Raw genomic sequence first — 230,686 nt, 5'->3', positions numbered from 1 at the left:
GGTTGGGATGCCCAGCAGCAGAATGTCGTACCCTTCCAGGTCTTCTTTACTGCTTTTTGCAATGTCATGCACATCGGCAACGTCTTTACCAAGCTGTTTTTGAATCATTTTTGCGATATTTTCGGTATTACCGGTGTCGCTGCCGAAAAAGATGCCAGTGATTGCCATGAGTAAAATAACCTCTTGAAACTTATTGAAATGGTGGTGGCGAATTGCCCACGGATAAGGGCAATCATAGCAGAACAGGCAGATATGCGGAAACAGCAATCACGCGGGACTGCACGCTCTGCTACACGAAATATGAAACAAAACTTATTTTCAGACTAAACCCTGGCCGCGCAGCGCCATAAGCTGCTTCATTAATATTTCTTCAATGAGCTCGCTGCGGCTAATGTTGCGCGCTTCGGCCAGCTCATTCAGCGCGTCAACCGCTTGTGCGTTGAGTTTTAATTCGACACGCTTGAGGCCACGAACTTTGTCGCGTTTTAACTGGTTGCGCTTGTTGATGCGTAACTGTTCATCGCGCGAAAGCGGATTCGTTTTAGGTCGTCCCGGGCGACGCTCGTGCGCGAACAAATCTAATGTCGTACGGTCCGTTTGTTCTTTGGCCATGATTTTGGTGACTTCGGGGGAAACAATCAGCCAGGCTTATGCCCGGATGGATAGCGCGCCATCATACATCAGCGAGGAAGCGACGCCAACGCCCGCGCGCGTAATCGCGCACAGGCGATGAGTTTTTAATCAGTTAGCGTTTATCGTGCAGATAACGGCGGATGGCGCGCAGAACCGCCTCTGGTTTTTCGGCATGTACCCAGTGGCCCGCGCCGGCGATCACATGCGCGCGCGCCAAAGGGAATTGCGCCAGCAGCGCGTCGCGGTACGCTTCGGTCACGTACGGCGAGTTACCGCCTGGAATAAACAGCGCCGGATGTTCCCAGGGCGGAATGGTTTCCCAGCCGACGATATGCGGATACTGCTCCCATAATACCGGAACATTAAAACGCCATTCGCCTTCAGCCCAGGATTTTAACAGAAACTGGATCACGCCTTCTTCGTTGAGGTGCTGGCGCATAATCCCTGCCGCCTGTTGGCGGGATGTCGCGTCGGATTCGCTGACGGCGTTAATGGCCGCGAAAATGCGATCGTGGCGGCGAACGTGATAATCCACGGGGGCGATATCAATCGCGACCAGACGATCGATGCGATCGGGCGCCAGCGCCGTCAGCGCCATTACCGCTTTTCCGCCCATGGAATGACCAATAAACGTCGCTTTTTCAATCTGCTGCGCGTCAAGCGTATCCAGAAGATCCTGGGCCATTGCCGGATAATCCATGACCGGATCGCGCGGCGATAAACCATGATTGCGCATATCGACCTGAATAATGTCGTGATCGGTCACCAGATCGCGCGCCAGTACGCCGAGGTTGTCCAGGCTGCCAAACAGACCATGAACGAGAACGATGGGGGAATTATTGTGCAGGTTTTGTGCAGATTGCGCTCGGATGTTTAATTTCATGGCAAAGTTCTTTTTTTCGCTCTGTCGGGTTAGGGTATTATGTTGACCATTCTGCCACTGGGCTGCAACCTCTAAGGTTTACTCCGAGTTTTTTTGTCAGCCGGGCTTAACGCTATCCGCTGTTGGGATTTGTTCCTATAATCCCAATGACTTGTATTCAGCAAAGACATCGCACTGGATTAAGATGAAAACGATTGAAGTTGATGATGAACTCTATAGCTATATTGCCAGCCACACCAAGCATATCGGCGAGAGCGCATCCGACATTTTACGGCGTATGTTGAAGTTTTCCGCCACGACACAGCCAACGGCTTCAGCGGTGAAGGGGACGCCTGCGGCGCAACCCGTTGCCGAAGCGAAACCGGTCAACCCGGTAAAAGACAAAGTTCGCGCGATGCGTGAGCTGCTGTTGTCTGACGAATATGCCGAGCAGAAAAAAGCGGTCAACCGCTTTATGCTGATTCTGACTACACTCTATTCACTGGATCACCACGCGTTTGCGGAGGCGACGGAGTCGTTGCATGGCCGCACGCGCGTCTATTTTGCGGCGGATGAACAAACGCTGCTGAAAAATGGGAATCAAACTAAACCTAAGCACGTTCCCGGCACGCCGTACTGGGTGATCACCAACACCAACACCGGCCGTAAATGCAGCATGATCGAACACATCATGCAGTCAATGCAATTCCCGGCGGAATTGATTGAAAAGGTTTGCGGAACAATTTAATCCTTGCATTAGAAGGACCAGGCAATGGCAATCCACAACCGCGCAGGACAACCCGCGCAACAGAGTGATTTGATTAACGTCGCCCAACTGACGGCGCAGTATTATGTACTGAAACCGGAGGCAGGGAATGCAGAACATGCCGTGAAATTTGGCACTTCCGGCCATCGCGGCAGCGCAGGTCGTCACAGTTTCAACGAACCGCATATTCTGGCGATCGCCCAGGCGATTGCTGAAGAGCGGGCGAAAAATGGCATTACCGGCCCCTGCTATGTAGGGAAAGACACCCATGCGCTCTCGGAACCGGCCTTCATTTCCGTGCTGGAAGTGCTGGCGGCAAACGGCGTAGACGTTATCGTGCAGGAAAATAATGGCTTCACGCCAACGCCTGCGGTGTCAAATGCTATCCTGGTCCATAACAAAAAAGGCGGCCCGCTGGCTGATGGTATTGTCATTACGCCGTCGCACAACCCGCCGGAAGATGGCGGTATTAAATATAATCCGCCCAATGGCGGCCCGGCGGATACCAACGTCACTAAAGTGGTAGAAGATCGCGCCAATGCGCTGCTGGCGGGCGGCCTGCAAGGCGTTAAGCGCATCTCTCTGGATGCGGCAATGGCCTCGGGCCACGTTAAAGCGGTAGATCTGGTGCAGCCATTTGTCGAAGGGCTGGCGGATATCGTTGATATGGCGGCGATTCAGAAAGCCGGTCTGACGCTGGGCGTTGATCCGCTGGGCGGCTCCGGTATTGAATACTGGAAACGTATCGCTGAGCATTACAAACTTAACCTGACGTTAGTTAACGATCAGGTTGATCAAACCTTCCGCTTTATGCACCTTGATAAAGATGGCGCGATCCGTATGGATTGCTCCTCCGAATGTGCGATGGCGGGTTTGCTGGCGCTGCGTGACAAGTTTGACCTGGCCTTCGCCAACGACCCGGACTACGACCGTCATGGCATCGTGACGCCTGCAGGGCTGATGAACCCGAACCATTATCTGGCGGTCGCCATTAACTATCTGTTCCAGCATCGTCCGCTGTGGGGCAAAGACGTGGCTGTCGGTAAAACGCTGGTCTCTTCCGCGATGATTGACCGCGTGGTGAATGATTTGGGACGCAAGCTGGTAGAAGTGCCGGTTGGCTTCAAATGGTTTGTTGACGGTTTGTTCGACGGCAGCTTTGGTTTCGGCGGGGAAGAGAGCGCGGGCGCTTCGTTCCTGCGTTTCGACGGTACGCCGTGGTCTACCGATAAAGACGGTATCATCATGTGCCTGCTGGCGGCGGAAATCACCGCCGTTACCGGGAAAAACCCGCAAGAGCATTACAATGAACTGGCAGCGCGTTTTGGCGCGCCGAGCTATAACCGTCTGCAGGCGAGCGCGACCTCCGCCCAGAAAGCGGCATTGTCTAAACTGTCTCCGGAAATGGTCAGCGCCAGCACGCTGGCAGGCGACCCGATCACCGCGCGTCTTACCGCAGCGCCGGGTAATGGCGCATCGATTGGCGGCCTGAAGGTAATGACCGACAACGGCTGGTTCGCCGCGCGTCCATCCGGTACGGAAGACGCTTACAAGATCTATTGCGAAAGCTTCCTGGGGGAAGAGCATCGCAAGCAGATTGAGAAAGAAGCCGTTGAAATCGTTAGCGAAGTATTGAAAAACGCCTGATGGGCGATATGGAAGAAAAAGGAGCCTTACGGCTCCTTTTTTGTATTAACGGCGCTGCGCTTATCAGGCCTGTAAACCGCCTCCAGGCCGGATAAGGCGCTTGTGATATCTGACTTATTCGCTCTGAGTCGCCAGATGTCGGCGGCAGGTGAGGGCGTCGCATTCAATACGCACCACGCAAACCGCTTTCATCATATCTTCCCGATAACTGAAGGTTTTTCCCGGATCGGTCTGACGCATAATGACGTCCAGGCCGTAGCGCATCTCCTCGCGCGTTTGCAATATCGATGCCAGTCCGGTGGCGAAAACGCTGGTGTAGGCGTAGCTATAATCACAGGGGTCATCGGCACGTAGTAATGCATGGTCGCCGTCCATTTCAATGCATACTGCCGGGTTCTTACGTAACAGACGCATCTTTTTCCCGGTGCGTGCGCCGTGAAAATAAAATATCCAGCGTCCGTTCTGATACTCGTAGCCAAAATTTACGGGGACAACATATGGGCAGAGATTGTCGTTAAACCCTATCCGACACACTTCGTGTTTACTGAGAATAGCCAGTATTTCTGCTATATCAGTGACTTCCCGTTCTGGATTACTCATTTCTATTATCTTATTCAAAGAGTGAAAATGCCCGGACTACCGTTATCGCAGCCCGGGCGTGCCATCAGCCGTGTTTATTTTTCAATTCAAAACGCGGTGAGACCAGGCCGTATAACGTCCAGCCGAGGAAGGTCACAATTGAGCCGTACAGCATGGCTTCTTCACCGGAGGAATATAGCGCGTAGAAGCTATACATGGCGCCAACGAAGGCCACGAAGTTAGCGACTTTCGCTTTTGATGACGGCACATTCGCCATTTTCTGAATGATAACCAGCGCGGCCATCGACAGAATATACGGAATAATGTTCGTCACCACCGCCAGGTTAACCAGGACGTTAAACTGACTATTCAGCGACGGGCTAATGGTCATCAGCGACAGGCCAGTCTGAATAATCACAATAATCAACATCCCCTGAACCGGCGCGTCGACTTTCGTTACACGAGAGAAGACTTTCGGGAAATAGCCTTCGTCAGCGGAGGATTTAAAGACCTGAGCGATAGTGAACTGCCAGCCCAGCAGCGAGCCGCAGCAGGACATTACCATCAGCGCCATGATCACTTTACCTACCGCAGGCGTGAACATCTGTGCAAACGCCAGACCAAACGGCGCCGTGGAGTTCGCCAGATCCATGTTCGGCACAATCCCGGCAATCACGTTAGTCGAAACGATATAGATGACCGCTGCGCCCAGCGTACCGCCCAGTACCGCGATGGGGACGTTCTTTTCCGGATTCTCGACCACGTCTGCGTTGGCGCAGGCGGATTCCAGTCCAAGAAATGCCCACAACGTCATGGCGATGGAAGAACCGACCGCGCTAAAGAACGGAACATGGTGCGGGTTCCATGACGCTACGTACATGCTGGGGCTAAACCAGAACCAGCCAATGATGCACAGGCCGACAACCGGAATGATGACGCCCCAAACGGTAACGCTACTGATCTGTCCGGTAATACGCGCGCCGCCAAAGTTTGCGATGGTACAAACCCACAATACGGCGATAGTCGCCAGACCGATCTGGAGCGGCGTCAGCGCGGCGCCGAACAGCTCGGTGCCATAGCCGACAGCGGAGATGGCGATAGCCACGTTGGCGATCAGCAGCGAGACGCCGTAGGTATAGTTCGCCATAAAGTTGCCGGATTTACCGAAGGCATATTCGGCGTAACCGCCCATGCCGCCGGATTTACGGCTAAACATACCGCATTTCGCAAACGCCCAGGCCAGAGCCATCGAGCCGACGGCGGTGACCAGCCAGGAGATAATGGATATCGTGCCGACTTCAGACAGTTTGGTCGGTAGCATGATGATCCCGGAGCCCATCATGTTGACCATAGTCAGAATTGTGAGCTGCACGACACCCATTTTATTGGATTTAGGTTTACTCATAATTTTTCCTCCTTCAGCAGGGAGCGCTGCGCGTCACGAGGTTTAATGACGTAGCACCAGACCTGCTTACGGCCGTCGTGTTCTTCGATATAAACGCCCTGCAGTTCAGGCGCAAAGCCCGGCAGCAGGTTGATCCCTTCTTCCAGGGCGCTGAAGTAACGCAGGACAGAACCGCCCCAGATTTCACCCGGAACTACACACAGCACTCCCGGCGGGTAAGGCAGAGCGCCTTCAGCCGCGATACGACCTTCCGCTTCCGGCAGGCGAACCAGTTCAACCTCGCCGCGCAGATAGGCATAGTTGGCCTCTTGCGGATTCATACTGACTTTCGGGAAATGCGATTTACGGAACATCTCTTTTTGCAGCTGTTTCACGTTGTGCCGCGCATAGAGATCGTGCATCTCCTGGCAAAGCTGACGCAGGGTGTAGCCGGCATAACGCGCTTCATGCTGTTTGTAAATGGACGGTAATACTTCCGCTAACGGCGCATCAGCTTCCAGCAGTTTTTCGAAACGAGCCAGCAGGGCGACAAGCTGTTGTAACTTCGCCATGTCTTCTGCCGGCGTCAGCAGGAACAGAATGGAGTTGAGGTCGCATTTTTCCGGCACAACGCCGTTCTCGCGCAGGAAGTTGGCGAGGATCGTGGCAGGAACGCCAAAGTCTTCATATTCGCCGCTCGCTGCATTAATGCCCGGTGTGGTGAGCAGCAGTTTGCAAGGGTCGACAAAGTACTGATGTTCGGCATAGCCTTCAAACGCATGCCAGTGTTCTCCCGGAACGAAGTGGAAGAAGCGCAGATCGCTGGCGATCTCTGACGTCGGGTATGACTGCCACGGCTTACCATCAATCAGTTCCGGTACGAACGGACGGATGTGGTGACAGTTTTCGAGGATCAATTTACGGGCATCGATGCCGTTAACCACGCAATCCATCCACATATTGCGACCGCTGACGCCTTCGTGCATTTTGGCGTTAACGTCCAGCGCGGCGAACAGCGGATAGAACGGGCTGGTGGAGGCGTGCATCATAAAGGCGTTGTTCATGCGCTTATGCGGAACGTAGCGCGATTGCCCTTTGATATGGCTATCTTTTTTATGGATCTGCGAGGTCTGGGAGAAACCGGCTTGTTGTTTATGAACGGACTGCGTCACCAGAATACCCGGATCGTTTTCGTTCAGTTCCAGCAGCAGCGGCGAACAATCGGCCATCATCGGAATAAATTGTTCATAGCCGACCCAGGCGGAGTCAAACAGGATGTAGTCGCACAGATGACCAATTTTATCGACGACCTGACGGGCGTTATAAATGGTACCGTCGTAGGTGCCTAACTGGATGACGGCCAGACGGAATGGACGTGCTTCGCGGGCGCGCTGCGGCGCGACTTCGCTAATCAGCTCGCGCAGGTAATCTTCTTCGAAGCAGTGAGCGTCGATCCCGCCGATAAAACCATACGGGTTACGCGCGGTTTCCAGATAAACTGGCGTTGCGCCCGCCTGTAATAATGCGCCGTGGTGGTTAGATTTGTGGTTGTTACGGTCAAACAGAACCAGATCGCCCGGCGTTAACAGCGCGTTGAGTACGACTTTGTTAGAGGAGGAGGTCCCGTTCAGCACAAAGTAGGTCTTATCGGCGTTAAAGACTTTCGCTGCATGTTGCTGCGCAATGCAAGGCGCGCCTTCGTGAATCAGCAGATCGCCCATCGCCACGTCCGCGTTGCATAGGTCGGAGCGGAAGAGCGTTTCGCCAAAGTATTCCACGAACTGATTACCGGCAGGATGACGGCGGAAGAATTCACCGCCCTGATGCCCCGGGCAGTCAAATGCGCTGTTGCCCTGGTTGACATAATCCACCAGCGCGCGGAAAAACGGCGGACGTAACTGCGTTTCGTAGTGGCTTGCCGCGGTTTCCAACTGGCGACCATAGAAGGCAGTACGGGATTCATTATATTCGAATACACCAGAGATACGCGGCAAATACTCAGGCGGTACGCGCCCTTCGTCATGAGTCGCGACAAACACGGGAATACCGTAACCCGTTGCGTCGATTTCATCGAGTTTTCCGTGTTCAATGTCGTCGATGGATAACACGATGGCAGCCACGTCGATGAAACGACTCTCATCAACATTTACAATATTACGGTGTGTAGAAAAACAATCCGGGCAATGACGGCTAACGGCAATTTTTAATTCTGACATTTTTCATCTCTTTATTTCAGGTAATAGCAGGCCCTCAATTTCTCGCATGAGAAACTGATTCTTCCGGAAAAAATCAAAGCTATCCCGCTGATAAAAAAATCAGTAAATTAGCTTTATTTTAGATGTAATAAATCCCAACCCGTCCGGTTGCAGGAAATTCAGGATTTAAGGAGTTGAGTACTACGATATACAGGCAGAAACCGCGATAACTAAAATTGCGCTGAGTCGGAATTTCTTCTGTCAAACCACATAGTTAGCTGGCTGGGCGTAAAGGAATTACCGTACTGTCGCTTTTAACAATTCGAGTTATTTAGGCAATAGACCTGAATGACATAAGGGTCGGAAAGACCTGTATGCTGAAGTACCCGTAGCAGAAAAACTACCGGGCATTAAAGAAATGAAAGTCGAAACTATTACGGTGGGCAAACATCATAATATGCGTTGTCCGCCTTATATGGGGCATAAAACGATTATTATTTTCCATTTTGAGGTCCTTTCATTGATTTATTGAAAGCATGGATATTTTATCCAGGAAGCGCCAGCAATCTGTGAACCAGATCAACAAAAAACGATCATTTGAAAAATAATTAGTCGGCGATTATGCATATCGTGCTGTGAAATAACGGATTGTTTCTTAAATGTTAATTATATGTTTTTTATATTCTCCATAAAATATAATATCGCCGCGAAAATAATTATTCGCGACGCCGAAAATAAATGACATAAAAATTAGAAGTTATTTAAAAATAATGAATAGCTATTCACGGCATAAAGCGATAGCCAATTCCGGTTTCGGTAATAAAATGGCGTGGGCGGGTGGGATCTTGTTCCAGTTTCTGGCGTAAATGTCCCATATAGATGCGCAAATAGTGGCTATGCTCCACGGCGTTAGGGCCCCAGACCTGGTTTAATAACTGCCGTTGGGTTAATACCTTGCCGGCATTATTGAGTAATACCGCCAGCAGGCGGAACTCAATCGGTGTCAGATGGATTTCTTCGTCGCCACGGTGGATCAACCGTGCGGCGAGATCGACCGTCACGCCGGAAAAGCGGACGATCGGATCGGCGCAAGGGCTGGCGGCGTGCCGTCGCAGCGCGACGCGCAAACGCGCCTGCAGCTCGCCAATGCCGAATGGCTTGCTCAGGTAATCATCAGCTCCGGCGTCAAGCGCGGCAATCTTATCGCTTTCTTCGCTGCGGGCGGAAAGGACAATCACCGGTATTGCGCTCCACTGACGCAGGTCACGAATAAAATCGATTCCGTCGCCATCCGGCAGGCCGAGATCGAGAATAATCAGATCGGGCTTTCGCGTGGCGGCTTCCAGTAAACCACGTTGTAATGTTTCAGCTTCATACACGCGCAGGCCGTCGCCTTCCAGCGCGGCGCGCAGAAAGCGGCGGATGGCCTGTTCATCTTCAACAATCAGAACGTTTGTCACATATCCTCATGAAAATCATCAAGTTCAGGTGGCTTTCCTTGCGGCAGCGTCACACGGAAACAGGCGCCGCCCTGCGGTCGATTATAGGCGGTAAGCGTGCCGCCGTGTACCTCTACGATAGCATGGCAAATCGCCAGCCCCAGCCCCACGCCGGGGACGGCGGACTCTTTGTTGCCGCGGGCGAACTTATCGAAAATCTTCTGTTCTTGCCCCGCAGGAATACCCGGCCCGTTATCCCAGACATCCAGTTGTAAACGATCGTCCTTAACCGCAGCATCAATGCCGATACTGGCCTGCGGCCCGGCGTACTTAACGGCGTTTTCCAGCAAGTTGATCAGGACACGCTCAAATAAGGGGCCATCGACATGGATAAGCGTTAACTGTTGCGGCAGCGACAATGTAATCGGATGCAATAAACCCGGCTCTAACATCTGTAACGCGCTACCGACGACCTCTTCCAGCGTCAGCCACTCTTTTTTAAGATTAAACCCGCCGGACTGAATACGCGCCATATCCAGCAAATTATTCACCAGCCGGGTGGTGTTGAGAATATGCTGGCGGATTTCACTGGCCTGACGCGCGTGGGGCGATCCTGCGCTGGCTAAATCCAGCGTCAAAATTTCCGCCTGGCCGAACAATACCGTCAGCGGCGTGCGTAAATCATGCGACAGCGCCGCCAGCAGAGCGTTGCGAATACTTTCGCGCTCGCTGGCGAGACGCGCCTGTTCTTCGCTGGCGGTCAGCGTCAGTCGTTCCAGCGCGTTGGCGACAAGCAGAGTGAATGTTTCCAGCAGGCGTTGCTGCTCCGGCACCATTAACTGACGCAAATTACCCGGTTCGACGATAGCCAGACCGTACGTTTTATCGGCGCTTTTCAGCGGCAGGATTTGATAAGGTACGCCAGGGAGGGTATCAGTGCCTGCGCCGGCAGGCTGGCCTTTATCAAAACTCCAGCGCGCAATTGCGTCGTCCCACGGCGTCATGCCTTGCTGGTGGGTGAGAGGCAGCAACTTACCGTTAGCATCAGGTAATAAAATTTGGCTGCGCGCCTGAAACGTCGAGGCGATAAACCGCTCGCTGGTCGCGGCGATATCATGTTCGCTACGCCCGACGGCCAGCGCTTTAGACATTTCATATAAATGGCGGGTACGCTGTTCCCGATAACGGGCGACGCGCGCCTGATAGCGCACCCCGGCAGTAAGATTGCCAATCACCAGACCAACCGTCAGCATCACGGCAAAGGTCAGCAAATACTGCACGTCCGAAACGGCGAGCGTACCGCGTGGCGCGATAAAAAAGAGATCGAAACTCGCCACGTTAATCACCGTCGCCACCACCGACGGCCAGCGTCCGTAAAGCAGCGCAATCACCACTACGCCCAGCAAATAGAGCATCACCAGATTGGCGGCGTCGAAGGTGACAAGCCACTGCATAGCGATAAGCGTGGTGATGGCGCAAAGCGCCACGGCGACCAGACAGCCCTGAATCTGCCCACGCCATTTCTCTTTAAAAGGTCGGTTATCAGGCGTTTGCGCCAACGCGCGGGCAGGCGGTTCTTCCAGCGCGACGATCACCTGATCGAGATCCGGCGCGCGCCTGGCAAGACGGTCGGCGAAAGCGTCACGTCGCCACCAACGTCGCGACGCCGGGCGGCCCATGACGATTTTCCCCAGATTATGTTCGCGGGCATAGCGCACGACCGCTTTCTCTTCGGCGGGATCGGACAGGGTGGCGGTTTCCGCGCCAAGCTCCTGCGCCAGGCGCAGCGCGCTTAAAATGGCCCGCCGTTGTTTTTCCGGTAAGCGGTGTAACGTTGGCGTTTCGACATAGACGGCGTGCCAGACGCTGCCGAGCCGGGAAGCCAGACGCGCCGCGGTACGCACCAGTTTTTCGCTGCCGGTGTTATGCCCGATACACAGTAAAATCGCATCGCGGGTATGCCATACTTTTTCTTCGCCCGGATGCGCGCGCCAGGCGCGCATCTGATCGTCCACGCGATCGGCTGTCCGGCGTAGCGCCAGCTCGCGGAGGGCGATCAGATTGCCCTTGCGGAAAAAATGTTCAATAGCGCGTTCCGCCTGGCCGGCGATATACACTTTACCTTCGTTGAGCCGTTGGCGCAGATCGTCGGGCGGCAGATCGACCAGTACGACTTCATTAGCGGCATCAAAAAAGGGATCGGGGACGGTTTCGCGCACCTGAATCCCCGTGACGCCGCTCACCACATCATTCAGACTTTCCAGATGTTGTACGTTCACGGTGGTGAAAACGTCGATTCCCGCTTCCAGCAGCTCTTCAATATCCTGCCAGCGCTTAGGATGGCGTGAGCCAGGCGCGTTACTGTGCGCCAGCTCATCCATTAAAATCAGCGCCGGACGCCGGGCGAGGGCGGCATCCAGGTCAAATTCGCGGATTTGCCGCCCCCGGTGCGAGTGACGTTTTGGCGGCAGAATGGTCAGCCCGTCAAGTAGCGCGGCGGTCTCTTTACGGCCATGCGTTTCTACCACGCCGATCACCACATCCAGCCCCTGCGCTCGCAGCCGCTGCGCTTGCGCCAGCATCGCCCAGGTTTTTCCGACGCCTGCGCAGGCGCCGAAGAAAATTTTCAACTTCCCCCGGTCGGGCGGGGGCGTTTGTTCCAACAAGCGATCCGGATCAGGACGCAAGGGTTCGTCGTTCATTTCGCTCTGTGTCCCTGTAGCGCATCCAGCGCCAGATTAAGCTCAACAATATTCACCACCGGTTGCCCAAGAAAGCGCGCCAGCGGCCTGTGCGTATATTCTGCAACCAGTTGCGCGACCTGTTCAACGGGAAGCTGGCGAGCCGCCGCCACGCGGGGGATTTGCCATGCCGCGGCGCCGGGCGTCAGATTATTATCCAGCCCGCTTGCCGAGGCCGTCGTCAGCTCAACCGGAACCGCGGAACTCGCCTGGGGGTTAGCGGCGCGTAGCGCGGCGACGCGGGCCTGTATTTGCGCATCCAGTTCGGGATTGCTGGCGGCCAGGTTGCTTCCGCCCGACGCCAGTGGATTATAAGGCGTATCGGCGGTGGCGGAGGGCCGGCCATGAAAATAGCCCGCGGCGGTAAACGATTGTCCGATAAGCGCTGAGCCGCGTATCACATTGTCTTTATGAATCAGCGAGCCATTAGCCTGCCAGGGAAACCACCACTGCCCCAGCGCCGTGGTCAGAAGCGGATACACGCCGCCGGTCAATAACAGCAGAAATAACATTGTCGAAAAAGCAGGACGTAAACCGATCATCATACACCTCATGCCAGACCCAGCAGGGTCAGCAGCACATCAATCACTTTGATGCCAATAAACGGCACCACCAGACCACCCAGACCATAGATCCATAAATTACGGCGCAGCATGGCCGATGCGGAAAGCGGCTTATAACTCACGCCTTTTAATGCCAGCGGGATCAGAAAAATGATAATCAGGGCGTTAAAGATCACCGCGCTCAGAATGGCGGAGTTCGGCGAATGCAGCCCCATCACGTTGAGCGCGTTTAGCTGCGGATAGGTAGCGGCAAACGCGGCGGGAATAATGGCGAAATATTTCGCTACATCATTCGCGATACTGAAAGTGGTGAGCGAGCCGCGCGTCATCAGCATCTGCTTACCGATATGCACCACTTCAATCAACTTGGTCGGGTTAGAGTCCAGATCCACCATATTACCGGCTTCTTTTGCCGCCTGGGTGCCGGAGTTCATCGCCACCGCGACGTCAGCCTGCGCCAGCGCCGGGGCATCGTTAGTGCCGTCGCCGGTCATGGCGACCAGCCGTCCTTCCGCCTGATATTGACGGATCAGCGCCAGCTTGGCTTCCGGCGTGGCTTCGGCAAGAAAATCGTCCACACCGGCTTCGGCGGCAATCGCTGCCGCCGTCAGGCGGTTATCGCCAGTGATCATCACCGTTTTAATGCCCATCTTTCGTAGCTGGGCGAAACGTTCTTTAATGCCGCCTTTAACGATATCCTTGAGGGCGATAACACCCAGTACGCGCGCGCCTTCCACGACCACCAGCGGCGTCGCGCCCAGACGCGCCACGTTCTCGACGTTTTGCTCGACATCGGCGGGAAAATGGCCGCCATTGCTCTCGACATGACGCCGAATCGCGTCCACCGAGCCTTTACGGATCATCCGGTTATCGATATTAATCCCGCTCATGCGGCTTTGTGCGGTAAACGGAACAAAGGTGGCATGAAGCGACTGCACATCGCGTTCACGCAGGTTAAAGCGCTGTTTGGCGAGGATCACAATGCTGCGACCTTCCGGCGTTTCGTCGGCCAGCGAAGCGAGCTGCGCGGCGTCAGCCAGCGTGCGTTCGTCCACCCCTCGGGCGGGTATAAAATCGGACGCCTGGCGGTTGCCGAGCGTGATAGTGCCGGTTTTATCCAGCAGTAACACGTCGACATCGCCCGCGGCTTCTACGGCGCGGCCGCTGGTGGCGATGACGTTCGCGCCCAACATTCGGCTCATTCCGGCTACGCCAATGGCGGAGAGTAGCCCGCCGATGGTGGTGGGGATCAGGCACACCAGCAACGCCACCAACACGGTGACGCTGACCGCATTACCGCCCCAGGCGGAGAAGGGCCACAGGGTGGCGGTCGCCAGTAAAAAGACAATGGTCAGGGCGATGAGCAAAATCGTCAGGGCAATCTCGTTAGGCGTTTTCCGCCGCTGCGCGCCTTCCACCATCGCGATCATCCGGTCAAGAAAGGTTTCGCCAGGATTGACGCTACAGGCAATCACCAGCCAGTCGGAAAGAATTCGCGTGCCGCCGGTGACAGAGGCGAAATCGCCGCCGGACTCGCGGATCACCGGGGCGGATTCGCCGGTAATCGCACTTTCATCCACCGACGCGCCGCCTTCGATCACCTCGCCGTCGCAGGGAATAATATCGCCCGCTTTGACCAGGACAATGTCGCCTTTTCGCAGTTCAGCGGCGGGCACGTTATCGGCCTGCGCATCATGGCGCGGGGCGCGCAGGCGGCGAGCGAACGCGGTCTTTTTCACCCCTTTCAGACTGTTTGCCTGGGCTTTGCTGCGGCCTTCCGCCAGCGCTTCGGCAAAATTGGCGAACAGTACGGTGAACCATAACCACAGGCTGATCACCCCTGTAAACAAGGCGCTTCCCGCTATTTGTCCTGTTACCATAGCGAGCGTTAACAGAGTGGTTAGCACGCTGCCGGCCCAGACCACAAACATCACTGGGTTACGCCACTGGGCGCGTGGGCTTAATTTTTTTACGGCATCCGTTAGCGCCTGTACGAGTAAAACAGGTTCAAACAGCGCCAGTTGCTTGCGACTCATATCAATGTACTCCACATCGCTCAAGGTAAAGAGAAATGTTCCGCTACCGGGCCAAGCGCCAGGGCAGGAATAAACGTCAGCGCGCCGACCAGCAGTACCGTGCCGATGAGCAGTCCAATAAATAGCGCGCCGTGGGTCGCCAGCGTTCCCTGACTGGCCGGCTGTACTTTTTTACTGACCAGCGATCCGGCGATGGCCATGACAGGAATAATCACGCCGAAACGTCCGACGAACATGCAGAACGCCAGCAAACAGTTCCAGAAAGGCGAGTTAGCGCTCAGACCCGCAAAGGCGCTACCGTTGTTGTTGGCGGCAGAGGAGACGGCATATAGCACTTCGCTAAAACCGTGCGGGCCAGGGTTCAGCATTGCGCTGCGTCCGGCATCCGTCATCATCGCCAGCGCCGAACCCAACAAGACCAACATCGGCGTGACCAGAATCGCCAGCGCGGTCATTTTCATTTCGCGCACGTCGATTTTTTTCCCCAGATACTCCGGCGTGCGACCGATCATCAGCCCCGCGATAAACACCGCCAGCAGGACAAACAGCAACATGCCGTACAGGCCTGAACCGACGCCGCCAAAGACCACTTCGCCAATTTGCATCAGCCACATCGGCACCATACCGCCCAGAGCGGTAAACGAGTCGTGCATGGCATTTACCGCCCCGCAGGACGCCGCGGTCGTGACGACGGCAAACAGGCTGCTGGCCAGCACGCCAAAGCGTGTTTCTTTACCCTCCATGTTGACGCTACTGTCCGCGCCTGCCGCCAACAGATGTGGATTTCCCTGAACTTCCGCCCACATCACTACCGCTACGCAGACCACAAAAATGAATGACATTGCCCACAGTAGCGCGCGTCCCTGACGGCGATCGCCCGCCGCTTCGCCAAAGGCGAAACAGAGCGCGGCTGGAATCAAAAATATCGCCAGCATCTGCACCAGATTAGTGAGCGCGGTGGGGTTTTCGAACGGATGCGAAGAGTTGGCGTTAAAGAAACCGCCGCCGTTGGTGCCAAGCATTTTGATCGCCTCCTGCGAAGCAACCGGACCCATCGGCAAGAGTTGTTTAGCGCCTTCAAGAGTGGTGATGGGCTGATAAGCCGACAGGTTTTGCGGTACGCCTTGTTGGATAAAAAACAGCGCGATAATTAACGCGACAGGAAATAATATCCATAGCGTAATGCGTACCAGATCCTGCCAGGCATTACCCAGCGTGTGCACATTCTGGCGCGTAAAGGCGCGGATAAGCGCAAAAACCACCGCAATCCCGGTCGCCGCCGACAGGAAATTTTGCACCGTCAGCCCCGCCATCTGGCTAAAGTAGCTCAGCGTGCTTTCGCCGCTGTAGGCTTGCCAGTTGGTATTGGTGACGAAGCTGACGGCGGTATTCAGCGCCAGATCCCAGGACAGCCCCGGTAGCCGCTGCGGATTTAAGGGCAGCCACTCCTGCCAGAATAGCAGGCAAAACAGGATGCCCAGTCCCAGCAGATTGAGCGTCAGTAGCGACAGTAAATACTGACGCCAGTTCATTTCGTGGTCGGTAATGCCAAGAGTCCGCCAGAGGATACGCTCAACGCCAGCCACGCCCGGCAACGGAACGGCGGCGATGAGCCTTGCCAGGCCCGAACCCAATGGTTTCGCCAGTACTAATAAAATCAGTAAAAAACTGGCGATCAGTAAAAATCCTTGCGCGGCCATCAGAACGCCTCCGCATTAATCAGGGCATAGACCAGATAACCTAAAAGTAAGAAAACCAGCACGATGCCGGTTATCACGCCTGCACTCACAGAGCACCTCCAGTGGTATTGTTTTACTCCTGAGAAAGGTAATTTTTTGGCTGCAAAGATTTCGCAAAAATTGGCGGGCGGAGTGTAAAAAAAGTATAAAAATGGCAAAGACCATTATTTAACTAATGGTTAGTATTAATTTAACTTTTTTGTAACTAATTTACGCTTTGAATGTAAATCTGCTGGAAAAGCGTGAAAATAAGTGGTCGGATGAGTAGTAAAATTACACCGAAAGCGGTACTATTTTAATCAGGTAACGAGGTTCAATTTTTCGGTGCTATTCACCGATTCAATCTATACCGGGGCGGGTAGCGTCGGTATAAAGGGGGGAAACGTATGGAACACTATAAAGACTATCCGGCGCATGTCATTTTTGCCCGTCGTGCTTTCGCGGTGATCGCAGGCGTGCTGGCGCTGCCGGTGATGCTCTTCTGGAAAGACCGCGCGCGTTTTTATAGTTATCTGCACCGTGTCTGGTCGAAAACCAGTGATAAACCGGTATGGATGGCGCAGGCTGAAAAAGCCACCTGCGACTTTTATTAATCGCGACCAGCCTGAAAAACCGTCAGCCGCCACGCTGGCGGTTTTTTTATGCGCCAGGGTCTACACTGTTTAACGCTATTCGCCGTGACGTTTCATCTTTCAGGAGTTGTATGCCCACCCATTTAGTCTGGTTCAGGCGCGATCTGCGTTTACAGGATAACCTTGCGCTGGCCGCCGCCTGCCGCGATGCATCCGCGCGGGTGCTGGCGCTTTATATTTCCACCCCCGCGCAGTGGCAGGCCCATGATATGGCGCCGCGGCAGGCGGCATTCATCAGCGCGCAGCTCAATGCGCTACAGGCGGCCCTTGCAGAGAAAGGCATTCCGCTGCTGTTTCATGAAGTGGCGGATTTTAACGCCAGTATTGAAACGGTCAAAAACGTTTGCCGACAGCATGACGTCAGCCATCTGTTTTATAACTATCAGTATGAGTTTAACGAGCGTCAGCGTGATGCGGCGGTGGAAAAAACGCTGCCCTCTGTCATCTGCGAAGGCTTTGACGATAGCGTGATTCTGGCGCCCGGCGCGGTGATGACCGGCAATCATGAAATGTATAAAGTTTTTACGCCGTTTAAAAACGCCTGGTTGAAACGGCTAAAAGAGGATATTCCGCCATGCGTTCCGGCCCCGAAGATCCGGGTGAGCGGCGCGCTTTCTACACCCTTAACGCCAGTCTCGCTTAACTACCCGCAACAGGCGTTTGACGCCGCGTTTTTCCCGGTGGAAGAAAACGCGGTCATCGCGCAGCTACGTCAGTTTTGCGCGCAGGGCGCAGACGGGTATGAGTCACGGCGGGATTTCCCTGCGGTCGACGGCACCAGTCGGCTTTCCGCCAGCCTGGCGACGGGTGGCCTGTCGCCGCGACAGTGCCTGCACCGATTACTGGCGGAGCAGCCGCAGGCGCTGGACGGCGGACCGGGAAGCGTCTGGTTGAATGAACTCATCTGGCGGGAATTTTACCGTCATTTAATGACCTGGTATCCGGCATTATGCAAACACCAGCCGTTTATCCGCTGGACAAAACGCGTCGCGTGGCAGGAGAACCCGCACTATTTTCAGGCATGGCAGAAAGGCGAAACCGGTTATCCCATTGTCGATGCGGCGATGCGCCAGCTTAACGCGACGGGCTGGATGCATAACCGTTTACGCATGATTACCGCCAGCTTTCTGATAAAAGATCTGCTGATTGACTGGCGGTTAGGGGAGCGCTACTTCATGTCGCAGCTTATTGACGGCGATCTTGCCGCCAATAATGGCGGCTGGCAGTGGGCCGCTTCAACCGGTACTGACGCCGCGCCTTATTTTCGTATTTTTAATCCCACGACTCAGGGAGAGAGGTTCGATCGCGACGGCGAATTTATCCGCCAGTGGCTACCGGCATTACGCCATATCCCTGGAAAAGCGATTCACGAGCCGTGGCGGTGGGCAGAAAAAGCGGGAGTCGTGCTTGATTATCCTCGGCCTATTGTTGAACACAAACAGGCGAGAATCGCAACGCTTTCCGCCTATGAAGCGGCGAGAAAAGGGGCGTGATACAGGCCCGATAGCGCAAACTACCGGGCATTCTGCTATCAGGATTCGACGGCCAGCGCGCGGCTTTTGAATTTGAAGGACTGATACAGCCAAATCAGCAGGACAACCCCTACGCAGGCTAACGCGCCCCAGGTGATCTGTTCAAAAACATCCACATAGGCGTTGATGGCGTAATTAACCGCGCCGCTGGCGTCGAAGGCGCTTTGCGAGGTCTGGTCAGCGATGACGCCTGCCAGATAGTTAGCTATCGCGCCGGACAGCAGCATATAAATTCCGGTTAATACGCCGGTGACGCCGGGGATATCAATGCGCGTAATTTGCGACATGGCGACCGGGTCGATAAACAGCTCGGCAAAGCCCATCACCGCCAGTCCCAGCACCATTAGCGGCATTGAAGAGTGTCCGTAAGCGGCGGACCAGCGTGCGCTCAGGGTCAGAATACAGAATCCGGCGCTCATCAGACCGAGACCCAGCGCGAATTTGCCCCAGATACGCACGGTGCGATTACCGCTTACGCTCTCTTTAACCAGCCAGGCCAGGACGACCCCACACAGCATCACGGCAAAGGCGTTCACCGACTGGAACATGGCGGTAGGAACGGAATAGCCCAGAATATCGCGGTTCACAAAGCGGTCGATATACAGGCTGATAGAGCTACCGCCCTGCTGGGCAAACGCCCAGAACAGCATACTGAACAGGGTCAGGGTGACAATCAACCCCAGTTCTTTGCGCTGTTTGGCCGTTTGCGCCTGACGATAAATTTTTGCCAGCACGACCAGGCCGATCGCGGTCGCCACGATTAAGGCATAGACAGACCATTCTTTCCAGAACAGAACGGTAATCAGCAACGGCGCCGCTACCAGCAGAATTAACAGCCAGCCCCAGTTCGGCAGCAGGTAGTTTCTGGCGCACAACACGGCTTTATTCACGCCGGTGGTGTGGGTGAAATGACGATTTCCACACAGGAAGATCACTAACCCCGCCAGCATACCAATGGCGGCGAGCGCAAAGCCCATCGCCCAACTGTACTCCTCTTGCACATAGCCGCAGGCGATAGGCGCCACGATCGAACCAATATTGCCCGCTGCGTAAAGCAGCGAGAACCCGCCGTCGCGGCGCGGATCTTCCGGCTGGTACAGTTCGCCCAGCAGGCAGCTAATATTCGATTTAAACAGGCCGTAGCCGCAGACAATGATCGCCAGCGACAGATAAAGGAATGTCGGCGCGATCTCACTGGCGCCCAGCACTAAATGACCTATAGCCATTAAAAATGCGCCCAGCATGACTGCCATTCGGTTGCCAAGCACCTTATCCGCCAGATAGCCGCCAAGAATCGGCGTTACGTAGACCAGCGAACAATAAGCGCTGAATAACTCATAGGCGTGGTTATCGTCGTATTTTAGCTGATTGGTGAGATAAAGAATCAGTAGGGCGCGCATACCATAAAAGCTGAAGTACTCCCAAATTTGCAGGGCGACAACGTAGTAAATAGCGCGGGGTTGAGATGCTTGTTTATTCATCGTATTTCCGGGATAGAGACGCTGCGGCAAGAACGCGGCATTCTCAGATAATGCCTTTCTTTGTGGGCTTATTAAGCCTGCCGTATCGCCGTGTTTCCTTAAAGTTACCAACATGATACAGAACTGATTTTTTCTGCAATATGCGTTCTGATTGCATAAATATACATGAAACCGATCGTGTTTTGCTAAGTAATTTGCGCCAAACCCGGGGGTGATTGTTTCTTGATGTGTCAAACAAATGTTTATCGACGAACGGCTAACGGGAGGCTATGTTAACGGAGACTGAACCCGTAACGGGAAAGTAGAACGTGGGTTAAAGGGAGCGATGATGAAAAACACCGAGCTGGAACAACTGATTAACGACAAGCTGAACAGTGCGGCAATAAGCGATTATGCGCCGAATGGTTTACAGGTCGAAGGAAAAGAGACGGTACAGAAAATCGTTACCGGCGTGACCGCAAGTCAGGCGCTGCTCGATGAGGCGGTGCGTTTGCAGGCCGATGCGGTCATTGTTCATCATGGTTACTTCTGGAAAGGCGAGTCTCCGGTTATTCGCGGCATGAAACGCCGTCGCTTAAAAACGTTACTGGCAAATGATATTAACCTTTACGGTTGGCATCTGCCGCTGGATGCGCACCCTGAGCTGGGCAACAATGCGCAGTTGGCGGCGCTATTGGGCATTACCGTGAAAGGAGAAATTGAGCCGCTGGTGCCGTGGGGAGAGCTCTCAATGCCGGTGCCGGGGCTGGAACTGGCCTCATGGATTGAAGCGCGTCTGGGGCGTAAACCGCTATGGTGCGGCGATACCGGGCCAGAGAATGTGCAGCGTGTCGCCTGGTGTACCGGCGGCGGGCAAAGTTTTATTGATAGCGCCGCCCGCTTCGGCGTGGATGCTTTTATTACCGGCGAGGTTTCCGAACAGACCATTCATTCCGCGCGCGAACAGGGGCTGCATTTTTATGCCGCCGGGCACCATGCCACTGAACGCGGCGGTATTCGCGCCCTGAGCGAATGGTTGAACGAAAACACGGCGTTGGATGTGACGTTTATTGATATCCCTAACCCGGCATAACTGAGAGGTAATAAAGTGCAGCGAGCGCGTTGTTATCTGTTAGGCGAAACGGCGGTCGTCCTGGAACTTGAACCGCCGATTACGCTGGCGAGCCAGAAACGCATCTGGCGTCTGACGCAGCGTCTGGTCGATATGCCGAACGTGGTGGAAGCCATTCCCGGGATGAACAATATCACCGTGATCTTGCGGGAACCGCAAACCCTGGCGCTGGATGCGATTGAGCGTCTGCAGCGCTGGTGGGAAGAGAGCGAGGCGCTGGAGCCGGACTCGCGTTCGGTTGAGATCCCGGTGATCTATGGCGGCGCAGGCGGGCCGGATCTGGCGGCGGTGGCACGGCACAGCGGTTTGAGTGAAAAGCAGGTCGTGGAGCTACATGCCTCCGTTGAATATGTCGTCTGGTTTTTAGGCTTTCAGCCTGGCTTTCCCTATCTTGGGAATTTACCAGAACCGCTCCATATGCCCAGACGCGCGGAGCCGCGCCTGCAGGTTCCGGCCGGTTCTGTCGGCATCGGCGGCGCGCAGACGGGTATTTATCCATTATCCACGCCGGGCGGCTGGCAGCTGATCGGCCTCACGCCGTTGAAGTTATTCGATCCGATGCGGGAGCCTCCGGTTCTGCTACGCCCTGGCGATAGCGTACGCTTTGTGCCGCAAAAGGAGGGAATATGCTGAATATTATTCGCGCGGGGATTTACACCTCCGTGCAGGATAGCGGGCGTCACGGCTTTCGTCAGTCGGGGCTGAGTCACTGCGGTGCGCTGGATAAACCCGCCTTTCAGACCGCTAATCTCCTGGTCGGGAACGATGCGAATGCCCCGGCGCTGGAAATCACTCTCGGTCAACTGGTTGTCGAATTTGAAAATGAGACCTGGTTCGCTCTTACCGGCGCAGGCTGCGAGGCGCAGTTGGATGATCAACCGGTCTGGACCGGCTGGCGATTGCCGGTAAAAGCGGGTCAGCGTCTTACGCTGCATCGACCGCTTCACGGGATGCGTAGCTATCTGGCGGTAGCGGGCGGTATTGCTGTGCCGGAGGTGATGGGATCGTGTAGTACCGATCTGAAGTCCGGTATCGGTGGGCTGGAAGGGCGGCTGCTAAAAGATGGCGATCGGCTGGCGACGGGTAAACCATCGCGACAGTTTAGCGGGCCGCAGGGCGTGAAGCAGTTACTGTGGGGGAATCGCATCCGTGCGCTGCCGGGGCCGGAATACCGTGAATTCGATCGCGCCTCGCAAGAAGCGTTCTGGCGTTCGCCATGGCAGCTCAGTCCGCAAAGTAATCGCATGGGCTATCGTTTGCAGGGACAATCGTTAACGCGGACAACGGATCGCGAACTGCTGTCGCACGGTTTGCTGCCCGGTGTCGTGCAGGTGCCTTACAACGGCCAACCTATTGTGCTAATGAATGATGCCCAGACAACTGGCGGCTATCCGCGCATTGCCTGCATCATCGAGGCAGATATGTACCATCTGGCGCAGATCCCGCTAGGACAACCGATCCATTTTGTGCAATGTTCGCTGGAAGAGGCGCTCAACGCGCGCCATGAGCGTCAGCGCTATCTGGAACAGCTTACCTGGCGGCTTCAGCATGAACATTGATTTAAATGCGGATTTGGGCGAAGGTTGCGCCAGCGACAGCGAATTATTAACGCTGGTCTCCTCCGCCAATATCGCCTGTGGTTTTCACGCCGGTGATGCGCAAACCATGCTGACCTGCGTGCGCGAGGCGCTGAAAAACGGCGTGGCAATCGGCGCGCATCCCAGCTTTCCGGATCGGGATAATTTTGGGCGGACGGCGATGGTTTTGCCGCCGGAAACGGTATACGCCCAGACGCTGTACCAAATCGGCGCGCTGGGGGCGATTGTTCAGGCGCAAGGCGGCGTAATGCGCCATGTCAAACCGCACGGTATGCTCTATAACCAGGCGGCGAAAGATCCTCATCTGGCACAGGCGATTGCGAAAGCGGTACACGACTATGATCCGTCACTGATACTGGTTGGACTGGCGGGAAGTGAGCTGATCCGGGCCGGTGAGCGCCATCGCCTGGTGACGCGGCAGGAGGTGTTTGCCGATCGCGGCTATCAGGCCGACGGTAGCCTGGTGCCGCGCACGCAACCTGGCGCGCTGATTCACGACGAAGAGCAGGCGCTGGCGCAAACGCTGGATATGGTACAAGCCGGGAGAGTGAAAAGCGTTACTGGCGTGTGGACGACTGTCACGGCGCAAACGGTGTGCATTCATGGCGACGGCGAGTATGCGCTTGCATTCGCTCGCAGGTTACGCGCCGCGTTCAATGCGCGTAATATACACGTTATTGCCTGAGAGCCCGACGATTGAAGCTATTATATTACGGCTGTGGATGTTCATTATGGCGTTCGATGTGCATTCCAGATAGTCAGAGGCGGTGTAGTCCATTAATCAACTGTTAACAAAGGATATTATCATGCCTGAAGGCCCGGAAATTCGTCGTGCGGCGGATAATCTGGAGGCGGCAATCAAAGGCAAACCCTTAACCGATGTCTGGTTTGCCTTTGCACAGTTAAAACCGTATGAATCGCAGCTTACCGGTCAACTTGTTACCCGGATAGAGACGCGGGGAAAAGCGTTATTGACCCACTTTTCAAATGGCCTGACGCTCTACAGCCACAACCAACTCTATGGCGTATGGCGGGTGATCGATACTGGTGAAATACCGCAGACCACGCGTATATTGCGCGTCAGGCTACAAACGGCGGATAAAACTATTCTGCTTTATAGCGCGTCTGATATCGAAATGCTGACAGCAGAGCAGCTCACGACGCACCCTTTTTTACAGCGGGTCGGTCCGGATGTGCTGGACGCGCGTCTCACTCCGGAAGAGGTTAAAGCTCGATTGCTGTCGCCGCGTTTTCGCAACCGACAATTTTCCGGGCTGTTGCTGGATCAGGCCTTTCTGGCGGGATTGGGGAATTATCTGCGCGTTGAAATCCTCTGGCAGGTAGGGTTAACCGGACAGCATAAAGCGAAAGATCTCAACGAGGCGCAACTGAATGCGCTTTCTCACGCGCTGTTGGATATTCCGCGCCTGTCCTACACGACTCGCGGTCAGGCGGATGAAAACAAGCATCATGGCGCACTGTTTCGCTTTAAGGTTTTCCACCGTGACGGCGAAGCGTGCGAGCGGTGCGGCGGCATTATTGAAAAGACAACACTGTCCTCACGCCCGTTTTACTGGTGCCCGCATTGCCAGAAATAGCCGGAACCGCCATCGGCGAGCGGCTATTGCCTGATGGCGCGGCGCTTATCAGTCCTACAAAGGTTGTCTGGGCGCATAGGTTGATATAAAACGGGCCACTGCTGGCCCAGTTAACAGAATGCTGAACAGCCGTAGGGTTTGCATTGCCATGATGAGCGCCATATCGGCACTGCTTCCTGCCGCGATCGCGGCAACCGTATCCAGACCACCGGGACTGGTGGCGAGATAAGCCGTCATAAAATCAATCTGCATGTAGTAAGCCATTCCCCACGCCATCGCGGCGCAAATCGCCATCAGCGCGAAAATTGACAATAAGATTTGCGGCAATGGCCGCAGCGCCATAAAAAACACCTGTCTGTCAAAACCCAGCCCAATACGCCAGCCTATCGCCATATACGCCACGGCCAGCAGCCATTCGGGTAATTCAATCTCAATGATGCCTTGCGAATGGAGAAGCGCGCCTGCCAACATGGGGAGCAGCATCGTGCCGGAAGGGATACGCAACAGGCGACCGGCAATGCCCGCCACGATCGCTAATAGCAGCGTCGTCAATAAATTACCGCTAAGCGGCGGAAACCAGATCACCTGTTGGCTGACCGCTGCCGCGCTGTCGCCGAGTATCAGGCGTGTCACCAGCACCGCCGCGCCAGCCACAAACAGTACCCGCAGATACTGCATAAACGCCACCAGGCGGATATCCGCCCCGTAATCTTGCGCCATCGCTACCATTGCCGCCGCGCCGCCCGGCGAAGACCCCCATGCGCCGGTGTTGCCGGGCAGCGAGCTGTAACGTACCAGCAGCCAGCCGACTACCGCGCTGGAAAGCAGCGTCACCAGCAACACTAAAAACACGACCGGCCAGTAGAGGGCGAGGGTGGTCAATATCGAACCGGTTAGATTTTGGGCGATCATACAGCCGAGAATTGCCTGCGCGGCGAGAAAAATACCGCGCGGAAGTTGTAGCGTGCTACCTCGCAAACTCAACACGATACCCGCAATCATTGGACCGAGCAGCATCGCCGCCGGAAGGTGCAGATAGAGAAAAATAAGGGAAATGAGCAGCGATAACAGGAACAACAAAAACCACTGCAGAATCGGCATTCCATGCTCCCTGAATGATATTTAGCGAAACCTTAATTAATCATAGAGAGTAACGGGGTAAGAATAAAATAATGAGGATAAGAAAAAAGGGAAAATGTACCGGATGGCGAGGGTTGTGTCGCCATCCGGTTGTCAATTAACGCTTCAGCGCCGATTTAAAATCGCGTTTATCGTAGCCGGTATACAGCTGACGAGGACGGGCGATTTTCATGCCGTCAGTGTGCATTTCATTCCAGTGTGCAATCCAGCCAACGGTACGCGCCATGGCGAAGATCACGGTGAACATGGAGGACGGAATGCCCATCGCTTTCAGAATGATGCCGGAGTAGAAGTCTACGTTCGGGTACAGTTTCTTCTCGATGAAGTACGGGTCGTTGAGCGCAATGTGCTCAAGCTCCATCGCCACTTCCAGCAGATCATCTTTGGTGCCCAGCTCTTTCAGCACTTCATGGCAGGTTTCACGCATCACGGTGGCGCGCGGATCGTAGTTTTTGTAAACACGGTGACCGAAGCCCATCAGGCGGAAAGAATCATTCTTGTCTTTCGCACGGCGAACAAATTCCGGAATGTGTTTAACAGAGCTGATTTCTTCCAGCATTTTCAGCGCGGCTTCGTTGGCGCCGCCGTGCGCGGGTCCCCACAGGGAGGCGATCCCGGCGGCAATGCAGGCGAATGGGTTGGCGCCGCTTGAACCTGCGGTACGTACCGTTGACGTTGAGGCGTTCTGCTCATGGTCAGCGTGCAGGATCAGAATACGGTCCATCGCGCGCTCCAGTACCGGATTCACTTCATAGGTTTCACACGGCGTGGAGAACATCATGTTCAGGAAGTTACCGGCGTAGGAAAGGTCGTTGCGCGGATAAACAAACGGCTGACCGATTGAATATTTGTAACACATCGCCGCCATGGTCGGCATTTTGGACAGCAGGCGGAACGCCGCGATTTCACGGTGGCGCGGATTGTTCACATCCAGCGAGTCGTGGTAGAACGCTGCCAGCGCGCCAGTGATCCCGCACATTACCGCCATCGGATGTGAGTCGCGACGGAAAGCATGGAACAGGCGAGTGATTTGCTCATGGATCATCGTATGGCGGGTGACTGTCGTTCTGAACTCGTCATACTCTTCCTGCGTCGGTTTTTCGCCGTACAGCAGGATGTAACAGACTTCCAGATAGTTGGAATCGGTAGCAAGCTGGTCAATCGGGAAACCGCGATGCAACAAAATGCCTTCGTCGCCGTCGATGAAGGTGATTTTAGATTCGCAGGATGCGGTAGAGGTGAAACCAGGGTCAAAAGTAAAAATTCCTTTTGAACCGAGACTACGAATATCAATAACATCTTGACCGAGTGTACCTTTTAGCACATCCAGTTCAATAGCAGTGTCACCAGTAAGGGTGATTTTTGCCTTTGTATCAGCCATTTACGGTCTCCTTAGCGCCTTATTGCTTAAGACTGCCGGAACTCAGACTTGCCTTCTACACGTCATCTTCCTCGTCGTTAGTGCAGGGAAGATTCTGTGTATGCATCAATCAACCGTTACCAGTTTGTTATTTGGCTCGCCGCTCTGTGAAAGAGGGGATGACCTGGGTACAGAGCAATGGGCGCTTGCAGGTAACGGCTTGATTAATTTCGAATTAGCAGCAAATCAGGAACGTAGCAATCCGAGTAATGTAACCTGTCTATCACTAATAACTGTCCTGAAAGAATGGGTCAATATCATTGTACTGTTGCATAACTTATTAACAGGTGAAAGAGTGACCCCATAACTTTTACGCATTATATGCTTTTTCTGGTGTCGTTTGTAACAATTTTGTTTAATGTTTGTCAAATCAGATGATTGAAAATTAAAAAAATGTTGTTATCGTGACCTGTGTCACTGTTCAGGATAAAACCTGACAAACTATATGTAGGTTAATTGTAATGATTTTGTGAACGTCCTATACTGCCGCCAGGTCTCCGGAATACCCTGCAATCCCGAGCCACCCAGCGTTGTAACGTGTCGTTTTAGCTACTGGAAGCAGTGTTTTACATGACGCGCAGTTATAGAAAGGACGCTGTCTGACCCGCACGCAGACCGGAGGAAGGAAATCCCGTCGTCTTTCTGGCTACAGGTAGATTCACCTCTGTAACCGAAGTCTTAAGGGAATAATAAGAACAGCATGTGGGCGTTATTCATGATAAGAAATGTGAAAAAACAAAGACCTGTCAATCTGGATCTACAAACGATTCGGTTCCCCATCACAGCGATAGCGTCCATTCTCCATCGCGTATCCGGTGTGATTACTTTCATCGCCGTCGGCATACTACTGTGGCTACTGGGCACCAGCCTCTCTTCTCCGGAAGGATTCCAGCAGGCCGCCGACATCATGGACGGCTTCATCGTTAAATTTATCATGTGGGGCATCCTTACCGCGCTGGCGTATCACGTCATCGTGGGAATTCGTCACATGTTAATGGATTTTGGCTATCTGGAAGAAACATTCGAAGCGGGTCAACGCTCTGCCAAAATCTCTTTTGTTATCACTGTCGTGCTTTCACTTCTCGCAGGAGTCCTCGTATGGTAAGCAACGCCTCCGCATTAGGACGCAATGGCGTACATGACTTCATCCTGGTCCGTGCTACCGCTATCGTTCTGACGTTATACATCATCTACATGGTGGGTTTTTTCGCCACGAGCGGCGAACTGACCTTTGAAGCCTGGACCGGTTTCTTCTCATCGGCCTTCACCAAAGTCTTCACCCTGCTGGCGCTTTTTTCCATCTTGATTCATGCCTGGATCGGCATGTGGCAGGTGTTAACCGACTACGTTAAACCACTGGCAGTGCGTCTGATACTGCAACTCGTTATTGTTGTTGCGCTGGTGGTTTACGTCATCTATGGATTTGTTGTGGTGTGGGGTGTGTAATGAAACTGCCAGTCAGAGAATTTGATGCTGTTGTGATTGGTGCCGGTGGCGCAGGTATGCGCGCGGCGCTGCAAATTTCCCAGAGCGGCCAAACCTGTGCGCTGCTCTCGAAAGTCTTCCCGACCCGTTCCCATACCGTTTCCGCGCAGGGCGGTATCACCGTGGCGCTCGGTAATACCCATGAAGATAACTGGGAATGGCACATGTACGACACCGTTAAGGGGTCGGACTACATTGGTGACCAGGATGCCATCGAATATATGTGTAAGACCGGACCGGAAGCGATTCTGGAACTGGAGCACATGGGGCTACCGTTCTCCCGTCTTGATGATGGACGTATCTATCAGCGCCCGTTCGGCGGCCAGTCGAAAAACTTTGGCGGCGAGCAGGCGGCACGTACCGCGGCGGCGGCTGACCGTACCGGTCACGCCTTGCTACATACGCTGTATCAACAGAATTTGAAAAACCACACCACGATTTTCTCCGAATGGTATGCGCTGGATCTGGTGAAAAACCAGGATGGCGCGGTGGTGGGGTGTACCGCACTGTGCATCGAAACCGGTGAAGTGGTGTACTTCAAAGCCCGCGCGACGGTGCTGGCGACCGGCGGCGCAGGCCGTATCTACCAGTCCACCACCAACGCTCACATCAACACCGGTGACGGTGTCGGTATGGCGCTGCGTGCCGGTGTCCCGGTGCAGGACATGGAAATGTGGCAGTTCCACCCAACCGGTATCGCCGGGGCGGGCGTGCTGGTGACAGAAGGCTGCCGCGGCGAAGGCGGTTACCTGCTGAACAAACACGGCGAGCGCTTTATGGAGCGTTATGCGCCGAACGCCAAAGACCTGGCGGGTCGTGACGTGGTGGCGCGTTCCATCATGATCGAAATCCGTGAAGGTCGCGGCTGCGACGGCCCGTGGGGGCCGCACGCTAAACTGAAACTGGATCACCTGGGTAAAGAGGTGCTGGAATCTCGCCTGCCGGGTATCCTGGAGCTGTCCCGTACTTTCGCCCACGTCGATCCGGTGAAAGAGCCGATTCCGGTTATCCCGACCTGCCACTACATGATGGGCGGTATTCCGACTAAAGTGACCGGTCAGGCGCTGACCGTGAACGAGCAGGGCGAAGATGTGGTGATTCCGGGGCTGTTTGCGGTAGGCGAAATCGCCTGTGTATCGGTTCACGGCGCCAACCGTCTGGGCGGTAACTCACTGCTGGATCTGGTGGTCTTTGGCCGTGCGGCGGGGCTGCATTTACAGGAATCCATCGCCGAGCAGGGCGTGCTGCGCGACGCCAGCGAGTCTGACGTTGAAGGTTCTCTGGAGCGCCTGAATCGCTGGAACAATAACCGCAATGGCGAAGATCCGGTGGCTATCCGCAAAGCGTTGCAGGAGTGTATGCAGCATAACTTCTCCGTATTCCGTGAAGGCGACGCGATGGCGAAAGGGCTTGAGCAGTTGAAAGTGATCCGCGAGCGTCTGAAAAACGCCCGTCTGGATGACACGTCCAGCGAGTTTAATACCCAGCGTGTTGAGTGTCTGGAGCTGGATAACCTGATGGAAACTGCCTACGCCACTGCCGTATCAGCCAACTTCCGGACGGAAAGCCGCGGCGCGCATAGCCGCTTCGATTTCCCGGAGCGTGATGATGCCAACTGGTTGTGTCATACCCTGTATCAGCCGCAAACGGAATCCATGACGCGCCGAAGCGTCAATATGGAACCGAAACTGCGTCCGGCGTTCCCGCCGAAGATTCGTACTTATTAATTGCGGAGACAGGATGATGAAACTCGAATTTTCGATTTATCGTTATAACCCGGATGTCGATAACGCTCCGCGTATGCAGGATTACACCCTGGAAGGCGAAGAAGGGCGCGACATGATGCTGCTGGATGCGTTAATCCAGCTTAAAGAAAAAGATCCCAGCCTTTCTTTCCGCCGTTCCTGCCGCGAAGGCGTGTGTGGTTCTGATGGTTTGAATATGAACGGTAAGAATGGTCTGGCCTGTATTACCCCTATTTCGGCGCTGAACCAGCCGGGTAAGAAGATTGTGATTCGCCCGCTACCCGGTTTGCCGGTGATCCGCGATTTGGTGGTAGACATGGGGCAATTCTACGCACAATATGAGAAGATTAAGCCTTACTTATTGAATAATGGGCAAAATCCACCGGCTCGTGAGCATCTGCAGATGCCGGAGCAGCGTGAAAAACTCGATGGGCTGTATGAATGTATTCTTTGCGCCTGTTGCTCAACATCCTGCCCGTCATTCTGGTGGAACCCGGATAAGTTTATCGGTCCGGCGGGGCTGCTCGCGGCGTATCGATTCCTGATCGATAGTCGTGATACCGAGACTGACAGTCGTCTGGAAGGGATGAGTGATGCATTCAGCGTATTCCGCTGTCACAGCATTATGAACTGCGTCAGTGTATGTCCTAAGGGACTGAACCCGACGCGCGCTATCGGCCATATTAAGTCGATGCTGTTGCAGCGTAGCGCATAAGTAGTTGTAGTAGTTGCCGGATGGCGACGTACCGTCTTATCCGGCCTACAGGCGCAATCCCGTAGGCCTGATAAGCGCAGCGCCATCAGGCAATAGAAGTGCAGGAAACCTCTAAAAACTGCCATATGATGAGTAATAATCGAGATGTTCAGAGCGAGACAAGGCGCGGTCTGAACGAATCTTCGGGAGCATAGTTAACTATGTGACCGGAGTGAGCGAAGGCCGCAACGCAGTCGTAGCCTGAACAGCGAAGATTATTAGACAGTTTTTAAAGGTTCCTTAGCGGACGCAGATGACACGACAGTCCGCAACAAGTGAACCCCGGCACGCATACAGCGTATGCGTGGTTAGTATCCACGGCGAAATACTCGTCATAGTTCACGTTACATGTGCGTTGGCTGCACTTGCTCACCCCGGTCACTTACTGGATGTAAGCTCCCTGGGATTCGCAAGCTTGCCGCCTTCCTGAAACGTGACCTATTTAGAGTATTAAATAAGCAGAAAAGATGCTTAAGGGATCACGATGCAGAACAGCGCTTTGAAAGCCTGGTTGGACTCTTCTTACCTCTCTGGTTCGAATCAGAGCTGGATAGAACAGCTCTATGAAGACTTCTTAACCGATCCTGACTCGGTAGACGCTAACTGGCGTTTGACGTTCCAGCAGTTACCTGGTACCGGAGTCAAACCGGATCAACTCCATTCAAAAACACGTGAATATTTCCGGCGGCAGGCGTTGGCTGGCTCACGTCACTCTTCTACGATTTCCGACCCTGACACCAATGTGAAGCAGGTTAAAGTCCTGCAGCTTATCAACGCTTATCGTTTCCGTGGCCATCAGCATGCAAACCTCGATCCGCTGGGTCTTTGGAAACAAGAACGCGTGGCGGATCTGGACCCTTCTTTCCATGATTTGACCGAGGCCGATTTCCAGGAAACCTTCAATGTCGGCTCCTTTGCCAGCGGCAAAGAGACGATGAAGCTGGGCGAGCTGCTCGACGCGCTCAAACAGACCTACTGCGGCCCGATTGGCGCTGAGTATATGCACATCACCAGCACCGAAGAGAAACGCTGGATCCAACAGCGCATCGAATCCGGTCGTGCGGCCTTTAGCGCTGACGAGAAAAAACGCTTCCTGAACGAACTGACCGCCGCTGAAGGGCTGGAACGTTATCTGGGCGCCAAATTCCCGGGTGCGAAACGTTTCTCGCTCGAGGGGGGAGATGCGCTGATACCCATGCTGAAAGAGATGGTTCGCCATGCGGGTAACAGCGGCACTCGCGAAGTGGTGCTGGGGATGGCGCACCGCGGTCGCCTGAACGTGCTGATCAACGTACTGGGTAAAAAACCGCAGGATCTGTTCGACGAATTTGCCGGTAAGCATAAAGAACATCTGGGTACCGGCGACGTGAAGTATCACATGGGCTTCTCGTCAGATATCGAAACCGAAGGCGGTCTGGTTCACCTGGCGCTGGCGTTTAACCCATCGCATCTGGAAATTGTGAGCCCGGTGGTGATGGGCTCCGTGCGTGCCCGTCTGGACCGACTGGACGAACCGAGCAGCAACAAAGTGTTGCCGATCACTATTCACGGCGACGCCGCGGTGACCGGCCAGGGCGTGGTTCAGGAAACTCTGAACATGTCGAAAGCGCGCGGTTACGAAGTGGGCGGTACGGTACGTATCGTTATCAACAACCAGGTGGGCTTCACCACCTCTAACCCACTGGATGCGCGTTCAACGCCTTACTGCACCGATATCGGTAAAATGGTCCAGGCACCGATTTTCCACGTCAATGCGGACGATCCGGAAGCCGTAGCTTTTGTGACCCGTCTGGCGCTGGACTTCCGTAATACCTTTAAACGCGATGTGTTCATCGATCTGGTGTGCTACCGCCGTCACGGCCACAACGAAGCCGACGAGCCAAGCGCAACCCAGCCGCTGATGTACCAGAAAATCAAAAAGCATCCGACGCCGCGTAAAATCTATGCCGACAAACTGGAAGCTGATAAGGTCGCAACGCTGGAAGATGCCACCGAAATGGTCAACCTCTATCGCGATGCGCTGGATGCAGGCGAATGCGTGGTGAAAGAGTGGCGTCCGATGAATATGCACTCGTTCACCTGGTCGCCGTATCTAAACCACGAATGGGATGAAGCATACCCGAACAAGGTAGAAATGAAGCGCCTGCAGGAGCTGGCAAAACGTATCAGCACCGTGCCGGAAGCCATTGAAATGCAGTCTCGCGTGGCGAAAATTTATGGCGACCGTCAGGCAATGGCGGCAGGCGAGAAATTGTTTGACTGGGGCGGCGCGGAAAATCTGGCTTACGCCACGCTGGTCGATGAAGGCATTCCGGTGCGCCTGTCCGGGGAAGACTCCGGTCGCGGCACCTTCTTCCATCGTCATGCGGTGATCCACAACCAGACGAACGGCTCAACGTATACGCCGTTGCAGCATATTCACAGCGGTCAGGGACAGTTTAAAGTCTGGGACTCCGTGCTGTCTGAAGAAGCGGTACTGGCTTTTGAATACGGTTATGCCACGGCGGAACCACGTACCCTGACTATCTGGGAAGCGCAGTTTGGCGATTTTGCCAACGGCGCGCAGGTAGTGATTGACCAGTTCATCTCCTCCGGCGAGCAGAAATGGGGCCGGATGTGCGGTCTGGTGATGCTGTTGCCGCATGGCTATGAAGGGCAGGGGCCGGAGCACTCCTCCGCGCGTCTGGAACGTTATCTGCAACTTTGCGCCGAGCAGAATATGCAGGTTTGCGTGCCGTCCACCCCGGCGCAGGTCTACCATATGCTGCGCCGTCAGGCGCTGCGCGGGATGCGTCGTCCGCTGGTGGTGATGTCGCCGAAATCGCTGCTGCGTCACCCGCTGGCGGTTTCCACGCTTGATGAACTGGCGAACGGTTCCTTCCAGCCGGCCATTGGCGAAATTGACGAGCTGGACCCTAAAGCCGTAAAACGCGTGGTAATGTGTTCTGGTAAGGTTTATTACGACCTGCTGGAACAACGGCGCAAAAACGACCAGAAAGATGTCGCTATCGTGCGCATCGAACAGCTCTATCCGTTCCCGCATAAAGCGGTGCAGGAAGCGCTGCAACCATACGCTCACGTCCATGATTTTGTCTGGTGCCAGGAAGAGCCGCTCAACCAGGGCGCATGGTACTGCAGTCAGCATCATTTCCGTGAAGTGATTCCGTTTGGGGCCGCTCTGCGTTATGCAGGTCGCCCGGCCTCCGCCTCTCCGGCGGTAGGGTATATGTCCGTTCACCAGAAACAGCAACAAGATCTGGTTAATGACGCGCTGAACGTCGATTAAATAAAGGATAAATAATGAGTAGCGTAGATATTCTTGTTCCCGACCTGCCTGAGTCCGTAGCGGACGCGACCGTCGCCACCTGGCATAAAAAACCGGGCGATGCGGTTGTTCGTGACGAAGTGCTGGTAGAAATCGAAACTGACAAAGTGGTACTGGAAGTACCGGCATCAGCGGACGGCATTCTGGATGCGGTTCTGGAAGAGGAGGGGACGACTGTCACCTCTCGCCAGATCCTGGGTCGCCTGCGTGAAGGCAACAGCGCGGGTAAAGAGACCAGCGCGAAATCTGAAGAGAAAGCGTCTACGCCGGCACAGCGCCAGCAGGCGTCGCTGGAAGAACAAAACAACGATGCGCTCAGCCCGGCGATCCGTCGCCTGCTGGCTGAACACAATCTGGAAGCCAGCGCCATTAAAGGCACTGGTGTGGGTGGGCGTCTGACCCGTGAAGATGTGGAAAAACATCTGGCGAAAGGCGAGTCTAAAGCACCCGCTGTTGAACCTGCAGCACAACCCGCTCTGGGCGCGCGCGGCGAAAAACGCGTGCCAATGACCCGCCTGCGTAAGCGCGTGGCCGAGCGTCTGCTGGAAGCGAAAAATTCCACCGCCATGCTGACGACCTTCAATGAAGTCAACATGAAGCCGATTATGGATTTGCGTAAGCAGTATGGCGAAGTGTTTGAAAAACGTCATGGTATCCGCCTGGGCTTTATGTCCTTCTACGTGAAAGCGGTAGTGGAAGCGCTGAAGCGTTATCCGGAAGTGAACGCCTCTATCGACGGCGATGACGTGGTGTATCACAACTACTTTGATGTGAGCATGGCGGTGTCTACGCCGCGCGGCCTGGTCACGCCGGTATTACGTGACGTGGATACGCTGGGCATGGCTGACATCGAGAAAAAAATTAAAGAACTGGCTGTCAAAGGCCGCGACGGCAAGCTGACCGTAGAAGATCTGACCGGTGGTAACTTTACCATTACCAACGGCGGCGTATTCGGTTCGCTGATGTCTACCCCGATCATCAACCCGCCGCAGAGCGCGATTCTGGGAATGCATGCTATTAAAGACAGGCCGATGGCGGTGGATGGCAAGGTGGAAATCCTGCCGATGATGTACCTGGCGCTCTCTTACGATCATCGCCTGATCGATGGTCGCGAATCCGTGGGCTTCCTGGTCACCATCAAAGAGTTGCTGGAAGATCCGACCCGTCTGCTGTTGGACGTGTAGTCAGCAAGAGCATCACCTGCTACCTGTAGGCCGGATAAGGCGTTCACGCCGCCATCCGGCGATGGTGTAATGCCTGATGGCGCGCAGCTTTCAGGCCTACAGGTCTAAAGATAACGATTACCTGAAGGATGGACAGAACACATGAACTTACATGAATATCAGGCAAAACAACTTTTTGCCCGCTATGGCTTACCGGCGCCGGTGGGTTATGCCTGTACTACTCCGCGTGAAGCCGAAGAAGCCGCGTCTAAAATCGGTGCCGGCCCGTGGGTAGTGAAATGTCAGGTTCACGCTGGCGGCCGCGGCAAAGCGGGCGGTGTGAAGGTAGTAAAAAGCAAAGAAGAGATTCGCGCCTTCGCGGAAAACTGGCTGGGCAAACGTCTGGTGACCTATCAAACAGACGCTAATGGCCAACCGGTAAACCAGATTCTGGTTGAAGCGGCGACCGACATCGGCAAAGAACTGTACCTCGGCGCGGTGGTTGACCGTAGTTCTCGTCGCGTGGTCTTTATGGCGTCTACCGAAGGTGGCGTAGAGATCGAAAAAGTTGCGGAGGAAACCCCGCATCTGATCCATAAAGTCGCGCTCGATCCGCTGACCGGCCCGATGCCGTATCAGGGACGGGAACTGGCGTTCAAATTGGGTCTGGAAGGTAAACTGGTGCAGCAGTTCACCAAAATCTTTATGGGCCTGGCAACCATTTTCCTTGAGCGCGACCTGGCGCTGATCGAAATCAACCCGCTGGTGATCACTAAGCAGGGCGATCTGATTTGCCTCGACGGCAAGCTGGGCGCTGACGGCAACGCGCTGTTCCGCCAGCCGGATCTGCGCGAAATGCGCGACCAGTCTCAGGAAGACCCGCGTGAAGCGCAGGCGGCACAGTGGGAACTGAACTACGTCGCGCTGGACGGCAACATCGGTTGCATGGTGAACGGCGCGGGCCTGGCGATGGGCACCATGGACATCGTTAAGCTGCATGGCGGCGAACCGGCTAACTTCCTTGACGTAGGCGGCGGCGCAACCAAAGAGCGCGTCACCGAAGCGTTTAAAATTATCCTCTCGGATGACAACGTGAAAGCGGTTCTGGTTAACATCTTCGGCGGTATCGTCCGTTGTGACCTGATTGCCGACGGTATCATCGGCGCGGTGGAAGAAGTGGGCGTTAACGTTCCGGTGGTGGTGCGTCTGGAAGGCAACAACGCCGAACTCGGCGCGAAGAAACTGGCTGACAGTGGCCTGAATATTATTGCAGCGAAAAGTCTGACGGATGCAGCTCAGCAGGTTGTTGCCGCGGTGGAGGGGAAATAATGTCCGTTTTAATTAATAAAGATACCAAGGTTATCTGCCAGGGCTTCACCGGTAGCCAGGGGACTTTCCACTCCGAACAGGCGATTGCTTACGGTACGCAAATGGTCGGCGGCGTAACGCCGGGCAAAGGCGGCACCACGCATCTGGGTCTGCCGGTGTTCAACACCGTGCGCGAAGCGGTAGAAGCTACCGGTGCGACCGCATCCGTTATCTACGTCCCGGCGCCGTTCTGCAAAGACTCCATTCTGGAAGCGATCGACGCAGGCATCAAACTGATTATCACCATCACCGAAGGTATTCCGACGCTGGATATGCTGACCGTGAAAGTGAAGCTGGACGAAGCGGGCGTACGCATGATCGGCCCGAACTGCCCAGGTGTGATCACCCCGGGCGAATGCAAAATCGGCATCATGCCGGGTCACATTCATAAGCCGGGTAAAGTGGGTATCGTTTCCCGTTCCGGCACGCTGACCTATGAAGCGGTTAAGCAGACCACCGACTACGGTTTCGGCCAGTCCACCTGCGTGGGTATCGGCGGCGACCCGATCCCGGGCTCTAACTTCATCGACATCCTGAAACTGTTCCAGGAAGATCCGCAGACTGAAGCGATCGTGATGATCGGCGAGATCGGCGGTAGCGCAGAAGAAGAAGCGGCTGCTTATATTAAAGAACACGTGACCAAGCCGGTTGTTGGCTATATCGCGGGCGTTACCGCGCCGAAAGGCAAGCGTATGGGCCACGCTGGCGCCATCATTGCCGGTGGTAAAGGCACTGCGGATGAAAAATTCGCCGCGCTGGAAGCCGCGGGCGTGAAAACCGTTCGCAGCCTGGCCGATATCGGCGAAGCGCTGAAAGCAATTATAAAATAAAACTCGCTGTTCCTGCGGGAACAGATAAATGTCCGTTTTCGACATGGTTGGCCACCTTTACGGTGGCCTTTTTTATGGCTTTATTGTTTGTGGCAAAGTACGGGTGAAGCATCCGGGATATAAAATTATTGGCTTTGTAAATATTGAGCTATAGGAAAATGATGCCTCAGTAAAAAAACATGGTGGAGTCTAAAAATAATTGATAATAACCGTCTGGCAGCGGCAGTAAATTTACTCAGTTTGCTGGTTAACTCTTTTGCAGCAAATACAGATGCTGTCTTAGTGAAAGACCTGCCGACCTCACTGGAGACGGATTATGCGCTTTCCGCCATGAAAAAAACGCATTGCAGCATTACACTATGTTGACGCTAACCTCTATAGTAAATTGACGCTTGACTCTGTGGCCGCGCATGTTTGCCTGAGCGCGAACTACATGTCTCCTCAGATGTATCGCGCTTACACAGACTGCTTGTTTAATGGCAGAATAAAACAGCTATTTTAATCATAAGAGTACCAGCATCACTTCCCTGAAGTATTAAAGATATCGTTTAATAAATCATATGAACTTTTGCTGGTTAAAAGAGGTTAACTTTAAAAATTATTAAGAACTTATTGACACTATTCGTTCGTGATTAATCATGTTTAAAGGGTATTTATGGCTGCGAATAAACAGAATTATCACTATGAGTGACGTAGATATTGAGGGTAAATCTGTGAAGGTGATAACAGAATCTTCACTATAATAATTATAGAGAGGCAAATACGGTGTTATTGAAATAAAGAAAAAGTAGCGAATAAAATGTTTGTTTCTGGCTATCTGGAAAGCTTATTAGCGATAATTAAGGCGATAACCTGGCAAGATGATCCTGGCCGTTAGTCGTCGGGAAAGGGAAGTTGGGGCAGGGTAATCCCGGTGGGATGATGGCGCGTGTGCAATGAGATAGTTTCTTTGCGGTGTTAATTATAAGTAAAATAAAAATAGACTAAATGTATAAAATAATAAGTGTTGATAATCTGCAGAAAAAATCTGTGAGCTATTTAGCAATAATTGAACATCAATGTGGAATGTTTTTTACTGGATGCGGGGCAGTAAAAAACGCACAAAATGTTTAGCCTTATCGAATAAGCCTCTTTTTACAGGGGGTTTGAAATTACTCTTTGCAAAAACAAAAAGTTAACAAAAAATTCACCATGCATTCAATGAATAAACATTATTAACATTAACTTCAAAAATTGATTTTAATCAATATTTAAATGTTGGAAAAGAGCATCAAAACTGGTTAAATTGTCCGTGATCAAATTCCCTGAAAAGCGATAGATTAGCCATAAATTGATCGCTGTCGAAAAAAGCAAATCTGACCCACTAAAAACCTGTTTATTGTAAGGGTTTTACGGCGTAATATATTTGCGGGATCAATTTGGGTTTTTTATTAACATGTTTGTAACTTTTCATCATTACTGTTTCCTTCCCGAGGGGATAGTACGATGGAAGGCCGCAAATAAATTTGTATTGGGGCATGCGTGTGACCCTTTCTAACGGGGTTCACTCTCGGAGTCTTCATGCGATGAGCAAGGAGTCATGATGTTAGATATAGTCGAACTGTCGCGCTTACAGTTTGCCTTGACCGCGATGTACCACTTCCTGTTTGTGCCGCTAACGCTCGGTATGGCGTTCCTGCTGGCCATTATGGAAACGGTATACGTCCTTTCCGGCAAACAGATTTATAAAGATATGACCAAGTTCTGGGGCAAGTTGTTTGGTATCAACTTTGCTCTGGGTGTGGCTACCGGTTTGACCATGGAGTTCCAGTTCGGGACAAACTGGTCGTACTACTCCCACTATGTTGGGGATATCTTCGGTGCGCCGCTGGCCATCGAAGGTTTGATGGCCTTCTTCCTCGAATCCACCTTTGTAGGTCTGTTCTTCTTCGGCTGGGATCGTCTGAGTAAAGTTCAGCATATGTGCGTCACCTGGCTGGTGGCTCTGGGGTCCAACCTCTCCGCGTTGTGGATTCTGGTAGCGAACGGCTGGATGCAAAACCCAATCGCTGCGGATTTCAATTTCGAAACCATGCGTATGGAAATGGTGAGCTTCTCTGAACTGGTGCTGAACCCGGTAGCACAGGTGAAATTTGTTCACACTGTGGCGTCCGGCTATGTCACCGGCGCGATGTTCATCCTCGGTATCAGCGCTTACTACATGCTGAAAGGTCGTGACTTCGCCTTTGCTAAACGCTCCTTTGCTATTGCTGCCAGCTTCGGTATGGCTGCCGTACTGTCCGTTATCGTACTCGGTGACGAATCCGGTTACGAAATGGGCGATGTGCAGAAAACCAAGCTCGCTGCGATTGAAGCTGAATGGGAAACGCAACCTGCTCCGGCCTCCTTTACCCTGTTCGGCATTCCTGACCAGGACAAACAGGAAAACCATCTGGCGATTCAGATCCCTTATGCGCTCGGCATTATCGCTACGCGTTCCGTGGACACGCCGGTTATTGGCCTGAAAGATCTCATGGTTCAGCATGAAGAGCGTATCCGTAACGGGATGAAAGCCTATGAACTGCTGGAGCAGCTGCGCGCCGGTTCTACCGACCAGGCCGTTCGCGACCAGTTTAACAGCATGAAGAAAGATCTCGGTTACGGCCTGCTGCTGAAACGCTATACGCCTAATGTGACTGACGCGACCGAAGCGCAGATCCAGCAAGCGACGAAAGATTCCATTCCTCGCGTTGCGCCGCTGTACTTCGCTTTCCGTATCATGGTGGCGTGCGGCTTCCTGCTGCTGGCGATCATCGCACTTTCCTTCTGGAGCGTGATTCGTAACCGCATCGGTGAGAAAAAATGGCTGTTGCGCGCGGCGCTGTACGGTATTCCACTGCCGTGGATTGCGGTTGAAGCAGGTTGGTTCGTCGCCGAGTATGGTCGTCAGCCGTGGGCGATCGGCGAAGTGTTGCCGACAGCCGTGGCGAACTCATCGCTGACCGTGGGCGATCTGCTGTTCTCCATGTTCCTGATTTGCGGCCTGTATACCCTGTTCCTGGTGGCAGAATTGTTCCTGATGTTCAAATTTGCACGCCTTGGCCCAAGCAGCCTGAAAACCGGTCGCTATCACTTTGAGCAGTCCACCGTGACTTCTCAGCCGGCACGCTAAGACAGGAGTCGTCAAATGATCGATTATGAAGTACTACGTTTTATCTGGTGGCTGCTGGTTGGCATTTTGCTAATTGGTTTCGCTGTCACCGATGGGTTCGACATGGGGGTGGGGATGCTCACCCGTTTCCTCGGTCGTAACGACACCGAACGTCGAATTATGATTAACTCTATCGCCCCGCACTGGGACGGTAACCAGGTGTGGTTGATCACCGCGGGCGGTGCGTTGTTTGCTGCCTGGCCGATGGTTTACGCCGCGGCGTTCTCCGGTTTCTATGTAGCGATGATCCTGGTGCTGGCGTCTTTGTTCTTCCGTCCGGTCGGTTTTGATTACCGTTCCAAGATTGAAGACCCGCGCTGGCGCAACATGTGGGACTGGGGCGTGTTCATCGGTAGCTTTGTGCCGCCGCTGGTGATTGGCGTGGCCTTTGGCAACCTGTTGCAGGGCGTACCGTTCCATGTAGATGAGTATCTGCGTCTGTACTACACCGGTAACTTCTTCCAGTTGCTGAACCCGTTTGGTCTGCTGGCGGGTATCGTAAGCGTAGGGATGATCATCACGCAGGGGGCGACTTACCTGCAAATGCGCACCGTTGGCGAACTGCACCTGCGCGCGCGCGCCACCTCGCAGATTGCGGCGCTGGTGACATTAGTGTGCTTTGCGCTGGCGGGCGTTTGGGTAATGTATGGTATTGATGGTTATGTCGTGACATCCGCGATTGACCATCATGCCGCCTCTAACCCGCTGACTAAAGAAGTGGCGCGTGAAGCTGGCGCCTGGCTGGTGAACTTTAATAATGCTCCGATCCTGTGGTTGGTTCCGGCTCTGGGCGTGGTTCTGCCGCTGCTGACTATCCTGACTTCCCGTATGGAGAAAGGCGCGTGGGCATTCCTGTTCTCTTCGCTGACCCTGGCCTGCATTATTCTGACGGCGGGTATCGCTATGTTCCCATTTGTGATGCCGTCCAGCACGATGATGAATGCCAGCCTGACCATGTGGGATGCGACATCCAGCCAGATGACGCTGAACCTGATGACCTGGGTTGCGGCGGTGTTCGTACCGATCATTCTGATCTACACCAGCTGGTGTTACTGGAAAATGTTCGGTCGTATCACTAAAGAACATATTGAAAGCAACACCCACTCTCTGTACTAAGTAAGGAGCTTAAAATGTGGTATTTCGCATGGATTCTGGGAACGCTTCTTGCCTGTGCATTCGGGATCATTACCGCCCTGGCGCTTGAGCACGTTGAAGCGGGTAAAACCGGTCAAGAAGAAAGCTAATGACCCATATTATCGCAAAACTGTATGCGGTAATGGACAAGCGCCCGTTAAGGGCGCTTTCCTTCGTGATGGCGATAGTGCTGGCAGGATGTATGTTCTGGGACCCGTCACGGTTTGCCGCCAGGACCAGCACGCTTGAAATCTGGCACGGATTATTGCTGATGTGGGCGGTTTGCGCAGGCATAATCCACGGCGTGGGTTTTCGCCCTGAATCCGTACACTGGCAAGGGATTTTTTGTCCGCTCCTTGCGGATATCGTCCTTATCGTCGGCCTGATTTTCTTCTTCTTGTGAATAAGAAACCTCCTTAAAAATATAGGGGCTTGCATAAGCCCATATATTTTTACTCTCCCTTAACTTCCCCCCATTCCCAAGCCTCATTCCCACGCGTATAGTAGCAACGTTTAAAAGCTCTACTTTTGTTGCATTACCGGGATGTAAAGTGAATACAAGGCGATATACAACGGCATTCTTGAGGCATTACGGCGGCAAGCGGATGACGCCAACAAAGAGGCTGCAGGGATGAATAAGTATATGTTTCGATGGCCAATTCGAGTTTATTACGAAGACACGGACGCCGGCGGTGTGGTTTATCACGCCAGCTATGTCGCTTTTTATGAAAGAGCGCGCACGGAGATGCTGCGTCACCATCACTTCAGCCAACAGGTGCTGCTGGCGGAGCGGGTCGCCTTTGTGGTGCGCAAGATGACGCTGGAATACTATGCGCCTGCGCGGCTCGACGATATGCTTGAAGTTCAAACAGAAATTACGTCAATGCGTGGCACCGCTTTGGTTTTCACGCAACGCATTGTCAACGCAGAGAACACGCTGCTAAATGAAGCAGAGGTTCTGATTGTTTGCGTTGATCCACTCAAAATGAAGCCTCGTGCGCTTCCTAAGTCTATTGTCGCGGAGTTTAAGCAGTGACTGACATGAATATCCTTGATTTGTTCCTGAAGGCAAGCCTTCTGGTTAAACTTATCATGTTGATTTTGATTGGTTTTTCAATAGCATCCTGGGCCATCATTATCCAGCGAACGCGTATCCTGAACGCCGCTGCGCGTGAGGCGGAAGCGTTTGAAGATAAATTCTGGTCCGGAATCGAACTATCGCGTCTGTACCAGGAAAGCCAGGGGAGACGCGATAGTCTGTCGGGCTCGGAACAAATCTTTTATAGCGGGTTCAAAGAGTTTGTCCGGCTCCATCGCGCCAACAGCCATGCGCCGGAGGCAGTGGTAGAGGGGGCGTCGCGTGCGATGCGCATCTCCATGAACCGAGAGCTGGAAACGCTGGAAACGCATATCCCGTTTCTTGGCACGGTAGGCTCTATCAGTCCTTATATCGGTCTGTTTGGCACCGTCTGGGGGATTATGCATGCGTTTATCGCCCTGGGCGCGGTGAAACAGGCGACTCTGCAAATGGTTGCGCCGGGTATTGCCGAAGCATTGATTGCCACGGCGATTGGTCTGTTTGCCGCCATCCCTGCGGTTATGGCTTACAACCGACTGAATCAGCGCGTGAACAAGCTGGAACTGAATTACGACAACTTTATGGAAGAGTTCACCGCGATTCTGCACCGCCAGGCGTTTACCGTAAGCGAAAGCAACAAGGGGTAAGCCATGGCCAGAACGCGTGGACGAGGTCGTCGCGAACTTAAGTCCGAAATCAATATTGTACCGCTGCTCGACGTACTGTTGGTGCTGCTGCTGATCTTTATGGCAACCGCGCCGATCATTACCCAGAGCGTGGAAGTCGACTTGCCGGAGGCGAATCAGTCGCAGGCGGTCAGTAGTAACGACGATCCACCGGTCATTATTGAGGTTTCCGGAGTAGGGCAATACAGCGTAGTGGTTGATAAAGATCGAATGGATCAACTGCCGTCTGAACAGGTGATCGCAGAAGTAAAGCGTCATCTGCAGGCTAATCCGAAAACAGTCTTTTTAATCGGCGGCGCGAAAGAGGTGCCGTACGATGAAATAATTAAAGCGCTGAACTTGTTACACAGCGCGGGCGTAAAATCGGTTGGCTTAATGACGCAGCCAATCTGAAGTCTGCGTCCCGTTGGCTTGAAAGACGGCGAGTAACAGGCGAACAGTTTTTTGGGAACCGAGAGTGTCAAAGGCAACCGAACAAAACGACAAGCTCAAACGGGCGATAATTATTTCAGCCGTGCTGCATATCATCTTATTTGCAGTGCTGATCTGGAGTTCGTTTGATGAGCATATAGAGGCTTCTGCCGGCGGCGGCGGCGGTTCCGCTATCGACGCGGTGATGGTCGATCCTGGCGCCGTTGTGCAACAGTACAACCGTCAGCAGGATCAACAGGCCAGCGCCAGACGCGCGGAAGAAGAGCGTAAAAAGCTGCAACAGCAGCAAGCAGAGGAGCTGCAGCAGAAGCAGGCTGCCGAACAGGAGCGGTTGAAACAACTTGAGAAAGAACGTTTAGCGGCTCAGGAGCAGCAAAAGCAGGCTGAAGAAGCGGCAAAACTGGCGCAACAGCAGCAGCAACAGGCCGAAGAAGCGGCGAAAGCGGCGGCGGACGCGAAGAAAAAAGCGGAGGCCGAAGCGGCGAAAGCGGCGGCGGACGCGAAGAAGAAAGCAGAGGCCGAGGCGGTAAAAGCGGCAGCGGACGCGAAGAAGAAAGCGGAAGCCGAAGCGGCGAAAGCAGCGGCGGAGGCGAAGAAGAAAGCAGAGGCCGAAGCGGCGAAAGCAACGGCGGAGGCGAAGAAGAAAGCGGAAGCCGAAGCGGCGAAAGCAGCGGCGGAGGCGAAGAAGAAAGCGGATGCCGAGGCGGCGAAAGCGGCGGCGGAGGCGAAGAAGAAAGCGGATGCCGCGGCGGCGAAAGCAGCGGCGGACGCTAAGAAGAAAGCGGCTGCCGAAAAAGCGGCCGCCGCAGAAGGCGTCGACGATCTGCTTGGCGATCTCAGCTCGGGTAAGAATGCGCCGAAAACCGGCGGCGGCGCGAAAGGGAATGGCCAGCCATCGAAAGATAGCGGTACATCGGGCGCTAACGGTGGGGCGACAGGCGCTGATATCAGCGCCTACGCGAAACAGATTCAGGTCGCCATTCAGAGCCGTCTGTATGATGCGAGCCTGTATCAGGGCAAACAATGTGTCTTGCATATTAGCCTGGCGCCGGATGGCTCATTAAAAAGCATTACGTCTGAGGGCGGCGATCCGGCGCTTTGTCAGGCGGCGTTAATGGCGGCAAAAACCGCGAAAATTCCTAAACCGCCAAGCCAGGCTGTTTATGAGAAAATAAAGGATGCCAAACTAGACTTTAAACTGTAGATACTTTTCTTTATGGAAGTTGGAGCGGTTGAGTTGTTACTGGTCCTGGTGGTTTTGTGTATTTGAGTTTGTTAACATTCTGCTAAATTATCGTGGGTCGCAGGCCCAGGTATGGGAGATATGATGAAGCAGGCATTACGAGTAGCATTTGGTTTTCTGATGCTGTGGGCGGCAGTGCTGCACGCAGAAGTCCGTATCGAGATCACCCAGGGGGTGGACTCGGCGCGACCGATTGGCGTTGTGCCTTTTAAATGGGCCGGGCCGGGCGCTGCGCCTGAAGATATCGGCGGCATCGTGGCGGCAGATTTACGCAATAGCGGTAAATTTAATCCGTTAGACCGGTCCCGACTGCCGCAGCAGCCAGCCACCGCTCAGGAAGTTCAGCCTACCGCATGGTCTGCGCTGGGTATTGATGCCGTCGTCGTTGGGCAGGTAACGCCGAATCCGGACGGTTCCTACAATGTTGCTTATCAGCTGGTTGACACTGGCGGCGCGCCGGGGACTGTACTGGCGCAAAACTCTTATAAAGTGAACAAGCAGTGGCTGCGTTATGCAGGCCACACCGCCAGTGACGAAGTCTTTGAAAAACTGACGGGCATTAAGGGCGCGTTCCGTACTCGTATCGCCTATGTGGTACAGACTAACGGCGGTCAGTTCCCGTATGAACTGCGTGTGTCGGATTACGATGGCTACAATCAGTTCGTGGTGCACCGTTCTCCGCAGCCGTTGATGTCTCCGGCGTGGTCTCCGGACGGCTCAAAACTGGCTTACGTGACATTTGAAAGCGGTCGCTCCGCGCTGGTTATCCAGACGCTGGCAAACGGCGCAGTGCGTCAGGTTGCGTCCTTCCCGCGTCACAACGGCGCGCCGGCCTTCTCGCCGGATGGGACGAAACTGGCGTTCGCGTTATCGAAAACCGGAAGTCTGAACCTGTACGTTATGGATCTCGCCTCCGGCCAGATTCGTCAGATAACGGACGGGCGTAGCAACAATACGGAGCCGACCTGGTTCCCGGACAGCCAGACTCTGGCCTTTACCTCTGACCAGGCTGGACGTCCGCAAGTGTATAAAATGAACATTAACGGCGGTGCGGCGCAACGTATTACCTGGGAAGGTTCGCAAAACCAGGATGCGGATGTCAGCAGCGACGGTAAATTTATGGTAATGGTAAGCTCAAATAACGGGCAGCAGCACATTGCCAAACAAGATCTGGTGACGGGGGGCGTACAGGTTCTGTCGTCAACGTTCCTGGATGAAACGCCAAGTCTGGCACCTAACGGCACGATGGTAATCTACAGCTCTTCTCAGGGGATGGGATCTGTGCTGAATTTGGTTTCTACAGATGGGCGTTTCAAAGCGCGTCTTCCGGCAACTGATGGTCAGGTGAAATCGCCTGCCTGGTCGCCGTATCTGTGATAATAATTAATTGATTACTAAAGGAATTAAAGAAATGCAACTGAACAAAGTGCTGAAGGGCCTGATGATTGCCCTGCCTGTTATGGCAATCGCGGCATGTTCTTCCAACAAGAACGCCAGCAATGACGGTAGCGAAGGCGGTATGCTGAACGGCGCCGGCACGGGTATGGATTCGAACGGTAGCGGTAATATGTCGTCTGAAGAGCAAGCGCGTCTGCAGATGCAGCAGCTGCAGCAGAACAACATCGTTTACTTCGATCTCGACAAGTACGATATCCGTTCTGACTTCGCGGCAATGCTGGATGCGCACGCTAACTTCCTGCGTAGCAACCCGTCTTACAAAGTCACCGTAGAAGGTCACGCGGACGAACGTGGTACTCCGGAGTACAACATCTCCCTGGGTGAGCGTCGTGCGAACGCTGTTAAGATGTATCTGCAGGGTAAAGGCGTTTCCGCTGACCAGATCTCCATCGTTTCTTACGGTAAAGAAAAACCTGCCGTACTGGGCCACGACGAAGCGGCTTACGCTAAGAACCGTCGCGCTGTACTGGTTTACTAAGAGAATTGCATGAGCAGTAACTTCAGACATCACCTGTTGAGTCTGTCGTTACTGGTTGGCATAGCGGCCCCCTGGGCCGCTTTTGCTCAGGCGCCAATCAGTAGTGTCGGCTCAGGCTCGGTCGAAGACCGCGTCACTCAACTTGAGCGTATCTCTAACGCTCACAGCCAGCTTTTAACCCAACTTCAGCAGCAGCTCTCCGATAATCAGTCTGATATCGATTCTTTGCGCGGCCAAATCCAGGAAAATCAGTATCAACTGAATCAGGTGATGGAGCGCCAGAAGCAAATTATGCTGCAGCTGGGGAGTTTAAATAATGGCGGCGCAGCGCAGCCAGCGGCTGGCGACCAGAGCGGGGCGGCAACCGCTGCGACCCCCGCTCCGGATGCCGGTACGGCAACCTCAGGGGCGCCGGTACAAAGTGGCGATGCGAATACCGATTACAATGCGGCAATTGCGCTGGTGCAGGATAAGTCTCGCCAGGATGATGCGATTGTGGCGTTTCAGAACTTCATCAAGAAATACCCTGATTCTACTTATCAGCCGAACGCCAATTATTGGCTGGGCCAGTTGAATTACAACAAGGGTAAAAAAGATGATGCCGCCTATTATTTCGCCTCGGTAGTAAAAAACTATCCTAAGTCGCCGAAGGCTGCGGACGCGATGTACAAAGTTGGCGTTATCATGCAGGACAAAGGTGATACGGCAAAAGCGAAAGCGGTTTATCAGCAGGTGATTAACAAATATCCTGGCACTGATGGCGCGAAACAGGCGCAGAAGCGTCTTAACGCGATGTAATGCGTACCATGCGACCAGAAAACGCCTTTTTTCTGGTCGCGTCGTGCGATTCCTAAGCAGTTGAGCCCCCTGCGTCGAAATTTTTGTTGCGCTCAAATCTGAAATCAGTAATATATGCCGCCGTTGCCACGGGATATTAAACAACTCGAAAGCAACGCAAAAGTGGGTCGTTAGCTCAGTTGGTAGAGCAGTTGACTTTTAATCAATTGGTCGCAGGTTCGAATCCTGCACGACCCACCAATCGTTCGGTGGAAACGAGAATAAAGCGTGAAGGATAACGTTGCGTCAGCAACGGCCCGTAGGGCGAGGCGAAGCCGAGTCATCCTGCACGACCCACCGCTAACTTCGGTTAGTCAGTAATATCCAGCGTAGTATCGGGTGATTAGCTCAGCTGGGAGAGCACCTCCCTTACAAGGAGGGGGTCGGCGGTTCGATCCCGTCATCACCCACCACTCGGGTCGTTAGCTCAGTTGGTAGAGCAGTTGACTTTTAATCAATTGGTCGCAGGTTCGAATCCTGCACGACCCACCAATTTAACATCAAACTCAGATGTTGAACGTGAAGGATAACGTTGCGTCAGCAACGGCCTGTAGGGCAAGGCGAAGCCGAGTCATCCTGCACGACCCACCATCTTTAGATGGTCCGAGTAAAATCTTTCAGGCAGCACCCGTATGGGTCGTTAGCTCAGTTGGTAGAGCAGTTGACTTTTAATCAATTGGTCGCAGGTTCGAATCCTGCACGACCCACCAATATACAAGGTGGTAACTGGTAGAGAACGTGAAGGATAACGTTGCGTCAGCAACCTGTAGGGCGAGGCGAAGCCGAGTCATCCTGCACGACCCACCATCCTGAATGATTGAAGCTGTAACCCTTATCCAAGGGGTCGTTAGCTCAGTTGGTAGAGCAGTTGACTTTTAATCAATTGGTCGCAGGTTCGAATCCTGCACGACCCACCAATGTAAAAAAGCGCCCTAAAGGCGCTTTTTTGCTATCTGCGATATGGAAGATTCGAACCTGCCGCAGGTTCGGGTCGAACGCAGTGAGACAACGGAGCCGTTTACGGCGACGGCCCGAAGGGCGAGCGAAGCGAGTCATCCTGCACGACCCACCAATTTAACATCAAACTCAGATGTTGAGCGTGAAGGATAACGTTGCGTCAGCAACGGCCCGAAGGGCGAGGCGAAGCCGAGTCATCCTGCACGACCCACCAATGTAAAAAAGCGCCCTAAAGGCGCTTTTTTGCTATCTGCGATATGGAAGATTCGAACCTGCCGCAGGTTCGGGTCTCATGCAGTGAGACAACGGAGCCGTTTACGGCGACGGCCCGAAGGGCGAGCGAAGCGAGTCATCCTGCACGACCCACCAATGTAAAAGAGGGCGCTGGCGGCGCCTTTTTGCTATCTGCAATATGGATGATTCGAACCTGTCGCAGGTTCGGGTCTTGCCTGATGCGCTGCGCTTATCAGGCCTACAGACGGCACCGCTCATGTAGGCCTGATAAGACGTTACGCCGCCATCAGATACGGGGCTACGTAATTATTGTGACTTTCCTTATTGAATCAGCTATCTTGTTTAGCATATAAAACAAATTAACCGATTGTGGCGTTTATTACGCTTTCATTCGGTTGTTTCGTTAAGTCAGTAAAACGAGAAGCCACGATGAGCGTAATGTTTGACCCACAAGCCGCAATCTACCCGTTCCCGCCGAAACCAACGCCGTTGAACGACGATGAAAAGCAATTTTATCGTGAGAAAATCAAGCGCTTGCTCAAAGAGCGCAATGCCGTCATGGTGGCGCACTACTACACCGATCCGGAAATTCAACAGTTGGCAGAAGAAACCGGCGGCTGTATTTCCGACTCACTGGAAATGGCCCGTTTCGGCGCGAAGCACGCCGCATCCACGCTACTGGTAGCGGGCGTACGGTTTATGGGGGAAACCGCCAAAATCCTCAGCCCGGAAAAAACCATTCTTATGCCTACCCTGGCGGCGGAATGTTCGCTGGATTTAGGCTGCCCAATAGACGAATTTAGCGCTTTTTGTGATGCGCATCCTGACAGAACCGTAGTGGTCTATGCTAACACCTCGGCTGCTGTTAAAGCGCGTGCGGACTGGGTTGTGACCTCCAGTATCGCCGTAGAACTGATTGAGCATCTGGATAGTTTGGGGGAAAAAATTATCTGGGCGCCGGACAGACACCTGGGGAATTACGTGCAAAAACAGACCGGGGCCGATGTACTGTGTTGGCAAGGGGCGTGTATCGTGCATGACGAGTTTAAAACCCAGGCGTTGACCCGTTTAAAAAAAATCTATCCCGATGCCGCTATTCTGGTTCACCCTGAATCGCCGCAGTCCATTGTCGAAATGGCCGATGCGGTGGGCTCCACCAGTCAGCTTATTAAGGCGGCAAAAACGCTGCCGCACAGACAGCTTATCGTGGCGACCGATCGCGGCATCTTCTACAAAATGCAGCAGGCGGTGCCTGAAAAAGAGCTGCTTGAAGCGCCCACGGCTGGCGAGGGGGCGACCTGCCGTAGCTGCGCGCACTGTCCGTGGATGGCGATGAATGGCCTGAAAGCTATTGCTGAAGGGCTGGGGCAGGGAGGCGCGGCGCATGAAATACAGGTTGATGCGGCGCTACGCGAGGGCGCATTACTGCCCCTCAACCGGATGCTGGATTTTGCGACTACACTTCGGGCGTAAAGACGGAAATCTTTGGGGGAGAGAATGGATTTTTTTAGTACGCACAACATACTGATTCATATTCCGATTGGCGCTGGCGGGTACGATCTCTCGTGGATCGAAGCGGTAGGAACCATCGCCGGCCTGCTCTGTATTTGGCTTGCCAGTCTGGAGAAGATCAGCAACTACTTTTTTGGACTGGTTAACGTCACTCTGTTTGCGATTATTTTCTTTCAGATCCAGCTTTATGCCAGCCTGTTGCTGCAACTCTTTTTCTTTGCCGCCAATATTTATGGCTGGTATGCGTGGTCGCGGCAAACAAAGGATAATCAAGCCGAGCTTAAAATCCGCTGGCTGCCGTTGCCAAAAGCAATGGCATGGCTGGCGATATGTGTGATAGCTATCGGTTTGATGACGCGATATATCGATCCCGTATTCGCCGTCCTGACGCGCGTGGCCGTCGCCATTATGCAGATGCTGGGGTTACAGGTGACAATGCCCGTACTGCAACCGGACGCTTTCCCGTTCTGGGACTCTTGCATGATGGTGCTGTCTATCGCGGCGATGATTCTGATGACACGTAAATATGTCGAAAACTGGCTCCTGTGGGTGGTAATCAACGTGATCAGTGTGGTGATTTTTGCTTTGCAGGGCGTCTATGCGATGTCGCTGGAATATCTGATCCTGACATTTATCGCCGTGAACGGTAGCCGCCTGTGGATAAACAGCGCGCGGGAGCGAGGATCGCGCGCGCTTTCCCGTTAATGGTGATGAACATGCCCGGATGACGTCTGATTCAGATGACAGTCCGGGCCGTGACACACTTGATACTCCATCTGAATCGTAGCGTGCGCAATATGGTATTCGTGCATCAGAAAATCCTGGATACGTTCCAGCAGCGCATCATGGTCGTGTGGCGGAATGACCTGAGCGTGCAATGTCATGATCGGTTTTTCGCCGACCATCCAGACATGCACATGGTGTACGTTGCGGACTTCGGGGATTTCCCGGCTTAAATGGCGCTGTAAGGCATTAATATCCAGCGAAACCGGCGCGCCTTCCAGCAATTCGTTGACGCTATCTTTTAACAAACGCCAGGCGCTGCGTAGCACCAGTACCGAAACCAGAATAGAGAGAATCGGGTCCGCTGGCGTCCAGCCTGTCCAGATAATGATCAACGCGGCGACTATTGCGCCGACGGAACCCAGCAAATCGCCCATCACATGTAGCGCGGCAGCGCGCACGTTCAGGTTTTTTTCATCGCTTCCCCGATGGAGTATCCAGAACGCAAACAGGTTCGCCAGCAGACCCGCAACCGCAATCACCATCATCAGATTGCCCGCCACCGGACGTGGCGTGTAAAAGCGCTCTATCGCTTCCCAGACAATGAGAAGGGTAATGACCACCAACGCAATGGCATTCACAAAAGCCGCCAGTGTGGTGAGTCTTAGCCAGCCAAAAGTGTGGCGAACAGTCGGGGGACGACGGGAAAATTGAACCGCCAGCAGCGCAAAGAGAAGGGCCGCCGCGTCGGTGAGCATATGTCCCGCATCCGCCAGCAACGCCAGAGAGCCGGAGAGTATCCCGCCCACCACCTCAAGGAGCATAAATCCGGCAGTGACGATAAAGGCGAAAAGCAGGCGACGAGCATTATTATCTTTCGGCAGGTGTGAATCGGCATGAGAGTGTGAGTGCGCCATAACGTCATTCCTTTGTTATTCTCATCAATACTGTAGACATCATACTGATTTTTCGCTGACAAAATAAAAAGGAGAGCGAAAGCTCTCCCGTTATCAGACTTTTTTCTGCATTACTGTGTGGTACCGTCGGTTTTGGTATTCACGTCATTATTGACGCCATTACCGGTTTCCACTTTTTTATTAATATCCGGGCAGCGACCGTCTTTACACATGGTATTTTTATGCTCTTCATCCTTGGTCATTCCGTCATGATTCATGGTTGAACCGTCTGGATGCTGCATCGTGCTGTTAGTATTGCCGTTGGTATTGATGTCGTTGTTATTCACATCATTCGGCGCTACATTCTGGCGGGCGTCCGGGGCAACCTGACCGGCATTTGCCGCCGAGTTCGCCTGGCCATTACTGGATTGCGCGTTAGATTCAGCAGCTAACGCTGCGCCGCTGGCAAGGCCGAGGGTAGCGGTGAGTAAAAGCGTAGTCAGTTTTGTCATTTTCATAAGATGCTCCTGTTATGGTGGATATGTCGGATAACCTCTTCCAACAGTGCACGTGTCAGTCAAATCCTCAAATAAGGGATAAAAAGCGTTCGCCGCCGCGGGTTAACGCAGCAGAGAATCTTGCAATAATTCATAAACAGAGTGGTTACAGTTAAAAAGTGTAGGTTAGATCCCATTTTTCGCTACATTTGTGCGTTTTTTTCCTGAATTCCAGGATTATTCCGTTCAAAGTGTAAAAGCCCGTTTACACTATTTAATTGAAGAGATAGATTGGAGGGATTGCATTCATTGGGATAAGTACGGCAACACTGGAATAAACATGAATTATCAGAACGACGATTTACGCATTAAAGAAATCAACGAGTTATTACCTCCGGTCGCGCTGCTGGAAAAGTTTCCCGCCACGGAAAATGCAGCAAATACCGTTGCTCACGCGCGCAAAGCTATCCATAAAATTCTCAAAGGCAATGACGATCGTCTGCTGGTGGTGATCGGTCCTTGTTCAATTCATGATCCGGCAGCGGCGAAAGAGTATGCCGCCCGTTTGCTGGCGCTACGTGATGAGCTTCAAGGCGAGCTTGAAATTGTCATGCGTGTCTATTTTGAGAAACCGCGTACCACCGTCGGCTGGAAAGGGCTGATTAACGATCCGCATATGGATAACAGCTTCCAGATTAACGACGGTCTGCGTATTGCGCGCAAACTGCTGCTGGATATTAACGACAGCGGCCTGCCTGCCGCCGGCGAATTCCTCGATATGATCACGCCGCAATATCTGGCCGATCTGATGAGCTGGGGCGCCATTGGCGCGCGGACTACTGAATCCCAGGTTCATCGCGAACTGGCGTCTGGCCTCTCTTGTCCGGTCGGTTTTAAAAATGGTACTGATGGCACGATTAAAGTCGCCATTGACGCCATCAACGCCGCCGGCGCGCCGCATTGCTTCCTCTCCGTCACTAAATGGGGTCATTCGGCGATTGTGAATACCAGCGGCAACGGCGACTGCCATATCATTCTGCGCGGCGGTAAAGCGCCAAACTATAGCGCGCAACATGTTGCTGAGGTGAAAGAAGGCCTCATCAAAGCGGGACTGATGCCGCAGGTCATGATCGATTTCAGCCATGCCAACTCCTGTAAGCAATTTCAAAAGCAGATGGAGGTTTGCGCCGATGTCTGCCAGCAGATAGCGGGCGGTGAAAAAGCGATTATTGGCGTGATGGTAGAGAGTCATCTGGTAGAAGGAAACCAGAGTCTGGAAAGCGGTCAGCCGCTGACCTACGGTAAAAGCATTACTGACGCCTGTATTGGCTGGGAAGATACCGATGCGCTGCTTCGTCAGTTGTCGGCAGCGGTAAAAGCCCGTCGCGGCTAAGTTTAGTTTCTATCCTGTGGTGAAGTGCAGGATAGAAAACATATCGGTCCGGTAACAGCCTACCGGACCGATATTGCCAATATTAATGTATTATTATTTGGCGTACTTAGGTACTTCCTGCTTCTGGAGGGTATTTCCTTCCGAATCAATTCCTACAATGACTCTATAGCGGTCAAAATATAACTTCTTAATGGATTCTGTTCCTAATTCTTCGTAGGCAACAATTTCTACTGATTTAACATGTTTTGTATTAATTGCAGACGCTCCTCCAATCCCGAGTAGCGAAACCCCACCGTATTTTTTACAAAGCTCAGCGACATAATCAGCACGATCGCCTTTGCCAAGAAACGCAGTTGCCCCTTGTTGAAACATCATTTCTACAAATGGGTCCATACGCGCGGCCGTTGTAGGACCGTTGGAGCCAATAGGTAAACCAGGTCTGGCAGGGCAGGGGCCAGCATAGTAAATCGTTTGGTTTTGAAAATCGACTGGTGATTTTTCTCCGTTACTAAGCGCTACTTCGATTTTTTTATGCGCGGCGTCACGGCAGGTGTAAGCAAATCCAGTGAGAAATAATATATCGCCGACCTTAAGAGTTTTCGCTTTCTCTTTAGTCAATGGTAATGTTAATTCCATCATAGCTTCTCCAGGTATTAAATGATTTCACTAGCGTGGCGGCTTGCATTACATTGGAAATTGATTGCGACTGGCAGTGCAGTGATATGGCAAGGATAGTAATCGACATGCACGCCTAACGCCGTAATACGCCCGCCCATACCTAAAGGGCCGATCCCTGTATTATTCACGGCCTCTAATAATTCAGCTTCGAGCTGGGCATAAAGTGGCTTAGCATTGAACTCACCAAGAGGGCGTAATAATGCTTTCTTCGCCATCCACGAACAGTGATCCATTGTACCGCCAACGCCGATACCAATAATATAAGGAGGGCATGGATTGCCTCCTACACGACGGACAGTTTCCAGAACAAAATCTTTTATACCATCAATACCATCGCCGGGAAGCAATGTTTTAAAAGTTCCCATATTTTCGCTACCGCCGCCCTTTGGCATAACGGTAATTGTCACTCGGTCACCATCAACAATTTCAGTATGTAAAATTGCAGGAGTATTATCATTAGTATTAATACGTTCTAATGGATCTGCAACCATGGATTTTCTTAAGTATCCATTTTCATAGCCCTGGCGAACACCCTGGTTCACCTGATCTTTAAGCGGCTTACCTTCCCAGCATACATGTTGTCCAATTTCCATTATAACGATACAAGTGCCGGTATCATGGCAGCATGCAAGTTGTTCTTTTTTTGCATACTCTCCATTATCAATTAATATCTTAATGGTTTCCTTGCCGATCTTTGACTCTTCTTTATCATATGCTTTACGAAAAGAACACATGAGATTATCATCCAGTTCATAACAAGCTTTTTTTACAAGTTTTTCGATAACCGGAATGATAATTTCTGTATTTAATATACGACTCATACTCCCTCCAGTGCTATGTTGCATTGTTTTATCCATTGATCACATTTTCATGATATTCGTATTCATTGTAGGAAGGAAATATGTTATTTTTATTAAATGATAAATTTTATTTATAGTAGTGGAAAATAGATGGAAATTAGACAATTAGAATATTTTGTAAGCGCTTCTTTGTTAGGTAACTTAACCAGAGTTGCTGAGCGGCATTTTGTTTCTCAACCTAATATCACCATTGCTATTAAGAAGTTAGAGACTGAATTAGGGGTGACATTATTTGATAGAAAGAAAAATAAACTTGTCCTTACTGAGGAGGGCATGTTTTTCTTACAAAAAATTGAACCTATCCTTATTGCGTTAAAAAATAGCGTAGCGGAAATGAAAGATTATCGTAATGAAAATGGTGGCATAGTAACTTTGGGGATCCCACCGATGATAAGTTTGTTTCTTTTTTCACCGCTCTTCAAGCATTTCCGAGAGATTTATCCAGAGATGGAACTCTCTCTTGTTGAAGAGGGGACTTTTGGTTTACATGATAAACTTTCTGCTGGAGAGCTGGATCTTGCTATTGTTATTATTAATGACTGTCCAAAAGAATTAGTTACGGTACCATTAATGACTCAGCAGCACGTGGTATGTATGTCAGATAAACATCCTCTGGCAAAAAAGGATAGTATCGATTGGGAAGATCTACAATATGAGCCATTGATACTAATGAAAAAAGATTCCTGGCATAGAAAAACGATTATTGAAGAATGTACAAAGCGAGGAATTCATACACATATTTTTCTATCATCAAACAGGGTTCAAACCAACATAGATCTGGTTGCTAAAAATGAAGGAATTTCTTTCATTTTGGACGCTGTCGATCTTAAAGCCGAAAAAGTAATAACCAAGGCCATGACTGAGCCGACTTATGTTACGATTGGTTTGGCCTGGAAGAAAGATAAATATTTATCATATGCAACCAGAGCATTAATTAAATTTATTGAGGATTATATTAAAGAACATTTTACAATTAAATAATTATATTTGTTCTTCAACAAAAATTTCCCATAGCTCTTCGGCATCTGGAGGCATTCTCTTGGCTGGTCTATAAAGTCTTATTTCTATGGGGACCCATAAATTGCTTTCTTTTTCCGCTGCAGTAACAATAGTTTTAGCCTCTATATCTTGCCTGGCAAGGCTTTGAGGTATCCAGGCAACACCGTCGCCAGATCTGACCATTGCCAATAGTGTTGCTGCCAGATCGGCCACAAAGGCAACATTTATATTATGGGTAATTCTGTTAATAGACGCTGTATTTGCTATTATTCTTCCCAGACCTGATTGTGATGAAAAAGAAAGGTAAGGGAATTGAGTCTTATTATTTATATTCCACAACGGTTTTAACGTTTCTGAGTCTGGTTTACTGAATGGAATTAATGTATCAAACCCAAGACGAATGTTCATAAAGTTATTTTTATTTAAATTTAGATGCATATGTGGGTGATGGTGACACAGCAAAAATTGTGAATCTCCCTGCCGCATCATTTTTTCGCACGCATTCAATGAGTCAGATAAAAGACGAAATGAACCAAATTTTGCAATTTTATCACTCTGTTTTAACAAATGCGGTACAAAAGAGAAAGACAAAGCATGCGTTGCTGAAAAAACAAGACTGGGTTGTTTATTACCTGCGGCCTCAAGGGTATCACTTTTCAATGTGTACAAGGAGTGGATCAGTTCGGGAAGCTGGTCTGTAAATACTTCTCCGGCCTTGGTAAGGGTGACTCCCCGTTTACTTCTTTCAAAAAGGGGCGTACCCACCCATTCTTCGAGAGATTGTATCCGACGACTAAATGCGGGTTGAGTCACATATCTTGAGGCAGACGCTTTTGAGAAATTCAACGTTTCTTTTAGAGCCAGACAGTCTTCGAGCCATGTTAGTTCGAGGTGATGCCGATATTGCATAAGCTGCAACCTTATTAGCATTGGATGAGTTTCATTTATATAAGTAGCATTATACACAGACAGATTTTAAGAGGAAATTATTTGATTAAACAGAAACAAAAGCAGTAAGAATATGTTATGCCTTTGTCGGGTAAGTGTTGTTATTTATGTGAGTGTATTCTTTCTCAATAGAAATTAATTAGATGTAATTTTAGTATAACATGTGATTTATGCTTGTTGCAGTTGTATTCATGACTGTAATGAGTTGTTTTTGTACCCTAATAATATAAGGACTATACATGTCACCAGCGATTATTACTTTGTTGGTTTTAGTGGTTGCAATAATTATCTTTGTTAGCGATCGTCTTCCTATGGGATTAGTTGCATTTATGGTCCCAATGGCACTTTATTTTACCGGTGTTATCGATGCTAAGGATATTTTTGCTTCAATCGTAAATGCGAATGTTATTCTTATCGTCGCCATGTGTGTACTCGGTGCGGCATTTTTTAAAACAGGTTTGGCATGGCAATCAAGTAAAATTTTACTAAAATATGCTAAAACAGAAAGAAGCCTTAGTGTATTGATTTTTCTTATTGGTGGAGTTATGTCTGCCTTTGTTTCTAATAGCGGAACAGTTGCTGTGCTAATTCCTATTGTTTTAGGTATTGCCGCCAGTAGTCAGATTAAGCCTATTAAACTTCTTATGCCTCTGGTTTTTGGGGCAACAATCGGTGCTGATATTTCTATTATCGGTTCGCCAGGAAATCTGATTGCTAAAAATACTATTGAAACTTTTAGTAAGGGAAGTCTGTCGGTGCCATTTTTCGAATACGCTAAAATTGGTATTCCTTTGCTGATTGCATGCTCTATATTTCTCTATTTCTTCGGTTCAAAACTCATCGCAGATCGTGAGGGAAATACACAATCTGATTCTCAAATGGATTATAGCCAAATTCCGGCTTGGCATAGAAATTTAACTTTAGCCGTTTTTATCCTGGCTATCGCTGGAATGGTGGCAACTGATTATATTAAGTTTCTGCCTCCAATGCATATTATTGCGTGTTGTGCGGCTATTGTTCTTGTATTTGCTGGCGTTTTGACACAAAAGGAAACTTTTAATTCTTTTGAAACGCTAACTGTTTTCATGCTTGCGTTTATGATGCCTTTAGGAGCCGCGCTTAATTCTACTGGTGCTGGAGAAATGATTGCCAATGCCGTTATTTCAGTAACCGGAGATTCTGGCGTTATGATTATTATGGCATCATTGTGGATACTTACATGGGCTTTGACTCAAGTTATGAGTAACACTGCAGCATGTACGTTGTTATGCCCGGTAGGGTGGACTATCGCACAGTCTATTGGCGCAGACCCTCGTGCAGTTGTTATTGCTGTTTTTATTGCGAGTAGTGTTGCTGTTTGTACCCCAATGGCTATTCCAGCAAACTCAATGATTATTGGCCCGGGGAATGTTAAATTTAAAGATTTCTTAAAACCCGGATTGGCGATTAGTTTGGTTTGTTTTATCGTTAGTATGATTTTACTACCGGTATTTTATCCCTTCTATTAATGCCTGATATTACTTTTCTATTTTAGATTATTAAATTTGAGACTTTATTATGAATAGTTCGGTGCTATTAGGTGAAGGCTTCACTCTGATGTTCCTCGGCATGGGGTTCGTGCTGGCGTTTCTGTTCCTGCTGATTTTCGCCATCCGCGGCATGTCCGCCGCCGTCAACCGTTTCTTTCCTGAACCGGTCCCGGTACCGAAGGCGGCACCTGCCGCCGCCGCGCCCGCTGACGACTTTGCCCGCCTCAAGCCGGTGATTGCCGCCGCTATCCACCACCATCGCCGCCTTAACCCTTAATTTACGGAGGAATCCATGACCATTGCCATTACCGACGTCGTCCTGCGTGACGCCCACCAGTCCCTGTTCGCCACCCGCCTGCGCCTTGACGACATGCTGCCGATTGCCGCTCAGCTCGACGACGTGGGCTACGGCTCCCTCGAATGCTGGGGCGGCGCCACCTTTGACGCCTGCATCCGTTTCCTCGGCGAGGACCCGTGGCTGCGCCTGCGCGAACTCAAAAAAGCCATGCCCAAAACCCCGCTGCAGATGCTGCTGCGCGGCCAGAACCTGCTCGGCTACCGCCATTACGCCGACGACGTGGTGGAACGCTTCGTCGAACGCGCGGTGAAAAACGGCATGGACGTGTTCCGCGTCTTCGATGCCATGAACGACCCGCGCAATATGAAAGCCGCCCTGCAGGCGGTGCGCAGCCACGGCGCGCACGCCCAGGGGACCCTGAGTTACACCACCAGCCCGGCGCACACGCTGCAGACCTGGCTGGACTTAACCGAACAGCTGTTAGAGACCGGCGTCGACTCGATTGCCATCAAGGATATGTCCGGCATTCTCACTCCGATGGCGGCGTATGAGCTGGTGAGCGAAATCAAAAAACGTTTTGAGGTGCGCCTGCACCTGCACTGTCACGCCACCACCGGGATGGCGGAGATGGCCCTGCTGAAGGCTATCGAGGCGGGTGTTGACGGCGTGGACACGGCAATTTCCTCCATGAGCGCCACCTACGGCCACCCGGCCACCGAAGCGCTGGTGGCGACGTTGGCAGGTACTGAGCACGACACCGGGCTGGATATCCTGAAGCTGGAAAATATCGCCGCATACTTCCGCGAGGTGCGCAAAAAGTATCACGCCTTTGAAGGCCAGCTGAAGGGCTACGACAGCCGTATCCTCGTGGCCCAGGTGCCGGGCGGAATGCTCACTAACCTCGAAAGCCAGCTGAAGCAGCAGAACGCGGCGGACAAACTCGACCAGGTGCTGGCGGAAATCCCCCGCGTGCGCGAGGACCTCGGCTTTATCCCGCTGGTGACCCCGACCTCGCAGATTGTCGGCACCCAGGCGGTGCTCAACGTCCTGACCGGCGAGCGCTACAAAACCATTGCCAAAGAAACCGCTGGCATTCTGAAAGGCGAATACGGCCACACTCCGGTGCCGGTAAACGCGGCACTGCAGGCCCGCGTGCTGGACGGGGGCGCTCCGGTGACCTGCCGCCCGGCGGACCTGCTGAAGCCGGAACTGGCTGAACTGGAAGCGGACGTCAGGCGCCAGGCGCAGGAGAAGGGCATTCAGCTTGCGGAAAACGCCATCGACGACGTCCTCACCGTGGCGCTGTTCCCGCAAATCGGCCTCAAATTCCTTGAGAACCGCAATAATCCGGCGGCGTTTGAGCCACTGCCGCAGGCGGAAGCCGTGCAGCCGGTGGCAAAAGCAGAGAAGCCTGCCGCCTCCGGTATCTACACCGTCGAAGTGGAAGGCAAAGCCTTTGTGGTGAAGGTCAGCGACGGCGGCGATATCAGCCAGCTCACTGCGGCTGCACCTGCTGCCTCTTCTGCTCCTGCCACCGCCCCGGCAGGCGCCGGCACACCGGTCACCGCGCCGCTGGCGGGCAACATCTGGAAGGTGATTGCCACCGAAGGCCAGACGGTGGCCGAAGGCGACGTGCTGCTGATTCTGGAAGCCATGAAGATGGAAACCGAAATCCGCGCCGCGCAGGCCGGGACGGTACGCGGCATCGCGGTGAAGTCCGGGGACGCGGTCTCCGTGGGCGACACCCTGATGACGCTGGCGTAACGGAGAACTGAAATGGAAAGTCTGAACGCCCTGCTTCAGGGCATGGGGCTGATGCACCTTGGCGCAGGCCAGGCCATCATGCTGCTGGTCAGCCTGCTGCTGCTGTGGCTGGCGATAGCGAAGAAGTTCGAGCCGTTGTTGTTGCTGCCGATTGGCTTCGGCGGCCTGCTCTCCAATATCCCGGAAGCGGGCATGGCGCTGACCGCGCTGGAGAGCCTGCTGGCGCATCACGACGCCGGGCAGCTGGCGGTGATTGCCGCGAAGCTTAACTGCGCGCCGGACGTGCACGCCATTAAAGAGGCATTAGCGCTGGCGCTGCCCTCCGTCCAGAGCCAGATGGAGAACCTGGCGGTGGACATGGGCTACACGCCGGGGGTGCTGGCGCTGTTCTATAAAGTGGCGATTGGCTCCGGTGTCGCGCCGCTGGTCATCTTTATGGGTGTGGGCGCGATGACCGACTTCGGCCCGCTGCTGGCGAATCCGCGCACCCTGCTGCTCGGCGCGGCGGCGCAGTTCGGCATCTTCGCCACCGTGCTGGGGGCGCTGACGCTGAACTACTTCGGCCTGATTGCCTTCACCCTGCCGCAGGCGGCGGCCATCGGCATTATCGGCGGCGCGGACGGCCCGACGGCGATTTATCTGTCGGGCAAACTGGCGCCGGAGCTGCTGGGGGCCATCGCGGTGGCGGCGTACTCGTATATGGCGCTGGTGCCGTTAATCCAGCCGCCGATTATGAAGGCGCTGACCACGGAGACGGAGCGCAAAATCCGCATGGTGCAGCTGCGCACGGTGAGTAAGCGGGAAAAAATCCTCTTTCCGGTGGTGCTGTTACTGCTGGTGGCGCTGCTGCTGCCGGACGCCGCGCCGCTGCTGGGGATGTTCTGCTTTGGCAATCTGATGCGTGAAAGCGGCGTGGTGGAGCGTCTGAGCGACACGGTACAGAACGGGCTGATTAATATCGTCACCATCTTCCTCGGACTGTCGGTGGGCGCGAAGCTGGTGGCGGACAAGTTCCTGCAGCCGCAGACGCTGGGCATTCTGCTGCTGGGGGTGGTTGCCTTTGGTATCGGGACGGCGGCCGGGGTACTGATGGCGAAGCTGATGAACCTGTGCAGTAAGAACAAAATCAACCCGCTTATCGGTTCGGCGGGGGTGTCGGCGGTGCCGATGGCAGCCCGCGTATCGAACAAAGTGGGGCTGGAATCAGACCCGCAGAACTTCCTGCTGATGCACGCGATGGGGCCGAACGTGGCGGGGGTGATTGGCTCGGCGATAGCCGCCGGGGTGATGCTGAAGTACGTGCTGGCGATGTAAATCTGTTCCTTTCCCGGAGGCGGCGCGTTGCGCCTGTCCGGGCTACCGGATTGCATGGATCTGTAGCCCGGACAGATGCGCAGCATCGCCTCCGGGAATGTCCCATAAGGAGACTTTGATGAATGAAACCATAGCATTTCGTCCGGAAGGCCGGGCATCGACAAAAGATGTGGTTGTCAATTACACGCTGGCGTCACTGGACGAGCTTGAACAACTGCACCCGGCGCTGAATCTGCTGGCGCACCCGTCAATCGTCCGTGGCAGCCATGATTTCTTTGTCCGTTGTTATGACGCGGGCGTACAGCATGCGCAGGCCGGGGCGGCTGAAACGGTAGCGGTTTTGCCTGATTCGCTGCCACAAGAACGGCAAAGGAGCGGGCTGCTGTGTGCCGCAGCAGGTCGTCTGGATGCCCTGCGCCAGCCGCTGACGCACAATCGTTTATGTGACCTGGCCAGTCAGTTCTGTGCTGGCATGGCAGATGTTGACAGCGAAACCCGCAGCGGTTTTTATACCGTGCGCAGCATATCGCTGCCGGTTTACCGGCGGCTGTTGCGGGATCAACATTCTCACGGTGTCTGCCTGCAGCAGGCTCTGCTGCACCTGCTGGCCTGGAAGAGCGATTCCCCCTGGGCGCGGCAGCAGGCGCAGCGGCTGCTCTGGCAGGGCGGCGTGCTGGGCGATAAAGGTGAGTTTGCGCTTATGACGCTGGATGATGAACTGCGGGAGCGCCAGATTGAGTGGCCCGGGCTGTGGTCGCTGCTGGCCGTCACCGGGTTTCTGGCGAAATTCCCTGCCGGACCGATATTTGCTGACTGAAAAATGAGGACTGCTGACAATTATCTGTTGTGTTGGCATTTCTGCGAGAGGCAGCTAGCGCTTTGCCTGACTTACGAAACGAGAATATCAACAGATTACGTACTTTTTGTAGGTCCGTGGTTGGAACATTGCCACCTGGTTACACGTTGTCAGCAGCCTCAAGCGTGGATGGCTCCACGCTTTTTTTGTCTATGGAAAACCCCCAGCCAGGCCCTGTCTCTTGATCAGGAGATCTGATCAAGAGACAGGGCTATGCCGGAGGATATTTATTGGAAACCGATGAGATAGGCCACCGTGTCATCAATCGAAATATAAATAAATATATAACGAAATAATTCGGCGCTATAATTCTCTTCTGATTAATAACGTAGCCCGAACCATGACCTGTCAGGACAAATCACTTTTAGCCCCCGCTCTCGCTTCCACGCCCGTCATTCCGCGCTATCGCCAGATCATACGCAAACGGGCTGTGCTCATGTTAGCTATTGCGTTGGCGATGATGGCTTCACTGATGGTGGATGTAACCTGTGGGTCTTCTGGTTTACCGCTCAGTGCGCTATGGCAGGCGCTTTTTCAACCGGAAAAGGTGAATGCGGGCATACACGTTATTGTCTGGGATATTCGTTTACCCTATGCCCTGATGGCCCTACTGGTGGGCATGGCGTTAGGGTTAGCGGGCGCCGAAATGCAAACCATTTTAAATAATCCGCTGGCGACGCCGTTTACCCTTGGCGTATCGTCCGCAGCGGCTTTTGGCGCTGCGCTGGCGATTGTGTTGGGGATCGGTATTCCCGGTATTCCTGCCACCTGGTTTATCCCGGCCAATGCGTTCATCTTTGCGCTTTTATCCGCGTTACTCATGGACGGTATTACCCGTTGGACAGGCGTCGCCGCATCCGGAGTGGTGTTGTTCGGTATTGCGCTGGTATTCACCTTTAACGCGTTGGTCGCCATTATGCAGTTTGTGGCTGATGAAGATACGCTGCAGGGGCTGGTATTCTGGACGATGGGGAGCCTGGTCCGCGCGTCGTGGGAAAAATTGGGCGTACTGGCCGTGGTGTTTATTGCTGTGCTTTTTTGCGCGTTACGAAGCGCCTGGCAACTCACGGCATTACGTCTGGGCGAAGAGAGGGCGATGAGCTTTGGGATTCATGTCCGCCGTTTACGCCTGCTGTCATTGTTGCGTATCAGCTTGTTATCAGCGCTGGCGGTAGCTTTCGTCGGGCCGATTGGTTTTATTGGTCTCGTTGCACCGCACATTGCGCGAATACTTTTGGGGGAAGATCACCGTTTCTACCTTCCGGGCAGCGTGCTGATAGGCGGGCTGGTGTTATCGCTGGCCTCTATTGCGGCGAAAAATAGTATTCCGGGCGTCATGGTGCCGGTGGGGATTGTCACCTCGCTGGTCGGGGTTCCGTTCTTTTTAAGCATTGTATTGCGACATCGGGGGAGTCTCTGATGCGCGGGTTAATGCTCCGCTCATTTAGTGCCGGCTATTCCACTCAGCCAGTTATTGCAGACCTCAACGTTCCCTTACTGCCGCGCGGGAAAATTACCATTTTGCTGGGGCCGAACGGCTGTGGTAAATCGACGTTACTACGTTCGCTGGCCGGGCTGAATAACGCCGACGGCGAGGCGCTGCTTGATGGCGAAGATCTCATGTCGTTATCGTTTGCCGAGCGGGCGCAGAAAGTTGTGTTTTTGCCGCAGTCATTACCGCAGGGCGTACATCTGCATGTACTGGAGTCGATTATCGTGGTACTGCGGGCATCAGGCGGCAGAGACAATGCGCAGGGCAGAGCGCAGATACTGGCTATCCTTGAGCAATTGGGCATAACGCATCTGGCGTTGCAGTATCTCGACCAGCTTTCCGGCGGTCAGCGGCAGTTAGTGGGTCTGGCGCAATCGCTGATTCGTCGCCCTGAACTTCTGTTGCTGGATGAGCCGCTCAGCGCGCTGGATTTAAACTATCAGTTTCACGTAATGGATCTCGTGCGTCGGGATACCCAGGCGCAAAATAGGGTGACGATAGTCGTGGCGCATGACATTAATATTGCACTGCGTCATGGTGACCATGTCCTGATGCTAAAAGACGGTAGGCTGGTCGCCAGCGGCGCGCCGGAGACGGTGATTACTGCGGAGCGTCTGGCTGAAGTGTACCGGGTACGAGGACGCGTGGAGCGCTGTTCGCAGGGGAAATTGCAGGTGGTGCTGGACGGCGTGATCGCTGTTTAAGACATATTGCCTGATGGCGCTGCGCTTATCCGGCCTACCCATTGCTCGTAGGCCGGATAAGGCAGTTATACCGCCATCCGGCAAAGGTGATTATTTCGCTTTACCCTGATTCGCCACGGCAGCCGCTTTCGCAGCGATCTCGTCAGCGTTGCCCAGATAGTAATGTTTGATCGGCTTGAAGTTTTCGTCGAACTCATACACCAGCGGAACGCCGGTCGGGATGTTTAACTCAAGAATCTCATCTTCACTCATGTTATCCAGGTATTTCACCAGCGCACGCAATGAGTTACCGTGAGCGGCGATGATCACGCGCTCACCGCTCTTCATACGCGGCAGGATGGTGTCGTTCCAGTAAGGAATAACGCGGTCGATGGTCAGCGCCAGACTTTCGGTCAACGGCAGCTCTTTCTCGCTCAGTTTGGCATAACGTGGATCGTGACCCGGATAACGCTCATCATCTTTGGTCAGTTCCGGCGGCGTCACGGCAAAACCGCGGCGCCACTGCTTAACCTGCTCGTCACCATATTTTTCTGCCGTTTCCGCTTTATTCAGCCCCTGCAACGCGCCATAGTGACGTTCATTGAGTTTCCAGGATTTTTCCACCGGTAGCCACGCCTGATCCAGTTCATCCAGTACGTTCCACAGCGTATGGATAGCGCGTTTCAGTACGGAAGTGTAGGCAAAATCAAAGCTGAAACCTTCTTCTTTTAGCAGTTTACCCGCTGCTTTTGCTTCGCTTACGCCTTTTTCAGACAGGTCAACATCATACCAGCCGGTGAAACGGTTCTCTTTGTTCCATTGACTTTCACCGTGACGTACCAGAACCAGCTTAGTTACAGCCATACTCTCACTCCTATAAATCATATGTAATGATAATAATTCTCATTATATTGCCGCGAGGTGTTGGCGGCAATGCTTACGCATAACCATAGCGAAAATAGTGGCGCAGTGTAAGGTTCTTGTGAACTCAGAGTTGCGATTTTGTCTTTAAGTGGTGGAGGTTTGAGCAGGGCAATGGCGCGTAGGCCCGATAAGCTTGCGTCATCGGGCATGTAGCGGCATATCGTTAGAACGGAATAAACTGATACTCGGTCAGGCTGGCGTACTCCTCGCCAGGGCGAAGGATACAGTCAGGCTGCGGCCATTCAGGATGATTCGGGCTGTCCGGCAGCAGTTCGCTTTCCAGCGCCAGCCCTTGCCAGTCGGCATAAGGTTCCGGCCCGCGGGAAGGTGTACCCGCCAGATAATTGCCGGAATAAAACTGTAGCGCCGGGGCGGTGGTGTAAACCATCATTTGTAGCTTTCCATCCTGTGACCACAGACGGGCCGCCGGCTTTTTGCCATCACCCTGCGTCTGTAGCAGGAAAGCATGATCGTAGCCTTTAACCTTGCGCTGATCGTCATCGGCGAGAAACTCGCTGGCAATGACTTTTGGCATCCGGAAGTCAAACGAGGTATTGGCTACCGATTTTAGCCCCTGGCGTGGAATACCGGATTCATCTACCGGCAGATACTCATCCGCCAGAATTTGCAGCTTATGCTGGCGCACGTCGGTCCGATCGCCGTCCAGATTAAAATAGACGTGGTTGGTCAAATTCACCGGACAGGGTTTATCGACCGTCGCCCGGTAGGTGATGGAGATTCTATTGTCATCGGTCAGACGATATTGCGCCGTGGCGCAAAGATGGCCAGGAAAGCCCTGGTCGCCGTCATCAGAGGTGAGCGCGAATAATACCTGGCGATCGTTCTGGTTCACAATTTGCCAGCGGCGCTTGTCAAAGCCTTCCGGTCCGCCGTGTAGCTGGTTCTCGCCCTGGCTTGGGCTTAACTGTACGGTTTCGCCGGCAAACGTATAACGGCTATTGGCGATACGGTTCGCGTAACGGCCAATAGAGGCGCCGAGGAATGACGTCTGTTCAGGGTAGTGTTCCGGGCTGGCGCAGCCCAGCAATGCTTCCCGAACGCTGCCGTCAGACAGCGGAATACGGGCGGAAAGAAGAGTGGCTCCCCAGTCCATCAGCGTTACCACCATCCCTGCGCTATTGCGCAGGGTTAGCAGGCGGTACGGTTGACCATCGGGGGCCAGTGCGGGCGTTTCATTTAGCACTGTCCTGCTCCTTGTGACGGTTTGCATACATAAAAGGTTTCTTTGATTCCGGTTTTCGCTTCGTACTGTTGCGCAACGGCCTGCCGAACAGCGGGAACCAGATCTTCCGGGATCAGCGCGACAACACAGCCGCCAAAGCCGCCGCCGGTCATGCGCACGCCGCCTCGATCGCCGATGGTCGCTTTGACAATGTCTACCAGCGTGTCTATCTGCGGGACGGTAATTTCGAAATCATCGCGCATTGAGGCATGGGACTCCGCCATCAGTTGGCCCATACGTTGCAAATCACCTTTCTCCAGCGCGCTTGCCGCTTCAACGGTGCGCGCATTTTCGCTCAATACATGGCGAACGCGTTTTGCGACTACCGGGTCCAGTTCGCTGGCGACGGCATTGAACGCCTCAAGGCTGACATCGCGCAGGGCCGGCTGCTGGAAGAAACGGGCGCCGGTTTCGCACTGTTCACGGCGGGTATTATACTCGCTGCCCACCAGCGTGCGCTTAAAGTTACTATTGATGATCACCACGGCGACACCTTTCGGCATGGAAACCGCTTTGGCGCCGAGCGTACGGCAATCAATCAGCAACGCATGATCTTTTTTGCCGAGCGCAGAGATGAGCTGATCCATAATGCCGCAGTTACAGCCGACAAACTGGTTCTCGGCCTCTTGTCCGTTGAGCGCAATTTGCGCGCCGTCCAGCGGCAGGTGATAAAGCTGCTGGAAGACGGTGCCCACCGCCACTTCCAGCGAGGCGGAGGAGCTTAACCCGGCGCCCTGCGGCACATTGCCGCTGATGACCATATCCACGCCGCCAAACGCGTTGTTACGCTGTTGCAGGTGTTTCACTACGCCGCGCACATAGTTAGACCACTGCTGGCTATCGTGGGTCACGATCGGCGCATCCAGTGAAAATTCGTCCACCTGATTGTCGTAATCGGCGGCAATCACCCGTACGGTACGATCGTCGCGCGGCGCACAGCTAATTACGGTCTGGTAATCGATAGCGCAGGGCAGAACAAAACCATCATTGTAATCAGTGTGCTCGCCGATCAGATTGACGCGGCCTGGCGCCTGAATCGTGTGGGTGGCAGGGTAGCCGAAAATTTCAGCAAACAGCGCGCGCGTTTTCTCTTTCAGATTCATTTTTATACTCCGGATTCGCGAAAATGGATGTCGCTGACCGCGCGCAGGCGTTCAGCCGCTTGTTCTGCGGTTAAATCACGCTGGGTTTCCGCCAGCATTTCATAGCCGACCATAAATTTACGGACGGTCGCAGAGCGCAGCAGCGGCGGATAAAAGTGTGCGTGCAACTGCCAGTGTGCGTTTTCTTCACCGTTAAACGGCGCGCCGTGCCAGCCCATTGAGTAGGGGAAGGAACACTGAAACAGGTTGTCATAACGACTGGTCAGCTTTTTCAACGCCAGCGCCAGAGAGTCGCGCTGCTCGTCGCTTAAATCGGTAATGCGCAGGACATGCGTTTTGGGTAACAGTAGCGTTTCGAACGGCCACGCCGCCCAGTAAGGCACCACCGCCAGCCAGTGTTCGGTTTCGACCACGGTGCGGCTGCCGTCCGCCAGTTCTCGCTGGACATAATCCACCAGCATTGGCGAACGCTGTTCGGCGAAATAGGCTTTTTGTAAACGATCTTCGCGTTCGGCCTCATTCGGCAGGAAGCTGTTGGCCCAGACCTGGCCATGCGGATGCGGGTTCGAACAGCCCATCGCCGCGCCTTTATTTTCAAAGACCTGCACCCACGGATAGGTTTTGCCTAACTCGGCGGTCTGCGTTTGCCAGGTTCTGACGATTTCCGTCAGCGCGGGCAGGCTCAACTCCGGCAGCGTTTTACTGTGATCGGGAGAAAAGCAGATCACGCGGCTGGTGCCGCGCGCGCTCTGACAGCGCATCAGCGGATCGTGGCTGTCCGGCGCATCCGGCGTATCGGCCATCAGCGCCGCGAAATCGTTAGTAAAGACGTAAGTCCCTTTGTAATCGGGATTTTTATCGCCGGTGACACGCGTATTGCCCGCACACAGGAAGCAGTCGGGATCGTGGGCCGGCAGCATTTGCTGAGACGGCGTTTCCTGCGCCCCCTGCCAGGGGCGCTTTGCGCGATGCGGCGAAACCAGAACCCACTGGCCGGTAAGCGGGTTATAACGGCGATGCGGATGATCGATGGGATTAAATGGGGTCATAACAACGTCCTTAATCTGGGTATCCCTGCGGATGGCGTGACTGCCAGTGCCAGGTGTCCTGCGCCATTTCGTCAAGCGTGCGGGTGACGCGCCAGTTCAGCTCGCGATCGGCTTTGCTGGCATCCGCCCAATACGCCGGGAGATCGCCGTCGCGACGCGGCGCGAAGTGGTAATTAATGGGTTTACCGCAGGCTTTACTAAAGGCGTTGACCACATCCAGGACGCTACTGCCGACACCCGCGCCGAGGTTATAAATATGTACGCCGGATTTGTCCGCCAGTTTTTCCATCGCCACGACGTGCCCGTCGGCTAAGTCCATAACGTGAATGTAATCGCGTACGCCGGTGCCATCCTCGGTCGGGTAATCGTTGCCGAAAACGGCGAGCGATTCGCGACGACCCACGGCGACCTGGGCGATATAGGGCATCAGGTTATTCGGAATACCTTGCGGATCTTCTCCCATGTCGCCCGACGGGTGCGCGCCGACCGGGTTGAAATAACGCAGCAGCGCAATACTCCACTCCGGCTGGGCTTTTTGCAGATCGGTGAGGATCTGTTCTACCATCAATTTACTTTTGCCGTAGGGGCTTTGCGGCGTGCCGGTAGGAAAACTTTCGACGTAAGGAATTTTGGGCTGATCGCCATAAACGGTGGCGGAGGAGCTAAAAATAAGGTTTTTAACGTTGGCCGCACGCATGGCGCTGACCAACCGCAGCGTACCGTTGACGTTGTTGTCATAGTACTCCAGCGGCCTGGCGACCGATTCGCCGACGGCTTTCAGGCCGGCAAAGTGAATCACGGTATCAATCGCGTGATCGTGCAGAATTTCGGTTATAAGCGCTTCGTTGCGAATATCGCCTTCGACAAAGGTCGGGTGCTTACCGCCCAGACGTTCAATAACGGGCAGCACGCTGCGCTTGCTGTTGCAGAGGTTATCGAGGATGACGACGTCATGACCATTTTGCAGCAATTGTACGCAGGTATGACTTCCAATGTAACCGCTACCACCTGTAACCAATACTCTCATAATTCGCTCCGTTAAGCCTATGGTATGGAATAACCATAGCATAACAAAGATGCGAAAAGTGTGACATGTAATAAATTAGTGGAATCGTTTACACACTGGTGATTTTACGCATTTATATCAATTAAATGATTACAAATCATCTGGCTTGAGAATGCTTCTGCTTTTTATCCGAAAAAAAGGCGCGTTACGCGCCTGGGAATGAAACGGACGGGGCAGGAGCTGTCAGTCTTTTTTACGCGAGAGTAGCTTCCTGGCGAGCGCCCCGACAGCGACGACGCCGATGGCGGTCACTTTCCAGAACTTAAGCAGCGCGATACCGAGCATAGCAAGCAGACCTACTTTTTTGGCCGCGATACCGCCAATCAGCGCGGCGAGCCCATACTCCGCTATTTTGTCCGTTGATTCGTTGAAGTCAGCGTAGCGTTGTCCAGCGTTGAACTTGACGGAACTGAGAATTCTTTTCGCCAGAGGGATTTCGTGGTCAACAGAACCTCTGTCGGTCACCAGATTTAAAGAAAAATAACCTTCACGTCCCAGCAGATAGGTGTTGTAGTTCACGCCTTGTTCATTCAGTGGTTCGTTGGTGCCGATATCCTGGATGGCGGCGGACCAGATCAGACGATGATTGGTTGCATCGTAGGTAGGCTTCTCGATCCAGCCAATAATTTCTATCGGCTCAATGCCTTTTGCAATACGATCTTTATTCGCTTCTTTTGTGCCTTTGCGCAGGTTATCCATTAATTCATCGGCATCCCAGTTTTTTGCATCGTCATCTTTTACATAACCAGAATCATCATATTCGATAGAAATAAATCCATTCATTTCCTTTTTAAATACGAGACCGTAAAAATATTCATCGTCAACATAGTTACCAATTTCACGCATAAATACCGCCGCTTCTTTTGCGGGTATCCAGGTAAATCCTTCCGGCAGATTAAGCGTGGCTTTATCACCTAAACTAATCTTTGTCGGACCCGCAACGGCGGCGCGACTCATGCCTTCAACAGCGACCTCAACGGCGGTTTTACGCGCTTCCTGCGCAGCGGTCGGCTTTTGCTCAGCATAACTGCCGGGGCAAAATAACATGGCTGCCAGTAAAAATAGTATTATTTGTGGAAAACGAAAAGCCATAATGAATCCCTTATATTCACATACGACATCATTGTCGAAAATTTCAGGATTATTATGACAATGAGGCGGTCAGCGATTCAAGAGATAGTAAGCTTATCGACCGTTATTATTATTATTAATAAAATGAGAGTGGTTCCAGAATGGCGCGCGGCGCCATTCTGATAATACATTTAATTATTGCATCGTCCGGAAACGTACTTATAACGTTCGCCCTCTGGTACAAATTCCAGCCGGTGGGTAATACAGGCAGGCGCATCCTCTGCATGATGGGAAACGAACAGCAGTTGGGTCTCTCCCTGGCGAATTAATACATCTACAAAACGGCGTACCAGTTGGCGGTTCAGCGGGTCCAACCCTTGCAGCGGCTCATCCAGAATCAACACTGTCGGATGCTTAACCAGCGCGCGCACGATCAGCGCCAGCCGCTGCTGTCCCCAGGAAAGACTGTGGAAGGGGGCATCCGCCGTACGCTTATCGATTCCCAGAATATCCAGCCACTGTTGCGCCAGTTTTCGTTGCCTGTCTGAAACGGCCTGGTAAATGCCGATAGAATCGAAATAGCCGGAGAGAATGACATTGCGTACCGTGGTACTGACGCGGTAATCCAGATGTAAACTGCTGCTGACGTAGCCGATATGTTTTTTGATATCCCAGATTGTTTCGCCGCTTCCTCGCCGCCGCCCGAACAGCGTAAGATCGTTGCTGTAGCCTTGCGGATGATCGCCAGTAATAAGGCTAAGCAACGTAGACTTACCCGCTCCGTTAGGACCGACGATCTGCCAGTGTTCGCCCGGATTGACTCGCCAGCTTAGGTGGTGGAGGATAGGGCGATCGTTATACGAGACTACGCCATCGTTAAGTACGATCCGTGGTTCGCCATCGGGTAACGCATGGCGGGCGGAAGGTTCGTCCGGTTCGGGTAATTGTACGTCGGTCAGACGCTCGCTGTGCGCGAGTTGAGCGACCAACGCCCGTTGCAGCAACTCTGCCGTCGTTCCGGTTTCCGCCAGCGTACAGTCGGCAAGCACGCCGGCAAACTGCACGAAGTCCGGGATTTCATCAAAACGGTTGAGTACCAGCGCCAGGGTCATACCCGCCTGGTTCAACGCCGTCAGGCGTTGCGCCAGTTGTTGACGGGCGGTCACGTCAAGCCCGTCGAACGGTTCATCAAGGATCAATAACTCCGGCTCAGACATCAGCGCCTGACACAGCAGCGCTTTTCGCGTCTCGCCGGTAGAAAGGTATTTAAAACGCCTGTCGAGTAAAGCGGAAATGCCGAACTGCTGCGCCAGCATCGCACAGCGGGCAGGATGGTGAACTTCATCCTGAATAATTTCCGCGGTAGTGCGCCCGGTATCGTCTTCGCCAGGACTGAGCATATCGGTGTTATTACGTTGCCACTCATCGCTGACCAGCTTTTGCAATTGTTCAAAGGACAGACGAGTAATGCGGGTAAACCGACACTGGCGCTCGCCAGTTAATAACGGCAGTTCACCCGCCAGCGCGCGGGCGAGCGCCGACTTCCCGCTCCCGTTAGCCCCAACGAATGCCCAGCTATCGCCCGCATTGAGCGTCAGCGAATCCAGATGAAGTGTTTTTGTATCGCTCAGACGAAACGTGCCTTGCGAAATTTGCAACGATGACATTTTGCATCCCATTTTTTGCAGCGATGAATGACAGGGATACGTCTTTCGGCAACGGATGTCAATGTGCTTAGCACAACGTTGCAATAATCACTCTGTCCGCATTAAACCAGGCAATCACGTCATCGCCTTCCTTTAACGTGGCGGCATCTGAAGTCGGTATCGTGGCGCACAGCGTCTGGCCGTCCGGTAGCGCCATCAACACTTCACACTGTTCCGCGCCGCGCTCGATATGGCTGATCGTTCCCGACAACTGATTGTCAGCGGCGCGCGCAACGGCTGCATCCCGGGTAATGCCAACCCACGGCGCTTTTAGCAGGATCAGCACTTCTTTTCCCTCCTCCAGGCCGAGACGCTCGCCGCTTTGCGCCGTCAGCGCGACTTTGAGCCGCGTTTTGCCGTCGGCCAGCAGCACGTCGACATGCTGTTGCACCTGATCGCGATCGCGGGCGGTAATGGTGCCGAACCACTGATTTCGGGCGCTGGTTTGCAGTGAAAAGCGGGAGATAGCGGCCAGCAGACTGTCAAGCGGCAGGGCGTCATCGTCGCTTAACACATCGAACGCTTTTTGCTGAATTTGGCCCAGCAAATCGTAAAGCTGGATCAGACGCTGGCCATAGCGGGTTAATACCGCGCCGCCGCCGCCTTTGCCGCCCGTTGCGCGTTCAACCAGCATATGTTCGCTAAGCTGGTTCATGTCGTTTATCGCATCCCAGGCGCTCTTATAGCTGATTCCCGCGTCTTTCGCGCCCTGACTAATCGAGCCGGAAAGCGCAATGTGTTTCAGCAGAGAGATACGTCGGGGATCGGCAAAAAGCTTTTGCTGAAGTTTCAGGGTAAGAAGGATTTCGGCCTGCATAACCAGCTCCTGGTAAAAAGACTATTGTGACTGAAAAGCGCGTCAGCGCAAAGCCGACCGCACAAAAGGGGAGTGCTTTTCTGTGTGATGCGGTTAAAATACAAAAAGGACTATATCTGGAGTTGCCCATGTTAGAGTTATTAAAAAGTCTGGTATTCGCCGTCATCATGGTACCGGTAGTGATGGCCATCATCCTCGGTCTGATTTACGGTCTGGGTGAGGTGTTCAACATTTTTTCCGGTATCGGTCAGAAAGACCAGTCCAGACAGAACCGCTGATTTCCCCAAACGCCCGCTCAGTCGGGCGTTTTTGTTACTCAAGATCCTGCTTTTCCTGCCGATATTTTCTGTGTTTAATCGTTAATGGGTATGAATAACCGCTGGGAAACCCCTGAGATTATCGTTATATTATCGTTTACATAACGAAACGCACAAGGAGTTACAGATGGCGCATTCCTGGTTACGCCTGGTCGCAGGGGCGACATTATCTTTCGTCATCGCTGGTCATGCGCTGGCGGATGAAGGCAAGATCACCGTATTTGCCGCCGCGTCGCTAACGAACGCGATGCAAGACATTGCGGCAGAATATAAAAAAGAGAAAAATGTGGATGTGGTTTCCTCATTCGCCTCCTCTTCAACGCTGGCGCGCCAGATAGAAGCGGGCGCGCCGGCGGATCTGTTCATCTCTGCTGACCAGAAATGGATGGATTACGCAGCCGATAAAAAAGCGGTGGATACCACGACGCGCGAAACATTGCTTGGCAATAGCCTGGTGGTGGTAGCGCCGAAAGCCAGCGAGCAGAAACCGTTTACCATCGACAACAAAACGGACTGGATTCGTCTGCTGAACGGCGGGCGTCTGGCGGTGGGCGATCCGCAACACGTACCGGCGGGAATTTATGCCAAAGAAGCGCTGCAAAAGCTGGGCGCATGGCAAACGCTTGAACCGAAACTGGCGCCGGGCGAGGATGTGCGCGGCGCGTTGGCGCTGGTCGAACGTAACGAAGCGCCTTTGGGCATTGTATACGGTTCTGATGCGGTCGCCAGCAAGGGGGTCAACGTGGTGGCGACGTTCCCGGAAGATTCACATAAAAAAGTGGAATACCCCATCGCTATCGTGGAGGGGCATAAAAATGCGACCGTCAGCGCGTTCTATGATTACCTGAAAGGACCGCAGGCCTCGGCAATCTTTAAACGTTATGGATTTACGACGAAGTAATGATACTGACCGATCCAGAATGGCAGGCTGTCCTTCTTAGCCTGAAAGTGTCTTCCCTGGCCGTGCTGTTTAGCCTGCCGTTTGGGATCTTTTTTGCCTGGTTACTGGTGCGATGCCGGTTTCCGGGCAAAGCCTTACTTGATAGCGTCCTGCATCTGCCGCTGGTGCTGCCTCCGGTGGTGGTCGGCTATCTGCTGCTGGTGTCGATGGGGCGACGCGGATTTATTGGCCAGTGGCTGTATGACTGGTTCGGTCTCACGTTTGCCTTTAGCTGGCGCGGCGCCGTGCTGGCGGCGGCGGTGATGTCCTTCCCGCTGATGGTGCGGGCCATTCGGCTGGCGCTGGAGGGGGTGGATATCAAGCTCGAACAGGCCGCCAGAACGCTGGGCGCCGGGCGCTGGCGCGTTTTTCTGACTATCACCTTACCGCTTACCCTGCCGGGCATTATTGTCGGTACGGTGCTGGCGTTTGCCCGTTCGCTTGGCGAATTTGGCGCGACCATTACCTTTGTTTCCAATATTCCGGGCGAAACCCGCACCATACCTTCCGCTATGTATACCTTGATTCAGACGCCTGGCGGGGAGAGCGCGGCGGCGAGGCTGTGCGTGATTTCGATTGTATTAGCGCTGATTTCGCTGTTGATTTCTGAATGGCTGGCGCGGATTAGCCGTGAACGGACGGGGCGCTAACCATGCTGGAGCTTAATTTTTCCCAGACGCTGGGAACGCACTGTTTAACCCTCAACGAAACGCTGCCAGCCAGTGGGATCACGGCTATCTTTGGCGTCTCCGGCGCGGGAAAAACCTCGCTGATTAATGCCATCAGCGGTTTGACTCGCCCGCAAAAAGGACGCATCGCGCTGAATGGCCGGGTGTTGCATGACGCGGAAAACGGTATCTGTTTAACGCCGGAAAAGCGCCGCATCGGTTATGTTTTCCAGGATGCGCGCCTGTTCCCCCATTACAAAGTACGCGGCAATTTGCGCTACGGCATGGCGAAAAGCATGACCGGTCAGTTTGATAAGCTGGTGTCGCTGCTGGGAATTGAAGCGTTGCTTGATCGCCTGCCGGGGAGCTTGTCCGGCGGAGAAAAACAGCGTGTAGCGATAGGCCGGGCATTGCTCACCGCCCCGGAGTTGCTGCTGTTGGACGAACCGTTGGCCTCGCTGGATATCCCGCGAAAACGCGAATTACTGCCGTACCTGCAACGGCTGGCGCGAGAAATCAATATTCCCATGCTGTATGTCAGCCATTCTCTCGATGAAATTCTCCACCTGGCGGATAAAGTCATGGTGCTGGAGGATGGACAGGTTAAAGCGTTTGGCCCGCTGGAAGAAGTCTGGGGAAGCAGCGTTATGCACCCGTGGCTGCCGAAAGAGCAACAGAGCAGTATTCTGAAAGTCAGCGTGCTGGAGCATCACCCGCATTATGCCATGACCGCCCTGGCGCTTGGCGACCAGCACCTGTGGGTAAATAAACTCAATCAGCCGCTGCAATCCACACTGCGTATTCGTATACAGGCGTCGGATGTCTCGCTGGTACTACAGCCGCCGCAGCAGACCAGTATCCGCAACGTATTGCGGGCAAAAGTGGCGAATTGTTATGACGATAACGGACAGGTGGAAGTCCAGCTTGAGATAGGCGGCAGAACGCTGTGGGCGCGAATAAGCCCGTGGGCCAGGGATGAGCTGAGTATCAAGCCTGGCCTGTGGCTTTACGCGCAGGTGAAAAGCGTTTCTATCACCGCCTGACTATAGCAGGTGGGTATAAATAAATTTGGCGATGCTATCGGTAGTGTTATCGCCGATCACAACGTCAGCGCGCGCTTTCACCGCCTCATCGGCGTTGCCCATCGCAACGCCGGTGCCTGCCGCCTCCAGCATACTGATGTCGTTGTAGTTATCGCCGAAAGCGATCACATTTTTCATTGACCCTCCCTGCGCTTCTATCCACTGGGTAAGGCGCTTGCCTTTACTGTTGCCTTTGCGCGCGATATCCACCTGATCGTGCCATGACCATTCGCACTCCAGGCCAAGCGCCTGTTCAACATGCTGACCGAACCGCTGTAGTCTGGGAATATCTTCATCGGTAAGCGCAAACTTCCACACGGCATTCACGTCGCGCGCCGCCTGCGCCAACGAAGAGACCTGTGTAAAGGTCGGACGTTGCTCCGGCGGCAAGGTCTGCGCCCACCGGGAGGTACGCACGACGTGACCGGTTGGGTGTTCGTAAAGCATAGCGTCATCAACATACATCAGGCCGTGAATCTGATGCTCATCCAGTAAATCAATCAACTGCAACGCCTTATCCACGGGCATAGGATCGGCATCCAGGACAGTTTTAGCTTGATAATCATACAAATAGGTGCCGTTGCAGCAAATAGCAGGTGTTTCCAGCGCCAGCGCCTGATAAAAAGGATGAATAGCAACGTGATGGCGGCCAGTGACAATGATAAGTTGAAAGCCCGCCTCTTTGGCGCGTGATAGCGCGTCAAGCGAGGAGGGGAGTAAGGTTTTATGCGGGGTTAATAACGTTCCGTCTAAATCGAGGGCAATCACGCGTGCAGTCATAATTTTTTCCAGATTAAGAGTAATAATTCCGTCTGTCGGCATGGTACACCGGGACGGTAAGCAGACAAAATTCTGCGTCTGAATTCAGCATTCGCCGTCAAAAGCGACTACGTTAAGCTGTGTCCTGTTATTGCAGCTACATGCCATATGCAAAGGAGTATTCATGAAACAAACAGTCTATACCGCCAGCCCTGAGAGTCAGCAAATTCACGTCTGGAGCCTGAACCACGAAGGGACGCTGACGCTGGTGCAGGTCGTAGATGTGCCCGGTCAGGTTCAGCCGATGGTGGTCAGTCCGGATAAACGCTACCTCTATGTCGGCGTGCGCCCGGAGTTTCGTGTCCTGGCGTATCGTATTGCGCCGGATGATGGCGCGCTGACGTTTGCCGCCGAATCCGCCCTGCCGGGTAGCCCGACCCATATTTCTACCGATCATCATGGTCGTTTTGTCTTTGTCGGATCGTATAACGCCGGTAATGTCAGCGTGACGCGCTTACAGGATGGTCTGCCGGTTGAGCTGGTGGATGTGGTGGAAGGGCTGGACGGCTGCCACTCGGCAAATATTACGCCTGATAACCGTACCCTGTGGGTGCCTGCGCTAAAACAGGATCGCATTTGTCTGTTTACGCTAAGCGATGACGGCCATCTGGTGGCCCAGGAGCCGGCGGAAGTAAATACAGTTGAAGGGGCAGGCCCGCGTCATATGGTCTTCCACCCGAATCGACAATATGCCTATTGCGTCAATGAACTGAACAGTTCGGTGGATGTCTGGCAGCTTAAAAATCCGCATGGTGAGATAGAGTGCGTACAAACCCTGGATATGATGCCCGCCGATTTTTCCGATACCCGTTGGGCGGCGGATATTCATATTACGCCGGATGGACGGCATCTGTATGCCTGTGACCGCACCGCCAGTCTGATTACCGTCTTTAGTGTCTCCGAAGACGGCAGCGTACTTAGCGTTGAAGGCTTCCAGCCGACGGAAGCCCAACCGCGCGGCTTTAATATCGACAATAGCGGAAAATACCTGATTGCTGCGGGTCAAAAATCACATCATATCGCGGTCTATGAAATTACGGGCACTCAGGGGTTGCTGACGGAAAAAGGTCGTTATGCCGTCGGCCAGGGGCCAATGTGGGTTGTGGTGAACGCGTACTAAAGCGCTGTGTGCCGGAGGGCGGCGGGCTGCCTGATTAATTTCAATAAACATCGCTTGCAGTAAAACCACGGGCCGCCACATCTGCTGCGGCGGCCCGTTTATAAACCTGAACCGGAACGGCGATTACTGCTTAGGTTCCGCCACCACTTTACTGCCAACACCGCGGTTGTTGTATTCCCACATGCGGTTGTAGTTAGTGTCGTTCAGATTACGCTGCACCTCGTCTTTGTCATCCACGGTTCCCGTATTTCCGGCAAACGGACGTTTCGAGATGACCGCGTCGGCCCACGGTTTGGCAACGTTGAAGCCCTCGTTAATCACGCTGTCGCGGATCACTACCTGACCGTTGGTGTTGGCGTCGACATCCAGCGAGCGGCCAAGCTGCGCAACGCCATCGCCGGAGGCGTTAAAGCGGCTGTTGATCGCCAAAAAGCCATAGTAAATATTGGACAGCGTCGCCGGGGCGAAGACGTAGGCTTCCTGCTGTGTGCGGGAGTTGACGACCTGGAAGTTGGTGTTATCGAACACCACGGCGCCGCGTCCGGAAACCATATCCACATCGCCTTCAATATAGCTGTTCGTCACCAGCGTACGCGGCTGACGATCGGTCTGCAGACGGTTCTGCACGCCGCTGTTGGTCACAAAGAAGGTGTTCTGGCGGCCAAGGATATTGACCTTGTTAATCTGGACTTTGTCGCCATCGGTACGCAGCGCCACCGCCGGATGGTTTCCAGCATCGACGCTGTCGCCCAGCGTGTTCTCGATGGTCAGATTTTGTAGCTGCAGACCGTTATTCTGTGACCAGAACGCGGCAGAACACATCACACCGATCGTTGCGGCGTGTTTGCTTTGGCAGTTATCGAACATATACCAGGCGGGTTTACCAGGCATATATTTCCCGCCGGGATTCACCGCGCGGCGCCAGTCAGCGACGCTCATTTCACCATCAATCGCCATCCCAATTTTCACATCGATCGGTTTTTCACCGGTCCCGTACAGGGTCAGACTTCCCGGCGCGGCGGGAACATACACGGTCCCCTGATAGTCGCCCGGCATAATAGCAATGTACTGGCGTTTGTTCGTGCGTTTAACCATTGCCGCATCGACCGCGGCCTGAATCGAGGTGTGCGTAACGCCTGGCGTACCTGCCGGCCCCACCACAAAGTCAGGCTGTGCGGGCAGGGTAATCGGCGACGGCGACCACGGGGCGGTATTCGGCGTCAGGGAGGCAAAATAGCGCGCCGCAACGAAGTTTTTCGCTTCATTTGCCGACAGAATTGGGCGCGAGGCGGTGCCAGGCGCGGTTTGATCGGAAGGGATCTGATCGGGTGGCGTAGAGCTACAGGCGCTCAGCGTCACGCCAAAAGCCAGTGCCAGCGCCAGACGGGAAACCGATAATGTATTCACAGGTTGCTCCGGGCTTGAAAAAGTTAAATGACATCCATTGAAGCCTGCTTTTTTATACTAAGTTGAACGAAACGGGAAGGCGAAAAGGTAAAAAGTTCCTTTTCAGGCTGGAAACACCTGTCGCATCAGATAGTTTTATCACAATTAAGCAACAACTTTCGCGCTTTGAGTTGACAATCCGGAGCAGAAAGAAAATAAATGTCTATACAACTCATGACAGGCAAGAGAGCGACAGGAATGCGGCAACTTTTACCGGGCGATACTGTCTGGCGAAACATCAGGCTGGCGACAATGGACCCGCAGCGGCAAGCCCCGTACGGGCTGGTGGATAACCAGGCGCTGATTGTACGCGAAGGGCATATTTGCGATATCGTGCCAGAGACGCAGCTTCCTGTCAGTGGGGACAATATCCATGATATGCAGGGACGACTGGTAACCCCGGGACTTATCGATTGCCACACGCATCTGGTGTTTGCCGGTAACCGCGCCGCAGAGTGGGAACAGCGGCTTAACGGCGCGTCATACCAGCATATTAGCGCTCAGGGCGGCGGCATTAACGCGACGGTATCAGCAACCCGCGCCTGTGCGGAGGAGACGCTCTACCTGCTGGCGCGCGAACGCATGATGCGCCTTGCCAGCGAAGGCGTTACGCTGCTGGAGATTAAATCCGGCTATGGTCTGGAGCTGGCGACAGAAGAAAAGCTGTTGCGCGTTGCTGCAAAACTTGCCGCCGAAAACGCTATCGACATTAGCCCCACGCTATTGGCCGCTCATGCTACGCCAGCGGAGTATCGTGACGACCCGGACGGCTACATCACTCTGGTCTGCGAGACGATGATTCCGCAGCTCTGGCAAAAAGGGTTATTTGATGCGGTAGACCTCTTTTGCGAGAGCGTCGGTTTTAATGTGGCGCAGAGTGAGCGCGTGTTGCAGACGGCGAAGGCGTTAGGTATTCCCGTTAAAGGCCATGTTGAGCAGCTTTCGCTGTTGGGCGGCGCGCAGTTGGTGAGCCGTTATCAGGGCTTATCGGCGGATCATATCGAATATCTTGATGAAGCGGGCGTCGCGGCGATGCGTGACGGCGGTACTGTCGGCGTATTATTGCCCGGCGCGTTTTATTTTCTGCGCGAGACGCAGCGCCCGCCGGTGGAACTGCTGCGCCGCTATCAGGTGCCTGTCGCCGTCGCCAGCGATTTCAATCCCGGCACCAGCCCGTTTTGCAGTTTGCATCTGGCGATGAATATGGCCTGCGTACAGTTTGGTCTGACGCCGGAAGAGGCATGGGCGGGCGTTACGCGCCATGCCGCACGCGCGTTGGGAAGACAGGCGACGCATGGGCAGATCAGGGCCGGCTACCGGGCGGATTTTGTGGTGTGGGATGCTGAACAGCCGGTAGAGGTTGTGTATGAGCCGGGGCGTAATCCTTTATATCAGCGGGTATACAGAGGACAAATCTCATGACGCAATGGTATCCGGCTTCTCCGGCGCTCTGGCAGGGGCGCGATGACAGTATAGAAGCGCCGGATGCGCGGCGTCTGTTTCAGACCGTCACGCGCAGCGAGACCTTTTCCCCCGAAAACTGGCAGCAAAAGATAGCGTTAATGGGATTTGCCTGCGACGAGGGGGTAAAACGCAATGCAGGGCGTCCCGGCGCGGCAGGCGGCCCGGACGCGTTGCGTAAAGCGCTGGCGAATATGGCCAGCCACCAGGGACATGAACGGCTGGTGGATTTAGGCAATTGGGTTGCGCCGACGCCCGATCTGGAAGGCGCGCAGCAAGCCTTGCGCGATGCGGTAAGCCGCTGTCTGCGGGCCGGGATGCGCACGCTGGTGCTGGGCGGCGGGCATGAAACCGCATTTGGACACGGCGCGGGGGTGCTGGACGCGTTTGCGCAGGAAAGCGTAGGGATCATTAATCTTGATGCGCATCTGGATCTCCGTCAGACCGACCGGGCAACATCCGGTACGCCGTTTCGTCAACTGGCGCAGCTATGCGACGCGCAGAGCCGCGCGTTTCATTATGCCTGTTTCGGCGTGAGCCGTGCGGCGAATACGCAGGCGTTGTGGCGGGAAGCGCAGTGGCGGAATGTTACCGTGGTGGAGGATCTTGACTGCCATGACGCGCTGGCGCAGATGACGCAGTTTATCGACAAGGTGGATAAAATTTATCTGACTATCGATCTCGACGTATTGCCTGTCTGGGAAATGCCGGCCGTCTCCGCTCCCGCAGCGCTGGGCGTGCCGCTGATACAGGTTCTGCGTTTAATTGAGCCGGTTTGCCGCAGCGGAAAATTACAGGCGGCGGATCTGGTTGAATTTAATCCACGCTTTGATGAAGATGGCGCAGCGGCGCGCGTGGCGGCGCGGCTTGGCTGGCAAATCGCGCACTGGTGGCGTTAATCTGTCATCCGGAAAACATTATCCGCATAAGGAAGGCTTCACGCATGTATTCATCCCGCTCCCGTTCTGCGCCTGCGCCTTTTTACGAAACGGTGAAACAGGACATCTGTAAAAAAATAGCCGGCGGCGTCTGGCAGCCGCACGATCGCATTCCGTCGGAAGCTGAACTGGTCGCTCAGTATGGCTTTAGCCGAATGACCATCAACCGGGCGCTGCGTGAGCTGACGGATGAAGGGTGGCTGGTGCGTTTACAGGGCGTGGGGACGTTTGTCGCCGAACCGAAAGGCCAGTCCGCGCTGTTTGAAGTCCGCAGTATCGCCGAGGAGATTGCCGCCCGCCGTCATCAGCATCGTTGTGAGGTGCTCACGCTGGAGCGTGTGCGGGCAAACGCCATCCAGGCCAGCGCTCTCAACGTCAATGAGAGCGATGTCATTTTCCATTCCATCATGGTGCATTATGAAAACGATCTGCCGGTACAAATTGAAGATCGCTGCGTGAATGCGGATATTGCCGTGGATTACCTGACGCAGGATTACAGTCAGACCACGCCGCACGCTTATTTGTCGCGGATCGCGCCGCTAACGGAAGGGGAACATATTGTGGAGGCGGTGCGCGCCACGGCGCAAGAGTGCGCGTGGTTAACTATCAAAGAGCATGAGCCTTGTCTGCTCATTCGTCGTACGACCTGGTCCGCGTCGCGGATTGTTTCTCACGCCCGTTTACTTTTCCCCGGGTCGCGCTACCGGCTACAGGGACGATTTATCTCCTGAGCGGGCCGCTGCCGGAAAACGTGATTGCTGACACAATATAACAAAATTGTATCATTTTTGTTAATTCTATTCTTGTGCTTACTTGTATAGACAAGTATATGTCTGATTCTTATCTGTGGGTCTGCGGCGGTGCCTGATAGTGGCGTTTTAGCGTTATTTGGCGATGGCAGACCGATAATAATGAGGAGTCATTGCTATGCCTGAAAGCAAGTATCGTCAGCAGACTATCCGCGCGCCCCGAGGCACGGTATTAACGGCGAAAAGCTGGCTGACAGAAGCCCCGCTGCGGATGTTAATGAATAATCTCGATCCTGACGTGGCGGAAAATCCGCATGAGCTGGTGGTCTACGGCGGGATTGGTCGCGCCGCGCGCAACTGGGAATGCTATGGCGCTATTGTTGATGCGCTCACCCGGCTGGAGGCGGACGAAACGTTGCTTATTCAGTCTGGCAAACCGGTCGGCGTATTTAAAACGCACGACAACGCGCCGCGGGTATTAATCGCCAACTCCAACCTGGTTCCCCACTGGGCGACATGGGAACACTTTAACGAACTGGATGCGAAAGGGCTGGCGATGTACGGTCAGATGACGGCCGGAAGCTGGATCTATATCGGCAGTCAGGGAATCGTGCAGGGAACATACGAAACCTTTGTCGAGGCGGGGCGTCAGCACTATAACGGCACGCTGGCGGGACGCTGGGTGCTGACCGCCGGACTGGGCGGCATGGGCGGCGCGCAACCGCTAGCCGCGACGCTGGCCGGAGCGTGTTCGCTGACGATTGAATGCCAGCAAAGCCGTATCGATTTTCGTCTGCGTACTCGCTACGTGGATGAGCAGGCCGCCACGCTGGATGACGCGCTGGCCCGCATTACGCGCTACACCCGCGAGGGGAAAGCCGTGTCCGTCGCCCTGTGCGCGAATGCGGCGGATATCCTGCCGGAACTGGTTAATCGCGGCGTGCGCCCGGACCTGGTGACCGATCAGACCAGCGCCCACGATCCGCTACATGGCTATTTACCCTCCGGCTGGCGCTGGGAGGAGTATCAGAAAAACGCGCAATCCGATCCCCACGGGACGATGCAGGCAGCGAAACGTTCCATGGCGGCACATGTTCGGGCGATGCTGGCGTTCAGTCAAATGGGCGTGCCGACCTTTGATTATGGCAACAATATTCGCCAGATGGCGAAAGAGATGGGAGTGGAAAACGCCTTTGATTTTCCGGGATTTGTGCCAGCCTATATTCGTCCGCTGTTCTGTCGTGGCATCGGGCCGTTTCGCTGGGTGGCGCTGTCCGGCGATCCGCAGGATATCTATAAAACCGATGCCAAAGTCAAAGAGATAGTGGCTGAGGATAAACATCTGCATCACTGGCTGGATATGGCGCGTGAGCGCATTCATTTTCAGGGGCTACCGGCGCGTATCTGCTGGGTAGGCCTGGAGTGGCGGCAAAAACTGGGACTGGCGTTCAACGAAATGGTGCGTTGCGGCGAGGTATCCGCGCCCATTGTGATTGGCCGCGATCACCTGGATTCCGGTTCTGTCGCCAGCCCTAACCGTGAAACCGAAGCGATGCGCGACGGTTCCGACGCGGTTTCCGACTGGCCGCTGTTAAATGCGTTGCTGAATACCGCCAGCGGGGCGACATGGGTATCGCTCCATCATGGCGGCGGAGTGGGGATGGGTTTTTCGCAACACGCCGGTATGGTGATTGTCTGTGATGGCACTGACGAGGCCGCCGCGCGTATTCGCCGCGTGTTACACAACGATCCGGCGACGGGCGTCATGCGCCATGCCGATGCCGGATATGATCTCGCGGTGGAATGCGCTGTGGAGCAAGGTCTGAATTTACCGATGGTTGCGGCGACGCAGGGGAAAGGCTGATATGAACACCATGACACTCACTCCGGGGCAGTTAAGCCTCTCTCAACTGTACTATGTCTGGCGTCATCCGGTACAGCTTCGGCTGGACGCCAGCGCCATTGACGGCATTAACGCCAGCGTCGCGTGCGTCAATGATATCGTTGCCGAAGGACGTACCGCCTACGGCATCAACACCGGTTTCGGCCTGCTGGCGCAGACGCGCATCGCTGATGAAGACTTGCAAAATCTACAGCGATCGTTGGTGCTGTCTCACGCCGCGGGCGTAGGCGACCCACTGGATGACGCGATGGTGCGTCTGATTATGGTATTGAAAATCAATAGCCTGGCGCGCGGGTTTTCCGGGATTCGGTTGAGCGTGATAGAGGCGCTCATCGCTCTGGTGAATGCCGGCGTGTATCCGCTGATTCCGGCAAAAGGCTCGGTTGGCGCGTCGGGCGACTTAGCGCCGCTGGCGCATCTGTCGCTGACGCTGCTTGGCGAAGGAAAAGCGCACTGGCAGGGTGAATGGCTTCCGGCGCAGACGGCGCTAAAAAAGGCCGGACTGGAGCCTGTCGCGCTGGCGGCTAAAGAGGGGCTGGCGCTGCTTAACGGCACCCAGGCGTCAACGGCCTTCGCGCTGCGCGGTTTGTTTGAGGCACAGGAGTTATTTGCCTCCGCCGTTGTCTGCGGCGCGCTGACCACCGAAGCCGTACTGGGATCGCGCCGTCCTTTTGATGCGCGCATTCATGCCGCGCGCGGACAACAGGGGCAAATTGACGCCGCGCGGTTGTTCCGGCATCTGCTGACCGATACCAGCGCCATTGCTGAATCACATTACCACTGTCATAAAGTTCAGGACCCGTATTCCCTTCGCTGCCAGCCGCAGGTAATGGGCGCTTGTCTGACCCAGTTACGTCAGACGAAAGAGGTACTGCTGGCTGAGGCCAACGCGGTATCCGATAATCCGCTGGTCTTTGCCGATGCGGGGGAGGTGATCTCCGGCGGTAACTTCCATGCTGAACCGGTTGCCATGGCGGCGGATAATCTGGCGCTGGCGATAGCGGAAATCGGCGCGCTATCGGAGCGGCGCATCGCGCTGATGATGGATAAACATATGTCGCAGTTACCGCCGTTCCTGGTAAAAAATGGCGGCGTTAATTCCGGTTTTATGATTGCCCAGGTCACCGCCGCGGCGCTCGCCAGCGAGAATAAAGCGCTGGCGCACCCGCACAGCGTGGATAGCCTGCCGACCTCGGCGAATCAGGAAGATCATGTCTCAATGGCCCCGGCGGCAGGACGGCGACTCTGGGAAATGGCGGCGAATACCCGCGGCATCATTGCCGTGGAGTGGCTGGCTGCCTGTCAGGGGATAGATTTACGGGAAGGGTTAACCTCCAGCCCGTTACTGGAACAGGCGCGGCAGACACTGCGCGAGCAGGTGGCGCACTATACGCAGGATCGTTTTTTCGCGCCCGATATTGAGTGTGCGACGGCGCTGCTGGCGCAAGGCGCGTTACAGCGTCTGGTGCCGGACTTTATGTGAATGCTGCCGGATGGCGCGGCGCGTATTCGGCTTACCCAACCCGTTGGCAGGGTAAGACGTTTACGCCGCCATCCGGCACAGCGTTTAACTGAACATCGCCGTGATCGAGGCGCTGGCGAGCGAATGGAAATGCACATTAAAGCCGACCATCGCGCCGCTGGCGTCTTCATCAACGTCAAGACGCTCGACGTCCAGCGCGTGAACCGTAAAGATATAGCGGTGCGTTTCCCCTTTAGGCGGCGCCGCGCCGCCGTAGCCCGCTTTACCGAAATCGGTACGCGTCTGAATGACGCCGTCTGGTACGGCCACCAGGCCTGAGCCGAACCCCTGGGTCAGTACGCGCGTATCCGCCGGGAGGTTCACCACCACCCAGTGCCACCAGCCGGAGCCGGTCGGCGCGTCGGGATCGTAACAGGTCACGACAAAACTTTTGGTGCCCATCGGTACGTCGTCCCAGGCCAGATGCGGCGAAATATTATCGCCATCATAGCCCATACCGTTAAAAACGTGGCGATGAGGAAGTTTATCTCCATCGCGCAAATCGTTGCTGATAAGTTTCATGCGCTCTCCTTTTGACTCACCAGAAGTGTAGCCAGAAGCAGCATCGCTTACCGCTGATTAATGGCTAAAAAATGTTTCATTGTGTACCGCGTCATTGACCGCCTGGGTCAAACGGCGCAGTTGATCCGGACGAATAATGTAGGGCGGCATCAGGTAGATTAGCTTGCCGAACGGCCTGATCCAGACGCCTTGCCCGACGAAGAAGCGTTGAAGCGCCGCCATATTGACCGTGTGCGTGGTTTCAACCACCCCAATCGCGCCCAACACCCGCACATCCGCCACCCAGGGCGAACTTTGCGCGGGGGCTAACTCAGCGCGTAACTGAGACTCGATAGACGCCACCTGCTGACGCCATTCGCCGCTTTCCAGCAGCGTCAGGCTGGCGCAAGCGACGGCGCAGGCCAGCGGATTCCCCATAAACGTCGGGCCATGCATAAAACACCCCGCCTCGCCGTTGCTAATAGTCTCTGCAACCTGGCGTGTCGTGAGCGTTGCCGAGAGGGTCATGGTGCCGCCGGTTAAGGCTTTGCCGAGACACAGAATATCCGGCGCGATCCCGGCGTGCTCGCAGGCGAACAGTTTGCCGGTACGGCCAAACCCGGTGGCTATTTCATCGGCAATCAGCAGAATGCCTTCGCGATCGCACATGTTACGAATACGCCTGAGCCATTGTGGATGATATATGCGCATCCCGCCCGCGCCCTGAACGATAGGTTCCAGAATCACGGCGGCTATTTCATGGCGATGCGCGGCCATCAGGCGGGCAAATGGCGCGATGTCGCTTTCATCCCATTCGCCATCCATCCGGCTTTGCGGCGCCGGCGCGAACAGATTTTCCGGCAGATAGCCTTTCCACAAGCTGTGCATGGAGTTATCCGGATCGCACACCGACATCGCGCCGAACGTGTCGCCATGATAACCGTGGCGAAACGTCAGAAAACGCTGACGCGATTCGCCCCGCGCCTGCCAGTATTGCAGCGCCATCTTCATGGCCACTTCCACCGACACCGAACCGGAGTCGGCCAGAAAGACACACTCCAGCGGCTCAGGCGTTATCGCGACCAGCTTACGGCACAGATTCACCGCAGGTTGATGGGTTATGCCGCCGAACATGACATGCGACATGGCGTCAATTTGCGCTTTCATCGCCGCATTCAATTGCGGGTGGTTATAACCATGAATGGCCGCCCACCAGGAGGACATCCCCTCAATCAGGCGTTCGCCCGAGGCGAGAACCAGCTCGCAGCCTTCGGCCCGCTCAACGGGATATACCGGCAGCGGCGAGGTCATGGAAGTGTAAGGATGCCAAATATGGCGTTTATCGAAGGCCAGATCGTCCGTTGTCATAATCGACTTGTAAACCAAATTAAAAAGATTTAGGTTTACGAGTCTACACCATATCAAAAACAAACAACATATTTTGGAGAAGCCCGATGGCTCGCCACCCACGCTGGACACTGTCGCAAGTAACCGAATTATTTGAAAAACCACTGCTGGAATTGCTGTTTGAAGCGCAGCAAATTCATCGCCAGCATTTCGATCCGCAGCAGGTACAGGTTAGTACGCTGCTGTCGATCAAAACCGGCGCCTGCCCGGAGGATTGTAAATACTGCCCGCAGAGCTCGCGCTATAAAACCGGGCTGGAAGCCGAGCGTTTAATGGAGGTAGAGCAGGTACTGGACTCCGCCCGTAAAGCGAAAAACGCCGGTTCGACCCGCTTCTGTATGGGAGCGGCCTGGAAGAATCCGCATGAACGCGATATGCCTTATCTGGAGCAGATTGTACAGGGCGTCAAAGCGATGGGGCTGGAAACCTGTATGACGCTCGGCATGTTGAACGAGAGCCAGGCGCAGCGTCTGGCTAACGCCGGGCTGGATTACTACAACCACAACCTCGATACCTCGCCGGAGTTTTACGGCAATATCATCACTACTCGTACCTATCAGGAGCGCCTCGACACGCTGGAAAAAGTCCGTGAAGCAGGGATTAAAGTGTGCTCCGGCGGCATTGTGGGTCTGGGCGAAACGGTTACCGATCGCGCCGGACTGTTGTTGCAGTTGGCGAACCTGCCGACGCCGCCGGAAAGCGTGCCAATCAACATGCTGGTGAAGGTGAAAGGCACACCGCTTGCGGATAACGATGACGTGGATGCGTTTGATTTTATTCGTACTATCGCCGTGGCGCGCATCATGATGCCGACCTCATACGTGCGTCTTTCCGCAGGGCGTGAACAGATGAACGAGCAGACCCAGGCGATGTGCTTTATGGCCGGGGCGAACTCGATTTTCTATGGCTGCAAATTGTTAACTACGCCAAATCCGGCAGAGGACAAGGATCTGCAGTTATTCCGTAAGCTGGGGCTGAATCCGCAGCAGACCAGGGTGCTGGCGGGCGATAACGAGCAGCAGCAACGTCTGGAGCAGACGCTGATGACGCCTGACACCGATGATTATTACAACGCGGCAGCCTTATGAGTTGGCAACAACGCGTCGACGATGCGCTGACGGCGCGTCGGGCGACGGATACGTTGCGCCGCCGCTATGTGGTGTCGCAGGGCGCCGGACGCTGGCTGGTAGCGAACGGGCGACAGTATCTTAACTTCTCCAGCAATGATTACCTCGGCTTAAGTCAACACCCGCAGATTATTCGCGCCTGGCAACAGGCAGCGACGCGTTTTGGCGTCGGCAGCGGCGGGTCGGGTCATATCAGCGGTTATTCCGTGGCGCACCAGGCGTTAGAGGAGGAACTGGCGCAATGGTTAGGATATCCACGCACGCTGCTGTTTATCTCTGGCTTTGCGGCGAATCAGGCGGTCATTACCGCCTTAATGAAAAAAAATGACCGGATTGTGGCCGACAGGTTGAGTCATGCTTCCCTGCTGGAGGCCGCCAATCTGAGTCCGGCGCAGCTTCGCCGCTTTATCCATAACGATACGCAGCATCTGTCGCGTTTACTGCAATCGCCCTGCGTGGGTCAGCAACTGGTGGTGACAGAAGGTGTATACAGCATGGACGGCGACAGCGCGCCGCTGGCGGAAATCCAGCACATTGCCCGCAGGCATCATGCCTGGCTGTTGGTTGATGATGCGCACGGCATCGGCGTGACTGGCGATGAGGGGCGGGGCACCTGCTGGCAACGGGGGGTGAAGCCTGAGTTGCTGGTGGTGACTTTCGGTAAGGGGTTTGGCGTCAGCGGCGCAGCGGTGCTCTGCTCGGAAAGCGTCGCGGATTATCTGCTGCAATTTGCCCGTCATCTGGTTTACAGCACCAGTATGCCGCCCGCCCAGGCGCAGGCGTTAAGCGCCTCGCTGGCGGTGATCCGTAGCGATGAAGGTGGTGAACGGCGCGAAAAACTCGCCGCTCTGGTTCAGCGCTTTCGGGCCGGCGTTAACGCGTCCCGATTTACGCTACTGAATGCTCATAGCGCCATCCAGCCGTTAATCGTGGGCGATAACAGCCGTGCATTGCGCCTGGCGGAGGCGCTGCGTCAACAAGGATGCTGGGCGACGGCGATTCGCCCGCCGACGGTGCCTGTCGGCACGGCGCGCCTGCGCTTAACGTTAACGCAGGCGCATGAAGCGTGCGATATCGACCGTCTGCTGGAGGTGCTGCATGGCGCAGGTGAATAAGCAGGCTATTGCGGCGGCGTTTGGCCGGGCCGCATCGCAATATGAACAGCACGCCTCTTTGCAGCAACACAGCGCGGATGCGCTGCTGACGCTGTTGGCAGGCCGCCAGTTTGCCAGTGTGTTGGACGCAGGCTGCGGCCCCGGACGTATGAGTCGTTACTGGCGAGAGCGGGGGAGCGAAGTGACCGCCCTGGATCTTTCGCTGCCGATGCTGCAACAGGCTCGCGATCGTCAGGCGGCGCATCACTATTTGCTGGCGGATATCGAAGCGATTCCCCATGACGCCGAAGTTTTTGACCTGGCCTGGAGCAACCTGGCGGTCCAGTGGTGTAGCGATTTACGTGATGCGTTGAGCGAGTTGTATCGGGTTGTACGGCCCGGCGGCGTGGTGGCGTTTACCACCTTGTGCCAGGGGTCGTTGCCGGAGCTGCGTCAGGCATGGCAGGCCGTCGATAATCGCGCTCACGCGAATAGCTTTTTGCCGGAAGAGGCCATTGACCACGCGCTGCGCGGCTGGCGGGCGTCTCGTCATACTCAGGCGATGACATTGTGGTTTGAGGATGCCCTGAGCGCGATGCGCTCGCTTAAAGGCATTGGCGCCACCCATCTTCATGAAGGGCGGGAGTCAGATGTATTAACCCGCGCCCGGCTTAGACAGATTCAGTTGGCATGGCCGCAGCGGCAGGGGAAATATCCGCTGACGTACCATCTTTTTATGGGAGTGATTGAACGTGACTAAACGCTATTTTGTGACCGGTACTGATACTGAAGTCGGTAAAACGGTTGCCAGTTGCGCCTTATTGCAGGCCGCAACGCAATTAGGTTATCAAACCGTAGGCTATAAGCCCGTCGCTTCCGGCAGCGAAATGACAACCGACGGGCTACGCAATGGCGATGCCCTGGCCTTGCAGCGTAACAGCAGCCTGCCGCAACCTTATTCCGCTATCAATCCTTATACTTTTGCCGAGCCTACCTCTCCCCACATCGTTAGCGCCGACGAAGGCCGGGCGATAGACGCGGCGGTATTATCACGCGGATTGCGAACGCTGGAGGCGCAGGCAGACTGGGTGTTGACAGAAGGGGCGGGCGGCTGGTTTACACCGCTCTCTGCCACGCTGACGTTTGCCGACTGGGTACAGACGGAGCAGCTGCCGGTGATTCTGGTTGTTGGCGTCAAGCTGGGCTGTATTAATCACGCCATGCTGACGGCGCTGGCGGTAGAACAGGCCGGATTACCGCTTGTCGGATGGATAGCCAACGACGTACAGCCGCCAGGCGCGCGTCATGGTGAATATCTCGCGACGCTTCGCCGCGTCATACCGGCCCCGCTGTTAGGGGAAATCCCGTGGCTGGGCGTTTCTCCATCGCAGGCGGCGACAGGACAGTATCTGGACCTTAGCCCCCTGGAACACGCCTGACCGCGCCTAAAAACCGCCTTCTTGCAGGATCAGACGATCCTGCTGTTCTTTCGCCAGACCCTCCTGACGTCGCCAGGCTAAAAATGTGCAAAATGTGAGCGTGTACGCTTCAATTTTTCCCTTCTCGTTAGCCAATAATCTGCCAAAAATAGCGATAATTTTTTTTTATCGCCCGGCGAAAACGTCAGGGGCTGATTTTGCCAGGCGGCAGGGGATACGGGCTGGAAGCAGTTATCCACTATTCCTGTGGATAACCTTGTGTATTAGAGTTAGAAAACACAACGTAAGCGAGAGGCGACGCGGCCTGCGACTAAATTGGCGCGAAAGACGGCTTGAGAAAATATCCCTTTTCAGACAGCAAGTTATATAAAATCAATGGTTGTAAAGGAAGGGGGATACGTTGACATAAAACTTTCATCATTCGACTTGACAAATGTTAAAAAAGACTCTGGTCTGGGGATAACCAGCACACTGCTGGAATTTTACCCCGCGACTGTCTATGTTTTACCTCTAAATAGCGTGGGGTATCTGCCGATAGCCATTATACACTGGAGTGTTACTGTTTTTTCATCCAGTATTTTTTATTGGCAATATTCACCGTCGAGAGTAAAATTACACCCCTGCCCGCTCACTCCTTCAGGTAGCCGCTCATGAGTAAACCGTTCAAACTGAATTCCGCTTTTAAACCTTCTGGCGATCAGCCGGACGCTATACGTCGTCTGGAAGAGGGGCTGGAGGACGGGCTGGCGCATCAGACGTTATTGGGCGTGACCGGCTCCGGGAAGACATTCACCATCGCCAACGTCATTGCGGACTTGCAGCGGCCAACGATGGTGCTTGCGCCCAATAAAACCCTGGCGGCGCAGCTCTACGGCGAAATGAAAGAGTTTTTCCCGGAAAACGCGGTGGAGTATTTCGTCTCCTACTATGACTACTATCAGCCGGAAGCGTATGTGCCAAGTTCGGATACGTTTATCGAAAAAGACGCTTCGGTAAACGAACATATTGAGCAAATGCGGTTGTCGGCAACGAAAGCGTTGCTTGAGCGACGCGATGTCGTGGTGGTGGCTTCCGTGTCCGCGATTTACGGTCTGGGCGATCCGGATCTCTACCTGAAAATGATGCTGCATCTGACGGTGGGAATGCTGATTGACCAGCGCGCGATTTTGCGTCGGCTGGCGGAATTGCAATACACCCGTAACGATCAAGCTTTTCAGCGTGGTACCTTTCGCGTGCGCGGCGAAGTGATCGACATCTTCCCGGCTGAATCTGACGACATCGCGCTACGCGTTGAGCTGTTTGATGAAGAAGTGGAACGCCTGTCGCTGTTCGACCCGTTAACCGGGCAGGTAGAGTCAACGGTGCCACGTTATACTATCTATCCCAAAACGCACTACGTGACGCCGCGCGAGCGTATTCTGCAGGCGATGGAAGAGATAAAAGATGAGCTGGCGGACAGGCGTAAGGTCTTGCTGGCAAATAATAAGCTGCTTGAAGAGCAGCGATTAAGCCAGCGCACGCAGTTCGATTTAGAGATGATGAACGAGCTGGGCTACTGCTCAGGCATTGAAAACTATTCCCGCTTTCTGTCGGGCCGCGGGCCGGGCGAACCGCCGCCAACCTTGTTCGATTATCTGCCCGCCGACGGACTGCTGGTGGTGGATGAGTCTCATGTCACCATCCCGCAGATAGGCGGCATGTACCGCGGCGACCGGGCGCGCAAAGAGACGCTGGTCGAGTATGGCTTCCGTCTGCCTTCGGCGCTGGATAACCGCCCGCTGAAGTTTGAGGAGTTTGAAGCCTTAGCGCCGCAAACTATCTATGTTTCCGCCACGCCCGGCAACTATGAGCTGGAAAAATCTGGTGATGAGGTGGTGGATCAGGTTGTGCGACCGACCGGGCTGCTGGACCCGATTATTGAAGTGCGTCCGGTGGCGACCCAGGTGGACGATCTGCTGTCCGAAATTCGTCAGCGTGCGGCCATTAATGAGCGTGTCCTTGTCACTACGCTTACCAAACGGATGGCGGAAGATTTGACCGAATATCTGGAAGAACACGGCGAGCGCGTGCGTTACCTGCACTCAGATATTGATACCGTGGAGCGCATGGAAATCATCCGCGATTTGCGTCTGGGCGAGTTTGACGTTCTGGTGGGGATTAACCTGCTGCGCGAAGGGCTGGATATGCCGGAAGTCTCGCTGGTGGCGATTCTGGACGCCGATAAAGAGGGCTTCCTGCGCTCCGAGCGCTCCCTGATTCAGACCATAGGACGCGCGGCGCGTAACGTTAACGGTAAAGCGATTTTGTATGGCGATAAAATCACGCCGTCGATGGCGAAGGCGATTGGCGAAACCGAGCGACGTCGTGAGAAGCAGCAGAAGTACAACGAAGAGCACGGTATCACTCCGCAGGGGCTGAACAAAAAAGTGGTCGACATCCTGGCGCTGGGGCAGAACATTGCGAAAACCAAAGCGAAGGGGAAAGGCAAGGGCCGTTCTACGGCGAAAGCCGGAATTGTCGAACTGGATATGACGCCGAAAGCGTTGCAGCAGAAAATTCATGAACTGGAAGGGCAAATGATGCAGCACGCGCAAAATCTGGAGTTTGAAGAAGCCGCGCAAATTCGCGACCAGTTGCACCAGTTACGCGAGTTGTTTATCGCGGCGTCCTGACAATGTGTCGATCGCCAGCGAGTCATCGTTACCATGGCTCGCTTTTGAGAATTTCAGTGCAATAGTAAGGGCTAAGTCAGTCAGGAATGAAAAACAGTGACAGGCTTTGACTAACGAGATTGTCGAAAAACTAAAAACATCAATGAGTTAGCTAGTTTAATCACAACTGAAGAAAATTAGCGTTGAGGCTGAACCCAACGCTAATTTTCCCTCTCTCCTCGGCTATGAAAAAAACGCCCCGTATTATCGGTATAGCTATCCTTATGATCGTCATTTTAATCTTATGTGAGTTCGTTGAAATCGTGTCATGGCAACAGATAACATCATCCTACATAAAAAAGAGGTGATGGAAGCGTGAGCATTTATAAGTCAAGCGCTGCAAATACTGAATGATTTGTCCGAAATAATGACGACCAGGACCTCTTATTTAAAGTTGAGAATATCCTTATCTGTTACTTTAGGTTACGTTCAGATCAGGTAGGGAAAATATGTTTAATATTACTAATATACAATCTACGGCAAGGCAGCAAAGTATTAGCAATGAGGCATCAACAGAGGTGCCTTTAAAAGAAGAGATATGGAATAAAATAAGTGCCTTTTTCTCTTCAGAACATCAGGTTGAAGCACAAAGCTGCATCGCTTATCTTTGTCATCCACCTGAAACCGCCTCGCCAGAAGAGATCAAAAGCAAGTTTGAATGTTTAAGGATGTTAGCTTTCCCGGCGTATGCGGATAATATTCAGTATAGTAGAGGGGGGGCAGACCAATACTGTATTTTGAGTGAAAATAGTCAGGAAATTCTGTCTATAGTTTTTAATACAGATGGATATACCGTTGAGGGAGGGGGAAAGTCAGTCACCTATACCCGTGTGACAGAAAGCGAGCAGGCGAGTAGCGCTTCCGGCTCCAAAGATACTGTGAATTATGAGTTAATCTGGTCTGAGTGGGTAAAAGCGGCGCCAGCGGAAGAGGCAGCAAATCGTGAAGAAGCCGTACAACGGATGCGTGACTGCCTGAAAAATAATAAGACGGAACTCCGTCTGAAAATATTAGGACTTACCACTATACCCGCCTGTATTCCTGAGCAGATAACTACTCTGATACTCGATAACAATGAACTGAAAAGTTTTCCGGAAAATTTACAGGGAAATATAAAGACCCTGTATGCCAGCAGTAATCAGCTAACCAGTATCCCTGCCACGTTACCGGATACCATAAAGAAAATGGAGCTGAGCATTAACCGTATTACTGAATTACCGGAACGTTTGCCTTCAGCGCTTCAATCGCTGGATCTTTTCCATAATAAAATTAGTTCCTTACCTGAAAATCTACCTGAGGAACTTCGGTACCTGAGCGTTTATGATAACCGCATAAGGACACTGCCAGAACATCTTCCGTCAGGGATTACCCATTTGAATGTGCAGAGTAATTCGTTAACCGCTCTGCCTGAAACATTGCCGCCGGGCCTGAAGAATCTGGAGGCCGGTGAAAATGCCTTAACCAGTCTGCCCGCATCGTTACCACCAGAATTACAGTTCCTGGATGTAAGTAAAAATCAGATTACTGTTCTGCCTGAAACACTACCTCCCACGATAACAACGCTGGACGTTTCCCGTAACGCATTGAGTAATCTACCGGAAAACCTCCCGGCGGCATTACAAATAATGCAGGCCTCTCGCAATCGCCTGGTCCGTCTCCCGGAGTCGTTACCCCGTTTTCGTGGTGAGGGACCTCGACCTACAAGAATAATCGTAGAACATAATCCTTTTTCAGAACGAACGATACAGAATATGCAGCGGCTAATGTCCTCTGCGGGTTATCAGGGACCCGAGGTATTTTTTGCCATGGGCGACTTTTCAATTGTTCGGGTAACTCGACCACTGCATCAAGCTGTCCAGGGGTGGCTAACCAATCTCGAGGAGGAAGACGTCAACCAATGGCGGGCGTTTGAGACGGAAGTAAACGCGGCAGCCTTCAGCATGTTTCTGGATCGTCTTAGCGATACGCAGAACACCCGACACCCGGATTTTAAGGAACAAGTCTCCGCCTGGCTAATGCGCCTGGCTGATGATAGCACACTAAGAGAAACCGCATTTTTTATAGCGATGGATGCAACGATAAGCTGTGAAGATCGGGTCACACTGGCATACCACCAAATGCAGGAAGCGACGTTGGTTCATGATGCTGAAAGAGGCGCCTTTGATAGCCACTTAGCGGAACTGATTATGGCGGGGCGTGAAATTTTTCGGCTGGAGCAAATAGAATCGCTCGCCAGAGAAAAGGTAAAACGGCTGTTTTTTATTGACGAAGTCGAAGTATACCTGGGTTTTCAGAATCAGTTACGAGAGTCGCTGTCGCTGACAACAATGACCCAGGATATGCGGTTCTATAACGTTTCGGGTATTACTGAGTCTGACCTGGACGATGCGGAAATAAGGATAAAAATTGCTGAAAATAGGGATTTTCACAAATGGTTTGCGCTGTGGGGGCCGTGGCATAAAGTGCTGGAGCGTATAGCGCCAGAAGAGTGGCGTGAAATGATGGACAAAAGGGCTGAGTGTATTGAAACGGATGAGTATCAGAGCCGGGTCAATGCTGAACTGGAAGCGTTAAGAATAGCAGACGACTCTGACGCAGAGCGTGCTATTGGGAAAAAAATAATGGAAGAAATTAATCAGTCACTCTGTACTGAGCTCATGGAGAATATATTGCTGAAAAAAGAGGTGAGCTCGCTCATGAGCGCCTACTGGCGGTAGCTGAACGCAGTTTATCAGAAGAGGGAGGGAGGGAGCCTGTTTACCCTTCGGTGTAAACAGGCTTTTGATAAGCGCAGCGTCGTCGGTAAACGGGCTTAACCCAACGCCTGTAGCGCTTTTTCCAGCGCATTGTGTAATAACTGACGATCGTGGCGATAGGGGATATCGCTGGCCTCCAGCACTTCCTGAATCACCAGCCGATCGTTCACCGCACTGACGTCAACTCGCGGCCCAACCACTACTGCGTCAATGACTTTTTTGCCAATATATTGCTCCATCATTGCCAGCTTATCGACCAGCGTTAAACTGGCGGCGGGCAGACTCAGTTCGCGACCCAGATTGCCGATATACACCATTGGCGCTGGGGTGCGCCGCAGCGCCTGCGCCAGTTCATCCAGCAGCAGGCAAGGCATCAGGCTGGTATAAAAACTGCCAGGGCCAATCAGAATCAGATCCGCGTCATTAATGGCCTGTACCGCTTCCCGCGTCGCCGGAACGTTTGGCGTTAACATGATCTCCTGCGGCGGAGTCGCTAACTGATCGATATTCACCTCGCCATAAATCTCATGCCCCTGATCGTCAATCGCCATCAGATCTACCGGTAGCTCCGACATCGGGATCAGCTGCGCGTCCACTTTAAGCAGATTACGAATTAAATTAATCGCTTCCAGAGGCCGCACGCTCAGATGATCTAACGCCTTTAACATCAAATTTCCGAGGTTATGACCAGAAAGTTCGCCATTACCGCCAAAACGGTACTCAAACATAGCGGATGCGACGCTGGGTTCGGTAATTAACTGATTCAGACAGTTGCGCATATCGCCCCAGGCGATCCCGCCTTCCGAGCGGCGAATACGGCCAGTTGACCCCCCGTTATCTGTGGTAGTCACAATGCCGGTCAGGCGCGAACCTAATGAAGAAAGCGAGGAGAGGACGCGTCCTAATCCATGCCCTCCGCCGAGGGCAACGACACGATCAAGGTCAGCCAGCGTACGATTGCGCATAAAAATTCCTGAAGTCAAATAAGCAGCGCTACAGTAGCGCAAGTCGCGGGTTTTCAGCAATTAGCCGACCGGCTAAAAGACAATTAATTATTCCCGACTACCCCTTTATAGCGAGGGCGTTACCACGGCTAAATGATATATATCAATGTAAAAGTGTGATTTTCACGTATTCTGTCGCTAAATAGCACGATCATATCGCTATGTATATGTTTATATAGCGAAAGCGTGATGGCGAAATTGTCATTTACACGCTAGTATCGGCGTAACCACAGTAAACACTCTAGCCTCTGCACCTGGGTCATTTTTGATATGGTGCTTTGGCCGTGACAACGTTTAACGTTTGCCACCAGGGCGCAGGAAGAAATGACTCCGCCTCCCGTATTTGGAAAGGTGTACATGGCTTCACAACTTACCGATGCTTTCGCGCGTAAGTTTTACTACTTGCGTTTGTCGATTACCGATGTGTGTAACTTTCGTTGCACCTACTGCCTGCCGGATGGCTACAAACCTGGCGGCGTCACTAACAACGGTTTCCTTACCGTTGATGAAATTCGTCGCGTTACGCGCGCTTTTGCCAGTCTTGGCACGGAGAAGGTGCGTCTTACCGGCGGCGAGCCTTCATTACGCCGCGATTTTACCGACATCATTGCCGCCGTGGGTGAAAATGATGCTATTCGCCAGATCGCGGTGACCACTAACGGTTATCGACTGGCGCGCGATGCCGCGAACTGGCGCGAAGCGGGGCTGACGGGCGTCAATGTTAGCGTGGATAGTCTGGATGCGCGTCAGTTCCATGCGATTACCGGTCAGGACAAATTCCGCCAGGTGATGGCGGGCATCGATGCCGCCTTTGACGCCGGTTTCGAAAAGGTGAAAGTCAACACCGTGCTGATGCGCGACGTGAATCACCATCAGTTGGATACCTTCCTTGCCTGGATTCAGCCTCGCCCCATTCAGCTACGCTTCATTGAACTTATGGAGACGGGCGAGGGGAGCGATCTCTTCCGCAAACATCATATTTCGGGTCAGGTATTGCGCGACGAGCTGATTAAGCGCGGCTGGATCCACCAGCTCCGCCAGCGTAGCGATGGCCCGGCGCAGGTTTTTTGTCATCCCGATTACGCCGGTGAGATCGGTCTCATTATGCCGTACGAAAAAGATTTCTGCGCCACCTGTAACCGCCTGCGTGTTTCGTCCGTCGGGAAGCTGCATTTATGTCTGTTTGGCGACGGCGGCGTAAGTTTACGCGACCTGTTACAGGATGATGCGCAGCAATACGCGCTTGAGGAACGTATTTCCGACGCGTTGCGGGAGAAAAAGCAGACCCACTTCCTTCATCAGAGCAATACTGGTATTACGCAAAATTTATCTTACATTGGCGGTTAATCCTTAATAAGGAGATTTCAGATGAGTCAGGTCAGCGCTGAATTTATCCCGACCCGCATCGCTATTCTTACTGTTTCCAGCCGACGCGGCGAAGAAGACGACACCTCCGGTCATTATCTGCGTGATTCGGCGCAGGAGGCCGGGCATGAAGTGGTGGCGAAAGCCATCGTTAAAGAGAACCGTTACGCGATTCGCGCCCAGGTTTCCGCCTGGATCGCCAGTGATGAGGTGCAGGTCGTATTGATAACTGGCGGGACCGGTTTGACCGAAGGCGATCAGGCGCCGGAAGCGCTGTTGCCGCTGTTCGATCGTGAAGTGGAAGGATTTGGCGAAGTGTTTCGCATGCTCTCGTTTGAAGAGATCGGCACCGCAACTCTGCAGTCGCGCGCGGTAGCTGGCGTGGCGAATAACACCTTGATTTTCGCCATGCCGGGCTCCACAAAAGCGTGCAGAACCGCATGGGAGAATATCATTGCGCCGCAGCTGGATGCCCGTACACGCCCATGTAATTTTCACCCTCATTTAAAGAAATAACGATGTCGCAATTAACCCATATAAACGCCGCAGGCGAAGCGCACATGGTGGACGTTTCCGCGAAAGCGGAAACCGTTCGTGAAGCGCGTGCGGAAGCATTCGTTACCATGCGTAGTGAAACGCTGGCGATGATTGTTGATGGCAAACACCACAAGGGCGATGTTTTCGCGACCGCCCGAATTGCCGGTATTCAGGCCGCCAAACGCACCTGGGAGCTGATCCCGCTGTGCCACCCGCTACTGCTAAGTAAAGTGGAGATTCAGCTTCAGGCCGAGCCGGAGCATAACCGCGTACGTATTGAGTCTCTGTGCCGTCTGACCGGTAAAACCGGCGTCGAAATGGAAGCGTTAACCGCGGCGTCCGTCGCGGCGTTAACCATCTACGACATGTGCAAAGCGGTACAAAAAGATATGGTAATTGGTCCGGTGCGCCTGCTGGCGAAAAGCGGCGGCAAATCGGGAGATTTTAAGGTGGATGCGCATGATTAAGGTGCTTTTCTTCGCCCAGGTTCGCGAGCTTACAGGAACTGATGCGCTGGATCTTCCAGCAGATTTTTCCACCGTTGAGTCGCTGCGACAGCATCTGGCGACAAAGAGCGATCGTTGGGCGCTGGCGCTGGAAGACGGCAAGCTGTTGGCGGCGGTCAACCAGACGCTGGTCAGTTTTGACCATCCGCTGACGGCGGGCGATGAAGTGGCGTTTTTCCCGCCAGTCACGGGGGGCTAACATGCACGAAACGCGAATTGTAGTCGGTCCTGCGCCGTTTAGCGTCGGGGAGGAATATTCCTGGCTGGCGGCGCGTGACGAAGACGGCGCGGTCGTCACCTTTACCGGAAAAGTGCGCAATCATAACCTGGGCGATAGCGTTAAGGCGCTGACGCTGGAGCATTATCCCGGCATGACTGAGAAAGCTCTGGCGGAGATCGTCGCCAAGGCGCGTTCCCGCTGGCCGCTGGGGCGGGTCACGGTGATTCATCGCGTTGGCGAATTATGGCCGGGCGATGAGATTGTGTTTGTCGGCGTCACCAGCGCGCACCGCAGTAGCGCGTTCGACGCCGGCCAGTTCATTATGGATTATCTGAAAACCCGTGCGCCGTTCTGGAAGCGTGAAGCCACGCCGGAAGGCGATCGCTGGGTCGAAGCGCGCGACAGCGACCAGCAGTTGGCGAAACGTTGGTAGCAGAATGTGATACGCTTTAGGGTATCATTTCCACACAGGAGTTCATCATGGACAGATTTCCACGATCTGATTCAATAGTGCAGGCGCGATCCGGCCTGCAGACCTATATGGCGCAAGTGTATGGCTGGATGACGGTCGGACTGTTACTGACCGCGTTTATCGCGTGGTATGCGGCTAATACGCCAGCCGTCATGATGTTTGTCTTTTCCAGTAAGATCACCTTCTTTGGCTTAATTATTGCCCAGCTTGCGCTGGTGTTTGTTCTGTCGGGACTGGTGCATAAACTTAGCGCCGGAATGGCGACCACGCTGTTTATGCTCTATTCGGCGCTAACCGGATTGACGTTATCCAGTATTTTTATCGTTTACACCTACTCCTCTATCGCCAGCACGTTTGTGGTGACGGGGGGAATGTTTGGCGCCATGAGCCTGTACGGGTACACCACTAAACGCGATCTTAGCGGTTTCGGCAATATGCTGTTTATGGCGCTTATTGGTATCGTTCTGGCGTCGCTGGTCAATTTCTGGCTGAAGAGTGAAGCGCTGATGTGGGCGGTAACCTATATCGGGGTGGTGGTGTTTGTCGGTCTGACCGCCTATGACACGCAGAAACTGAAAAATATCGGCGAGCAAATAGATACCCGCGATAGCGCTAATCTGCGTAAATATTCGATTCTCGGCGCGTTAACGCTGTACCTGGACTTTATCAACCTGTTCCTGATGTTACTGCGTATTTTTGGTAATCGCCGCTAATTATAGCGATCTCTTAAAATCCTGGCCCTGCGCCAGGATTTTTTTAGGACTATATTTAGGGCGAAACAGCATAAATATCTTAGAAATGTTTTCCTGCGCTTGCCATTCTTATCACCGTGATCATGTGAAGAGTGATAAATGACAAGTGGGACCTCTGGCTGCAATACGTATACGACAAATAGCATTTATTCCCGCGACAATGTTATCCCTTACCTATTGGTATACTGCGTTGGGACTATGGTGTACCGCCGGCATTATATGGTTAACGTTGTATACTCATTTTTTGATAACCCACGTTCAACCTGTTGTTGTTTTGTGGATATCAGCACTTTTGCTTGGTCTGGGGTATGGGGCCATTACCTGTCTTTCCCGCTTTGGCACTGTTGTCACAACGTTGATATATATTGCCATCATTACGCTTACCGGCGTGTCATTAGCTTACCTTTTCTCAGGTGGCGCGACCATTTTCGTGATTGTTGGAATCATGTTTAGTCTTAATGCCTTATTTATTTTCTACCTGAATATCAGTTCTGGTCTATTCAGGCCGTTAATTTTTATGGTGGTAAGCGGGATCATCGCTGCGATAGTTGTCAATAGCCTGGTGGCCAGTAGCACTCTGGTCTGGATAGTCAGTGTACTGACGGTATTGGTGTGGACATTGATTACAGCACTAGAAAAATCGACACTTCATGGTTATGCCCGCATGTTATACCACAGCGAGTTTTCATCCCTGTCTCGTTGCGCTTTATTTGGCGCGCTGACGCTTTACCTTGGCATTATTAATGCTGTGGTTACGCTGTGTCGTTATATCATTTTGATGATTCTGGAAATACTATTATCTTTCAGGCCGTAGGTGTTGCAGGTTTTTTATTCAGGTTGGTGATGATGGGTATAATGAGTAAATTATGTGGCAAACAATTTTGGTTAGCGTTTTGTGAAGCTAAAGACGTCACTCGCGCCATTAAAAATGGCGGCGAGGATTTTAATAAGAAATGCCCGCCAGCGCTGATTTCTCATTTCATTACCGGATTGTCATGGGAACATTCATTACCCAATCCTGCGCCTGTTTGCGCGTTTAGTTTTATGCTTCTTGTGGGAGGTGTGTGCAGTGCGCATTTTGTTTTTGATAAGTTTATTCTATATTGGCCACTAAATATAATCATTTATTTGGGCAGTGCTATAGGTATGATGCTATGTGTTATGGCTGAGGTATGGCTTATTGCCAAGGGTTATATCCTGGGGTTGCGCCTCTGCGTTTTACTGTTTTTATTAAATATTATGCTCTGCGGTACTGGATTATTTGACGTGTTGTGCAATCAAAATAGCGAACTAAAGAGTGATCTGGTTATCGCGATTATTATGGTTGTGCTTTGCCGCTGGGTGATGAATGGCGAAACGTTTACGATGATGATTCGTTTCTGCCTAGGGCGTCGATTAGTGCGAGTCGCATTACAAAAATATCTCACCTCACAGACAAGGAAATGATAAGCCCATGAATCTGATGACGTGGCTAACAGGAAAAACACTGGCGGAGCTGGTGAAAAAAGGGCAGTTGATCCCGCCAGAAATTAAGTTACCTGTGTATCCGGCCAGCCACTACAAAAAAAACTGGTATGAACAAGGTATTCCTCACGGAGGCGTTATTGGGCTTACGGCGATCATGATGACCATGACATGGATCGTCAGTATAAACATGGTTATTGCGCAGTTTGAGCTGCACAATAAAAAGCATCTGGAGCTGGTCTTCTTCCTGACCGTGGGCTATATCGCTTTTCTTACCCCGTCAAATCAGCTCCTGCTTAAAGGAAGAATGAGCGGGGTCATTATTTACCGCTATGCGCTATTGTTGGCCATTATTTCCGTTACGTTGGCAACGTTCTGTACCCTGTCATCAGTATTCATGGGCGAGTTTCACGAAGTGCTCCTGCTGCTGTTTAGCTGGTCATTGCTGCTTTTTTCCCGCTTACAGATGAATACGTCTTTTTTCTCAGCATATGTTTATTTTTACCGGATAAAACGCGTTGTGCTGGAAAGCGAAAACGCGTCTGCTTAAATTCATTTCGCCATCGCCCGCTCGTTTTTCGCCCGCAACTTCTTCGCCCGGCTCTCCAGGATCAGGTAGCACACCAGCGCCAGCAACAGGGGAATAAAATAGTAAAGCACACGGTACGCGAGCAGGGCGGCGATAATCGTGCCTTGCGACGTATGTTCGCCCGCCAGCAACGCGAGGAATACGGCCTCCAGCACGCCGATGCCTGCCGGAATATGCACGATGACGCCCGCGATACTGCTCACCAGCAGTACGCCCAGCACAAAGAAATAGTTCACATCCTGACCCATCAGCAGCCAGATGATGGCGCCCATCGCCATCCAGTTCGCGCTGGAGATCGCCATCTGCGCCAGCGCGAATTTCCATGACGGCAGCACCAGTTTCTGCCCTTTAATCGTCATATGCCGCCGCTTCGCAAAGGCGCAAAACCACAGATAGATCGCGATAACCAACAATAAAACGATACCGAGAATACGTAGCGTGCCTTCATCGATATACCAGTGGTCGGGAAGCTGGACAATGCCGAAGGTAAAAATGATGCCGCCAAGCAGAATATAGCCCAGCCAGTTAGTGGTAATGCTGAGTGAGAAAATGCGCGTAATAGTACTGCCGGGCAACCCGAGGCGAGAGTATAGTCGGTAACGCATCCCGATCCCGCCGACCCAGGTGCTGAGCGTCAGGTTAAAGGCATAGCAGACGAACGATACCAACATCACCTGTCGCTTCGCCAGCTTATGGCCGCAATAAAGCCGTCCAAGCAGGTCGTAGCAGCCGTACAGAAGATAGCTAACGATCACCAGTCCTACAGCGCTTAAAAGCGCCGTGCGGTTATAGTCGCGGATGACGGTCCAGACATCGCCCCAGTCGACCTTTTTAGCATAAACCACCAGCAGAACGACGACCGCAATAAAAAACAGCCAGGTCAGCACTTTTTTAGCCAGCCGCCAGCGCGGATGCGATTTAGCCATTAGGGCTTCACTCCTGTATTTTCTGGATCAACGCGATCCTGGGTTTCCATTTTTGGCTGGGCAGGCGGGGGAACCTGCGCCAGATGCGGGGTATGCGCAGGTAGCCAGCCGACCAGCGCCGGGAAATGACGTAAAAAGTGGAACGCCAGCACGCTTTTGGTCAGGTTCCACCAGGTGCGTTTCGGCAGCATAGACTCATCGACCTGCTTACAATCATTCACGATGATGCCTTGTAAATTATCGCGCAGGGTCTGGTTAAAAGTACGATCGTGAATGATCAGGTTAGCTTCAAGGTTAAGCGACAGGCTGAGCGGATCGAGATTACTCGACCCTACCGTGGCCCAGTGATCGTCCATCAGCGCCACTTTGCCATGCAGCGGACGGCGTCGGTATTCATAAACCTGCACGCCGCCCTTCACCAGATAGTTATAGAGCAACCGCGCGCCGACTTTGACTATCGGCATGTCTGGTTCCCCCTGGACAATCAGTTTTACGCTCACGCCACGGCGGGCGGCTTTACGCATTGCGTGGAGCAAGCGATAGCCGGGGAAAAAATAGGCGTTAGCGATAATCACTTCACGCTTTGCCTGGGTCAGCATTTTCAGATAATGACGTTCGATATCGTCGCGGTGCTCTTCATTATCCCGCCAGACAAACAGCGCCTGCGCTTCGCCGGGGTGACGGTTTTCTTCTGCCTGGTGATGGCGCTTCCACCAGCGGCGCGCGGGGCTTTGCCCCGGCAGATTCTCGACTTCGAATTGCAGGATATCGGCCACAACAGGCCCTTCGACCCGTACCGCGTAGTCTTGTTTCGCCTGCGGGCCGTAATCCGACATATGTTCGGCGGAGTAGTTAATGCCGCCGACAAAGGCAATACGATCATCAATCACCACAATTTTGCGGTGCATTCGGCGGAAGATATTAGTTCGCAACCCCAGTAGACGCGGGCGGGGGTCGTAATAGCGAAAAATAACTCCCGCCGAGGTTAATTCGCCGACAAACGCGTCGCTGAGATCGGGAGAGCCGTAGCCGTCGAGTAATACTTCGGCTTTTACGCCGCGCTGTGCGGCTTTTAGCAGAGCGGCATGGAGTTTTTTACCCACCTCATCTTCAAACAAGATAAAGGTTTCCAGAATGATTTTTTGCTGTGCCTGAGCGATAGCCTCAAACACGGCAGGATAGAACTGGTCGCCGTTTTCCAGTAGCTGAATTTGATTACCTTCACGCCAGCCGCATTTCATAGATGGATCTCCGCGCTAAGGGGGGCATGGTCTGATAAATGTCGCCAGTTCCGCAGCGGTAGCGCCGTAGGAGAACTGGCGTTCGCATTCTTGACGTAAATACGATCGAGTCGCAGCAGCGGCATACTCACCGGGAATGTGCGCGCCGGTCGGCCATGGGCACGGGTGAATATCTCCTCCAGCCCGGCCGCGTTTAACGGCGGGCCGGCCTTTTGCCGCCAGTCATTAAAGTCTCCGGCCACCAGCACCGGTTCTGATTCCGGCAAGGCATTCACCCATCCCGCCAGCATGGTTAGCTGTGCCTGGCGGTGACTCTCCCGCAGGCCGAGATGTACGCACATGACGTGGATAGGGCGGTTGAGCATGGGCGGCGTAATGCGGCAATAGAGCACGCCGCGTTTTTCGCTACCGCCGACCGAGACGTCGCGATTTTCATAATGTTCAATGGGATAGCGAGAAAGAACCGCGTTACCGTGATGGCCTTCCGGATAGACCGCATTGCGGCCATAGGCGAAATCGCTCCACATGGTGTCGGCCAAAAATTCATAGTGGGTAGTGTCCGGCCAGTTTTCGATATGCAGCGGATGTACTTCATGCGCGCCCATCACTTCTTGCAGACAGACGATATCGGCGCCAACCGTTCTGACGGCGTCGCGTAGCTCCGGCAGGATGAAGCGTTTATTAAAGGCGGTAAAACCTTTGTGCGTATTAATTGTGAGCACTTTGAATGAAAAATTTCGCGTGTGTTGAGTCATTTTCTTCCTGTCCGCGTCACTATCCTGATTGAAATAGTGTAGTCGTCGTCACAAAAAGATGCGGTCTTACGGAATTTTCCGTAAAGTTCGGTACTCTGAATAATGAGAGAAAAATGCTTCAGGAGAAAAGCCATGAAGTGGCAACAACGCGTTCGTGTCGCAACCGGCCTCGGTTGTTGGCAGATTATGTTGCATTTACTGGTAGTGGCGATGCTGGTAATAGGCTGGATGAGCGGCACATTAGTGCGCGTCGGCCTGGGATTATGCGTGCTTTATGGCGTGACGGTACTGCTGATGCTGGCGTTGCAGCGCCATCATGAGCAACGCTGGCGCGATGTGGCGGATGTGCTGGAAGAGCTGACTACCACCTGGTACTTCGGCACCGCGCTGATTGTCCTCTGGCTGCTATCCCGCGTATTGCAAAACAATGTCTTACTGGCGCTGGCGGGGCTGGCTATCCTGGCCGGGCCCGCCGTGGTCTCGCTACTGGCGAAAGATAAAAAGCTACATCACTTTGCGTCTAAACATCGCATACGCCGCTGAACCCGTGGTGGCCGCTATCACCAGTAGCGGCCACAAACTTCCCCAGACAATCCCCAGACTCGCATCCTTAAGATAAATTTGCTTGGTAATATCAGTAAAGTGGCGGATAGGATTTATCCACGTCAGGTTTTGCAGCCAGACTGGCATATTTTCCACCGGCGAGACATAACCCGAGAGCAAAATCGCTGGCATCATAAAGACAAAGACGCCGATAAACGCCTGCTGTTGCGTGGCGCAAAGCGATGATATCAGCAAGCCAAAGCCTACCAGCGACAGCCCGTAAATCACCATCGTGAAATAAAACAGCGCTAATGAACCGGCGAAGGGAATTTGGTATGCCCAAATGCCGATAGCCAGCACGATCGTGGCCTGGAAGGTCGCGACAATCAGCGCCGGCACCGCTTTACCAACGAAAATCTGCCAGGTGGTGAGCGGAGAGACCAGCAGCTGATCCAGAGTGCCTTGTTCACGCTCGCGGGCGACGGACAGCGAAGTGACGATCATCACGCCAATAGTGGTGATCATGGCGATCAGCGAGGGCACCACAAACCACTTGTAGTCCAGATTCGGGTTATACCAGTTGCGTACCACCAGTTCGCTATTGTTGGGCTTTGGCTTGCCGTCCATCAATGTCTGCTGATACTCCTTGACGATCTGTTGCAGATAATTGGCGGCGATTTGCGCGCTGTTGGAGTTACGTCCATCAAGAATGAGTTGCATCGGCGCAGGCTGGAAGGTATCCAGATTCCGCGAGAAATCCGCCGGGAAGCGTACCAGCAGCAGCGCTTTTTGCGTATCGATAGTCGGCTGGATCTCCTGCGGACTGTTCAGCAATAGCACATGGGTAAACGCTTTCGCGCGGGCAAAGCGCTGGGTAAGTTCTACCGAATGTTTGCCGTTATCTTCGTTGTAGATAGCGATAGTCGCGTTAGTGACTTCAAGCGTCGCGGCGAACGGAAACAGGATGACCTGAATCAGCACCGGCAGAATCAGGATCGCGCGCGTTTGCGGTTCGCGTAAAAGCGATTGCAGTTCTTTGCGAATTAACGTCCATAAACGATGAAACATGTCCGTCCTCTCAGTCCAGTTTGTAGGCCTGATAAGCAAAGCGCATCAGGCATAATGCCGGATGGCGGCGTGAACGCCTTATCCGGCCTACGACGACAATTATCCATACACATATTTAATCCAGCCGTCGTTTGGTTTTTAGCCACGTCAGGCCAATAAACATCACCGCCGAGGCGATTAAAAACAGTACATTAACGCCTAACACGATCGGAATATTGCCGGCCAGAAACAGACTTTGCAGGGTGCTAACAAAATAGCGCGCCGGAATAATATAGGTCACCGCGCGGATCACCGCAGGCATACTGTCTATCTGGAAGATAAATCCGGACAGCATAATCGAGGGCAAAAAGGCGGCGTTCAGCGCCACCTGCGCGGCGTTAAACTGGTTGCGAGTAATGGTGGAAATCAACAGCCCCATCCCCAGCGTACTCAGTAAAAACAGACTGGTGATGATAAACAGAATCACCAGCGAACCGCGATACGGCACGCCGAGAATAAACACCGATACCAGCATACAGAGCAGCATCGCCAGCATACCGAGAAAGTAATAGGGAATAAGCTTACACAGCAGCAGTTCAACACGCGTCACTTCGGTTGAGAGCAGCGCCTCCATCGTGCCGCGCTCCCATTCGCGGGCAACGACCAGCGAGGTGAGGATTGCGCCAATTACCGTCATGATAATGGTCACCGCCCCGGGAATAATAAAATGCTGACTGATCGCCGCCGGGTTAAACCAGTAGCGCGTCTGGACGTCGATGAGCGGTTCAAAGGTGTCGCCGCGATCTTCCGCCCGCTGCTGTTGCCAGATTTGCCAGATGCCTTCAACATAACCCTGAACGAAGTTGGCGGTGTTTGGCTCGCTGCCGTCGGTAATCACCTGAATCGGCGCGCTGTCACCGGCGCGCGCCATTTGCTGCGCGAAATCCACCGGAATCACCACCAGTCCGCGAATGCGTCCGGCCTGCATTTTTTCAATTAATTCATGGCGATTATCGCTAATGGTCGCGTCGATATAGGGTGAACCGGTCATCGCATGAGTGAAATCCAGCGCCTCCTGGCTTTGCTGTTCAAGCAGAATCCCCACCCGCAGCTTGCTGGAGTCGAGGTTAATGCCGTAACCAAAAATAAACAGCAACAGCAGCGGGATCACCACCGCAATCAGCCAGCTACTGGGATCGCGCACGATCTGGCGCGTCTCTTTGACGCACAACGCACGCACGCGGCGCCAGGAGAGAGACTTACTCATGCGTATGCTCCTTATCCCAGTCATTGATGAGAGTGATAAAGGCCTGCTCCATCGTTGGATCGGCCTGTTGCTCATCGGCGGCCTGCGCTTTGAGATCGTCCGGCGTACCGCTGGCGATAAGCTTCCCGCGATAAACCAGTCCGATGCGATCGCAATATTCCGCCTCATCCATAAAGTGGGTCGTCACCATTACCGTGACCCCTTTTTCCACCATGCTATTAATATGCAGCCAAAATTCACGGCGGGTGAGGGGATCAACCCCGGACGTTGGTTCATCAAGGAATAAAATATCCGGTTCGTGCATCAGCGAGCAGGCCAGCGCCAGTCGCTGTTTAAAGCCCAGCGGTAGCGCATCGGTGGGATGCGACGCGATGCTTTTCAGACCAAACGCTTCACTCATGCGCTGAATTTTTTCATTTTGCGCGCGGCCCCGCAAACCGTAGACGCCGGAGAAAAAACGCAGGTTCTGCTCAACCGTCAGGTTGCCGTAAAGCGAAAATTTTTGCGCCATATAGCCCAGATGCTGACGGGCTTTGCCGGAGCTGACTTTCAGGTCCATATCCAGCACCAGCGCCTTGCCGGACGTCGGCACCAGCAGGCCGCACATCATTTTAAAGGTGGTTGATTTACCCGCGCCGTTCGGGCCGAGCAGGCCAAAAATCTCGCCGCGCTGTACGACGAAATTAACATGGTCCGTGGCCGCGAAATCGCCAAATTTTTTCGTCAGTTCCTGCGCTTCAATCACCGTTTCGCCGGCAGTGCCTTCAACCGTATGCAGGATTGAACCCAGCGGAGACTCCGAGGTTCCCGCTCCGCCAAGCAGATCGATAAACGCATCTTCGAAACGCGGCGCGGTCTCATTGAGGGTGATTTCCGGCATCCCTTCGGCCTGACGAATATCTGCTGCGGTCGCCTCTTTTTTCAGGATCAGGCGTACCGAACGTCCCTGAATCATGCCGTCACTCACCTGCGGCAGTCTGAGCGCTCTCTGTAGCAACTTACGGTTGTTTTCCTGTGGACTGCTCATCAGAAAGCTACGACCGGCCATCGTTTGCGTCAGCGCTTTAGGTTCGCCCTGATAGAGCAGCTCGCCTTCATTCATCAGCAGCACATCGCGACACTGTTCGGCTTCATCCAGATAGGAGGTGCTCCATAAAATCAGCATCCCGTCGCCCGCCAGTTCGTGGACCATTTGCCACAACTCGCGCCGTGAAATCGGGTCAACGCCAACGCCCGGTTCATCCAACAGCAGCACTTTCGGTTCGCCGACCAGCGTACAGGCCAGCCCCAATTTTTGCTTCATCCCGCCGGACAATTTTCCTGCCAGACGGCCAGTGAAAGGGCCGAGGGCGGTAAACTCCAACAAACGGGCAAAGGTCTTTTCCCGTATCTCGCCGGTAACGCTGCGTAAATCGGCATAGAGATTAAGGTTCTCCATGACGGTAAGATCTTCATACAGACCGAATTTCTGCGGCATATAGCCCAGAACCGCGTGCAGCTCGCTGTCGTTTTGTATCGGATCGAAGCCCAATACGGACGCGCTGCCGCCATCGGCTTTGAGCAGGCCCGCCAGCATACGCATTAGCGTGGTTTTTCCTGCGCCGTCCGGCCCTACCAGCCCGGTGACATAACCGGAATGAATGGTACAGTCGAGCGGCGCGACGGCGGGTTTATCCATTCCCGCAAAGCGCTTCGTCAGACCGTGCAGCGTAATAACGGCCTCACTCATGCCGTGCCTCGTCATTAAATTTCACCGTGACTGGCATCCCCTGGCGTAACGCATCGTCCGCATCGGTGACGATAATGCGCAGGCGATAGACAAGATCGGTACGCAGATCCGGCGTTTCGACGGTTTTCGGCGTAAATTCCGCGGTGGGCGAAACGAAACCAATCTTGCCGTGGTAAGGTTTGTCAGGACGACCGTCGGTATACAACAGAATGTCGCGCCCCGGTTGCGTCTGACTGAGGTTGCGTTCATCGACATAGGCGCGCACCCAGACGGGGCGGGTCAGCGAGAGCGTTAATACCGTGCTGCCGGCGTTCAGCATACTGCCAGGCTCGACCGCGCGGGTGAGCAAGGTTCCGTTGGCAGGCGCGATAAGCGTAGTGTCCTGCAAATCAAGCTGCGCCTGCGCCAGTTGGGCCTTTGCCTGTTCCAGGCTGGCTTTCGCCTGGGCGATATCCTGTTCACGATTACCGGTACGGTACTGGCTCAGTTTATCCTGCGCGGACTTCAGCGTCGCCTGCGCCTGATCGCGCGATGAGCGGGCGTTTTCCAGATCGTTAGCGGAAATGGTGCGGCTTTTCCACAATCCTTGCTGACGGTTATAAAAGTTTTGCGCGTAGTCATAGGCGGCTTGCGCCTGTCTGACGGCGGCGGCGGCCTGGGCTATCTCTTCATCGCGATAGCCTGCCAGCATCAAATCATATTGCGCCTGCGCGACCGACACGCCAGCTTTCGCCTGCATTAGCGCGTTTTCGTATGGCGCGTGATCCAGTTCGCCGAGCACCTGTCCGGCTTTGATGGCATCGCCTTCATCAACATTCAGCGACGCCAGCCTGCCGCCGACGCGAAAGCTGATATTGACGGTACGGATATCGACATTACCGTATAGCGTCAGCCCATCGTCCTGCCGACTTTGATACCACCAGGTTCCACCGGCAATCACAGCGACGATCGCTGCGATTGCCAGTCCGATAACGACAGGTTTTTTCATCAGTCCAGACTCCTTTGCGTTAAACCGTGCAGAATAAGATCGATGTGGCAGGTTACCGTCTGGTAAATCAGCTCCGCTTTTTCTTCATCAAACTGCGGCCAGCCGGTACGTAACAGAATAGTTTCTTTGCCGAGACGAAACGCCAGCACTTCGCCCAGTAAGGCATGGGTATGCAAAATCATGCGCGTATCATTGGCGTCGCAGCCGGTATAAGCGGCAACCAATCTTGTCAGATGGGTGTGCAACGGATCGATAACCTGTTCATGAACCAATTGATAGGCCGACGTGGGAGAGAGCTGCTCGCGTGAAATAAATTTGCTCAGGTTAACGGTGTCTTCCTGCGTCAGCAGCATAATCATGTTCTTGCAGGCGAGCAGAATAAGCTCGCGTATGGCGTCCCGGTCAGGGACAGGCTGGCTAAACAGACGTTCCGCTTTTTCAGCATGGGGGCGAAATTTTTCGCCAAGAAAATCGGCAATCCACTGGGCGCAGGCGAGGTATAAATCCTCTTTTGAGCCGAAATAGTAAGTAATAGCGGCAATATTTTGCCCCGCCAGCGCGGCGATATCGCGCGTGGTGGCATGGAGGCCATACTCGCCAAACTGCGCCAGCGCGGCGGCAATGAGCTGACTTTTCGCCTGCTCGCCCTTGGTGGTCGTGGTGGGAATATTCATCACACGCCCTAATTTTTAATCAATCGATTGATTAAGATTATGACTCATAATGGCACTTGTCCAGTGTGGTCGATTAATTTGTCTTTGCCACCTTCCGGGATAATTTATGCGCCGCATCACAAAAACTGCTACACTCCGCCCCTTCATGACATTGTGGTTTTTGTCATTCCAAATTTGAGCATCTCCCTGAAAACTACACCGGCAACGGTCGGGGCGGTCCGGAGTAGTTATGTCTTTTGATTCCCTGGGATTAAACCCTGATATCCTGCGCGCCATTGCCGAGCAGGGTTACCGTGAACCTACCCCTATTCAGCAACAGGCGATTCCCGCCGTGCTGGAAGGCCGCGATCTGATGGCCAGCGCCCAGACCGGAACCGGTAAAACGGCGGGTTTTACCCTGCCATTGTTGCAGCATCTGATTACCCATCAGCCGCACGCTAAAGGTCGTCGCCCGGTGCGTGCGTTGATCCTCACGCCAACCCGCGAGCTGGCGGCGCAAATTGGCGAAAACGTCAGAGATTACAGTAAATATCTCAATATTCGCTCGCTGGTGGTATTTGGCGGCGTAAGCATCAATCCGCAGATGATGAAACTGCGCGGCGGCGTGGATGTGCTGGTGGCGACGCCGGGACGTCTGCTCGACCTGGAACATCAAAATGCCGTGAAGCTGGATCAGATTGAGATTCTGGTACTGGATGAAGCCGACCGTATGCTGGATATGGGCTTCATTCACGACATTCGTCGCGTGCTGGCGAAACTGCCGGCGAAGCGTCAGAATCTGCTGTTCTCCGCCACGTTCTCCGACGACATCAAAGCGCTTGCCGAAAAGCTGTTGCGCAACCCGCTGGAAATCGAAGTGGCGCGCCGCAACACGGCCTCAGAGCAGGTAACGCAGCACGTGCACTTTGTCGATAAAAAACGCAAACGTGAACTGTTGTCGCAGATGATTGGCCAGGGCAACTGGCAGCAGGTGTTGGTCTTCACCCGCACCAAGCATGGCGCGAACCATCTGGCGGAACAGCTTAATAAAGACGGTATTCGCAGCGCGGCGATCCACGGTAATAAATCGCAGGGCGCACGTACCCGCGCGCTGGCCGATTTTAAATCCGGCGATATTCGCGTGCTGGTGGCGACGGATATTGCGGCGCGTGGTCTGGATATTGAAGAGCTGCCGCACGTGGTCAACTATGAGCTGCCGAACGTGCCGGAAGATTATGTACACCGTATTGGCCGTACCGGTCGCGCGGCGGCAACTGGCGAGGCGCTGTCGCTGGTCTGTGTTGACGAGCATAAACTGTTGCGTGATATCGAAAAATTGCTGAAAAAAGAGATCCCACGCATTACGACGCCGGGCTATGAGCCGGACCCGTCGATTAAAGCGGAGCCGATTCAGAATGGCCGTCAGCAGCGCGGCGGCGGCGGTCGTGGTCGCGGACAAAATCAGGGGGGAGCGGGGCGCAGTCAGCAGCCGCGACGTCAGGATAGCGGGGCGGCGAAGGCGAAACCAAAACCGCGCACAGGCGAGGGGAAACCCGCTGGCGACAAAGCACGTCCGCCGCGTCGCCCGCGCAGAATCACGCCTGCCCAGTAAATTTTATCCGGCAACATGCCCGGTAGCGCGACGCTTACCGGGCCTACGGACTATGCAAATACGTAGGCCGGATAAGGTGCTTGCACCGCCATCCGGCAAAATACACATCGCGTTGCGAGCCGCCTTCCAGAACCGGTAAAAAAGGTACTTCCCGCCCCTGAAATGTGACACAATAGTGGCTGTTTATACAGTACTTCAGGTTTTCTCATGGCATTGACCGCTGCGCTGAAAGCGCAAATCGCCGCCTGGTATAAGGCGCTTCAGGACCAGATTCCCGACTTTATTCCCCGTGCGCCGCAGCGGCAGATGATTGCTGACGTCGCCAGAACGCTGGCCGGGGAAGAAGGGAGACATCTGGCTATTGAAGCGCCGACCGGCGTCGGGAAAACCCTCTCCTATCTTATTCCCGGTATCGCCATTGCCCGGGAAGAGCAAAAAACACTGGTGGTCAGTACCGCTAACGTGGCGTTACAGGATCAGATCTTTAGCAAAGATTTGCCGCTGCTACGAAAAATCATCCCCGATCTGCGCTTTACCGCCGCCTTTGGCCGCGGGCGTTACGTGTGTCCGCGAAACCTGGCGGCGCTCGCCAGTAGTGAGCCTACGCAGCAGGATCTGCTCGCCTTTCTTGATGACGAACTGACGCCTAACAACCAGGAAGAACAAAAGCGTTGCGCCAGGCTGAAAGGGGATCTTGACGGTTACAAATGGGATGGTCTACGGGATCATACCGACATTGCTATTGACGACGATCTGTGGCGGCGATTAAGTACCGATAAAGCCAGTTGTCTGAACCGCAACTGTCACTATTACCGCGAATGTCCATTCTTTGTCGCCCGACGTGAAATACAGGAAGCGGAAGTCGTGGTGGCGAATCACGCGCTGGTAATGGCGGCGATGGAAAGTGAAGCCGTACTGCCGGAACCAAAGCATCTGCTGTTGGTACTGGATGAAGGTCATCATCTGCCCGATGTCGCTCGCGATGCGCTGGAGATGAGCGCGGAAATTACCGCCTCCTGGTATCGCTTGCAACTGGACCTGTTCAGCAAACTGGTGGCGACCTGCATGGAGCAATTTCGCCCTAAAACCACGCCGCCGTTAGCGAACCCTGAGCGACTTAACGCCCATTGCGAGGAGGTATACGAACTGATCGCCTCGCTCAATGCCATTCTTAATCTGTATATGCCCGCAGCGCAGGAGGCGGAGCACCGTTTTGCAATGGGCGAGTTGCCTGATGAGGTCATGGAAATCTGCCAGCGACTGGCGAAGCTGACCGAGACGTTGCGTGGGCTGGCGGAATCCTTTCTCAACGATCTCAGCGAAAAAACCGGGTCGCACGATATTGTGCGTTTGCATCGGGTGATTTTACAGATGAACCGGGCGCTGGGAATGTTCGAGGCGCAAAGTAAATTATGGCGGCTGGCTTCGATGGCGCAGTCTTCAGGCGCGCCGGTGTCCAAATGGGCGACGCGTGAAATACGCGAAGGGCAACTCCACGTCTGGTTCCATTGTGTCGGTATCCGCGTCAGCGATCAGCTGGAAAGATTGTTATGGCGCAGCGTACCGCACATTATTGTCACCTCGGCGACACTGCGCTCGCTCAATAGCTTTTCGCGTCTGCAGGAAATGAGCGGCTTAAAAGAAAAAGCCGGCGACCGCTTTGTGGCGCTGGATTCGCCGTTTAATCATGTGGAACAGGGGAAACTGGTGATTCCTCAGATGCGCTACGAACCCACCATTGATAACGAAGAGCAGCATATTGCCGAAATGGCGGCCTATTTTCGTGAGCAACTGGAGAGCAAAAAACATCATGGTATGCTGGTACTGTTCGCCAGCGGGCGGGCGATGCAGCGTTTTCTGGAGCATGTCGCTGATGTGCGCTTACTCCTCCTGGTCCAGGGTGACCAGCCGCGTTACCGGCTGGTAGAGCTGCACCGTAAACGGGTGGAGAGCGGCGAACGCAGCGTGCTGGTTGGGCTTCAGTCTTTTGCCGAAGGGCTGGATCTTAAAGGCGAGCTGCTGACGCAGGTCCATATCCATAAAATTGCCTTCCCGCCGATCGACAGCCCGGTCGTGATCACCGAAGGCGAATGGCTAAAAAGTCTGAATCGTTATCCGTTTGAGGTACAAAGTTTACCAAGCGCGTCTTTTAATTTAATTCAGCAGGTAGGGCGATTGATCCGTAGCCATGCCTGTCGGGGAGAAGTGGTCATTTATGATAAGCGGTTGTTGACCAAAAACTACGGACAGCGTTTACTGAATGCCTTACCTGTTTTTCCGATAGAGCAGCCTGCCGTGCCAGACGTTATAGTAAAACCAAAAGCAAAACCTGCACGCCGCCGACGGCGTTAATGCTGTGAGCACACTTCAAGGAGCTTTCAATGGATTATCGCAAGATCATCAAAGAGATCGGGCGAGGTAAAAATCACGCCCGCGATCTGGATCTGGATACCGCGCGCGGTTTGTATACCCGAATGCTGAATGGCGACGTCCCCGACCTGGAGATGGGCAGTATATTGATGGCGCTGCGTATTAAAGGCGAAGGCGAAGCCGAAATGCTGGGCTTTTATGAAGCCATGCAGAATCATACCATCAAACTGACACCGCCCGCAGATAGGCCGTTGCCGGTCGTTATTCCCAGCTATAACGGCGCGCGTAAACAGGCGAATTTAACGCCGTTGCTGGCTATCCTGCTGCATAAATTGGGCTTTCCAGTTGTAGTACACGGCGTCAGTGAAGATCCGACCCGCGTACTGACGGAAACAATATTTGAGCTGATGGGGATTGTGCCCACCCTACACGGCGGACAAGCGCAGGCCAAACTGGACGGGCGCCAGCCGGTGTTTATCCCGGTGAGCGCGCTCTGCCCGCCGCTGGAAAAACAGCTGGCGATGCGCTGGCGGATGGGCGTGCGCAACAGCGCGCATTCACTGGCCAAGCTGGCGACGCCATTTGCTGAGGATGCCGCGCTGCGTTTATCAAGCGTTTCTCACCCTGAATATGTCCCGCGTGTGGCGACCTTTTTTAGCCGCATTGGCGGGCGGGCTTTGCTGATGCATGGTACCGAAGGCGAAGTCTATGCCAACCCGCAACGCTGTCCGCAAATCAGCCTGATTGATAGCCGTGGCGTGCAGGTACTGCATGAGCGTCAGAGCGACACGCACGACGAGCCGCTTTCACTGCCTGCGACTAAAGATCCTGAAATCACCGCGCGCTGGATTGAGCGCTGCCTTGCCGGCCGCGAGCCGGTGCCGCAATCATTAAAAACGCAAATGGCCTGTTGTCTGGTTGCGACGGGAGAGGCGGCGACGTTAGAAGACGGGATTGCGCGCGTCGAACAGGCTTTTAGCGAATAAAAAAAGCCCGTCCAGTGACGGACGGGCAAATAAGGGTAACAAACAGGGTTAATGAGGGTTGGAGCAGTGGGTCTGTTGGCAAACAGACGAGGGTAATACCCGTCAGAATTCAAACAACAGCGATGTTACAGCCTGAAATCTGGCGGGCAGGTAAATTATTTATAAATCACCGCAGTGCCGCTCATTTTGTCATTACCTACGGCGGAGGTGATGTTATAAGCGCTTGCGCCAGCAGCGGCGGCTTTTTCAGCCAGTTTAGCTTCCAGGCCATCCAGCGTGGTGGCGCCATCGGCAGACACTACGCCGATTTTATGCAGGTTTTGCGTCTGAGACGCGCTAACCGGTTCTGCGGCAAAAGTGCCAAAAGAAAGGGTGGAAAGCGCGATGGCTGCAACAGCATATTTAATGGTTTTCATGATTAATCTCTCGCAGGTTATTCTGTTTATGGGACGATGTTCCGTCGATGTGATGAGTATCACGGTTTTTTGCGAAAGATAAAATCGAATAGAATTGACTGCCTTGCTCAAAATTTTTGAATGACAAATAACCTATTGATTATTAATTAATTCAACGGTTGAATTTACCTTTCTTGTCATCTGGCTTTACAGAGTCGAGGTTAACGGCACATTCTGCGACGCAGAACGCTAAAAAGCATGAGCGTAAAGGAATGGATAATACTGGCGGTTTCGGTAAAGAAAAGTCAGCGTAACTGGCTGTCTTTTGAACCTCTACGATTATATCCTGAAAATGTTGCGTTATGTAAATCTTTCTCCTGTTGGCAGGCTATGCATAACCGAACGCCCGGCACGGCTTTACGCCGCGCTTCAGGGATAGGATCGCCGCAAGATTCGCATTCATCGCGACTTTCGCCGTGGGGAAGTTCGCCGCGAGCGCGGGCAACGGCATCTTCAATGGTATTGTTGATTTGTTCATTCACTGCGTCGTCATTTGCCCAGCCGGATGCCATCACGCTCTCCTGATTTTAGGGTACCTGAGGTTAAGTGTAGCGCCGTCAGGCGAAAAAATCGCATCGCGCGATCTTTTCAGACCATGAGCAGAGCCAATGTCATTCAGATATCCGATCAAACGAGCGAGGCAGGGAATTCGCGGTGGTATATTTACCCCGTGGCGTTATACGGGTATCTTACGCCGCTGCTAAAAGGAGAATGCCATGTCCGCCCAGAAACCGGGGTTACACCCGCGCAACCGCCATCAACACCGTTATGATCTCGCCGCACTGTGTCAGACCACGCCGGAATTGACGTCCTTTCTTATCCGCACGCCCGCCGGTGAACAGAGCGTTGATTTTGCTAATCCGCAAGCGGTAAAAGCGCTCAATAAGGCGTTGCTGGCGCATTTTTATGCCGTCACACACTGGGACATTCCGCCAGGTTTTTTATGTCCGCCAGTGCCTGGTCGTGCGGATTATATCCATCATCTGGCGGATCTGCTTGGCGAAACAACAGGGAGTATTCCGGCGCAGGCAACTATTCTGGACGTGGGCGTGGGCGCCAATTGTATTTATCCGCTTATCGGCGTCCATGAATATGGCTGGCGATTTACCGGTAGTGAAGTCAGCGACGCAGCGATGTCCAGCGCGCAGGCTATCATTCAGGCTAATACGGGGTTAAGCCGCGCCATTCGTCTGCGTCGGCAAAAAGATCCGGCGGCCATTTTTACCGGTATTATTCATAAAAATGAATTTTATGACGCAACGCTTTGTAACCCGCCTTTTCACGACTCCGCCGCCGCAGCCCGCGCGGGCAGCGAGCGTAAGCGCCGCAATTTGGGGCAGAATAAAGATGATGCGCTGAACTTTGGCGGTCAACAGCAGGAGCTATGGTGTGAAGGCGGCGAAGTCGCCTTTATTAAAAAAATGATTGCTGAAAGCCAATCCTTCCGCCGTCAGGTGTTGTGGTTTACGACGTTGGTGTCGCGCGGCGAGAATTTACCGCCGCTTTACCGGGCATTGACGGAGGCTGGCGCGGTGAAAGTGGTGAAAAAAGAGATGGCCCAGGGGCAAAAGCAAAGCCGCTTTATTGCCTGGACCTTTATGGATGACGACCAGCGTCGCCGTTTTATCACCCGTAAACGCTAAATCGTCGGTTCGCGCGGCGGCAGTGAATCAGGCGACGGGCCGCCGGCGGGGGCGGGCAGAACCTGATACGTTTGCACCGGCGCGCGCACATTGGCCAGATCAAAATGCTTTTTCACCTGGCTATCAAGGGCAAAACGCACCGTCCACTGCTTGAGCGGTAGGGTGGTGAACGATACGCGTAAAGTAAACGCCGTGTTCGTTAAACCGACAATACCGGCGAACGTGGGTTCGCCGATAATCAGCCCGCGAATATCCTCCGTCTCCATCAGCGCCGTTACCGCGTCTTTCAGCGCCTGATTCGCTTTATCCGCATCCTCATGGCGATCCACGTCATAGTTGGCGACAACAGAGCCGATACCGCGCACAAAGTTGGCGAAAGTGGTGATCGAGGACCACGGGATAATATGGTATGCCCCGGTATCCTGCCGCACGCCGACGGAACGAATCGACATTCTTTCGACCGTCCCCGTCAGCGGGCCTATGGTGACTAAGTCGCCGGTATTCATCCCGTTTTCAAACTGAATAAAGACGCCGGTAATAATATCTTTCACCAGGGTTTGCGAACCGAAAGAGATAGCCAGACCTAACGCCCCTGCGCCAGCCAGCAATGGCGCGATATTGACGCCGATTTCCGATAACACGATCATGATGGTTATGGTACTGATAATCACTGCCAGCGCATTGCGGAACAGCGTCAGCAGCGTGCGCGTGCGGGCGCTGGGTAGCGGGCGGCCATGAATATCGGAGGCCAGGCGATTCTCAATCAGACTGGCGAGAATCGTCCATCCCACGGCGGAGAAGAATAAGATTAACGCGATACGGATGAGGATATCGACCATCTTTTCCCCCGCGCCATAATGTAGCCAGTGCCAGAAATCGAATAATCCCCAGGCGTTGAGCAACAGCATAACGGCGACGCAGACGGTCAAAAAGCGTGCGACTTTTAGCGCCGAGGAGAGCCAGCCGTTAAGCCGCTTTTGTAATTCCGGGTAATTGCGCTGCGTATGGGGCGACAGGGTGATGGTTTTCGCTATCCAGCGGGTAAACATACCGGAGATAAACGCCGCGATGCCAATAATCGCCAGACTGCGCACAGTCGCGCCCATCATAAACTTCAGGCTATTGCCTGGGTCGAATAACGAGAAGAAAAACAGCACGATAAAGTAAGCGCTGGCCAGCCAGTGCCACACCAGCGCAAAGGCGCGGATAAACAGGCTAAAAAAGGCTAATGATCGTTCCGCCAGACTTAATAAATGTTGCGTAATCTCCGCTTTGTTTTTAAAGATCAGGTACAGCGCCCAGATGGTGATGCAGAGCATGATCGCCACATTAGCCATCGCGCCAACCTGAACATTCACCTGGTTGGAAATAATCGGAACGGCAACAATCAGCCCGTAGCCAATCAAACTGCTAAGGGAACTCATACGGCGATTCCAGTAACGCGCTGTCGCATCCTGAATCGCGAATGGGCGTAATTCCGGTACATTAGGGCAAAAAATAAGCCGCAGAATCGCTTTAAAGAACTCTATCAGCGCGAAGGCATTCAGGAACAGGCTTTGCTGAAAAGCGATAGTTCGACTTCCCGCATGGAAATTATCACTGAGCATCTGACCGATAAATAAGGTGAGCGCCAGTAGCAGCAGGTCGATAATAAACGCGCCGACGATCATCGCCGGGAGCTGTAACCAGTTGCTGCGTTCACGGTTTTTCTTGCGCGCCCACAGGCCCATTTTTCGATATAACGGCAGGGCGCAAAGCCGTATCACGCTATAAAAACCAAATACCGCGACGGCCAGAAATAAAAAGTGGGTTAACGCGTTGGTGAAGGTTTGCGAGTTAAACGGCTTGTGCGGCGCATCGGTGATGTTGCGATAAAGCTGGGCGAAACGGGTAGCGAAAGCATCGCCGTACTGACGGGTAACGGTGGTGACGTTCTCCAGTACCGTTTTCTCATCTTTGGCCGCAGGCGGCGCAAGCGCTGGTGCCGGCTCGGTCGGCGGCGTGGTTGATGCTTCGCGGAGTTGCGCTATCAATTCGTTACGTGAAGCCTCGTTCTCCAGTACGTCAGCCAGGGCCGCATAGGCCGCTTTTTTTTGTTCAGGACTGGGCTCTGGCGCTGCTTGCTGGCTGGTTGATGTCCCCGTGGTCACGCCGGGTATGGCGACCGCATGGGCAGGCGTGCCCAGTAGACAAAAAAGGATGAACAGGGTCCACCGCATGACTCCTCCAGTGAGAAAAGAGACGCAAAACACTAAGTATAGATGGCGCAGGGGAGGGAAAATGAAATGGGACTATTCCATGATGCCCTTCCTGCCGCAGGGCAGGAAGGGCGATATCTCAGGAGACGTGCTGTAAAAATTCCTGTAAACGTGGGCTTGGCGGGTTTTCGATCAACGCCTGCGGACTGCCATCTTCGGCAATACGGCCTTTATCGATGAAAATCAGCCGTGAGGCGACTTTTTCGGCAAAGCCGATTTCGTGAGTCACAATGACCATGGTCATGCCTTCTTCCGCCAGATCCTGCATGACTTTCAGCACTTCATGGCGCAGTTCAGGGTCCAGAGCGGAGGTTGGCTCGTCAAAGAGCATCATTTTCGGCTTCACTGCCAGCGCTCGGGCAATAGCGACGCGCTGTTGTTGACCGCCGGAAAGCTCGGAGGGGTAGTGGTGCGCCCGTTCCGCCAGTCCAACTTTCGCTAACAGAGCTTTCGCCTGTTTTTCCGCTTCTTCTTTCTTTACGCCGCGCACGCGCAGAGGACCGAACATCACGTTTTCGAGCGCGGTCAGATGCGGGAACAGATAAAACTGTTGAAACACCATGCCGGCTTCCTGGCGAATCAGCCGTTCGTCTACTTTAGGATCGTTGACTTTCAGACCATCGACAATCAGATCGCCGGAGGTGATCTCTTCCAGTTTATTGATACAGCGTAATAACGTGGATTTACCCGAACCGGAAGGGCCGATAATCACAACCACTTCGCCCTGACGGATGTTTAAATCAATGTTATGTAGCACCTGGGTGGGGCCAAAGTGCTTGGAGACGTTTTTAAATTCAATCACAGGATTTTCATCCTTCTTTCAAGACGACGCAAAATAAAGCTCAGCACCAGCGTAATGATCAAATAGAAGACGGCCACGGCGCTCCAGATTTCCAGGGCGCGAAAGTTACCGGCAATAATTTCCTGGCCCTGACGGGTCAGCTCGGCTACGCCGATAACAATAAACAACGAGGTGTCTTTGATGCTAATGATCCACTGATTGCCCAGCGGCGGCAGCATACGGCGCAGAGCAAGCGGTAAAATAACATGGCGGATGGTTTCCCGGCGAGAAAGGCCCAGCGCCAGACCCGCTTCGCGAAAACCTTTGTGAATGGATAGTACTGCGCCGCGAGTAATTTCCGCGATATAAGCGCCGGAGTTAATCATAATTGTCACGACCGCTGCGCTGAACGGATCAATACGCAAATCATTAAATGCCATCGGCAGGGCAAAGTAGATAAACATGACCTGGACAACGATGGGCGTGCCGCGAATAATTTCAATGAAAACCAGGGCGATGTGGTTGGCGAACCAGCCGCCAAACGTACGGGCAAAACCTGCCGCCAGTCCAATAACCAGGCCGCCAGCCAGACCGAGGACCGAGATCCACAGGGTCATTTTAGCGCCCTCAAGCAAAAGCGGAATGGCGGGCCAGATGGCGCTCCAGTCAAACTGCATATGTCGTTCCTGTTACCGTGGTGTAAATAGTCAAATGCTCTATCCGGCGCGGAAATGGCGTGAAAGTGTCTTATCCGTCACGGAAAAGAGCTGTAGGCCCGGTGAGCGTCCTCACTACCGGGCCACAAGCCAACATCAGGTCGTTTTATTTAGGTTCTGTACCGAACCATTTTTTGTAGATTTCGTTATAGGTGCCATTCTCACGCAGCGTTTTTAGCGCGCCGTTGACTTTCTCGCGCAGTTCATCGCTGCCTTTCGGGAAGGCAACTCCGTATTGCTGTGCTTCCAGCGATTCGCCTACCGCCTTGAACTGGCCGTTGCCTGCGGTTTTGATAAAGTACAGGATGTTCGGCGTATCGTGCAGAACGGCGTCTGCGCGGTTGGTGCCTAATTCCATGTACGCGTTATCAATGTTCGGGAACTGACGCAGGTCTTTGGTTTTGATATTCGCTTTCGCGTAATCCACCGACCCGGTTCCGCTCTTCACGGCAACGACTTTGCCATCGAGGTCTTTAACGCTTTTAATATCGTTATTGTTGGCTTTCACCATCACGAGCAGACCGCTTTTGTAATAGCCATCGGAAAAGTCGATCGCTTTTTTACGCTCGTCCGTAATCGTAATACCCGCCAGCGCCAGATCGATATTTTTGGTTTGTAATGCCGGAATAATGCCGCTGAAATCCATCGGTTTCAGGGTGTAGTCCAGCTTCAGTTCTTTCGCGATAGCGTCCCACAGATCAACATCAAAACCGACGTATTTGTCGCCCTGTTTAAATTCAAACGGAACGAACGCCGTATCGGTTGCCACCACGAGTTTCTTATCCGCAGCGTGCGAAGACACCGCAAAAGCCAGGGTAAGTGCAGCCAGTGAAACTTTTAATAGAGACTTCATAGCATTTCCTTTTCTATCCACGGGGCGATCCCCTGCGAGAACATGTAGCGTAATGAAAAAATCATGCCAATTATGTAACTCATTGTTTTAACAGAAGCGTCAATCATTCCTGTGCACAATAAGTCGGGCAAAACCAGTATGCCGCACCGTTTTGGGGCACTGATTTAGTGCATGAATAACAACGTAGAGATACAGGGTCTATTTAGCGTAAAAATTGTTGTTAAAACAATCTTTAATTAACGATTGTGTGATGTAATTATTACAAATGATTCACTTTTATCGGAGGGGAGTACAAGACGTGTGCACTATTTAAGTGCAAAACCCCTGTGACAGGCAGGGGGATAGGGATGACTTATATACCTGTGTACATCAAGTTGCAGGTGCGTTCGCTTCAGTGACCGACGGAAGTCAGGCTTCTGCGGATTCGCTGCGTTTGTACCTTCCTGCAACTCGAAGTATTCAGGGTAGAGATAGATTTATTCGATGTTGGATTCGATAAACCACAGGAATTTATCGAGGTCGCGTGATGCGGCGGTAAAGATATCGGCAGTGTCTTCATCTTTGGCTTCACCGATAGCTTTGCGAACATCATTAGCGACAACAGCGTAGCGATCGGCCAGTTCTTTTAAGTGATCCTGCACGTTATGGATATCGAGCGGATAGCTTTTCAGCGGTGTTTTGCTGTTGATAACTTGCGTGGTGCCTAACGCCACACCGCCAAGCTGTACGGCGCGCTCGGCCATAGTATCCAGATGATCGGTCAGTGCGGTACGGAAGCCATCCAGCATCTCATGAACGGCAATAAAGTTAGCACCGCGCATGTTCCAGTGGGCCTGTTTCGTGATCAGCGACAGGTCAATGAACTGGATCACCTGACGATTAAGCAACTCAACCGTCGCTTTTTTATCGCTCTCTGATACATCGTTACGGGTATAAAGCAGATTAGACGCTTTTGTTTTTACCAGTTTAGCGGTACTCATAATCTCATATCCTCTTGATGTTTGTGTCCCAGGTAATTAACGAAAATAAGTATAGCACCGGTTTTTAACTTTGCTTTTTTGAATTTACCTATCACTTTAATAGTACAGACAAGATTTAATATTTGTTTTTATTAAAAATCAATTGGTTAGGCGAGTTTGCTGTTTGGTGGGTAATAATTCTCATTTTAATGTAAAAAATGAGAAAAAATATGACAAAAAATGACGAAGTAATAGCGCAATAATAAAAGGTGAATAACGAGGTGATATTCTGCATGATTATGCACATCATGCAGAATAAGAAACTATTTTACGTCAACTTGTTTAATTTGCGGTTCGCGTCGAATCGTTAGGGTAGAACCCATTGAGGCGGCAATGATGGCGCACAGGGCCAGGATTTGTATGCCCGTAAGCGTTTCGCCCAGAAAAATCATCCCGGAAACGGCGGCCAGCGCGGGTTCCATGCTCATCAGCGTACCGAAGGTGCGGGTTGGCAGGCGCGTCAGCGCAATCATTTCCAGTGAATAAGGCAGCGCCGTAGAAAGCACAGCGACCGCTAACCCTAAGGGAAGAATCGACCAGTGCCATAGCGCGTCGCCAGCCTGAACTGCGCCAATCGGCACGAAAATGATGGCGGCAATCAGCGAGCCTACCGCCACCGTGGCCGGACCATGTTCCGCGCCTGCTCGCTGGCCGGTAAGAATATAGACAGCCCAACAGGCGCCAGCGCCGAGCGCTAACGCGGCCCCGGTAAGATCGACGTGAGACATATCTTGCCCTAATGGCAGCAGGAACCAGAGCCCAAGCACAGCCAGTACGACCCAAATAAAATCTACCGGCCGCCGGGATGAAAACAGCGCGACCGCCAGAGGACCGGTAAATTCCAGCGCGACCGCAATACCCAACGGCACCGTCTGAATCGACAGATAGAATAGATAGTTCATCCCGCCCAGCGACAGACCATAAAACAATAAAGGCAGCCGCTGCTCTTTGGCAAAACGCAAACGCCAGGGTTTGAAAAAGGCGATAAGGATAAGCGTTCCCAACGCCAGACGAAGCGCCGTTACGCCCGGCGCGCCGACAAGAGGAAATAACGATTTCGCCAGTGAAGCGCCACTCTGAATAGAGGACATGGCAATGAGCAAAACCAAAATGGGCAACCAGACTGGTAGTTTACGTGTTGACCCCGGCATCCTTTCTCCTGTCAAAAAATGTCAGTACGAGTAAAGGTGGCAGTGTAATGGAAATTCCCCGCGGCGGTTGAGGATTCGTTGAAAAAAAATTTCCAGGATTCCATAAAATGAACTTAAATTGATGGATAAATAGACTGTTAGTTTAGGAATAATCTGGATGAATGTATCGCGCCGCACGCGCATTATTGGTGCAATCAGCCGGAAAAGTGATGTTAATTGAATAAGATAGCGCGATATGGAAACGTTCTGTTACATGAAAGGCGCCCTTAGACACCGTGAATCGCAAAGAGTTTCCCATTAATTTTTGATATATTTAAAACTTAGGACTTACTTGAAGCACATTTGAGGTGGTTATGAAAAAAATTGCATGTCTTTCAGCACTGGCCGCTGTTCTGGCTTTTTCCGCAGGTACTGCAGTAGCTGCTACTTCTACCGTTACCGGTGGTTACGCTCAGAGCGACGCGCAGGGCGTAGCGAATAAAATGAGCGGTTTTAACCTGAAGTATCGTTATGAGCAGGACGACAACCCGCTGGGCGTAATCGGTTCCTTCACCTACACCGAAAAAGATCGTACTAACGGTGCGGGCGATTACAACAAAGGTCAGTACTACGGCATCACTGCCGGCCCGGCTTACCGTCTGAACGATTGGGCGAGCATCTACGGTGTAGTCGGTGTGGGTTACGGTAAATTCCAGACGACCGATTACCCAACCTACAAACATGACACCAGCGATTATGGCTTCTCCTATGGCGCTGGTCTGCAATTCAACCCGATGGAAAATGTTGCTCTGGACTTCTCTTACGAGCAGAGCCGTATTCGTAGCGTTGACGTTGGCACCTGGATTGCTGGCGTGGGTTACCGCTTCTAATCACGTCGGTGAAAATGAAAAATCCGCCTTTCGGGGCGGATTTTTTTTGCCTGAAACGTGCATTATTTTAGTGAAAAAATATCGCTGCCCAGATGGTTATAGTCCACTTTTTGTAATTTGAAATTGGTGATATAAACGGGCCCGGCTTTCTGCTCCGAAATAAATCGATAGCGATTTTTGATCTCTTTAGCGCTAATTCCTGTCCATTGCGAGAAAAAACTCAGGAAATCGTTCGCAGAACGGCGAGCTTTAATGATCCGATGCGCTTTACTGTCGCTGGATAGCACCATAAACGGCACCTGGAAGTTTTGCTGGAATTTGTCGTCATGCGCCAGGTACTGTACCGCTTTGCCGCGCTCTTTAAACGCCAGCCCGTGATCGGAGAAATAGACGAGCGAAAAACTGTCGCCGCTATGACGAAGCTGAGTATAGAGCTGACGGAGTAAATCATCGGTTTGCGTCATGGTGTATAAATAACAAGACGTCTCTTTCGACTGGACAAACGTCGCGTATTTTCCCTGAGTACGGTCGCAGGCCTGGGGATGCGACCCCATTAAATGCAACACAATCAACTGCGGTTGCGTGCGTTCTGTCGCCAATACCTGCGCCGTCATGCTTAACAGCGCGTCGTCGCGAGTATTTTTATCCGCTTCAAAATCGCCGTTTTTCAGGAAATGCGCTTCATCGGCGCGTTTGGCGATACTGGCGATGGCCGTGTCGTATTCACCGATTTGCCCCTGATTGGAAAACCACCATGTCTGAAAACCGGCGCGGTTAGCCAGCGTGACGAAGTTATCCTGATACTGCGGTTTGTTATCCACCACGCGATTGAGCGTTAAACCAAGCGATTTTTGCGTTGAGCCGCTGGCGGCGATGTAATCCATAAAGAAGTCGCCATTCACATGGCTGGCGAAGGGGGTATTATCCCAGTGGCCGCCGAAAGCGCCCATGGCATCCCGTCGCGCGCTTTCACCAATCACCACGACATAGATGTGATATCTGGGTTTCACCGCAGTAACCGTCCAGCTATCTTTTATGCCGGATAGCTGCGCCATACGGTGCTGCTCTTCAATGACTTCGTTGTTATTGACGATAACGTCTTTGGCGAAGCGAAAAACCGGATAGCCGGTATCAATAACCTTAAAAACGCCGCCCCACGCCAGATTTTGTACCGGCGCGATGAAAAATGCCGCGACGCTGATCAGCAGGCACAGGCTGTCGAGGCTATTCCAGCGCGGCCTGACCTCTTCTTTTCGGCGGCGAAGCGCAATAATACCCAGCGCAAAAATAAAAAGTCCGGTCAGGTAGCTATACCACGGGAAGATGGTCAGGATTTCGCTCGACTCTTCCATATTGGTGGAGTGCAGCGCCAGCAGCGTATTAAAGTTCGGCGCGCCGTAAGCCTGGCCAAAGGGAAAATAGCAAGCGGCTACCAGCGAACAGATGCCGAGCAGCGCTTTTTGTCCGTGGGGCAGGTAGCGCCAGAGCAGCAGCAGCAGGCAGGTAAACGCCGCGGTATAAAGCAGGCTAAAGGGGTAGCCGAGCGCGAGGTTAATCAGCAGCGACTGTAAAAAGTAGAGGCCCGCCCACGGGCTTACAGCCCGACGACGGGCCAGAAGTGAATCGATAAGGGTTGAATTCATATGCCACTATTGCAAAAACGCCATGTGCTAACCCTGGCGCGAAGGGTCATTACCTGCCTGATTATGCGTAAAAAAGGTATTGGGTTCGCAACGGCGAGTCGCAAAATATTCAGGGCTGCCAGAAGATAGAGCGTGCGGGTAAGAAGGTCAACCGCCGGAAAGAAAATGTTTTGCGAAGAGAATAGCAAAACCACAAAAAAACAGGGGAAATGGGCGCCATTTCCGTTGAGGATGCAAAATAAAGCGGCGTACCGCACCGCCGCGTTATTTCGTGGAAGGGTTATCCTGTTCCGGTTTGCCGTTGATCATATCGCACAACATAGAGAGCAGCATTAACCGGACTTTAAAGGGAGAGTGACTGAACACGCGTATACACCTCTTAAATTCGTTCATATAAACCTCCTGATGTTTCTATCCCATCGATCCGTGAGGGATGTCTGCATTACATACAGATATAGCACAGGCTATGTTTTATAGCTATTGCTAAAACGTTAATTTTTTGTGCCCGGACAACTCTGGTTTACAATGAGCGCTCTGTCAGCTGACGCGTTAACGCGTCACAGAAACGAGGAAGCAAAATGGGTCGTCGCGCAGGTACGCCAACAACAAAAAAAGTGACGCAATTGGTGAACGTAGAAGAACACGTTGAAGGATTTCGTCAGGTCAGAGAGGCGCATCGCCGTGAGTTGATAGACGACTACGTTGAGCTGATTTCCGATTTAATTATTGAGGTAGGGGAAGCGCGTCAGGTGGATATGGCGGCGCGGCTCGGCGTCTCCCAGCCGACTGTGGCCAAAATGCTTAAGCGCCTGGCATCGTTAGGATTTATTCAAATGATCCCCTGGCGCGGCGTTTTTCTGACGCCGGAAGGGGAGAAGCTGGCGCAGGAAAGCCGCGAGCGGCATCAAATTGTCGAAAATTTTTTACTGGTATTAGGCGTAAGTCCGGAAATCGCGCGTCGTGATGCGGAAGGGATGGAACACCATGTCAGCCAGGAGACATTGGATGCCTTTTTGGCCTTCACGCAGCAGCATGGAACATCTGTAGAATGAATCTGGCCTTTTTACGGGCGCTGCGGCGTGACCGTTTTTTTCAGTTGTTGATCATTGTGGGGATGGCGTTAAGCCTGTTTGTTCCTTTTGCGCCTCGCGCCTGGCCTGGCGCGATTGACTGGCACACCATTATTACCCTCAGTGGGTTAATGTTGCTCACTAAAGGCGTTGAGCTGAGCGGCTATTTTGATGTGCTGGGACGCAAGATGACGCGCCGATTTCATACCGAGCGGCAACTGGCGATGTTCCTGGTGCTGGCTGCGGCGGCGCTGTCGACCTTTCTGACAAACGATGTCGCGCTGTTTATCGTTGTGCCGCTGACGATAACGTTAAAAAAACTGTGCGCGATTCCGGTCAACCGATTGATTATTTTTGAAGCGTTGGCGGTGAACGCCGGTTCGCTGCTGACGCCTGTCGGTAATCCGCAAAATATTCTGTTGTGGGGACGCTCCGGCTTAACCTTTGCTGAATTTAGCGGGCAAATGGCGCCGCTTGCCGTCATGATGATGCTGACGTTACTGCTCCTGTGCTGGTTTTGTTTTCCGGGTAGGGCGTTACAGTATCATACCGGTACGCGTTCGCCGCAGTGGCAGCCCCGTCTGGTGTGGAGTTGCCTGGCATTATATGTCGTTTTTCTTACCGCGCTGGAGCTCAGGCAAGAGTTATGGGGACTGGTGTTGGTGGCGGCTGGGTTTATTGTGCTGGCGCGCAGGGTGATAGTCAGCGTGGACTGGACGCTGCTGCTGGTATTTATGGCGATGTTTATTGATGTCCATCTGCTAACGCAATTGCCGGCGTTGCAGGGCGTTTTCAACCAGGTTGGCGCACTGTCTCACCTGGGACTTTGGCTAACCGCTATCGGCCTGTCGCAGGTTATCAGTAATGTGCCCAGTACCATTCTCCTGCTGAACTATGTACCGGCCTCGACGCTGCTGGCGTGGGCGGTGAATATCGGCGGGTTTGGTCTGCTGCCGGGGTCGCTGGCAAATCTTATTGCTTTACGGATGGCGAACGATCGCCGAATCTGGTGGCGATTTCATTTCTATTCGCTGCCGATGCTGGCATGGGCGGCGCTGGTGGGATATGGATTATTGCAACTGATGCCGTAAGAGAAGCCCGATAGTATCTATCGGGCTTCGCAGGCAGAGTCTGTCAGTTCAGACGAACCGGCATCCCGGAACGATCCTGAACTGCCTGTTGTACGACGGTCTGATCAACGTCAGGCTCGTTGGTGACGGCCAGGATACTCTTATTAAGCGTGATCGGCACCGCTTCCTTACCTTCAAACTGCGCTTCCGTCGTTGACAGCGGGTTATGCACCTCAATGTAACGGCTACCGTCCGGCTCGGTGGTGGCTTTTACCGGTTCATCGATAAACTGCACGCGGGTACCGACCGGCACATTTTCAAACAGGAATTTGATATCGTCGTTGCGCAGACGCACGCAGCCGTGGCTCACGCGAAGCCCGATGCCGAAGTTGGCGTTGGTGCCGTGAATAGCATACAGGCGACCGATGTACAGCGCGTACAGACCCATCGGATTATCCGGGCCCGCAGGCACGACGGCAGGCAGCGGCTCGCCGGCGGCGCGATATTCAGCGTGCATTTTTGCCGTAGGCGTCCAGGTCGGACCGGCTTTTTTACGTTCAACTTTGGTTGTCCAGTTGATAGGCGTGTCTTTACCTAACTGACCGATCCCTATCGGCAGGACGATAACGGTGTTTGTGCCTTTCGGGTAGTAATAGAGACGCATTTCCGCGCTATTGATGATAATGCCTTCGTGTACGGTATCCGGCAGGATCAGCTGCTGCGGAATATTCAGCACGGTACCGCCCTTCGGCAGGAAGGTATCCACGCCCGGGTTGGCTTCCAGCATGTTGGAGAGCCCCATCTGATACTCCGCGGCAAAATACTCCAGCGGCTGGGTATTGCCCTCCGGAACGGTGATGACCTGATTTTGCCCAATTAAACGGCTACCATCGGTAGGCAGCGGGTAAGTGACTGCTGAGGCTGTTTTACAAAAACCAACTACAGCGAAAGCCGCCGCGAAAAGCGTTGTTAATTTCATATTCATGTTATGCGAGATTCTGTGCCAAGCAGGCTAGTAGGTTGAGAATTCTGTCATGTTGGGAGCGCATTATAGGTGCATTCCAGTAAACAGGGAATTCAGATGTGTACGAAATCACGTTTTTTTCCCTTACGGTTCAGTGTAGCCCTTTGTACAGGGCGCGATCTTATTTCAGACTTGTGGCATAATAAGCGGTTTGTCACATCTTTTTTCAGGATAAGCCTGTGTTAGTTTCCAGCAACGTTACCATGCAGTTCGGCAGTAAGCCGCTGTTCGAAAACATTTCCGTCAAATTTGGCGGCGGCAACCGTTACGGCCTGATCGGCGCCAACGGTAGCGGAAAGTCCACTTTTATGAAAATCCTCGGCGGCGACCTGGAGCCGACGCTGGGCAATGTTTCCCTCGATCCGAATGAGCGCATCGGTAAGCTGCGTCAGGACCAGTTCGCTTTTGAAACATTCACCGTTCTTGATACTGTCATTATGGGGCATGGCGAACTGTGGGAAGTCAAGCAGGAGCGCGACCGTATCTATGCCTTGCCGGAAATGAGCGAAGAAGACGGCTATAAAGTCGCCGATCTGGAAGTAAAATACGGCGAGATGGACGGTTATTCCGCTGAGGCGCGCGCGGGCGAACTGCTGTTGGGGGTGGGCATCCCGCTGGAGCAGCATTACGGTCTGATGAGTGAAGTCGCGCCAGGCTGGAAATTGCGTGTGCTGCTGGCGCAGGCGTTATTCTCTAATCCGGACATCCTGTTGCTCGACGAACCGACCAACAACCTGGATATTGATACTATCCGTTGGCTGGAGCAGGTGCTGAACGAGCGCGATAGCACGATGATCATCATTTCGCACGACCGTCACTTCCTGAACATGGTTTGTACGCATATGGCGGATCTGGATTACGGCGACTTGCGCGTCTATCCGGGTAACTATGATGAGTATATGACGGCGGCGACCCAGGCGCGTGAACGTCTGTTGGCCGATAATGCGAAGAAAAAAGCGCAAATTGCCGAGCTGCAATCTTTTGTTAGCCGTTTTAGCGCCAATGCCTCTAAATCGCGTCAGGCAACGTCGCGCGCGCGGCAGATTGATAAAATCAAGCTGGAAGAGGTGAAAGCCTCCAGCCGTCAGAACCCGTTCATCCGTTTTGAGCAGGATAAAAAACTGTTCCGTAACGCTCTGGAAGTGGAGGCGCTGACGAAAGGTTTTGATAACGGTCCGCTGTTTAAAAATGTCAATTTGCTGCTCGAAGTCGGCGAGAAGCTGGCGGTACTCGGCACCAATGGCGTGGGTAAATCTACGCTGCTGAAGACGCTGGTTGGCGATCTGGACGCCGATCACGGCACCGTTAAATGGTCGGAAAACGCGCGTATTGGTTACTACGCGCAAGACCACGAATATGAATTCGAAAATGACCTGACGGTGTTTGAATGGATGAGTCAGTGGAAGCAGGAAGGCGACGACGAGCAGGCAGTGCGCAGTATTCTGGGCCGCCTGTTATTTAGCCAGGATGATATCAAAAAGCCTGCGAAAGTCCTCTCCGGTGGCGAGAAGGGCCGTATGCTGTTCGGCAAACTGATGATGCAAAAGCCGAATATCCTGATCATGGACGAACCGACTAACCACCTGGATATGGAGTCGATCGAATCGCTGAATATGGCGCTGGAGCTGTATCAGGGCACGCTGATCTTTGTTTCGCACGACCGTGAGTTCGTCAGCTCGCTGGCAACCCGCGTCATTGAAATTACGCCGGAGCGCGTGGTGGACTTCAGCGGCAACTACGACGATTATTTGCGTAGTAAAGGGATTGAAAGTTAAACACTGACGCCCGGTAGCGCTGTGCTTACCGGGCCTACGTATCCTGGCCGTAGGTTCGGTAAGACGGGTGCGCCCAGACAAAGGGCACACCGCAGGTGAGCGGGCAGGGCGGTACGACCGTCAAACGTCCATACCTAATGCCCGTTTACCGTGAATATTCAGATCGCGCAGCGTGAAGCGCCCTTCCCAGGTGGTTTCATAGTCCTCGCGCGGGAAATCGCCCGGTGATGCGCCTGTCTCCAGCGCCGCTTTCACCTTACGCGCATAGGCCAGATTCTTCTCACACATTGGCGCGGCAGGAATGTACATCACATTGCCCCAGCCCTGCTGGTTTTCGACGGGGGCGACGGAGTGGATGACATCGCAATGCCACCACACGGAATCCCCGGCTTCCAGTGGCGGAATGCTGGTTAACGCCGCCATCAGTAAAGGATGCCACTGTTCAGAAATCGGCAGCACCCGGCCCGGCGCGACGCCGCATAATTCATCTTCCGGGACATCATCCAGCAGCGGGCGCAGCAGAATATACGCCATCGCCTCCGGGATAGGGACGACATGAAGCAACCCCTGACCGGGCAGCATATCGGAGAGCGCGGTCCAGCCCTGGAAGGTGCGAAATACCGAGCATTTGGTGGTGTTATCCACCGTATACTCTTCAACTTCGGTACGGTGCGCCGCATTCCACGGATCGTACTGCTCGACGTTGCCGTTAAACACGCTGGCGAATACCTGCTGATAGGCTGGCAGCAGCCAGCGTTCCAGTGCGCCGGAGTCGGTATGCGCTCCCAGTCCTTTGGATGTGGTGCCCGGCGGGCGGCGACGGATGCGATCCGGGTAAATGATGCTGATATCCGGATTAAACCATCGCTTGCCGTCGTGCTCTACCTGCCACAGACGGTTGAGGAACGACTGCGCCAGCGCCATCTCTTCACTTTGGCGGGCCTGCATTTGCGCCTGCGACCAGTAGACAGGATAGATTTCAGGCCGGGAGGCGCTCAGCGTACCGAAAAAATTATCCCCCGGTCCTTTATACACCTCGTCAAAATGGTTCTTGTCCAGATAGTCGAGCATCGACTGGTCCCATGCCAGCGCCTGTTCGCGTGGAAAATGACCTTTAATCACCGCGCACCCGCGGCGCTTAACCTCGGCGCGGGTGGCATCGCTAATGTTGCCCATCGCCAGTTCGCTAAAAGGGATAATTGGCCATACCGGCTGCCCCTGCGCCTTCAGATCGTTAATTTCCGCCACCCGGGCTGCTATGGTGGCGCTCAAACGGTCGAACACCGCCTGTACGTCGCCGATTTGCGCGCGTAGCGCCTGCTTCATCTGACGAATGGCCGCTTTTGGGTCGGCGGGCAGCGTTTCGTGGGTAAAAGGAGTCGTCATATCAACCTCATCATCTTTCGTTCGAAAGTAAAATTAGTTACATCTGATACTTTAAGTTAAAATAAGGTTAATGCAAGTTTAAAATATTGCAGGAGCGCACAAGGAGAGAAGCGAGAGGAAAACGTAAGGTGGCCAGGACGCCTTAATGTCTTATGCGGCTATTCCTTTCGTTCAGCCACTTTTCATTCGAAATAAATTTGTGGTTCTGCTCACATTGTTATTAAAATGTTTCTGGTCGCAGTTACAGCCAGGAGCTTAAGTATGACCGTTAACGTTGTCGTTACAGATATGGACGGCACTTTTCTCGACGATGCCAAGCAGTACGATCGTGTACGCTTCATGGCGCAATACCAGGAACTGAAAAAACGTAATATCGAATTTGTGGTCGCCAGCGGTAATCAGTACTACCAGTTGATCTCCTTCTTCCCCGAGCTGAAAGACGAAATTTCCTTTGTCGCAGAAAATGGCGCGCTGGTGTATGAACATGGCAAGCAGTTGTTTCACGGGGAGCTAACCCGGCATGAATCGCGGATTGTGATTGGCGAACTGCTGAAGGATAAGCAGCTTAACTTCGTCGCCTGCGGTCTGAAAAGCGCTTATGTCAGCAAAAACGCTCCCGAGACTTTCGTGGCGCTGATGGCCAAACATTATCACCGCCTGCAGCCGGTAAACGATTATCACGACATTGACGATATCCTGTTTAAGTTCTCCCTGAATTTGCCCGATGAACAAATTCCGCTGGTTATCGACAAACTGCACGTATCTCTGGATGGCATCATGAAGCCCGTCACCAGCGGCTTCGGTTTTATCGACCTGATTATCCCGGGACTGCATAAAGCGAATGGCATCAGTCGTCTGTTAAAGCGCTGGAACAGGTCGCCACAGAATGTCGTCGCCATTGGCGACAGCGGTAATGATGCGGAAATGTTGAAAATGGCGCATTACTCTTTTGCCATGGGCAATGCCGCAGACAATATCAAAGCGCTTTCACGTTATCACACTGATGATAATAACCATCAAGGCGCGCTCAACGTCATTCAGGCCGTGCTTGACGGCACCGATCCCTTCTGATTAACAGGCCTGCGTAGGCCTGTTAAACGTAGCGCCATCAGGCAGTTCGGACATATTGCCGATGGCGCCTGGGCAAATTACAGCATATGTTCGGTACGGGCGATGATATCGTCCTGCGCATCCGGCGACAGCGCGGTGAAGAAGGCAGAGTAGCCTGCCACACGCACGACCAGATCGCGGTACTGGTCCGGATGTTTTTTCGCATCCAGCAGCGTTTCGCGTGACACGATGTTGTACTGAATATGCCAGCCTTTATGCACCTCAAAGAACGTCCGTAGCAGAACCATCAGTTTCTGTTTGTCGGATTCGTTTTCCAGCGTCGTTGGGTTCAGTTTCTGGTTGAGCAGCACGCCGCCGAGAATGGAACCGGTAGGTAATTTGCCTACGGAACCAATCACCGCCGTCGGGCCGAGATGATCCGTACCTGATGCAGGGCTTGCGCCTTCCGCCAGCGGCGTATGCGCTTTGCGGCCATCCGGGGTTGCCATAGTCGCGGCGCCAAATGGCACGTTTGCTGAGATAGAGGACGTACCGGCGTAATAGTTGCCGCCGACAGGGCCACGACCGTAGCGCGGGTTATGGTATTGCTTCAGCTCATCAATATAGGTCTGATAAGCGCGCGCCAGCAGGGTATCGACACTGTCATCGTCGTTACCGTACTTCGGCGCGCCGTTAATCAGACGCTGGCGCAGCTGCTCATGGGTCAGCCCGTCAAAGTCATCGGCCAGCGCGGCGGCAAGCTGCTGTTGACCGATAACGCCCTGTTCGAAGACCAGTTTTTTCACGGCGGCGAGGCTGTTGCCCAGGTTGGCGATACCGACCTGCAGACCGGATACCCAGTCATATTTCGCGCCGCCTTGCTTGATACTCTTCGCGCGTTCAATACAGTCATCTACTAGCGCTGAGCAGAGAATATCGTGGACGTTCTCTTCCAGCATGGTGTCGACCACATACTCAATTTCGATCGATTTGCGCGTGTAGTAGCGAATTTGGGTATCCCAGGCGGCCATCACTTCGTCAAAATTGTTAAAGTTGCCTGCGGAGAGCGCCTTTTCCTGCGGCAGAAATACCTTGCCGCTGGTGGCGTCGCGACCGCCTTCCAGCGCCGCCAGCATGACGCGGGCGAAGTTAATAAAGCTCATGCCGGTGCAGCGATAACCCCATTTCCCGCCGACGGCGGTTTCGATACAGCCGATCGCCGCGTAATCGTAAGCGTCCTGTGGTTCGATCCCCAACTTGATAAATTCCGGGATGACGATTTCATCATTGTTAAACGCCGGCATCCCAAAGCCGCAGCGGATGACCTGGACGCAGGCGTCAAGGAAATCGTTACTCATTCCGGCGTGATAACGCACACTGAGGTTGGGCTGGGTAGAACGCAAACGTCCGCAGGACTCCAGAATAGCGTAAGACAGCGGATTCACTGCGTCCATTGGCTGACCGTTGATAAGATTCTGACCGCCAATGGTGACGTTTTGATACAGCGGGCTGCCTGCGGAAGCTTTAGAGTGCGAACCGGAGCGGATCTTGTTTACTTCCAGCAGTTTCAGCCAGCAGCTGTGCAGCAGTTCAATGGCGTGCTCACGATCCAGCGTCTGGTTTAGTTCGACATCGCGACGATAATAGGGGTAAAGATACTGGTCCATACGACCAAATGACACCGAGTGCCCGTTAGACTCAATTTGTAGAATCAGCTGGATGAAGTAGCACAATTGCAGTGCTTGCCAGAAGGTCTGCGGCGGTTGGTGGGCGATCACCTCGCAGTTTTCGGCGATGGTAAGTAGCTCTTTACGACGGCTTTCACGGGACTCTTCGCCCGCCATCTGACGCGCCAGCGCGGCAAAGCGCGTGATATGCTGGCTTACCGCGTCCAGCACAATATCAATCGCCTTCAGGAACTGCTCGCCATGCAGATCTTCCAGCACGGTCAGGTTGATGCGTGAGCGGCGCTCGGCGACTTTATCGCGCAGGCCATCAAGCCCTTTTTCCAGCAGTAGCGGGAAGTTCACCGCCAGGTGCGCGTCACCGGAAGTCATATTGCCTTCGGCTTTGATAATGCCAGTCGCCAGAAGCCCTTTTTGTTCATCGGTAAACATGCCGTAGCAGCGATCCTGGACGGTTTGACCGCGCCACCACGGACAGACGTCGTGCAGAATACGTTTGTTTTCTTCACTTACGGAAAAACCTGCGCCGGGCCGGTCCGCCAGGTCGTCGATCTCTTTTTCAATCCACGAGACGGTATATTCCGGGAAAATCGGCGCGGCGCGGACTTCACTTGCCTGGTTGCCGACGATCAGTTCATCGTGTTTTATCCAGATAGTGCGTTCCGCCAGGTGATGGGCCAGCGCCAGCGCACGGCGTACCGGAATCGGTTTATCCAGATGCTGCTGGTACATTTCGGTATAATGCTGCGCGCGTTCGGTACAGACCGGCGGTTTCACGATATGTACCAGCGCGGTTTTGTGCGCCTTAATGCGGTCACTGAGCGTGTCCAGTTTCAGTTGGGTCATGATAATTATCCTCGTAGGGTCGCGGTTAAACCTTTTTGGCAGGCGTACTTCTGGGCAAAATCAAGTAACGCCGGCGCATCCAGTGGTTTATCCGGGGCATGATAGGGCTGACTGAGTAAGTGGTATTTATTGATGCCCAGCGTGTGGTAGGGCAGAAAATGAATTTCCCCGACGTGCAGTTCGTCGGCGGCAAAGTCGGTAATGGCTTTAATGGTCTCCTCATCGGCATTAAATCCCTGAATCAGCGGGACGCGAATCACCATTTTTTTGCCCGCGGCGGCGAGTTTCCTGAGATTTTCCAGCACCCGCGAGGCGCTACCATCGGTCCACTGCTTAAACGGCCCGTCGGCGACATGTTTCAAATCAGCCAGAAACAGATCGATATAAGGCAGTGAGGGCGCAATGTATTTCCATGGGACATGCAGACAGGTCTCAACCGCTGTATGAATACCGGCGTCATGGCTGGCTTTAAACAGCTCTGCCGCCAGTTCCGGCTGCATAAACGGTTCGCCGCCGGAAAGCGTAAGACCGCCGCCGCTGCGATCGTAAAAAGGTTTATCGCGCAGTACCGTCGCCATGATCTCATCCACGCTTTTTATTTCGCCGCACACGGTTAACGCCTGTGTGGGGCAGCAATGCGCCAGGACTGAAAAATGGGCGTCGGTCAGTTTTTCGCGATGGATGAGCAGGCCGTTTAGCGCGCGCTCAATGACGTCCGGCGCGGCTTGCGCGCACAGGTCGCATCCTTCGAGACACAGCCGCGCGTCGTATAACAGATCCTGAGCGCGGGCGCGGCTTTCCGGGTTCTGGCACCAGCGACAGCCCAACGAACAGCCTTTGAGAAATACTACGGTACGGATACCGGGGCCATCGTGGGTAGAATAGCGCTGAATATTGAAGATCATAAACGGCCTCTCTTATTTCATATAAAGATTAAATTACTTTCGAATGAAAGTTATCTTGATGTGCGTCAACGAATGGAGAGGTTCTGACAAAGAGGCGTTAAATGAGGTACAACATCACGGTTTGAGGTTGTGGTATGGCGTTTAAGATGATGCCGCGCTGCTTGAGCCGATCGTCAGTCGGAGCTTGGGTAAGCTGGCTTTGCGTCTGATGACAGTAATTATCTGTTGATACAGCACGGCCATAAACCGTGCTTTGGTATGTTTATCCGTAAAGTGGCTACTGCCCGCAGACCTCACAGCCGGGGTTACGCATCAACTTCATTTCGCGGAACTGACAGGTCATCGCATCGTACATGACGATTTTTCCGCTAGCGGGCTGACCGTAATGCGCCAGCAGCTTAATGGCCTCCATTGCCTGTAGCGAACCGATCACGCCAATCAGTGGCGCCATCACCCCTGCCTCTACGCAGGTCAGAGCGTTTTCGCCAAACAGACGGCTCAGGCAGCGGTAACAGGGTTCGTTTTCCCGATACGTAAAGACGGTAACTTGTCCTTCCATACGAATTGCCGCGCCGGAGATTAGCGGCACTTTCGCGGTATAGCATCCGGCGTTAAGTTGATTACGTACGCTAACGTTATCGGTACAGTCCAGTACCAGCGAATGCCCGGCAATCAGGCTGGTCATAGCGTCGTCGTCCAGCCGCGCGTTAACGGGCGTAATGGTAATATGCGGGTTGATTCGCGCCAGCGCGTCGCGGGCGGACTCTACCTTTGGCTGCCCGACCGTGGCGTCGCAGTGCAAGGTTTGACGCTGGAGATTGGAAACGGAAACGGTATCAAAATCGAGTAGCGTCAGTTGCCCGACGCCAGCGCCGGCCAGATACTGCGTTGCCGCGCAGCCGAGTCCGCCCAGCCCGACCACTAATACCCGCGCATCTTTTAACGCTTCCTGCCCTTCAAAATCGAAGCCGCGCAGAATAATTTGTCGGTTATAGCGCAGCATCTCCTGGTCGCTAAGTTCCGCCATTACAGGCCTCCGAACAGAGCATTAAACGGCTCGACTTCCACCCATTCTCCCGGCTCAACATTGCCGCGTTCACGCTCCAGCACAATAAAGCAGTTGCCCAGACTAAACGAGCTGAAAATATGTGAGCCCTGGTGTCCGGTGGTCGTGACCTCCAGTTCGCCGTTGGCGCTACGTTGCAGGATGCCGCGCTGGAAATCGAGACGCCCCGGCGTTTTCTTCAGGCGAGATGTTGTGCGTACACGCTGGCGCGGCGGTACAGCGCTTGCCGTATTGCCGCCAAGCTTCGCCAGTAAGGGCTGAACCAGTTGATAAAACGTGAGCGCCGCAGAGACTGGATTCCCCGGCAGGCCACAGAACCAGCTATTACTGAGTTTGCCGAAGGCAAACGGTTTGCCTGGCTTGATAGCCAGCTTCCAGAAGGCGATTTCGCCCAGCTCCTCAAGGATGGTTTTGGTATAGTCCGCTTCACCAACCGAGACGCCGCCGGAGCTTATCACTACATCGGCCTGGCTGTCGGCGTCGATAAACGCGGCGCGAAGCTTACCGGGATCGTCAGGAATAATGCCTAAATTGATCACTTCGCAGCCAAGCTGTTGCAGCATCAAATGTATAGTTAGACGGTTAGTGTCATAAATTTGTCCCGCCTCCAGCGGTTGGCCCGGAAGCTGGAGCTCGTCGCCGGTCGAGAACAGCGCTACGCGCACTTTACGTACAACCTGCGCATCGGCAATTCCCAGCGACGCCAGCACTGGCAGTTCGGCAGTAGTCAGGCGCGTACCGGCCGGAAAGACCACCGCATCCTGGCGAATATCCTCGCCGCGGCGGCGGATGTTTTGTCCGCAACGAACATCGGCGGTAAAACGCACGCCGTCATCGGTTTGTTCCGTCTGCTCTTGCATAACTACCGCCTCGCAACCTGTCGGCACCGGGGCGCCGGTCATAATGCGAATGCAGGTGCCCGCAGGCCACTCTCCCTGGTAAGGCTGACCGGCAAATGCTTTGCCGGCGACGGGCAGCGGCTTATCGGCGGACAAATCCGCCACGCGTACCGCATAACCATCCATAGCTGAATTATCAAAGCCGGGGACATCAAGGGGAGATACGATATCGGTCGCCAGGATGCGGCCAAAGCAGTTCACCAGCGGCAACGTTTCTACGGCGGTGAGCGGGGTAATACGTGAAAGCATCTGGGTCAGCGCCGTTTCAAGCGGCATCAATCCGGCGGAAAATTCCATGAACATACTCCTGCGAGGCAAAATCGAATCCGGCTATTATGTCAGAAAACAGTGGCGGGCAGTATGCTACCTCGGTCTTAGAGACGGCCTTGCGCCTTTACATACCTTACGCATCTTTCTATATTCAAAAATCGAATGAATAACTCACAACAATTCTGATAGTTATAGTAAAAGTTGTGTGCCACCGTTAATGGACCCTAAAAATGAATAAAGCAGTGATTGCGATTCACGGCGGCGCAGGCGCGATTGCTCGCGCGCAAATGAGCCATGAGCAGGAGCTACGCTATATCCAGGCGTTGTCAGAGATTGTTGAAAGCGGGCAAAAGATGCTGGAAGCGGGTGACAGCGCGCTTGATGTAGTGACGGAAGCGGTGCGCCTGTTAGAAGCGTGTCCGCTCTTCAATGCGGGTATCGGCGCGGTCTATACCCGAGACGGAACTCATGAACTGGATGCCTGCGTGATGGACGGCAATACCCTGAAGGCCGGAGCCGTCGCGGGCGTGAGTCATGTTCGCCATCCTGTGCTCGCCGCCAGACTGGTGATGGAGCGCAGCCCACATGTACTCATGGTGGGGGAAGGGGCGGAAAACTTTGCCTTTTCACAGGGGATGGCGCGCGTTTCGCCGGATATCTTTTCCACCCCGGCGCGTTACGAGCAATTGCTGGCGGCGCGTGCGGTGGGTGAAATGGCGCTCGATCACAGCGGCGCGCCGCTGGACGAAACGAAAAAAATGGGTACAGTCGGCGCAGTGGCGCGGGATAAATTCGGCAATCTGGCGGCGGCAACGTCTACCGGCGGGATGACCAATAAATTGCCCGGGCGCGTCGGCGACAGCCCGCTGGTCGGCGCCGGGTGTTATGCCAACAACGCCAGCGTCGCCGTTTCCTGTACCGGAACGGGAGAGGTCTTTATTCGCACGCTCGCGGCTTACGATATCGCCGCATTGATGGAATATGGCGGACTCAGCCTTGCCGACGCCTGTGAGCGCGTGGTGATGGAAAAATTACCGGCGCTGGGCGGCAGCGGTGGATTAATCGCCGTTGATCACGAAGGTAATGTCGCGTTGCCGTTTAACAGCGAAGGGATGTATCGCGCCTGGGGATATGCCGGGGATACGCCTACCACAGGAATTTACCGGGAATAAGGAGCCGCAGGTGCCGCACAGCGATGAACTGGATAGCCGCGATGTTCTGTCCGTCAGTGGCCTGAATATCGCGTTTCACCACGAAGGGCAACAGGTAGACGCCGTGCGTAATGTGTCATTACGCCTGAAGCGTGGAGAGACTCTGGCGATTGTCGGCGAGTCGGGATCGGGAAAATCGGTGACGGCGCTGGCGTTAATGCGGCTGATTGAGCAGTCGGGCGCGAACGTGCGCTGCGGCGAAATGCTGTTGCGTCGGCGTAATCGCCAGGTGATTGAGCTGTCTGAGCAGAGTGACGCGCAGATGCGGCGTGTGCGCGGCGCGGATATCGCCATGATTTTCCAGGAGCCAATGACCTCGCTCAACCCGGTATTTACCGTTGGCGAGCAAATTGCCGAATCTATTCGTTTGCATCAGGGGGCCAGCCACGAAGAGGCGCTGGCGGAAGCGAAACGTATGCTCGATCAGGTACGGATCCCGGAGTCGCAGGCGATTTTATCGCGTTATCCGCATCAGCTTTCCGGCGGGATGCGCCAGCGAGTCATGATCGCGATGGCGCTATCCTGCCGTCCGGCGGTATTGATTGCCGATGAACCCACCACGGCGCTGGATGTCACTATCCAGGCGCAAATTCTGCAACTTATCAAAGTGTTGCAGCAAGAGATGTCGATGGGCGTGATTTTTATCACCCACGACATGGGCGTCGTGGCGGATATCGCCGATCGCGTGCTGGTGATGTATCAGGGCGAGGCCGTGGAAACCGGCAGCGTAGAGCAGATTTTCCATGCGCCGACGCATCCTTATACCCAAACGTTACTGGCCGCCGTCCCTCAGCTTGGCGCGATGCGCGGCCACTCGCTGCCACGCCGTTTCCCGTTGATTTCCGCTGACGAACCGGCCCTTTATGAATCGCAGATTGAGCAAGACACGGTGGTGGAAGGCGAGCCTATTCTCCAGGTTCGGGGGCTGGTGACGCGATTCCCGCTGCGTAGCGGTCTCTTTAACCGCGTTACGCGTGAAGTCCATGCCGTTGAGAATATCAGTTTCGATCTCTGGCCCGGCGAAACGCTATCGCTGGTGGGCGAGTCCGGTAGCGGAAAATCGACGACCGGACGCGCGCTGCTGCGGTTGGTTGAATCCCGGCAGGGGGAGATTATCTTTAACGGCCAGCGCATTGACACGCTGTCTGCGGGTAAACTCCAGCCGTTGCGCCGCGATATTCAGTGTATTTTCCAGGACCCTTACGCCTCGCTCGACCCGCGCCAGACCGTGGGGTATTCCATTATGGAACCTTTACGGATTCATGGTCTGGGGCAGGGGGACGCTGCGGCAAAGCGCGTGGCCTGGTTGCTTGAGCGTGTCGGATTACGTCCTGAACATGCCTGGCGTTATCCGCACGAGTTTTCCGGCGGTCAACGTCAGCGCATCTGCATTGCTCGCGCGCTGGCATTGAATCCTAAAGTGATTATTGCCGATGAGGCGGTCTCCGCGCTGGATGTTTCCGTTCGCGGGCAGATTATTAATTTACTGCTCGATTTACAACGGGAAATGGGGATCGCCTACCTGTTTATTTCGCATGATATGGCGGTCGTGGAGCGAATTAGCCATCGCGTGGCGGTGATGTATCTTGGTCAAATTGTTGAGATGGGGCCGCGGCGCGCCGTTTTTGAAAATCCGCAGCATCCTTATACGCGTAAATTGATGGCGGCGGTGCCGGTTGCCGATCCCTCCAGACACCGGCCGCGGCGCGTTCTACTATCAGATGATATACCCAGCAATATTCATAAACGTGGCGAAGAGACGCCCGCCGTTTCATTACAGTTGGTCGGGCCGGGACATTATGTTGCGCGGCCGCTGCAGGATAATGCGCTCTCGCGCTTATAACATTCAGACAGGCAGGGTTTCAGGAGAACAACATGACGCAATTTATTACGCATAAATGGCTGGCGGCGCTGGGACTGGCCTCATCCATTGCGGCTTTTCCGGCCCTGGCGGCCAAAGATGTGGTGGTGGCGGTAGGGTCTAATTTCACCACGCTCGATCCGTATGACGCCAACGATACGCTCTCGCAGGCGGTGGCGAAGTCATTTTATCAGGGGCTGTTTGGCCTGGATAAAGACATGAAGGTAAAAAACGTCCTGGCGAAAGGCTATACCGTTTCTGATAACGGTCTGGCCTACACCATTACCCTACGGCAGGGGGTGAAATTTCAGGACGGCGCGGATTTTGATGCGGCGGCGGTGAAAGCGAATCTCGATCGCGCCAGCAATCCGGATAACCACCTCAAACGTTATAACCTGTATAAAAATATCGCAAAAACGGAGGTTGTCGACCCGGCAACGGTAAAAATTACCCTGAAACAGCCGTTCTCCGCTTTCATTAATATTCTGGCGCACCCGGCGACGGCGATGATCTCGCCGCAAGCGCTGGAAAAATATGGCAAGGATATTGGTTTTCATCCGGTCGGTACCGGTCCATACCAGCTTGAAACCTGGAATCAGACCGACTTTGTCAAAGTGAAAAAGTTCGCCGGTTACTGGCAGCAGGGCTTACCCAAGCTGGATTCTATTACCTGGCGTCCGGTTACTGACAACAATACCCGCGCGGCGATGCTGCAAACTGGCGAAGCGCAATTTGCTTTTCCTATCCCTTATGAGCAGGCCGCGTTACTGGCGAAAAATAAAAACCTCGAACTGGTCGCCAGCCCGTCCATTATGCAGCGTTATATCAGTATGAATGTGACGCAGAAGCCGTTTGATAATCCTAAGGTGCGTGAGGCGTTGAATTACGCTATCAATCGTCAGGCGCTGGTTAAAGTGGCGTTTGCCGGATACGCCACGCCGGCGACGGGCGTGGTGCCGCCGTCGATAGCCTATGCGCAAAGCTATCAGCCGTGGCCCTATGATCCGGCTAAAGCGCGCGAACTGTTGAAAGAGGCGGGGTATCCAGACGGTTTCAGTACCACGCTGTGGTCATCGCACAACCATAGCACCGCGCAAAAAGTGTTGCAGTTTACCCAACAGCAACTGGCGCAGATTGGCATTAAAGCCCGGATAACCGCGATGGACGCTGGCCAGCGCGCCGCGGAAGTTGAGGGCAAAGGGCAAAAAGAGAGCGGCGTGCGAATGTTCTATACCGGCTGGTCGGCGTCGACGGGCGAAGCTGACTGGGCGTTATCGCCGCTCTTCGCATCACAAAACTGGCCGCCGACGCAGTTTAATACCGCTTTTTACAGCAACAAGCAGGTCGACAGCGATTTGGCGGCGGCCTTAAAGACCAACGATCCGCAGGAGAAAACACGATTGTACAAAGAGGCGCAGGATATTATCTGGAAAGAGTCGCCCTGGATACCGTTGGTGGTGGAGAAATTGGTTTCTGCGCACAGTAAAAATTTGACCGGTTTCTGGATTATGCCGGATACCGGTTTCAGCTTTGACGATGCGGATTTGAAGTAAGTAATGCGATGGGGCTGGATGGCGCGCGCGTTGTCCGCCATCCGGTAAAAGGTTCGTGTGATGCTTAACTATGTTCTCAAGCGCCTGCTGGGATTAATTCCTACGCTGTTGATTGTGGCAGTGCTGGTGTTTTTATTTGTTCATTTGTTGCCCGGCGACCCGGCGCGGCTGATAGCCGGACCGGAAGCCGACGCGCAGGTGATCGCGCTGGTTCGTCAGCAGCTGGGGCTTGATCAGCCGCTTCATGTCCAGTTTTGGCATTACATCACCCATGTTTTACAAGGCGATTTCGGGACGTCAATGGTTTCCCGCCGCCCGGTTTCTGAGGAGATCGCCAGCCGCTTTTTGCCGACGCTGTGGCTGACGATAACCAGTATGATATGGGCGGTGCTGTTTGGCATGGCGATCGGCATCGCCGCCGCCGTGTGGCGTAATCGCTGGCCTGACCGGGTAGGAATGACGCTTGCCGTGACCGGCATTTCTTTCCCGGCTTTTGCGCTGGGAATGTTGTTAATGCAGATTTTTTCCGTGGATCTGGGCTGGCTACCGACCGTGGGGGCGGATAGCTGGCAACATTATATTTTACCCTCCCTGACGCTTGGTGCGGCGGTGGCATCAGTCATGGCGCGTTTTACGCGCTCCTCGTTTGTCGATGTGCTGAGCGAGGATTACATGAGGACCGCGCGGGCGAAAGGCGTCAGTGAAACGTGGGTGGTGTTAAAACATGGCCTGCGCAATGCGATGATCCCGGTCGTCACCATGATGGGACTGCAATTTGGCTTTCTGCTTGGCGGATCGATCGTCGTCGAAAAAGTGTTTAACTGGCCGGGGCTTGGGCGGTTACTGGTCGACTCCGTCGACATGCGCGACTACCCCGTGATTCAGGCGGAAGTGCTGCTGTTTTCTCTGGAATTTATTCTTATCAACTTAGTGGTGGATGTCCTCTATGCCGCCATTAATCCGGCTATCAGGTATAAGTAAGGATGCGATTATTTAACTGGCGCCGTCAGGCGATTTTACATGCTATGCCGGTGGTAAAACCCGACCAGATACGCACGCCGTGGCGGGAGTTCTGGCGTCGTTTTCGCCGCCAGCATGTCGCGTTGGTCGCCGGGGGATTCGTACTGGCGTTAATTCTGGTGGCGATTTTTGCCCGTTGGCTGACACCCTACGATGCGGAAAACTATTTTGACTACGATAGCCTGAACAATGGCCCCTCTTTGCAGCACTGGTTTGGCGTTGACTCGCTGGGAAGAGACATCTTTAGCCGGGTTCTCGTTGGGGCGCAGATCTCACTGGCGGCGGGCGTGTTCGCGGTATTTATCGGCGCGATAATCGGTACGGTGTTGGGATTGCTGGCGGGATATTATGAAGGCTGGTGGGATCGTTTCATTATGCGCATTTGCGATGTGCTGTTCGCCTTCCCCGGCATTTTGCTGGCGATTGCCGTTGTGGCGGTGTTAGGCAGCGGTATTGCTAATGTGATCGTTGCGGTGGCGATTTTCTCTATTCCGGCGTTTGCACGTCTGGTGCGCGGAAATACCCTGGTCTTAAAACAGCAGACGTTTATTGAGTCTGCCCGCAGTATCGGCGCCAGCGATACGACGATTTTGTTTAGCCATATATTGCCGGGAACGGTCTCGTCAATTGTGGTTTTCTTTACGATGCGTATCGGTACGTCAATTATTTCCGCGGCAAGCCTGTCATTTCTCGGATTAGGCGCGCAGCCGCCAACGCCGGAGTGGGGAGCGATGCTCAATGAAGCGCGGGCGGATATGGTCATCGCGCCGCACGTAGCGCTCTTCCCGGCGGTGGCGATTTTCCTGACTGTGCTGGCGTTTAACCTGTTAGGCGACGGGTTGCGCGATGCGCTGGACCCGAAGATTAAGGGGTAAGCCAGCCCGGTGGCGTTGACGCCTGGCGGGCCTGGAACGGCCTCGTCAGGCGGGATAACACATCCGGCACCCGCGCCGGGGGAGGTGGCGTTAAACCCGACTGCCCCACAAATCATATTCGTCGGCGTTTTCCACTTTCACGCGCACGATATCGCCCGGCTTGACGTTGGTTTCGCCGTTCAAATAGACCGCGCCGTCAATTTCCGGCGCATCCGCCATGCTACGCCCGATAGCGCCTTCTTCGTCAACCTCATCAACGATCACCAGAATTTCGCGGCCCACTTTTTCCTGCAAGCGCTCAGCGGAGATTTGCTGTTGCAGTTGCATAAAGCGGTTCCAGCGCTCTTCTTTCACCTCTTCCGGCACCTGATCCGGCAGCTCATTCGCGCCTGCGCCTTCCACCGGGCTGTACTTGAAGCAGCCTACACGATCGAGGCGCGCCTCTTTCAGGAAGTCGAGCAGCATCTGGAAGTCTTCTTCCGTTTCGCCGGGGAAGCCGACAATAAAGGTGGAGCGTAGGGTCAGTTCCGGGCAGATTTCGCGCCACTGCTTAATGCGCGCCAGCTGGCGGTCAACGGAACCGGGACGTTTCATCAGTTTAAGAATCCGCGGGCTGGCATGTTGCAGCGGAATGTCCAGATAAGGCAGGATTTTGCCTTCCGCCATTAGCGGAATCACATCATCAACGTGTGGGTAGGGGTAGACGTAGTGCAGACGTGTCCAGACGCCCAGTTTTGATAACTGTTCGCACAGGCTCACCATACTGGTTTTCACCGGTTCGCCATTATGGAATCCGGTGCGGTGCTTCACATCTACGCCGTAGGCGGAGGTATCTTGCGAAATCACCAGAATCTCTTTGACCCCGGCATCAACCAGACGTTTCGCTTCACTTAATACGTCGCCAATCGGGCGGCTGACCAGATCCCCGCGCATCGACGGGATGATGCAGAACGTGCAGCGGTGATTACAGCCTTCAGAAATTTTCAGATACGCATAATGGCGCGGCGTCAGTTTTACACCCTGTTCCGGTACGAGGCTTAAAAATGGATTGTGCTTCGGCTTCGGTACGTAATGATGTACGTGCTGCAGAACTTGCTCATAGCTATGCGGCCCGGTGATTTCCAGTACTTTCGGATGCACTTCGCGGATCTGATCTTCTTTTGCGCCCAGGCAGCCGGTGACGATTACCTTACCGTTTTCGTTCAGCGCTTCGCCAATGGCTTCCAGCGACTCTTGTACCGCGCTGTCAATAAAGCCACAGGTATTAACGATAACCATATCCGCATCGTCATAGCGTGGCACAACGTCATAGCCTTCGGTACGCAGCTCAGTCAGGATGCGTTCCGAATCAACGAGGTTTTTCGGACAGCCCAGGGAAACGAAGCCGATCTTTGGCTGGTGGGTTACATTACTCATAGCTTAAAAAGTGTTCATTTATTGGAATGGTCAGGGCAGGGATTCTACAGATATCCGAACAAAAATTGTATCGCAATCTCATCAGGAGCGGCGGCATCAACCGTTGTGGTTATCAGCAAAAGGTGAAAAAGGGCAATTCTAAGAAAATTCTTGATCTCTGACACCCCTTTGTCTAAAAAACGACCATACTATTAAGTTGAACCCTGGTAGAAAAGAGGAGGAAAAAAGGTATGGTCGTTGACAGACTGAGAACCGATCTTCTCAACAAGCTGATAAACGCGCGTATCGATCTTGCCGCTTATCTGCAATTGCGAAAAGCGAAGGGGTATATGTCAGTCAGCGAAAGTGACACTCTGCGTGACAATTTTTTTGAACTGAATCGCGAGCTCCACGATCACGCTTTACGGCAGGGACTGCATCTCGATCAGGAAGAGTGGAACGCGCTGCGCCGTGCCGAAGGCGCGCTTGCAGCCGCCGCCGTTTGTTTAATGAGCGGACACCATGATTGTCCGACCTTTATTGCCGTCAACGCAGATAAACTTGAAAACTGTCTGACAACTTTGACGCTGAGTATTCAGAGTCTGAAAGCACATTCACCGCTTACACAGGTCTGAATAAGGGGGAGGCGACTCCCCCTTTTTACCGGACCGCGCCGCTTAATGTTTTGTAAAAATAAACCCGACCTCTTGCGATGCTGACTACGCTTTAACGCAGAGCCCTGAAGGAGGCGGTATGCGTCGAATACTTCTCGCGATAGTTTCATTCTCTCTTTTCTCTTCATGGGCGAACGCCAATCTTGCGCCGGTGAACGTTGAGGTGCTACAAACCCGACTCGATCACCCGTGGTCGCTGGCTTTTTTGCCGGATAACCGTGGGATGCTCATTACCCTGAAAGGGGGACAACTGCGCCACTGGCAGACGGGGAAGGGACTTTCCGATCCGCTGGCTGGCGTACCGAAAGTGTGGGCAAACGGGCAGGGAGGTTTGCTGGACGTCGTGCTGGCGCCTGACTTTGCCCAGTCGCGCCGCGTCTGGCTGAGCTATGCTGAAGCTGACCGCGAAGGAAACGCCGGTACGGCAGTCGGTTTTGGACGGCTGAGCGACGATCTTCAGCGTCTGGAGCATTTTCGTACCGTGTTTCGCCAGATGCCTAAGCTGTCTACCGGCAACCATTTCGGCGGACGTATGGTATTCGATGCGCAAGGGTTTCTTTTTATTGCCCTGGGTGAAAATAACCAGCGCGCTACCGCGCAGGATTTGGATAAATTACAGGGTAAGCTGGTGCGCCTGACCGGGCAGGGCGAAATTCCGCCGGATAATCCGTTTGTGCATCAGGCGGGCGCGCGTCCGGAAATCTGGTCTTACGGTATTCGTAATCCGCAGGGGCTGGCCATCAATCCCTGGAGCGGCGCGCTATGGCTGCATGAACACGGTCCGCGCGGCGGCGATGAAATTAATATCCCGGAAAAAGGCAAAAATTATGGCTGGCCGCTGGCCACATGGGGCGTCAACTATAGTGGTCTGAAAGTGCCGGAAGCCAAAGGTGAAATTGTCGAGGGAACGGAGCAACCGGTTTACTACTGGAAGGATTCTCCGGCGATCAGCGGGATGGCTTTTTATGCCAGCGACGTTTTTGCGCCGTGGCGGCACAAACTGTTTATCGGCGCGCTAAAAGATAAAGAGGTCATTGTGATGCGCGTCGATGGCAATACGGTGACGGAAGAAGGCCGTATTCTGGGTGACAGAAAGCAGCGTATTCGGGATGTGCGTGTCGGACCTGACGGCTACTTATATGTGTTAACCGATGAGTCCGACGGGCAGTTACTCAAGGTAAGTCCTGCAGCCACGCGTTAGGTCACCGGGATCATCACCACTTTGCGAAAAGCAGGGCGCTCGGTAAGCTGTTGATACCAGCGTTCCAGATTCGGGCGCGGCGTCCATTTCAGATCCACGTTCAGCAGGTTATAGACGAAAGGCGCAATAGCGATATCGCCGGTGCCAAAGTTATCCCCGGAAAACCACGGCTGGTGGGCCAGAGCATCATCAAGAAGCGCAAACAGGCCATCACACTTTTCGATACCAGCTTCAATTGCCGCCTGGTCGCGTTTTTCCGGCGGGGTTCTGACCAGTCCCATCAGGATCACACGGTGCGCCGGGCTTAACGTTTGATTCGCCCAGTCCATCCATTTTTCGCCCTCCGCACGCCGCGCCGGATTATCAACCCATAGCCGGTTCTGGCCGTATTGCGCCGCCAGATAGCGGACAATGGCATTGGATTCCCACAATAACAGGTCGGTTTCATCATCTTTAAGCAGCGGCACCAGCCCATTGGGATTCATCGCCAGATAGTCGGCATCCTGGTTAACGCCGAATTTTCCGCCTGCCAGAATTTGATCGTATGGCAGTTCCAGCTCTTCAAGCGTCCACAACACTTTTTTAACATTAGTCGAGTTGTTCCGGCCCCACAGCGTAATCATATTAACCCCTTCCGTTTTATCAGGATGATGACAGTAATCGGCCTACCGTGAGATAAACCTAACATTTACACAATGGTCTGTAAAAAAATCGTTATGAAGGAAGCGTAACGGGATGTTATTGCATAAACTTTAAAAACTTTACCAAGTTACGGTTTCTTTAACGTCGTGAGTGCGTTATTACTCACCGCACTTATTACACGGTGGTGTGACGTGTGTTTTTGGAATGGATACTCGGGTGGTACTATGACGCAATACGCTTCTTCCCTTCGTAGCCTCGCGGCAGGTTCGGTTCTCTTATTCCTTTTCGCTTCGCCTGTAAAGGCAGAGGAACAAACGATCGCGCCGCCGGGCGTTGATGCGCGAGCCTGGATCTTAATGGATTACGCCAGCGGTAAAGTACTGGCGGAAGGCAATGCCGATGAGAAACTCGACCCTGCCAGTTTGACAAAAATTATGACCAGCTACGTGGTGGGCCAGGCGCTGAAGGCAGGGAAAATCAAGCTGACCGATATGGTGACGGTGGGCAAAGATGCCTGGGCGACGGGGAACCCGGCGCTACGTGGGTCGTCGGTGATGTTTCTGAAGCCAGGCGATCAGGTGTCGGTTGCGGATCTTAATAAAGGCATCATCATTCAGTCAGGTAATGATGCCTGTATCGCGCTTGCCGACTACGTCGCCGGAAGCCAGGAGTCCTTTATCGGCCTGATGAACGCCTATGCGAAACGACTGGGATTAACGAATACAACCTTCCAGACGGTACACGGTCTTGATGCGCCAGGGCAGTTCAGTACCGCTCGCGATATGGCATTGCTCGGCAAGGCCTTGATTCACGATGTGCCTGACGAATACGCCATTCATAAAGAGAAAGAATTTACTTTTAATAATATTCGTCAACCAAACCGCAACCGCCTGTTGTGGAGCACCAATCTGCATGTCGACGGCATGAAAACGGGGACAACGGCAGGCGCTGGGTATAACCTTGTCGCCTCCGCCACCCAGGGCGATATGCGCCTGATCTCTGTCGTGCTGGGGGCGAAAACGGACCGTATTCGTTTTAATGAGTCAGAAAAACTGCTGACCTGGGGTTTCCGCTTCTTTGAAACGGTCACGCCGATTAAACCTGACGCGACATTCGTGACGCAACGGGTCTGGTTTGGCGATAAGCGTGAGGTCAATTTGGGGGCGGGCGATGCGGGGTCTGTGACGATTCCGCGTGGGCAGCTTAAAAACCTGAAGGCCAGCTTTACGTTGAACGAACCACAGCTCACGGCGCCGTTGAAGAAAGGGCAGGTTGTCGGCACCATCGATTTCCAGCTTAACGGAAAATCCATTGAGCAACGCCCGTTAATGGTGATGGAAAACGTCGAGGAGGGGGGATTTTTCAGCCGGATGTGGGATTTTGTGCTGATGAAACTCCATCAGTGGTTTGGCAGTTGGTTCTCGTAAAATAACTCCGTTGCCGGGTGCGCGTCGCATCCGGCAACGGGCGGTTAATACATCAGAGTAATTTGTTGCGCTTTAGCGTAGGCCACAAAGGCCTCATCGGGACGGCGGTCGCTGATAATCGTATCAAAGCGTGATAATTCCCCCATCCGCGCCGGACGTACCTTGCCGAATTTACTGTGATCCACCACCAGTACATGGCTCTGTGCCATTGTCATTGCCCAATGTTTTACCGGCAGCTCTTCCAGATTAAAGCAGGTAGCGCCTTTACTGGTATGAACGCCGGCGGCGGAATAAAACGCGATATCCGGACAAATATTGTTTAACGTTTCATGGAAATCAAGCGGCTTGAAAATGGCGTTGCTGGCGTGAAACTCCCCGCCGCTGAGGATGGCGCGGCAATGGGGTTTGTCCTGCAGCGCCAGGAAGGTATTAAGTGAATAGCACACCGCCGTAAAGGGAAGGTCATTATCAATGGCTTCAATGATCCACGGCGTGGTGGTGCCACAGTCAATAAATACCGTCTGATGCGCTTGTACCAGGCCCGCAGCCAACTGAGCGGCTCGGCGTTTTTCTTCCACCAGACGAGATTTTTGATCGCTTAACAGATAATGACTGGCGCTGCGGGGCTCCAGTACGATATAGCCGCCCAGCAACACGACAGGCGCGCTTTTATGGTTCAGGTCGCGACGAATGGTCATTTCAGAGACGCCCAACAGGGTCGCGGCTTCTTTTAGATGAAGTTTATCGCTGCGTTTTAAGGCCTGCAGCAATTGACCAATACGCTCGTCGCGTCGCGTTTCCATAGTTCCCCTGGAGAGTTAAATAAGCGCTCCGCACCATACAGAGCGCTTAATATTACTCTTTTTTTCGCTGGTTAGTCACGTACCCAGCCTTTTCGAATGGGCAATGCGAAACAGAAACGGTAACAACGTTGCAGCGCCTGGTAGAGCGGCGCGCCGTACCATTGCCAGATCAGCTGTGCGCTCAGGCAGCCAAGCATCGCTACCAGCAGCGCGCCAATCATATCTAACGGCCAGTGTACGCCGAGATAGACGCGCGACCAGGCGATGGTCATGGCTATCGCCATCATCACGATGCCTGACCAGAGGCGGTGCCAGAACAAAAACGCCAGCGCAAAGGTAAAAATCACCGTACCGTGATCGCTGGGGAACGAGTCATCGGCGGCATGATGCAGGAAGTTATAGCCGATATGATCGACAAACGGACGGTCGTGCGGGAAAAGGTGTCCCATTGTCCAGGAGACCGCCAGACTGATAATCAGCGCGATGCCGATTTTAACGATCAGCTGACGCTGGGCGCAGACCCGATCGCGGGGACCCCACAGCCAGAGTACCACGGCTAAGAGCGGGACGATGTTGATGACATCTTTGGCGATAAAGATAGCGAGCGAAATCGTCCACTGCGCGGAATCAGGCGTGGCGTTAATAAAATAAAACAGCGAGTTGTTAAGGTTTTCCAGCATAACATCCAGGCTCGGAGCAATGAAATCAAAAGGGATAGCCAGCTCATCCCCGTGCAAACTGAGCATAAATGCAGCGTAACAGAGAGGAAAAGCAGTATTGTCTTATTTGGCGGCAACATGAAGAGATTTAAGACAATGGCATAAAATAATGTCGATGATAACGGCGCAAACTTAAATTAACCTTAAAGTACGCAAGCGCTAAGCGGCTTTCTGTAAAAATGTGCGCTATTTCCCTTGCAGCCTCATAATTCGCTATCTCAGTTCCCCGACTTTCATTACACTCTGCGCGGTTTTTATTGGCGAAGAGATGGTATGCAGAATCGTTTACAATCAGGCGGCAGGCTGGGACGTCAGGCGCTACTTTTTCCTCTCTGTCTGGTGCTGTACGAATTTTCTACTTATATTGGCAACGACATGATCCAGCCGGGTATGCTGGCGGTGGTTGAGCAGTATCAGGCGGGCCTGGACTGGGTTCCGACGTCCATGACCGCTTATCTGGCGGGCGGTATGTTCTTACAATGGCTGCTTGGCCCGTTGTCTGACCGGATTGGCCGTCGTCCCGTGATGCTGGCGGGCGTCGTGTGGTTTATTGTCACCTGCCTGGCGACGTTACTGGCGAAAAACATCGAACAATTTACATTCCTGCGTTTTTTGCAAGGGATTAGCCTGTGTTTTATCGGCGCTGTAGGGTATGCCGCGATTCAGGAATCCTTTGAGGAAGCGGTATGTATAAAAATTACCGCGCTGATGGCGAACGTGGCGTTAATCGCGCCGCTACTGGGACCACTGGTTGGGGCGGCATGGGTGCATGTTCTGCCGTGGGAGGGGATGTTTATTTTATTTGCCGCACTGGCCGCTATCGCCTTTTTCGGGCTACAGCGCGCAATGCCGGAGACCGCCACGCGGCGGGGCGAAACGCTGTCATTTAAGGCGCTTGGCCGGGATTATCGGCTGGTGATAAAAAATCGGCGGTTCGTCGCAGGGGCGTTAGCGCTGGGATTTGTCAGCCTGCCGCTGTTGGCCTGGATTGCGCAGTCGCCGATTATCATCATTAGCGGCGAACAGCTCAGCAGCTATGAATATGGTCTGCTGCAGGTGCCCGTTTTTGGCGCGCTCATTGCCGGTAATCTGGTGTTAGCGCGTTTAACCTCCCGACGTACGGTTCGCTCGCTGATCGTGATGGGCGGCTGGCCTATCGTCGCGGGGCTGATCATCGCCGCGGCGGCGACGGTGGTTTCATCCCATGCTTATTTATGGATGACGGCGGGATTAAGCGTATACGCTTTTGGCATTGGGCTGGCGAATGCCGGACTGGTGCGTCTGACGCTCTTCTCCAGCGATATGAGTAAAGGAACGGTCTCGGCGGCGATGGGAATGCTACAAATGCTGATTTTTACCGTTGGCATTGAAGTCAGTAAACACGCCTGGTTAAGCGGCGGCAATGGGCTATTTAGCCTGTTTAATCTGGCAAACGGTATTCTTTGGCTACTGCTGATGCTGGTCTTCTTAAAAGATAAGCGGACGGGTAATTTGCAAACAGTCTGAGAGAGCGGCTACGCCTGATAAGCTTTCTGTTATCAGGCATAGAGAGGCATCCGCTAGACGTTGAACGGCGGCTCGTTGTTTAATACGCTGTCGATAATATCCAGCACGCCTTCCTGGTTGTTCGATCCGGCGCGGTATTTCGCCGCCGCCGCGACCGCTTCGCTGGCGTGCGACATGGCAAAACTAAACCCGGCCTGACGCAGCATCTCAATATCGTTGCCACCGTCGCCGAATACCACCACTTCACTATCATGAATGCCCCAGCGCTGCTGTAACAGACGCAGGCCGTTGGCTTTATGCACGCCGGGAATAATTAAATCAATACTGCCATAGCCGGTATGAACGGGGACCATGATATCGCCAATGGCGTCGTGCAGCGCCGCCTGTACTTCCGGTATCCGTTCATCGGTAATATTAAGGCCGAATTTGAAAAAAACATCGTTGATATTATTAAAATTATCCACAAACTCCAGACGATGATAATACATTGCCGCAACGGCTTTTAACGCATCGTTGTACCGTTTCAGCGTGTAGGCGCTGTTTTTTCCACAGGCGATAATCTCCACATCGGCGCGTGTGAGCAGGTGTTCGACAACCGTCTGGAAGTCGGCTTTTGTCAGCTCGCCGTTAAAAATATCCTCTCCTTCGCTGACCACCCAACCGCCATTTTCCGCGACAAAAGCGATTTCGTGCGCAATTTCCGGAAAGAACGAGATTAACTGGTAATACTGGTTGCCGCTGGCCACGACAAAGCGAATGCCTTGCCGCTTCATTTGTTGGTACTGCGCCATAAACCGGTCACGGTTATAGGTTTTTTGATCGCTCAGAAAAGTGCCGTCCATGTCGACGGCGATTAATTTAATACTCATGCGTTATGCTCCATCACCGGTTGCGGAGTCGATACAGGTTTGGCGACGGCCTTCGCCACCAGCGCCGCCAGAATAACCAGCGCCAGCACAACCATCATGGCGCTGCGTAATCCATAATGCTCTCCCAGATAGCCCAACAGCGGCGGCCCGACCAAAAACGCCAGATAGCCGGTCGTGGCGACAACGCTCACGCGCGTCGGCGCGTCGGGACCGGTATCGCTGGCGGCGGAAATGGTCAGCGGGAAGCCGAGCGAAGCGCCCAAGCCCCAAAGAATGACCGAGACGCCGGCAACCCAGTCGCTATCGACAAAAATAATCAGGCCAATGCCCAGCGCTCCCATCAACGCGCTGGCGCGAACAACCGTTACCCGGCTATAGCGGTCAATAAACCAGCCGCCGGTAAAGCGGCCAACGGTCATACCAAGCGTGAAACCGGCGTAGATCAGAGAGCCGGAGGTTGGGCTAAAACCGTGTCCGTCTACCATCAGTAGCGGCAGCCAGTCATTCGCAGAGCCTTCGGCGAATGCCATTGCCAGCACCACCACACCAATAAGCAAAAGCTGGATGTCCCGATAAAAAGGTAATCCTTTTTCCTGAAGGTGAGCATCTTCCGATGCGTTTTTACCCGTACCGTCAGGGATCGCCCGAATGGCGATAAAAATGGGCGCGATCGCCACGGCAGCCGCGAGGATGATATGGATGTTAGCCGGGACGCTTAATGCGGTTAACGCCATGCCGACACCAGCGCCCGCCAGCGTGCCGAAACTGTAAAAACCATGCATCATCGGCAGAACGGTTTTATTCAGCTCGCGTTCGACCGCCGCGCCTTCGACATTAATCGCCACTTCGGCGGCGCCAAAACTGGCGCCGAAAACGGCTAATCCAAGGGCAAAAATCAGCGGCGAGGCGCACCACAGCGCGACGCTAAGAATAACCATCCCGGTTACTGCGCAGGTCATCGTCGTGCGAATAACCTTCCGGGTGCCAAATCGTTTCACCAGCCAGGCGGAACAAAGAATACCGCTCATTGAACCGATAGAAAGCCCAAATAAGACCGCCCCCATTTCCGCGGTAGAGACGGAAAGAATATCCCGAATAGCAGGCGTTCGGGTTGCCCAGGAGGCCATCAGCAGTCCGGGTAAAAAGAAGAACATAAACAGCGCCCAGGTACGGCGTTTTAAGGCGTTACGTGAGGAGAGGACGGTCATAGCGTCAGGCCAGAAAATAGAAGCGAGAGGTAAACATTAGCAAGCTTGTGTACATTTGTACATATCGTCGTCATACTTCGTTGTGCAGACAGTTTTTACTGTCTGTTTTTTCAGCGTAAGCGGCAGGCTACTATCGCCTGCATCCTGAATGAGATGTGGAACTCATCATGAAAGAAAATGCCGTAAGACGCGCCAATGATCCTAAGCGACGGGAAAAAATAATTCAGGCCACACTGGAAGCGGTAAAGACCTATGGCGTTCATGCCGTGACGCACCGGAAAATCGCCGCTATCGCTCAGGTGCCGCTTGGCTCGATGACCTACTATTTTGCCGGTATGGATGCGTTATTGAGTGAAGCTTTTACACTTTTCACCGAGAACATGTCGCGTCAATACCAGGACTTTTTTGCGCAGGTGACGGATGCGGAGGGGGCGTGCCAGGCGATAACGGAAATGATTTACGGCTCGCAGGTTACGACGCCGGATAATATGGCGTTAATGTATCAGTTATATGCCTATGCCAGCGATAAGCCAGCGTTAAAAATAGTCATGCAAAACTGGATGCAGCGTAGCCAGAATACGCTGGCGCAGTGGTTTGACGCACAGACCGCCCGCGCGCTGGATGCGTTTATCGAGGGGATGACGCTGCATTTTGTAACGGATCGAACGCCGCTGGCGCGTGAAGCGATTTTACAGATGGTAAAGCGAATCGCCGGAGCGTCAATGTCGTGTCACTCTGCGTCAGGCAACAAAAAACCCACCAACCTTGAACCGAAATGGCGGGGTTGATGGGCTCCACAAAATGGGGACATCAAAGAAAAGCAGTGGCAATAGGTATGACTGATGCTTTAACGAAAAGTTCGACCTATTGGCAAAATTTTTTCACTTAAAGGCAAACTTCAGTTTTATCCTAACCCCGGCCAGATGATGACAATAAGCGTCCCCGCCAGCGTTAGCAGGACGTTGGCGATGGCGTAAGTCCCCGCATAACCCAGCGCTGGAATATTGCTGCGCGCCGTATCGCTAATGATTTCCATCGCCGGGGCGCAGGTACGCGCGCCCATCATGGCGCCGAACAGCAGCGCCCGGTTCATGCGCAGCACATAAGCGCCAAACAAGAAGCAGATCACCACCGGTACCAGGCTGACGACAAGCCCGGCGATCAGCATTTGTCCGCCGACCGCGCCCAGACCGTTGTTGATACCGCTGCCGGCGCTTAAACCAACGCCTGCCATAAATACCATCAAGCCGAATTCTTTCACCATGTTAAGCGCGCCCTGCGGAATATAACCAAAGGTAGGATGGTTAGCGCGCAGGAAACCGAGCATGATCCCGGCGAACAGCAATCCGGCCGCGTTGCCGATGCCGAAACTAAAATTGCTGAACTGGAAGGTAATCATCCCGATCATTAACCCGATGATAAAAAAAGCGCAGAAGGCGAGCAGGTCCGTCACCTGGCTATGGATCGAAATAAAACCAATGCGATCGGCGATGGTTTTTACGCGTCTGGCGTCGCCGCTCACCTGTAACACGTCGCCTTTATTCAGCACGACGTTATCGTCGATAGGCATTTCGATCTGGCTGCGGATGACGCGGTTAAGGAAGCAGCCATGATCGGTCAGCTTGAGCTGAGCGAGGCGGCGACCGACCGCATTGTGGTTTTTCACCACAATTTCTTCCGTTACGATGCGCATATCAAGCAGATCGCGATCAAACACTTCCTTACCATTACGGAAGCTGGGATCGAGCCTGGCGTGCGCGTCCGGATAGCCGACCAGCGCAATCTCATCGCCCATTTGTAGCACCGCATCGCCATCCGGGTTCGCCAGAATACCGTTACGACGAATACGTTCGATATAGCAGCCTGTCTGGCGGTAAATACCCAGCTCGCGCAGGTTTTTGCCGTCAGTCCAGGCCACCAGTTCCGGGCCAACCCGATAGGCGCGGATAACCGGCAAATAAACCTTGCGATTAGCATCGGTATCCAGACCGCGCTCGCGAGCAATTTGCTGGGCGCTGGTTTGCAAATCCTGATGCTGCAGTTTAGGCAAGTAGCGCGCGCCCACGATCAGACTGACCAAGCCAATCAGATAGGTCAGGGCATAGCCCAGGCTCAGATTATCAAGAGCGGAGGAGAGTTGCGTGCTGGCGATGCCGGAATGTCGCAGGGTATCGCCTGCGCCAACCAGCACGGGCGTGGATGTCATTGAGCCGGCCAGCATACCGGCCGTCAGGCCGATATCCCAGCCGAATAGCTTACCAAGGCCTAAGGCGATTAGCAGAGCGCTACCGACCATGACCAGGGCAAGCATCAGATAGTTTTTACCGTCGCGAAAAAAAATCGAAAAAAAGTTGGGGCCAGCCTCGACGCCGACACAAAAAATAAACAGCATAAATCCCAGATTTAGCGCGTCGGTGTTAATACTGAAGTGTTGCTGCCCTAATAATAGAGAGACCACTAAAACGCCAATGGAATTACCAAGTTGGACTGAACCCAGACGTAACTTGCCAAGACACAGGCCAAGAGCCAGGACCACAAATAATAACAGGATGTAATTCCCATTTAACAAATCTGCGACGTTTATATTCACGGAGACTAACTTCTTGTTTACGAGTAAGCTGTTGAAAGAAATGGTAATTTACGCTACTGTTTTTATCATGAATTAAGGGTGCAATCGTATTGCATACAGCATCCAAATAAAAACAACACAACAATATATCCTGCTAGTTTAATCTTATTGCGTACTAACGGCTATAAGAATCGTGCAGGTGTGTTTTTGGCATGGAATGCCACATGACTTTATCTGACTGGATGCCTCACGGCGGAAAGCGTGTTCGATAGAGAGTGTCAGGAGGAACGATTGAAACATAAACACGGGTGGGCAAGCGTTGTCTGCTGCTTTGTACTCTTTATTGTGGTGTGTCTTTCATTAACTATGCATGTACAAGGCGCTTTTCGCGCGGCAGGGCATCCTGAGATTGGACTGTTATTTTTTACGTTGCCTGGCGCGGTGGCCAGTTTTTGTTCTCACCGGCGCGAGGTGATCCGACCGCTGATCGGGGCGATGCTGGCGGCGCCGTTTTGCCTGGTGTTAATGCGCGTGGTATTTATGCCTACCCGATCGTTTTGGCAAGAACTGGCGTGGTTATTTAGCGCCGTATTCTGGTGTGCGTTAGGCGCGCTCTGTTATTTGTTTATTAGCAGCCTGTTTAGCCACCGGCGAAAAAAACGCCGATAGCGCCCTCCGGTAGAGGGCGTTGCCAGAGCAATCAGGCGAAAAGATTCAGATTTTCTTTTGCCCATGCTTCAAAATCCGTACAGCCGCCGATATGTTTTTGATCGACAAAAATCTGCGGTACGGTTTCTACAGGTTTACCTACGGTTTTTTCCAAATCCGCTTTAGTAATGCCTTCAGCATGGATATCAATATAGCGGTAGTTAAAATCGTCGCGTTCTTTGCTCAGTTTTTCCGCCAACTCTTTTGCACGCACGCAATAAGGGCACCCTGGGCGGCCAAAAATAACAGTAAACATATCTCTCCTCGAACATAAAGCCAGACGGCGAACAGGTGTTATCATGCCGCGATTTACGGCAGATGAAAAGCAGGTTACGCCTGTTCCTTTGATAACCCAGGGCTATATCTGTTAAGCACGCCGGACCAGAACGTTCTACACTGTGCGTCAGTTAACCGGGAGGCTTGATATGCGCACGATTGGCGTGTTACCCAAAAGCGTACTGATACTGGAATACCTCGGTATGATTTTGCTGGCGCTTGCTCTGCTATCGCTTAATCATTACCTTACGCTGCCCGCGCCGTTCAATACGCCGCTGGCTGGCGTATTGATGGTTTTCCTCGGCGTCGTGTTGATCCTCCCCGCCGCGGTGGCGATGATGTGGCGTATTGCGCAGTTACTGGCGCCGCAGTTGATGAAACGTCCACCCGACATTTCTTCCCGTTCAGATAGAGAAAAGCATAATGAGTCCGACCATTGAACTTCTTTGTGGCCATCGTTCTATTCGCCATTTCACCGATGAACCCGTGACTGACGCGCAGCGAGAGGCCATTATTGCCGCCGCGCGCAGCACGTCCAGTTCCAGTTTTTTACAGTGCAGCTCTATTATCCGTATTACCGATAGGGCGCTGCGCGAGGCGTTAGTGCCCCTGACGGGCGGGCAAAAGCATGTGGCGCAGGCCGCTGAGTTCTGGGTATTTTGCGCCGATTTTAATCGTCATTTGCAGATCTGTCCTGACGCGCAGTTGGGGCTTGCCGAACAACTGCTGCTCGGTGTCGTCGATACGGCGATGATGGGGCAAAACGCGCTGACGGCGGCGGAATCACTGGGGTTAGGCGGCGTGTATATCGGCGGCATCCGTAACAATATCGAGTCTGTTACCGAACTATTAAAATTGCCGAAGCATGTATTGCCGCTCTTTGGCCTGTGTTTGGGATGGCCTGCGGATAATCCGGATCTGAAACCGCGCCTGCCTGCCGAGCTTGTGGTTCATGAGAACCAGTATCAACCGCTTGATGAAAAGCTGCTGGCGCGCTATGACGAGCAGTTGGCTGAGTATTATCTGACCCGCGGCAGTAATACGCGACGCGATACCTGGAGCGATCATATCCGTCGCACCCTGATTAAAGAAAATCGCCCATTTATCCTTGAATATTTGCATAAACAGGGCTGGGCGACGCGCTAAAACCTGCGGGCCAGTGTATGATACGCGGGCTTTTCAGGGTTTTCAGCGAGGTGCAGGGTGAAAATTGCCATATTGTCCAGGGATGGAACGCTCTATTCTTGCAAACGTCTGCGCGAAGCGGCGATGCGGCGCGGCCATCTGGTCGAGATACTCGATCCTCTTTCCTGCTATATGAATATTAATCCGGCAGCGTCGTCGATCCATTACAAGGGGCGTCGTCTGTCCCATTTTGACGCCGTTATTCCCCGTATTGGTTCGGCCATTACCTTTTATGGTACCGCTGCGCTACGTCAGTTTGAGCTACTGGGTAGCTATCCGCTGAATGAATCCGTCGCTATTACCCGCGCGCGCGATAAGCTGCGATCGCTACAACTTCTGGCGCGCCAGGGGATCGATCTCCCCATTACCGGGATCGCCCATTCGCCGGATGATACCAGCGATCTTATTAAGATGGTTGGCGGGGCGCCGCTGGTCGTGAAGCTGGTAGAAGGCACGCAAGGGATCGGCGTGGTATTGGCGGAGACGCGTCAGGCTGCTGAAAGCGTTATTGATGCGTTTCGGGGGCTGAATGCCCATATCCTGGTTCAGGAATACATTGCCGAAGCTAAAGGATGCGATATTCGTTGTCTGGTCGTCGGCAATGAGGTTGTGGCGGCGATTGAGCGGTGCGCGAAAGCCGGTGATTTTCGCTCCAATCTTCATCGTGGCGGGGTGGCCAGCATCGCGACGATCACGCCCCGTGAACGGGATATCGCCATCAAAGCCGCACAGACGCTGGGGCTGGATGTGGCGGGTGTCGATATTTTACGCGCCGCGCGCGGGCCGCTGGTGATGGAGGTGAATGCCTCGCCGGGACTGGAAGGTATCGAAAAGACTACGGGCGTGGATATCGCGGGGCGAATGATTCAGTGGATAGAACGTCACGCTACGCCTGAATTTTGCCTTAAAATCGGCGGCTAATCGCAATCGTGGATTCCGCCGTAGTACGAAGCACGCTTTTTGCGTAAGCTGTGCCAGTAATTTTTTCATCGTCATCGTAAGAGGTAGCACATTATTATGATATCACTGGTCGTTCCCACTCTGGATACGTTGCGTCAATGGCTCGACGACCTGGGCATGAATTTCTTCGAATGTGATACCTGCCAGGCGCTGCATTTGCCGCATATGCAGAATTTTGACGGCGTCTACGATGCTAAAATCGATTTGGTGGACAACACCATTCTTTTTTCCGCGATGGCGGAGGTCAGGCCTTCCGCGTTGCTGCCGCTGGCGGCCGATCTCTCTGCTATCAACGCCAGTTCGTTGACGGTAAAAGCCTTTCTCGATATGCAGGATGATAATCTACCAAAACTGGTTGTGTGCCAGTCTTTATCCGTTATGCAAGGCGTCACCTACGAACAGTTCGAATGGTTTGTTCGCCAAAGTGAAGAGCAGATTTCTATGGTGATCCTTGAGGCCGGGGCGCATCAGCTTCTGTTTAACGCGGAAGAAGACGCGCAAAAAACCAGCGCGGTTGACCATTTTCTTCACTAATCCCTTCCGATAATCAGGCAGTCGCTGCCAGCGCGGCTGCTGTTTACACTTTTTTATGCTGCTATTAACCTTTATTTAAAGAATTATTCACCTCCTTTCTGACCATTTCGCTTTATCACATAGACAAAACCTGCATAAAAAATTGATAAAAGGCGTTTTTTAATCTGGGCTATAGCCTCAAACCTTAGCTAAAGTTATTCTTGCGAAGCTTCTATAGCGAGCTTGATGGCAGGGAGGGCGACCTCTCTTCTTCATTTGTATCAAATGAAAAGGTATGCACATTTCAGGCATGTTTTAAACCACGCCTAATGGGTTCATTTGTTAACGGATTTCAGAAGGAAAGCGATGATGACCGCCTTAAAGAAAAAATGGCTATCGGGTCTGGTTGCGGGTGCTCTGATGGTCGTCTCTGTCGGCACGCTCGCTGCCGAACAAAAAACGCTGCACATTTATAACTGGTCAGATTATATCGCGCCGGACACGGTGGCGAACTTTGAAAAAGAGACCGGGATTAACGTTATCTATGATGTCTTTGACTCTAACGAAGTGCTGGAAGGCAAGTTAATGGCAGGCAGCACCGGGTTCGATCTGGTGGTGCCATCGGCCAGTTTTCTTGAGCGCCAGCTCACCGCGGGCGTTTTTCAGCCGCTGGATAAAAGCAAACTTCCCGGCTGGAAAAACCTCGATCCTGAACTGCTGAAACTGGTAGCGAAGCACGATCCTGACAACAAATACGCCATGCCCTATATGTGGGCCACGACGGGCATTGGCTATAACGTTGATAAAGTGAAAGCGGTGCTGGGGGATGATGCGCCAGTGAATAGCTGGGATTTAGTCCTCAAGCCGGAAAATCTGGAGAAGCTAAAAAGCTGCGGTGTCTCTTTCCTTGATGCGCCTGAAGAAATTTTTGCCACCGTGCTGAACTATCTGGGTAAAGATCCGAATAGCAGCAAAGCGGATGACTACACCGGCCCGGCAACCGATCTGTTGTTGAAGCTACGGCCAAACATTCGCTATTTCCACTCCTCGCAATACATTAACGATCTGGCTAATGGCGATACCTGTGTAGCCATCGGCTGGGCGGGCGATGTCTGGCAGGCCGCTAACCGGGCGAAAGAGGCGAAAAATGGCGTCAATATCTCTTTCTCGATCCCCAAAGAGGGGGCAATGGCGTTTTTTGATGTGTTTGCCATGCCGGCTGACGCCAAAAATAAAGACGAGGCCTACCAGTTCCTTAATTATCTGCTGCGCCCTGATGTGATTGCCCATATTTCCGATCACGTTTTCTACGCCAATGCGAATAAAGAGGCGACGGCGCTGGTCAGCCAGCAGGTGCGCGATAACCCGGGAATTTATCCGCCAGCGGATGTGCGGGCCAAGTTGTTTACCCTGAAAGTGCAGGAGCCGAAGATTGATCGCGTCCGCACCCGCGCATGGACGAAGGTGAAAAGCGGTAAGTAATTGATTAACGGTATGGCCTGATAAGCGTGCGCTATCGGGCATTCCACCGTTTGTATCGTTTGATTGTGTTATGCCGGAGAGCGCCTTGTGAATGATGTCCCCCACCGCCCGCAGGTGAAAACCCGTAAAGCGCTGACGCCGCTTCTGGAAATTCGCAACCTGACGAAGTCATTCGACGGGCAACATGCTGTCGATGATGTCAGTCTGACTATCTATAAAGGCGAGATTTTTGCCCTGCTGGGCGCGTCAGGTTGTGGAAAATCGACTCTGCTACGGATGCTGGCAGGTTTTGAACCGCCGAGCAGCGGGCAAATTATGCTCGACGGCGTCGATCTGGCGCATGTTCCGCCGTATCAGCGTCCGATTAATATGATGTTTCAGTCCTATGCGTTGTTTCCGCATATGACGGTAGAGCAGAACATCGCTTTTGGTCTGAAGCAGGACAAACTGCCGAAGGCGGAGATTACCAGCCGCGTCAATGAGATGCTGGGTCTGGTGCACATGCAGGAGTTTGCAAAACGTAAGCCGCATCAGCTTTCCGGCGGTCAGCGTCAGCGCGTGGCCCTGGCGCGCAGCCTGGCGAAACGTCCTAAGCTGCTCTTGTTGGATGAACCGATGGGCGCGCTGGATAAAAAATTACGCGACCGGATGCAGCTTGAAGTGGTGGATATCCTTGAGCGCGTCGGCGTGACCTGCGTCATGGTGACGCACGATCAGGAAGAAGCGATGACGATGGCGGGGCGCATTGCCATCATGAACCGTGGAAAATTTGTGCAAATTGGCGAACCGGAGGAGATTTACGAGCATCCGACGACCCGCTACAGCGCCGAATTTATCGGATCGGTAAATGTTTTTGAGGGCTTACTGAAAGCGCGTGAAGAGGACGGTCTGGTCATTGACGCGCCCGGTTTGGTTCATCCGTTAAAAGTCGATGCAGATGCCTCTGTCGTTGATAATGTGCCGGTATATGTGGCGCTACGTCCGGAAAAAATCATGCTGTGTGAGTCGCCGCCTGCCGATGGCTATAATTTCGCCGTCGGCGAAGTGGCGCATATTGCGTATCTCGGCGATCTGTCTATTTATCATGTGCGGCTAAAAAGCGGGCAGATGATCAGCGCTCAACTGCAGAATGCGCACCGTTACCGGAAAGGGTTACCGACCTGGGGCGATGAAGTGCGTTTGTGCTGGGAAGCGGATAGCTGCGTGGTCCTGACGGTATAAGGGGTAAACATGAGCACACTTGAACCTCCGGCACGCATCAGTAAACCTGGCGGCGCGGCGCTATGGTTGGCGCGAATGCAAATGAAACATGGGCGTAAGCTGGTTATTGCTTTGCCTTATATCTGGCTCATTCTGCTGTTTTTACTGCCGTTTCTTATCGTCTTTAAGATAAGTCTGGCGGAAATGGCGCGGGCGATCCCGCCGTATACCGATCTGCTGGAATGGGCTGACGGTCAGTTGTCGATTACGCTCAACCTCGGCAATTTTTTGCAACTGACCGACGATCCGCTCTATTTCGAAGCCTATCTGCAATCGTTACAAATTGCCGGTATTTCCACGATCTGCTGCCTGCTGCTGGGCTACCCGCTGGCGTGGGCGGTGGCGCATAGCAAGCCCTCCACGCGCAATATCCTGCTGCTGTTGGTGATCCTGCCCTCGTGGACGTCTTTTTTAATACGCGTCTATGCCTGGATGGGCATTTTGAAAAACAACGGCGTGCTGAACAATGTGTTGTTGTGGCTCGGGGTTATCGATCAGCCGCTGACGATCCTGCACACTAACCTGGCCGTCTATATCGGCATTGTTTATGCTTATCTGCCGTTTATGGTACTGCCCATTTATACCGCATTGACGCGCATTGATTATTCGCTGGTGGAAGCGTCGCTGGATCTCGGCGCCCGACCGCTGAAAACATTTTTTAGCATCATTGTCCCGCTCACCAAAGGCGGAATCATCGCCGGCTCGATGCTGGTTTTTATCCCGGCGGTGGGCGAGTTCGTGATCCCGGAACTGCTTGGCGGGCCGGACAGTATCATGATTGGTCGCGTCCTGTGGCAGGAGTTTTTCAATAACCGCGACTGGCCGGTGGCTTCTGCGGTCGCCATTATTATGTTGCTGCTGCTGATAGTCCCGATCATGTGGTTCCATAAACATCAGCAAAAAAGTGTGGGGGAGCACGGATGAATAACTTACCGGTCGTTCGCTCGCCCTGGCGCATTCTGATTCTGGTGCTGGGGTTTACTTTTCTCTATGCGCCGATGTTAATGTTGGTGATTTACTCGTTTAACAGTTCGAAGCTGGTGACGGTGTGGGCGGGATGGTCGACGCGCTGGTATGGCGAGCTCTTTCGGGATACCGCCATGATGAGCGCAGTGGGACTAAGCCTGACAATTGCCGCCTGCGCGGCGACGATGGCGGTGGTGCTCGGTACTATCGCCGCGGTGGTGATGGTGCGATTTGGACGATTTCGCGGCGCAAACGGCTTTGCGTTTATGATCACCGCGCCGCTGGTGATGCCGGATGTGATTACCGGGCTGTCGCTGCTGTTGCTGTTTGTCGCGCTCGGTCATGCTATCGGCTGGCCCTCCGATCGCGGGATGCTGACCATCTGGTTGGCGCACGTCACGTTCTGTACCGCCTACGTGGCAGTGGTGATCGCTTCGCGATTACGCGAACTGGATCGTTCGATTGAAGAGGCGGCGATGGATCTTGGCGCGGCGCCGTTGAAGGTCTTTTTTGTCATTACGTTACCGATGATCATGCCCGCGGTGATCTCGGGCTGGCTGTTGGCCTTTACGCTTTCCCTTGACGATCTGGTGATTGCCAGCTTCGTTTCCGGTCCCGGCGCCACCACGCTACCGATGCTGGTTTTCTCCAGCGTGCGCATGGGCGTGAACCCGGAAATCAACGCGCTGGCGACGTTAATCCTCGGCGTGGTAGGAATCGTCGGATTTATTGCCTGGTACCTGATGGCGCGAGCGGAAAAACAGCGGATTCGCGATATCCAGCGTGCAAGACGCGGCTGAAGCCACTAAAATCTTCCACTATGGCAATGCGTTGCCGCGCGGGTCGCGGCATCATTTTCAGGGAAGACATTCATTGGGATTTATAAAGCAATCAACCTCATCACATGCCCGTTTAAATGTGCCTACGCTGGTGCAGGTTGCGGCTATGGCGATTATTTTGATTCGCGGTCTCGATGTGCTGATGATTATGAATACCCTCGGCATACGCGGGATGGGCGAGTTTATTCATCGCAGCGTGCAGACGTGGAGCTTAACCCTTGTCTTTCTGGCCAGCTTAGTGCTGGTCTTTGTTGAAATTTATTGTGCGTTTTCGCTGGTGAAAGGCCGTAGCTGGGCGCGCTGGGTGTACCTGGCGACACAAATTATTGTGAGCGGATATCTGTGGGCGGCGTCGTTAGGCTACGGGTATCCGGAGTTGTTTAGCATCGCGGGAGAATCGAAGCGTGATATCCTGCATTCCCTGGTCATGCAAAAACTCCCCGATCTTTTAATTCTGTTTCTGCTGTTTATTCCCGCTCCCAGCCGTCGGTTCTTCCGGCTGCAATAATGTGTATAATCGTCGCCCCGGATAATATGAAGGTTTTTTGGTATGCAGTGCGCACTCTATGACGCGGGTCGCTGCCGTTCCTGTCAATGGATTACGCAGTCGGTTAACGAACAACTTTCCGCAAAAACAGCCGATTTACATCGTTTGCTCGCTGGGCTGCCTGTTGAACAGTGGTGCGCGCCGATTGGCGGCCCGGAACAGCATTTCCGCAACAAAGCGAAAATGGTCGTGAGCGGTAGTGTAGAAAAACCGCTCTTCGGGATGCTGCATCGCGACGGTACGCCGGTCGATCTTTGCGGCTGCCCGCTGTATCCCGCCTCCTTTGCCCCCGTATTCAGCGCGCTAAAACCTTTTATTGCCCGGGCCGGACTCACGCCTTATAACGTGGCGCGAAAACGCGGCGAACTGAAATACCTGTTGCTGACGGAAAGTCAGTTCGATGGCGGCATGATGCTACGCTTCGTGTTGCGTTCAGAAACCAAACTTACGCAACTGCGCGCGGCGTTACCGTGGCTGCGCGCGCAACTGCCGCAGCTCAGAGTGATCACCGCAAATATCCAGCCGGTACATATGGCGATTATGGAAGGGGAGACGGAAATCTACCTGACGGATCAGCAGGCGCTGGCGGAACGTTTTAACGATGTGCCGCTGTGGATTCGTCCGCAAAGTTTCTTTCAGACCAACCCTACGGTCGCCAGCCGATTATATGCGACGGCGCGCGACTGGGTAGGGCAACTGCCGGTACGCCATATGTGGGATCTTTTTTGCGGAGTGGGCGGATTCGGCCTGCACTGCGCGACGCCGCAGATGCAATTAACCGGTATTGAGATCGCGCCGGAGGCGATTGCCTGCGCGAAGCAATCCGCTGCCGAGCTGGGATTGACCCGCCTTCATTTCCAGGCGTTGGATTCCACCCAATTCGCCACCGCACAAGGTGAAACGCCCGACCTGGTGTTGGTGAATCCTCCCCGCCGCGGCATTGGCAAGCCGTTGTGCGATTACCTTGCACAAATGGCGCCGCGTTTTATTATTTATTCAAGCTGTAACGCGCAGACGATGGCGCAGGATATTCGTCATCTGCCGAACTACCGTATTCAACGTGTTCAGCTTTTCGATATGTTCCCGCATACCGCGCATTATGAAGTGTTAACACTGCTTTGCAGGCTGTAGCGCCAAAAGCCAGACATACAAAATATCTATATTAACTATCTAATTATCCATAAATAATAATAACCATGATCGATCGATAAAAAACTCCGATCGATCGTGGTTATATATTACCCTATTTTTGCAAATCAAATCACAAATAATCACTTTAAATCTTTTAATGACTAATTTTGATTATTACAGTGCGTGTAAGGCAAAATTAGACAAGGTGGTTTATCGGGTAACTTTCAATAGCATCAGCGAAGCAATACGTAACGTCAGTAAAGGGGTCAATCATGACAACGAATAGGCACGCTTATGGAGGGCGTTCAGACGATGTTTGCCAAATTTATAGATGTTATTCAAACGTTTTTAACTGAACCGGCAATATTAATTGGGATATTAGTCGGTGTTGGCTATGCGCTGGATAAAAAGACGCCTATAAAAATTATCACCGGTATGATCAGCGCGATGGTCGGTTTGATGATGGTGTTATTTGGCGGCTTTCAATTTTCAGCCACTTTTAAACCGGTTGCAGAGGCAGTCAGCAAAGCTTATGGCGTGCATGGATACTTAATGGATTCATACGCCATGAAAGCCGCGACGCAAATAGCGCTGGGCGATAATTTCGGCTATGTAGGATACGTTTTTGTACTGGCGTTTTTTACTAACCTGTTATTAGTTTTATTTGGCCGTTATACCGGCGCAAAAGGTATATTTCTTACCGGTAATACCGGGGTCTCTCATTCACAGGCGGTACTGTGGTTAATCGTCTTCTGGCTGGGGTTCGGTTGGGTACAATCCATTGTGATTGCCGGGGTATTGACCGGGGTCTTTTGGGCGTTTTCAACTACGCTTATTGTTAAACCCATTGCCAAAGTGACCAATAACGCCGGTTTTACCATTGCGCATAACCAGATGCTGGGACTGTGGTTTTTCTCGAAATTCGCGCATAAATTCGGCGATCCGGAAAAGCATGACGCCGAAAACCTGAAACTTCCCGGTTGGTTAGCCATTTTTAACCACAACGTGACGGCAATCGCCATTGTGATGACGCTCTTCGTTGGCGGTTTTCTATTGGCGACAGGGATCGATAACGTACAGTTAATGGCGAAAGGCAAACCCTGGTATATCTATATCATCAATCTGGGCCTGCAATTCTCTATGTATATGGTCATTTTGCTGCAGGGCGTGCGGATGATGGTAGGCGAAATTAACGGTTCGTTTAAAGGATGGCAGGATCGCTTTATTCCTAACGCTATACCGGCTGTGGATGTTGCTGCTTTATTACCTTTTTCGCCGAACGCGGCTACGCTGGGATTCGTCTTTTGTACCTTCGGCACGATTTTTTCCATGGGCATTCTGCTGCTCATCCATAGCCCTATTATGGTATTGCCTGGTTTTGTTCCGCTCTTCTTTTCCGGCGGTCCCATCGGCGTATTAGCCAACCGAATGGGGGGATATCGTTCCGTTATTATTTGTACTTTCCTGTTAGGGATTATTCAGACTTTCGGTACGGTATGGGCCATTCCTTTAACCGGGCTGGCAAAAGAAGGTGTTGGCTGGACGGGAATATTTGACTGGGCGACTCTGTGGCCTGCAATTTGTGAATTACTGAAATTTATTGCTTCAACGTTCCATCTTGGTCCTTATTCCATTTAATTGATTCGGTTTATATAAAGGATTTTATTATGAAAGATTCTGTAAATATTTTATTCGTATGCGGTTATGGCGTAGGCAGTAGCGTAATGTTACAGACTGTTGTTAAAAAAGCGTTAGCAAAATATGACTTCTCTTTTGATATGGAGCATACGGCAGCGGGAGAGGTCGGTGGATTTACCGACTGGGCAGATATTTATGCGATTTCGAAAAAATTGCTTGATGTTGTTAGCCTCGATCCTAAACACGGACAATATCTCATTCCCATTGAAAATATCATGGATGGCGAATCAATAGGCAAACAGATTTACGATGTGGTAGAGAAAAATTTTCCGCACCTGCTCAACAAATGAGGGTGAGTCATGAAAGCGATTATTCTGCTGTTTGACAGTCTGAATAAAAACTATTTGCCGCCCTATGGTGATTTGCTAACGAAAGCGCCTAACTTTCAACGCCTGGCGGCACATGCCGCCACCTTTGACAATAGTTATGTCGGCAGTATGCCCTGTATGCCAGCCCGTCGGGAACTGCACACCGGGCGCTATAATTTCCTGCATCGTGAGTGGGGGCCGCTGGAACCCTTTGATGATTCCATGCCGGAATTATTGAAAAAAACGGGGATCTACACCCATCTTATCAGCGATCACCTGCATTACTGGGAAGACGGCGGCGGTAACTACCATAACCGCTATAGCTCCTGGGACGTAGTACGCGGTCAGGAGGGCGATCACTGGAAGGCGAGCGTTGGCGAGCCGCCCATTCCGGAAGTACTGCGCGTTCCACAAAAACAAACCGGAGGCGGCGTTTCCGGGCTATGGCGTCATGACTGGGCGAACCGCGAATACATCCAGCAGGAAGCCGATTTTCCCCAGACGAAAGTTTTTGACGCCGGGTGCGATTTTATCCATAAAAATCATGCCGAAGATAACTGGTTATTGCAGGTTGAGACGTTTGATCCGCATGAGCCGTTTTATACCACCGAGGAATATTTATCGCTCTATGACGATGAGTGGCAAGGCCCGCATTATGACTGGCCGCGCGGCAAAGTCAGTGAAAGTGAGGAGGCGATAGCGCATATTCGCTGTCGTTATCGGGCCCTGGTTTCCATGTGCGACCGCAATCTGGGACGTATCCTTGATCTGATGGATGAACACGATCTCTGGCGCGATACGATGCTGATTGTCGGTACCGATCACGGCTTCTTGCTGGGGGAGCACGGTTGGTGGGCTAAAAATCAAATGCCCTATTATAACGAGGTGGCGAATAACCCGCTGTTTATCTGGGACCCGCGCAGCGCGGTAAGCGGAGCGCGACGGCAGTCGCTGGTGCAGATGATTGACTGGGCGCCAACGCTACTGGATTATTTTCAGCAACCTATTCCCGCAGATATGCAGGGCCAACCGCTGGCGAAAGTCATTGCCAGCGATGAACCCGTCAGGGAAGGCGCGCTGTTTGGCGTGTTTAGCGGACATGTTAATGTTACCGACGGACGCTATGTTTATATGCGGGCCGCGCAGCCGGGGCGTGAGCATGACATTGCGAACTACACGTTAATGCCGATCAAGATGAATGCGCGTTATGACGTGGATGAACTGGGAAAATTATCTCTGGCACCTCCGTTTAACTTTACTAAAGGGCTTCAGGTATTACGTATTCCGGCCAGGGAAAAATATAAAGGTGTGAATAGCTTTGGTCATCTCTTGTTTGATCTCAGAGATGATCCGCAGCAGCTGCATCCTATTCATGATGAGGCCATCGAAGCAAGGATGATCAACTTACTTATCCGTTTGATGAAAGAAAATGATGCTCCGGCGGAGCAGTATCGCCGTCTGGGTCTGGATGTTATCTAAAACGTAACAATGTTGTAAGCCGGGTACGCGTCAGCGTCACCCGGCAAGTATTAGTCCGAATCGCCTGTTGATGCAGGCGTTTGAGACTGATGACAAACTGTAGAATGCTCAATGGCGCTGCGCTTATCAGGCCAGGATAGTTTCCGATGGCGGCCCGTGGGCTGAATAAGGTATTTATACTGCCATTTCGCAACACGGTGGGCTAATCACATATGTCTTACTGCGGGAACCACTGATCGCTGATTTTCTGATAAGTGCCGTCCGCTTTAATGGCGGCCAGCGCATTATTCAGTTTTTCCAGCAACGCCTTATTGTCCGGGCGCACCGCGATGCCAAGTCCGGTACCGAAGTATTGCGGATCGGTCACTTTCTCTGTTGCCGGACCCAGTTGCGGATTCGTTTTCAGCCACTCATTGACCACTGCGGTATCGCCAAAGACGCCGTCAATACGGCCATTTTTCAGGTCGATAATCGCATTCTGGTAGCTGTCGTAGGCCACGGTTTTGACCTCCGGATGTTTATCCTGGAGATATTTTTGATGCGTGGTGCCATTTTCCATACCGATACGCTTACCTTTTAGATCGGTAAAGGTCTTATAGGTGTCTTTTTTGGCAATCACCAGCGCGGAGTTCGCATAATAGGGATTGCTAAAGGCGACCTGTTTACTGCGCTCCGGGGTAATGTCCATTCCGGAAATGACGGCATCATATTTTCTGAATTTCAGCGCCGGGATAAGACTATCGAAAGCATGATTGGTAAAAGTACATTCTGCCTGCATTTGCTTGCATAATGCGGTTGCCAGATCGATATCGAAGCCCACAATTTTATTACTCGCATCCAGGGATTCAAACGGGGGATAGGTGGCGGAAACCCCGAAATTGATTTTTTCAGCGGCGATGCTGCCAGTGGCGAAAGAGGCGAGTAATGCGGCCAGAACTAACTTTTTCATGATGTCACTCCCGTAATCTTATGATTATGCGCCGTGTCTGCGGCATAGATTTACAATGCCATTAATTGAATTTGTATGCAATAAAAATGATTAAATATTTTAAAATGGATAAAAAAAGACGGACAAGTTAACCACTTGTCCGTCGGATTTATTCAATATTATGCATCGTAGGCTTGATAAGCGCAGCGCCATCTGACCATTGTCGAACGGCGGCGAGAATGCCTTATCCTGCCTGGTTAATTGCGCCGCTCAAACGCCAGGGCTTTACGCTCAATCAAACGCATCATCAGCGTCAATAGACCGTTGACGACCAGATAAATTACGCCTGCCGCGCCAAATACCATCACATCGTAGGTACGACCATAGAGCAACTGACTGTACCCCATGACTTCCATCAAGGTGATGGTATAGGCCAGCGAGGTACTTTTGAAGACCAGTACCACCTCATTAGAATAGGAGGAGAGGGCGCGTTTAAACGCATAGGGCAACAAAATCGCCAGCGTATCTTTCTTACTCATCCCCAGCGCGCCGCAGGACTGCCACTGACCTTCCGGAATCGCGCGAATCGCGCCATAAAATAGCTGCGTGGTGTAAGCGGCGCTGTTTAGCGACAACGCGATCAGTGCGCACAGCCACGGTTCAGACAGTAGATGCCAGAGTAGCGGATACTCTTGCAGTGTCGGGAATTGACCGGGTCCGTAGTAGATCAGGAAAATTTGCACCAACAACGGCGTACCGGTAAACAACGTGATATAGCCGCGCACCAGCCACACCACGAACGGCGTTTTTAGTGTCAGGATAATGGTAAAAACTAACGCCAGCACCAAAGCGACGGCAATAGAAGCCACGGTCAGCGTCAGGCTGGTATGTAGCCCTTTTAGCAGTTCAGGTAAGTACTCAAGCATTAGTCCGGCCTCCGCTCAAAACGTGTCGCGCGCAGGTCTATGCGTTTGAGAATGTACTGACTGATCAGCGTAATGACCAGGTAAATAGCCGCCGCAATAATGTACCAGTTAAACGGTTCCTGGGTGCGTGTGGCAATACTTTTGGTCTGTAACATCAGATCGTTAACGCTGATAAGGCTGACCAGAGCCGTATCTTTTAGCAACACCAGCCACTGATTACCCAGCCCTGGCAGGGCGTGACGCCACATCTGCGGCATCACCAGACGGAAAAAAATCGCCGTCTTTGATAATCCCAGTGCCTGACCCGACTCCCACTGACCAGACGGAACGGCTTTCAGCGCGCCGCGTAGCGTCTGCGACGCATAGGCCGCATACAGCAGGGACAACGCAATCACGCCGCACAGGAACGGACTGACGTCAAAGTTCTCAATCTCCATTTGCACCGGGATCTGCGTAAAGCCGAGATGGAGGGTAAACCCGTCAGACAGCGTAAGCAGGAGTTGCGAGGAGCCGAAATAGATAAACAGCACCACCAGAATTTCCGGCAGGCCGCGCAAAATAGTGACCAGCGCGGAGCCTATCCAGGCAATCGGGCGCCATTTTACGGACTCCCAGACGGCAAAGAACATGGCTAACGCGAGGCCAATGATCAGCGCGCAGACGGCAAGGCCGACGGTCATCCCGGCGGCGCTTGCTAAAGGAAAAAATTCGTTCATCAAAGATTACTTCTGGAACCATTTGTTATAGATGGTCTCGTAAGTCCCATCTTTCTTCACTTTTTCCAGCGCAGTATTGAATTTCTGCTGCAGCTCGGTGTTGCCCTGACGTACCGCGATACCCAGGCCGGTGCCGAAATAATCTTTATCGGTGACTTTATCGCCGACCGGCGCCAGCTTAGGATTGGCTTTCAGCCATTCGGTCACGACCGCCGTGTCGCCGAAAACAGCGTCGATACGGCCATTTTGTAGATCCAGCTTCGCGTTCTGATAGCTGTCATACGGTACGGTGGTGATTTCCGGATGCTTATCCATGATGAATTTCTGGTGCGTCGTACCGTTCTGTACGCCGACTTTCTTACCTTTCAGTTGATCAACGCTGGTGTATTTGCCCTGCTGACCCACAAACAGCGCGGAGTTGTCGTAATATGGCGTGGTAAACAGCACCTGCTTTTCACGTTCCGGCGTGATATCCATTCCCGCCATTACAGCGTCGAAGCGGCGGAATTTCAGGCTGGGGATCAGGCTGTCGAACGCCTGATTGGTAAAGGTACAGGAGGCGTCGATCTCTTTACATAGTGCGTTGGCCAGGTCGACGTCAAAGCCGACAATCTTGTTATTAGCATCCATCGATTCGAACGGCGGATAGGACGCTTCGGTCGCAAAACGAATGGTCTGGGCTGCTGTAGCGGAAAGGCTAAAGCCTGCAATTAGCGCGGCAATCAGAACTTTTTTCATTGTCATTGTCCCGAATCTTAGTGAGAGAGATAGTTTTTGAACGCTTCGGTCTGAGGGTGGGCAAAGCAACCCGCATCACCGTGCTCGACGATGTGACCATTTTCCATATAAATCACACGACTGGCGGTCTTACGCGCCACTTCGACTTCATGCGTAACGATCACCTGAGTAATGTTCGTTTCCGCCAGCTCATGAATAATACTGACGATTTGAGCGGTAATTTCCGGGTCCAGCGCGGCGGTCGGTTCATCAAACAGCAGCACCTGCGGCTCCATCATCAGCGCGCGGGCAATCGCGACGCGCTGCTGCTGACCGCCGGAAAGGTGCAACGGATAACGATCGCTATATGGCTTCAGACGTAAACGCTCCAGCAGCTTTTCTGCGCGCGCCAGCGCCTGATCTTTTGTCAGACCCAGTACGCGGCAGGGCGCTTCAATCAGATTCTGCACAACGGTGAGATGTGGCCAAAGATTATATTGCTGAAAGACCATTCCGACATTTTGACGTAGCTCACGAATCGCCTTATCGGACGGCGTTTTCGTAAAGTCAAAATGGTTCCCGGCGATAGTCAGAGTGCCGGAGCGCGGCATCTCAAGCAGATTGAGTACACGCAGCAGCGAACTTTTACCCGCCCCGCTTGGGCCAAGCAACACCAGCGTTTCGCCTTCGGGGCAATCCAGCGTGATATCGAACAGCGCCTGATGCGCGCCGTAAAAGCAATTAATGCCGTTTAATTGAATACTCATTGACACTCGTATACAGGCAGTCTGATAGCTATTGAAGCCGCAGATAGTACCTTTCGCAGAATAGTTATGCAATATTTATGCGTTAAAAGTTAAATATATCCCACATTCTTCCCTAAACATAGCACAAAATAGCAGGAGGAATAGTAGGTAAGAAGAATTGTCGGCATCCCGGGCAGAATGCCAGACAATTTACGGGGTTATGGGTGCAAAAGCGGGGAATACTGTCTGTTAACGGTTTTCTATCGACTGGCGCAGCGTACCGGCAGGGGCATGGACATCTCCGCCCAGATAGCGAACGTCGTCAATCACCCAGCATGAGCCTTCGTGAATCATAAGCACTTCATCCTGCCAGCTTTGATCGCCCTGTTTTAACGCTACCCGCAGAGGAATGTTGCGCGCATCTCGGTTCGGGATGGTTGATGCGCTGGCGACGTTGGCGCTATCCGGCAGCGTAGCGCGGCTGGAGAACAGATCGCCGCTCATCAACTGACGGTGCTCCGTATCGCGGCTGGCGTCGGTCAACAATTTCGCCAGGTTATCACTCAAGTAGGGGCGAAGCGCGGCGATATCATTGCTGTGGTGTTGAATACGGTAGTCGTAAAATTGTTGAGCCACGCTGTCCGGGCCGCCTTCCACACACGCGCCGATACGCGGACCATTATCTTTGTAGGCGGGAGTGACGGTCGTACAGGCGCTAAGCAGAAGCGCGCACGGGATGAGCAAAGAGAGTTTAGAATAGCGCATGATGATTTCCTTATAGGCGATCGAGCAAAAACCGATCTACGATAATCAATTATATCCTTTCAATGATAGCGTATCAGCTTGATAATGCGTTTGAGATCGTGTGCTTAGCTAACCTGGGAGATTCACTATGCAGTTTTCAACAACCCCAACGCTGGAAGGACAAAGCATCGTGGAGTATTGCGGTGTGGTAACGGGCGAAGCCATTTTAGGTGCCAATATTTTCCGCGATTTTTTCGCCGGCATTCGGGATATCGTCGGCGGACGTTCCGGCGCGTATGAGAAAGAGCTGCGTAAAGCGCGTGAAATCGCTTTTCAGGAACTTGGCGAGCAGGCTAAAGCGTTGGGCGCCGATGCGGTGGTAGGCATCGATATTGATTACGAAACTGTCGGTAAGGATGGCAGTATGCTGATGGTCAGCGTCAGCGGAACGGCGGTGAAAACGCGCCGATGAGAGCGCTACTGTGGCTGGTGGGTCTCGCGTTGCTGTTAACAGGCTGCGCGAGCGAAAAAGGAATTATCGATAAAGAGGGATATCAGCTTGATACCCGACATCGGGCGCAGGCGGCCTATCCGCGCATTAAAGTCCTGGTGATTCACTATACGGCGGAAAACTTTGACGTTTCGCTGGCGACGTTAACGGGTCGCAACGTCAGTTCGCATTACCTGATTCCCGCAACCCCGCCATTATATGGCGGTAAACCGCGCATCTGGCAACTGGTGCCGGAACAGGATCAGGCCTGGCATGCGGGCGTCAGTTTCTGGCGAGGCGCCACGCGTCTCAATGATACGTCTATTGGCATTGAGCTGGAAAATCGCGGCTGGCGAATGTCCGGCGGGGTGAAATCTTTCGCGCCGTTTGAATCCGCGCAAATTCAGGCATTGATTCCGTTAGCGAAGGACATTATCGCGCGCTATGACATCAAACCGCAGAATGTGGTGGCCCATGCGGATATCGCGCCGCAGCGTAAAGACGATCCCGGCCCGCGCTTCCCGTGGCGCGAGCTGGCGGCGCAGGGGATTGGCGCCTGGCCTGACGCCCAGCGTGTGGCGTTTTATCTGGCTGGACGCGCGCCGTATACGCCAGTCGATACCGCAACGGTGCTTGCGTTACTCTCGCGCTATGGTTATGAAGTCAAAGCCGATATGACGGCACGCGAGCAGCAGCGGGTGATTATGGCGTTCCAGATGCACTTCCGTCCGGCGCAATGGAACGGTATCGCAGATGCCGAAACGCAGGCGATTGCCGAAGCATTACTGGAGAAGTACGGCCAGGATTAACGCGGTAAATTTCCGTGATCGCGTAGCCAGGCGGCGGTGCGTTCAATGCCTTCGTCCAGCGTGACGATGGGCTGGTAGCCCAGCTCTTCCTGCGCGCGAGTCGTATCGAGCGTAAAATCAAAATTCAGTTTTGACACGCCGTAATGCGTTAGCGGGGGCTCTTTGGCGGATTTTTTGCCGAAGCGCTCCATACTGCGGGCGATCATATCCAGCATCGGGTAAGGCACAGAGCGAATGCGGCAGTCGATAGTCAGTTCATCTATTAACTTTTGTACGATGCTGCGTAAGGTGCGGTTTTCGCCGTTAGTGATGTTATAAGCGCGGCCAGAAGGCAGATGATCGCAGCCCGGCTGGCTGGCCAGCCACATGGCGTGGATCGCATTTTCATAGTAGGTCATATCGACCAGCGCGCTGCCCCCGTGCGGTAATAAGACGCTACCGTAATGGTGCATCATATGCGCCAGACGTGGGATAAATACTTTATCGTGCGGGCCAAACAGGCTTTGCGGACGCAACACCGTAAAACGTGTTTGCGGATTAGCCTGCGCCAGCAGATTAATCACCTCTTCACCGGCGGCTTTACTGCGGGCGAACTCATTGGCAAACCGATGCGGACGGAAATCTTCTTTGATATCACGGTGATGGTGGTAATCAAAATAGAGTGAGGGAGAGGAGATATGAATAAAATTGCGCACGCCCCAGGCGACCGCCCATTCTCCCAGGCGGCGGGTGGCGCGAACATTCGCCAGATCGAAAGCTTGTTGGGTTCCCCAGGGCGAGGTAAAGCTGGAGCAGTGCCACAACGTGTCGATCCCGGCGAGCATCACTTTAGCCTGCGAGGAGACCAGTTCGGTTAAATCCGCATGGACGAACTCCGCGCCCATTTTTTCAAGCAGCTTGCCCATCGCTTCATTGCGACCCGTCGCTCTGACGCTGATGCCTTTATTGCGCAAAAATTCAACCGCGTTTCGACCTAAGCCGCTGGTGGCGCCGGTAACCAGTACCTTCATATCAATCCACTGTGTTTAATAAACCGTCGTGCGCATTCTTCCGTGAATTACGTCGGTATGCAATGGGAAACACGAAAGAATACAGCAACTTTTTCTCATTTTTCTGTGATTTGTTCTGCAAGTCGGGCAATACGCCTTGCCATTCCCCGGAAAATAAACAGGTGCGCCGGGATCATCAGTAGCCAGTAAATCAGGCCCGGCATTCCGTGTGGATGCCACCAGGCGCGCACGTCAATTTCGCGGTAGCGGCCTTTATCGTGCAGCGTGAAGCTAAGCCGCCCCAGACCCGGCGCTTTCATGCCAAACAAGAGCGTGAGCTGTTTTTCTGGTTCGACAATGATCACTTTCCAGCTATCTACCGTATCGCCAGGCTTGAGCAAGGTATGCGACGGGCGGCCTTTCGCCAGTTTATGCCCCACCAGACGATCCATCGCGGCGCGCGTCTGCCACAAAATATTGCCGAAAAAATAGCCCTCTTTGCCACCCAGCCGATTTACGACCTGCCAGAGCGCCGATAGGCTGGCCGGGGTCTGCGCGGTAAAGCCCGCCTGCTTTGGAAAATAGCCGTATTCGGGACGCCAGCGGGCGAAGGCCAGCGCGTCGTAGCCCCAGTCGCTGGAGTTCACCAGTTTTTCTTCTTCTTTTAGCGTGCGGCGAACGGCGTCATCAAAGGTGATAAGCGTTTGGGGGATCAACTTTTTTAACGCGGCGTCATCGGCCAGCAAATCGTGCCTTAACCCCTGGATTAAGGCTTTTGCGGTAGTCGGCGGCACAGAGGTAATGACGTTTAAAAACCAGACCGAAATCCAGCGGGTCGGAAAAGGAACCGGGATCAGCGGACGCCGTTTACCGCTGACGGCCATAAAACGTTCAAACTGCTGCTGATAGCTTAATACCTGCGGCCCGGCGGCTTCCAGAATACGATGCTCGCGCGCAGGGTGCTCCAGTAAGCCGACCAGGTAGTAGAGTAAATTTTCCAGGGCGATGGGCGTGGTGCGCGAACGCACCCAGCGCGGCGGTGTGAGTATTGGCAGGTTGTAAACCATGTCACGCATGACTTCGAAGGCGGCGGAGCCTGCGCCGACGATGATCCCGGCGCGTAATTCCGTCACCGGCACGCCTGCGTCGCGCAGCGTGTCAGCCGTAAGCTGGCGGGCGCGCAGGTGATCGGATTGCTCATGCGCCGGCGCCTGCAATGAACTGAGGAAAATAAGTTGCTTAACCGGCGTCTGGCGCAGCGCGTCGCGCACGTTGAGCGCCGCCTGACGCTCATGGGCGATAAAATCGCCGCCTTCGCCCATGCCGTGTACCAGATAGTAAACGGTATCAATGTCGCGAAGCAGTGCGGGTAAATTTTCCGGCCAGTGCAGATCGACCTTATGACAACTGACGTTGGCGAGGCGCTGTTTTTCCAGACGTTCGACGCGCCGCGCCGCCGCCCGCACCTGATGCCCTTGCTGACTTAGCGCACAGACCAGGTGCTGGCCGATATAGCCGCTGGCGCCGAGAACCAGAATGCGTTGCGCCACGTTGCTCTCCTTAGCGGGCTAAAAAGGCGCGCCAGTGGGCGACGACGTCGGCAAGCTGTTCGCGAGAGACATCCAGATGCGTCACCAGACGCACAATCGGCGCGGCGTTAATCAGGATATTCCGTTCCCGTAAATAGTCGCCAAGCGCGGCGGCCTGTGCTTCGCCAACGCGAACAAACAGCATATTCGTTTCGTGGCGCATGACCTCTGCGCCCGCTTCCCGAAGCTGCTGCGCCAGCCAGGCGGCGTTATCATGGTCCTCTTGCAGACGCGCCACGTTATGCTTCAGCGCATACAGTCCGGCCGCTGCCAGAATCCCGGCCTGACGCATTCCGCCGCCGACCATTTTACGCCAGCGCGTCGCGCGTTTAATGTAATCGCGGTTGCCGACCAGCAGCGAACCGACCGGCGTTCCGAGACCTTTTGACAGGCAGATGGTAAAAGAGTCGCAATACTGCGTAATCTCTTTTAACTCACAGCCGTAGGCAACCACCGCGTTAAAAATTCGGGCGCCGTCAACGTGCAGCGCCAGTCCACGTTCGCGGGTAAATGTCCAGGCGTCTTTCAGATACGCGCGCGGCAGCACTTTCCCGTTATGCGTATTTTCCAGACTGAGCAAGCGCGTGCGCGCGAAGTGGATGTCATCCGCTTTAATCTTCGCCGCCACGTTCTCCAGCGGCAGCGTACCGTCCGCGGCGGCGTCGATGGGCTGCGGCTGAATGCTGCCGAGCACCGCAGCGCCGCCAGCTTCATAGAGATAATTATGCGCGCCCTGACCAACGATATACTCTTCGCCGCGTTCACAATGGCTAAGTAGCGCGACCAGATTGGCCTGGGTGCCGGTGGGTAAAAAAAGCGCCGCTTCTTTACCGGAAAGGTCGGCGGCGTAGCGCTGAAGGGCGTTAACAGTAGGGTCATCGCCGTATACGTCGTCCCCGACCGGGGCGGTCATCATCGCCTCGAGCATGGCGCGGCCCGGTCGGGTAACGGTATCACTGCGTAAATCAATCATGGCACATCCCTGGATTTTAAAAGGTGATGTGCACTGTTTTACCTTAGCCAGTTCGTTTTCGCCAGTTCGATCACTTCATCGCCGCGGCCGCTAATAATGGCGCGCAGCATGTACAGGCTAAAGCCTTTCGCTTGTTCCAGTTTGATCTGCGGCGGGATCGCCAGCTCTTCTTTTGCCACGACCACGTCAACCAGTACCGGGCCATCGATGGAAAACGCGCGCTGTAGCGCTCCGTCCACGTCTGCGGCTTTTTCCACGCGAATACCGGTAATGCCGCAGGCTTCGGCGATACGCGCGAAATTGGTGTCGTGCAGTTCGGTACCGTCGGTAAGGTAGCCGCCGGCTTTCATTTCCATCGCCACAAAGCCCAGCACGCTGTTATTAAAGACGACGATTTTTATCGGCAGCTTCATCTGTACCACCGAGAGAAAATCGCCCATCAGCATACTGAAGCCGCCATCACCGCACATCGCGATAACCTGACGACCCGGCGCGGTGGCCTGAGCGCCGAGCGCCTGCGGCATGGCGTTGGCCATTGACCCGTGGTTAAACGAGCCCAGCAGGCGGCGCTTGCCGTTCATTTTTAGATAGCGGGCCGCCCAGACGGTCGGCGTGCCGACATCGCAGGTAAAAATAGCGTCGTCAGCGGCGAAATGGCTAATTTGTTGCGCCAGATATTGTGGGTGGATGGCTTTATCGCTGAGTTTGGCTAAGTCATCAAGTCCCTTACGGGCGTCCCGATAGTGCTCCAGAGCTTTATCGAGGAATTTACGATTGCTTTTTTCTTCCACCAGCGGCAGCAGGGCGCGAAGCGTGGCTTTAATATCGCCCACCAGCGCCATGTCGACTTTGCTGTGCGCGCCAATACTGCCCGGGTTGATGTCAATCTGAATGATTTTGGCATCGCTCGGATAAAAGGCGCGGTAGGGGAACTGGGTGCCGAGCAGGATCAGCGTATCGGCGTTCATCATGGTGTGGAAGCCAGAAGAGAAGCCAATCAGGCCGGTCATTCCCACATCATAAGGATTATCGTACTCAACGTGCTCTTTGCCGCGCAGGGCATGAACGATTGGCGCTTTTAGTTTTGCCGCCAACGCGACCAACTCCTCATGCGCGCCCGCGCAGCCGCTACCGCACATCAATGCGATATTGCTGGAGTAGCGCAGCAGTTGCGCCAGTTTTTTTAGCTCTTCCTCCGCCGGCGTGACGACGGGGTGCGGGGCATGGTACCAATGAGTGACGGCGTTTTCAGGCGCAGGTTTCAGCGCCACGTCACCCGGAAGTACGACCACGGAGACGCCGCGGTTTAGCACCGCTTTGCGCATGGCGATGGCGAGTACCTGCGGGATCTGCTCCGGGCTGGAAACCAACTCGCAATAGTGGCTGCATTCACGGAACAACTCCTGCGGGTGGGTCTCCTGGAAATAACCGCTGCCGATTTCACTGGACGGAATATGGGCGGCGATCGCCAGAACAGGGACGTGGTTACGGTGGCAATCAAACAGGCCATTGATCAGGTGCAGGTTGCCCGGTCCGCATGAACCGGCGCACACTGCCAGCTCGCCGGTAAGCTGCGCTTGTGCGCCGGCGGCGAAAGCGGCGACCTCTTCGTGGCGGGTTGGCATCCATTCAATGGTTCCCATACGATTAAGACTATCGCTCAGGCCGTTCAGGGAGTCGCCAGTGACGCCCCAGATTCGTTTTACGCCAGCCTGTTCCAGCGTTTTGGCGATAAAAGCAGCAACGGTTTGTTTCATGGTTCTCCATCTCCTTAAATGTGATAACGGTTACAAGTTTAGTTGAAGATGACGATGACGTTTTTCTTTGGCGAAGAGAGGGGCGAAAGGATGAAGCGAGTGGTAAATCGCCCGGTGGCGCTAACGCTTACCGGGCCTACGATGGAACGTTTACCGATTATGCGAGAACAAGATCGCCCTGCGGATGGCAGGAGCAGGCCAGTACGTAACCTTCGGCACTCTCCGCCTCGCTCAGCGTCATGGTGCTGCTCACCGTATAGTCGCCGGAAACGACTTTGGTTTTACAGCAGCCGCAAACACCTGCCCGACAGGCAGCGGCAACCGGTACTTTATTACTCTCCAGCGCCTCCAACAGCGTTGTACCGATCGGGGCATAAAATTCCTGCGCTGGCTGTAGTTTGGTGAATTTCAGGCCGCTGGTTGCCGTTTCCGCCACCGGCGTGAAGAACTTCTCTTTAAAGAAGCGCGTTACGCCAAGCGCTTTCACGCCCTGTTCGACGAAATCCATATAGGGCGCCGGGCCGCAGGTCATGATGGTGCGCGATGCCAAATCCGGTACGCGCTGTAATAATTCCGTGGTCAGACGGCCCGCGACAAAACCTTCCGTGGCATGATTTTCCGCCACTAGCGTGACCGGATACTGTCGCCACTCGTCGGCAAAAATCACATCATCCGGCGAACGGACGTTAAAGATGACCTGCACATCGGCCTGCGGGCGGTATTTTGCCAGCCAGCGACGCATCGACATGATTGGCGTTACGCCACAACCGGCGGCGAGCAGCAGAAACTTATCTTCTGTTTTATCGTCACAGGTAAAATCGCCCATTGCATCAGACAGCCAGATGTAATCGCCGCGCTTGATGTCATGGGTCAACCACTGTGAACCCGTGCCATCTTCAATCCGACGAACGGTCAGCGTGATATATTCACTGACGCCCGGCGTAGACGAAAGGGTGTAGGCGCGCAGCGTTTCCGCTGAATTACGCACGCTCACCAGCGCATACTGCCCGGCGCGATAAGGGTAGTAGTCATGGCATAATAGCGCAATTGTCCATACATCCGGCGTCTCCTGACGGATGTGATGCACCTGCATTCGCCAGGGACATTGTGAGGTTGGCATCGTCATTATTGACCTCCTTACGCGCTCAGCAATTGCTTCATGTCTTCTTCAACGGTGGTCACGGAACGCAGACCGAACTTCTCGTTGAGGATAGCCAGCAGATCCGGCGTGAAGAAGCCCGGCGCGGTCGGCCCGGTGATAATATTTTTCACGCCTAATGACAGCAGCGTCAGCAGAATCACGATCGCTTTCTGCTCAAACCAGGAGAGCACCAGCGATAGCGGCAGATCGTTGACGCCGCAGCCCAGTTTTTCCGCCAGCGTCACCGCCAGGATAATCGCGGAGTAAGCATCGTTACACTGACCGGCATCGACCAGACGCGGCAGCCCTTCGATGTCGCCGAACTCCAGTTTGTTGAAACGGTATTTACCGCACGCCAGGGTCAGGATCAGGCAGTCATCCGGTACGCTGGTGGCGAAATCGGTAAAGTAGTTACGCTCGCCGCGCGCGCCGTCACAGCCGCCGACCAGGAAGATGTGGCGCAGTTTTTCACGGCTGACCAGATCGATGAGCGTATCGGCAGCGCCGAGCAGGGTCTGACGGCCAAAACCGACGGTGATGAGATGCGGAATTTCGCTATACGGGAAGCCCGCCATTTGCTGCGCCTGGGCAATGACCGGCCCGAAGTCATCGCCTTCAAGATGGCTAACGCCCGGCCAGCCGACGATGCTACGGGTCCAGATACGGTCGTCATAGCTGCCCACGGTCGGGTCGATAATGCAGTTAGAAGTCATCACGATTGGGCCAGGGAAGCGGGCGAACTCGACCTGCTGATTCTGCCAGCCGCTGCCGTAGTTACCGACCAGATGCTTGAATTTACGCAGTTCCGGATAGCCATGTGCGGGCAGCATTTCACCGTGAGTGTAGACGTTAACGCCGGTGCCTTCGGTCTGCTCCAGCAGGTTGTAGAGATCTTTCAGATCGTGACCGGAGATCAGAATGCACTTGCCTTCAGTCGCTTTGACGTTGACCTGAGTCGGCGTTGGGTGGCCGTATTTGGTGGTTTCACCGGCATCCAGAATGCTCATCACTTTAAAGTTCATCTGGCCGATTTCCATTGCGCACTCCAGCAGCGCGTTCATATCAGCAGGCCAGGTGCCGAGCCAGGCCATGATTTTGTGGTACTGGGCGTAAATGTCGTTGTCGTATTGACCGAGAACGTGCGCGTGCTCCATATACGCCGCCGCGCCTTTTAGACCGTACAGGCACAGCAGACGCAGGCCGAGGATATTCTCGCCAATGGCGGCTTTGTCTTTATTCGGGGTAAATTCCGCCGCCTGACGTTGCAGTTCGCCCAGATCGTCGCTAACCAGTTGCAGATCGGCCATCGGATTGTCGCAATGCGCATTGGCATCCACGCTCAGGCACTGCGCTTTCAACGCTTCACGCAAGGCAATCGCTTCACGGGCGTAGCTGACGATACGCGGAGAGTCGAAGTTAACATTGGTCAGCGTGGAGAAAAACGCGCGCGGCGCAAAGTTATCAACGTCGTGATTAATGATGCCATATTCACGGGCCTTCACCGCCCAGGCAGACAAACCTTGCAAAGCCGCAATCAGCAGATCCTGCAGATCGGACGTTTCAGCTGTTTTACCGCACATTCCCTGCGCGTAGGAGCAGCCGTTTCCGGCTGGTGTACGGATGGTTTGTTCACATTGCACACAAAACATGGTCACACCTTTTAAAGTTATATTCAATATACATGTTTAAGGTTATGCCTGTGAACAAAGGGATAAAAGGGATTTCTGCCATAATGTGCAAGGAGATTGATTTAGCGCAATTTTGGCGGCAGATGCCTACCGCCAAAGAGGTATCAGGCCGAGAAGAACGCCATTAAGAGGGGGACCAGCAGGCTGAGGATAAAGCCATGTACGATAGCCGCCGGAACAATCTCTACGCCGCCGGAGCGCTGTAATACCGGCAACGTAAAGTCCATTGAGGTCGCTCCGCACAGGCCCAACGCCGTTGAACGGCTGCGGCGAACCAGGCCGGGAATAAGCATAATGGCTAAGAGCTCGCGGGCCAGATCGTTAAAAAATGCCGCGCTGCCGATAACCGGTCCAAACGACTCCGTCAGCAAAATACCGGAAAGAGAGTACCAGCCGAAACCTGACGCCATCGCCATGGCGGTTTTTAGCGGTAAGTCCAGGATAAACGCATTAATCACGCCGCCCAGTAATGAGCTTGCCACGACAACGACCGCGACCATCATTCCCCGACGGTTAAGCACAATTTGCTTTAAGGTCATGCCGCTATTTCGTAGCTGAATCCCCACCAGGAACAATAAAAAGATCAGCGTATATTCACTGGCTTCGGTGGCGTGCTGTAAAACAGAGAGTCCGCTCAGGCCGATAACAAACCCCAATACCACTACGCCGCACAGTTGTAGCGACTCCAGCGCCATGGCAATACGCGAAGGCAGTTTTTCCTGCTGATGATGGTGACGCCACGGGAGGATACGTTCCAGCCACAATAAGGCAGCGATATTACACAATAAAATAATCGTAATACTGACGGCGGAATAATGAAAAATCGCCACCAGATTACTGGCGAGGTTATCCAAAAACGCCAGGCTTATTCCCATAAAAAAGAGAATAAGATACACGATCCAGCTCAGTAGCCGGTTAATGAGTTGTAATGCGGCTTTATGTCGCAGTGGAATGAGATAGCCCACAATCAGTGGAACCAGAATGATTAAAAGTCCTGAAAACATGAACAGCCGGGCCCTTTTTTATTGTTTGAATAGCGTACATGACACTACCGAATTCCAGACTATCAGTAAAGTGACACCGTCAGCCGTACATTTATCAGACATTTGCCCCAGGCAAAGGGGGGGAATATCACGCCAGGCGGACGCATTTGCCGTTATACTGCGGTGAATTTTATGGAGTGATGACGTTTTTCTGGAGGAAGCATGATTCTCGAACGCGTTGAAATAGTAGGATTTCGCGGTATCAACCGACTGTCGTTGATGCTGGAGCAAAACAACGTGCTGATTGGGGAAAACGCCTGGGGAAAATCCAGCCTGCTGGATGCGCTGACTCTGTTATTGTCGCCGGAACTCGATCTCTACCATTTTGTCCGTGAGGATTTCTGGTTTCCGCCTGGCGACATAAAAGGACGCGAGCATCACCTGCATATTATTCTGACTTTTCGCGAAACGCAGCCAGGGCGGCATCGGGTACGTCGTTATCGAGCGCTGGAAGCATGCTGGTCGCCTTGCGAGGATGATTTTCACCGTATTTTTTATCGGCTAGAGGGCGAATGCGGCGCCGATGGCAGCGTGATGACGCTGCGCAGTTTTCTCAATAGCGATGGGCAGCCATTACTGGTGGAAAATATTAACGATCAGGTGCGCCACCTGGTTCGTTTGATGCCAGTGCTACGTTTGCGCGATGCGCGCTTTATGCGACGTATTCGCAACGGTACGGTGCCCAATGTGCCGGATGTTGAAGTCACGGCCCGACAGCTGGATTTTCTGGCGCGTGAGCTGGCGACCCGGCCGCAAAATTTAACCGACGGGCAGATTCGTCAGGGACTGTCCGCGATGGTGCAACTGCTTGAACACTATTTCTCAGAGCAGGGCGCAGGACAGGCGCGTCACCGACTCATGCGCCGACGTTCGCAAAATGAGCAGCGTAGCTGGCGCTATCTGGATATTATTAATCGGATGATCGACAAACCGGGCAGCCGGTCGCATCGGGTGATCCTGCTGGGGCTTTTCTCCACGCTGTTACAGGCGAAAGGGACGCTGCGGTTACATAAAGACGCGCGACCATTACTGCTGGTGGAAGATCCGGAAACCCGTTTACATCCCATTATGCTTTCAGTCGCCTGGCAATTGCTCAATCTGTTACCGCTACAGCGGATAGCGACAACCAACTCAGGCGAATTGCTCTCGCTAACGCCGGTGGAGCATGTCGTACGGTTGGTGCGTGAATCTTCCCGCGTCGCCGCCTGGCGTCTGGGCCCGGGCGGGTTAAGCGCGGAAGATGGACGGCGCATCGCCTTTCATATCCGCTTTAATCGCGCGTCGTCGCTGTTTGCGCGTTGCTGGCTACTGGTGGAAGGCGAGACGGAAACCTGGGTTATTAATGAGCTGGCGCGTCAGTGTGGACATCATTTTGATGCGGAGGGCATTAAAGTCATTGAGTTTGCTCAGTCTGGCCTGAAACCGCTGGTGAAGTTCGCCCGCCGTATGGGAATCGAGTGGCATGTCCTGGTGGATGGCGACGAAGCGGGGAAAAAATATGCCGCGACGGTCCGCAGTCTGCTTAATAACGATCGGGAAGAAGAACGCGAACATCTCACGGCGCTGCCTGCGCTGGATATGGAACATTTTATGTATCGTCAGGGCTTTGCCGATGTTTTTCACCGGGTTGCGCAGCTTCCGCCTAATGTGCCGATGAATACCCGGAAAATTATCACTAAAGCTATCCACCGCTCGTCAAAGCCGGATTTGGCGATTGAAGTCGCGATGGAAGCCGGGCGGCGGGGAATTGACGCCGTGCCGCCGCTGTTCAGAAAGATGTTCTCGCGCGTGGTTTGGCTGGCGCGGGGCCGGGCGGATTAACGTTTGAATGTGGCCGGAACCTGTTCGACGACGCTATCGAGTAACGCATAGCGGCGGCGATACTCGGCCCGTTTTTTACTGGCGATCTCCGCTTCGCTTTTTCGGGCGATCGCCAGCGGTAGCGCATAGTAATTTCCTTTAATTCTTTCACCGCCTAACGATTCCCAAAACGCGTCATAGTCGGCATGCATTTGCGTCTTTTTATCCATGTATCGCCAGCTACGGTAAACGTGCGCATCGTTACTCACAGCTATAATCTTTTCTGCCTGAAAGACTTGCGCAAACTGACAGAGAGCCTCCATCACGATGCGTTTGGGAAAAAGACCATGGCAGGCTTTGGTCGCCTGCTGGATAATTTCGTGAGGGACGTCGTTTGCCGCGCCCTGTAATCCGCCGATAAATAGTGTGCGTTGTTGGTTAAAGCGACACAGAGTAAATGTGATCTCTGCCAGAATACGTAACTGTGCGTCGCGAACAACAATAGTGCTTTCACCTTCTTTATCCAGTGAGACCAGACTGACTAAATCAAGTTGAAACAACTCGCCGGTTTTAGTTTCAAATTTAGCAAGATTCAGGCCATACTGACTTAAATAGCTAACTTGTTGTTCCCGCGATAAAAGTTGGCGCATCTGTTGATAATGAAAACACAGAGCGTCTAAGGCGAAATCGCGTTTAATATTTACAGCCATATAAGGACGATGTAGCCGAATAGGCAAACGCGGCTGACGAGCAAGTAACGTATTTAACTCCGGCCATTGGGTGAGATTGGTCAGTAATTGGCTGGTCGCACGCGGCATGACTAATGAGCGGATTAAAAACTTGCGACGAAAGCTGGCTTTACGCCAGAATTTTCCTGGCTGTAATTGCCCGCGCGTCAGACGAATAAATAATTGTAAAGGAGAGATGTAATCTGATGTGTACCAGGTATTATCTGTAAGCTGTGTCATGATCGTAATCCGCGACATAAGATTGTCGAGATTGAACCACAGGAAACATTAACCAATCGTCAATACAGCCGGCGCTATCTTTATTGCGTCAGCTTTGTTTAGATACGGTTTACTTTCTGGTTAAAATTTTGCCGTCAGGGTTTCTATGCGTGCTAAGGGAAAGAAATTTAAAAAGCGTTATCTGGTCATTATTTTAATTCTTTTAGTGGGGGGGATGGCTGGCTGGCGAATGCTAAATGCGCCGCTGCCAACTTATCAGACATTAATCGTGCGGCCAGGCGATCTTGAACAGAGTGTACTGGCGACGGGAAAACTGGACGCGTTGCGTAAAGTGGATGTCGGCGCGCAGGTGAGCGGCCAGTTGAAAACGCTGCTGGTCTCCATTGGCGATAACGTTAAAAAAGATCAGCTACTCGGCGTGATTGACCCAGATCAGGCGGAGAACCAGATAAAAGAGGTCGAGGCCACCCTGATGGAGCTGAACGCGGAGCGTCAGCAGGCAGCCGCTGAGTTAAAGCTGGCGCGGGTTACGCTGGCGCGCCAGCAGCAGTTAGCTAAGACTCAGGCGGTATCGCAACAGGATCTGGATACTGCGGCGACGGAGTTGGCGGTTAAACAGGCGCGTATTGGCACCATAGATGCCCAGATCAAACGTAATCGGGCCTCGTTGGACACCGCGAAAACCAACCTGGAATATACCCGTATTGTCGCCCCCATGGCGGGGGAAGTGACGCAAATCACTACCCTGCAAGGACAAACGGTGATTGCAGCTCAGCAGGCGCCCAATATTCTGACGCTGGCGGATATGAGCACCATGCTGGTAAAAGCGCAGGTCTCGGAAGCGGACGTGATCCATCTTCGGGCGGGGCAGAAAGCATGGTTCACCATTGCAGGCGATCCGCAAACGCGCTATGAAGGCGTTTTAAAAGATATTCTGCCGACGCCGGAAAAGATCAACGATGCTATTTTTTATTACGCCCGGTTTGAAGTGCCGAATCCCAAAAGAATCTTGCGTCTTGATATGACCGCACAGGTTTATATTCAACTCATGGATGTCAAAAATGTGTTGATTATTCCTCTCGCCGCGCTTGGCGAACCGGTGGGCGGCAATCGTTATAAAGTGGCGCTGTTGCGTAACGGCGAAAAACGTGAGCGCGAAGTGGTCATTGGCGAGCGTAACGATACAGACGTGGAAGTGGTTAAAGGTCTGGAAGCGGGCGATGAGGTGATCATCGGCGAAAGCAGGCCAGGAGCGACGCCATGACGGCATTGCTTGAACTGCGCAATGTGAGTCGCAGCTACCCCTCCGGAGAAGAACAGGTGGCGGTGTTGAAAGATATCTCCCTGCAAATCCACGCCGGGGAGATGGTGGCGATCGTCGGCGTTTCCGGTTCTGGAAAATCAACGCTGATGAATATCCTCGGGTGCCTGGATAAACCGACCAGCGGCACTTATCGGGTGGCGGGGCGGGACGTCTCGACGCTGGACCCGGACGCGCTGGCGCAGCTGCGGCGTGAGCATTTTGGCTTTATCTTTCAGCGCTACCATCTGTTGTCGCATTTAACGGCAGCGCAAAATGTTGAAATCCCCGCCGTCTACGCCGGTATTGAACGCAAAAAACGCCAGGCGCGCGCCAGAGAGTTGCTTTTGCGGCTGGGATTAAGCGATCGCGTCGATTACCCACCTTCACAGCTTTCTGGCGGACAGCAGCAGCGTGTCAGCATTGCCCGCGCGCTGATGAACGGCGGACAGGTGATTCTGGCGGATGAGCCGACCGGCGCGCTGGATAGCCATTCCGGCGAAGAGGTGATGGCGATTTTGCGCCAACTGCGCGATCGCGGACATACGGTGATCATTGTGACGCACGATCCGCTGATTGCCGCCCAGGCGGAGCGGATTATTGAAATTCACGATGGCAAGATTGTCCATAATCCGCCCGCGCAGGAAAAGAAACGCGAACAGGGCGTTGACGCTGCCGTAGTTAATACGGCTCCCGGCTGGCGGCAATTTGCCAGCAGCTTTCGCGAAGCGCTGTCGATGGCGTGGTTAGCGATGGCCGCTAACAAAATGCGTACTTTACTGACCATGCTGGGAATTATTATCGGTATTGCGTCGGTGGTGTCGATTGTGGTGGTCGGCGACGCCGCAAAAAAGATGGTACTGGCGGATATCCGCGCTATGGGCACTAACACGATTGATATTCATCCAGGCAAAGATTTTGGCGACGACAACCCGCAGTATCGACAGGCGCTGAAATATGACGATCTGGTGGCTATTCAGAAACAGCCGTGGGTTAACTCTGCGACGCCCAGCGTTTCAAAGAGCCTACGTCTTCGCTATGGCAATATTGATATTGCCGTAAATGCTAATGGCGTCAGTGGCGATTATTTTAACGTTTACGGCATGTCTTTTAGGGAGGGGAACACCTTCAATGCTGTACAGCAACAGGATCGCGCGCAGGTGGTGGTGCTGGATGCCAACACGCGACGCCAGCTATTTCCAAATAAAGCGAATGTCGTAGGGGAAGTGGTGCTGGTGGGTAATATGCCGGTTATTGTTATTGGCGTGGCGGAAGAGAAACCGTCCATGTACGGCAATAGCAATCTGTTGCAAGTTTGGTTGCCCTATAGCACGATGTCAGATCGCATAATGGGTCAGTCATGGCTTAACTCGATCACCGTTCGTGTGAAAGATGGCGTTGATAGCGATCAGGCTGAACAGCAGCTTACCCGCCTGCTCACCTTACGCCACGGTAAAAAAGACTTCTTCACCTGGAATATGGACAGCGTCCTGAAAACGGCTGAAAAAACCACCTATACTCTTCAGTTATTTCTGACGCTGGTGGCCGTCATTTCGCTGGTTGTCGGCGGCATCGGTGTTATGAATATTATGCTGGTTTCCGTCACCGAGCGAACGCGTGAAATCGGCATCCGTATGGCGGTAGGCGCGCGCGCCAGCGATGTGCTACAGCAGTTTCTTATTGAAGCGGTGCTGGTTTGTCTGGTTGGAGGAGCGCTGGGGATTAGCTTGTCGATGTTCATCGCATTTATGCTACAGCTTTTCCTGCCCGGCTGGGAGATCGGTTTTTCACTGACTGCTCTGGCGAGCGCGTTTTTATGTTCGACGTTTACCGGGATACTGTTTGGCTGGCTACCGGCGAGAAACGCGGCGCGACTGGACCCGGTGGAGGCGCTGGCAAGGGAGTAATCTCGCTGACGTCATTTGTCGGCCTGATAAGATGCAACAGTGTCGCTATCAGGCACTGGCGTTAAATAAAAATGCCAGCCGATCGGGCTGGCATTTTGCCTCCTGGATGTACACAATGAGACAGAGGAGCTATGCAACGGCCTCTGCTTCGATGGGCACGATGACGCTGGCGTGATTGCCTTTTGGCCCCTGGTGGACATCAAACCGGACAGACTGTCCGGCTTTAAGCGTTCTGTAACCATCCATTTGAATGGTGGAATAATGGGCGAAAATATCCTCGCCGCCGCCTTCAGGGCAGATGAAACCAAACCCTTTGGCATTGTTGAACCACTTTACAGTACCCGTTTCCATGCTTCGACATCCTTCGTAAATCTTATATAAGTAAGATGGAATGAACCGGTGACGGAGTGGGGGCTGTTCAAAACCTCACCAACTCTCGACATTACAATTTAGAGAAATCAGGCGAGGCGTCAAGCATCAGGCAGGGGGGAACGGGTAAAAATGAATCAAAAATTTGAAGCAGTTAACGCTATTGCCGGGAATGTGACAGATGTCGCGGATGGTACTGATAGATGTTAGTTATCTATCAATTGAGGTAGATTGATTGTGTGCATAGACTCTGGTCAGCGGCAGATTTTTCTGCCGACAACCGTAACCGATAATGACGACTGACAATGGGTAAGACGAACGATTGGCTGGATTTTGACCAGCTGGTGGAAGATAGCGTGCGCGACGCGCTAAAACCGCCATCTATGTATAAAGTGATATTAGTCAATGATGACTACACTCCGATGGAGTTTGTTATTGACGTGTTACAAAAATTCTTTTCTTATGATGTAGAACGTGCAACGCAATTGATGCTTGCAGTTCACTATCAAGGCAAAGCCATCTGCGGCGTGTTCACCGCCGAGGTGGCGGAAACCAAAGTGGCGATGGTGAACAAGTATGCAAGGGAGAACGAGCATCCGTTGCTGTGTACGCTGGAAAAAGCCTGAATGCAGGTATAAAAATTGGGGGAGGTGCCTATGCTCAATCAAGAACTGGAACTCAGTTTAAACATGGCTTTCGCCAGAGCGCGCGAGCACCGTCATGAGTTTATGACCGTCGAGCATCTGTTGCTGGCGCTGCTCAGCAACCCATCGGCTCGCGAAGCGCTGGAAGCATGCTCCGTGGATCTGGTGGCGCTCCGTCAGGAACTCGAAGCCTTCATTGAACAAACCACACCCGTACTGCCTGCCAGTGAAGAAGAGCGTGATACGCAGCCGACGTTAAGTTTCCAGCGTGTCCTGCAACGTGCCGTCTTCCACGTTCAGTCTTCCGGGCGTAGTGAAGTGACTGGCGCGAATGTGCTGGTGGCTATCTTTAGCGAACAGGAATCACAGGCGGCTTATCTGCTGCGTAAGCATGAAGTGAGCCGTCTGGATATCGTGAACTTTATTTCTCACGGGACGCGAAAAGACGAACCGAGCCAATCTTCCGATCTCGGCAATCAGCCAACTGGCGACGAACAAGCTGGCGGGGAGGAACGTATGGAAAACTTCACGACGAATCTTAACCAACTTGCTCGCGTGGGCGGCATCGATCCGCTGATTGGTCGTGAAAAAGAACTGGAACGCGCGATCCAGGTCTTGTGTCGTCGCCGTAAAAATAACCCGTTGCTGGTAGGGGAATCCGGCGTCGGCAAAACGGCGATTGCCGAAGGGCTGGCCTGGCGTATCGTGCAGGGCGATGTGCCGGAAGTGATGGCCGATTGCACCATTTACTCTCTGGATATCGGTTCGCTGCTGGCGGGCACCAAATACCGCGGCGATTTTGAAAAACGGTTTAAGGCGTTGCTGAAACAGCTTGAGCAGGATACCAACAGCATCCTGTTTATCGATGAAATCCATACCATTATCGGCGCTGGCGCGGCGTCGGGCGGACAGGTGGATGCGGCAAATCTGATTAAACCGCTGCTTTCCAGCGGCAAGATCCGGGTGATCGGCTCAACGACCTATCAGGAATTCAGCAATATTTTTGAGAAAGACCGCGCATTAGCGCGCCGTTTCCAGAAAATTGATATTACCGAGCCTTCGGTGGAAGAGACGGTGCAAATTATCAACGGCTTGAAACCTAAGTACGAAGCGCACCACGACGTGCGTTATACCGCGAAAGCGGTGCGTGCGGCGGTCGAGCTGGCGGTAAAATATATCAATGACCGCCATCTGCCGGATAAAGCCATTGACGTGATTGACGAAGCGGGCGCTCGGGCGCGTCTGATGCCGGTGAGCAAACGTAAGAAAACGGTCAACGTGGCGGATATTGAGTCCGTAGTGGCGCGAATTGCGCGAATTCCTGAAAAGAGCGTCTCGCAGAGCGATCGCGATACGCTGAAGAACCTGGGCGATCGTCTGAAAATGCTGGTCTTCGGCCAGGATAACGCGATTGAGGCGCTGACCGAAGCTATTAAGATGAGTCGTGCGGGTCTGGGCCATGAGCATAAACCTGTCGGCTCATTCTTGTTCGCCGGGCCAACTGGCGTAGGGAAAACTGAAGTTACGGTACAGCTTTCAAAAGCGCTGGGTATTGAGCTGTTGCGCTTCGATATGTCCGAATATATGGAACGTCATACGGTGAGCCGTTTGATCGGCGCGCCTCCGGGATACGTCGGTTTCGACCAGGGCGGGCTGCTGACGGATGCGGTGATTAAGCATCCTCATGCGGTGCTGTTGCTGGATGAGATCGAAAAAGCGCACCCGGATGTCTTTAACCTGCTGCTGCAGGTGATGGATAACGGTACGCTGACCGATAACAATGGCCGTAAGGCGGATTTCCGCAACGTGGTGCTGGTGATGACCACCAACGCCGGCGTGCGAGAAACCGAACGTAAATCTATTGGTCTTATTCATCAGGACAACAGTACCGATGCGATGGGCGAGATCAAGAAAGTGTTTACGCCGGAGTTCCGTAACCGTCTCGACAACATTATTTGGTTCGATCATCTGTCTGGCGAGGTGATTCATCAGGTTGTCGATAAGTTTATCGTCGAGTTGCAGGCTCAGTTGGATCAGAAAGGCGTCTCTCTGGAAGTCAGTCAGGAAGCGCGCGACTGGCTGGCGGAAAAGGGCTATGACCGGGCGATGGGCGCACGACCGATGGCGCGTGTGATTCAGGATAACCTGAAAAAACCGCTGGCCAATGAGTTGCTGTTTGGATCGCTGGTTGATGGCGGACAGGTCACCGTCGCGCTGGATAAAGAGAAAAATGCGTTGACGTATGGCTTCCAGAGTGCGCAAAAGCACAAGCCGGAAGCCGCGCATTAATCTTCGTTTCACTGCCGTACAAACCGGGCCTTAGCGCCCGGTTTTTTTACGCCGGCTAATAGTTAGCCTGATGGCGTTGTGCTCGCGGTAGGCGGACAAGGCGCTTGTAAATTGCGTCATCATCCGGTAATCGACGGGTCAAATGCGAAAAAAAAGCCCGACCCGCTGCGTGAAAAGGGATGCTGAAGCCGCTGTTACCAATGCCAAAAAAACTAATCCTCTTCTCTGAAAAGAGTAGTCTTACACTTAGCACAAAGAATTCTTCTGTGATTATCCCATACCTGTATCAAACCAACATCGCTGAATTTCTCGTGACCACAACTGTAGCAGGATATTTTGCTACAGTTGTGTTTTTTAATATATTCATCTTTGGTGGGAAGTTGCTTCCAGTAGCCTATCAGTCCGGGCATAACCTCTCCTTGAGTGGGTTATGTAATTTGCAAATTATGATAATAATTATATAAGAAATAGTTCAGTATGAAATTATTACTTATCACATTTTCGAAAGCGAATGCTATTAGCATCACACTTTCTACGTTGTTATCAACGATAATGCTTTCGTACAGGTAGCTTAGCTGTTGGCAGTGCTATACCCCGTCCAATCATCCATCAACGCCACCCGTTTAGGCCATAACGTCCCACGCTGATACGCTGCTTCAGCCTTATCTGCCAACTGGTGCGCCAACGCATGTTCAATAACCTCACGTTGATAGTCCGTTGTTTCACCAGCCCACTCATGGAAAGTAGAACGGAAGCCATGCTGCGTTAAGTTGGTATATTCCATTCGTTTCAATGCAGCCAATAACGACATATCAGAAAGTGTTTCAGCGCGAGGGGCAGGGAATACATGATTGTTATTTTTCAAACGCGGTAAGCCTTCTAATAAAGCAACGGCAGAATCAGACAGAGGAACTCGGTGCTTTTTTACTACCGAGAGATACTTATGCAAACTTTTCTAAAGCGTTTTAGGTAGGGGAGTGGGGCGGTTTTTATAGAATCTACAGCAACTTCCCTATAGCAACCAAAGGTCCAAAACGAACCTTTTGTCAGGAAAATCACAGCAAAAACAAGAAGTTTAGATACAAAAGCCCGTACTTTCGTACGAGCTCTTTCTTGAATATGGCGGTGAGGGGGGATTGACTCGCTGCGCTCGCCCTTCGGGCAGCCCGTTCGCTGCGCGCCCGGTCTGTCCAACTGGCTGCGCCGCTACTCAGCCCATCCCTGGGCCTCGCCCCTTCGGGGCCAGAGCAAGCTCTGTTCAAAAACGCTCCCGGCATTTTTGTGTCGAACCCCGGTCGGTGGTTCTCATCCCCCCTTAGTTTGGGGGATATATATAAGCAAAAAGCCCGTACTTCTGTACAGGCTCTCAACTTAAATATGGCGGTGAGGGGGGGATTGACTCGTTGCGCTCGCCCTTCGGGCAGCCCGTTCGCTGCGCGCCCGGTCTGTCCAACTGGCTGCGCCAGTTGTCGAACCCCGGTCGGTGGTTCTCATCCCCCCTTGGTTTGGGGGATACATATAAGCAAAAAGCCCGTACTTCTGTACAGGCTCTCAGCTTAAATATGGCGGTGAGGGGGGGATTCGAACCCCCGATACGTTGCCGTATACACACTTTCCAGGCGTGCTCCTTCAGCCACTCGGACACCTCACCATATTGTATTGCTGCCTGACCACTTGGGGGGCAACGGGGCGCTACTATAGGGAGTTGCGCTAAAACGGTCAAGCAGAATTTACATATTCACTGTCGTTTGCTCATGCAATAGACATAATCCCCGCCCAAACTGGCGCGGGGAGGCAAATTAACGCTGTGAATCCAACATTTCGTTGTTTTTCACCACATCCTGCGCTTTGCTGTAGCTTTCGATCAGCAGTTGATAGGCCGGGAATACCTGAGTATAAACGTCGGCCCACGCGGCGGCGTCTTCACGGTTCCAGGTGCCTTGCAGCTCAGAGGCGACTGCGGCAGTATCCATCGGTACGACGCCAGCCTGTACGATACGCGCCAGGGTGATCTCCTGCGCCATCTTACTGTAGGTGCCGGATGCGTCGATCACGGCAAATACCTTATAGCCTTCCGCTACCGCGCTAATGGCCGGGAATGCCATGCACACGCTGGTAATCGTCCCGGCAATGATCAGCGTCTTACGACCCGTCGCTTTTACCGCCTTAACGAAATCTTCGTTATCCCAGGCGTTAATTTCACCTTTGCGCGCAATGTACTGCGCATGTGGCGCATTAGCGTGGATCTCCGGGATCAGCGGGCCGTTCGGACCTTGCGGTACGGATGCCGTGGTAATGACCGGCATTTTCGCTAACGTCGCCATCTTCGCCAACGCCGCGGCGCGAGCGCGTAATTCCGGCATTGGCATATCGCCTACGGTCTGGAAAAGACCGCTTTGATGATCGATTAAAAGCATCACGGAATCGTTAACATCAATTACCGGGCGCAAACCATTAAAATTAGCAGGACTTGACATCGTGTTCTCCTTCATGTTTTCAGATTTGGCCAAAACGGCCGGAGTTGAAATCGCGGACTGCTTCTGCGATCTCTTGTTTCGTGTTCATAACAAATGGGCCGTAACCCACAATCGGTTCATTCAGCGGCTCGCCTGATAACAGCAATACGCTGGCGTCGCTGCTGGCCTCAAGGTGCAGCGTTTTCCCTTGCTGGCTCAACACCACCAGTTGCGCTTCGTTGACCGGCGTCGTGCCGTTCACCGTGATATTGCCTTTCAGTACCACTAGCGCGGTGCTCCATCCTTCCGGCTGTGCCAATGTAAGCTGGCGATTGCGTTGCAGGCGCATATCCCAGACATTGAGCGGCGAGAAAGTGTGCGCCGGGCCTTTTGTCTCTTCATAACGCCCTGCGATGACCCGCACGACTCCGGCGTCATCCGGCAACGTAACGGTCGGGATAACATCGTGGGTAATGCTTTGATAACCCGGGGTGGTCATTTTGTCCTTCATTGGAAGGTTAACCCACAACTGCACCATTTCCAGTTCGCCGCCCCGACGGGTAAACGCGTCGGAATGGAACTCTTCATGCAAAATGCCTGCGCCTGCGGTCATCCACTGAACGTCGCCCGGGCCGATAACGCCGCCGCGACCGGTAGAGTCCCGATGCTCGACTTCGCCACTATAAACAATCGTCACGGTCTCGAAACCGCGGTGTGGATGCTCCCCAACGCCGCGTTTTTCATTACCCGGCGTAAATGTGTGCGGCCCGGCATAATCCAGCAGCAGGAATGGACTCAACTGCTGCGCATGTGACTGATAAGAAAAGAGTGAACGAACCGGAAATCCATCGCCAACCCAGTGCGGGCGAGGTGCGGTATAGACGCCTGTAATCTGTTTCATGGTGTTCTCCTCAGTGGCGTTGTCTTGATGTGAATAAGCTTATATTCATGACAAAAGGTTCGGTAGTGGCTAAAATGGCTCATACCGTTCCATTAATAGGACAATGTAATGATAAAAACGGATCTCAATGATTTTGCGTGGTTTGTGCATGTGGTCGAAGAGGGTGGGTTTGCCGCGGCGGGGCGTGCGCTTGATGAACCAAAATCAAAACTGAGCCGGCGTATTGCGCAACTGGAGGAACGGCTGGGCGTGCGATTGATTCAGCGAACCACCCGGCAGTTTAACGTTACCGAAGTGGGACAAACATTCTATGAGCACTGTAAAGCGATGCTGGTGGAAGCTCAGGCGGCGCAGGATGCCATTGCCGCATTGCAGGTAGAACCTCGCGGTATCGTGAAGCTGACCTGCCCGGTGACGCTGCTGCATGTACACATCGGCCCAATGCTGGCGAAATTTATGGCGCGTTATCCTGATGTTTCGCTACAGCTTGAAGCAACCAATCGTCGGGTGGACGTCGTAGGGGAGGGGGTGGATGTGGCGATTCGCGTCAGGCCGCGCCCGTTTGAGGATAGCGACCTGGTGATGCGCGTCCTGGCTGACAGAGGGCATCGCCTGTTTGCCAGCCCGGATCTTATCGCACGGATGGGAATCCCTTCCGCGCCGGCGGAGTTGAGCCATTGGCCAGGGCTAAGTCTTGCATCCGGCAAGCATATCCACCGCTGGGAACTTTACGGCCCGCAGGGCGCGCGTGCGGAAGTCCATTTTACCCCGCGTATGATTACTACAGACATGTTGGCGCTACGCGAGGCGGCGATGGCGGGCGTGGGGCTTGTGCAGTTACCTGTCTTAATGGTGAAAGAACAACTGGCCGCCGGTGAACTGGTCGCGGTGCTGGAAGAGTGGGAGCCCCGGCGGGAGGTTATTCATGCTGTGTTCCCATCCCGGCGAGGATTATTACCTTCCGTACGCGCGTTGGTCGATTTTTTGACGGAAGAGTATGCGCGGATGGTGGAAGAGTAACCTGCTCGTCATTCATCGACTTAATGGACGCAAAAAAGGCCGGTTAAACCGACCTTTTATCCAGCCGCCCTTCAGGGCGTGAGGAGACAATTAGCGACTACGGAAGACAATGCGGCCTTTGCTCAGGTCGTACGGGGTCAGCTCAACGGTCACTTTGTCGCCCGTCAGGATGCGGATGTAGTTCTTACGCATTTTACCGGAGATGTGTGCAGTAACCACGTGACCGTTTTCTAACTCTACGCGGAACATGGTATTAGGTAACGTTTCGAGAACGGTACCTTGCATTTCAATATTGTCTTCTTTGGCCATCTAATCCTCTGGGGTATCACTACCATAATTTGAACCGGCAAGATAATGCCGAACTTCTTTTGATAAGTAAAGATTTGTGCGTTTAAAACACAGCAAACCAGGTTTAGCACATGATTCCGCGACACACGACAACGCCGCGTTATACACCTTTTCCCTGATACTACCGCCTGATGTATCGACATAAGCGCAACATATAAGGGAACGGTGAAATAAACGATGGGCGTTACCTGACAACGGGCTGCGGGATAATGAGCTAAACCAATTCTGCGGCAGCAATTATAACACCCCAATAAAAAATGTGCCGAAAACATTCACTTCCGGGGCAAAAATAATGTCCGCGGCACCCAAAAACGGGAGGCCAGCGGCTGTTGGCGTAAGGCCGCGAGGTGATCGAGGTAGTCACGACGTGGAATTTCAATGGCGCCGAGCGAGGCGGTATGACTATTAAGTACCTGACAATCAATAAGTTTACCGCCGTGACGGGTAAATTCAGCGCAAAAAACCAGCAGTGCGGTTTTGGAGGCATTCTCCTGGCGGCTAAACATCGATTCGCCGCAAAACAGCGCCCCCTGCGAGACGCCATACATCCCGCCGACCAGTTCCCGATCGCGCCACACTTCAATGGAGTGCGCGTGGCCCAATTCATGTAATCGGCGATAGGCTTCCTCAATACCACGCGTTATCCAGGTGCCTTCGTCACGGTGATTGGCGCATCCATCAATGACCCGGTCGAAAGCGTAATTGAGCGTCACGCGGTAAGGGGATGCGTTGTGAAAGCGCCTCATGCTGCGACTGAGGTGAAACTTTTCAGGCCACAGCACGGCGCGCGGATCGGGCGACCACCACAGAATCGGGTCGCCCGGCGAAAACCACGGGAAAATCCCGTGCTGATAGGCCATTAACAACCGGGCAGGGCTGAGATCGCCGCCCAGCGCCAGTAAACCGTTAGGCTCGCGTAAAGCGCCTTCCGGCGAAGGGAAGGCGATAGAATGTCGGGAAAGCTGAACCAGACGCATGACGGCGAAACTCCAGTATGCAAGTCGGATCGTTCAATAATAGCTTACAGACGTTGTTTAAACTGATAATAGCGCCCTTGTCCGGCTAACAATTCTGCATGAGTGCCTCGCTCAATGATGCGCCCGTCGTCCATTACGATGATTTGATCAAAACGGGCCAGGCCGCGCAAACGGTGAGTCACCATCAGGACGGTTTTCTCGCGCATCACATCAGCAAGTAATTCCAGCATTTCGCTCTCGGTGGTCGCATCCAGCCCCTCAGTGGGCTCATCCAACAGCATCAACGGGGCATCGTGCAACAGCGCGCGGGCGATGGCCAGGCGACGAAGTTCGCCGCCGGATAGCAGACGACCGCCTTCGCCGAGCCAGCTATTAAGCCCACTATCTTCGAGCAGATTTTCGAGGCCGACGCGACGCAGCATGTCGGAAAGGGCTTCGTCGCTGGCATTGGGCGCCGCCAGTAATAAATTATCACGCAGCGTGGCGCTGAACAGGTGGACACGCTGCGGCACCACGCTGATAGTCCGGCGTAAGGCGGATTCGCTCAGCGAGGATAGCGGAAGATCGTTGAGCAGAATTTCGCCTTGTTGCGGGTCCCAGGCGCGGGTGAGTAGCTGCAACAGCGTTGATTTTCCGCAGCCGGTACGCCCCAGAATAGCGACATGTTCGCCAGGATTAGCCTGTAATGAGAGGGCATTGAGCGCATTAATCGGCTGGTCGGGATAACGAAACGAAACGTCCCGCAGGGTGAGTGTGACCTTTTCCGGCGCGGGAGTTTCTGCCTGTGGAAAGGTCACCTCCGGTTTTTGCTCCGTTAATTCAGTGATACGAAGCGCAGAGGCGATAACCTGCCCCAGATGCTGGAATGCGCCGGTAACGGGCGCAAGCGCCTCGAAAGCCGCCAGCGCGCAGAAGACAAACAGCGCGATGAGCGCGCCGGGCTGCGTATTGCCGCCAACGCCGCCGGAGGCCATCCACAACATTAACGTCACCGCCAGCGCGCCAATCAACAGCATTAACGCCTGCGATAAGGCGGTCAGTTCAGACTGTCGGCGTTGGGCCTCATGCCATTGTAATTCGGTGGCTTCCATTTGCGCCCGATAGCGTTTGCTGGCGCCAAAAATGGTGAGTTCCGCCTGGCCCTGTAGCCATGACGTGAGCTGTTGGCGATACTGACCTCGTAGATGCGTCAGATTTTGGCCGGTATTTTTGCCGGCGCGATAAAACACCGGCGGCATAATAAACAGCGTCAACAGCATAATGCCGCCCAGCGTGATCGCCAGCGTCACGTCGAGAACGCTAAGCCCCAGGGTGACAATCATAATCACTACAAAAGCGCCGACCAGCGGGGAGATGACGCGCAAATAGAGATGATCCAGCGTGTCGACGTCGGCAACGATGCGGTTCAGCAGTTCACCTTGCTGATAACGCGCCAGACCCGCGGGGGAGAGCGGTAAAAGTTTGCTGAAGGTATAAATACGCAGATGTTGCAGCACGCGGAACGTGGCGTCATGACTTACCAGACGTTCAAAATAACGACCGGCGGTACGGGTAATGGCCGCGCCGCGCACGCCGGCCGCCGGGAGCATATAGTTAAAACTGTAAATTCCCGCGAAGCCTGCGATAGCGGACGCGGACAGGAACCAGCCGGAAAGCGTCAGCAGCCCGATACTGGCAAGCAGGGTCAGGATTGCCAGCGCAATTCCCAGCGTTAGCATCCATTTGTGGCGTTTATAAAGCGTCAGATAAGGGAGTAGCGCGCGCATTTAAATATCCTCCTGACGGTGAGCCAATAACGTCGCAAAAGCGCCGTTGGCGGCGCTGAGTTCGGCATAACTGCCTTGTTCGACAATCGCGCCATCTTGCATAACCCAGATAGCGTCCCAGTCGGCGAGATCTTCCAACTGATGCGTCACCATTAATGTGGTCTGGCGTTTTGACGCCGCTTTTAACGCCTGCATGACGCGTTGCTCGCTGTGAGCGTCCAGGCTTGCCGCTGGTTCATCCAGCAGTAGCAGTTGACAGGGATTAAGTAGCGCACGGGCGACCGCTACACGCTGTGCCTGGCCGACGGAAAGTCTGCTGGCATGATTGCCGAGCGGGGTGTCTACTCCCTGCGGCAGCAGCGGTAAAAACTCGCTTACCCATGCGGCGTCAAGCGCGGCATAAAGTTCCTGCTCGCTGGCGTCCGGGCGCGCCAGTAATACATTTTCGCGTAGCGTCGCCGCAGGTAATTGCGGGTTTTGTCCAACCCAGGAGAGATGCTGGCGCCAGGATTCCGGCGAGAGATCGCGAAGCTCGACACCGTTAATACGCAAAGAGCCCTGATAGGAGAGAAAACCGGATAATACATTCAACAGAGAGCTTTTACCGGAACCGCTGCGTCCTACCAGGACGGCGCGTTCTCCTGCCGCTAATGAGAAATTCAGCGGCCCGGCAAGCGTTTTGCCTTCTGGCGAGGTGATAATAAGATTGACTGCGTCAATGGTTACAGGTTCGTTTTCCGCCAGCTCAACTTCGCCGCGCGCCGGGTGGGCGAGGGGCGTTTCCAGAAACGTCTTCAGACTATCCGCCGCGCCAACCGCCTGCGCCTTAGCATGATAAAACGTGCCGAGGTCGCGTAATGGCTGGAAAAACTCCGGCGCGAGGATCAAGGCGAGGAACCCGGCGGCGAGCGTCACACCGGTACCGTAATGACCAAAGTTCAGCTCGCCCAGGTAAGAGAAGCCAAAATAAACGGCGACCAGCGCAATAGAAAGCGAGGTGAAAAACTCCAGCACGCCGGAAGATAAAAAGGCGAGGCGCAGCACTTCCATCGTGCGCTGACGAAAATCCTGCGATGCTGCGCGAATGCTCTCGGTTTCCGCTTCTCCACGACCGAAAATTCGCAGCGTTTCCATTCCGCGCAGACGGTCAAGAAAATGGCCGCTTAGCCGGGCAAGCGCCAGGAAATTGCGGCGGTTGGCGTCAGCCGCGCCCATCCCCACCATCGCCATAAATAGGGGAATGAGCGGGGCGGTGCCCAGCAGAATCAGCGCCGCCGCCCAGTTTGACGGGAAAATCGCCGCCACGATTAAGAGCGGTACGCAAACGGCAAGCGCCATTTGCGGCAGATAGCGCGCATAATAGTCATGCATATCGTCAATCTGCTCCAACACCAGCGTCGCCCAGCTACCGGCGGGCTTGCCCTGAATCCAGGCTGGGCCGGCTTGCTGCAGACGATCCAACACCTGACGGCGGATCTCAAAGCGAATATGTTGTCCGGCATGAAAACCGACGCGCTCGCGCAACCACACCACCCAGGCGCGGAGGACAAAGACCAGTATCAGCAGGATAAAAGGGAGCAACAGCGCTTCCCGTGGAATGTTCTCCATGATCATATGTTGCAGGATACGCGCCATGATCCAGGCCTGAGCGACAATTAATACGCCACTCATGAACCCCAACAGGCGGGAAATATTCAACCACCGTTGGGAGATTACGCTTTGCTGTTTTAACCAGCGGGTCAGCTCTTTTTGACGGGTTTTATTCATTGCACGCTTAGCAGGTGAGTTATTGGAATTTCAGGCAGGGCAATGTTACAACGACGCAAAAATAAAGGCGACTTATAGTCGCCTTTTTTACTTTTGTTACTGATTTGTAAAAACTATTTGCTCGCGTCGGCCAGACCATCGAGATAGCGTTCAGCATCCAGCGCCGCCATACAGCCCGTACCTGCAGAGGTGATCGCCTGACGGTAAATATGATCCATAACGTCACCCGCCGCGAATACGCCAGGGATGCTGGTTTGTGTGGCGTTGCCATGGGTGCCGGACTGAACTTTGATATAACCATTTTCCAGCTCAAGCTGGCCTTCGAAGAGCGCCGTATTTGGGCTATGACCGATGGCTACGAAAAGTCCGGCGATGTCCAGCGTCTCGATATTATCGCTCTGCTGCGTGTCGCGAAGACGCAGACCAGTAACGCCCATCTGATCGCCGGTCACTTCTTCCAGCGTCCGGTTGGTGTGCAGGATGATATTGCCATTTTCGACTTTATCCATCAGGCGCTTAATGAGGATTTTTTCAGCGCGGAAACCGTCACGGCGATGGATAAGGTGCACTTCCGAAGCGATGTTGGACAGATAAAGCGCTTCTTCAACCGCGGTGTTGCCGCCGCCGATCACCGCCACTTTCTGGTTGCGGTAGAAGAAACCGTCGCAGGTTGCGCAGGCGGAAACGCCGCGCCCTTTAAAGGCTTCTTCCGATGGCAGCCCCAGATAGCGCGCGGAAGCGCCGGTCGCAATGATCAACGCATCACAAGTGTACTCTGCGCTGTCACCTGTCAGACGGAACGGACGATTTTGCAGATCCACTTTGTTGATGTGATCAAAAATTATCTCGGTTTCAAATTTTGCCGCATGTTCATGCATGCGTTCCATCAGCAGCGGGCCGGTCAAATCGTTTGGATCGCCGGGCCAGTTTTCCACTTCCGTCGTGGTAGTCAGTTGACCGCCTTTTTCCATACCGGTAATAAGTACCGGCTGTAAATTTGCGCGTGCGGCATATACCGCCGCGGTATATCCCGCCGGTCCTGAGCCCAGAATAAGCAGCTTACTGTGTTTGGTCGTGCCCATGAGATCCCCATAGTTGTTGGCAGACAATGAGCAGAATTGTAGGGAATTTACAGACGTAAAAAAAGAGCATAACGATTTTGTTAACAATATGTGTAATAGCATGAACCGATGAACGACCGCGACAGCGACGTTATCATCACAAACTTTAATTAAAATCGGTAACTTATAAGGTGACGAAATGACAGTTTACCGCCCTCTCTAATGAATAACTGGCATGTTGTACTAAAAATCGATGTTTTGCTTTGACAATCACCTGCTGTTTTGCGAAAACATTCGAGGAAGAAAAAAACTGTGTTATGTATGTGCTGCATAATCATGCATGTAAATACCATGTTTACCGGGCTAGTGAAATCTACGCATGGCGTGGACAGACGCCATTCGTGATGTCGATAGCTGCCGCGAGGCAACGGTCTTCTCACCATAGACCAGGCATTGCGCGCCGTTAATCCCTCTGGGTTTCGGTCTATTGTGATGGGCAGCGACTCTGAACAGTGATGTGAGTAGAGTCAGGCAGGAGTAGGGAAGGAATACAGAGAGACAATAATAATGGTAGATAGCAAGAAGCGCCCTGGCAAAGATCTCGACCGTATCGATCGTAACATTCTTAATGAACTGCAAAAGGATGGGCGTATTTCCAACGTCGAGCTTTCTAAACGAGTAGGACTTTCGCCGACACCTTGCCTTGAGCGTGTGCGTCGGCTGGAGCGACAGGGGTTTATCCAGGGCTATACGGCGCTGTTGAACCCGCATTATCTGGATGCGTCACTTCTGGTATTCGTTGAGATTACCTTAAATCGCGGCGCGCCGGATGTGTTTGAACAGTTTAATGCCGCCGTGCAAAAGCTTGAAGAGATTCAGGAGTGTCATTTGGTTTCCGGCGATTTCGACTACCTGTTGAAAACCCGTGTACCGGATATGTCAGCGTATCGAAAACTATTGGGAGAGACGTTGCTGCGCTTGCCAGGTGTGAACGACACCCGAACTTACGTAGTGATGGAAGAGGTAAAACAGAGTAATCGTCTGGTTATTAAGACACGCTAACACGGAACAGGTGCAAAATCGCTGTAGTTTGATTACACTCCTGTTAATCCATACAGCAACAGTGCCGGGGCAACCCGGTGCTGTTGTCCGTTTTAGCATCGGGCGGGAAAAGCCTGGAACCTGGAGAGCCTTTTTTGAGCCAGGAATATACTGAAGACAAAGACGTCACATTGACGAAGTTAAGCAGCGGGCGCCGACTTCTGGAAGCGTTGTTGATACTTATTGCCCTTTTTGCCGTCTGGTTGATGGCGGCCTTGTTGAGCTTTAACCCTTCGGACCCCAGTTGGTCGCAAACCGCCTGGCATGAACCCATCCATAATTTAGGCGGCGCGCCGGGCGCGTGGCTGGCCGATACACTGTTCTTTATTTTTGGCGTAATGGCCTACACTATCCCTGTCATTATTGTCGGCGGGTGTTGGTTTGCGTGGCGTCATCAGTCTACGGATGATTACATCGACTATTTTGCTGTGTCGCTACGCCTTATCGGCGTGCTGGCGCTGATTCTCACTTCCTGCGGTCTGGCGGCCATTAATGCCGACGATATCTGGTATTTCGCCTCCGGCGGCGTAATTGGCAGCCTGTTAAGCACCACGCTGCAGCCGTTGTTGCATAGTAGCGGCGGAACGATAATGCTTCTCTGTATTTGGGCTGCCGGGCTGACGCTCTTTACCGGTTGGTCCTGGGTTAGTATCGCCGAAAAATTAGGCGGCTGGTTGCTTAATATACTGACCTTCGCCAGCAACCGTACCCGGCGTGATGATACGTGGGTTGACGACGAAGAGTATGATGACGAATACGATGAAGAAACCGACGGCGTGCAGCGTGAATCTCGCCGGGCGCGTATTTTGCGCGGCGCGTTGGCGCGTCGTAAGCGACTGGCTGAAAAATTCAGCAATCCACGGGGCCGTCAGACCGATGCCGCGCTCTTTTCCGGCAAACGGATGGATGATGACGAGGACATTCAGTATAGCGCGCGCGGCGTCGCTGCCGATCCCGACGACGTTCTGTTTTCGGGCAACCGTGCGACGCAGCCGGAATATGATGAATATGATCCGCTGTTAAACGGCCATTCTGTCACCGAACCGGTTGCCGCCGCTGCGGCCGCAACTGCCGTCACCCAGACGTGGGCAGCGTCCGCCGATCCCATAATGCAAACGCCGCCCATGCCGGGGGCTGAGCCGGTTGTCGCGCAACCGACCGTGGAGTGGCAGCCCGTACCGGGGCCGCAAACCGGCGAGCCGGTTATCGCGCCTGCGCCGGAGGGGTATCAGCCGCATCCGCAATATGCTCAACCGCAGGAGGCGCAAAGTGCGCCGTGGCAGCAACCTGTGCCTGTCGCTTCCGCGCCGCAATACGCCGCGACGCCAGCGACCGCAGCAGAGTATGACTCTCTTGCGCCGCAGGAAACACAGCCGCAATGGCAGGCGCCGGATGCCGAACAACACTGGCAGCCGGAGCCGACCCATCAGCCGACGCCGGTTTATCAGCCGGAGCCGATAGCGGCTGAACCTTCCCACATGCCGCCGGTTATCGAACAGCCGGTTGCCACCGAGCCTGAACCTGTCATAGAAGAGACCAGACCCGCCCGTCCTCCGCTTTACTATTTTGAAGAGGTGGAAGAGAAACGCGCCCGTGAGCGCGAACAACTGGCGGCATGGTATCAACCGATTCCGGAGCCGGTAAAAGAGAACGTGCCGGTCAAACCTACGGTATCTGTCGCGCCATCCATACCGCCAGTGGAAGCGGTAGCCGCCGCCGCGTCGCTTGACGCAGGTATTAAGAGTGGCGCTCTGGCAGCAGGCACCGCGGCCGCTGCGCCTGCCTTTAGTCTGGCTACCGGCGGCGCGCCGCGTCCGCAGGTGAAAGAGGGGATTGGCCCGCAACTGCCGCGTCCGAACCGCGTTCGCGTGCCGACCCGACGGGAACTGGCGTCGTACGGTATTAAGCTGCCGTCACAGAGGATTGCAGAAGAAAAAGCCCGCGAGGCGGAGCGCAATCAGTACGAGACGGGCGCGCAGCTAACCGATGAAGAAATAGATGCAATGCATCAGGACGAGTTAGCCCGTCAGTTTGCGCAGTCGCAGCAGCATCGTTATGGTGAGACGTATCAGCATGATACTCAACAGGCAGAAGATGACGATACCGCTGCGGAAGCTGAATTAGCCCGCCAGTTTGCCGCTTCGCAACAGCAGCGATATTCCGGCGAGCAACCCGCTGGCGCGCAGCCGTTCTCACTGGACGATCTGGATTTCTCGCCAATGAAAGTATTGGTTGATGAAGGTCCGCACGAACCGCTGTTCACGCCGAGTGTCATGCCCGAATCAACGCCTGTTCAGCAGCCGGTAGCACCGCAGCCGCAGTATCAACAGCCGCAACAGCCGGTAGCGCCGCAGCCGCAGTATCAGCAGCCGCAACAGCCGGTAGCGCCGCAGCCACAGTACCAGCAGCCGCAGCAGCCGATAGCACCGCAACCGCAGTATCAGCAGCCGCAACAGCCGGTAGCGCCGCAGCCACAGTATCAGCAGCCGCAGCAGCCGGTAGCGCCGCAGCCACAGTATCAGCAGCCGCAGCAGCCGGTAGCGCCGCAGCCACAGTATCAGCAGCCGCAACAGCCGACAGCGCCGCAAGACAGCTTGATCCACCCGCTGTTGATGCGTAACGGCGACAGTCGTCCATTACAGCGTCCGACGACGCCGCTGCCTTCGTTAGATCTTCTGACGCCGCCGCCGAGCGAAGTTGAACCGGTAGATACCTTTGCGCTGGAACAAATGGCGCGTCTGGTTGAAGCGCGTCTGGCGGATTTCCGCATTAAAGCTGATGTGGTGAACTATTCGCCAGGCCCGGTCATTACTCGCTTTGAACTGAATCTGGCCCCGGGCGTTAAAGCGGCGCGTATCTCCAACCTTTCCCGGGATCTGGCGCGCTCATTGTCAACGGTAGCCGTACGCGTTGTGGAAGTCATTCCAGGCAAACCTTACGTAGGGTTGGAATTGCCGAACAAGAAACGGCAAACCGTTTATCTGCGCGAAGTGTTGGATAACGCCAAATTCCGCGAGAATCCGTCGCCGCTTACCGTGGTGTTAGGTAAGGATATCGCGGGCGATCCGGTAGTGGCGGATCTGGCGAAAATGCCTCACCTGCTGGTGGCCGGTACGACCGGTTCCGGTAAGTCGGTCGGGGTTAACGCCATGATCCTCAGTATGCTGTATAAAGCGCAGCCGGAAGACGTTCGCTTTATCATGATCGACCCGAAAATGTTAGAACTCTCGGTCTATGAAGGTATACCGCATCTGCTGACAGAAGTTGTTACCGACATGAAAGACGCGGCTAACGCGTTACGCTGGAGCGTCAATGAGATGGAGCGTCGCTATAAGCTGATGTCCGCGCTCGGCGTACGTAATCTGGCTGGGTATAACGAGAAAATCGCCGAAGCGGCCCGCATGGGACGCCCGATTCCGGACCCGTACTGGAAGCCGGGCGACAGTATGGATGTTCAGCATCCGGTTCTGGAAAAACTCCCGTATATCGTGGTACTGGTTGATGAATTTGCCGACCTGATGATGACCGTCGGTAAAAAAGTTGAAGAGCTGATCGCGCGTCTGGCGCAGAAAGCGCGCGCTGCGGGGATTCACCTGGTACTGGCGACGCAGCGTCCGTCGGTCGATGTGATTACTGGTTTAATTAAAGCCAACATTCCAACCCGTATCGCTTTTACCGTATCCAGCAAGATCGACTCCCGCACCATTCTTGATCAGGGTGGCGCTGAGTCGTTATTGGGAATGGGGGACATGCTCTATTCCGGACCAAACTCCACCATGCCGGTACGTGTCCATGGGGCGTTTGTGCGTGACCAGGAAGTCCATGCGGTGGTGCAGGACTGGAAAGCGCGCGGTCGTCCGCAATATGTGGATGGCATTACCTCCGACAGCGAAAGCGAAGGTGGCGGTGGCGGTTTTGACGGCGGCGAAGAATTAGATGCGCTATTCGATCAGGCCGTTAATTTCGTCACCCAGAAGCGTAAAGCGTCCATTTCCGGCGTTCAGCGTCAGTTCCGCATCGGCTATAACCGTGCGGCGCGTATTATCGAACAGATGGAAGCGCAGGGTATTGTCAGCGCTCAGGGGCATAACGGTAATCGTGAAGTGCTGGCTCCGCCGCCTTTTGAGTAAACCTGTAAGCCGGATGGCGCTGTGCAGGCTGCCATCCGGCAACAAAATTCAGTATTTTCTTCTTTCCTCATGCTGATTTTTGGCCTGGAATAGAAAGCAAAAGGAGCTCCTGGTCGGGAGTGTCGAAACCTGAGGAATAATGATGAAAAAAATGGCAATCGCCTGTGCATTACTTTCAAGCGTTGTAGCCAGCAGCGTATGGGCTGACGCCGCCAGCTCTCTGAAAAGCCGTCTGGATAAAGTGAGCAGCTTTCATGCCACCTTTACTCAAAAAGTCACCGATGGCAGCGGTGCCGCGGTGCAGGAGGGACAGGGTGATTTATGGGTTAAGCGGCCAAATCTATTCAACTGGCATATGACGCAACCTGACGAGAGTATTCTGGTTTCTGACGGCAAAACGTTATGGTTCTATAACCCGTTTGTAGAACAGGCTACCGCCACGTGGTTGAAAGATGCCACCGGAAATACACCGTTTATGCTGATTGCCCGCAACCAGGCCAGCGACTGGCAGCAGTATAATATTAAGCAGGATGGCGATAATTTTGTGCTGACGCCGAAAGCCAGCAACGGCAATCTGAAACAGTTCACCATCAATGTGGGACGCGACGGGACTATCCACCAGTTTAGCGCCGTAGAACAAGACGATCAGCGTAGCGCCTATCAGCTAAAATCCCAGCAAAACGGCGCTGTTGATCCGTCAAAATTTACGTTTACTCCGCCGCAAGGGGTAACGATAGATGACCAACGTAAGTAGAGGCGATGAGTGAGCAATCTGTCGCTCGATTTTTCTGATAATACGTTTCAACCGCTGGCCGCGCGAATGCGGCCGGAAAATTTAGCACAGTATATCGGCCAGCAGCATTTGCTGGCCGCAGGTAAACCGTTGCCTCGCGCTATTGAGGCCGGGCATCTACACTCCATGATTTTATGGGGGCCGCCAGGGACGGGGAAAACCACGCTCGCTGAAGTGATCGCCCGCTACGCCAGCGCCGATGTCGAGCGTATTTCCGCCGTCACTTCTGGGGTAAAAGAGATTCGCGAAGCTATCGAGCGCGCCCGCCAGAATCGTAATGCCGGACGCCGTACCATCCTGTTTGTCGATGAAGTGCATCGCTTTAACAAAAGCCAGCAGGACGCCTTTTTACCGCATATCGAAGATGGCACTATCACCTTTATCGGCGCGACCACGGAAAATCCCTCTTTTGAGCTGAACTCGGCGCTATTGTCGCGAGCGCGGGTCTATCTGCTGAAATCGTTGACCACTGACGATATTGAGCAAGTACTGGACCAGGCGATGCAGGACAAAACGCGTGGTTACGGCGATCAGGATATCGTGTTACCGGATGAGACACGGCGAGCAATTGCTGAGCTGGTCAATGGCGACGCGCGGCGCGCCTTAAATACGCTGGAAATGATGGCCGATATGGCGGAGGCGGATGACAGCGGCAAACGCGTTTTATTGCCCGCCTTGTTGACCGAGATCGCCGGCGAGCGCAGCGCGCGTTTTGATAACAAAGGCGATCGCTTCTACGATCTTATTTCCGCCTTACATAAATCAGTGCGCGGCAGCGCGCCGGATGCCGCCCTCTATTGGTATGCCCGTATCATTACCGCGGGAGGCGATCCGCTGTACGTGGCGCGTCGCTGCCTGGCGATTGCCTCGGAAGATGTGGGTAATGCCGATCCGCGCGCGATGCAGGTCGCTATTGCCGCGTGGGATTGTTTCACCCGCGTCGGTCCGGCTGAAGGCGAAAGGGCAATCGCGCAGGCTATCGTTTATCTCGCCTGCGCGCCGAAGAGCAACGCCGTCTATACCGCCTTTAAGGCTGCGCTGGCCGACGCGCGCGAACGTCCTGATTATGACGTTCCTGTCCATCTGCGTAATGCGCCAACCAAACTGATGAAAGAGATGGGCTATGGCCAGGAATACCGCTATGCCCACGATGAGCCCAATGCCTATGCTGCGGGTGAAGTGTACTTCCCGCCGGAAATCGCGCAAACGCGCTATTATCATCCGACAAATCGTGGTCTGGAAGGCAAGATTGGCGAAAAGCTCGCCTGGCTGGCTGAACAGGATCAAAATAGCCCCACAAAACGCTACCGCTAGTGTAAACGTTGCGGTAAGGTTATCTCTAAATATGATGCTCCAGGTATCATGGCGTTGATGATGAACCTCGTTATGCCTGATAGCACGTTGCTTATGAGGTCCGCGGGTATAGCGCAATGGATGCGTTGTTGCTGTCGTCGGTCTGGTAAGGCGAAAACGTCGCTATTACGTAAACGCGGTTTACGTTCATCAATACAATCAGAGGCGATCATCAATTGATCGCGTTTCCTTTTATTATTCGATAAGCACAGGATAAGCATGCTCGATCCCAATCTGCTGCGTAATGAGCCAGACGCAGTCGCTGAAAAACTGGCACGCCGGGGCTTTAAGCTGGATGTAGATAAGCTGCGCGCTCTTGAAGAGCGTCGTAAAGTTTTGCAGGTCAACACGGAAAACCTGCAGGCGGAGCGTAATTCTCGATCGAAATCCATCGGCCAGGCGAAAGCGCGCGGGGAAGATATTGAGCCTTTACGCCTGGAAGTGAATAAACTGGGCGAAGAGCTGGATGCGGCGAAAGCCGAGCTGGATACCTTGCTGGCGGAGATCCGCGATATCGCGCTGACCATCCCAAACCTGCCTGCGGATGAAGTGCCGGTAGGTAAAGATGAAAACGACAACGTTGAAGTCAGCCGCTGGGGTACCCCGCGTGAGTTTGATTTTGAAATCCGCGATCACGTCACCTTAGGGGAAATGCACTCCGGCCTCGACTTTGCCGCCGCGGTTAAGCTGACCGGCTCCCGTTTTGTGGTGATGAAAGGACAGATTGCGCGTATGCATCGCGCATTGTCGCAGTTCATGTTGGATCTGCATACGGAACAGCACGGCTATAGCGAAAACTACGTGCCGTATCTGGTTAACCACGACACGCTGTATGGCACCGGTCAACTGCCGAAATTCGCAGGCGACTTGTTCCATACCCGTCCGCTGGAAGAAGAAGCAGACAGCAGCAACTATGCTTTGATCCCGACGGCGGAGGTTCCGCTGACCAATCTGGTACGCGATGAAATCATCGACGAAGATCAGCTGCCGATTAAAATGACGGCGCATACGCCTTGTTTCCGTTCTGAAGCAGGTTCTTATGGTCGTGATACCCGTGGCCTGATTCGTATGCATCAGTTTGACAAAGTGGAAATGGTGCAGATCGTTCGCCCGGAAGATTCTATGGCTGCGTTGGAAGAGATGACCGGCCACGCGGAAAAAGTGCTCCAGCTACTGGGACTGCCGTACCGTAAAATTATTCTGTGCACTGGCGATATGGGCTTCGGCGCCTGCAAAACCTATGACCTCGAAGTCTGGGTTCCGGCGCAGAATACCTACCGCGAGATCTCTTCCTGCTCTAACGTCTGGGACTTCCAGGCGCGTCGTATGCAGGCACGCTGTCGCAGCAAGTCCGACAAAAAGACCCGTCTGGTCCATACCCTGAATGGTTCTGGTCTGGCGGTAGGTCGTACCCTGGTGGCCGTGATGGAAAACTATCAGCAGGCTGATGGCCGCATTGAAGTGCCGGAAGTATTACGTCCGTACATGAACGGACTGGAATATATCGGCTAATCCTCGCTTTCTCCTCTTCTAAAAAGCGCCTTCGGGCGCTTTTTTTATGCCAGTTTGATACCGGACAATAATCCCTACCCTATTAGGGGTAATACTGATTTCGAATGAAGGTCAGTTTTTAACACTATTTTTCTACTTTTTCGATATATATCAGACTTTATAGCGACGTTATCGCTATATAAAATTCTATACATCGTTTTATTGCTTTTTTATTGTGAGCAGCAGAGTGAGCCCTTATGAAAACTAAGATCCCTGATGCCGTGCTGGCAGCCGAGGTGAGCCGTCGTGGTTTAGTCAAAACCACCGCGATAGGCGGCCTGGCGATGGCCAGTAGCGCATTTACCCTGCCATTTACCCGCATCGCTAACGCCGCAGAGGCGATAAGCCCGGCGAAAACCGGCGAGAAAGTCGTCTGGAGCGCCTGTACGGTAAACTGTGGCAGCCGTTGTCCGCTACGTATGCATGTTGTGGATGGCGAAATCAAATATGTAGAAACGGATAATACCGGAAACGATGATTACGATGGCTTGCATCAGGTTCGCGCCTGCCTGCGCGGTCGTTCTATGCGTCGTCGCGTCTATAACCCGGATCGGCTCAAGTATCCGATGAAGCGCGTCGGCGCGCGCGGCGAAGGTAAATTTGAGCGTATTAGCTGGGACGAAGCCTACGATATCATTGCCACCAATATGCAGCGTCTTATCAAAGAGTATGGCAACGAGTCCATTTATCTGAACTATGGCACGGGTACGCTGGGCGGCACTTTGACACGTTCATGGCCGCCAGGAAAAACGCTGGTCGCTCGTCTGATGAACTGCTGTGGCGGTTATCTGAACCACTACGGTGATTACTCTTCCGCGCAAATCGCAGCGGGTCTGAATTACACCTATGGCGGCTGGGCGGATGGCAATAGTCCATCCGACATTGAAAACAGTAAGCTGGTGGTGTTGTTTGGTAATAACCCTGGCGAAACCCGCATGAGCGGGGGCGGTGTAACCTATTATCTTGAACAGGCGCGGCAGAAATCAAACGCGCGGATGATCATTATCGACCCTCGTTACACCGACACTGGCGCTGGTCGCGAAGATGAGTGGATTCCGATTCGTCCAGGTACCGATGCGGCGCTGGTCAATGGTCTGGCATATGTCTTAATCACCGAGAACATGGTCGATCAGCCGTTCCTGGATAAATATTGCGTCGGTTATGACGAAAAAACCTTGCCTGCCAGCGCGCCGAAAAACGGTCACTACAAAGCCTATATTCTGGGCCAGGGTAAAGACGGTATTGCGAAGACGCCGGAGTGGGCGGCGCAAATTACCGGTATCCCGGCGGATCGCATTATTAAGCTGGCGCGAGAAATCGGCAGCGCTAAACCCGCCTATATTTGCCAGGGGTGGGGGCCACAGCGTCATGCTAATGGAGAAATCGCCACGCGCGCCATCTCGATGCTGGCGATCCTGACGGGTAATGTTGGGATTAACGGCGGTAACAGCGGCGCGCGCGAAGGGTCTTATGCCCTGCCATTTGAACGTATGCCCACGTTAGAAAACCCGGTTGAAACCAGCATCTCCATGTTTATGTGGACCGATGCCATTGAACGCGGCCCGGAAATGACAGCGTTGCGTGATGGCGTGCGGGGGAAAGATAAGCTGGACGTGCCGATCAAAATGATCTGGAACTATGCTGGCAACTGTTTGATTAACCAGCACTCTGAGATTAACCGCACCCACGAAATCCTGCAGGATGACAAGAAATGCGAAATGATCGTCGTTATCGACTGTCATATGACCTCGTCGGCAAAATACGCCGATATTCTGTTGCCTGATTGCATTGCTTCTGAGCAGATGGACTTTGCGCTGGATGCCTCCTGCGGGAACATGTCTTACGTTATCTTCACTGACCAGGCGATTAAACCGCGCTTCGAGTGTAAGACGATTTATGAGATGACCAGCGAACTGGCGAAACGTCTTGGCGTGGAACAACAGTTTACCGAAGGACGGACGCAAGAAGAGTGGATGCGTCATCTGTACGAACAGTCGCGTAAATCCATTCCGAATCTGCCCACCTTTGAGGAGTTCCGTAAGCAAGGCATCTTCAAACAGCGTGACCCCGAAGGCCACCATGTCGCCTATAAAGACTTCCGCGAAGATCCGCAAGCGAATCCACTTACAACGCCATCGGGCAAGATTGAAATCTATTCACAGGCGTTGGCGGATATCGCCGCCACCTGGGAGCTGCCGGAAGGCGACGTGATCGATCCATTACCGATCTACACGCCAGGTTTTGAAAACTATAACGATCCGCTAACGGATAAATTCCCGCTGCAGTTGACGGGTTTCCACTATAAAGCGCGTGTGCATTCCACTTATGGCAACGTAGACGTACTGAAAGCCGCCTGTCGCCAGGAAATGTGGATTAACCCAATGGATGCGCAGAAACGCGGTATCAACAATGGCGATAAAGTCCGCATCTTCAACGATCGCGGCGAAGTACACATCGAGGCTAAAGTGACGCCGCGCATGATGCCGGGCGTGGTCGCCCTGGGAGAAGGCGCATGGTATGACCCGGATGCAAAACGCGTGGATCAGGGCGGATGTATTAACGTACTGACGACCCAACGTCCTTCTCCGCTGGCGAAGGGGAACCCGTCACATACGAACCTCGTTCAGGTTGAAAAGGCGTAAGGAGTAACCGATGACAACCCAGTATGGATTTTTTATTGATTCCAGCCGTTGCACCGGTTGCAAAACCTGCGAACTGGCCTGCAAGGACTACAAAGATTTGACCCCGGATGTCAGCTTCCGCCGCATTTATGAGTATGCAGGCGGCGACTGGCAGGAGGATAACGGCGTCTGGCACCAGAACGTGTTTGCCTATTACCTCTCCATTTCGTGCAACCACTGCGAAGACCCGGCCTGTACCAAAGTCTGCCCGAGCGGCGCGATGCACAAGCGCGATGACGGTTTTGTGGTGGTGAACGAAGAGGTCTGTATCGGCTGCCGCTACTGCCACATGGCCTGCCCGTATGGCGCGCCGCAGTACAACGCGGCCAAAGGTCATATGACCAAGTGCGACGGTTGTTATGACCGGGTGGCGGAAGGCAAGAAACCGATTTGCGTGGAATCCTGCCCGCTGCGGGCGCTGGATTTTGGCCCGATAGACGAACTGCGTAAAAAACACGGTGAGCTGGCTGCCGTCGCGCCGCTGCCGCGCGCGCATTTCACGAAGCCGAATATTGTGATTAAACCCAACGCCAACAGCCGCCCGACCGGGGACACTACCGGTTATCTGGCCAATCCGAAGGAGGTATAAGATGGGAAGTGGATGGCATGAATGGCCGTTGATGATCTTCACGGTCTTTGGTCAGTGCGTGGCCGGTGGTTTTATTGTTCTGGCTCTGGCGCTGATGAAGGGCGACCTGCGCGCGGAAACGCAGCAGCGGGTGATCGCCTGTATGTTTGGTCTGTGGGTGCTGATGGGGATTGGCTTTATCGCCTCGATGCTGCATCTGGGCTCGCCGATGCGCGCGTTTAACTCGCTTAACCGCGTGGGTGCTTCCGCACTGAGCAATGAAATTGCCAGCGGCTCGGTGTTTTTTGCGGTCGGCGGGATTGGCTGGCTGCTGGCGGTACTGAAAAAGCTGCCGCCGGCACTGCGCACACTCTGGCTGATTATCACGATGGTACTGGGCGTCGTCTTCGTCTGGATGATGGTACGCGTCTATAACAGCATCGATACAGTACCGACCTGGTATAGCGTCTGGACGCCGCTGGGCTTCTTCCTGACGCTCTTTATGGGGGGCCCGCTACTGGGTTATCTGCTGCTGCGCATCGCGGGCGTGAACGGTTGGGCGATGCGTCTGTTACCTGCGGTTTCGGTGCTGGCGCTGGTGGTTATTGCCATTATGGTGGCCATGCAGGGCGCGGAACTGGCGACGATTCACAGTTCCATTCAGCAGGCGTCTGCTCTGGTACCGGATTATGGTTCGCTGATGGCCTGGCGTATGGTGCTGCTTGCGGCGGCGTTGTGCTGCTGGATTGTGCCACAGTTAAAAGGGTATCAACCTGCGGTACCGTTGCTCTCTGTCGCCTTCATTCTGATGCTGGCGGGGGAATTGATTGGCCGCGGCGTATTCTATGGGCTGCATATGACCGTGGGCATGGCGGTAGCCAGCTAACGCGTTGACGCGCATTCGGCCTGCAGAACGTGCAGGCCGAATACGCCTTTAGCCGCCATCAATTTAAGGAATATAACCGGGGCGGAGAAGGCGCATATAAATCCATAGAGAAGAAAACGAAGCTAAAGGAACCATGAAATTTTTCGACTGAACAAAACGCCGATTTTGCGGGTTAGATCAATAAAAACAAGGGGATGAATTTTTAGCCTTTCAATATATTCACGTGCAGAATAAGTAAATCAAATCGATAGTCTCAAAACTTGCGGATCGCCCATGCGGAGCCGATTGACAATGTTTTTGGCGATGGCATGATGCGCATGAAATTTGAACTTCCTCACGGTTTTTATTCATGTCCACCTATACCCGTCCCGTCATGCTTTTGCTGTGCGGGCTACTTTTGTTGACCCTGGCCATTGCGGTACTGAATACGCTTGTGCCGCTGTGGCTTGCTCAGGCAAACCTTCCGACCTGGCAGGTGGGGATGGTCAGCTCGTCTTATTTTACCGGCAATCTGGTCGGGACGTTATTTACCGGGTATTTAATTAAACGCATTGGGTTTAACCGTAGCTATTATCTTGCCTCGCTGATCTTCGCCGCGGGTTGTGTCGGGTTGGGGGTGATGGTGGGGTTCTGGAGCTGGATGAGCTGGCGTTTTATTGCCGGTATCGGCTGCGCCATGATTTGGGTGGTTGTCGAAAGCGCGTTGATGTGCAGCGGAACCTCGCATAATCGTGGGCGCCTGCTGGCTGCCTATATGATGGTCTATTACATGGGGACCTTCCTTGGACAATTATTGGTCAGTAAAGTATCTGGTGAATTGCTGCACGTCCTTCCCTGGGTGACCGGAATGATTCTGGCGGGAATTCTGCCGCTACTCTTTACCCGAATTGTAAATCAGCAAACGCAGGCACGTCATTCCTCTTCTATTAGCGCCATGCTGAAGCTACGCCAGGCGCGTCTTGGCGTGAATGGTTGTATTATTTCCGGCATTGTTCTTGGTTCATTATATGGCCTGATGCCGTTATATCTGAAGCATCAGGGGATGGCTAACGCCAGCATCGGTTTCTGGATGGCGGTGCTGGTGAGCGCCGGCATTTTGGGGCAATGGCCAATGGGACGTCTGGCGGACAAATTTGGTCGCTTGCTGGTGTTACGCGTACAGGTATTCGTTGTCATACTCGGTAGTATTGCCATGTTAACCCAGGCGGCGATGGCGCCAGCTCTGTTTATTCTGGGGGCGGCGGGTTTTACGCTTTATCCCGTTGCAATGGCCTGGGCCTGTGAAAAAGTCGAACACCACCAGCTTGTGGCAATGAACCAGGCGCTGTTGTTAAGTTATACGGTAGGGAGCCTGTTGGGGCCGTCTTTTGCTGCGATGTTAATGCAGAATTATTCAGATAATCTGCTGTTTATTATGATCGCCAGCGTATCGTTTATTTATCTGCTGATGCTGTTACGTAACGCCGGCCAGACGCCTAATCCTGTCGCCCACATCTGACTGTTCTCTGAATCGTATGCAGGACGTGAGTCTTGCATACTCTTTGTTTATGTTTTACGTAAAATAATTGACCTGCATAATTTTCTTGCTTTACTGAAAAATAAAATGTGCCGAAGGTTATAATTTTGCGCTCCTCTATTTTCTCTCTTCGTCTTTACCGCGCATAATCCCCCGCTTCATTTATAGTAATAGCATTGTGTTCACGAAGGATCGCGTTATGCCGAATGTGCAGGAAAAACAGTTGCGATGGTACAACATCGCCCTGATGTCGTTTATTACCGTTTGGGGATTCGGCAATGTTGTCAATAACTATGCTAACCAGGGGTTAGTGGTTGTCTTCTCCTGGGTGTTTATTTTTGCGCTCTATTTTATTCCTTATGCCTTAATCGTGGGGCAACTGGGCTCAACCTTCAAAGAGGGAAAAGGGGGCGTCAGTACCTGGATTAAGCATACGATGGGGCCGGGGTTGGCTTACCTTGCGGCATGGACCTATTGGGTCGTGCATATTCCCTACCTGGCGCAAAAGCCGCAGGCGATACTCATTGCATTGGGATGGGCTTTAAAAGGCGACGGCTCGTTGATAAAAGAATATACCGTCGTTGCCTTGCAGGGGCTGACGCTGGCATTGTTTGTTTTCTTTATGTGGGTTGCTTCCAGGGGGATGAAATCGCTAAAGGTTGTTGGGTCTGTGGCCGGAATTGCCATGTTTATCATGTCAATTTTATATGTTGTGATGGCAGTGACCGCGCCGGCAATTACAAACGTTGAAATTGCGACCACTAACATCACCTGGCAGTCATTTATTCCTCATATCGATTTTACCTATATCACCACCATCTCTATGTTGGTCTTTGCGGTTGGTGGGGCAGAGAAGATCTCGCCTTACGTTAACCAGACGCGGAATCCAGGAAAAGAATTTCCGAAGGGGATGCTCTTTTTAGCCGTCATGGTTGCGGTCTGCGCTATCCTCGGTTCGTTGGCGATGGGAATGATGTTTGATTCCCGGCATATACCTGACGATTTAATGACCAATGGGCAATATTATGCATTCCAGAAATTGGGTGAGTATTACCATATGGGTAATTCATTAATGGTGATTTATGCCATTGCCAATACTCTGGGGCAAATCGCCGCGCTGGTGTTTTCTATTGATGCGCCACTGAAAGTCTTACTGGGTGATGCAGACAGTAAATATATCCCGCAGCGCTTATGTCGTACTAACGCTTCAGGTACGCCAGTTAACGGTTATTTGCTGACATTAGTGTTGGTCGCTATCTTGATTATGTTGCCAACGCTTGGCATCGGCGATATGAACAACCTGTACAAATGGCTGCTTAATCTCAACTCAGTTGTTATGCCGCTGCGCTATCTGTGGGTATTTGTCGCCTTTATTGCCGTCATTCGACTGGCGCAAAAGTACAAACCCGAATATGTGTTTATTCGCAACCGGGCGTTGGCGTTAACTGTGGGGATATGGTGTTTTGCCTTCACCGCGTTTGCCTGCCTTACCGGTATTTTCCCCAAAATGGAGGCGTTCACGCCGGAGTGGACATTCCAGCTGACGTTGAACATCGTGACGCCTTTTGTCCTGGTCGGGTTGGGATTAATTTTCCCACTGCTGGCGCGTAGAAACACATAACGACGTTCTTTTCCACGGCGCTCCTGCCAGGCGAGCGCCTTTTAAGATTACAGGTGCCTGGGTTCCAGGCGGAGACCACGGTATTAACAGGCGCCGGGGGCAGCAATAGTTGTCAGACCTTCAACCCAGCAGCAGATAAGCGACTCTGTATTTAATACCTGGTAAGCGCAATATTGTTAACCAGGCCTGTCTGATGGCGGGGTCAGGTATTTTAGCGGTAAGAGCGTTATCCAGACAGCAAAACGGCTACCGCCATGGGTAGCCGTTTAAAAGCGGGTAAGATAGCAGGCGATTAATACATCACTTTATGACCATACTGCTCAAGAATACCCTTTACACGCTCCATGGTCTCTTTTTTAGGCGGCTTCACGCCATCCAGTTTATATTCTTCGCCCATTGCCACCCATTTATGTTTGCCCAGCTCATGATAGGGCAACAGTTCGATTTTTTCGACATTACCCATATCGCGGGTAAACTCGCCCAGGCGATGCGCGGAATCATCGTCGTCAGACCAGCCGGGAACGACAACGTAACGGATCCAGACCTTCACATTTTTCTTTGATAAATACTGCGCGAATTCCAGCGTCCGGTGATTAGAGACACCGACCAGATTCTGGTGGATCTCATCATTCATCTGCTTGAGATCGAGCATCACCAGATCGGTAACGTCCAGCAGTTCATCAATCACCGGGTCATAACGGCGCACAAAGCCGTTGGTGTCGAGACAGGTGTGGATACCTTCTTTTTTACAGGCGCGAAACCAGTCGCGTACAAATTCTGCCTGCAAAATGGCCTCGCCGCCGGATGCCGTCACGCCGCCGCCAGAAGCATTCATAAAATGCCGATAGGTCACCACCTCTTTCATTAAGTCTTCAACGGTGATTTCTTTACCGCCATGCGTATCCCATGTGTCGCGGTTATGGCAATACAGGCAGCGCATCAGGCAGCCCTGGAAAAAGGTAATAAAGCGGATGCCTGGGCCATCAACGGTGCCACAGGACTCAAAGGAGTGAATGCGACCAATAACCGGCTTTTTATCAGCAGTTACTGCAACACTTTCATTTGTAATACAATCGGTTAAGTTACTCATATCGCTTCGGCTAGCTCTAAATAACATGGGGTTTATGGACACATTCCGGGCATGTTGAGCACCCTGGTAAGGGGGGTTGCATCCTGTAAAAAAGCGGTACTGCGAGCGTAAATTTTGGACTACAGAATGTGTGGCTGTTCCAGAATGTGCTGCAATGGAGCTATTTTACCTCTATTCATTATAAAATATACGGCAAATCTATGCTGCATAACTTGCACCGCCAGAAATTCTGGCTCATTCATCAGCCCGGTACCTCTGTTTAACGCCCGAACCGCAATACATACTGTAAGTGTATCATTCATAGCGCCCTGGTTTTGCTGTTTATGATCCGCCTCTTTTTTCAAATGATTGGCGCCGTTTTGTTGTGGTCAGAACGAAAATAATTCTCAACATAATTCAGATGTGTCCAAAGAACGTTATGCCTGTCCAGTGCCTGGCGTCGCATTCAACGTGCAATCAGGTGTAAATCTGATGTTATTTCTAAACCCGGACTGATTCAATCTCTTAAATAGAGTGTGGTTTTAATCAAAAAATGAGAGCAACGGATTGGATTTTGCTTTCGCGGTAAATAATCAAGGGAGTTATTATGCCAGTTACGTTAAGTTTTGGTAATCATCATCACTATGAAATTAATCATTCACGGCTAGTCCGTTTGATGAGTTCTGACAAAGAAGAAGCGCTATACATGGGGGTATGGGATAGATTTAAGGACAACTTCAGAACACAAAAAAAACAAGAGGCGCTGGAGGTATTATATACACTCATCCACGGATGTGGACGTGAAAAGCAAGCGGAGCGTGACGTTGATACAGACGCCATGGATAAAATATATGCCTTTGAAAAATTAAGACTCTATGCTGACCCATCACAACAAGATCGTTTTGTTATGGATTTTGATATTACTCAGACACAAATTAAATTTTGGATTGATGGTGAGGTAATTAGTAAATGTAGTTTGCAACGTATTCTCAATCTTTCAGATAGTTATGTTTTAAAACCAATGACGGATGAAGAAGAAGAGTTGTTTTTAAAAATATGTGTTTATTATGGTAGGGCTATTTCTCTCAATCCAGAGTTGTTACAAAATATGGCTCTCAAACTTAGAAACGCCGTTAACGAAGATGAAGATATCATGGATGGACTTTATAAGCTTATGCGACCTGGAGAAGATCGAAAAATGCCATCCGTTGAATGGAATGGTACGCTTACTGCTGACGAGGAAAAAAAATTATGCTGCCTTAATATGGGTTCTTATGAACCTGGTACCCAATTTTTTAAAATGGGTTACCGGGAAAGTAATGGGGAAGT

209 protein-coding genes, 6 tRNA genes, 3 other RNA genes, 3 pseudogenes and 1 riboswitch (2 of these 222 only partly in view) are annotated in these 230,686 nt (G+C 53.4%); of the genes and pseudogenes, 127 read left to right on the top strand and 94 right to left on the bottom strand.

Going from position 1 to position 230,686, the window contains the following annotated elements; genetic code table 11:
* The 3 genes from fldA to ybfF all read right to left on the bottom strand — a co-directional run.
* Positions 1-168: the start of a flavodoxin FldA gene (gene fldA / locus K8W53_RS15510; protein ID WP_001018621.1), read on the bottom strand. 363 nt of this gene lie to the left of the window's left edge; 168 of the gene's 531 nt are visible here — the first part of the coding sequence; its start codon is at positions 166-168; the stop codon falls past the left edge of the window.
* A gap of 150 nt (positions 169-318) precedes the next feature.
* Positions 319-612 carry a LexA regulated protein gene (gene ybfE, locus K8W53_RS15505; protein ID WP_001040939.1) on the bottom strand — a complete coding sequence of 98 codons (294 nt, stop codon included), beginning with the start codon at positions 610-612 and terminating at the stop codon, positions 319-321.
* Positions 613-745: 133 nt separating this feature from the next.
* Positions 746-1,516 carry an esterase gene (gene ybfF / locus K8W53_RS15500; protein WP_000773245.1) on the bottom strand — a complete coding sequence of 257 codons (771 nt, stop codon included), beginning with the start codon at positions 1,514-1,516 and terminating at the stop codon, positions 746-748.
* Between the two features lie 184 nt (positions 1,517-1,700).
* Here ybfF and seqA point away from each other — a divergent pair, with 184 nt between their 5' ends.
* Complete coding sequence (gene seqA / locus K8W53_RS15495; protein WP_000848395.1) at positions 1,701-2,243, top strand: replication initiation negative regulator SeqA; 543 nt, start codon at positions 1,701-1,703, stop codon at positions 2,241-2,243.
* A gap of 24 nt (positions 2,244-2,267) precedes the next feature.
* A complete protein-coding gene (gene pgm / locus K8W53_RS15490) occupies positions 2,268-3,908 on the top strand; it encodes a phosphoglucomutase (alpha-D-glucose-1,6-bisphosphate-dependent) (protein ID WP_000974387.1) in 1,641 nt (546 codons plus the stop codon).
* A gap of 114 nt (positions 3,909-4,022) precedes the next feature.
* Here the strand turns inward: pgm and K8W53_RS15485 are convergent, their stop codons facing one another.
* The 10 genes from K8W53_RS15485 to kdpF all read right to left on the bottom strand — a co-directional run bounded on the left by K8W53_RS15485 (position 4,023) and on the right by kdpF (position 16,634).
* Positions 4,023-4,508 carry a pyridoxamine 5'-phosphate oxidase family protein gene (locus K8W53_RS15485; protein WP_000070056.1) on the bottom strand — a complete coding sequence of 162 codons (486 nt, stop codon included), beginning with the start codon at positions 4,506-4,508 and terminating at the stop codon, positions 4,023-4,025.
* Positions 4,509-4,572: 64 nt separating this feature from the next.
* Complete coding sequence (gene potE, locus K8W53_RS15480; RefSeq protein ID WP_000042658.1) at positions 4,573-5,892, bottom strand: putrescine-ornithine antiporter; 1,320 nt, start codon at positions 5,890-5,892, stop codon at positions 4,573-4,575.
* Positions 5,889-8,087, bottom strand: a complete 2,199-nt coding sequence (gene speF, locus K8W53_RS15475) for an ornithine decarboxylase SpeF (RefSeq protein ID WP_001292402.1) — start codon at positions 8,085-8,087, stop codon at positions 5,889-5,891. The genes potE and speF overlap by 4 nt, the downstream gene beginning before the upstream one ends.
* Before the next feature lie 379 nt (positions 8,088-8,466).
* A complete protein-coding gene (speFL, locus tag K8W53_RS15470; protein WP_015632840.1) occupies positions 8,467-8,571 on the bottom strand; it encodes a leader peptide SpeFL in 105 nt (34 codons plus the stop codon).
* Positions 8,572-8,848: 277 nt separating this feature from the next.
* Positions 8,849-9,526: a two-component system response regulator KdpE gene (gene kdpE / locus K8W53_RS15465; protein ID WP_000186053.1), complete on the bottom strand. Its 678-nt coding sequence runs from the start codon at positions 9,524-9,526 to the stop codon at positions 8,849-8,851.
* Positions 9,523-12,207, bottom strand: a complete 2,685-nt coding sequence (gene kdpD / locus K8W53_RS15460) for a two-component system sensor histidine kinase KdpD (protein ID WP_161399804.1) — start codon at positions 12,205-12,207, stop codon at positions 9,523-9,525. Before kdpD ends, kdpE begins: the two co-directional genes overlap by 4 nt.
* Positions 12,204-12,788 (bottom strand): potassium-transporting ATPase subunit KdpC, encoded by a 585-nt coding sequence (kdpC, locus tag K8W53_RS15455; RefSeq protein ID WP_001539480.1) that lies wholly within the window; start codon positions 12,786-12,788, stop codon positions 12,204-12,206. Before kdpC ends, kdpD begins: the two co-directional genes overlap by 4 nt.
* An 8-nt stretch (positions 12,789-12,796) precedes the next feature.
* The gene (gene kdpB / locus K8W53_RS15450) at positions 12,797-14,845 is read right to left on the bottom strand and encodes a potassium-transporting ATPase subunit KdpB (RefSeq protein WP_000088034.1); all 2,049 of its coding nucleotides are present in this window, start codon (positions 14,843-14,845) and stop codon (positions 12,797-12,799) included.
* A 20-nt stretch (positions 14,846-14,865) separates the two neighbouring features.
* Positions 14,866-16,545, bottom strand: a complete 1,680-nt coding sequence (gene kdpA / locus K8W53_RS15445; protein WP_052939219.1) for a potassium-transporting ATPase subunit KdpA — start codon at positions 16,543-16,545, stop codon at positions 14,866-14,868.
* The gene (gene kdpF, locus K8W53_RS15440) at positions 16,545-16,634 is read right to left on the bottom strand and encodes a K(+)-transporting ATPase subunit F (RefSeq protein WP_001670793.1); all 90 of its coding nucleotides are present in this window, start codon (positions 16,632-16,634) and stop codon (positions 16,545-16,547) included. The genes kdpA and kdpF overlap by 1 nt, the downstream gene beginning before the upstream one ends.
* Positions 16,635-16,970: 336 nt before the next feature.
* Between kdpF and K8W53_RS15435 the strand changes: the two genes are divergently transcribed.
* Positions 16,971-17,177, top strand: coding sequence for a YbfA family protein (locus K8W53_RS15435; protein ID WP_000401433.1), 207 nt, complete (start codon positions 16,971-16,973; stop codon positions 17,175-17,177).
* A 110-nt stretch (positions 17,178-17,287) separates the two neighbouring features.
* Positions 17,288-18,709, top strand: a complete 1,422-nt coding sequence (gene phrB, locus K8W53_RS15430; protein ID WP_023224970.1) for a deoxyribodipyrimidine photo-lyase — start codon at positions 17,288-17,290, stop codon at positions 18,707-18,709.
* 38 nt (positions 18,710-18,747) lie between these two features.
* On the opposite strand, the gene K8W53_RS15425 is transcribed toward phrB, so the two are convergent.
* Entirely contained in the window at positions 18,748-20,229 is a 1,482-nt protein-coding gene (locus K8W53_RS15425; protein ID WP_001041123.1) for an MFS transporter, read from the bottom strand.
* A gap of 328 nt (positions 20,230-20,557) precedes the next feature.
* On the opposite strand from K8W53_RS15425, the gene ybgI reads away from it, so the two are divergent.
* The 5 genes from ybgI (at position 20,558) to nei (ending at position 24,536) form a co-directional block, all read left to right on the top strand.
* Positions 20,558-21,301: a radiation resistance protein YbgI gene (gene ybgI / locus K8W53_RS15420; protein ID WP_000798844.1), complete on the top strand. Its 744-nt coding sequence runs from the start codon at positions 20,558-20,560 to the stop codon at positions 21,299-21,301.
* 15 nt (positions 21,302-21,316) lie between these two features.
* Positions 21,317-21,973 (top strand): 5-oxoprolinase subunit PxpB, encoded by a 657-nt coding sequence (gene pxpB / locus K8W53_RS15415; RefSeq protein WP_001188371.1) that lies wholly within the window; start codon positions 21,317-21,319, stop codon positions 21,971-21,973.
* Complete coding sequence (pxpC, locus tag K8W53_RS15410; protein WP_000932043.1) at positions 21,967-22,899, top strand: 5-oxoprolinase subunit PxpC; 933 nt, start codon at positions 21,967-21,969, stop codon at positions 22,897-22,899. Before pxpB ends, pxpC begins: the two co-directional genes overlap by 7 nt.
* A complete protein-coding gene (gene pxpA / locus K8W53_RS15405) occupies positions 22,889-23,623 on the top strand; it encodes a 5-oxoprolinase subunit PxpA (RefSeq protein WP_001017911.1) in 735 nt (244 codons plus the stop codon). The genes pxpC and pxpA overlap by 11 nt, the downstream gene beginning before the upstream one ends.
* Positions 23,624-23,744: 121 nt before the next feature.
* Positions 23,745-24,536: an endonuclease VIII gene (gene nei, locus K8W53_RS15400; RefSeq protein ID WP_001113967.1), complete on the top strand. Its 792-nt coding sequence runs from the start codon at positions 23,745-23,747 to the stop codon at positions 24,534-24,536.
* 54 nt (positions 24,537-24,590) lie between these two features.
* Here the strand turns inward: nei and K8W53_RS15395 are convergent, their stop codons facing one another.
* Together K8W53_RS15395 and K8W53_RS15390 are read right to left on the bottom strand one after the other, a co-directional pair.
* Positions 24,591-25,637, bottom strand: coding sequence for an AbrB family transcriptional regulator (locus tag K8W53_RS15395; RefSeq protein ID WP_023224974.1), 1,047 nt, complete (start codon positions 25,635-25,637; stop codon positions 24,591-24,593).
* Positions 25,638-25,773: 136 nt separating this feature from the next.
* Positions 25,774-27,057 carry a citrate synthase gene (locus K8W53_RS15390; protein ID WP_000785808.1) on the bottom strand — a complete coding sequence of 428 codons (1,284 nt, stop codon included), beginning with the start codon at positions 27,055-27,057 and terminating at the stop codon, positions 25,774-25,776.
* Positions 27,058-27,157: 100 nt separating this feature from the next.
* Between K8W53_RS15390 and K8W53_RS15385 the strand changes: the two genes are divergently transcribed.
* The 29 genes from K8W53_RS15385 (at position 27,158) to pnuC (ending at position 51,710) form a co-directional block, all read left to right on the top strand.
* A complete protein-coding gene (locus K8W53_RS15385; RefSeq protein WP_001539488.1) occupies positions 27,158-27,403 on the top strand; it encodes a hypothetical protein in 246 nt (81 codons plus the stop codon).
* A gap of 393 nt (positions 27,404-27,796) precedes the next feature.
* Positions 27,797-28,201, top strand: coding sequence for a succinate dehydrogenase cytochrome b556 subunit (sdhC, locus tag K8W53_RS15380; RefSeq protein WP_000263340.1), 405 nt, complete (start codon positions 27,797-27,799; stop codon positions 28,199-28,201).
* Entirely contained in the window at positions 28,195-28,542 is a 348-nt protein-coding gene (sdhD, locus tag K8W53_RS15375) for a succinate dehydrogenase membrane anchor subunit (protein ID WP_000254356.1), read from the top strand. Before sdhC ends, sdhD begins: the two co-directional genes overlap by 7 nt.
* A complete protein-coding gene (sdhA, locus tag K8W53_RS15370; protein WP_000775561.1) occupies positions 28,542-30,308 on the top strand; it encodes a succinate dehydrogenase flavoprotein subunit in 1,767 nt (588 codons plus the stop codon). The genes sdhD and sdhA overlap by 1 nt, the downstream gene beginning before the upstream one ends.
* 16 nt (positions 30,309-30,324) lie before the next feature.
* Positions 30,325-31,041, top strand: a complete 717-nt coding sequence (sdhB, locus tag K8W53_RS15365) for a succinate dehydrogenase iron-sulfur subunit SdhB (RefSeq protein WP_001727709.1) — start codon at positions 30,325-30,327, stop codon at positions 31,039-31,041.
* Between the two features lie 523 nt (positions 31,042-31,564).
* Complete coding sequence (gene sucA, locus K8W53_RS15360) at positions 31,565-34,366, top strand: 2-oxoglutarate dehydrogenase E1 component (RefSeq protein WP_001181500.1); 2,802 nt, start codon at positions 31,565-31,567, stop codon at positions 34,364-34,366.
* A gap of 14 nt (positions 34,367-34,380) precedes the next feature.
* Positions 34,381-35,589, top strand: a complete 1,209-nt coding sequence (odhB, locus tag K8W53_RS15355; RefSeq protein WP_000099858.1) for a 2-oxoglutarate dehydrogenase complex dihydrolipoyllysine-residue succinyltransferase — start codon at positions 34,381-34,383, stop codon at positions 35,587-35,589.
* A 141-nt stretch (positions 35,590-35,730) separates the two neighbouring features.
* On the top strand, positions 35,731-36,897 hold the full coding sequence (gene sucC / locus K8W53_RS15350) for an ADP-forming succinate--CoA ligase subunit beta (protein ID WP_001048590.1): 1,167 nt from the start codon (positions 35,731-35,733) through the stop codon (positions 36,895-36,897).
* Positions 36,897-37,766, top strand: coding sequence for a succinate--CoA ligase subunit alpha (gene sucD / locus K8W53_RS15345; RefSeq protein ID WP_000114633.1), 870 nt, complete (start codon positions 36,897-36,899; stop codon positions 37,764-37,766). Before sucC ends, sucD begins: the two co-directional genes overlap by 1 nt.
* Positions 37,767-39,348: 1,582 nt before the next feature.
* Positions 39,349-40,917, top strand: coding sequence for a cytochrome ubiquinol oxidase subunit I (cydA, locus tag K8W53_RS15340; RefSeq protein ID WP_000884369.1), 1,569 nt, complete (start codon positions 39,349-39,351; stop codon positions 40,915-40,917).
* Positions 40,918-40,932: 15 nt separating this feature from the next.
* Positions 40,933-42,072, top strand: coding sequence for a cytochrome d ubiquinol oxidase subunit II (gene cydB, locus K8W53_RS15335; protein ID WP_000568258.1), 1,140 nt, complete (start codon positions 40,933-40,935; stop codon positions 42,070-42,072).
* Between the two features lie 14 nt (positions 42,073-42,086).
* Positions 42,087-42,200: a cytochrome bd-I oxidase subunit CydX gene (gene cydX, locus K8W53_RS15330; RefSeq protein ID WP_000270278.1), complete on the top strand. Its 114-nt coding sequence runs from the start codon at positions 42,087-42,089 to the stop codon at positions 42,198-42,200.
* Positions 42,200-42,493 carry a cyd operon protein YbgE gene (gene ybgE / locus K8W53_RS15325; protein WP_000148790.1) on the top strand — a complete coding sequence of 98 codons (294 nt, stop codon included), beginning with the start codon at positions 42,200-42,202 and terminating at the stop codon, positions 42,491-42,493. The genes cydX and ybgE overlap by 1 nt, the downstream gene beginning before the upstream one ends.
* A gap of 228 nt (positions 42,494-42,721) precedes the next feature.
* Positions 42,722-43,126: a tol-pal system-associated acyl-CoA thioesterase gene (ybgC, locus tag K8W53_RS15320; RefSeq protein ID WP_001046240.1), complete on the top strand. Its 405-nt coding sequence runs from the start codon at positions 42,722-42,724 to the stop codon at positions 43,124-43,126.
* Positions 43,123-43,815: a Tol-Pal system protein TolQ gene (tolQ, locus tag K8W53_RS15315; protein WP_000131318.1), complete on the top strand. Its 693-nt coding sequence runs from the start codon at positions 43,123-43,125 to the stop codon at positions 43,813-43,815. The genes ybgC and tolQ overlap by 4 nt, the downstream gene beginning before the upstream one ends.
* A gap of 3 nt (positions 43,816-43,818) precedes the next feature.
* Positions 43,819-44,247, top strand: coding sequence for a colicin uptake protein TolR (gene tolR, locus K8W53_RS15310; protein WP_000124676.1), 429 nt, complete (start codon positions 43,819-43,821; stop codon positions 44,245-44,247).
* A gap of 64 nt (positions 44,248-44,311) precedes the next feature.
* Complete coding sequence (gene tolA, locus K8W53_RS15305; protein WP_052938244.1) at positions 44,312-45,490, top strand: cell envelope integrity protein TolA; 1,179 nt, start codon at positions 44,312-44,314, stop codon at positions 45,488-45,490.
* Positions 45,491-45,613: 123 nt separating this feature from the next.
* On the top strand, positions 45,614-46,906 hold the full coding sequence (gene tolB, locus K8W53_RS15300) for a Tol-Pal system beta propeller repeat protein TolB (protein WP_001562341.1): 1,293 nt from the start codon (positions 45,614-45,616) through the stop codon (positions 46,904-46,906).
* A gap of 34 nt (positions 46,907-46,940) precedes the next feature.
* Positions 46,941-47,465, top strand: a complete 525-nt coding sequence (gene pal, locus K8W53_RS15295) for a peptidoglycan-associated lipoprotein Pal (RefSeq protein ID WP_001176623.1) — start codon at positions 46,941-46,943, stop codon at positions 47,463-47,465.
* Between the two features lie 9 nt (positions 47,466-47,474).
* Positions 47,475-48,263 carry a cell division protein CpoB gene (gene cpoB, locus K8W53_RS15290; protein WP_000097547.1) on the top strand — a complete coding sequence of 263 codons (789 nt, stop codon included), beginning with the start codon at positions 47,475-47,477 and terminating at the stop codon, positions 48,261-48,263.
* Between the two features lie 164 nt (positions 48,264-48,427).
* Positions 48,428-48,503, top strand: a tRNA-Lys gene (locus tag K8W53_RS15285).
* A gap of 136 nt (positions 48,504-48,639) precedes the next feature.
* A tRNA-Val gene (locus K8W53_RS15280) sits at positions 48,640-48,715 on the top strand.
* Positions 48,716-48,718: 3 nt separating this feature from the next.
* Positions 48,719-48,794: transfer RNA gene (locus K8W53_RS15275), tRNA-Lys, on the top strand.
* A gap of 142 nt (positions 48,795-48,936) precedes the next feature.
* Positions 48,937-49,012 (top strand) — tRNA-Lys (locus K8W53_RS15270).
* Positions 49,013-49,143: 131 nt separating this feature from the next.
* Positions 49,144-49,219: transfer RNA gene (locus tag K8W53_RS15265), tRNA-Lys, on the top strand.
* Positions 49,220-49,248: 29 nt separating this feature from the next.
* Positions 49,249-49,374, top strand: a non-coding RNA gene (locus K8W53_RS15260) — RtT sRNA.
* Positions 49,375-49,502: 128 nt separating this feature from the next.
* A non-coding RNA gene (locus K8W53_RS15255) (RtT sRNA) lies at positions 49,503-49,628 on the top strand.
* 294 nt (positions 49,629-49,922) lie between these two features.
* Complete coding sequence (gene nadA / locus K8W53_RS15250; RefSeq protein WP_017442253.1) at positions 49,923-50,966, top strand: quinolinate synthase NadA; 1,044 nt, start codon at positions 49,923-49,925, stop codon at positions 50,964-50,966.
* Positions 50,967-50,990: 24 nt separating this feature from the next.
* On the top strand, positions 50,991-51,710 hold the full coding sequence (gene pnuC, locus K8W53_RS15245) for a nicotinamide riboside transporter PnuC (protein ID WP_000345367.1): 720 nt from the start codon (positions 50,991-50,993) through the stop codon (positions 51,708-51,710).
* Here pnuC and zitB read toward each other — a convergent pair.
* Entirely contained in the window at positions 51,707-52,645 is a 939-nt protein-coding gene (zitB, locus tag K8W53_RS15240) for a CDF family zinc transporter ZitB (protein ID WP_023224468.1), read from the bottom strand. The two genes, pnuC and zitB, sit on opposite strands and share 4 nt — an antisense overlap.
* Before the next feature lie 110 nt (positions 52,646-52,755).
* Positions 52,756-53,142: a YbgS-like family protein gene (locus K8W53_RS15235; RefSeq protein ID WP_000784380.1), complete on the bottom strand. Its 387-nt coding sequence runs from the start codon at positions 53,140-53,142 to the stop codon at positions 52,756-52,758.
* Between the two features lie 319 nt (positions 53,143-53,461).
* Here K8W53_RS15235 and aroG point away from each other — a divergent pair, with 319 nt between their 5' ends.
* Positions 53,462-54,514, top strand: a complete 1,053-nt coding sequence (aroG, locus tag K8W53_RS15230; protein WP_023195909.1) for a 3-deoxy-7-phosphoheptulonate synthase AroG — start codon at positions 53,462-53,464, stop codon at positions 54,512-54,514.
* Positions 54,515-54,607: 93 nt separating this feature from the next.
* Here aroG and K8W53_RS15225 read toward each other — a convergent pair whose 3' ends face one another.
* Complete coding sequence (locus K8W53_RS15225) at positions 54,608-55,153, bottom strand: FumA C-terminus/TtdB family hydratase beta subunit (RefSeq protein ID WP_000970374.1); 546 nt, start codon at positions 55,151-55,153, stop codon at positions 54,608-54,610.
* A gap of 14 nt (positions 55,154-55,167) precedes the next feature.
* Positions 55,168-56,013 carry a fumarate hydratase gene (locus tag K8W53_RS15220; RefSeq protein ID WP_000086831.1) on the bottom strand — a complete coding sequence of 282 codons (846 nt, stop codon included), beginning with the start codon at positions 56,011-56,013 and terminating at the stop codon, positions 55,168-55,170.
* Positions 56,014-56,142: 129 nt separating this feature from the next.
* Here K8W53_RS15220 and K8W53_RS15215 point away from each other — a divergent pair, with 129 nt between their 5' ends.
* Positions 56,143-57,033: a LysR family transcriptional regulator gene (locus K8W53_RS15215; protein ID WP_000405927.1), complete on the top strand. Its 891-nt coding sequence runs from the start codon at positions 56,143-56,145 to the stop codon at positions 57,031-57,033.
* Here the strand turns inward: K8W53_RS15215 and K8W53_RS15210 are convergent, their stop codons facing one another.
* Positions 57,034-58,017, bottom strand: a complete 984-nt coding sequence (locus K8W53_RS15210) for a LysR family transcriptional regulator (RefSeq protein WP_000282118.1) — start codon at positions 58,015-58,017, stop codon at positions 57,034-57,036.
* 221 nt (positions 58,018-58,238) lie between these two features.
* Between K8W53_RS15210 and K8W53_RS15205 the strand changes: the two genes are divergently transcribed.
* The 7 genes from K8W53_RS15205 to K8W53_RS15175 all read left to right on the top strand — a co-directional run bounded on the left by K8W53_RS15205 (position 58,239) and on the right by K8W53_RS15175 (position 65,956).
* Positions 58,239-59,507 (top strand): SLC13 family permease, encoded by a 1,269-nt coding sequence (locus K8W53_RS15205; protein WP_023195908.1) that lies wholly within the window; start codon positions 58,239-58,241, stop codon positions 59,505-59,507.
* A gap of 49 nt (positions 59,508-59,556) precedes the next feature.
* On the top strand, positions 59,557-59,805 hold the full coding sequence (locus K8W53_RS15200; RefSeq protein ID WP_001089087.1) for an oxaloacetate decarboxylase subunit gamma: 249 nt from the start codon (positions 59,557-59,559) through the stop codon (positions 59,803-59,805).
* A gap of 15 nt (positions 59,806-59,820) precedes the next feature.
* On the top strand, positions 59,821-61,590 hold the full coding sequence (gene oadA / locus K8W53_RS15195; protein WP_052938531.1) for a sodium-extruding oxaloacetate decarboxylase subunit alpha: 1,770 nt from the start codon (positions 59,821-59,823) through the stop codon (positions 61,588-61,590).
* 12 nt (positions 61,591-61,602) lie between these two features.
* The gene (locus tag K8W53_RS15190; RefSeq protein WP_023205680.1) at positions 61,603-62,904 is read left to right on the top strand and encodes an oxalacetate decarboxylase subunit beta; all 1,302 of its coding nucleotides are present in this window, start codon (positions 61,603-61,605) and stop codon (positions 62,902-62,904) included.
* Positions 62,905-63,022: 118 nt separating this feature from the next.
* Positions 63,023-63,721: a triphosphoribosyl-dephospho-CoA synthase gene (locus K8W53_RS15185; protein WP_001005993.1), complete on the top strand. Its 699-nt coding sequence runs from the start codon at positions 63,023-63,025 to the stop codon at positions 63,719-63,721.
* A 379-nt stretch (positions 63,722-64,100) separates the two neighbouring features.
* Positions 64,101-65,180: a FecCD family ABC transporter permease gene (locus tag K8W53_RS15180; protein WP_052939220.1), complete on the top strand. Its 1,080-nt coding sequence runs from the start codon at positions 64,101-64,103 to the stop codon at positions 65,178-65,180.
* Positions 65,180-65,956 carry an ABC transporter ATP-binding protein gene (locus K8W53_RS15175; RefSeq protein WP_001214710.1) on the top strand — a complete coding sequence of 259 codons (777 nt, stop codon included), beginning with the start codon at positions 65,180-65,182 and terminating at the stop codon, positions 65,954-65,956. Before K8W53_RS15180 ends, K8W53_RS15175 begins: the two co-directional genes overlap by 1 nt.
* 90 nt (positions 65,957-66,046) lie before the next feature.
* Here K8W53_RS15175 and gpmA read toward each other — a convergent pair whose 3' ends face one another.
* The 8 genes from gpmA to modE all read right to left on the bottom strand — a co-directional run bounded on the left by gpmA (position 66,047) and on the right by modE (position 74,914).
* On the bottom strand, positions 66,047-66,799 hold the full coding sequence (gene gpmA, locus K8W53_RS15170; RefSeq protein WP_000301554.1) for a 2,3-diphosphoglycerate-dependent phosphoglycerate mutase: 753 nt from the start codon (positions 66,797-66,799) through the stop codon (positions 66,047-66,049).
* A gap of 223 nt (positions 66,800-67,022) precedes the next feature.
* Positions 67,023-68,063, bottom strand: coding sequence for a galactose-1-epimerase (galM, locus tag K8W53_RS15165; RefSeq protein WP_000931428.1), 1,041 nt, complete (start codon positions 68,061-68,063; stop codon positions 67,023-67,025).
* Entirely contained in the window at positions 68,057-69,205 is a 1,149-nt protein-coding gene (galK, locus tag K8W53_RS15160) for a galactokinase (protein WP_001049367.1), read from the bottom strand. The genes galM and galK overlap by 7 nt, the downstream gene beginning before the upstream one ends.
* Before the next feature lie 2 nt (positions 69,206-69,207).
* Positions 69,208-70,254, bottom strand: coding sequence for a galactose-1-phosphate uridylyltransferase (gene galT / locus K8W53_RS15155; protein WP_000187473.1), 1,047 nt, complete (start codon positions 70,252-70,254; stop codon positions 69,208-69,210).
* 10 nt (positions 70,255-70,264) lie between these two features.
* Positions 70,265-71,281, bottom strand: a complete 1,017-nt coding sequence (galE, locus tag K8W53_RS15150; protein WP_001265465.1) for a UDP-glucose 4-epimerase GalE — start codon at positions 71,279-71,281, stop codon at positions 70,265-70,267.
* A 222-nt stretch (positions 71,282-71,503) separates the two neighbouring features.
* Positions 71,504-72,412, bottom strand: coding sequence for a DUF2167 domain-containing protein (locus tag K8W53_RS15145; protein ID WP_000885519.1), 909 nt, complete (start codon positions 72,410-72,412; stop codon positions 71,504-71,506).
* Positions 72,413-72,582: 170 nt separating this feature from the next.
* Positions 72,583-74,058, bottom strand: a complete 1,476-nt coding sequence (gene modF / locus K8W53_RS15140) for a molybdate ABC transporter ATP-binding protein ModF (protein ID WP_000096940.1) — start codon at positions 74,056-74,058, stop codon at positions 72,583-72,585.
* A gap of 67 nt (positions 74,059-74,125) precedes the next feature.
* A complete protein-coding gene (gene modE, locus K8W53_RS15135) occupies positions 74,126-74,914 on the bottom strand; it encodes a molybdenum-dependent transcriptional regulator (RefSeq protein WP_001147418.1) in 789 nt (262 codons plus the stop codon).
* Between the two features lie 128 nt (positions 74,915-75,042).
* On the opposite strand from modE, the gene K8W53_RS15130 reads away from it, so the two are divergent.
* The 4 genes from K8W53_RS15130 (at position 75,043) to modC (ending at position 77,882) form a co-directional block, all read left to right on the top strand.
* Positions 75,043-75,192 (top strand): AcrZ family multidrug efflux pump-associated protein, encoded by a 150-nt coding sequence (locus K8W53_RS15130; RefSeq protein WP_000891513.1) that lies wholly within the window; start codon positions 75,043-75,045, stop codon positions 75,190-75,192.
* 166 nt (positions 75,193-75,358) lie between these two features.
* Entirely contained in the window at positions 75,359-76,132 is a 774-nt protein-coding gene (gene modA / locus K8W53_RS15125) for a molybdate ABC transporter substrate-binding protein (protein ID WP_000951416.1), read from the top strand.
* Positions 76,132-76,821 (top strand): molybdate ABC transporter permease subunit, encoded by a 690-nt coding sequence (modB, locus tag K8W53_RS15120; protein WP_000604026.1) that lies wholly within the window; start codon positions 76,132-76,134, stop codon positions 76,819-76,821. Before modA ends, modB begins: the two co-directional genes overlap by 1 nt.
* A gap of 2 nt (positions 76,822-76,823) precedes the next feature.
* Positions 76,824-77,882: a molybdenum ABC transporter ATP-binding protein ModC gene (gene modC, locus K8W53_RS15115; RefSeq protein ID WP_000891711.1), complete on the top strand. Its 1,059-nt coding sequence runs from the start codon at positions 76,824-76,826 to the stop codon at positions 77,880-77,882.
* Here the strand turns inward: modC and K8W53_RS15110 are convergent, their stop codons facing one another.
* Positions 77,883-78,701, bottom strand: a complete 819-nt coding sequence (locus K8W53_RS15110) for a pyridoxal phosphatase (protein WP_001748281.1) — start codon at positions 78,699-78,701, stop codon at positions 77,883-77,885. It abuts the gene before it with no gap.
* A gap of 163 nt (positions 78,702-78,864) precedes the next feature.
* Between K8W53_RS15110 and pgl the strand changes: the two genes are divergently transcribed.
* Entirely contained in the window at positions 78,865-79,860 is a 996-nt protein-coding gene (gene pgl / locus K8W53_RS15105; protein WP_000815468.1) for a 6-phosphogluconolactonase, read from the top strand.
* Between the two features lie 123 nt (positions 79,861-79,983).
* Here pgl and K8W53_RS15100 read toward each other — a convergent pair whose 3' ends face one another.
* Positions 79,984-81,267 carry a putative acyl-CoA thioester hydrolase gene (locus K8W53_RS15100; RefSeq protein WP_001094776.1) on the bottom strand — a complete coding sequence of 428 codons (1,284 nt, stop codon included), beginning with the start codon at positions 81,265-81,267 and terminating at the stop codon, positions 79,984-79,986.
* 237 nt (positions 81,268-81,504) lie between these two features.
* Here K8W53_RS15100 and hutI point away from each other — a divergent pair, with 237 nt between their 5' ends.
* From hutI to hutH, 5 genes are all read left to right on the top strand, one after another.
* Positions 81,505-82,728 carry an imidazolonepropionase gene (hutI, locus tag K8W53_RS15095; RefSeq protein WP_023181223.1) on the top strand — a complete coding sequence of 408 codons (1,224 nt, stop codon included), beginning with the start codon at positions 81,505-81,507 and terminating at the stop codon, positions 82,726-82,728.
* On the top strand, positions 82,725-83,666 hold the full coding sequence (hutG, locus tag K8W53_RS15090; protein WP_001616913.1) for a formimidoylglutamase: 942 nt from the start codon (positions 82,725-82,727) through the stop codon (positions 83,664-83,666). Before hutI ends, hutG begins: the two co-directional genes overlap by 4 nt.
* Positions 83,667-83,710: 44 nt before the next feature.
* A complete protein-coding gene (locus K8W53_RS15085; RefSeq protein WP_000287416.1) occupies positions 83,711-84,436 on the top strand; it encodes a histidine utilization repressor in 726 nt (241 codons plus the stop codon).
* A gap of 196 nt (positions 84,437-84,632) precedes the next feature.
* Positions 84,633-86,318 (top strand): urocanate hydratase, encoded by a 1,686-nt coding sequence (hutU, locus tag K8W53_RS15080; RefSeq protein WP_161400170.1) that lies wholly within the window; start codon positions 84,633-84,635, stop codon positions 86,316-86,318.
* A gap of 1 nt (position 86,319) precedes the next feature.
* Positions 86,320-87,840 (top strand): histidine ammonia-lyase, encoded by a 1,521-nt coding sequence (hutH, locus tag K8W53_RS15075; protein ID WP_052939247.1) that lies wholly within the window; start codon positions 86,320-86,322, stop codon positions 87,838-87,840.
* Between the two features lie 84 nt (positions 87,841-87,924).
* On the opposite strand, the gene K8W53_RS15070 is transcribed toward hutH, so the two are convergent.
* Together K8W53_RS15070 and bioA are read right to left on the bottom strand one after the other, a co-directional pair.
* The gene (locus K8W53_RS15070) at positions 87,925-88,401 is read right to left on the bottom strand and encodes a kinase inhibitor (protein ID WP_000767403.1); all 477 of its coding nucleotides are present in this window, start codon (positions 88,399-88,401) and stop codon (positions 87,925-87,927) included.
* A 57-nt stretch (positions 88,402-88,458) separates the two neighbouring features.
* Complete coding sequence (gene bioA, locus K8W53_RS15065) at positions 88,459-89,748, bottom strand: adenosylmethionine--8-amino-7-oxononanoate transaminase (protein ID WP_000205504.1); 1,290 nt, start codon at positions 89,746-89,748, stop codon at positions 88,459-88,461.
* Positions 89,749-89,834: 86 nt separating this feature from the next.
* Between bioA and bioB the strand changes: the two genes are divergently transcribed.
* From bioB to slrP, 7 genes and pseudogenes are all read left to right on the top strand, one after another.
* A complete protein-coding gene (gene bioB / locus K8W53_RS15060; RefSeq protein WP_000090727.1) occupies positions 89,835-90,875 on the top strand; it encodes a biotin synthase BioB in 1,041 nt (346 codons plus the stop codon).
* The gene (gene bioF, locus K8W53_RS15055) at positions 90,872-92,029 is read left to right on the top strand and encodes an 8-amino-7-oxononanoate synthase (RefSeq protein ID WP_023223737.1); all 1,158 of its coding nucleotides are present in this window, start codon (positions 90,872-90,874) and stop codon (positions 92,027-92,029) included. Before bioB ends, bioF begins: the two co-directional genes overlap by 4 nt.
* The gene (bioC, locus tag K8W53_RS15050) at positions 92,013-92,768 is read left to right on the top strand and encodes a malonyl-ACP O-methyltransferase BioC (protein ID WP_017441923.1); all 756 of its coding nucleotides are present in this window, start codon (positions 92,013-92,015) and stop codon (positions 92,766-92,768) included. Before bioF ends, bioC begins: the two co-directional genes overlap by 17 nt.
* Positions 92,761-93,447, top strand: a complete 687-nt coding sequence (gene bioD / locus K8W53_RS15045; protein WP_017441924.1) for a dethiobiotin synthase — start codon at positions 92,761-92,763, stop codon at positions 93,445-93,447. Before bioC ends, bioD begins: the two co-directional genes overlap by 8 nt.
* A gap of 650 nt (positions 93,448-94,097) precedes the next feature.
* Positions 94,098-96,119 carry an excinuclease ABC subunit UvrB gene (uvrB, locus tag K8W53_RS15040; RefSeq protein WP_000042502.1) on the top strand — a complete coding sequence of 674 codons (2,022 nt, stop codon included), beginning with the start codon at positions 94,098-94,100 and terminating at the stop codon, positions 96,117-96,119.
* 307 nt (positions 96,120-96,426) lie between these two features.
* A pseudogene (locus tag K8W53_RS15035) lies at positions 96,427-96,600 on the top strand (hypothetical protein).
* A 7-nt stretch (positions 96,601-96,607) separates the two neighbouring features.
* Positions 96,608-98,875, top strand: a complete 2,268-nt coding sequence (gene slrP / locus K8W53_RS15030) for an SPI-1 type III secretion system effector E3 ubiquitin transferase SlrP (RefSeq protein ID WP_023223738.1) — start codon at positions 96,608-96,610, stop codon at positions 98,873-98,875.
* Positions 98,876-98,970: 95 nt separating this feature from the next.
* Here the strand turns inward: slrP and yvcK are convergent, their stop codons facing one another.
* Positions 98,971-99,879, bottom strand: a complete 909-nt coding sequence (yvcK, locus tag K8W53_RS15025) for a uridine diphosphate-N-acetylglucosamine-binding protein YvcK (protein ID WP_001246033.1) — start codon at positions 99,877-99,879, stop codon at positions 98,971-98,973.
* 264 nt (positions 99,880-100,143) lie between these two features.
* Positions 100,144-100,288, top strand: a riboswitch (molybdenum cofactor riboswitch).
* On the opposite strand from yvcK, the gene moaA reads away from it, so the two are divergent.
* From moaA to K8W53_RS14980, 9 genes are all read left to right on the top strand, one after another.
* Positions 100,276-101,265 carry a GTP 3',8-cyclase MoaA gene (gene moaA, locus K8W53_RS15020; RefSeq protein ID WP_000168180.1) on the top strand — a complete coding sequence of 330 codons (990 nt, stop codon included), beginning with the start codon at positions 100,276-100,278 and terminating at the stop codon, positions 101,263-101,265. (Overlaps the previous riboswitch by 13 nt.)
* A gap of 21 nt (positions 101,266-101,286) precedes the next feature.
* Positions 101,287-101,799 carry a molybdenum cofactor biosynthesis protein B gene (gene moaB / locus K8W53_RS15015; RefSeq protein WP_000084604.1) on the top strand — a complete coding sequence of 171 codons (513 nt, stop codon included), beginning with the start codon at positions 101,287-101,289 and terminating at the stop codon, positions 101,797-101,799.
* A 2-nt stretch (positions 101,800-101,801) separates the two neighbouring features.
* Positions 101,802-102,287, top strand: coding sequence for a cyclic pyranopterin monophosphate synthase MoaC (gene moaC, locus K8W53_RS15010; RefSeq protein ID WP_000080894.1), 486 nt, complete (start codon positions 101,802-101,804; stop codon positions 102,285-102,287).
* Positions 102,280-102,525 carry a molybdopterin synthase sulfur carrier subunit gene (gene moaD, locus K8W53_RS15005; protein ID WP_000598596.1) on the top strand — a complete coding sequence of 82 codons (246 nt, stop codon included), beginning with the start codon at positions 102,280-102,282 and terminating at the stop codon, positions 102,523-102,525. Before moaC ends, moaD begins: the two co-directional genes overlap by 8 nt.
* 1 nt (position 102,526) lies before the next feature.
* Positions 102,527-102,979, top strand: a complete 453-nt coding sequence (gene moaE / locus K8W53_RS15000; protein WP_000545202.1) for a molybdopterin synthase catalytic subunit MoaE — start codon at positions 102,527-102,529, stop codon at positions 102,977-102,979.
* A 47-nt stretch (positions 102,980-103,026) separates the two neighbouring features.
* A complete protein-coding gene (locus K8W53_RS14995) occupies positions 103,027-103,731 on the top strand; it encodes a Bax inhibitor-1 family protein (RefSeq protein ID WP_000373611.1) in 705 nt (234 codons plus the stop codon).
* 145 nt (positions 103,732-103,876) lie between these two features.
* Complete coding sequence (locus K8W53_RS14990) at positions 103,877-104,584, top strand: Bax inhibitor-1 family protein (RefSeq protein WP_023223739.1); 708 nt, start codon at positions 103,877-103,879, stop codon at positions 104,582-104,584.
* A gap of 23 nt (positions 104,585-104,607) precedes the next feature.
* Positions 104,608-105,216, top strand: a complete 609-nt coding sequence (locus K8W53_RS14985; protein ID WP_077944474.1) for a hypothetical protein — start codon at positions 104,608-104,610, stop codon at positions 105,214-105,216.
* A gap of 7 nt (positions 105,217-105,223) precedes the next feature.
* A complete protein-coding gene (locus tag K8W53_RS14980; RefSeq protein ID WP_001750124.1) occupies positions 105,224-105,784 on the top strand; it encodes a hypothetical protein in 561 nt (186 codons plus the stop codon).
* Positions 105,785-105,786: 2 nt separating this feature from the next.
* On the opposite strand, the gene K8W53_RS14975 is transcribed toward K8W53_RS14980, so the two are convergent.
* From K8W53_RS14975 to K8W53_RS14965, 3 genes are read right to left on the bottom strand one after another with little or no spacing between them, the layout of a single operon-like run.
* Positions 105,787-106,749: a lysylphosphatidylglycerol synthase transmembrane domain-containing protein gene (locus K8W53_RS14975; RefSeq protein ID WP_001129818.1), complete on the bottom strand. Its 963-nt coding sequence runs from the start codon at positions 106,747-106,749 to the stop codon at positions 105,787-105,789.
* Complete coding sequence (clsB, locus tag K8W53_RS14970; RefSeq protein ID WP_023223741.1) at positions 106,749-107,990, bottom strand: cardiolipin synthase ClsB; 1,242 nt, start codon at positions 107,988-107,990, stop codon at positions 106,749-106,751. Before clsB ends, K8W53_RS14975 begins: the two co-directional genes overlap by 1 nt.
* A complete protein-coding gene (locus tag K8W53_RS14965; RefSeq protein WP_000192039.1) occupies positions 107,987-108,745 on the bottom strand; it encodes an endonuclease/exonuclease/phosphatase family protein in 759 nt (252 codons plus the stop codon). The genes clsB and K8W53_RS14965 overlap by 4 nt, the downstream gene beginning before the upstream one ends.
* A 132-nt stretch (positions 108,746-108,877) precedes the next feature.
* Here K8W53_RS14965 and K8W53_RS14960 point away from each other — a divergent pair, with 132 nt between their 5' ends.
* Positions 108,878-109,288 carry a YbhQ family protein gene (locus K8W53_RS14960; RefSeq protein ID WP_000871970.1) on the top strand — a complete coding sequence of 137 codons (411 nt, stop codon included), beginning with the start codon at positions 108,878-108,880 and terminating at the stop codon, positions 109,286-109,288.
* On the opposite strand, the gene K8W53_RS14955 is transcribed toward K8W53_RS14960, so the two are convergent.
* The 5 genes from K8W53_RS14955 to cecR all read right to left on the bottom strand — a co-directional run bounded on the left by K8W53_RS14955 (position 109,250) and on the right by cecR (position 114,993).
* Complete coding sequence (locus K8W53_RS14955; RefSeq protein WP_000469050.1) at positions 109,250-110,356, bottom strand: ABC transporter permease; 1,107 nt, start codon at positions 110,354-110,356, stop codon at positions 109,250-109,252. The two genes, K8W53_RS14960 and K8W53_RS14955, sit on opposite strands and share 39 nt — an antisense overlap.
* 115 nt (positions 110,357-110,471) lie before the next feature.
* Entirely contained in the window at positions 110,472-111,602 is a 1,131-nt protein-coding gene (locus tag K8W53_RS14950) for an ABC transporter permease (protein WP_052939248.1), read from the bottom strand.
* Complete coding sequence (locus K8W53_RS14945; protein WP_001287616.1) at positions 111,595-113,331, bottom strand: ATP-binding cassette domain-containing protein; 1,737 nt, start codon at positions 113,329-113,331, stop codon at positions 111,595-111,597. Before K8W53_RS14945 ends, K8W53_RS14950 begins: the two co-directional genes overlap by 8 nt.
* Positions 113,324-114,319, bottom strand: a complete 996-nt coding sequence (hlyD, locus tag K8W53_RS14940) for a secretion protein HlyD (protein WP_000743431.1) — start codon at positions 114,317-114,319, stop codon at positions 113,324-113,326. Before hlyD ends, K8W53_RS14945 begins: the two co-directional genes overlap by 8 nt.
* Positions 114,319-114,993: a transcriptional regulator CecR gene (cecR, locus tag K8W53_RS14935; RefSeq protein ID WP_001025260.1), complete on the bottom strand. Its 675-nt coding sequence runs from the start codon at positions 114,991-114,993 to the stop codon at positions 114,319-114,321. Before cecR ends, hlyD begins: the two co-directional genes overlap by 1 nt.
* 229 nt (positions 114,994-115,222) lie before the next feature.
* On the opposite strand from cecR, the gene rhlE reads away from it, so the two are divergent.
* The 3 genes from rhlE to ybiB all read left to right on the top strand — a co-directional run bounded on the left by rhlE (position 115,223) and on the right by ybiB (position 119,940).
* The gene (gene rhlE / locus K8W53_RS14930) at positions 115,223-116,584 is read left to right on the top strand and encodes an ATP-dependent RNA helicase RhlE (RefSeq protein WP_000007065.1); all 1,362 of its coding nucleotides are present in this window, start codon (positions 115,223-115,225) and stop codon (positions 116,582-116,584) included.
* A gap of 207 nt (positions 116,585-116,791) precedes the next feature.
* A complete protein-coding gene (gene dinG, locus K8W53_RS14925) occupies positions 116,792-118,936 on the top strand; it encodes an ATP-dependent DNA helicase DinG (protein WP_001218630.1) in 2,145 nt (714 codons plus the stop codon).
* Positions 118,937-118,965: 29 nt separating this feature from the next.
* A complete protein-coding gene (gene ybiB / locus K8W53_RS14920; protein WP_023224727.1) occupies positions 118,966-119,940 on the top strand; it encodes a DNA-binding protein YbiB in 975 nt (324 codons plus the stop codon).
* Between the two features lie 155 nt (positions 119,941-120,095).
* Here the strand turns inward: ybiB and ybiJ are convergent, their stop codons facing one another.
* The gene (gene ybiJ, locus K8W53_RS14915; protein WP_017441936.1) at positions 120,096-120,356 is read right to left on the bottom strand and encodes a DUF1471 family protein YbiJ; all 261 of its coding nucleotides are present in this window, start codon (positions 120,354-120,356) and stop codon (positions 120,096-120,098) included.
* A 284-nt stretch (positions 120,357-120,640) separates the two neighbouring features.
* Complete coding sequence (locus K8W53_RS14910) at positions 120,641-120,907, bottom strand: DksA/TraR family C4-type zinc finger protein (RefSeq protein WP_000146330.1); 267 nt, start codon at positions 120,905-120,907, stop codon at positions 120,641-120,643.
* Between the two features lie 204 nt (positions 120,908-121,111).
* Between K8W53_RS14910 and rlmF the strand changes: the two genes are divergently transcribed.
* Complete coding sequence (rlmF, locus tag K8W53_RS14905) at positions 121,112-122,038, top strand: 23S rRNA (adenine(1618)-N(6))-methyltransferase RlmF (protein ID WP_001275962.1); 927 nt, start codon at positions 121,112-121,114, stop codon at positions 122,036-122,038.
* On the opposite strand, the gene ybiO is transcribed toward rlmF, so the two are convergent.
* The 6 genes from ybiO to rhtA all read right to left on the bottom strand — a co-directional run bounded on the left by ybiO (position 122,035) and on the right by rhtA (position 128,816).
* Positions 122,035-124,257, bottom strand: a complete 2,223-nt coding sequence (gene ybiO / locus K8W53_RS14900; protein WP_017441938.1) for a mechanosensitive channel protein — start codon at positions 124,255-124,257, stop codon at positions 122,035-122,037. The genes rlmF and ybiO overlap by 4 nt on opposite strands.
* A 118-nt stretch (positions 124,258-124,375) precedes the next feature.
* Positions 124,376-125,098, bottom strand: a complete 723-nt coding sequence (glnQ, locus tag K8W53_RS14895) for a glutamine ABC transporter ATP-binding protein GlnQ (protein WP_000569093.1) — start codon at positions 125,096-125,098, stop codon at positions 124,376-124,378.
* The gene (gene glnP / locus K8W53_RS14890) at positions 125,095-125,754 is read right to left on the bottom strand and encodes a glutamine ABC transporter permease GlnP (RefSeq protein ID WP_001159076.1); all 660 of its coding nucleotides are present in this window, start codon (positions 125,752-125,754) and stop codon (positions 125,095-125,097) included. The genes glnQ and glnP overlap by 4 nt, the downstream gene beginning before the upstream one ends.
* A 145-nt stretch (positions 125,755-125,899) precedes the next feature.
* Positions 125,900-126,646 carry a glutamine ABC transporter substrate-binding protein GlnH gene (glnH, locus tag K8W53_RS14885; RefSeq protein WP_000838671.1) on the bottom strand — a complete coding sequence of 249 codons (747 nt, stop codon included), beginning with the start codon at positions 126,644-126,646 and terminating at the stop codon, positions 125,900-125,902.
* Positions 126,647-127,122: 476 nt separating this feature from the next.
* Positions 127,123-127,626, bottom strand: a complete 504-nt coding sequence (dps, locus tag K8W53_RS14880; protein ID WP_000100805.1) for a DNA starvation/stationary phase protection protein Dps — start codon at positions 127,624-127,626, stop codon at positions 127,123-127,125.
* A gap of 302 nt (positions 127,627-127,928) precedes the next feature.
* The gene (gene rhtA, locus K8W53_RS14875; RefSeq protein ID WP_001119554.1) at positions 127,929-128,816 is read right to left on the bottom strand and encodes a threonine/homoserine exporter RhtA; all 888 of its coding nucleotides are present in this window, start codon (positions 128,814-128,816) and stop codon (positions 127,929-127,931) included.
* Positions 128,817-129,169: 353 nt separating this feature from the next.
* Between rhtA and ompX the strand changes: the two genes are divergently transcribed.
* On the top strand, positions 129,170-129,685 hold the full coding sequence (gene ompX / locus K8W53_RS14870) for an outer membrane protein OmpX (protein ID WP_000716763.1): 516 nt from the start codon (positions 129,170-129,172) through the stop codon (positions 129,683-129,685).
* Positions 129,686-129,747: 62 nt separating this feature from the next.
* Here the strand turns inward: ompX and K8W53_RS14865 are convergent, their stop codons facing one another.
* Positions 129,748-131,328, bottom strand: coding sequence for a phosphoethanolamine transferase (locus tag K8W53_RS14865; RefSeq protein WP_023224724.1), 1,581 nt, complete (start codon positions 131,326-131,328; stop codon positions 129,748-129,750).
* Between the two features lie 264 nt (positions 131,329-131,592).
* Positions 131,593-131,721 carry a manganase accumulation protein MntS gene (gene mntS / locus K8W53_RS14860; protein ID WP_001001755.1) on the bottom strand — a complete coding sequence of 43 codons (129 nt, stop codon included), beginning with the start codon at positions 131,719-131,721 and terminating at the stop codon, positions 131,593-131,595.
* 185 nt (positions 131,722-131,906) lie between these two features.
* Here mntS and mntR point away from each other — a divergent pair, with 185 nt between their 5' ends.
* Together mntR and K8W53_RS14850 are read left to right on the top strand one after the other, a co-directional pair.
* Positions 131,907-132,380, top strand: a complete 474-nt coding sequence (gene mntR, locus K8W53_RS14855) for a manganese-binding transcriptional regulator MntR (protein ID WP_000533543.1) — start codon at positions 131,907-131,909, stop codon at positions 132,378-132,380.
* Positions 132,377-133,489: an anion transporter gene (locus tag K8W53_RS14850; RefSeq protein WP_001046521.1), complete on the top strand. Its 1,113-nt coding sequence runs from the start codon at positions 132,377-132,379 to the stop codon at positions 133,487-133,489. Before mntR ends, K8W53_RS14850 begins: the two co-directional genes overlap by 4 nt.
* A gap of 43 nt (positions 133,490-133,532) precedes the next feature.
* On the opposite strand, the gene ldtB is transcribed toward K8W53_RS14850, so the two are convergent.
* A complete protein-coding gene (gene ldtB / locus K8W53_RS14845) occupies positions 133,533-134,453 on the bottom strand; it encodes a L,D-transpeptidase (RefSeq protein ID WP_001056404.1) in 921 nt (306 codons plus the stop codon).
* 218 nt (positions 134,454-134,671) lie between these two features.
* On the opposite strand from ldtB, the gene K8W53_RS14840 reads away from it, so the two are divergent.
* Positions 134,672-136,267, top strand: coding sequence for an ABC-F family ATPase (locus tag K8W53_RS14840; protein ID WP_000961480.1), 1,596 nt, complete (start codon positions 134,672-134,674; stop codon positions 136,265-136,267).
* 120 nt (positions 136,268-136,387) lie between these two features.
* Here K8W53_RS14840 and K8W53_RS14835 read toward each other — a convergent pair whose 3' ends face one another.
* Complete coding sequence (locus K8W53_RS14835) at positions 136,388-137,653, bottom strand: DUF1479 domain-containing protein (RefSeq protein WP_001586229.1); 1,266 nt, start codon at positions 137,651-137,653, stop codon at positions 136,388-136,390.
* Positions 137,654-137,914: 261 nt separating this feature from the next.
* On the opposite strand from K8W53_RS14835, the gene K8W53_RS14830 reads away from it, so the two are divergent.
* Positions 137,915-138,724 (top strand): Cof-type HAD-IIB family hydrolase, encoded by an 810-nt coding sequence (locus tag K8W53_RS14830; protein ID WP_000217910.1) that lies wholly within the window; start codon positions 137,915-137,917, stop codon positions 138,722-138,724.
* A gap of 77 nt (positions 138,725-138,801) precedes the next feature.
* Here the strand turns inward: K8W53_RS14830 and K8W53_RS14825 are convergent, their stop codons facing one another.
* The 4 genes from K8W53_RS14825 to moeA all read right to left on the bottom strand — a co-directional run bounded on the left by K8W53_RS14825 (position 138,802) and on the right by moeA (position 144,401).
* Positions 138,802-141,234 carry a glycyl radical protein gene (locus K8W53_RS14825; protein ID WP_000192661.1) on the bottom strand — a complete coding sequence of 811 codons (2,433 nt, stop codon included), beginning with the start codon at positions 141,232-141,234 and terminating at the stop codon, positions 138,802-138,804.
* Between the two features lie 5 nt (positions 141,235-141,239).
* On the bottom strand, positions 141,240-142,139 hold the full coding sequence (locus K8W53_RS14820; protein ID WP_000576954.1) for a glycyl-radical enzyme activating protein: 900 nt from the start codon (positions 142,137-142,139) through the stop codon (positions 141,240-141,242).
* Between the two features lie 277 nt (positions 142,140-142,416).
* Positions 142,417-143,166 carry a molybdopterin-synthase adenylyltransferase MoeB gene (moeB, locus tag K8W53_RS14815; protein ID WP_023224491.1) on the bottom strand — a complete coding sequence of 250 codons (750 nt, stop codon included), beginning with the start codon at positions 143,164-143,166 and terminating at the stop codon, positions 142,417-142,419.
* Entirely contained in the window at positions 143,166-144,401 is a 1,236-nt protein-coding gene (moeA, locus tag K8W53_RS14810; RefSeq protein ID WP_001522974.1) for a molybdopterin molybdotransferase MoeA, read from the bottom strand. The genes moeB and moeA overlap by 1 nt, the downstream gene beginning before the upstream one ends.
* A gap of 203 nt (positions 144,402-144,604) precedes the next feature.
* Between moeA and iaaA the strand changes: the two genes are divergently transcribed.
* The 5 genes from iaaA to gsiD are packed head-to-tail and all read left to right on the top strand — an operon-like array spanning position 144,605 to position 150,894.
* On the top strand, positions 144,605-145,546 hold the full coding sequence (gene iaaA / locus K8W53_RS14805) for a beta-aspartyl-peptidase (protein WP_023205693.1): 942 nt from the start codon (positions 144,605-144,607) through the stop codon (positions 145,544-145,546).
* 10 nt (positions 145,547-145,556) lie between these two features.
* Positions 145,557-147,428, top strand: coding sequence for a glutathione ABC transporter ATP-binding protein GsiA (gene gsiA / locus K8W53_RS14800; protein WP_001120598.1), 1,872 nt, complete (start codon positions 145,557-145,559; stop codon positions 147,426-147,428).
* Between the two features lie 32 nt (positions 147,429-147,460).
* A complete protein-coding gene (gsiB, locus tag K8W53_RS14795; protein WP_052939249.1) occupies positions 147,461-148,999 on the top strand; it encodes a glutathione ABC transporter substrate-binding protein GsiB in 1,539 nt (512 codons plus the stop codon).
* A 60-nt stretch (positions 149,000-149,059) separates the two neighbouring features.
* Positions 149,060-149,980 (top strand): glutathione ABC transporter permease GsiC, encoded by a 921-nt coding sequence (gsiC, locus tag K8W53_RS14790; RefSeq protein WP_000936066.1) that lies wholly within the window; start codon positions 149,060-149,062, stop codon positions 149,978-149,980.
* A 2-nt stretch (positions 149,981-149,982) separates the two neighbouring features.
* Positions 149,983-150,894, top strand: coding sequence for a glutathione ABC transporter permease GsiD (gene gsiD, locus K8W53_RS14785; protein WP_001236024.1), 912 nt, complete (start codon positions 149,983-149,985; stop codon positions 150,892-150,894).
* 90 nt (positions 150,895-150,984) lie between these two features.
* On the opposite strand, the gene rimO is transcribed toward gsiD, so the two are convergent.
* Positions 150,985-152,310 carry a 30S ribosomal protein S12 methylthiotransferase RimO gene (gene rimO, locus K8W53_RS14780; RefSeq protein ID WP_000073317.1) on the bottom strand — a complete coding sequence of 442 codons (1,326 nt, stop codon included), beginning with the start codon at positions 152,308-152,310 and terminating at the stop codon, positions 150,985-150,987.
* Between the two features lie 230 nt (positions 152,311-152,540).
* Here rimO and bssR point away from each other — a divergent pair, with 230 nt between their 5' ends.
* A complete protein-coding gene (gene bssR / locus K8W53_RS14775) occupies positions 152,541-152,924 on the top strand; it encodes a biofilm formation regulator BssR (RefSeq protein WP_000259651.1) in 384 nt (127 codons plus the stop codon).
* Positions 152,925-153,042: 118 nt separating this feature from the next.
* Positions 153,043-154,164 carry a PQQ-dependent sugar dehydrogenase gene (locus K8W53_RS14770; protein WP_017441945.1) on the top strand — a complete coding sequence of 374 codons (1,122 nt, stop codon included), beginning with the start codon at positions 153,043-153,045 and terminating at the stop codon, positions 154,162-154,164.
* Here the strand turns inward: K8W53_RS14770 and K8W53_RS14765 are convergent.
* Positions 154,161-154,787: a glutathione S-transferase family protein gene (locus K8W53_RS14765; RefSeq protein WP_000631901.1), complete on the bottom strand. Its 627-nt coding sequence runs from the start codon at positions 154,785-154,787 to the stop codon at positions 154,161-154,163. The two genes, K8W53_RS14770 and K8W53_RS14765, sit on opposite strands and share 4 nt — an antisense overlap.
* 243 nt (positions 154,788-155,030) lie before the next feature.
* Between K8W53_RS14765 and dacC the strand changes: the two genes are divergently transcribed.
* The gene (dacC, locus tag K8W53_RS14760; RefSeq protein ID WP_000195712.1) at positions 155,031-156,233 is read left to right on the top strand and encodes a serine-type D-Ala-D-Ala carboxypeptidase; all 1,203 of its coding nucleotides are present in this window, start codon (positions 155,031-155,033) and stop codon (positions 156,231-156,233) included.
* 44 nt (positions 156,234-156,277) lie between these two features.
* Here dacC and deoR read toward each other — a convergent pair whose 3' ends face one another.
* Both deoR and ybjG read right to left on the bottom strand, forming a co-directional pair.
* Positions 156,278-157,036: a DNA-binding transcriptional repressor DeoR gene (gene deoR / locus K8W53_RS14755; RefSeq protein ID WP_000450106.1), complete on the bottom strand. Its 759-nt coding sequence runs from the start codon at positions 157,034-157,036 to the stop codon at positions 156,278-156,280.
* Positions 157,037-157,107: 71 nt separating this feature from the next.
* Positions 157,108-157,716, bottom strand: coding sequence for an undecaprenyl-diphosphate phosphatase (gene ybjG / locus K8W53_RS14750; protein WP_023181381.1), 609 nt, complete (start codon positions 157,714-157,716; stop codon positions 157,108-157,110).
* A gap of 312 nt (positions 157,717-158,028) precedes the next feature.
* On the opposite strand from ybjG, the gene K8W53_RS14745 reads away from it, so the two are divergent.
* Positions 158,029-159,261: an MFS transporter gene (locus K8W53_RS14745; RefSeq protein WP_001181284.1), complete on the top strand. Its 1,233-nt coding sequence runs from the start codon at positions 158,029-158,031 to the stop codon at positions 159,259-159,261.
* 53 nt (positions 159,262-159,314) lie between these two features.
* On the opposite strand, the gene K8W53_RS14740 is transcribed toward K8W53_RS14745, so the two are convergent.
* Both K8W53_RS14740 and K8W53_RS14735 read right to left on the bottom strand, forming a co-directional pair.
* The gene (locus K8W53_RS14740; RefSeq protein WP_000023554.1) at positions 159,315-160,130 is read right to left on the bottom strand and encodes a Cof-type HAD-IIB family hydrolase; all 816 of its coding nucleotides are present in this window, start codon (positions 160,128-160,130) and stop codon (positions 159,315-159,317) included.
* Entirely contained in the window at positions 160,127-161,338 is a 1,212-nt protein-coding gene (locus K8W53_RS14735; protein ID WP_000217430.1) for an MFS transporter, read from the bottom strand. Before K8W53_RS14735 ends, K8W53_RS14740 begins: the two co-directional genes overlap by 4 nt.
* 167 nt (positions 161,339-161,505) lie before the next feature.
* Here K8W53_RS14735 and K8W53_RS14730 point away from each other — a divergent pair, with 167 nt between their 5' ends.
* On the top strand, positions 161,506-162,126 hold the full coding sequence (locus tag K8W53_RS14730; protein ID WP_000661870.1) for a TetR/AcrR family transcriptional regulator: 621 nt from the start codon (positions 161,506-161,508) through the stop codon (positions 162,124-162,126).
* A gap of 116 nt (positions 162,127-162,242) precedes the next feature.
* Here K8W53_RS14730 and K8W53_RS14725 read toward each other — a convergent pair whose 3' ends face one another.
* Entirely contained in the window at positions 162,243-163,928 is a 1,686-nt protein-coding gene (locus K8W53_RS14725; protein WP_001024852.1) for an aspartate:alanine antiporter, read from the bottom strand.
* A 270-nt stretch (positions 163,929-164,198) separates the two neighbouring features.
* On the opposite strand from K8W53_RS14725, the gene K8W53_RS14720 reads away from it, so the two are divergent.
* Entirely contained in the window at positions 164,199-164,576 is a 378-nt protein-coding gene (locus K8W53_RS14720) for an inner membrane protein YbjM (protein ID WP_000680850.1), read from the top strand.
* A 31-nt stretch (positions 164,577-164,607) separates the two neighbouring features.
* Here K8W53_RS14720 and K8W53_RS14715 read toward each other — a convergent pair whose 3' ends face one another.
* Positions 164,608-164,871 (bottom strand): GrxA family glutaredoxin, encoded by a 264-nt coding sequence (locus K8W53_RS14715; protein ID WP_000495513.1) that lies wholly within the window; start codon positions 164,869-164,871, stop codon positions 164,608-164,610.
* Between the two features lie 169 nt (positions 164,872-165,040).
* Here K8W53_RS14715 and K8W53_RS14710 point away from each other — a divergent pair, with 169 nt between their 5' ends.
* From K8W53_RS14710 to K8W53_RS14650, 13 genes are all read left to right on the top strand, one after another.
* Positions 165,041-165,331, top strand: coding sequence for a YbjC family protein (locus K8W53_RS14710; protein ID WP_001259137.1), 291 nt, complete (start codon positions 165,041-165,043; stop codon positions 165,329-165,331).
* Entirely contained in the window at positions 165,315-166,037 is a 723-nt protein-coding gene (gene nfsA, locus K8W53_RS14705; protein WP_000075300.1) for a nitroreductase NfsA, read from the top strand. The genes K8W53_RS14710 and nfsA overlap by 17 nt, the downstream gene beginning before the upstream one ends.
* 57 nt (positions 166,038-166,094) lie before the next feature.
* Entirely contained in the window at positions 166,095-166,997 is a 903-nt protein-coding gene (rimK, locus tag K8W53_RS14700) for a 30S ribosomal protein S6--L-glutamate ligase (RefSeq protein ID WP_023224502.1), read from the top strand.
* Positions 166,998-167,093: 96 nt separating this feature from the next.
* Positions 167,094-167,570 (top strand): YbjN domain-containing protein, encoded by a 477-nt coding sequence (locus tag K8W53_RS14695; RefSeq protein WP_000624810.1) that lies wholly within the window; start codon positions 167,094-167,096, stop codon positions 167,568-167,570.
* 348 nt (positions 167,571-167,918) lie between these two features.
* Complete coding sequence (potF, locus tag K8W53_RS14690; protein WP_000125769.1) at positions 167,919-169,031, top strand: spermidine/putrescine ABC transporter substrate-binding protein PotF; 1,113 nt, start codon at positions 167,919-167,921, stop codon at positions 169,029-169,031.
* Positions 169,032-169,118: 87 nt separating this feature from the next.
* A complete protein-coding gene (gene potG / locus K8W53_RS14685) occupies positions 169,119-170,252 on the top strand; it encodes a putrescine ABC transporter ATP-binding subunit PotG (protein ID WP_001000698.1) in 1,134 nt (377 codons plus the stop codon).
* 9 nt (positions 170,253-170,261) lie between these two features.
* On the top strand, positions 170,262-171,215 hold the full coding sequence (gene potH, locus K8W53_RS14680) for a putrescine ABC transporter permease PotH (protein ID WP_000105453.1): 954 nt from the start codon (positions 170,262-170,264) through the stop codon (positions 171,213-171,215).
* Entirely contained in the window at positions 171,212-172,057 is an 846-nt protein-coding gene (potI, locus tag K8W53_RS14675) for a putrescine ABC transporter permease PotI (RefSeq protein WP_001061629.1), read from the top strand. Before potH ends, potI begins: the two co-directional genes overlap by 4 nt.
* Before the next feature lie 73 nt (positions 172,058-172,130).
* A complete protein-coding gene (locus K8W53_RS14670; RefSeq protein WP_000505788.1) occupies positions 172,131-172,604 on the top strand; it encodes a YbjO family protein in 474 nt (157 codons plus the stop codon).
* A 42-nt stretch (positions 172,605-172,646) separates the two neighbouring features.
* On the top strand, positions 172,647-173,774 hold the full coding sequence (gene rlmC / locus K8W53_RS14665) for a 23S rRNA (uracil(747)-C(5))-methyltransferase RlmC (RefSeq protein WP_001623325.1): 1,128 nt from the start codon (positions 172,647-172,649) through the stop codon (positions 173,772-173,774).
* Positions 173,775-174,068: 294 nt separating this feature from the next.
* A complete protein-coding gene (locus K8W53_RS14660) occupies positions 174,069-175,412 on the top strand; it encodes a PTS sugar transporter subunit IIC (protein ID WP_000399323.1) in 1,344 nt (447 codons plus the stop codon).
* A 29-nt stretch (positions 175,413-175,441) separates the two neighbouring features.
* The gene (locus tag K8W53_RS14655; RefSeq protein ID WP_000655399.1) at positions 175,442-175,762 is read left to right on the top strand and encodes a PTS sugar transporter subunit IIB; all 321 of its coding nucleotides are present in this window, start codon (positions 175,442-175,444) and stop codon (positions 175,760-175,762) included.
* 9 nt (positions 175,763-175,771) lie between these two features.
* On the top strand, positions 175,772-177,259 hold the full coding sequence (locus tag K8W53_RS14650) for a sulfatase (protein ID WP_023224756.1): 1,488 nt from the start codon (positions 175,772-175,774) through the stop codon (positions 177,257-177,259).
* A gap of 217 nt (positions 177,260-177,476) precedes the next feature.
* On the opposite strand, the gene artJ is transcribed toward K8W53_RS14650, so the two are convergent.
* The 6 genes from artJ to K8W53_RS14620 form a co-directional block, all read right to left on the bottom strand.
* Positions 177,477-178,208, bottom strand: a complete 732-nt coding sequence (artJ, locus tag K8W53_RS14645) for an arginine ABC transporter substrate-binding protein ArtJ (protein ID WP_000737538.1) — start codon at positions 178,206-178,208, stop codon at positions 177,477-177,479.
* Between the two features lie 236 nt (positions 178,209-178,444).
* Positions 178,445-179,113, bottom strand: a complete 669-nt coding sequence (gene artM, locus K8W53_RS14640; RefSeq protein WP_000895393.1) for an arginine ABC transporter permease ArtM — start codon at positions 179,111-179,113, stop codon at positions 178,445-178,447.
* On the bottom strand, positions 179,113-179,829 hold the full coding sequence (gene artQ / locus K8W53_RS14635; RefSeq protein WP_001001677.1) for an arginine ABC transporter permease ArtQ: 717 nt from the start codon (positions 179,827-179,829) through the stop codon (positions 179,113-179,115). The genes artM and artQ overlap by 1 nt, the downstream gene beginning before the upstream one ends.
* Positions 179,830-179,835: 6 nt before the next feature.
* Entirely contained in the window at positions 179,836-180,567 is a 732-nt protein-coding gene (artI, locus tag K8W53_RS14630; RefSeq protein WP_000756586.1) for an arginine ABC transporter substrate-binding protein ArtI, read from the bottom strand.
* Between the two features lie 17 nt (positions 180,568-180,584).
* On the bottom strand, positions 180,585-181,313 hold the full coding sequence (gene artP, locus K8W53_RS14625) for an arginine ABC transporter ATP-binding protein ArtP (protein ID WP_000027186.1): 729 nt from the start codon (positions 181,311-181,313) through the stop codon (positions 180,585-180,587).
* A 228-nt stretch (positions 181,314-181,541) separates the two neighbouring features.
* On the bottom strand, positions 181,542-182,057 hold the full coding sequence (locus tag K8W53_RS14620) for a lipoprotein (RefSeq protein ID WP_001270724.1): 516 nt from the start codon (positions 182,055-182,057) through the stop codon (positions 181,542-181,544).
* A 127-nt stretch (positions 182,058-182,184) separates the two neighbouring features.
* Here K8W53_RS14620 and K8W53_RS14615 point away from each other — a divergent pair, with 127 nt between their 5' ends.
* Both K8W53_RS14615 and K8W53_RS14610 read left to right on the top strand, forming a co-directional pair.
* Positions 182,185-182,508, top strand: a complete 324-nt coding sequence (locus K8W53_RS14615; protein WP_001160725.1) for a heavy metal-binding domain-containing protein — start codon at positions 182,185-182,187, stop codon at positions 182,506-182,508.
* Positions 182,505-183,335 carry an N-acetylmuramoyl-L-alanine amidase gene (locus K8W53_RS14610; RefSeq protein WP_001202293.1) on the top strand — a complete coding sequence of 277 codons (831 nt, stop codon included), beginning with the start codon at positions 182,505-182,507 and terminating at the stop codon, positions 183,333-183,335. The genes K8W53_RS14615 and K8W53_RS14610 overlap by 4 nt, the downstream gene beginning before the upstream one ends.
* Here the strand turns inward: K8W53_RS14610 and K8W53_RS14605 are convergent.
* From K8W53_RS14605 to K8W53_RS14575, 7 genes are all read right to left on the bottom strand, one after another.
* Entirely contained in the window at positions 183,332-184,345 is a 1,014-nt protein-coding gene (locus K8W53_RS14605) for an NAD-dependent epimerase/dehydratase family protein (protein WP_000866907.1), read from the bottom strand. The genes K8W53_RS14610 and K8W53_RS14605 overlap by 4 nt on opposite strands.
* Before the next feature lie 95 nt (positions 184,346-184,440).
* Positions 184,441-185,874, bottom strand: coding sequence for an SDR family oxidoreductase (locus K8W53_RS14600; protein WP_058654712.1), 1,434 nt, complete (start codon positions 185,872-185,874; stop codon positions 184,441-184,443).
* Between the two features lie 10 nt (positions 185,875-185,884).
* Positions 185,885-186,886, bottom strand: coding sequence for a low-specificity L-threonine aldolase (ltaE, locus tag K8W53_RS14595; RefSeq protein WP_000566346.1), 1,002 nt, complete (start codon positions 186,884-186,886; stop codon positions 185,885-185,887).
* Between the two features lie 38 nt (positions 186,887-186,924).
* Positions 186,925-188,643 (bottom strand): ubiquinone-dependent pyruvate dehydrogenase, encoded by a 1,719-nt coding sequence (gene poxB / locus K8W53_RS14590; protein ID WP_000815324.1) that lies wholly within the window; start codon positions 188,641-188,643, stop codon positions 186,925-186,927.
* A 157-nt stretch (positions 188,644-188,800) separates the two neighbouring features.
* Positions 188,801-189,769, bottom strand: a complete 969-nt coding sequence (gene hcr / locus K8W53_RS14585; protein WP_052939251.1) for an NADH oxidoreductase — start codon at positions 189,767-189,769, stop codon at positions 188,801-188,803.
* 11 nt (positions 189,770-189,780) lie between these two features.
* Positions 189,781-191,433, bottom strand: a complete 1,653-nt coding sequence (gene hcp / locus K8W53_RS14580; protein ID WP_052939252.1) for a hydroxylamine reductase — start codon at positions 191,431-191,433, stop codon at positions 189,781-189,783.
* 143 nt (positions 191,434-191,576) lie between these two features.
* Positions 191,577-192,476 (bottom strand): lysine exporter LysO family protein, encoded by a 900-nt coding sequence (locus K8W53_RS14575; protein WP_000491119.1) that lies wholly within the window; start codon positions 192,474-192,476, stop codon positions 191,577-191,579.
* A gap of 201 nt (positions 192,477-192,677) precedes the next feature.
* Here K8W53_RS14575 and K8W53_RS14570 point away from each other — a divergent pair, with 201 nt between their 5' ends.
* The gene (locus tag K8W53_RS14570; RefSeq protein ID WP_000599765.1) at positions 192,678-194,336 is read left to right on the top strand and encodes an ATP-dependent endonuclease; all 1,659 of its coding nucleotides are present in this window, start codon (positions 192,678-192,680) and stop codon (positions 194,334-194,336) included.
* On the opposite strand, the gene K8W53_RS14565 is transcribed toward K8W53_RS14570, so the two are convergent.
* Positions 194,333-195,283, bottom strand: coding sequence for a VirK/YbjX family protein (locus K8W53_RS14565; RefSeq protein WP_001537300.1), 951 nt, complete (start codon positions 195,281-195,283; stop codon positions 194,333-194,335). The two genes, K8W53_RS14570 and K8W53_RS14565, sit on opposite strands and share 4 nt — an antisense overlap.
* A gap of 145 nt (positions 195,284-195,428) precedes the next feature.
* Here K8W53_RS14565 and macA point away from each other — a divergent pair, with 145 nt between their 5' ends.
* Entirely contained in the window at positions 195,429-196,547 is a 1,119-nt protein-coding gene (gene macA, locus K8W53_RS14560; protein WP_001201753.1) for a macrolide transporter subunit MacA, read from the top strand.
* Positions 196,544-198,490 (top strand): macrolide ABC transporter ATP-binding protein/permease MacB, encoded by a 1,947-nt coding sequence (gene macB, locus K8W53_RS14555; protein ID WP_052939253.1) that lies wholly within the window; start codon positions 196,544-196,546, stop codon positions 198,488-198,490. The genes macA and macB overlap by 4 nt, the downstream gene beginning before the upstream one ends.
* 129 nt (positions 198,491-198,619) lie before the next feature.
* Here macB and cspD read toward each other — a convergent pair whose 3' ends face one another.
* Positions 198,620-198,841 (bottom strand): cold shock-like protein CspD, encoded by a 222-nt coding sequence (gene cspD / locus K8W53_RS14550; protein WP_000447499.1) that lies wholly within the window; start codon positions 198,839-198,841, stop codon positions 198,620-198,622.
* A 150-nt stretch (positions 198,842-198,991) separates the two neighbouring features.
* Between cspD and K8W53_RS14545 the strand changes: the two genes are divergently transcribed.
* The 3 genes from K8W53_RS14545 to clpA all read left to right on the top strand — a co-directional run bounded on the left by K8W53_RS14545 (position 198,992) and on the right by clpA (position 201,792).
* On the top strand, positions 198,992-199,069 hold the full coding sequence (locus tag K8W53_RS14545) for a hypothetical protein (RefSeq protein ID WP_212742690.1): 78 nt from the start codon (positions 198,992-198,994) through the stop codon (positions 199,067-199,069).
* A gap of 95 nt (positions 199,070-199,164) precedes the next feature.
* Entirely contained in the window at positions 199,165-199,485 is a 321-nt protein-coding gene (clpS, locus tag K8W53_RS14540; RefSeq protein WP_000520789.1) for an ATP-dependent Clp protease adapter ClpS, read from the top strand.
* Positions 199,486-199,515: 30 nt separating this feature from the next.
* The gene (gene clpA / locus K8W53_RS14535) at positions 199,516-201,792 is read left to right on the top strand and encodes an ATP-dependent Clp protease ATP-binding subunit ClpA (protein WP_000934064.1); all 2,277 of its coding nucleotides are present in this window, start codon (positions 199,516-199,518) and stop codon (positions 201,790-201,792) included.
* A gap of 212 nt (positions 201,793-202,004) precedes the next feature.
* On the opposite strand, the gene K8W53_RS14530 is transcribed toward clpA, so the two are convergent.
* The 6 genes and pseudogenes from K8W53_RS14530 to K8W53_RS14505 all read right to left on the bottom strand — a co-directional run bounded on the left by K8W53_RS14530 (position 202,005) and on the right by K8W53_RS14505 (position 205,149).
* Positions 202,005-202,202 carry a hypothetical protein gene (locus tag K8W53_RS14530; protein ID WP_024147994.1) on the bottom strand — a complete coding sequence of 66 codons (198 nt, stop codon included), beginning with the start codon at positions 202,200-202,202 and terminating at the stop codon, positions 202,005-202,007.
* A 161-nt stretch (positions 202,203-202,363) separates the two neighbouring features.
* A pseudogene (locus K8W53_RS14525) lies at positions 202,364-202,717 on the bottom strand (tyrosine-type recombinase/integrase); the annotation flags it as partial.
* A gap of 453 nt (positions 202,718-203,170) precedes the next feature.
* Positions 203,171-203,307, bottom strand: a non-coding RNA gene (locus K8W53_RS14520) — RtT sRNA.
* 48 nt (positions 203,308-203,355) lie between these two features.
* A tRNA-Ser gene (locus tag K8W53_RS14515) sits at positions 203,356-203,443 on the bottom strand.
* 148 nt (positions 203,444-203,591) lie between these two features.
* On the bottom strand, positions 203,592-204,269 hold the full coding sequence (locus K8W53_RS14510; RefSeq protein WP_000097893.1) for a hydrolase: 678 nt from the start codon (positions 204,267-204,269) through the stop codon (positions 203,592-203,594).
* A 19-nt stretch (positions 204,270-204,288) separates the two neighbouring features.
* On the bottom strand, positions 204,289-205,149 hold the full coding sequence (locus tag K8W53_RS14505; RefSeq protein ID WP_000809969.1) for a pirin family protein: 861 nt from the start codon (positions 205,147-205,149) through the stop codon (positions 204,289-204,291).
* Between the two features lie 108 nt (positions 205,150-205,257).
* Between K8W53_RS14505 and K8W53_RS14500 the strand changes: the two genes are divergently transcribed.
* The gene (locus tag K8W53_RS14500) at positions 205,258-206,169 is read left to right on the top strand and encodes a LysR family transcriptional regulator (protein WP_000597928.1); all 912 of its coding nucleotides are present in this window, start codon (positions 205,258-205,260) and stop codon (positions 206,167-206,169) included.
* Between the two features lie 90 nt (positions 206,170-206,259).
* Here the strand turns inward: K8W53_RS14500 and infA are convergent, their stop codons facing one another.
* The 5 genes from infA to trxB all read right to left on the bottom strand — a co-directional run bounded on the left by infA (position 206,260) and on the right by trxB (position 212,109).
* Positions 206,260-206,478 carry a translation initiation factor IF-1 gene (gene infA / locus K8W53_RS14495; protein ID WP_001040187.1) on the bottom strand — a complete coding sequence of 73 codons (219 nt, stop codon included), beginning with the start codon at positions 206,476-206,478 and terminating at the stop codon, positions 206,260-206,262.
* A gap of 311 nt (positions 206,479-206,789) precedes the next feature.
* Complete coding sequence (gene aat, locus K8W53_RS14485) at positions 206,790-207,494, bottom strand: leucyl/phenylalanyl-tRNA--protein transferase (RefSeq protein WP_001241652.1); 705 nt, start codon at positions 207,492-207,494, stop codon at positions 206,790-206,792.
* 44 nt (positions 207,495-207,538) lie between these two features.
* Positions 207,539-209,260 (bottom strand): heme ABC transporter ATP-binding protein/permease CydC, encoded by a 1,722-nt coding sequence (gene cydC / locus K8W53_RS14480; protein ID WP_023216394.1) that lies wholly within the window; start codon positions 209,258-209,260, stop codon positions 207,539-207,541.
* Positions 209,261-211,027 carry a heme ABC transporter permease/ATP-binding protein CydD gene (gene cydD, locus K8W53_RS14475; protein ID WP_001044541.1) on the bottom strand — a complete coding sequence of 589 codons (1,767 nt, stop codon included), beginning with the start codon at positions 211,025-211,027 and terminating at the stop codon, positions 209,261-209,263.
* Between the two features lie 113 nt (positions 211,028-211,140).
* Positions 211,141-212,109 (bottom strand): thioredoxin-disulfide reductase, encoded by a 969-nt coding sequence (trxB, locus tag K8W53_RS14470; protein ID WP_000537406.1) that lies wholly within the window; start codon positions 212,107-212,109, stop codon positions 211,141-211,143.
* A 546-nt stretch (positions 212,110-212,655) separates the two neighbouring features.
* Here trxB and lrp point away from each other — a divergent pair.
* The 10 genes from lrp (at position 212,656) to K8W53_RS14420 (ending at position 228,288) form a co-directional block, all read left to right on the top strand.
* Positions 212,656-213,150, top strand: coding sequence for a leucine-responsive transcriptional regulator Lrp (gene lrp, locus K8W53_RS14465; protein ID WP_000228469.1), 495 nt, complete (start codon positions 212,656-212,658; stop codon positions 213,148-213,150).
* A 134-nt stretch (positions 213,151-213,284) separates the two neighbouring features.
* Positions 213,285-217,319 carry a DNA translocase FtsK gene (gene ftsK, locus K8W53_RS14460; protein ID WP_058654721.1) on the top strand — a complete coding sequence of 1,345 codons (4,035 nt, stop codon included), beginning with the start codon at positions 213,285-213,287 and terminating at the stop codon, positions 217,317-217,319.
* 142 nt (positions 217,320-217,461) lie between these two features.
* Complete coding sequence (gene lolA, locus K8W53_RS14455; protein ID WP_001519746.1) at positions 217,462-218,073, top strand: outer membrane lipoprotein chaperone LolA; 612 nt, start codon at positions 217,462-217,464, stop codon at positions 218,071-218,073.
* Positions 218,074-218,082: 9 nt separating this feature from the next.
* On the top strand, positions 218,083-219,426 hold the full coding sequence (gene rarA, locus K8W53_RS14450) for a replication-associated recombination protein RarA (RefSeq protein WP_000067785.1): 1,344 nt from the start codon (positions 218,083-218,085) through the stop codon (positions 219,424-219,426).
* A 258-nt stretch (positions 219,427-219,684) separates the two neighbouring features.
* Positions 219,685-220,977, top strand: a complete 1,293-nt coding sequence (serS, locus tag K8W53_RS14445) for a serine--tRNA ligase (RefSeq protein WP_000886697.1) — start codon at positions 219,685-219,687, stop codon at positions 220,975-220,977.
* Positions 220,978-221,213: 236 nt separating this feature from the next.
* Positions 221,214-223,658 (top strand): dimethylsulfoxide reductase subunit A, encoded by a 2,445-nt coding sequence (gene dmsA / locus K8W53_RS14440; protein ID WP_023223963.1) that lies wholly within the window; start codon positions 221,214-221,216, stop codon positions 223,656-223,658.
* Between the two features lie 10 nt (positions 223,659-223,668).
* A complete protein-coding gene (gene dmsB / locus K8W53_RS14435) occupies positions 223,669-224,286 on the top strand; it encodes a dimethylsulfoxide reductase iron-sulfur subunit DmsB (protein WP_000213069.1) in 618 nt (205 codons plus the stop codon).
* A gap of 1 nt (position 224,287) precedes the next feature.
* Entirely contained in the window at positions 224,288-225,151 is an 864-nt protein-coding gene (locus tag K8W53_RS14430; RefSeq protein ID WP_000534681.1) for a dimethyl sulfoxide reductase anchor subunit family protein, read from the top strand.
* Between the two features lie 349 nt (positions 225,152-225,500).
* Positions 225,501-226,649, top strand: a complete 1,149-nt coding sequence (locus K8W53_RS14425; protein ID WP_000109271.1) for an MFS transporter — start codon at positions 225,501-225,503, stop codon at positions 226,647-226,649.
* A 217-nt stretch (positions 226,650-226,866) separates the two neighbouring features.
* Positions 226,867-228,288 (top strand): APC family permease, encoded by a 1,422-nt coding sequence (locus K8W53_RS14420; protein WP_001134264.1) that lies wholly within the window; start codon positions 226,867-226,869, stop codon positions 228,286-228,288.
* Between the two features lie 292 nt (positions 228,289-228,580).
* Here the strand turns inward: K8W53_RS14420 and pflA are convergent, their stop codons facing one another.
* Both pflA and K8W53_RS14410 read right to left on the bottom strand, forming a co-directional pair.
* Positions 228,581-229,378 carry a pyruvate formate lyase 1-activating protein gene (pflA, locus tag K8W53_RS14415; RefSeq protein WP_000067928.1) on the bottom strand — a complete coding sequence of 266 codons (798 nt, stop codon included), beginning with the start codon at positions 229,376-229,378 and terminating at the stop codon, positions 228,581-228,583.
* 119 nt (positions 229,379-229,497) lie between these two features.
* Positions 229,498-229,834, bottom strand: a pseudogene (locus K8W53_RS14410) (cytoplasmic protein).
* Between the two features lie 130 nt (positions 229,835-229,964).
* On the opposite strand from K8W53_RS14410, the gene sopD2 reads away from it, so the two are divergent.
* On the top strand, positions 229,965-230,686 hold the 5' portion of the coding sequence (sopD2, locus tag K8W53_RS14405) for a type III secretion system effector SopD2 (RefSeq protein WP_001647549.1). Its footprint extends 232 nt past the window's final position; 722 of the gene's 954 nt are visible here — the first part of the coding sequence; the start codon lies at positions 229,965-229,967; its stop codon lies off the right edge, out of view.

This window comes from Salmonella sp. A29-2 (genome assembly GCF_020150755.1).
In the GTDB taxonomy this organism is placed as follows: Bacteria; Pseudomonadota; Gammaproteobacteria; order Enterobacterales; family Enterobacteriaceae; genus Salmonella; species Salmonella enterica.
The sequence above is the reverse complement of the archived record's forward strand: the minus strand, read 5'-3'. Positions and strand labels throughout refer to the sequence as shown.

Excerpts from the sequence above, each read along its gene's own strand:
- ybfE (WP_001040939.1), bottom strand. The coding sequence starts at position 612 with ATGGCCAAAGAACAAACGGACCGTACGACATTAGATTTGTTCGCGCAC.
- ybfF (WP_000773245.1), bottom strand. The coding sequence starts at position 1,516 with ATGAAATTAAACATCCGAGCGCAATCTGCACAAAACCTGCACAATAAT.
- seqA (WP_000848395.1), top strand. The coding sequence starts at position 1,701 with ATGAAAACGATTGAAGTTGATGATGAACTCTATAGCTATATTGCCAGC.
- pgm (WP_000974387.1), top strand. The coding sequence starts at position 2,268 with ATGGCAATCCACAACCGCGCAGGACAACCCGCGCAACAGAGTGATTTG.
- K8W53_RS15485 (WP_000070056.1), bottom strand. The coding sequence starts at position 4,508 with ATGAGTAATCCAGAACGGGAAGTCACTGATATAGCAGAAATACTGGCT.
- potE (WP_000042658.1), bottom strand. The coding sequence starts at position 5,892 with ATGAGTAAACCTAAATCCAATAAAATGGGTGTCGTGCAGCTCACAATT.
- speF (WP_001292402.1), bottom strand. The coding sequence starts at position 8,087 with ATGTCAGAATTAAAAATTGCCGTTAGCCGTCATTGCCCGGATTGTTTT.
- speFL (WP_015632840.1), bottom strand. The coding sequence starts at position 8,571 with ATGGAAAATAATAATCGTTTTATGCCCCATATAAGGCGGACAACGCAT.
- kdpD (WP_161399804.1), bottom strand. The coding sequence starts at position 12,207 with ATGAACGACGAACCCTTGCGTCCTGATCCGGATCGCTTGTTGGAACAA.
- kdpC (WP_001539480.1), bottom strand. The coding sequence starts at position 12,788 with ATGATCGGTTTACGTCCTGCTTTTTCGACAATGTTATTTCTGCTGTTA.
- kdpB (WP_000088034.1), bottom strand. The coding sequence starts at position 14,845 with ATGAGTCGCAAGCAACTGGCGCTGTTTGAACCTGTTTTACTCGTACAG.
- kdpA (WP_052939219.1), bottom strand. The coding sequence starts at position 16,545 with ATGGCCGCGCAAGGATTTTTACTGATCGCCAGTTTTTTACTGATTTTA.
- K8W53_RS15435 (WP_000401433.1), top strand. The coding sequence starts at position 16,971 with ATGGAACACTATAAAGACTATCCGGCGCATGTCATTTTTGCCCGTCGT.
- phrB (WP_023224970.1), top strand. The coding sequence starts at position 17,288 with ATGCCCACCCATTTAGTCTGGTTCAGGCGCGATCTGCGTTTACAGGAT.
- K8W53_RS15425 (WP_001041123.1), bottom strand. The coding sequence starts at position 20,229 with ATGAATAAACAAGCATCTCAACCCCGCGCTATTTACTACGTTGTCGCC.
- ybgI (WP_000798844.1), top strand. The coding sequence starts at position 20,558 with ATGAAAAACACCGAGCTGGAACAACTGATTAACGACAAGCTGAACAGT.
- pxpC (WP_000932043.1), top strand. The coding sequence starts at position 21,967 with ATGCTGAATATTATTCGCGCGGGGATTTACACCTCCGTGCAGGATAGC.
- pxpA (WP_001017911.1), top strand. The coding sequence starts at position 22,889 with ATGAACATTGATTTAAATGCGGATTTGGGCGAAGGTTGCGCCAGCGAC.
- nei (WP_001113967.1), top strand. The coding sequence starts at position 23,745 with ATGCCTGAAGGCCCGGAAATTCGTCGTGCGGCGGATAATCTGGAGGCG.
- K8W53_RS15395 (WP_023224974.1), bottom strand. The coding sequence starts at position 25,637 with ATGCCGATTCTGCAGTGGTTTTTGTTGTTCCTGTTATCGCTGCTCATT.
- K8W53_RS15390 (WP_000785808.1), bottom strand. The coding sequence starts at position 27,057 with ATGGCTGATACAAAGGCAAAAATCACCCTTACTGGTGACACTGCTATT.
- K8W53_RS15385 (WP_001539488.1), top strand. The coding sequence starts at position 27,158 with ATGCATCAATCAACCGTTACCAGTTTGTTATTTGGCTCGCCGCTCTGT.
- sdhC (WP_000263340.1), top strand. The coding sequence starts at position 27,797 with ATGTGGGCGTTATTCATGATAAGAAATGTGAAAAAACAAAGACCTGTC.
- sdhD (WP_000254356.1), top strand. The coding sequence starts at position 28,195 with ATGGTAAGCAACGCCTCCGCATTAGGACGCAATGGCGTACATGACTTC.
- sdhA (WP_000775561.1), top strand. The coding sequence starts at position 28,542 with ATGAAACTGCCAGTCAGAGAATTTGATGCTGTTGTGATTGGTGCCGGT.
- sdhB (WP_001727709.1), top strand. The coding sequence starts at position 30,325 with ATGAAACTCGAATTTTCGATTTATCGTTATAACCCGGATGTCGATAAC.
- sucA (WP_001181500.1), top strand. The coding sequence starts at position 31,565 with ATGCAGAACAGCGCTTTGAAAGCCTGGTTGGACTCTTCTTACCTCTCT.
- odhB (WP_000099858.1), top strand. The coding sequence starts at position 34,381 with ATGAGTAGCGTAGATATTCTTGTTCCCGACCTGCCTGAGTCCGTAGCG.
- sucC (WP_001048590.1), top strand. The coding sequence starts at position 35,731 with ATGAACTTACATGAATATCAGGCAAAACAACTTTTTGCCCGCTATGGC.
- sucD (WP_000114633.1), top strand. The coding sequence starts at position 36,897 with ATGTCCGTTTTAATTAATAAAGATACCAAGGTTATCTGCCAGGGCTTC.
- cydA (WP_000884369.1), top strand. The coding sequence starts at position 39,349 with ATGTTAGATATAGTCGAACTGTCGCGCTTACAGTTTGCCTTGACCGCG.
- cydB (WP_000568258.1), top strand. The coding sequence starts at position 40,933 with ATGATCGATTATGAAGTACTACGTTTTATCTGGTGGCTGCTGGTTGGC.
- cydX (WP_000270278.1), top strand. The coding sequence starts at position 42,087 with ATGTGGTATTTCGCATGGATTCTGGGAACGCTTCTTGCCTGTGCATTC.
- ybgE (WP_000148790.1), top strand. The coding sequence starts at position 42,200 with ATGACCCATATTATCGCAAAACTGTATGCGGTAATGGACAAGCGCCCG.
- ybgC (WP_001046240.1), top strand. The coding sequence starts at position 42,722 with ATGAATAAGTATATGTTTCGATGGCCAATTCGAGTTTATTACGAAGAC.
- tolR (WP_000124676.1), top strand. The coding sequence starts at position 43,819 with ATGGCCAGAACGCGTGGACGAGGTCGTCGCGAACTTAAGTCCGAAATC.
- tolB (WP_001562341.1), top strand. The coding sequence starts at position 45,614 with ATGAAGCAGGCATTACGAGTAGCATTTGGTTTTCTGATGCTGTGGGCG.
- pal (WP_001176623.1), top strand. The coding sequence starts at position 46,941 with ATGCAACTGAACAAAGTGCTGAAGGGCCTGATGATTGCCCTGCCTGTT.
- cpoB (WP_000097547.1), top strand. The coding sequence starts at position 47,475 with ATGAGCAGTAACTTCAGACATCACCTGTTGAGTCTGTCGTTACTGGTT.
- nadA (WP_017442253.1), top strand. The coding sequence starts at position 49,923 with ATGAGCGTAATGTTTGACCCACAAGCCGCAATCTACCCGTTCCCGCCG.
- pnuC (WP_000345367.1), top strand. The coding sequence starts at position 50,991 with ATGGATTTTTTTAGTACGCACAACATACTGATTCATATTCCGATTGGC.
- zitB (WP_023224468.1), bottom strand. The coding sequence starts at position 52,645 with ATGGCGCACTCACACTCTCATGCCGATTCACACCTGCCGAAAGATAAT.
- K8W53_RS15235 (WP_000784380.1), bottom strand. The coding sequence starts at position 53,142 with ATGAAAATGACAAAACTGACTACGCTTTTACTCACCGCTACCCTCGGC.
- aroG (WP_023195909.1), top strand. The coding sequence starts at position 53,462 with ATGAATTATCAGAACGACGATTTACGCATTAAAGAAATCAACGAGTTA.
- K8W53_RS15225 (WP_000970374.1), bottom strand. The coding sequence starts at position 55,153 with ATGATGGAATTAACATTACCATTGACTAAAGAGAAAGCGAAAACTCTT.
- K8W53_RS15220 (WP_000086831.1), bottom strand. The coding sequence starts at position 56,013 with ATGAGTCGTATATTAAATACAGAAATTATCATTCCGGTTATCGAAAAA.
- K8W53_RS15215 (WP_000405927.1), top strand. The coding sequence starts at position 56,143 with ATGGAAATTAGACAATTAGAATATTTTGTAAGCGCTTCTTTGTTAGGT.
- K8W53_RS15205 (WP_023195908.1), top strand. The coding sequence starts at position 58,239 with ATGTCACCAGCGATTATTACTTTGTTGGTTTTAGTGGTTGCAATAATT.
- K8W53_RS15200 (WP_001089087.1), top strand. The coding sequence starts at position 59,557 with ATGAATAGTTCGGTGCTATTAGGTGAAGGCTTCACTCTGATGTTCCTC.
- oadA (WP_052938531.1), top strand. The coding sequence starts at position 59,821 with ATGACCATTGCCATTACCGACGTCGTCCTGCGTGACGCCCACCAGTCC.
- K8W53_RS15190 (WP_023205680.1), top strand. The coding sequence starts at position 61,603 with ATGGAAAGTCTGAACGCCCTGCTTCAGGGCATGGGGCTGATGCACCTT.
- K8W53_RS15185 (WP_001005993.1), top strand. The coding sequence starts at position 63,023 with ATGAATGAAACCATAGCATTTCGTCCGGAAGGCCGGGCATCGACAAAA.
- K8W53_RS15180 (WP_052939220.1), top strand. The coding sequence starts at position 64,101 with ATGACCTGTCAGGACAAATCACTTTTAGCCCCCGCTCTCGCTTCCACG.
- K8W53_RS15175 (WP_001214710.1), top strand. The coding sequence starts at position 65,180 with ATGCGCGGGTTAATGCTCCGCTCATTTAGTGCCGGCTATTCCACTCAG.
- gpmA (WP_000301554.1), bottom strand. The coding sequence starts at position 66,799 with ATGGCTGTAACTAAGCTGGTTCTGGTACGTCACGGTGAAAGTCAATGG.
- galK (WP_001049367.1), bottom strand. The coding sequence starts at position 69,205 with ATGAATCTGAAAGAGAAAACGCGCGCGCTGTTTGCTGAAATTTTCGGC.
- galT (WP_000187473.1), bottom strand. The coding sequence starts at position 70,254 with ATGACCCCATTTAATCCCATCGATCATCCGCATCGCCGTTATAACCCG.
- galE (WP_001265465.1), bottom strand. The coding sequence starts at position 71,281 with ATGAGAGTATTGGTTACAGGTGGTAGCGGTTACATTGGAAGTCATACC.
- K8W53_RS15145 (WP_000885519.1), bottom strand. The coding sequence starts at position 72,412 with ATGGCTTTTCGTTTTCCACAAATAATACTATTTTTACTGGCAGCCATG.
- modF (WP_000096940.1), bottom strand. The coding sequence starts at position 74,058 with ATGTCATCGTTGCAAATTTCGCAAGGCACGTTTCGTCTGAGCGATACA.
- modE (WP_001147418.1), bottom strand. The coding sequence starts at position 74,914 with ATGCAGGCCGAAATCCTTCTTACCCTGAAACTTCAGCAAAAGCTTTTT.
- K8W53_RS15130 (WP_000891513.1), top strand. The coding sequence starts at position 75,043 with ATGTTAGAGTTATTAAAAAGTCTGGTATTCGCCGTCATCATGGTACCG.
- modA (WP_000951416.1), top strand. The coding sequence starts at position 75,359 with ATGGCGCATTCCTGGTTACGCCTGGTCGCAGGGGCGACATTATCTTTC.
- modB (WP_000604026.1), top strand. The coding sequence starts at position 76,132 with ATGATACTGACCGATCCAGAATGGCAGGCTGTCCTTCTTAGCCTGAAA.
- modC (WP_000891711.1), top strand. The coding sequence starts at position 76,824 with ATGCTGGAGCTTAATTTTTCCCAGACGCTGGGAACGCACTGTTTAACC.
- K8W53_RS15110 (WP_001748281.1), bottom strand. The coding sequence starts at position 78,701 with ATGACTGCACGCGTGATTGCCCTCGATTTAGACGGAACGTTATTAACC.
- pgl (WP_000815468.1), top strand. The coding sequence starts at position 78,865 with ATGAAACAAACAGTCTATACCGCCAGCCCTGAGAGTCAGCAAATTCAC.
- hutI (WP_023181223.1), top strand. The coding sequence starts at position 81,505 with ATGCGGCAACTTTTACCGGGCGATACTGTCTGGCGAAACATCAGGCTG.
- hutG (WP_001616913.1), top strand. The coding sequence starts at position 82,725 with ATGACGCAATGGTATCCGGCTTCTCCGGCGCTCTGGCAGGGGCGCGAT.
- K8W53_RS15085 (WP_000287416.1), top strand. The coding sequence starts at position 83,711 with ATGTATTCATCCCGCTCCCGTTCTGCGCCTGCGCCTTTTTACGAAACG.
- hutU (WP_161400170.1), top strand. The coding sequence starts at position 84,633 with ATGCCTGAAAGCAAGTATCGTCAGCAGACTATCCGCGCGCCCCGAGGC.
- hutH (WP_052939247.1), top strand. The coding sequence starts at position 86,320 with ATGAACACCATGACACTCACTCCGGGGCAGTTAAGCCTCTCTCAACTG.
- K8W53_RS15070 (WP_000767403.1), bottom strand. The coding sequence starts at position 88,401 with ATGAAACTTATCAGCAACGATTTGCGCGATGGAGATAAACTTCCTCAT.
- bioA (WP_000205504.1), bottom strand. The coding sequence starts at position 89,748 with ATGACAACGGACGATCTGGCCTTCGATAAACGCCATATTTGGCATCCT.
- bioB (WP_000090727.1), top strand. The coding sequence starts at position 89,835 with ATGGCTCGCCACCCACGCTGGACACTGTCGCAAGTAACCGAATTATTT.
- bioF (WP_023223737.1), top strand. The coding sequence starts at position 90,872 with ATGAGTTGGCAACAACGCGTCGACGATGCGCTGACGGCGCGTCGGGCG.
- bioC (WP_017441923.1), top strand. The coding sequence starts at position 92,013 with ATGGCGCAGGTGAATAAGCAGGCTATTGCGGCGGCGTTTGGCCGGGCC.
- uvrB (WP_000042502.1), top strand. The coding sequence starts at position 94,098 with ATGAGTAAACCGTTCAAACTGAATTCCGCTTTTAAACCTTCTGGCGAT.
- slrP (WP_023223738.1), top strand. The coding sequence starts at position 96,608 with ATGTTTAATATTACTAATATACAATCTACGGCAAGGCAGCAAAGTATT.
- yvcK (WP_001246033.1), bottom strand. The coding sequence starts at position 99,879 with ATGCGCAATCGTACGCTGGCTGACCTTGATCGTGTCGTTGCCCTCGGC.
- moaA (WP_000168180.1), top strand. The coding sequence starts at position 100,276 with ATGGCTTCACAACTTACCGATGCTTTCGCGCGTAAGTTTTACTACTTG.
- moaB (WP_000084604.1), top strand. The coding sequence starts at position 101,287 with ATGAGTCAGGTCAGCGCTGAATTTATCCCGACCCGCATCGCTATTCTT.
- moaC (WP_000080894.1), top strand. The coding sequence starts at position 101,802 with ATGTCGCAATTAACCCATATAAACGCCGCAGGCGAAGCGCACATGGTG.
- moaD (WP_000598596.1), top strand. The coding sequence starts at position 102,280 with ATGATTAAGGTGCTTTTCTTCGCCCAGGTTCGCGAGCTTACAGGAACT.
- moaE (WP_000545202.1), top strand. The coding sequence starts at position 102,527 with ATGCACGAAACGCGAATTGTAGTCGGTCCTGCGCCGTTTAGCGTCGGG.
- K8W53_RS14995 (WP_000373611.1), top strand. The coding sequence starts at position 103,027 with ATGGACAGATTTCCACGATCTGATTCAATAGTGCAGGCGCGATCCGGC.
- K8W53_RS14980 (WP_001750124.1), top strand. The coding sequence starts at position 105,224 with ATGAATCTGATGACGTGGCTAACAGGAAAAACACTGGCGGAGCTGGTG.
- K8W53_RS14975 (WP_001129818.1), bottom strand. The coding sequence starts at position 106,749 with ATGGCTAAATCGCATCCGCGCTGGCGGCTGGCTAAAAAAGTGCTGACC.
- clsB (WP_023223741.1), bottom strand. The coding sequence starts at position 107,990 with ATGAAATGCGGCTGGCGTGAAGGTAATCAAATTCAGCTACTGGAAAAC.
- K8W53_RS14965 (WP_000192039.1), bottom strand. The coding sequence starts at position 108,745 with ATGACTCAACACACGCGAAATTTTTCATTCAAAGTGCTCACAATTAAT.
- K8W53_RS14960 (WP_000871970.1), top strand. The coding sequence starts at position 108,878 with ATGAAGTGGCAACAACGCGTTCGTGTCGCAACCGGCCTCGGTTGTTGG.
- K8W53_RS14955 (WP_000469050.1), bottom strand. The coding sequence starts at position 110,356 with ATGTTTCATCGTTTATGGACGTTAATTCGCAAAGAACTGCAATCGCTT.
- K8W53_RS14950 (WP_052939248.1), bottom strand. The coding sequence starts at position 111,602 with ATGAGTAAGTCTCTCTCCTGGCGCCGCGTGCGTGCGTTGTGCGTCAAA.
- K8W53_RS14945 (WP_001287616.1), bottom strand. The coding sequence starts at position 113,331 with ATGAGTGAGGCCGTTATTACGCTGCACGGTCTGACGAAGCGCTTTGCG.
- hlyD (WP_000743431.1), bottom strand. The coding sequence starts at position 114,319 with ATGAAAAAACCTGTCGTTATCGGACTGGCAATCGCAGCGATCGTCGCT.
- cecR (WP_001025260.1), bottom strand. The coding sequence starts at position 114,993 with ATGAATATTCCCACCACGACCACCAAGGGCGAGCAGGCGAAAAGTCAG.
- rhlE (WP_000007065.1), top strand. The coding sequence starts at position 115,223 with ATGTCTTTTGATTCCCTGGGATTAAACCCTGATATCCTGCGCGCCATT.
- dinG (WP_001218630.1), top strand. The coding sequence starts at position 116,792 with ATGGCATTGACCGCTGCGCTGAAAGCGCAAATCGCCGCCTGGTATAAG.
- ybiB (WP_023224727.1), top strand. The coding sequence starts at position 118,966 with ATGGATTATCGCAAGATCATCAAAGAGATCGGGCGAGGTAAAAATCAC.
- ybiJ (WP_017441936.1), bottom strand. The coding sequence starts at position 120,356 with ATGAAAACCATTAAATATGCTGTTGCAGCCATCGCGCTTTCCACCCTT.
- K8W53_RS14910 (WP_000146330.1), bottom strand. The coding sequence starts at position 120,907 with ATGGCATCCGGCTGGGCAAATGACGACGCAGTGAATGAACAAATCAAC.
- rlmF (WP_001275962.1), top strand. The coding sequence starts at position 121,112 with ATGTCCGCCCAGAAACCGGGGTTACACCCGCGCAACCGCCATCAACAC.
- ybiO (WP_017441938.1), bottom strand. The coding sequence starts at position 124,257 with ATGCGGTGGACCCTGTTCATCCTTTTTTGTCTACTGGGCACGCCTGCC.
- glnP (WP_001159076.1), bottom strand. The coding sequence starts at position 125,754 with ATGCAGTTTGACTGGAGCGCCATCTGGCCCGCCATTCCGCTTTTGCTT.
- glnH (WP_000838671.1), bottom strand. The coding sequence starts at position 126,646 with ATGAAGTCTCTATTAAAAGTTTCACTGGCTGCACTTACCCTGGCTTTT.
- dps (WP_000100805.1), bottom strand. The coding sequence starts at position 127,626 with ATGAGTACCGCTAAACTGGTAAAAACAAAAGCGTCTAATCTGCTTTAT.
- rhtA (WP_001119554.1), bottom strand. The coding sequence starts at position 128,816 with ATGCCGGGGTCAACACGTAAACTACCAGTCTGGTTGCCCATTTTGGTT.
- ompX (WP_000716763.1), top strand. The coding sequence starts at position 129,170 with ATGAAAAAAATTGCATGTCTTTCAGCACTGGCCGCTGTTCTGGCTTTT.
- K8W53_RS14865 (WP_023224724.1), bottom strand. The coding sequence starts at position 131,328 with ATGAATTCAACCCTTATCGATTCACTTCTGGCCCGTCGTCGGGCTGTA.
- mntS (WP_001001755.1), bottom strand. The coding sequence starts at position 131,721 with ATGAACGAATTTAAGAGGTGTATACGCGTGTTCAGTCACTCTCCCTTT.
- mntR (WP_000533543.1), top strand. The coding sequence starts at position 131,907 with ATGGGTCGTCGCGCAGGTACGCCAACAACAAAAAAAGTGACGCAATTG.
- K8W53_RS14850 (WP_001046521.1), top strand. The coding sequence starts at position 132,377 with ATGAATCTGGCCTTTTTACGGGCGCTGCGGCGTGACCGTTTTTTTCAG.
- ldtB (WP_001056404.1), bottom strand. The coding sequence starts at position 134,453 with ATGAATATGAAATTAACAACGCTTTTCGCGGCGGCTTTCGCTGTAGTT.
- K8W53_RS14835 (WP_001586229.1), bottom strand. The coding sequence starts at position 137,653 with ATGACGACTCCTTTTACCCACGAAACGCTGCCCGCCGACCCAAAAGCG.
- K8W53_RS14830 (WP_000217910.1), top strand. The coding sequence starts at position 137,915 with ATGACCGTTAACGTTGTCGTTACAGATATGGACGGCACTTTTCTCGAC.
- K8W53_RS14825 (WP_000192661.1), bottom strand. The coding sequence starts at position 141,234 with ATGACCCAACTGAAACTGGACACGCTCAGTGACCGCATTAAGGCGCAC.
- K8W53_RS14820 (WP_000576954.1), bottom strand. The coding sequence starts at position 142,139 with ATGATCTTCAATATTCAGCGCTATTCTACCCACGATGGCCCCGGTATC.
- moeB (WP_023224491.1), bottom strand. The coding sequence starts at position 143,166 with ATGGCGGAACTTAGCGACCAGGAGATGCTGCGCTATAACCGACAAATT.
- moeA (WP_001522974.1), bottom strand. The coding sequence starts at position 144,401 with ATGGAATTTTCCGCCGGATTGATGCCGCTTGAAACGGCGCTGACCCAG.
- iaaA (WP_023205693.1), top strand. The coding sequence starts at position 144,605 with ATGAATAAAGCAGTGATTGCGATTCACGGCGGCGCAGGCGCGATTGCT.
- gsiB (WP_052939249.1), top strand. The coding sequence starts at position 147,461 with ATGACGCAATTTATTACGCATAAATGGCTGGCGGCGCTGGGACTGGCC.
- gsiC (WP_000936066.1), top strand. The coding sequence starts at position 149,060 with ATGCTTAACTATGTTCTCAAGCGCCTGCTGGGATTAATTCCTACGCTG.
- gsiD (WP_001236024.1), top strand. The coding sequence starts at position 149,983 with ATGCGATTATTTAACTGGCGCCGTCAGGCGATTTTACATGCTATGCCG.
- rimO (WP_000073317.1), bottom strand. The coding sequence starts at position 152,310 with ATGAGTAATGTAACCCACCAGCCAAAGATCGGCTTCGTTTCCCTGGGC.
- bssR (WP_000259651.1), top strand. The coding sequence starts at position 152,541 with ATGGTCGTTGACAGACTGAGAACCGATCTTCTCAACAAGCTGATAAAC.
- K8W53_RS14770 (WP_017441945.1), top strand. The coding sequence starts at position 153,043 with ATGCGTCGAATACTTCTCGCGATAGTTTCATTCTCTCTTTTCTCTTCA.
- K8W53_RS14765 (WP_000631901.1), bottom strand. The coding sequence starts at position 154,787 with ATGATTACGCTGTGGGGCCGGAACAACTCGACTAATGTTAAAAAAGTG.
- dacC (WP_000195712.1), top strand. The coding sequence starts at position 155,031 with ATGACGCAATACGCTTCTTCCCTTCGTAGCCTCGCGGCAGGTTCGGTT.
- deoR (WP_000450106.1), bottom strand. The coding sequence starts at position 157,036 with ATGGAAACGCGACGCGACGAGCGTATTGGTCAATTGCTGCAGGCCTTA.
- ybjG (WP_023181381.1), bottom strand. The coding sequence starts at position 157,716 with ATGCTGGAAAACCTTAACAACTCGCTGTTTTATTTTATTAACGCCACG.
- K8W53_RS14745 (WP_001181284.1), top strand. The coding sequence starts at position 158,029 with ATGCAGAATCGTTTACAATCAGGCGGCAGGCTGGGACGTCAGGCGCTA.
- K8W53_RS14740 (WP_000023554.1), bottom strand. The coding sequence starts at position 160,130 with ATGAGTATTAAATTAATCGCCGTCGACATGGACGGCACTTTTCTGAGC.
- K8W53_RS14735 (WP_000217430.1), bottom strand. The coding sequence starts at position 161,338 with ATGACCGTCCTCTCCTCACGTAACGCCTTAAAACGCCGTACCTGGGCG.
- K8W53_RS14730 (WP_000661870.1), top strand. The coding sequence starts at position 161,506 with ATGAAAGAAAATGCCGTAAGACGCGCCAATGATCCTAAGCGACGGGAA.
- K8W53_RS14715 (WP_000495513.1), bottom strand. The coding sequence starts at position 164,871 with ATGTTTACTGTTATTTTTGGCCGCCCAGGGTGCCCTTATTGCGTGCGT.
- K8W53_RS14710 (WP_001259137.1), top strand. The coding sequence starts at position 165,041 with ATGCGCACGATTGGCGTGTTACCCAAAAGCGTACTGATACTGGAATAC.
- nfsA (WP_000075300.1), top strand. The coding sequence starts at position 165,315 with ATGAGTCCGACCATTGAACTTCTTTGTGGCCATCGTTCTATTCGCCAT.
- K8W53_RS14695 (WP_000624810.1), top strand. The coding sequence starts at position 167,094 with ATGATATCACTGGTCGTTCCCACTCTGGATACGTTGCGTCAATGGCTC.
- potF (WP_000125769.1), top strand. The coding sequence starts at position 167,919 with ATGACCGCCTTAAAGAAAAAATGGCTATCGGGTCTGGTTGCGGGTGCT.
- potH (WP_000105453.1), top strand. The coding sequence starts at position 170,262 with ATGAGCACACTTGAACCTCCGGCACGCATCAGTAAACCTGGCGGCGCG.
- potI (WP_001061629.1), top strand. The coding sequence starts at position 171,212 with ATGAATAACTTACCGGTCGTTCGCTCGCCCTGGCGCATTCTGATTCTG.
- rlmC (WP_001623325.1), top strand. The coding sequence starts at position 172,647 with ATGCAGTGCGCACTCTATGACGCGGGTCGCTGCCGTTCCTGTCAATGG.
- K8W53_RS14660 (WP_000399323.1), top strand. The coding sequence starts at position 174,069 with ATGGAGGGCGTTCAGACGATGTTTGCCAAATTTATAGATGTTATTCAA.
- K8W53_RS14655 (WP_000655399.1), top strand. The coding sequence starts at position 175,442 with ATGAAAGATTCTGTAAATATTTTATTCGTATGCGGTTATGGCGTAGGC.
- K8W53_RS14650 (WP_023224756.1), top strand. The coding sequence starts at position 175,772 with ATGAAAGCGATTATTCTGCTGTTTGACAGTCTGAATAAAAACTATTTG.
- artJ (WP_000737538.1), bottom strand. The coding sequence starts at position 178,208 with ATGAAAAAGTTAGTTCTGGCCGCATTACTCGCCTCTTTCGCCACTGGC.
- artM (WP_000895393.1), bottom strand. The coding sequence starts at position 179,113 with ATGCTTGAGTACTTACCTGAACTGCTAAAAGGGCTACATACCAGCCTG.
- artQ (WP_001001677.1), bottom strand. The coding sequence starts at position 179,829 with ATGAACGAATTTTTTCCTTTAGCAAGCGCCGCCGGGATGACCGTCGGC.
- artI (WP_000756586.1), bottom strand. The coding sequence starts at position 180,567 with ATGAAAAAAGTTCTGATTGCCGCGCTAATTGCAGGCTTTAGCCTTTCC.
- artP (WP_000027186.1), bottom strand. The coding sequence starts at position 181,313 with ATGAGTATTCAATTAAACGGCATTAATTGCTTTTACGGCGCGCATCAG.
- K8W53_RS14620 (WP_001270724.1), bottom strand. The coding sequence starts at position 182,057 with ATGCGCTATTCTAAACTCTCTTTGCTCATCCCGTGCGCGCTTCTGCTT.
- K8W53_RS14615 (WP_001160725.1), top strand. The coding sequence starts at position 182,185 with ATGCAGTTTTCAACAACCCCAACGCTGGAAGGACAAAGCATCGTGGAG.
- K8W53_RS14610 (WP_001202293.1), top strand. The coding sequence starts at position 182,505 with ATGAGAGCGCTACTGTGGCTGGTGGGTCTCGCGTTGCTGTTAACAGGC.
- K8W53_RS14605 (WP_000866907.1), bottom strand. The coding sequence starts at position 184,345 with ATGAAGGTACTGGTTACCGGCGCCACCAGCGGCTTAGGTCGAAACGCG.
- ltaE (WP_000566346.1), bottom strand. The coding sequence starts at position 186,886 with ATGATTGATTTACGCAGTGATACCGTTACCCGACCGGGCCGCGCCATG.
- poxB (WP_000815324.1), bottom strand. The coding sequence starts at position 188,643 with ATGAAACAAACCGTTGCTGCTTTTATCGCCAAAACGCTGGAACAGGCT.
- hcr (WP_052939251.1), bottom strand. The coding sequence starts at position 189,769 with ATGACGATGCCAACCTCACAATGTCCCTGGCGAATGCAGGTGCATCAC.
- hcp (WP_052939252.1), bottom strand. The coding sequence starts at position 191,433 with ATGTTTTGTGTGCAATGTGAACAAACCATCCGTACACCAGCCGGAAAC.
- K8W53_RS14575 (WP_000491119.1), bottom strand. The coding sequence starts at position 192,476 with ATGTTTTCAGGACTTTTAATCATTCTGGTTCCACTGATTGTGGGCTAT.
- K8W53_RS14570 (WP_000599765.1), top strand. The coding sequence starts at position 192,678 with ATGATTCTCGAACGCGTTGAAATAGTAGGATTTCGCGGTATCAACCGA.
- K8W53_RS14565 (WP_001537300.1), bottom strand. The coding sequence starts at position 195,283 with ATGACACAGCTTACAGATAATACCTGGTACACATCAGATTACATCTCT.
- macA (WP_001201753.1), top strand. The coding sequence starts at position 195,429 with ATGCGTGCTAAGGGAAAGAAATTTAAAAAGCGTTATCTGGTCATTATT.
- macB (WP_052939253.1), top strand. The coding sequence starts at position 196,544 with ATGACGGCATTGCTTGAACTGCGCAATGTGAGTCGCAGCTACCCCTCC.
- cspD (WP_000447499.1), bottom strand. The coding sequence starts at position 198,841 with ATGGAAACGGGTACTGTAAAGTGGTTCAACAATGCCAAAGGGTTTGGT.
- K8W53_RS14545 (WP_212742690.1), top strand. The coding sequence starts at position 198,992 with ATGAATCAAAAATTTGAAGCAGTTAACGCTATTGCCGGGAATGTGACA.
- clpS (WP_000520789.1), top strand. The coding sequence starts at position 199,165 with ATGGGTAAGACGAACGATTGGCTGGATTTTGACCAGCTGGTGGAAGAT.
- clpA (WP_000934064.1), top strand. The coding sequence starts at position 199,516 with ATGCTCAATCAAGAACTGGAACTCAGTTTAAACATGGCTTTCGCCAGA.
- K8W53_RS14530 (WP_024147994.1), bottom strand. The coding sequence starts at position 202,202 with ATGCCCGGACTGATAGGCTACTGGAAGCAACTTCCCACCAAAGATGAA.
- K8W53_RS14510 (WP_000097893.1), bottom strand. The coding sequence starts at position 204,269 with ATGTCAAGTCCTGCTAATTTTAATGGTTTGCGCCCGGTAATTGATGTT.
- K8W53_RS14505 (WP_000809969.1), bottom strand. The coding sequence starts at position 205,149 with ATGAAACAGATTACAGGCGTCTATACCGCACCTCGCCCGCACTGGGTT.
- K8W53_RS14500 (WP_000597928.1), top strand. The coding sequence starts at position 205,258 with ATGATAAAAACGGATCTCAATGATTTTGCGTGGTTTGTGCATGTGGTC.
- infA (WP_001040187.1), bottom strand. The coding sequence starts at position 206,478 with ATGGCCAAAGAAGACAATATTGAAATGCAAGGTACCGTTCTCGAAACG.
- aat (WP_001241652.1), bottom strand. The coding sequence starts at position 207,494 with ATGCGTCTGGTTCAGCTTTCCCGACATTCTATCGCCTTCCCTTCGCCG.
- cydC (WP_023216394.1), bottom strand. The coding sequence starts at position 209,260 with ATGCGCGCGCTACTCCCTTATCTGACGCTTTATAAACGCCACAAATGG.
- cydD (WP_001044541.1), bottom strand. The coding sequence starts at position 211,027 with ATGAATAAAACCCGTCAAAAAGAGCTGACCCGCTGGTTAAAACAGCAA.
- trxB (WP_000537406.1), bottom strand. The coding sequence starts at position 212,109 with ATGGGCACGACCAAACACAGTAAGCTGCTTATTCTGGGCTCAGGACCG.
- lrp (WP_000228469.1), top strand. The coding sequence starts at position 212,656 with ATGGTAGATAGCAAGAAGCGCCCTGGCAAAGATCTCGACCGTATCGAT.
- lolA (WP_001519746.1), top strand. The coding sequence starts at position 217,462 with ATGAAAAAAATGGCAATCGCCTGTGCATTACTTTCAAGCGTTGTAGCC.
- serS (WP_000886697.1), top strand. The coding sequence starts at position 219,685 with ATGCTCGATCCCAATCTGCTGCGTAATGAGCCAGACGCAGTCGCTGAA.
- dmsA (WP_023223963.1), top strand. The coding sequence starts at position 221,214 with ATGAAAACTAAGATCCCTGATGCCGTGCTGGCAGCCGAGGTGAGCCGT.
- dmsB (WP_000213069.1), top strand. The coding sequence starts at position 223,669 with ATGACAACCCAGTATGGATTTTTTATTGATTCCAGCCGTTGCACCGGT.
- K8W53_RS14430 (WP_000534681.1), top strand. The coding sequence starts at position 224,288 with ATGGGAAGTGGATGGCATGAATGGCCGTTGATGATCTTCACGGTCTTT.
- K8W53_RS14425 (WP_000109271.1), top strand. The coding sequence starts at position 225,501 with ATGTCCACCTATACCCGTCCCGTCATGCTTTTGCTGTGCGGGCTACTT.
- K8W53_RS14420 (WP_001134264.1), top strand. The coding sequence starts at position 226,867 with ATGCCGAATGTGCAGGAAAAACAGTTGCGATGGTACAACATCGCCCTG.
- pflA (WP_000067928.1), bottom strand. The coding sequence starts at position 229,378 with ATGAGTAACTTAACCGATTGTATTACAAATGAAAGTGTTGCAGTAACT.